Here is a 221,450-nt window from a genome sequence, read left to right on the forward strand (position 1 = left end):
AGGTAAGCCTTCCAGTAAAGGTCATCCTCGGTCAGCCAGACGAAATTCTCCAGATCCAGTTCACTGAAGAAGGCCTTGATGCCGGCCCACCCTTCGGACAGGTCCAGCGTCGGCGTATAGGGCGGGATGGCAAGGGCTGTGTCCGACAGCGAAATCTTCAGGACAATGAAGAATGGCACCATGAACAGCGCCAGCAGCCAGACATAGGGAAGTGCGATCAGCAGGGCCCGGCGCATCAGCGATCCAGCAGAACCGCGGCGGTCGCTGTCCAGGACAGCCAGACCGGGTCTTCCCATGTGAAGGATCGGCGCGAGATGCGGCGCGTATTGGCCGTTTGCGCCTTGATGATCGTGCCGTTCGGCAGTTCCACGTGATAGGTGGACAGATTGCCCAGATAGGCAATGTCATGCACCTTGCCCTGCACCGCGTTGATCGCGTCGGCGGGGCGTTCGGCCGAAATTGTCACTTTTTCGGGGCGGATCGCCAGATGACAGGTCTGACCGTTTGAAAATCCGCTTCTTGACTGTGCCGTCAGCGGTGCCTGCCCTTCGGCCCAGTCGATCTTGTACGTCTCTTCGCCATTTGCGGTCGCCCGGCCCTCGATGATGTTCACATCCCCGATGAAGTCTGCCACGTAGACCGAGTTTGGCGTCTCGTATATCCGGTCGGGGGTGGCCACCTGCTTGAGCTGCCCCTGATCCATGACGGCGACGCGGCTGGCGACGGTCATGGCTTCTTCCTGGTCGTGTGTCACGATTACGAAAGTGGTGCCCGTCTTTTCCTGAATATCCATCAGTTCGAACTGCGTGTCCTGCCGCAGTTTCTTGTCCAGCGCGCCCAACGGCTCGTCCAGCAGCAACAGTTTGGGCGCTTTTGCCAGCGAGCGTGCAAGCGCGACCCGCTGCCGCTGACCACCCGAGATCTGATGCGGCTTGCGGCGGGCAAACTGCTCCAGCCGGGTCAGACGCAACATTTCTTCGACCCGGTTTTCTAGATCACGCTTTGGCATGTTGTCCCGACGCAGGCCAAAGGCGATGTTGTCCCAGATGCTCAGGTGAGGAAACAGGGCATAGGACTGGAACATCATGTTTACCGCCCTTTTGTTGGGCGGGATCGGATCGATGTCCTGACCGCCAAGCATGATGTGCCCTTCGGTCGGGGTTTCGAACCCAGCCAGCATCCGCATCATGGTGGTCTTGCCACACCCGGACGGCCCGAGCAGAGCAAAGAACTCCTTCTCGAAGATATCCAGAGACAAATTGTCGATGGCGGTAAAGGCCCCAAAACGTTTGGTCACGTTCTGAAACTGGATCAGCGGTTTCGCCTGTGGGTCATCCCATGGCGCAAAGACGTCAGAAGTCACTGTGGCCCCCGTGTTGCCGGACTGGAAACAGGCGCAGGGCAGCCAAGGCCGCCCTGCGCCGATAAATCGGTCAGGTGCCCGATTTGATCTTGGTCCAAAGACGAGTCACAACCCGCTGGGTCTTCGACGGATAGGGTGTCGTGATGTACAGGTTCTGCATGGTCGCCTCATCCGGATAGATCGCCGGATCACCGATCACGTCTTCCTCGAGGAACTCCTGCGACGCCTTGTTGCCGTTGGCGTAGTAGACATAGTTCGAGGCGGCGGCCATGTTGTTGGCATCCAGAATGAAGTTCAGGAACTTGTGCGCGCCTTCCGGGTTCGGAGCATCCGCAGGAACCGCCATCTGGTCGAACCACATCAGCGAACCTTCGGCAAACGGGTGGTATTCGATTTCCACACCGTTTTCGGCCTCGGCCGCGCGATCCCGCGCCTGCAGGATGTCGCCGGACCATCCAACGGCCACACAGATGTCACCGTTTGCCAGCGCGTTGATGTACTCGGAGCTGTGGAATTTCTGAATATACGGACGTACACCCATCAGAACTTCCTCGGTCTTGCCGATTACATCCTTGTCGTGGCTGTCCGGGTCCTCACCGATATACTGCAGCGCCATCGGGATGATTTCGGCAGGTGCATCCAGGAAGTGCACGCCGCATGAGGCCAGCTTCTCCATGTTCTCCGGCTTGAGAACCAGATCCATACTGTTCAGGGCAACGTCCTCGCCCAGCACTTCTTTGACCTTGCCGACATTCACGCCGATACCTGTGGTGCCCCACATATAGTTGATCGAATAGGCATTGTCCGGGTCATACCCTGCGGTACGGTTCTGAATGACATCCCAAAGGTTGCCCGCGTTGGACAGCTTTGAAGTATCCAGCTTCTGGAACGCACCGGCCTGGATTTGACGTTGAAGGAATGTGCCGGATGGCACCACCACGTCATAGCCCGAGCCGCCCGCCAACATTTTGGTTTCCAGAACCTCGTTGCTGTCGAACACGTCATAGATCAGGGTCAGGCCCGTTTCTTCCTCGAACTTATTCAACAGTTCTTCGTCGATATAGTCTGACCAGTTGTAGACACGCACCTCTTCGGCAAATGCTGCCGAAGTCCCCAGTGCGACCACCGCTGTCAGTGTCAGCGTTTTGATGTTCATTTTCTTCTCCCTGCTTATTCACGCGTATTTTCACTTTTTTTGAGATTTGATCAAGTTTTGTGTTTTCTTGCAAGACCGACTAAGGTTCACCCCGAACCAAAAGCTGCTGGTTCAGGTCCAGAAAAACAGGGTGAAGCAATTGGATTTGATCAAAAATAAGCCATCCGGAACTTTAGCGGACAATGAAAAAAGCCCGGCACATGCGCAGGTCTACCACAGGCTGAAGTCGCAGATCCTGTTCGGTGAACTGGTCCCCGGTCAACCCGTGACGATCCAGGGTCTGACCGAATCTCTCGGTGTCGGCATGACCCCGGTGCGCGAGGCAATCCGCCGGCTGATCTCAGACGGCGCGCTGGTGTTTCAGGGCAACCGCCGTGTCAGTGTGCCTCTCTTGTCGAACGAGGATGTCGAGCAGGTGATATTCGCCAGAATATCAATAGAATCAGAGCTTTCCCGCCGTGCTGCGGCGCGTATTAGCCCTGCGGACATTGATCGGCTGGAAGAGATCGACCAGCGGCTGGACCGCACCATCGCGGATGGTGATGTCAGTGGTTACCTGCGTCTGAACCATGAATTTCACGAGACGCTTTATTCCCATGCGGACGCCCCGATTCTCAGCGATCTGGCCGAGCGTTTGTGGTTGCGATTCGGCCCGTCCCTGCGGGTTGTCTGTGGTCGTTTCGGTACACAGAGCCTGCCCGACCGGCACAAAGACATTATTGGCGCGCTTCGCCGTGGGGATGCGGAAAGTGCCGGAAAGGCGGCCGCGCAGGACATCGAGCAAGGCATGGCACTGATGGCTGACACGCTGACTGACGCATAATGTGAAGTGATTCGATTGACAGCGTAGAATTTGATCATATTGTGTGACGCAACCATCGTTGCAGGGGATTCTCGGATGTCCATCATAACCAATCACATGCCCACCGCCGAACTTCAGGCCCTGGATGCGGCCCATCACATACACCCGTTTTCCGCAAACGGCTCTCTCGGAAAGGAAGGGGCCCGCGTCATCACCCGCGCCAGCGGCGTTTACCTGACTGACAGCGAAGGCGAAGAGATTCTTGACGCCATGGCCGGACTGTGGTGCGTCAATATCGGCTATGGCCGTGATGAACTGGCCGACGTGGCCGCGCGTCAGATGCGTGAACTGCCCTATTACAACACCTTCTTCAAAACGACCCACGTGCCCGCCATTGCACTGGCCGCCAAGATCGCCGAACTGGCCCCGGGCGACCTGAACCACGTCTTCTTCGCCGCCGGCGGGTCCGAGGCCAACGATACCAATATCCGCCTCGTGCGGACCTATTGGGCCGAAAAAGGCCAGCCCGACAAGAACATCATCATCAGCCGCCACAACGCCTATCACGGCTCGTCTGTGGGTTCGGCTTCGCTGGGCGGTATGGCAGGCATGCATGCGCAGGGCGGCATCCCGATCCCGAACATCCACCACATCAACCAGCCCAACTGGTGGGCCGAAGGCGGCGACATGTCGCCGGAGGAGTTCGGCCTGGCCCGCGCGCGAGAGCTGGAAGAAGCCATTCAGGAACTGGGCGAAGATCGGGTCGCGGCCTTTATTGCCGAACCGGTTCAGGGTGCAGGCGGCGTTATCGTCGCGCCCGACACATACTGGCCCGAGATCCAGAGGATTTGCGACAAATACGATATCCTGCTTATCGCCGATGAGGTGATCTGCGGTTTTGGCAGAACTGGAAACTGGTTCGGATCGCAAACCGTTGGCATCAAACCGCATATCATGACCATCGCCAAGGGCCTCAGCTCGGGCTATGCGCCAATCGGCGGCTCGATTGTGAACGATGAGATTGCCGAGGTCATCGGCGGCACTGAATTCAACCACGGCTACACCTACTCTGGTCATCCGGTCGCCGCGGCCGTCGCGCTGGAAAACCTGCGTATTCTCGAAGAGGAAAAGATCGTCGAGCATGTCCGCGATGTGGCCGCGCCTTATCTGAAGGAAAAGTGGGAGGCTCTGGCCGATCACCCATTGGTGGGTGAGGCGAAGATCGTCGGCATGATGGCATCGATCGCGCTGACCCCGGACAAGGCCAGCCGTGCCAAGTTCGCTTCCGAACCCGGCACTATCGGCTATATCTGCCGCGACCGCTGCTTTGCCAACAATCTGATTATGCGCCACGTGGGTGATCGCATGATCATTTCACCGCCGCTGATCCTGACCCCGGCGGACATCGATGAGATGTTCGTGCGCATCTACAAGTCACTGGATGAGGCGCAGGCCGAGATCATCAAGCAGGGGCTGATGAAGGCGGCATCCTGACGCGATTGCGCCGCGCCGCGTGATTGGGCCCCGAAATCCTGACAGGGTTTCGGGGTCGTTTTCTTTCAGGAAAGCTGAGAATTTCGGGCAAGCCTAAACCAGAGCGACCGGTCAGGGTTATTTCAAAATTAACACGCGCCGCATATTGCCATGTCTCACCCGGACCGGCACTGTCGTCGGGATGACCCGCGATGAATTCAACACCTTCTGCGCCTCGCTCACAGCCACCAGCCATGTGGTGCAGTGGGGCAATGCGGATGTGTGGAAAGTGGGCGGCAAGGTGTTTGCGATCTGCGGCTGGAACGAAGGGCGCGATGCGTTCACCTTCAAGGCTACCGATCTGGCTTTCGAGGTGCTGGGCGACGAACCCGGCATCCGCCCCGCGCCCTATCTGGCGTCGCGCGGGATGAAATGGCTGCAGGTCTATGAGCCAAGCGGAATGAGCGATGCCTCGCTGCGCGAGCATATCGTCACCTCATACGAAATGGTCGTGGCCAAGCTGACCAAGAAGGTAAGGGCGGAGTTGGGGCTGCAGGGTCGATGACCCGTTCCGCCCGCCGACCGATCAGGACAGCTGGGCCCCAGCGCAGTCTCGAAAGATACGAACTTGCGGTGCAGCGCCGTCCAATGGAAACTCGGTCAGCTTGTCCTGCGTAAAGGCATAGGCGGTCTGATTGTATTCCAACCCATCCAGAACATTGCCAAACCCGGTATCCGTGACGGTCAGAGATTCGGCGTTTTCGGACAAAACATGGCGCGGCGTCGCGATTTCGATCGGGTTCGGGCCGTCAAAGCGCATGGCGAACCACGGCGCCTGCGTCCAACCCTCGGTCTTGCGGGTGATGGTCAGCGTATAAAGCGGTTGCGCCGGGTCATAGGTCAGAAAGATTTCGGCCGTGCTTGTGTCGTGCGACAAGGTGCAAATCGACCCGACCGTGGCCTCCCATGCGGTGGCTGGCGTGGCTAAGAGAAGAGACAAAAAAACAAAGCGCATCCTTTGGTAACTAGCCGCTGACCGCGTTGTGGCAAGTGTGACTATCCCTTCATCGCGTTCAACAGGTCCAGCAAACGTTTGCGATCATCGTCATCCGCATAGTCGCCGGTGGCCAGACGTTCCGCGATGCTCAGGCGCAAACGTTCCCGCTGGGTGCGTACCTCTTCGCCAGCGGTTTCGGCCAGCGCCTTCATGATCACCGCCACTGCCTGTTGCCGCTTGGTGGTGGGGTTGGCGATATAGTCGACGAGGCTTTGCTGACCGGAATCTAGGATGTTTTCGGCCAGAGCCCTCAACTGATCGCCATTCGGCAGCAGCGCGGCGGGGGTGCCTTCGGGTGGCAGGATTTCCGGCACGCTACGCGGGGTTTCGGCCAAAGCGTTTGCGCCGTCGACAAAGGCCTCAGTAATCATCCGGGTGATCCTGATCGCGCGCGGGTCTTTGAACAGGGCCGAGGCGATGGCCACGCCGTAATCGGTATAGACCCACGGATTGACCCGCCGCCCGCCGCGGCCCATTGGTTTTGAGATCACATTCCGTGATTGCAAATCGGCGACCTCGGCATCGGTCAGCTGAAAGCGGTAGCCCTCGAACAGGTCCTTGTTGCGCGACACGGCCTGATTGAAGGCGCTGACGGACTTTCCGTAGAACTGCGCCAGATCCTCGGCCAGCACGACGCGAGTGCCGCGCACCCGGTGAATGGCGCTTTGGACTTGATGCGTTGAGGGCAGAGTGTTTGGGCTCGTCATGGCAACCGTTTGGAATCACAATTAGTGATTTCAAACGTGAAGCAGTGGGCGCTGGGCTGCAACCTTGAAGTGTCAGCTGCCCGGATACGGTCAGGCGTATAGTTGAAAACGCCCACAAATCCCTCGTATCAATGCGAGATTTCGCGCTGTCGTGCTAGGGTGCGCCCGGCGAGGCCGCTCCGGCCCCGCCAATTGGCAATTTCGCCAGACGAGGGAGGAAAGTGATGTTTGCGCGAATTACTCAATACAAAATGAAGCCCGGCACGCGGGAGGCGGCGACGGCGAAGATGAACGCATTGAAGTCCGAGATTATGGGTATGCCCGGCATACACAGCTTTACCAACGTGATGAACGAGGACGGTTCGGGCTATGTGATCTCGGTCGTCGAGAGCGAGGCGACCTCGAACGCAAACGCACCAAAAGTGGCCGAGCTGTGGGGCCATTTCGCCGAATTCATGGAAGGCCCGCCCTCACCGGTCGGATACGATGTGATTGCGCATTGGGATAAGGGGTAAAGGTTTGGGCGGGGTGGACCCGCCCTACTTTTTTGAAAGAACGGCGCTTTGGACCGGATAGGTGCCGGGCAGGGTGTTGGGGTTCGTCATGGCAACCGTTTGGACTCACAATTCGTGATTTCAATCGTGGAGGAAGGAGCGCTGGGCTGCAAGTTTGTGGTATGAGATTTGATTCCTCCTAAGAACGAAAAGGAATGGATGACACTTGCAGTTTTTGTATCAAGTTTGGCTTCCCAATCTTATCAAGGAGTATGCTTGCAGCTCGTTTACTAAGAGGAGACGCTGCTCGTGGTCCAATGATTATTGAATGGACTAACTTCTCAAAGTCTAGCTTTAAGCTACCTGGCCCTTGATCTTCAGTCAGCGCAAGTTTCAGCTTCGGCTCTAGGCCCCTCGGACCATTAAAGAAATCAATCATACCCTTGAACCTACCTGAACTGTCCAAATTCGGCATATAGACAAGTCGCCATTCGCGCTCTTCCTCAAAGCCACGATGTTTTGCAAATACTGCAGCAAGCGCGACCCTCCGAAACACCACATGCGCTAAGCCTTCAACTTCATCAATCGAGATATGTTCTGATTTGATTGCCGTAATCAATTTGCTGATCATGTCCCTAATACGTTCTATGACCACTTCATTTGTCATGTATTGGACTTCGGACAAGATAAGTGGGGTGTTCTGTTCAAGTGCCAACGAACTTGTGTCAAAAGCTATTGCAGCACCATTTCCGAAGTCGCCATAACCTCTCCACATGGACAGTTTGCCATCGGGCAGCTCAGATAGTTCGTGTTCAGAGAAGCAGGTAATGAAAAGGTTCAACACCTCTTCCGAACCGTAGTAGTTGTATTGTGAGTTTAATGCGGAAAGAAACTCGTTGTGAACGCTTTCGCTCTTAAATGCATCTCTCAACGATGAACTGGTCTGAATTTCCCAGATTGCGGTGTTAATTAGAAACCGCACTTCTTGATGGTCATTCATGTTCAGTGGGTTGGACATCCATAAGCAAGGATTTGCTAGAATCTTCTGAACAACGTCGATTGTTGTATAATGAACCAAAATTGGTTTTAAATTCTCAATATCACGATTGCTGTGCAGATCGCTGGTCAAAATTTCCCAAAAATTTAGAAATTTCTCTCTTTCCATCATAAAATTATCTCTTCCTTCTCTTCACATTCCCGCCCCGCTGCCCCGGCCGTCCAGCCGTTGACCGTCCGCGTGATTTCACGGCGTCTTCCGAGGCTTTCTCGACCGCCCATTGGCGCGCCATGGGGTCGTCGGCGACGGCGAGATCGACCGCTTCCAGACGTTTGATCTCATCCCGGATGTTGGCGGCCTCTTCGAATTCCAGGTTCTCGGCGGCTTTGCGCATCTGGTCGCGCAGGCCGTCCAGATGGGCCTCGAGGTTCGCGCCGTGCATCGGTTTGTCAATGGTGGCGGTGACGCGGTTCATGTCGACGTCGCCTTCGTAGAGACCGGCCAGAACGTCCTCGACATTCTTCTTCACGGTCTCGGGCGTGATGCCGTGTTCCTGATTATAGGCAAGCTGCTTGGCACGGCGGCGGTTGGTCTCGCCCAAGGCGCGCTCCATGGAACCGGTGATCTTGTCGGCATACATGATCACGCGGCCATCGGCGTTCCGCGCGGCGCGGCCGATGGTCTGGATCAGCGAGGTTTCCGAGCGCAGGAACCCCTCTTTGTCCGCGTCCAGAATGGCGACCAGCCCGCATTCGGGGATGTCGAGCCCCTCGCGCAGCAGGTTGATGCCGACCAGCACGTCGAACGCCCCCAGACGCAGGTCGCGCAGGATTTCGATACGTTCCAGCGTGTCGATATCCGAGTGCATATAGCGGACCTTGATGCCCTGTTCGTGCAGGTACTCGGTCAGGTCCTCGGCCATGCGTTTGGTCAGCGTGGTGACCAGCGTGCGGTAGCCATTGGCGGCGACCTTGCGCACCTCGTCCAACAGATCGTCCACCTGCATCGAGACGGGGCGGATTTCGACCTCGGGGTCCAGCAGGCCGGTGGGGCGGATCACCTGTTCTGTGAAAACACCGCCGGTCTGTTCGATCTCCCACTTCGCCGGGGTGGCCGAGACAAAGACGGATTGCGGGCGCATGGCGTCCCATTCCTCGAACTTGAGGGGTCGGTTGTCCATACAGGACGGCAGGCGGAAGCCGTGTTCGGCCAGCGTGAACTTGCGCCGATAGTCGCCCCGGTACATGCCGCCGATCTGCGGCACGCTGACGTGGCTTTCATCGGCGAAGACGATGGCATTGTCGGGGATGAATTCAAACAGCGTCGGGGGTGGCTCGCCCGGCGCGCGGCCCGTCAAGTAACGTGAGTAGTTCTCGATCCCGTTGCAGACGCCCGTGGCCTCGAGCATCTCAAGGTCAAAGTTGGTGCGCTGTTCCAGACGTTGGGCTTCCAGCAGTTTGCCTTCGCCGACCAGTTGGTCCAGCCGGATGCGGAGTTCTTTCTTAATCCCAATAATCGCCTGCTGCATCGTCGGTTTCGGCGTCACGTAATGCGAATTCGCATAAACGCGCACCTGTTCCATCGTGGCGGCGCGCTCGCCGGTCAGGGGGTCGAATTCAGTAATCTGTTCCAGTTCCTCACCGAAGAACGAGAGTTTCCACGCGCGATCCTCAAGGTGGGCAGGCCAGATTTCCAGACTGTCGCCGCGCACCCGGAACGACCCGCGCTGAAACGCCTGATCGTTGCGCCGGTATTGCTGGGCCACCAGATCGGCCATCACCTGCCGTTGGTCGTATTCGTTGCCGACTTTCAGGTCCTGCGTCATCGCCCCATAGGTCTCAACCGAGCCGATACCGTAGATGCAGGAAACCGAGGCGACGATGATCACGTCATCGCGCTCCAGTAGCGCCCGCGTGGCTGAGTGGCGCATCCGGTCGATCTGTTCGTTGATCTGCGACTCTTTTTCAATGTACGTGTCCGACCGCGGCACATAGGCCTCAGGCTGGTAGTAATCGTAATAAGATACGAAATACTCGACCGAATTTTCCGGAAAGAACCCTTTGAACTCTCCATAAAGCTGCGCCGCCAGCGTCTTGTTCGGCGCAAGAATGATGGCAGGTCGCTGGGTTTCCTCGATGACCTTGGCCATGGTGAAGGTCTTGCCCGTCCCGGTCGCGCCCAGCAGAACCTGATCGCGTTCGCCGTCCAGAACACCCCCGGCCAGTTCCTTGATCGCCGTGGGCTGGTCACCCGCCGGCGCAAATTCGGTGTGCATGACGAACTGCTTGCCGCCCTCGAGTTTCAGGCGCGCGCGAACGTCCTCTGCGGTCAGTTGGGTCTTGTCGGAATGGGCATAGGGCATAGGCAGGCTCCGGGTCAGGCCCCTACATTTGTTCTTATTTTGTCCAACTGCAAGGGCTGATCCGGATTAGAATGCGCAGTTCTAATAATAGGCAAACTGCAGGTAAGGAATGTGGTCCGACTGCACTTTCTCAGCGAGCGCTTTCAGGTTGCGGTCCAAAACCCGCCCGATCATCGACTTCAGTAGCGTCTGCCCCAACAGCCAACCCAGAGGCCCATACTTCATTTGAAAGTCCATGCTCCAGACCACCCTTGAGCGGTTGTTCGCAAGTGGTTCGATAGCAATCGCTGCGTGCGCTTCGGTCAAAGGCATGGCAGACATGTCCGACAGTTGAACACGATAGCCCCGGTTGATTTGCCAGTCCGTGACTTCTTCTACCAATGAGGTGCCGTTTTCAAAGTGGCAGCGCCGTTTTGATCCCACGCCATTCTGGCCTCGTGTCAAGGCATCCACGGATTTTACCTGAGGAGCGAATTCGTCGATATTCATGAACCGGCTCAGTACAGACCAGATGGCCTCGGGCCGGGCATCGATTTCCAGGGTTCTTTCGTGATGGATCATCTGTCTATCCTCGTCATGGGGTTCAACAATATTTAGATGACCATGATGACAGTTTCTGGCATCAGCAGAGCCGTGCGATGCCGAAAGCCTGCGGGCGCGCCGCGACAATTGCGGACTTGTCCCCGTGCGCGCTCTGACGCATAACATCCAAAGCCAAGTGAGTACGGAGAGGCGACATGCGCGCACGGATTTACCAGCCTGCAAGGAATGCGATGACCTCGGGGATGGCCAAGACCCGCAAGTGGGTTCTGGAATACGCCCCTGCATCCGCGCGTGAGGTTGATCCGTTGATGGGCTGGACCTCATCCAGTGACACACAGACCCAGGTGCGTCTCAAGTTCGACACCAAGGAAGAAGCGTTGGACTATGCCAAGAGCAATGGGATTGATGCGGTTGTCAGCGAACCGCACAAGCGCAAACCGAACCTGCGCGCCCGTGGCTATGGCGAGAATTTCGCAACCGACCGGCGCGGTCCCTGGACCCATTGAATGATCGAAATCCGCGAGGCCGACCCAACCTCGGACGCATTGCGCCCGGTGGTCGAGGCGCATTTTGCCCATAGCGAAACGGCAGGGCCTGCAGAAAGCAACCACACCATGGACGCCGAGTCGCTGGCAGGGCCGGGCATTCGGTTCTGGGCGATGTATGAGGCCGGCAAGCCGGTCGGGTGCGGTGCGCTTAAGACCCTGCCGGACGGTACGGCCGAGGTGAAATCCGTGCATATCATCTCAGAAGTGCGCGGGCGCGGGCTGGCGCGCACCATGATGAACCACCTGGCAATTCTGGCGCAGAGCGAAGGGTTTTCCGCCCTGGTTCTGGAAACCGGTGCCGACCACCTGCCCGAATATGACGCGGCCCGAAAGTTGTATGAGGCGCTGGGATATGCGTATTGCGGGCCGATCTACGGTTATGAAGACGACCTCAACAGCGCCTTCATGCGCTTGGCCCTTGAACCCCGCCCGTAAAAACCGCAAGAAGGGCGCAGCGGTCCCTTAGCTCAACTGGATAGAGCAGCTGACTTCTAATCAGCAGGTTGAGGGTTCGAGTCCTTCAGGGATCGCCATTTTACAACAACAGGTTAACATCCTGAGCTTACAAAACGTGTGGCTTTCATTGTTGTTTGGGCGAAAATTGGCGACAGAGCTTCATAAATGGGCTGCTCGAAATTTGGCGAATGGCCATACTATGCCATCTCATAAGCTGAACGATTTCCCGCACCGTAACGAAAAAGTGGTAATCCAACGCGACGTGGGGCAGTCTGGAAACCTGCGCCCAGCCAGGAGGTTTCGAAATGCCCCGCTACAACGACATGTTCGAACTGTCGGTCAAGGACATCGACCTGATCGAAAGCTCTCTCCGGATCGCTTTGGCATCGCAGTCTCACGCATCTGCGCAAGAGGATGAAGACGAGAAATCGAAGCGGGAAGAAACGCTTCGCGACATTCAGGAACTGTTGGGGCGGCTTCACGACCAGAAGATATTCTACCGGCCCAAAAGCGGCGTTTACGTCGGGGGCTAGGCTGGGGACACGCGGCCCGGACTTGGACGGTGTTCTGTGCGCTTCGTGAATACGTCACAGACGGATTGGCCCGATCAATGTACCTTTCGAATATTTTTAGAAAGGTCATTGTTATGCGAACATACAAAATCCCGACACAAAAGCTGAGCGTTGCGCACGGAATCACGGTGAAGTTTCACGGTAAAGTCTATGTGGATTTCCCCAAAGCCAGGATTGAGGTTCCAACAAGCGTAACAGGCTGCCAGGACCACACCTACCGCATTACGCTGGACCCGGCCAAAGGTCATTGGGACGGTCAGGACAGCCACAAATGGACGCTTGCAAACTACGAGGTGGTCGTTCGGCTGAGTATCGATCCGAACAGGCCAAGATTTGTCAGCGTCGAAGTCTTTCACCCGGTCAAGGGGAAGCGCCACCGGTTGTGGCACGATGAGTTCGACATCTATGACCCTTACAAAGAGCGCAAGGTCGAGATGTTCGCGCAGGGCGCTTTTATCGATCCGATCAAGTCGAATGCCGACCATACATATGCGGTTGGATACGATGATGCCGGTAAGCGGAACTATCTGTGGCCTTGCGGGGGCGATCACGACGAAAACCAGCGGTCCATCGGTCATGGAATGGCCTTTCAACCCGAATGTGATTGCCTGTCGCAAATGCGAACCGACCCGCTGACAAAGGGTCTGGCCGGAATCCGGTACGGTCTCGACGGTGTCTGCCATCAGGCGACCAACAGGATCATGTGTACGGCCGGGCTGGAGGTGAATGACGCAAAAGGTTATAAATCAAAGGGCTGGAGATATCTGACGCACTCGCTTTACGGGCGGTTGGGTCTGTTGGCCATTGACGGTCTGGGTGTCAAAAAGTGGAAAAGCATCTGCGACGGCTGCCTGACTAAGCGCTACCCGCGGTGTTCGGAAGAAACAGAGTTTTTGGTATCTCCAAACGAACATCCGGGACTGATGCAATCGCACGTGGATTTACATCAGGAAATGATCGTCCAGTTGCGTCATGACCTGCTGGATGCCTACACGAAGCTTGCTGCCGGAAAGCTGACGCCAACGGAATACGCGGATGTGCTGAACGCATCCATCAATGGCCACAAGGCGCAGATGCAGGACGTTCTGGGTGACTCCCTGCATGCAGAGATTTTTGAGGATATCGCCACTGTCGACGTGGTCGTCGTTGACCCCAAAATCGCCGAAGCCGTTTTTGCAAACGGTGTGTCGTAGGCACGCTTCAAGTGCAGTCAGGCAGCAGATCCGGCAACGAAGAACACGGCAAAGCCGGGCCTGCCACATCGGGTCTGACAGGCTCATGCGACCGGATTCTGCACCAATTTTCAGCACTGCGCAAAAACATCTTGCAACCGGTTGCAAAGCGAAACATTCTGTCACGCGAATAAAGGATTCGGGAGAATTGAATGCTGAGGATCGGATTGCTGGGGGCCGGACGTATCGGCCGCGTGCATGCGCAGGCGATCACCGCCCACCCCAAAAGCCAGCTATGTGTTGTGTCCGACGCGGTGGCAGAGGCGGCTGAAAGCCTTGCCTCGGACACCGGGGCCGAGGCCCGCAGTTCTGACGACATTATCGCGGACCCGTCAATCGATGCGGTGCTGATCGCCACGCCAACGGACACCCATTCCGACCTGATCGAAGCGGCAACCCGTGCCGGAAAGGCGGTTCTGTGTGAAAAACCTGTTGATCTGAACCTTGAACGCGCCATCGCCTGTCAAAAGGCCACGGCGGACAGTGGCCAACCTGTCATGATCGGGTTCAACCGCCGATTCGACCCCAATTTTTCCGCGCTTAAGGCTGCGTTGGACGCAGGGGAAATCGGCAAATCCGAAATGTTGTCGATCACCTCATTCGACCCCGCTCCACCGCCGGTCAGTTATATCAAGGTGTCCGGCGGCTTGTTTCGGGACATGATGATCCACGATTTCGACATGGCGAATTATCTGATGGGTCAGCTGCCAAAAACCATCTCCGCCGTGGGGACATCGGTTGTGGACCCCGAAATCGGCAAGGCCGGAGACGTGGATACCGCTGTTGTTACAATGACTTATGATGATGGTCGGATAGCCGTCATCAAGAATTCCCGCCGGGCGGCCTACGGATATGATCAGCGCGTCGAACTGCTGGGTTCTGAGGGGTTGTTGCAGGCTCACAATATGCTGGAAAACACGGTGGTCAAATCCACCGACAAAGGCGTTGTCGGGGCGAAACCAACCTATTTCTTCCTGGAGCGTTACATGCCGGCCTATCAGGCGGAATGGGATGCGTTTGTACAGGCGGCCCTGACGGGTGCCGCGCTGCCGGTGACGCTGGAAGACGGGGTTGCCGCGCTTGCAATGGCCGAGGCCGCGACGCGGTCGGCGCAGTCCGGAAGGCCGGTTGACATGTCTGAAATTTTGAAACCGGTTGCAAAATGACCGGAATGCTTCAAACTGACATCAGCTCCGTATCAGATCGGAGTCGCAGAGATTCGGCGCTGCCGAATGATTGGGGCTGACACCCCGACACGAAAATAGACTGTTCTAATGGGAGGAAACAGAATGAATAAGTTCGTAAAGGGCGCACTGGCAGCAGGGGCTCTGGCGCTGGCGACACCTGCATTCGCGCAGGAGATTGTTGTCGTTTCGCACGGCCAGGCCAATGATGCCTTCTGGAACGTCGTCAAGAACGGTGTTGAGCAGGCCGGCAAGGACGTGGGCGTGAACGTCGAATATCGCGCGCCTGAAACTTTCGACATGGTGGCCATGTCGCAGCTGATCGACGCTGCCGTGAACCAGGAACCCGATGGTCTGATCGTTTCTATCCCGGATGCGGATGCGCTTGGCCCGTCAATCGAACGCGCAGTTGCAGCCGGTATCCCGGTGATCTCGATAAACTCGGGTTCTGACGTTTCCAAGGAACTGGGCGCCTTGCTGCATGTCGGTCAGGACGAGTTCGACGCGGGCAAGGCCGCTGGCGAAAAACTGGCGTCGATGGGCGGCAGCACGGCGATCTGCGTCAACCACGAGGTGGGCAACGTCGCGCTTGACCTGCGGTGCGCGGGCTTCACCGAAGGTTTTGGCGGCAATGTCGAAGTTCTGCCGACCTCGAATGATCCGTCGGAAATCGAATCGAAGGTGGCTGCTGCGCTCGCCGCTAACGAAGCCATCGACACCGTCATGGCGCTGGGTGCCAGCTCGGCTGGTGAGCCTGCTGTTGCAGCCGTCAAAGGGTCTGGCCGCGACGTGAACGTCGCCTCGTTCGACCTGTCGGCAAACTTCCTGCAGTCGATCGCGGATGGCGACGCGGCCTTTGCCATCGACCAGCAGCAGTACCTGCAGGGCTACCTGTCGGTGAACTTCATGGGTCTGCACGCCAAATACGGCCTGATGCCGGGCGGCAACGTGCCTTCGGGTCCGAACCTGATCACGCAGGAAAAGGCGGCGCAGGTGATCGACCTGTCCGCGCAGGGCATCCGCTAATCCCGGAAAGTTCCGGCAAACAACAGGATCGGCGCCAGCGCGCCGATCTCACCGAATTGGGAGGAAACCATGAGTGAGTCAGCGCCCGTCGTATCGGACGAAAGGGTCAAGAAAGAACCGTTCCTAACCAAACTCATGAAACGGCCTGAGTTGGGCGCGATGGCAGGTGCCGTCCTGGTTTTCGTGTTCTTTGCGATCACTGCGGATGAGTCGATGTTTACCCTTGCCGGCGTCATGAACTTCATGACCCCCGCCGCGCAGCTGGGGATTCTGGCCATCGGGGCCGCGCTGCTGATGATCGGCGGAGAGTTCGACTTGTCGATCGGGTCGATGGTCGCGTTCTCGGGGCTGTTTTTCGGCGTCTGCGTCGTGACCTGGCAATTGCCGCTGATCTTCGCCATCCCAATGACATTCCTGTTCGCGGCCTGTGTCGGTGCGATCAACGGCAATATCGTGATCCGCTCGGGCCTGCCATCGTTCATCGTGACGCTGGCGTTTCTGTTCATTCTGCGCGGCCTGTCCCTGGTTGGTTTGAAAATGGCGACAGGCGGCTCGACCCAGTTGCGCGGCGTGCGCGATGCGGTCGAAAACGACTGGCTGGCACCATTCTTTTCCGGCGAAGCGTTCGGCGGCCTGTTCGCCTGGCTGGCGGCCAACGGCATGATCGACACGTTCAAAAGCGGTGCGCCCAAGGTGCCGGGTATCCCGGTCGAAATCCTGTGGTTCATCGTCATCACGCTGGCGGGGACTTATGTGCTGCTGCGCACTCCGGTCGGAAACTGGATCTTCGCCTCGGGCGGGGACAGGGTTGCGGCTTCGAACTCAGGTGTTCCGGTCAACCGCGTCAAGGTTTCGCTGTTCATGCTGACCGCATGCTGCGCCGCATTGGTTGCGATCATCACGGTGATGGACGCTGGTTCGACCGATGCGCGCCGGGGCTTCCAGAAAGAATTCGAGGCGATCATCGCCGCAGTGATCGGCGGCTGTCTGCTGACCGGCGGATATGGTTCCGCCATCGGGGCATTCTTTGGCTCGATCATCTTTGGCATGGTTGTCATCGGCCTCACTTATACCGACTTCGATCAGGACTGGTTCCAGGTCTTCCTGGGCGCCATGCTGCTGATCGCCGTTCTGTTCAACAACGCGATCCGTAAACGCGTAACCGGGGAGCGCTGATATGACCGAAGACACCAAGTTTCACCACGGCGACGCGACCGATGCTGCCCCGATCGTGGAAATGAAAAATATCGAAAAGCACTTTGGCAATATCATCGCCCTTGCCGGCGTCAGCTTTGACGTCAAGCCCGGGGAATGCCACTGTCTGCTGGGCGACAACGGTGCGGGTAAATCCACCTTCATCAAGACCATGTCCGGCGTGCACAAACCCACCAAGGGCGAGATTTTTTTCGAAGGTCGGCCCCTGCATTTCGACACGCCGCGCGATGCGATGGAGGCGGGCATTGCGACCGTGTTCCAGGACTTGGCGATGATCCCGCTGATGAGCGTGACGCGCAATTTCTTCATGGGCCGTGAGCCTACCAAGGGCAAAGGTCTGCTCAAGCGGTTCGACGTCGATCAGGCAAACGATGTCTGCATGGAAGAGATGCGCAAGATGGGCATCAACCTGCGTGGGCCGGATCAGGCTGTGGGCACCCTGTCCGGGGGGGAGCGTCAGACCGTTGCCATCGCCCGCGCTGTCTATTTCGGTGCCAAGATCCTGATCCTGGACGAGCCGACATCGGCGCTTGGTGTGCGCCAGACCTCGAACGTGCTGGCCACCATCGACAAGGTGCGCAGCCAGGGCGTCGGCGTTGTCTTCATCAGCCACAACGTTCGCCACGCGCTGGCGGTGGGCGACCGCTTTACCGTGCTGAACCGCGGCAAGACACTGGGAACGGCAAAGCGTGGCGAGATTACGCCGGAACAGTTGCAGGACCTGATGGCAGGCGGTCAGGAGATGGCCCAGCTCGAAGGATCGCTCGGCGGGACCGTCTGAGCGAGGAACAGCAGGATGTTCCGCCGCAACAGGTGGGCCATCCAAATCCCGTGGCACCAGACGGCCGCACCCTGATCAGGCCGGTTCATGCGCCTGAAACCTTCAAAAATGCGAAACCCGACAGATTGCCCGCAGCGGCATGTGTTGAAAGGGATCAAAATGAGCAAGACAATCCGACTGACCGCCGCGCAAGCTCTGGTGCGCTATCTGGGGGCACAGATGAACGAGGGCGGAGAGCCTTTCATCGCCGGTGTCTGGGCGATTTTCGGTCACGGCAACGTGGCCGGTCTGGGCGAGGCCTTGCATGGTGTAAGGGACAGCCTGCCAACCTATCGCGGTCATAACGAGCAGACCATGGCGCATGCGGCCATTGCATATTCCAAACAAATGCGCCGCTCGCGTGCCATGGCCGTGACCTCGTCAATTGGTCCCGGCGCCACCAACATGGTGACGGCAGCGGCGCTGGCCCATGTGAACCGGCTGCCGGTTCTGCTGCTGCCCGGCGACGTGTTCGCCACGCGCGGTCCCGATCCGGTTCTGCAGCAGATCGAGGATTTCGGAGACGGTACCGTCAGCGCCAATGACTGCTTTAAACCGGTCAGCCGCTATTTCGACCGTATTTCCCGCCCCGAGCACCTGCTCACGGCGCTGCCGCGCGCCTTCCGCACCATGACCGACCCCGCCGATTGCGGGCCGGTAACGCTGGCCTTCTGTCAGGACGTGCAGGCCGAGGCCTACGACTATCCCGAAAGCTTCTTTGAACCCCGTGTCTGGTATCAACGCCGCATCCGCCCGGACGAGGGCGAACTGGCCCGCGCCGTGGCCGCGATCAGGGCAGCAAAACGCCCGGTTATCGTTGCCGGCGGCGGGGTGCACTATTCAGGCGCGACCGATGCGCTGCAAAGCTTTGTTGAAACGCACAACGTTCCGATTGCCGAGACGCAGGCGGGCAAATCTGCGCTGGCCTGGGATCATCCGCTGAATCTGGGGCCCATTGGTGTGACCGGCGGGCAACCCGCCAATGATATCTGCGCCGAAGCCGATCTGGTCTTGGGCATCGGCACGCGTTTGCAGGATTTCACTACGGGCTCGTGGGGGCTGTTCTCGAATCCCGAACGCGAAATGGTGTGCCTGAACACCGCTGCCTATGACGCCGAGAAACACGGCGCGATGCCACTGCAATCTGATGCGCGTGTGGGGTTGGAGGAGTTGGGCGTCGCTCTTCAGGGCTACCGCGCTGATCCCGTGGCTGACACGCTGAAGGCGGAATGGTTCGGTAAGGTCGACAAACTGACAGACGCGCCCGGCGACGGCAATGCCCTGCCCACGGACATGCAGGTGGTGGGCGCGGTTCAGCGCGCCGCGCATGACGATACAGTGGTCATGTGCGCGGCGGGCACCATGCCGGGTGAGTTGCACAAGCTGTGGAAAGCCCCGCGCCCCGGTGCCTATCACATGGAATACGGCTTCAGCTGCATGGGGTACGAGATCGCGGGGGCGATGGGCATCAAGATGGCCCAGCCCGATCGGGACGTGATCTGCTTTACAGGCGACGGCACCTATATGATGGCGAACTCGGAAATGGCGACGGCGGCGATGATGGGTGTCTCTTTCACCGTGGTCATTACCGACAATCGCGGCTTTGGCTGCATCAACCGTCTTCAGATGGGTACGGGTGGGGCCGAGTTTAACAACCTGCTGGATCATGCGGTGCATGAGAACCCCTCGGCCATCGATTTCGCGGCCCACGCGGCGGCGATGGGAGCGACATCGGTCAAGGTCAGCAGCATTGCCGAACTGGAAGATGCGCTTGCCAAACGTGGCGAGGTCACAGGACCTTATGTGGTGGTGATCGACACCGATCCGTACCCCTCGACCGAATATGGCGGCACATGGTGGGAAGTGGCGGTTCCCGAGGTCAGCATCCGCCCTGAAGTGAATGAAAAGCGCGCGGCCTATGAAGTCGCCATCAAGGAAAGAAACACGAAATGAGCGTGAAAATCGGGATCTCTCCGATCGCCTGGCAAAATGATGACCTGCCGGATCTGACCGCCGCCTATACAATGGAGCAAGCGCTGAAGGAGTCGCGTGAGATCGGTTACACCGGTGTCGAACGCGGCCAGCGGATGCCCGGCGACACTGACGGGCTGCGCGCCTATCTGGAAGGCAATGATATCGCGCTATGCGGTGGCTGGTGCTCGGGCGCGTCACTGGTCAACGATTTCGCGACAGAGCGTGAGGCCGTGCGCGAGCAGGTCGAGCAATTCGTGGCTCTGAACAGTCCGTGCATCGTCTATGCCGAATGCTCGAACACCGTGCAGGGTCAGATCGGCACCCCGGTCAACAACCGCCCGAAAATGTCCAGGGACGAGGTCTTGGCCTATGCCGCCAAGATCACCGAGCTGGCGAAATGGATGGCGGATCAGGGTATGCCGATGGCCTACCACCACCACATGGGCACGATCATCGAAACCGAAGATGACGTGAACTGGCTGATGGAAGGGTCGGGCCCAGAGGTAAATCTATGTTTCGACACCGGCCACCTGCTGTTTGGCGGTGGGGATGTTCTGGCCACCCTGAGCCGCTGGGGCGACCGGGTGCACCATGTCCATTTCAAGGACATCCGTCCGGCGGTCGTGCAGGACGTGCGCGAGAACAACCGCAGCTTTCTGGATGCGGTGATTGCCGGCGCGTTCACGGTTCCGGGCGATGGCTGCATCGACTTTCAGGCCGTGTCCAATGCGCTGAAAGCGATGGATTACGACGGCTGGATCGTGGTCGAGGCCGAGCAGGACCCTGCCAAAGCGCCACCCTATGAATACTCCAAGAAAGGCTACGACCACATCGTCGAGGTCTGTGGTCAGGCCGGATTGGAGATCGTCGCGTAACATCCGCCCAATTGGGCAACACCTTGGCCATGAGAAAGGAGAACGTCATGGTAGATCGGGACCTTGGTTTTGTCGGTTATTTCGACCGGGAATCCTGTGATCTGGATGAATTCAAGGTGCTGACCTCTCAGAATCTCGACGCCGACGCGGTGCCTCATGCCGCGTCGGTCGAAAAGAACGTTCCGATCTACGACATGCAGGCCCTGCGCCCGACGCTGGAACAGGCGGATCAGCGCAAGGCGCTGTTGGCAGAATGGGGCCGCGTTCTGGGCAAATCCGCGGGTGTGATTGCCCTGAAAGGTGCCTTCGCGGACACGTCTGTGATCGACCGGGCCAGCGATGTCTTCCATCGGATCATCGCGGAAGAACGCCAAAGCGGCGCGGGTGAGGGCGATCACTTTGCCGCATCGGGCGCCAATGACCGGGTCTGGAACGCGCTGCAAAAGCAGTGCCTACGTGACCCTGAAGGCTTTGCGCTTTATTTCGGAAATACGGTCATCTCCGCCGCTTGTGAGGCGTGGTTGGGGCCGAACTATCAGGTCACGGCCCAGATCAATCAGGTACGTCCCGGAGGCAAGGCCCAGCAGGCGCACCGCGATTACCATCTGGGGTTCCAGAGCGCCGACACGGCCGCGCGCTATCCGGCGCACGCCCATCTGGTTACCGCATCTTTGACCTTGCAGGGGGCGGTTGCCCATTGCGACATGCCGATCGAAAGCGGCCCGACCAAGCTGCTGCCGTTCTCGCAGCTTTATCCGCCGGGCTATCTGGCCTTTCATGACGCGGCGCATCGGGCGCATTTCGAACAAAACTGTATTCAGTTGCCTTTGGAAAAAGGGGATGCGGTGTTCTTCAACCCGGCCCTGTTTCATGCCGCAGGGGAAAACAGCAGCGCGGATATTCACCGGATGGCGAACCTGCTGCAGATTTCATCCGCCTTTGGCCGCGCGATGGAGGCGATTGACCGGCGTTCCATGTCTCAGGCTGTGTTTCCGGCGCTGATTGCACTGAGACAACGCGGTGAACTCAGCACGGCAGAGTTGGATGCAGCTATTGCCGCAACGGCCGAGGGTTATCCGTTTCCAACCAATCTGGACACCGACCCACCCATCGGTGGCAACGCGCCCGAAAGTCAGGCCGACATCCTGCGCCGGGCTGTGTCTGAGGGATGGACCGAAGCGCAACTGTCCGAGGCCTACGCAGCCCTGCAAACAAGGCAAGCTGCCTGAATTCAAGACACTGGCGGGCCGTCAAGGCCCGCCCAATAAGGAGAAAACACATGGCAGACCTTCTGAAAAAGCCGTTCGGAACCCGGGGCAAGGTGCACGATATCACGCCTGCTAGTGCCGGGTGGCGCTATGTCGGTTTCGGGCTTTACCATCTGAAAGCGGGCGACCGGGCAGCCGAGGCAACCGGCGACCGCGAGGTCATTCTGGTGATGGTTGAAGGCAAGGCACAGATCAGCGGAGCGGAGCAGGACTGGGGCGTTCTGGGTGACAGGATGAGTGTTTTTGAGAAAACCCCGCCCCATTGCCTCTATCTGCCAAACGGAACCGAGTGGGAGGCCGTGGCCGAAACCGATTGCGTCATCGCCGTATGCTCGGCCCCCGGCAGGGGCGGACATCAGGCCCGCCGCATCGGCCCGGATGGGATTACCCTGACCGAACGGGGCAAGGGTGTGAACACGCGCTACATCAACAACATCGCGATGGAGAATGAAGACTACGCAGACAGCCTGCTGGTAACCGAAGTGTTCACGCCGAACGGGCACTGGTCCAGCTATCCCAGCCATCGCCATGACGAGGATGACTATCCGCGCATCACCTATCTTGAGGAAACCTATTACCACCGCCTGAACCCCGCCAATGGATTTGGCATTCAACGGGTCTATACCGATCACGGGCAGCTGGATGAGACGATGGCCGTCTCGGATGGCGATGTTGTGACCGTCCCGCGCGGACATCACCCTTGCGGTGCGCCATATGGTTTTGAGATGTATTACCTGAATGTCATGGCCGGGCCGCTGCGAAAGTGGCGCTTTGTTCCGGCCCCCGAAGTTGAATGGATCATGGAGCGGGACGGTTGACAGATAGCTTTGCCAGTTACCCCAGCCTTGCAGGCAAAACCGTCTTCGTCACAGGCGGCGCTGGCGGCATCGGGGCCGAAACCGTGCGGGCCTTTGCCGCACAGGGTGCGAAGGTAGGGTTTCTGGACATCAACGCGGATGCCGGGCTCGCCTTGCTGGCCGATCTGGACGGCGAGCACGCCTTTGCCCAATGCGATCTGCGCGATATCGAAGCCCTGCAGACGGCAATCGGAGAACTGGCCGACGAATTGGGTGCTGCCGATGTACTGGTCAACAATGCCGCCCATGACGACCGCCACGACTGGCGCGAAGTGACGGCCGAGTATTGGGATGAACGTATGGCGATCAACCTTCGCCACATGTTCTTTGCCATTCAGTCTGTTGCCCCGGGCATGATTGCAAAAGGCGGCGGTTCAATCATCAATCTCGGCTCGAATTCCTGGTGGGAGGCCGGGGCCGGTTTCCCCGCCTACGCCACGGCAAAATCCGCCGTTCACGGCCTGACCCGAACCATGGCGCGCGAGCTTGGAGACCACCGGATTCGCGTCAACACCGTTGTGCCCGGCTGGATCATGACAGACCGGCAGAAAGACCTGTGGGTGACGCCCGAAGCGCTGGCAAAACAGGTTGACCGGCAATGTCTGCCCGACCCGATCGATCCCGTCTACGTGGCCCGCATGGTTCTGTTTCTGGCCTCTAATGATGCCGCGATGTGCAGCGCTGGCAATTTCATGGTCGAAGGTGGCTCGATCTGAGTCCGATTTCCAAGGAGAGCTGGCATGTCCCATCCGTTTCAACTTGCGGCCTGCGCCGAGATGCTCTGGCTGGATAAACCTCTGCACTGGCGGGCGGCGCGGCTGAAGGAAATGGGGTTCGGCGTGGGGCTTTGGAGCTGGCCTGATCTGGACATACCAAAGCTTGAAGCCACCGGCGCGGAATTCACCATCATGGACGGCTATGTCGAAGGACGACTGGCCGACGAAGAAGGCGCCGAGATGCTGCTGAAAACCGCACGCGAGTCGGCACAGGTCGGCAAGCGGCTGGGTGTACAACGCCTGAATTTGCATGGAACGGGTCTGGGCGAAAGCGGCATACCAATCTGGCAGCATGATGTCGTGACCGGCCAGATGTGGCTGAAAGCGCGCGATACGCTGAACCGCATTTGTGATCTGGCCGAGGAGGAAGGCGTGGTCTTCACGCTGGAAAACCTCAACCAACTGGACCATCCCGGTTGTCCGTTCGGATCGACCGAAGACGTTCTGGCCCTGGTGTCGTCCGTTAACCGCCCTCAGCTGCGCATCAATCTGGATCTCTATCACACGCAGATCGGCGAAGGCGACCTGATCCGCTGGTGCGACAAATGCCTGCCCTGGATCGGCGAGATTCAAGTGGCTGACAATCCCGGCCGGTGCGAGCCCGGAACGGGCGAGGTTAACTACGCCTCGGTCGCGCGTGCACTATATGATCTCGAGTACCGGGGACCGGTGGGCTTGGAAGCCTACGCGCTGGAGGATCCCGAAACTGCGCTGGCCGCGTTCCGGGCGGCCTTTACGGTCTGACGATTATCGCTGCGGTGGGGCGCCGAATGCGCGGATCACCGTACGGGCGGCGGCTTCGACCGGATCAAGCGTCTCTTTCAAAATGGTGACACGATCGAATCGGTCGGGGTCGCGGTTGACCGCGTCGCGCAACGCGGCGCCAAAGGTCATGCGCAGCTCGGTTCCGATGTTGAATTTGCAGATCGAGCTGTCGCGCGCCAGCCGGCTGCGCTGTTCCACCGGCACACCGGAGCCGCCATGAATCACCAATGGCACGTCTGTCATCGCGTCGATCCGCGCGATGCGGTCCTCGTCCAGACCGCCTTCCTTGTTTTCCTGCAAGTGGACATTTCCGACCGAGATCGCCATCGCATCCACACCGCTTTCGCGGGCGAATTTTGCAGCTTCTTCCGGATCGGTTCCGTTTGATCCCTCGCCCCCCGAATAGCCGACAAAACCAATCTCGCCCTCGCAGGAAATCCCGGCCGCATGGGCCATTTCGGCAATCGCCGCCGTTTCATCGATATTTTGCTGCAGTGGCTTGCGCGACCCATCGAACATCAACGAGGTAAAGCCGCTGTCCAGCGCTATTTTGCACTCCTCGAACGTGTAGCCATGGTCCAGATGCGCGACGACAGGAACCGAGGCGTTTTCGGCCAGATGCCGGAACATCTTGCCCAGAATCGGCAACGGCGTGTGCTCGCGGCAGCTGGGGCCCGCCTGCAGGATCACCGGTGCGTTTTCCGCCTCGGCCGCAGCTACATAGGCGCGCATGTCTTCCCAGCCCAGCGTGACAAGGCCCCCCACGGCATAGCCCTGTTCATAGGCGGGCCTCAGAACTTCGGAAAGCGTAACAAGGGTCATTTGAATTTCGCGATCATGTCTTTGATGCCTGGAATCGTCTCAATCTGGTAGGCATGTGTCGGCTGGAAATACTGCACCAGCGAGCGCTGGCTGAGGCCGCCGAGGATGGTGAAATAGTACATCTCATACCCCGGCAGTACGCAGCAGGGATGATAGCCGTTGTCGATGCAGATCGTGGATCCGTCGACAATATGATAGGCATCGCCGGGTTCGTTGTCCTCGCGCTGCAGCATTTGCAGGCCAGACCCCCAGTTGGGTTTGAAACGGAAATTGTAGGTCTCGTCATGCCGGGATTCGTCCGGCAAGCGATTGGTGTCGTGTTTGTGGCTGGGGAAACCCGACCATCCGCCCTGACCGACTGTGAACAACTCGCTGACCAACAGGCGACCAACCTTGTCATGCTGTTTCTGGCCGAGGATGTGCTTGATCTTGCGGTGCGTTTTGGTGTCGTCGCTGCCGTATTGCACAAGGTCATGCTGGCGCACATCGAACGGATCCAGAACCTTGTCGTATTTTGCACCCGCAACAAACACCTCGGTCTCGTCCGACACGCAGACCATCTGCGCCTTTGCGCCCACCGGCACATAGACACCTTCCGGCTCGCCGTCCCAGACATCGTCGCCCCGGTTGCCCAACCGGGGGAACTGAACCCCTTCGACATCGACATCGACAATGCCGGTGGCGGGCACGATGCAGGTCTCATAGCCGGGCACCTGATATTCGAACGCCTCGCCCTTCTTCAGCTTGACGATGTTGAAATAGTTCAGCGGAACGGTCGGATCGTCCGCGTCGACGATCGGGTTGTTCCGGTTGTCATATGGCGCGATATGCATATCAAACTCCTATGAGGTGGGGCCGGGATGCGCGGCCAAAAAAGCGTTCAGTTCCGGCGTCGTCGGCATGGCGGGGGCGCAACCGGGTTGCGACACCACAATCGAGGCACAGGCCGAGCCACGCATCACGGCATCTTCCAGCGAATACCCCGCCGCAATTGAGGCCAGCAGACCGGCCATGAAACTGTCGCCGGCGCCGACGGGCTTGATCGCATCGACAGGGTAGATTCCGGTCGTGATCTCCTGACCGTCAGCAAGGGTCACGGCACCTTTTTCGCCCATCTTGTAAATCACGACGCGGCCCGGTTTTGCGGCCAGTTCACGGGCCTTGGCAAACCCCTTGTCGATGCCACCCGCCATGAACCCGAATTCTTCGTCATTGCCCACGATCAGGTCGCTCGCCTCGCCTGCCCGGGACAGGACGTCGGCGGCAACCTCGGGCGAAGGCCAGCTATAGGGGCGATAGTCGATGTCGAAAATCACCGGCAGACCTGCGTTGCGCGCGTTCTCGAAGGCGCGGAACGTGGCGCTGCGTGAGGGTTCCGAAGCAAACACCGTTCCGGCAGAAAGGACGGCGGAGAAGGCGCCGTAGTCGACCTTGTCCACATCCTCTGCCGTGACCTGGAAATCGACCGCGCCGTTGCGATAGATCACGTTCTGGAAGTTCTCGGTCGTGCTTTCATAGATCGCCATGGACATGCGGTATTCACCGCCGACCACGCGGATGTAGGATGTATCCACGCCGTAGTGCCGCAACCGGTTCAGGCAAAACCGTGCAACGGCGTCGTCCGAAACCGACGTGACCAGCGATGCCCGGCTGCCCAGCTTGACCAGACCGGCACATATGTTGGCGGACGAGCCACCCAGATCGGCGTGGAAGGTATCGGCATCCTCGCTTTTGACACCGATCGGGGTCGCGAACAAATCCATGCCTGCGCGCCCGAAAACGGCAAACCGGTTTCCTTTGATACCATCTATCAAAGCGCTCAAGTCATGTCCTCCGGCAAAATGGGGTCGGCAAAGTTTGGACCTTGCGTTGAATCGATTCACACGATACTGATTTTGCAACCGGTTGCAAATGATATGTTCGGAGCCGTGACAGATGCCTGAAATCGGAATTGGAATTGTTGGTGGCGGCTATATGGGCAAGGCCCATTCCGTTGCCATGGCGGCGGTGGGCGCGGTGTTCAACACCTCATTGCGTCCGCGTCTCGAGATGATCTGCGCCTCAAGCCCTGAAAGCGCAGAACGGTATCGGGCTGCTTATGGATTCAATCGCGCGACCGGTGATTGGCGGGCGCTGGTCAACGATCCAGAGATCGAGGCCGTGGTCATCGCCTCGCCGCAGGATACCCACCGCCAGATTGCCGAGGCGGCTTTTGCCCTGGGCAAGCCGGTACTGTGCGAAAAACCCCTGGGCGCATCGATGGAGGATGGCGAGGCAATGGTTGCCGCAGCCGAAGCGGCCGGTGTCGCGAACATGGTCGGGTTCAACTATGTCCGAACGCCCGCGACTCAATTTGCACGGAAACTGATTGCTGACGGAGAATTGGGTGATGTCACCTGGTTCCGGGGCGAACATACCGAGGACTTTTATGCCGATCCCGACGCTCCGGCCACATGGCGCACAACGGGCATGGCCAACGGAACCATTGGCGATCTTGCGCCCCATATGGTCAATGGCGCGCTTGCCTTGATGGGACCGATTGCCGAGGTGATGGCCGAAGTTGAAACCGTCCACGAAAACCGCCCAGGCGGCAAAGTCACCAATGACGACCATGCCCAGATCATGTGCCGGTTCGCAAATGGCGCGATGGGCAATATCTATGTCAGCCGCATCTCAACCGGGCGTAAGATGGGCTACGCATATGAGATTTCGGGCACCAAGGGCGCGCTTCGGTTCGATCAGGAAGACCAAAACGCCCTTTGGTTCTATCGCCGCGAAGGTCCCGAGGCGCATCGCGGATTTACAAAAATCCTGACTGGCCCCGCACACCCCGACTATGAACCCTTTTGTCAGGGTCCGGGTCACGGCACCGGCTATCAGGACCAGATCATCATCGAGGCCAAGGATTTCCTGCAGGCCATCGACACTGGCGAGCCGATCTGGCCAACTTTCCGCGACGGGCATGAGGTCAACCGCGTGCTGGCGGCTGCACTGGCATCTTCGGAACAGCGGCAATGGACAGAGATCCGCGATTTCTGATCGCAAAAACACCAAATTTCTACAGAGAGAAAAACCATGGCAAAGCTGAAATGGGGAATGATTGGCGGTGGCGAAGGCAGCCAGATCGGACCCGCGCACCGTCTGGGCGCTTTGGCGGACGGGCAGTTTGAATTTGCGGCAGGTGCGCTGGATCACCGCCCCGATGTGGGCCGCGAATATGCGCAGCGACTGGGAATTGCTGCCGATCGCGCCTATGGAGGCTGGCAGGACATGCTGGCGGGCGAAAAGGACCGCCCCGACCGCATCGATCTGGTGACGATCGCCACCCCGAATGCGACGCATTTCGAGATCGCGAAAGCCTTTCTTGAGGCCGGGTTCAACGTGCTGTGCGAAAAGCCCATGACCATGACCGTCGAAGAAGGCGAAGAGATCGTCCGCATAGCGCAGGCCTCGGGCAAGATCTGCGCCGTGAATTACTGTTATTCCGCCTATCCGATGGTGCGCCAGGCCCGCGCCATGGTGCGGGCGGGCGAGATCGGCAATGTGCGGCTGGTGGTGACCAATTTCAGCCACGGACATCACGGCGACGCCACGGATGCCGACAACCCCCGTGTGCGCTGGCGTTATGACCCTGCGATGGCGGGCGTTTCGGGCCAGTTCGCTGATTGCGGCATTCACGCCCTGCACATGGCCAGCTTCATCTGCGACGACGAGGTCGAAAAGCTCTCGGCCGATCTGGCCTCGACCATTACGAGCCGCGTGCTTGAAGACGATGCGATGATCAATTTCCGCACGCAGAAAGGCACGGTTGGACGGCTCTGGACATCGTCCGTGGCCATCGGACGTCAGCACGGGTTCGACATTCAGGTGTTTGGCGAAACCGGTGGGTTGCGCTGGACCTCGGAACAGCCCAACCAGCTGATCTATACACCCGTGGGCGGCAGAACCCAGATCATCGAAAAAGGCGAGGGCGGTCTGCATGAAGAGACTCAGCGTCTGTCCCGCGTTGCCATCGCCCACCCCGAGGGTTTCCCACTGGCCGTGGCCAACATCTATTGCGATCTGGCCGATGCCATCCGGGGTGAGATTCGTGACGGGTTGCCTACGCCGTCGGACGGCGTCCGCTCGATCGCGGCGGTTCATGCCGCGGTCGCTTCGTCGAAAGAAGAAGGCGTCTGGAAAGACGCCCGCCCGCCGATGTTCCGCTGATTATGAGCGGGGCCGCAACGTGCCCCGCTCAATCACCCGGCAAGGGAAGATACGTGCTTCGGGATACCGGGCGGGGTCCTTCAACATCTCCTCGACCAGATCGACGGACGAGGTGATGATCTGCTTGATCGGCTGGTGAATGGTCGTCAGATTCACGCTTTCCCAGCGCGACATTTCCATATCGTTCAGACCGATGATGCCGATATCGATGCCCGGCTTCAGCCTGTGATCCGACAGGGCGGACAACGCCCCGATCGAAAGGATGTCATCGCCGCAGAAATACCCATCAGCCGGAGCCCCTTCCAGGAGTCGCAGCATCTCGGCGCGCCCGGCTTCAAACGAATAGTTGTCGGCGAAAGAATGGGACACTTCCAGGTCGGTGTATTTTTCGACCTCTTCCATAAACCCGCGATACCGGTCCATGGCCGAAGTCGCATCCTTGGGGCCACCCAGATATCCGACACGCTTGTAGCCGCGTGCCATCAACTCACGCGCGGCCATGCGACCGCATTCCACGTTGTCGATCCCCACGACGTGGACTTCGGGCGAGGTGGCAGACCGACCGAACGTGTGCACAACGGGGACGCCTGCATCGTGAAACGCCTTGGCAAAGCTTGGCGGCAGAGTGGACGAGGCGACAATCACCGCATCAACCGAATACTGCCGCAGCATCCTGACCGAATTCGCGGGCTCCGTTTCGTCCGTCAGATTGACAATCAGCGGGCGCAGCCCGCGTTCCTGCAGGGCGCGGGTGAACTGGTCGAACACCTCAAGAAATATCGGGTTGTGAAAGTTGTTGGAAATCAGCCCGATCAGCTTGGTCCGCCCTGTCGTCAGAGAGGATGCAAGCGCGTTGGGGCTGTACCCCAGTTCCTGCGCGGCTTTTTCGACCTTGCTGCGGGTCTTGGCCGAAACCGACGCGCCCTCGGTAAACGTGCGCGAGACCGCCGAGCGCGAGACGCCGGCAAGGGCTGCAACATCTTTGAGCGTGACACTCATGATTGGTGTCTGTGGATTGGGGGGAGGCTAGGAAGTAATTTCATAGTAGCACTATGCACCTTTGCACGAAACTTGCAATCGGTTGCAATGCGGCGGTTGCAGTGGCGCAGATGATGGCGTTAGTCCCTTGAAGCAGGCGGCGTGTCATGCCCAAAAAACGCATAAGTCTGGCGCGCCCTCAAGCTCATCGTATGTCAGCCGTCCAGCACCGCGTCCGCAGCCGTTTTGAGAGCAAATGAGATTATGGGCTGCGATACATTGTGCAGCCTGACCTCTCCCAGGGGAACGGCGTTCGAACAGGCGGGTTCAATGTCCTTTGACACGACGATCCTGTGGTTTGCCGACTTCCCGTATTCACCAAGCCGGGCCGCTATATTGGCGGCCTGACCGATGACGGTGAAATCCAGCCGCTCGCGAGAGCCGACATTGCCATACGTCACCCGGCCATAGGCCAACCCGATCGAGCAGTCGCAATGCGCATCTGAGCCCTCCCCGCGCAGGGTGGCCAGTTTTTCCACGATCCCGATGGCCGAACGCTGCGCATTGGTGCGGGCGGCGGCGGCATCGTCGCCTGCCGGAAACACCGCAAGAACCGCGTCACCGATGAATTTCAGAACCTCGCCACCGTTTTCGTGCACGATCCCCGAAACCGTTTCGAAGAAATCGTTGAGCAGGTTGATATAGGCTGATCGGCCCAGTTTCTCTTCAAGGCTGGTAGAATTGCGAAGGTCGCAGAACATGATGGCGGCATCGATTTCGTCGCCGTCGCCGCGTCGGATCTCGCCGCCTAGAACCCGTGCGCCCGTGCGTTTGCCGACATAGGTTTCCAGCAGTACCTGCGCGTTTTCGCGCTGCATGAACACCTCGTAAAACCGCGCGATTACGGCTGAGCATTCAAAGACCAGCCCGAGGTTTTCGGTGGTGAACCCATCCGGGTGATCGCAGGTCAGGGTCAGCACATTGGTGCGCCCGTCCGAAAAGCGCAGCGGCATGGCAACGTAATCGGTGGCGCCTTTTGCGCGCAGGTCTTCCATGATCGGAAAGCTGTTATGGGGGTTATCGTCGTTCAGCCGCTGACGTACCCCGCCCAGCCCGTTTGAGACGTGGCGCAACGGGCTGTTGATATAGGCGGGGTGATCGTGAATTTCATAGGTCGGGACGTTGGTCGAAATCTCGGCCGCGCCTTTTTCCCAGATGTAGTGTTTTCCCGCGATCAGCGGGTGCAGGGACCAGGCCAGAATGCTGAGGCGCTGAATGTGAATGCCATGGTCCAGCATCTTTTCCGCGAGGGCTTTGGTAAAGGCTTCGGGTGTTTCGTTCTCTGATGCGCCGCGCATCAGCCAATCGATCAGAGGGCCGCTGATGTTGCCATCCTGCGGTTCGCGAAGCGTGTTTTCCCCTAGATCCAGATCGGTATACGCATTGCGCATGAACCCGATGTGACCTTGTATGGCGGCGCTTTCGGGCAGGGCGTCCTCATACGCCCAGACGGAATTTCCCAGGCGCTCGCCAGCCAGAATCACATCATGATAAGTCGCGGTGCCTTTGAATGGGCAGAAGGTCTGCAATTCGGTTTCATCGCTCAGATCAACGCAGACATCCTCGCGGGGTATGTAGATCGTCGGCGCAAGGCGTGTTTCATACATGACCTTGGCGTTTGCGCTTTCCGCCAGAAGGATCTGATCGCGGTATATCGCAATCCGCCCCTTCAGCCGTTCGACCGAGATTCCATATCCTTTGGTTTCAGGTGTGGCGTGGATGTTCATCATCAACCTCCGCTGGCGCAGGTCTTTATAGGATGGGCCTTCACCGCCGGTTTTCCAAGGGCGTTAACGATGATTTGCAGAATTGTGCGCGGCAATGCCTGCGGATCAGACCATCTGAATGACGTCTTTTTCGATCGAAAGCATATAGCCCTTTTTGGCAATATTCTTGACCAGCAATTCGCTGACCATCTGATTGCCCAATGCATCACGCAGCCGCTTGATCCGGGTGGCACCGGCGGCCTCGTCGCAGTCGGCGGCATCCCTGCCCGAAATCATCGCTTCGATCTGAGCGCCGGACAGAACCTCGTCATCAAGCCGGGACTCGGCCAGAACCGACAGGGTTTCCATCGCCGCCGGGGTCAGTTTGAAATCCATGTTGTTGAGATAGACGGTGTTTTCCTCGCGGCTGATCAGCAGCGACGTCACCTGAATGCCCGTCCGTTCGATCTGCGCCATGCGCCGGTTCAGCAGCACGAGCATCACCAGAAACACCAGGGCCGAGATCAGCATCGCGCTGGCAAAGACCAAAAGGACAAAGATCACCATCCGGTAGCTGGACAGCGTGTCGGCAAATGCCGTGCCGGATTGGGCCAGAATCTCCAACAGGCGAATCTCGGTTTGCGAAGTCAGATCGGACTCGATGAACAGGCGCTCGACACGGGCGTTGAAGGCGTTTGCATCTGGCAGGGTCCAGAACAGGAAGACGGCCGCCGTAACCAGAATCAGGACAATCGCGGCAATGCCCGCGCCAACTAGCCGCGCACCGGATCGCCGGGCCTCAGAAACGGAGAAAGAATTTTCCGGCATTTGCCTTCCTTTGATCCAATCCTTCGGGTCCGAATACGGATATGACGTTCAACAAGGTCCAGCCCGAAGCGCCGAGGCGTTGGGCGACCTCGGATTTGGCCTGTCCCTTGTCGCAGGCTGCAACCTGCATGACGCCGTAATGCAGCCGCAGGGGGTTGTCCTGTTTGGCCTTGTAATCCGCATAACACTGGGCCGCCGCCGCAGTGGGTCCCAGCGATATCAGGGCCATGAAGGCCAGAGAAGTGAGGATCTGTTTCATAGGCCGCATCCTGCGCATGAGGTGGCCGGAAATTCAATATCTCAAGGGGTTTGCGACGCTGATATCGGATAACAACCGCCCGTTATTGCTTGTCCGGCATGGTCGGCCCCAGGTTCTGGTCATCAAGTTCCCGGCCGTGAGCAGGCCGCCCGCAAAAAGACAAAGGACAGGCATAATGCACAGGAAATTCATTGCGCTGATCGTTGCGACCGCCATCACGATAACCGGCATTTCCGTGTCACAGGCGCGCGCAGCCGACACCAGGGATCTGCTGGGCGGATTGGCGGCGCTGGCCCTGATTGGGGCAGGTGTTCACTACTACAACAAGGAAAGGCGCGCGGATCAGGCAACACGGCAGCACGCTCCGGTCTACCAGCCCCCCGTCGTCGATCACTACCCGGTGCGCCCGCGGCCGCAGCGGCTGGCACGATATGACCTGCCGCAGCGGTGCCTGCGCACCTTCAAGTCGTATTCGAACAAGCGCCCCCTGCTGACGCCGAAATGCCTCGGCAAGCATTACCGATATTCCGATAGCCTGCCCCGCCAGTGCGAAGTTGGTTTCTGGGATGGCAAAAAGGTCAAGCGGGCATACGAACCCGCATGCCTGCGCCAGCAAGGATACCGTGTGGTTCACCAGTAACGTGTTTCGAGCAGGAGCGGCGCCACAGAAGCGCCGTGCAGGAGAGGGTGGCGCAGGCTGCCCTCTCTTTTTTCTTGCGGTATTGGCCGAAAAGCGCTTTGCCGGAAGTATGACACAACCGAATTTCGATCTGGAACAGGCGCTTCTGGCGCGGGGGCATATCAGGGTTGCCGGCGTTGACGAAGTCGGGCGCGGCCCGCTGGCCGGACCTGTGGTTGCCGCTGCGGTCATCCTGAACCCCGATGATATCCCCGAAGGTCTGAACGATTCCAAAAAACTGACCGCAAAGCGCCGCCAAGCGCTGGACGTTGCGCTGCGCGAACGGGCCGAAATCGCGTTGGGCGAGGCTTCGGTGCCGGAAATAGATGAACTCAACATATTGCGTGCCTCGCATCTGGCCATGACGCGCGCGGTTCAGGCTTTGGACCCGGCCCCGGATTTTCTGCTGATCGACGGCAACATGATTCCGCGCGGGCTGAAACTGCCGTCCCAGGCGGTGGTCAAGGGGGATGCCCGATCGCTGTCGATTGCGGCGGCCTCGATCATCGCGAAAAACCGGCGCGATCGGGTGATGGTGGATTTGGCGCAACAGCATCCCGGCTATGGGTGGGAGGCAAACGCCGGATATCCGACAAAACAGCATCGCGACGCGCTGCAAAATCTTGGTGTCACCCCACATCATAGACGTTCGTTTAAACCGGTCCACAATATCTTGTATCAAGAGTAAATCGTAAGTTGCTGATTCAAAAAAGAAATTGACGGCGAATCGTCTTTGACTCATCCTTGTCTCAACCAAATGAGCGCAAAAGCGCCGTGGAACCGAGGCAGTGAAATGACCACAATCAAGACAAAGGGCGCGGCGGCGCTCCCTATAAACACGATTCTATCCGGCGACTGCATCGATGTGATGAACAGTCTGCCTGAGGCGTCGGTGGACCTGATCTTTGCAGACCCGCCATATAACCTGCAACTGAAAGGCCAGCTTCACCGCCCTGACAACAGCCAGGTGGATGCCGTCGACGATCATTGGGATCAGTTCTCCAGCTTTGGTGCCTACGACCAGTTCACGCGGGACTGGCTGAAGGCGGCGCATCGCCTGCTGAAGCCGAATGGCGCGATCTGGGTGATCGGCTCTTACCACAACATCTTCCGCGTGGGATCCGCCCTTCAGGATGCCGGGTACTGGATTCTGAATGACGTCGTGTGGCGTAAATCCAACCCGATGCCGAATTTCCGTGGCAAGCGGTTTACCAACGCACACGAGACGATGATTTGGGCGTCCAAGCGCGAAGGTGCGAAGTACACGTTCAACTACGAAGCTCTGAAGGCCCTGAACGAAGGCGTGCAGATGCGCAGTGACTGGGTGCTGCCGATCTGCACCGGGCACGAGCGTCTGAAGGATGAAAACGGTGACAAGGCGCATCCGACGCAAAAGCCGGAATCACTGCTGCACCGTGTTCTGATCGGCTCGACCAATCCCGGTGATGTCATTCTGGACCCGTTCTTTGGTACGGGCACGACCGGTGCTGTTGCCAAGATGCTGGGACGCGAGTTCATCGGGATCGAGCGCGAGGAAAGCTATCGCAAGGTTGCCGAGAAACGCATTGCCAAAGTGCGCAAGTTCGACCGTGAAGCGCTGGAGGTCAGCGCCAGCAAACGCGCCGAGCCGCGTGTGCCGTTCGGCCAGCTGGTCGAACGCGGTATGCTGCGCCCGGGCGAGGAGCTGTATTCGATGAACCAGCGCCACAAGGCCAAGGTTCGTGCGGACGGAACGCTGGTGGGCCAGAACGTCAAAGGCTCGATTCATCAGGTCGGTGCACATCTGGAAAATGCGCCGTCCTGCAACGGCTGGACCTACTGGTGCTTCAAGCGCGACGGCAAGACGGTGCCGATCGACGTGCTGCGCCAGCAGATTCGGGCCGAGATGCACAACTGAATTTACCAATACCGCCGGTGCCTGTGGCCTGACACAAGGCACTAAGCCTTGCCCCGCCGTTTTCGGCGGGGTCTTTTGTTTTGCGCCGCACGATGCTTGGATGGCAACAATTCCGGTTTCCAGCCGTGCAACAACGGAGCAGCAACCATGACGGACACCACGGCCAGCACATCCCGATTTGACCGTTTTTTCTTCACGAAACCGGACAGTTACGATCTGGACAACAAGTATACTCTGGCAGCGATGGAACAGCACAAGCGCGAGGGGCTGGAACTGGCAGTACGCGCGCGGTGGATCGCGATGGGATTGACGGGAGTTCTGCTGATCTTTCTGAACCCGCACCCTGAGGTTTTGTATTACCATTTCATTCTGCTGCTGATCTGCGCAAATGGCTGGCTGATCCGGCGTGCTGGACGAGTGGGGCAATCGCGAATCGAACTGCTGCTGATCTTTGTTGATCTGATGATTATGACCCTGGGGATGATCATCCCAAACCCGTTCAGCGACGATGTCCGACCATTGGCCATGCAGTACCGGTTCGATAACTTCCAGTATTTCTTCATTATTCTGGCTGCGGGTACGCTTGCCTATTCCTGGCGTACCGTTGTTGCGCTGGGCACCTGGACGGCGGCCATGTGGACAGTCGGCTGGATCATCGCCTGGTGGGTGGCAACGCCCATTCCAGGCATCAGCGAGCGGGTGGCAGAAGCCCTGAAAGGGTATCCGGATGTGGCCGAACTGCTTGATCCCAACAGCTTCATGGTGTCGCAGCGCGTACAGGAGGTGATTGTCTTTCTGATGGTCGCAGTGACCCTTGGCGTATCGATGCGGCGTCTCAACCGGCTACTGCTGAGCAATGCGGGGCTTGTGCGCGAGCGGGCCAATCTGTCGCGGTATTTCTCGCCAAATGTAGTCGACGAGTTGAGCCAGAATGACGAACCGCTCAAGCAAATCCGTAAGGAAAACATCGCTGTCCTGTTCATCGACATTGTCGGGTTCACCAAGTTTGCGGCCGGTCGTGATCCTTACGAGGTGATCGAAGTTCTGCGCGGGTTTCACGCGCGCATGGAGACCGAGGTGTTTCGGCATCACGGAACGCTGGACAAGTACCTTGGGGACGGGTTGATGGCCACGTTTGGTACCCCGGTGCCCACATCATTGGACGCTAGCAACGCGGTGGCCTGCGCCCGCGACATGGTGGGTGTGATTGATAGATGGAATCTGGAACGGCGGCGCGCGGGTGAGCCCGAGATCCATGTGGGGATCGGCGTTCACTATGGTTCGGTGGTGCTGGGAGATATCGGGGCGAACCGGCTGGAATTCGCGGTGATCGGAGACGCAGTCAATGTGGCGGCGAAACTTGAGGCGACGACCCGAACCCTGGGCGCGCGGGTTGTCCTGAGTGACGCGGTGTTCAGGCAGGCGAAGCAGGAAAACCAGCTCTCATCGCTGGATGGGTTCACAAAACGGGAAAACCAGGCCGTGCGCGGTGTTGAGACGCCCGTGGATGTCTGGGTACTTTGAGCAGCAAGCGCTCCCGCCGATTTATCCTGCATCGCAGATGCAATCCAAATCGTTGGGCCGGGCAGCACGCCGGGGCGTGCTGCGGTCAGGCTTTGGGCATCGGGTTCCGCGCCTTGTTGTAGGGGCCCCAATCCGTGATATCGGGGTAATATTGACGCCGCCATGCGCGAACCCGCGGGTTCATCACTTGCCGCCAGAATGGCGGGATCATCGCGGCAATGGTCATGACCGGATAGCCGTGTGGCAGTTGGGGGGCGGTGTCCTCGGAATGGTGTTGCAGAAGCGGGAAGCGGCGGTTCGGCTTGTAATGATGGTCCGAATGGCGTTGCAGGTTGATCAGCAGCCAGTTCGATGCCTTTTGCGATGCGTTCCACGAATGGTGCGGGTGGACGTGTTCGTATTTTCCGTCGCCCAGATGTTTCCGGGTCAGACCGTAATGTTCCACGTAGTTCACCAGTTCAAGCTGCCAGACCGCGACTCCGGCCTGCAGCAGGAACAGGCCTAGTCCGGACCAACCGCCCAATGCAATCGCCAGCAGCAGCATCCCTCCTTGCAGGGCCCAATACCGCCAGAACGGATTTGACCGGTCGGTCCAGGGCCGGTCCTTGCGGCCGAGTTTGGCCTTTTCCGCACGGAACGCCGAGACAAGACATTCGCGCAGGACACGGGGATAAAACCGGTGAAATCCTTCGTTGTAACGCGCCGTGACCGGATCGCGCGGCGTGCCCACGTAGCGGTGATGCACCAGCAGATGTTCAGAGCGGAAGTGGGAATACAGAACCATGGACAGCAGGATGTCTCCCAGCCAGCGCTCAAGCCGGCCTTTCTGATGCATCAGCTCGTGGCTGTAATTGATCCCGATTGTGCCCGAGAGCACACCCATGCCGAAGAAAAGGCCGATCTTCGCAGCCACGCTCAGGTGGTCCGTGTGCGTGGCGTACCAGATCAGGCCGAACAATGTCAGGAACTGCAGCGGGACCCAGATTTTAGTCAGCCAGATATACCAGCCAAGCATGGAATCGGGCGTATCCGGGTCGCCATTTTCAAGCTCCATCCCCGTCAAACGGTCAAGCAGGGCAAAGGTCCACCATGTCGACAACGGAACCAGCAGAACCCATGCGCCGCCCAGAACGGCCGTTACCCAGATCACGGGGATCAGAAGGATCGAAAGCCAAAAGGGCAGGGCCGAATGCCAGCGTGACAGGGTGTCTTGTGCGATCATGGTCGGGCTCCGCAAGTGTGGCCCGACACTAGCCGGGCATTGAGCTGTGATTCAACGGCTCAATGGTCGCGCCACAGATCGTAAGCCTTGCGCATGACGGTCGGCAGGTCACCGGGTCGGAATGCGTGTTTTTCAATGATGGTCAATCCCGCCGGGGCCGTGTTTTCAGGCAAGGGCGCCGCCCAGATGCGCAGCACCAGATGGAAATGGGTGAACGTGTGGCGCACTTCCGCTGGCAGGACCTGCCAGTTTCCCGCAAAAGGTGGCGATTCGATCGGCGTGTCGGACCAGTCCGAACCAGGCCAGCCCAGCATCCCCCCCAGCAATCCCTTGTCCGGTCGGCGTTCCAGCAGCATCGCACCATCCCCGCGCTGGGCAATATAGACATGCCCGTATCGTGTGGGTTTCGGCATTTTGGCCGTCTTCCGGGGCAATTCCGCCTGCGTGCCCGCTACGCGGGACTGGCAGGGCGCGCGCAGGGGGCAAATGCCACAGGTCGGAGATTTCGGGGTGCAGATCGTCGCGCCAAGATCCATGACCGCCTGAGCATAATCGCCGGACCGTTCCAGCGGCGTCAGGCCGGCCGCCTTGTCCTTCAACTGTGGTTTCGAACCAGGCAGGGGATCGTGAATGTCGTAAAGCCGGGACATGACCCGTTCGACGTTGCCGTCCAGAACCGTTTCAGGGCGGTCGAAGGCGATGGAGGAAATGGCGGCAGCGGTATAGGGACCGATACCCGGCAGTTTCAACAAGCCGTCATATGTGTCGGGGAACTGGCCCGCATGCACATCAGTCACGATGCGCGCGCATTTCAGCAGGTTGCGGGCGCGGGCGTAGTAACCCAGACCGGCCCATTCCCCCATGACCTGATCGTCAGGTGCCGCTGCCAAGGCGTCAACGGACGGCCAGCGCGCGGTGAAGCGCAGGAAATAGTCCCGCACGGCGGCAACGGTGGTCTGTTGCAACATCACCTCGGACAGCCAGACATGGTAGGGGTCGGGGCGGACCCCGGCAGCCCGGTCCGCGGGGCCGACACGCCACGGCATTTTGCGTGCGTGACGGTCGTACCAGTCCAGCAACGTCGTGCTGACGTTAATTTCAGTGATGTCACGCAAGTTTTATGCCTCTCCCTGTCGGGTTTCGCTGGCGCCCGTTGTTCTGCCCATTACAATAGCCGCGCAGGAGTTGGAAACCAGATGCGACCGAGACGTTCGACCACCCGCGGGTTCAAACGGACCGCAACATTGCTGAACAATCAGATCCGTCAGGCCGGTGAAAGCCGGGGGTTTGCCGTATCGCGTCTGCTGACCCACTGGGCCGAGATCGTGGGGCAGGACATTGCGGCCATCGCGCGGCCCGTCAAGGTTGGGTACGGCAAAAGTGGGATAGGGGCGACGCTGACCCTGCTGACCACCGGCCCGCAGGCGCCGATGCTGGAAATGCAGAAAGAACAGCTGCGCGGCAAGGTGAATGCGGTTTATGGCTATAACGCGATCAGTCGCGTGCACATCACGCAGACCGCTCCGACAGGATTTGCCGAGGGGCAGGCCAGTTTCGACCACAAGCCGAAGCCGGCGAAACCCGAAATCAAACCCGAAATCGCTGCCGAGGCAGACAAAGTGTCGCGTGACGTAAACGATGGTGATTTGCGCGCGGCCCTTGAACGCCTGGGCCGCAACGTTTTATCCAGACAAAAACGCTGAGAAAGGGCTGAGAATGAGCCGTATTGCAACCGTAATCTGCGCGGCGGTCGCCGTAGCCGCTGGCGGCTATTGGCTGTCGCTGTCAAATTCCACCCCCGCCAACCCGCTGATCAGCAGCGCCGAGGCGCAGGAAGCCGACCTGGACACCTCGACCATTAAAGAAATGGTGCAGGGGGCCGCAGATGCTCCGGTCGAGATCATCGAATATGCATCCTACACCTGTCCGCATTGCGCGAATTTTCACACCGGGCCGTACAAGCAGCTCAAAAAGGAATTCATCGACACAGGCAAGGTGAAGTTCATCTACCGCGAGGTTTATTTTGATCGCTACGGTCTGTGGGCGTCGCTGGTGTCCCGTTGCGGCGGACCGGAAAAGTTCTTTGGCATCACGGATCTGATCTATGAAGGCCAGTCCGAGTGGTCCCGCGCGGGTGGTCCCGCCGAAATCGTTGACGAGCTGCGCAAGATCGGTCGTCTGGCCGGTATCGGCAACGATGAGCTTGAGGCCTGCCTGCAGGACGGAACGCGCGCACAGACGCTGGTGGCCTGGTATCAGGAAAACGCCGAGCGCGACGGCATCACCGCGACACCGTCATTTGTCGTTAACGGCAAAAAGGTCTCGAACCAGTCTTACGAAGAGTTCAAACAACTGATCGAAGACGAGTTGGGCAACTGATGGCGGCCCCGCTGGCCGGTCTGAAGGTTGTCGAACTGGCACGAGTTCTGGCTGGCCCCTGGGCCGGTCAGACCTTTGCGGACCTTGGGGCCGAGGTCATCAAGGTCGAATCTCCGGACGGGGATGATACCCGCGCCTGGGGACCACCCTTTGTAACGCGGGATGACGATGTATCGGCGGCGTATTTTCACGCGACCAATCGGGGCAAGGCGTCTGTCACGGCGGATTTCAGAACCCCCGAGGGTCAGGAAAAGGTGCGCGCGCTGATAGCGGATGCAGACGTCCTGATCGAAAACTTCAAAGTCGGCGGCCTGAAGAAATACGGGCTGGACTATGACAGCGTTAAACAGATCAATCCGCGTCTGGTCTATTGCTCGATCACCGGGTTCGGTCAAACCGGTCCCTACGCCAACCGGGCCGGGTACGATTTCATCATTCAGGGCATGTCCGGACTGATGTCCATTACCGGTGAGGCGGACGGGCAGCCGCAAAAGGCGGGCGTTGCGACAACGGACGTGTTCACAGGGGTATATGCAGTCGCGGGCGTACTGGCCGCTTTGTATCAGCGCCAGACAACAGGCCGTGGGCAACATGTGGACATGGCGCTGCTGGATGTCGCTGTGGCTGTCACCGCCAATCAGGCGCTGAACTACCTGACAACCGGTGTTGCACCTTTGCGGATGGGCAACGCGCACCCCAACCTGGTTCCGTACCAGGTGTTCGACTGTGCCGACGGCCATATTGTCATCGCCACCGGCAATGACCGTCAGTACCAAAGCCTGTGCCAAATCCTGGGGCTGGCAGAACTGGCCACCGCGCCGGATTTTCTGCACAACAAGGACAGGCTGGCCAACCGTCGAATTCTGATCGCCCGTCTGAATGGCGCAACGGCGCAGCGCAACAAGGCTGAGCTGCTGGCAGCCTGCGAAGCCGGGGGCGTTCCCGCTGGTCCAATCAATACGATGGACGAGGTGATGGCGGACCCACAGGTCATTGCGCGTGGAATGCAGATTGAACTGGACGGTGTGCCGGGCGTGCGCACGCCATTTGTGTTTTCCGATGCCGAGCTTGCCCTGACCCGCCCTTCGCCGAAGCTGGGCGAGGATAACTGATCAGGGCGACGGAGCCGCTTTCAGCACCATGTCCCGGATCAGATCGATTTGGTCCACCTGGAGACGGACAGGCAGGGTGATAACCTTGCTACGAAACGCGGGCGGCAGGCGCACGGCGTCTTTTTCGGTTGTGACCATCTGTGCGCCCAGCAGGCGGGCTTCGTTTTCCAGACGGGTCATCAGGGCGGGTGTCAGAGGCTGGTGATCATCCAGTGCCTCGGCCCGAAGCAGGCGCGCGCCCTGCTGGCGCAGGGTCCGAAAAAACTTCTCCGGATGCCCGATGCCGGCGAATGCCAGAACCGGGGCGTTGTCCCACTCCATGCCTGTTTGCAGCGGTTCAACCGCGCCGGTGGCATGCGGCACGTTCAGACGTTTGCCCCACTGCGCGGAAAATGTGCTCTGTGCGTCGGAATCGCCAAGTGACAGAACCAGGTCCGCGCGCTGCAGACCGGCGTCGACGGGTTCGCGCAGGGGGCCGGCCGGCAGGCACAAACCGTTTCCGAACCCGCGTGCAGCATCCACTACGATGACCGAGAAATCCTTGGCAACGGACGGATTCTGAAAACCATCATCCAGAATGATCGCGGTGGCGCCTGCATCGGCCGCCGCTTGTGCACCAGCTGCCCGGTCCTTGGCCACCCAAACTTCGGCAAAGGCCGCCAGCAACAAAGGCTCGTCTCCGACCTGTGCGGCGGTATGTTTGCCCGGATCAACACGCACGGGCCCATCCAGCGAGCCGCCATGGCCGCGCGAAACCACATGCGGTTCGTGCCAGGCGTTGCGCAATTGTTCGATCATCCAGATCACGGTGGGCGTCTTGCCAGTGCCGCCCGCATTCAGGTTGCCGATACAGATGACCGGAACGCCCGGCCTGATCCCCGGTTCCGAGGCGACACGCCGAGCGGTCGCCGCCGCATAGAGCCGCCCCAGCGGCGCCAGCAACCGGGCACGCAATGCGGGACGGTTGGGCGGGGAATTCCAGAACTCAGGCGCTCGCATGCTGTGTCCTCCGGAGGTCCAGCAGGTCCTGAACCATGTCGATCAGCCGATCTGCCTGTGGGGCGCCCTCGGTCACGATCTGCCATCCGGCCAGGGCCATATCGGCCGCGCGGTCCGGTGCCAGCAATTCCTCGACCGCGTCGCCAAGTTCGGTTGCGGTTCTGACTGTGCGGGCGGCATCCACCATGTCCAGGCGGTCATAGAGCTCCTGATGGCGGTGGACGAACGGCCCATGAATAACCGCCGATCCAAGAGCCACCGCTTCAAGCGGATCATGACCGCCCATGCCTCTCTCCAGCGAACTGCCTGCGAATGTCACGGCGGAAACCCGTTGCCACAGGCCCAGATCCTCGCGCTCGGCGGACAGGATCACCTGTGTTGTGTCTTCGATCGGTTCGCCTTCGTCCCAGTTGACACAGCGCAGGTCCATGGCCGCAAGCCGCCGGTGCAGGGGGGGCGCTTCGGACGCGTCCGCCACATGCAGAACCAGCGCCAGCCTGGGCAGCATCCGCAACGCCTGCCGGTGCGCGCTGAGCACCGAGATGAATTCCTTGTCCTGCACGCATGAGGCAAGCCAGACAGGCCGACCGGCCAGCACGTGATTGGTCTCGATCAACTCGTCTTCGGGCCATGGGCGCGGGTTGGGGCTGATGTGCAGCGGCGGAGATTCCGTGACCTTGGCCGAATGTATGCCCAGCCGCCGGATCTGACGGGCGGCTTCAGGCGTGGTCGTGAGAATCGTGTGAAAACAGTCGAACGTGTATCGGGCAAGGTCGGGCAGCCATCTGGCCCCCCGCGGAATCACGACATCGACTTGAGCTTCGACCAGGATCAGCGGAATGCCGTTTTCTTCCGCTTGGGTGATCAGGTTGGGAACAAGCCCGCCGCCAACCCAAACACCAATGTCCGGTCGCCAGTGTTCCAGAAATCCGCGAACCGCGCCGGTTTGCTCGGCCGGAAGGGAAACAACCGGAAAGGTGCTATCCGCCCAAAGCGCCAGATCGGCGCCGAAAGGGGCGGTAATCAGCACCGACAGGTCAGGACGCGACCGCGTCAGCCTGTGGCAAAACTCATCCACAACGCGCAAGCGCAGGTGGCTGTTGACGTGAACCCAAAGCAATTCGCCGTCCGGGCGCGCCTGCTGCTGTTGCCCTCCGGTTTTGGGCACGCCCCAGGACAGTACCCGATAGGCCGCAAGGCTGAAGGACCTGGGCTTGCTCATACCGTCAGCCCATGCCCGTCCGGGTCAAGCTGTTCGCACAGCAACCTGTAGGTTTCGGCACCCGCCGCGATCACACCGTTCAGGCGCGGTTGGGGGTTGTTGAAGCGCAACGGCTGTCCTTGCCGGTTCGAGCAGATGCCACCGGCTTCGCGGATGATCAGATCACCGGCTGCAATATCCCATTCCCAACTGGGCCTTAAGGTCAGCATCCCGTCAAACCGCCCCTGCGCCACTGCGGCCATGCGATAGGCCAGGGATGGGCGGTAGTTGCGTTTGAAATCGGGCACCTGCCCGTGCTTCCAGTGAACGGGCTTCAGGTTAGGTTTGGCAGCCAGAATTTCGGCGTCATGCAGGCGGTTTGTCTGCGTGGTATGAATCCGCTCACCGTTCAGTGTTGCGCCCTGTTCAGCCGCTGCCGCATACAGGAGGTTTCGCATCGGCAGATAGATCACCGCCGCCGTCACCTTGCCCTGATCCGCGACCGCCAGGGAATGTGCCCAGGTTCGCGACCCTTCGGCAAAGCTGCGGGTTCCGTCGATCGGATCGATGATGAATGTCCTGCGGCGTGACAGCCGGTCGGGTGAATCTTCGGTCTCTTCGCTCAGCCAGCCATAACCGGGGCGTGCCGAAGGCAACATCTGTTCGAGCATCGCGTTGACGGCCAGATCCGCCTCGGTCACCGGGCCGGTGCCATCGGGTTTGTCCCAGCGCTGCGCATCTGCCCCCGAGTATCGGGTGGCGATCTTGCCAGCCTCCCGGGCGGCCTCGATCAGCAGGGGCAGGTCAGTTGCCGGCAAGTGTCATTCCCTCAATCAGCAGCGATGGGACAACCCGTGACAGATAGGGGCGCGCGTCATTTGCCGGGACGATCCGTTTCAGCATGTCGCGCAGATTGCCCGCAATCGTGCATTCGTTGACCGGGTGGGTAATCTGCCCGTTCTCGACCCAGAACCCGGATGCGCCACGGGAATAGTCGCCGGTGTTGGGGTTGATGGTCGACCCGATCATCGATGTCACAAGCAGCCCGTTGCCCATGTCGCGCAACAGGTCCTCGCGGCTTTGGTCGCACTGCGTCAGGCTCAGGTTCCAGTTGCTGGGCGAGGGTGGTCCGGACACGCCGCGTGCGGCGTTGCCGGTGGACAGCATTTCAAGTTTGCGGGCACTGGACAGATCGAGGGTCCAGCCGGTCAGAACACCGTTTTCGACTATCGCCCGGCGGCTGGTCGGCAGTCCTTCGGCGTCAAACGGGCGTGATCCCGAGATGCGCGGGCGGTGCGGATCTTCGATCAGCGACAGATGATCGGGCAGGACCTGCTGGCCCAAACAATCGGTCAACCATGACGCCCCGCGCGCGATTGCAGACCCGTTGGCGGCCGCCAGAAGATGGCCGATCAGCGAGGATGAGATGCGCTCGTCAAACAGGACCGGGAAACTTCCGGTTGCCGGTTTGCGGGCTCCAACCTGCTGGACGGCGCGTTCACCCGCAGTGCACCCGATCTCTTCCGGGCTGCGAAGATCGCTTTGGAAGGTGCGGCTGTCGCCGTCGTAGTCACGTTCCATCCCGGTGCCTTCGCCCGATATTGCGACACAGGATGTCGATCGGCTGCTGCGCAGATACCCCCCGGAAAATCCGTTCGTGGCCGCAAGATGCACCCTGTGTGTGCCATACGCAGCAGCGGCGTCTGACACTTGTGAGACGCCGGTCACGGCCAGTGCAGCAGCTTCGGCCGCCAGTGCGTCCTGCAGCAGGTCTTCGGCCGCGGGCTCGGGGGTTGGGTCGAACATTTCAAGCGAAGGCATGTCCCGTTCGGTGGCCAGCTGGTCGGGATCGGCCAAACCGGTGAACGGGTCTTCGGGGGCTTCACGCGCCATCGCCACGGCGCGTTCGGCCATCGCGCTCAGCGTTTCGGGGCGGCTGTCAGAGCTTGAGACAATCGCCTGACGTTTGCCAAGAAACACGCGCAGACCCAGATCGGTTCCTTCCGAGCGTTCGGCATGTTCCAGAGCACCCTCACGCACTTCGACCGACACCGAGGAGCCGTCAATCACGATCGCATCTGCGGATTCTGCCCCGGCCTTGCGCGCAGCATCAAGCAGGTGATGGCTGATCTCTTCGGGTGTTCGGGTCATGACGCCTCCGCTCTGATTATTACTGGACCTAGCCTTGGACTGCGCGCCCCGCAAGTCCTGCGGCCGGATTGAGCGTGACGAAGCACCGGATCAGTCTGAGTTTGGGGTATTGGTGGGATGTGTGTCCGGTTCGGCAGGGTGGGACGGCACTGTTGTGTTCGCTTTACCCGAGCTGCCGGGGGTCACGGTATTTGCTGAAGTGCGAGGCTGGCACCACAGGCCTTTCAGACCCGTGGTGCCAGTGGCTGGCTTATTTGATGCGCTGGCCGTTCGCCAGAATCTGACCGTCTTCGGTGAACTTGATGGTCGAGTTCAGCGTGTCCGGCGCGTCACCCGGTACGGCCATCAGCCCCATCATCATCCGGGCACCCAGCGCGTCGTTGTCCGAAATCACTCCCATGCCGATCAGCTTGTCGATCAGGGCGTTCGCCCCGACAAGCTGCAGATTCGCTTCGCCGGCGGGAACCGGCATGCCGCCAGGTTGCTGGGTGTTGGTATTGTCGAACGTGAAGTCACCGTCACCGGTCAGGCGGGCACCCACCAGTGAAACCAGAAGCTCGGTGATTTTCAGCGAGTGCAACTCGCCCGGTGCTTCGCCGGTCAGATCTTCTGCCACTTCGGGATCGAAGATATTCATCAGCACCTTGGCCGTTCCGGTGCTATTCAGCGCGATGGTCGCCGGGTCGCGGGGCAGCGCGCCTGCAGGGTCGAAGATTCCCCACAATACATCGGACATGGTGAAGTCGGTCAGGTTCAACCCAAAGGCAAAGGGCTGGATCTCTTCCGATTGCTGAACTGGCAGCTCGAATTTCAGCCCGGCATTGGTCATCGCGATTTCGATCGGGAACGGCAAATCGGCGGTGGTGACGGCCAGCCTGGTGCTGTTTTGGTTGATGTCGTAGGCAATCCGCTGTGCGTCGAGGCTGGCGCCGAACTGGCCGCCTTCGGACTGGCTGCTCATGGAAAAGGCTTCGCCCTTGCTTGTACCGGCGATATTGGTCTGGCCAGATGCATAGGTGAACCTGCCCGAAAAGGCGAAACCGGCCTCGTACAGCGCCGCCGGGTCCGACATGTTGAAGTCGGCCGGTATCACGCTGTCGCTGTCCATGACAAGCTGGTCCAGCTTTCCGTCGATTTTGCCGGTTTCACCGCTTTCGGGATCGTCAAAGGCAAGCCCGTACGTCAGGGCGGTCACTGCAAAGGATTGTTTGATGTCGCGCCCGTCGCGGATTCGCATCTGCGAACTGCCGGTCAGGCCTGTCATCGTCATGCTGGCGTCCAGAATTTCCCGGGGTACTGGCTGGCCGTCAACCTGAATGCTGTCCAGCGAAACCGCCATGGAATTGGCCGTGTAGGTATAGGTCATGTCGTCCGGGGTGCCGGAAACAACCATATCCAACCCATCCAGGGCGTAGACAACATCGGCAGAGAATTCCTCGCCTTCGGCATTGCCGGTGACGCTCATGGGAAAGGAGTCGGGAAAGCCAATGCTGACGGTCCCATCGCCGTTGTCGCCCAGCGTCATTTCCGGGACCTTGATCACGAACTGCCCTTCTTCTTCGGGCAAGGCCATTGCAAGCGTCATGTCCGAGATGGTGGTTACGGCACCGGACACCGACTGTTCGCCGTTTACGGTATAACCCATTTGCGTGAAGTAAGCCTGCCAGTCGGCCCAGACGTCGCTGGCTGTTACGTCGGCCAGCGCCCCCTGGCTGACAACGGCATAAGCCAGAACAGCGCCGCAACTGCGGCGAAGGAAATGCGACATAGGATTACCCTTCTCGATGAATTTTTGCGCATATCGTCGTGCCTGCGGCGGCGGGCGTCAAGGGGGCAGGGCTGGACCAATTCCCCTTGCGCGCGTTACAGAGTCCCCAGACATGATTTCAATGGGGGCAGAGTATTCCGATGCAAGGGAAAACTGTACTGATAACCGGCGCCAGCCGGGGTATCGGCGCCGAAGCGGGGCGCGTATTTGCCGCAGCCGGCGCCAATGTTGCATTGGTGGCGCGCAGTCGCGACCAGATCGAGGCTTTGGCCTCGGCGCTGGGTGACAACGCCATCGCGCTTAGCTGCGATGTCAGCGACTTTGCGCAGGTGGAACAGGTCGTGGCCGATTGCGTGGACCGGTTTGGCGGCCTGGATGTTCTGATCGGCAATGCCGGTGTCATTGAGCCGATCTTTCATCTGTCCAATGCCGATCCCGAGGCCTGGAGCCAGGCGATCGATATCAACCTCAAGGGTGTGTTCTACGGGATGCGCGCGGCGTTGCCCATTATGCGCGCGGCGGGCGGTGGTACGGTTCTGACAATATCCTCGGGCGCGGCTTCCAACCCGGTCGAAGCCTGGAGCCATTACTGCGCGTCCAAGGCCGGAGCCAAGATGATGACCGAGTGCCTGCATCTGGAAGAGGCCCATCACGGTATTCGCGCGATGGGGCTGTCGCCGGGAACGGTTGCGACGGACATGCAGCGGGTGATCAAGGCCAGTGGTATCAACGCCGTCAGTCAGCTGGACTGGAGCGACCATATTCCGGCCGACTGGCCTGCACGGGCCCTGTTGTGGATGTGCACGCCGGGCGCGGATGAGTTTCTTGGGACGGAAATCTCGCTCAGGCAGGAAGACATCCGCAAAAGGGTCGGGCTGACGTGATTGAACTGGATAAGGCCGACGGGTTGTGGACCGTCACCATCAACAACCCCGGCAAGGCCAATGCGCTGACCGGGGACATGCTGGCGCGTCTGGCCGAGATCGCCGAAAGTGCAACACAGGCCCGCGCATTGATCCTGACCGGTGCCGGCAAGGTGTTCAGCGCGGGCGCGGATCTGGACGAGGCCCGGGCGGGCCTGGCAACTTCGGACGTGTGGGAACGCCTTTCGGGCGCCATTGCCGCATTGCCCTGCCTGACCATCGCCGCGCTGAACGGAACTCTGGCCGGGGGCGCGAACGGTATGGCCCTGGCTTGCGATATCCGCATCGCAGTGCCGACGGCGAAGGTCTTTTATCCGGTCATGAAGCTGGGCTTTCTGCCACAGCCATCCGATGCCAAACGCATGACGGCGTTGATCGGACCTGCGCGGACAAGGCTGATCCTGATGTGTGGTCAGAAAATTTTCGCGCAAGAGGCTTATGCTTTTGGTCTGGTCGACAGGATCGTCGAGCCGGATCATCTGATGACCACTGCCCGTGATCTGGCAGCCGACAGCCTTGCGGCCAATCCCGAAATCGCCGCCGGGATCGCAAGGATGTGCCGATGAGGTTGTCCGCCCTGCGCCTGCGTGTTGACGACCCGGATGCTCTTGCGGGGTTTTACCGCGATGCGTTTGGAATGGCCGTGCGGTGGGAAGGTCCGAACCGGCGGGTCGGTTATGCAGGTCAGGATGCGGATCTGTTGCTTATGCCCGGAGGAGGTGGCTATCGGCACGACCGGGGTCAGCGATACTGGAAGATCGGGATCACTGTGCCCGACGTTGATCTGGCCGCCGCCCATCTGCGCCGAATGGGCGTCGATGTCAATGTGGCAAGGCAGTTCCTGGATATCGGATATATGGCACATCTGAGCGATCCGGACGGCTTTGTCATCGAATTGCTGCAGCATGATTTTGACGGCAACCGCCCGGACGGGGCCGCCGATCCAGAGGACCCCTTTGCGCGGGCCCGTATCGGACAGGTAACGCTGCGAACGGGTGATATTGCGTCCGAAGACCAATTCTGCCGGGGTCAGGGCATGCGGTTGTTGTCGATGCAGGATGTCGCGCTTTATGGATTTGATCTGCACTTTTACGCCTTTACGAAAGACGTGCCGCCAAGTGGTGATCTTTGGGCCGTCCAGAACCGCGAATGGCTTTGGAAACGCCCCTATACAACGTTGGAGTTTCAGCATGCCCCGGATGCGCAATTCTCGCCGGTTCCGGATTACCGGGGGCTGGAAATAGAAGGGCTGAGTGCTGCGGTCAGCGATGCCGCCGGGGATCGATGGTTGCCTGCATAGTCAGCGCCCGCGCCGCTTGCCCGGAACCCTGGAACGGAAGCCGGGCGGTCGCTTTCGCACCCAGATCAGAAACTTCTCAAGCCGGGGATGTGCGCGCAGGGCTTCGACCGTACTGTAACTGCGCGCGAGTTCGGCTTCGGTCAGCGTGGCGTGAACTTCTTTGTGGCAGATCTGGTGCAGCAAAACGGTGGGTCCTCCCTTGCCACCTTTGAGTTTTGGGATCAGATGGTGCACGCTGCCGCTCCCTTCCGGGATCGGGCGGTCGCAAAGCGGGCAGATCGGATCGGTTGTCAACATGGTATGGCAGAGTCGCGCCGTCCGAAGCACATGACAAGAGGGCAATGATGGCGCAGGCTGTGGTGATCGGAGCAGGTCCGGCGGGTCTGATGGCGGCAGAGCAACTGGCCCGTGCCGGCCATGACGTGCTGGTGCTTGAGGCCAAACCATCCGTTGCGCGCAAATTCCTGATGGCAGGCAAGTCCGGATTGAACCTGACCAAGGATGAGCCCTTTGACACACTGATCCGGTCCTATGGCAGCGCGGCTGACTGGTTGCGCCCGATGATCGCGGAGTTCGATGCGCACGCCGCGCAGGAATGGGCGCGCGATCTGGGGCAAGAAGTGTTTACCGGCTCGACTGGTCGCGTGTTTCCGAAGGCGATGAAAGCATCGCCCTTGTTGCGGTCCTGGCTAAGGCGATTGGATCCGTCCGGGGTGCAGATCAGAACGCGCTGGCGCTGGCTTGGTTGGGAAGGACAAAAACTACTGTTTGAGACACCCGGTGGTCGTCAAAGCCTGTCCAGTGACGCCACGGTGCTGGCACTGGGCGGGGCCAGTTGGGCGCGACTGGGATCGGACGGTGCCTGGGCGACGCATCTTGCGCAGAAAGGCGTGCCTCTGGCCCCGTTCGCCCCATCGAACTCGGCCCTTTCGGTTTCCTGGAGCCCGCATATGCAGCCGCATTTCGGCGCGCCGCTTAAATCAGTTGAATGGCGCGCCGGTGATCTGCGGTCTCGGGGAGAGGCGACCCTTTCGGCGACGGGGCTGGAAGGGGGCGGGTTGTATGCCTTGACCCCGGCGTTGCGCGACGGCGCGGAATTGCAGGTCGATCTCTTGCCCGATCTGGCAGAGGATGTGCTGCACCGCCGGTTCTCGGACAAAAAAACCAAGACGACGCTGTCTCAGTGGTTGAAAAAGAGTTTGCGATTGCCGCCGCAGAAAGTCGCATTGTTTCACGAAATGACGGCGGGGCAGTCACTTACGCCAAAACAGACTATCAAAATGCTCAAGGCTTTGCCCGTGCGTGGCGCGGAATTGCGCCCGATGGACGAGGCGATCTCGACCGCAGGTGGTGTTGTCCGCGCGGCTTTGGACGACGGGTTGATGCTCAGCGCCATGCCCGGCGTGTTCTGTGCGGGCGAAATGCTGGACTGGGAGGCTCCGACCGGCGGGTATCTGTTGACTGCATGTCTGGCGACCGGGCGATGGGCAGGCAGATCGGCGACGGAATGGCTGGAACGGGCAGGGTGAACTAGCGCGACCGTGCCAGCATGGCCAGACGGATCATTGCCCGTTCGACCAGTGCCAGCGCGGGTGCGGTCTGACCGGCTGATCGCAGGGAAAGGTCCGTATCGGTCAGCACCGTCAGCGCGGTTTGCAGTTTTTGCGCACCCCAACCCTGTGCCTGCCGCAAAATCCGGTCGCGGCGCTTGCCGTAAACAGGCGGGCGCAGCTTGCCGATACCCTGCGCTGCACCGCCCGGATCTGAAGCGCAGGCATAAAGCGTGCGAAAATGCCGTGTTGCCCCGATGCACAAGGTGACTGCGTTTGTGCCCTGCGCCTGCAAACGGCGGAGCAATGGCCCGATTTCGTCCGTTCGTCCTTCGGCAACCACATTCAGGACATCGTCCAACGCCGCTTCGGTCGAGCGCGGCGCGCAGGATTCGACATCTTCGATGGTCAGTTCAGAAGGGTCGCCGCGCTTGTATAATGAAATCTTTTCAACGGTCTGGGTGAAATCCCCCGGGCTGAGCGCAACCGCCAGTTCGGCCAGCGCCGACATCGTGTCGCGGGGGATGTTCTGAAGACCTGCTTCGGACAGAATCCGTTCAACCTCGGCCCGGGAAGGCGGATCGTCGTAGATACCCACGGCATAGGCCGCCGGATGGGTTTCGAACGCCTTGCGAATTTTCGAACTTGGTTTGAGCTGACCGGCGGTCACAACGATCTGCGCGTCGCCAAGCGCCCAGTCTTCCAGCGCTGACAGAATCGCAGGCGCTGCGGTCTCCGTTGCATCCTCGACAAACGCGGCCCGGGGGCCGGGAAAAAACCCAACCGCCTTGATGGCATCCAGCAGCAAGGCCGGATCGGCGCGCAATTCCGATCCCGGGATCCGGGTCAGCCGCATCTCTTCCTCGGCGGCCGGGCCCAGAAGGGCCGCCAGAACCTGCTGCCGTTTTAGCGCAACACGCATAGCATCCGCGCCATAGATCAGCAGCCCGGCCTTGTCCGCGTCGGGCCTGGTAAAATACCCCTCGGCCTCGCGCGGGCTGAGCTTCATGTGGCCGGACCTGTGGTGGCGTACAGGCGATTGACGATCTGATCCGAAAGCATCACCATCAGACGTTCCTTGGCCGCGCGTTCCCCGGCCAGGGTCGAGACGGTTGAACCGGCAGCCGAATAGGCCACGAAATTGGTCTCTGAACCTGATGCAACCACCTGCCCTGTGGCTTTCGACACAAGCGTAAAGTTGGCCCGGCCATTAATGGTCAGGCGGTTGATTTCGTTGGTCGTTGTGATGGCCGCAGCCAGAGTCGTGGTCGCGACCTGAACATTCAGGTCGTAATCCTCAACCTGTTCCGCGCTGCGCCCCAGACGCTGTTCTAGGTTCTGAACCAACAGATAGCTGTCGACGTCATTCGGGGCAGACACGACAACCTTCCCGTACAGCGCTTCGCCTGTACCGCCGGGGGCATAAACCGGCTGGAAGCCGCAAGCGGCAACAATCAGAGAAGCTGCAAGCGGCAGCATCCGCCACGATTTGAGATCAAACAACGACATTCACGATCCGGCCCGGCACTACGATCACTTTCTTCGGCGCTGCACCGTTCAGCGCCTTTTGCACAGCTTCGGTGCTGAGCGCGACTTTTTCAACCTCGTCCTTCGCCAAATCCTTGGACACGCTGATTTCCGCGCGGCGCTTGCCGTTGATCTGAATCGGCAACGTGACCGTGTCGTCGATCAGCATCGTCTCATCTGCGACGGGCCATGGGGCGACCGCCACCAGACCTTCTCCGCCCTGATGCGCCCAGATATCTTCGGCCAGATGCGGTGTCATCGGCGACATAAGCTGTGCCAGCGTTTTGATTGCCTGCTTCTGGGCCGAAGCCCCTGCCTTGGATTTGGCCAGCGTGTTTGTGAAGGCATAAAGCTTGGCGATGGCCGCGTTGAAGCCGAAGCTTTCGACACCCAGCGACACATCGCGGATGGTTTTATGCATCTCGCGCAGCAGGTCCTCATCACCTTCGCCTTTTGCGTCCGGGTCCATCGCACCGATCTTGTCGCAAAGGTTCCACACGCGATTGAGATGCTTGTAGGCCGCTTCGGCCCCGGCCGCGGTCCATTCCACATCCCGTTCAGGCGGCGAATCGGACAGCACGAACCAGCGGGCTGTGTCAGCACCGAAGGCAGAAATGATGCTGACCGGATCGACCACGTTTTTCTTGGATTTCGACATCTTGGCCGAGGGGATGATTTCAACTGCGGTGCCATCTGCCAGTTTGCCGTCGGTCACATCCTCGGGCAGGTGATAGATCGGGCGGCCGTTGGTATCACGGGTCTGGTAGATTTCGTGTGTCACCATGCCTTGGGTGAATAGCGCATCAAACGGCTCGATGGCTTTTTTTGGCAAGTGGCCTGTGATGTTCATCGCCCGTGCGAAGAATCGGGAATAGAGCAGGTGGAGAATCGCATGCTCGATACCGCCGATATACTGATCGACATTCATCCAGTATTCGGCTTCCGCCATATCCGTTGGCGTTTCTGCACGCGGGGCGGTGAAACGGGCGAAATACCACGACGAATCGACAAAGGTGTCCATCGTGTCGGTCTCGCGTTTTGCCGGGGATCCGCATTTCGGGCAGGCGCAGTCACGCCAGGTCGGGTGACGGTCCAGCGGGTTGCCAGGTTTGTCGAACGTGATATCGTCAGGCAGGCGGACCGGCAGGTTTTCTTTTTTCTCCGGTACCACGCCGCAGCTGTCACAATGAACAACGGGAATCGGGCAGCCCCAATAGCGCTGGCGGCTCAAACCCCAGTCGCGCAGGCGGTATTTGGTGACGCCTTCGCCCCAACCGGCCTTTTCGGCAAAATCGACGGTGGCGTCGATCGCCTCGTCACCCGTCGCCTCGGTCAGGCCCGCGAAGTGATTCACCCAGCGAACTTTTTCGGTCTTGGGCGGGACAAAAGCGATCTTGTCGACCGGCGTGTTGTTATCCAGTGCAAAGAAGGTGTCCACCACGGGCAGGCCATATTTGCGGCAGAAATCGAGGTCGCGCTGGTCATGCGCCGGGCAGGCAAAGATCGCGCCGGTGCCGTAATCCATCAGGATGAAGTTGGCGATCCAGACCGGCAGTTCCCAGTTCGGGTCCAGCGGGTGTTTGACGCGAATGCCAGTGTCATAACCCAGCTTCTCGGCGGTCTCAATCGCCTCTTCGGTCGTGCCGCCTTTGCGGCATTCGGCAACAAATTCAGCAACTTCGGGGCTTTCAATCTCAAGCTGCTTGGCAATCGGGTGGTCTGGTGAGATGCCGACAAAGGACGCGCCCAGCAGCGTATCGGGGCGAGTCGTGTAGACGGTGATCGGCTCGCCGCCATCTGTACGTTCAAAGCCGAATTGCAGGCCGCGCGACTTGCCAATCCAGTTTTCCTGCATCAGGCGCACCTTGGCGGGCCAGTTCTCCAGTGTGTCCAGCGCGTCGAGCAGTTCCTCGGAATAGTCCGATATCTTGAAGAACCACTGGGTCAGTTCGCGACGTTCCACCAACGCTCCGGACCGCCAACCGCGCCCGTTTTCCACCTGTTCGTTGGCCAGAACTGTCATGTCGACCGGGTCCCAGTTCACCACGGCGTTTTTGCGATACACCAGCCCGGCTTCGAGCATGTCCAGGAACAAGGCCTGCTGCTGGCCGTAATATTCGGGGTCACAGGTTGCGAACTCACGAGACCAGTCGATCGACAGACCCAAGGGCTTCATCTGCCCGCGCATGTCGGCGATGTTTCCGTAAGTCCAGTCTTTCGGGTGGCCACCAATCGCCATCGCAGCGTTTTCCGCCGGCATCCCGAACGCATCCCAGCCCATCGGGTGCAGCACGTTGTGGCCGGTCGCCAGCTTGTGCCGGGCGATCACGTCGCCCATCGTGTAGTTGCGCACATGCCCCATATGGATTCGGCCTGACGGGTAGGGGAACATCTCAAGCACGTAGTATTTCGGCTTGTCCGCCTTGTGGTCGGCGGTGAAGATCCCGGCCCTGTCCCAGGCCTCCTGCCATTTTGCTTCGATTTCGTTGGCCGAGTAGCGCGACATGGTGCGGTCCTTCGTGAATGAAAACGCCGGGCATGAACCCGGCGTGGTAATATTGCGATTTGCGGCGGGTGGCTAGAACTTGTTGTCCGCAATGCGTAGCTGGCGTGCGCGGGACAGGATCGCATCCTCGACCGCGCGGGTGGTTGCGGCACTGACCGGAGCACCGCCACTGGTTTGCAGCGAGACAGTCAACGAGCGCGCCGCCAGCGCCGGGTCACTGATATGGACCGTCGCCCGGTACGAGCGCCCGCCACCCGGCGGCTTGCCATAGCCGGTCACGATCACACCGGTAAACGGGTCAACTTCCTGTACTGGAAGGAAATTCAGCACATCCAGCGAAGCGCGCCACAAATAGCGGTTCACATTTGTGACCTGCTCGGAGTTGTTCGGTCCGAAGACATCCCAGATCGTTGTACGGCCCGGATCGCTGAGTTCGCGTTCGTCTGTCGAAGAGCCATCGACAGTCAACGAGCGTGCATCCCCCGGCAATGGCTGGCTGCGCCCGCAGGCGGCGACAGCGGCGGTCAGTATTATCAAACCCAGAATCGTTTTCAGGCGCATCGTCGACAGGTCCTGCTTCATTGGTTTTGCGTTGTTGGTTGATACTCCTAGACAAGGCGCAGTGCAGCAACAAGCCTATTCTTTTCTTATATTGGCGCAGAATGCGGGTTCCGGGGGTGGAAATCGACTGTGGCATCCTTGCACCAATCCGGGGCCAATGCAGGCGACGCAATTAAGGTAAGCTTGCGCGAAGGGGGCAAAAAGAGCGAAACGGTGTCCGTGCTGAGACATGTGCTGAGGCATATGTCGAGTAGAAAAACTTTTGAAACCGAGGGAAACAAGATGAAAAAAGTTCTCTTCGCATCGACCGCTCTGATTGCAACCGCAAGCGTTGCAGCGGCTGATGTTCGCTTCAGCGGTTACGGCCGTTTTGGTATCGGCTACCAGGAAGACCGTAGCTTCTCGACCTCCGCCGTTGTCCGCTCCGTGACAGCCGGTGGTGCTGTCACCACCACAACCCTGACTGCATCGGTTCAGGGCTCGGACACCATCCTGGTATCGCGCTTCCGTCTGAACATCGACGCAAACGTTGAAACCGACGGTGGCGTAGAGTTCTCGGGTCGTGTTCGTCTGCAGGCTGACGAAAACGCGGCAACCGGCGAAGCCAACTCGGCTGGCCTGAACGGCGCACGTTTCTCGGTCATCTACGGTGGTCTGCGTGTTGACGCCGGCAACGTATCGGGTTCGTTCGACAACTTGGCAAACTACTACGGTAACGAGCCTGGCCTGGAATCGTTCATCGGTCAGTACTCGGGCGTTGACTACAGCTTCCTGTCGTACTCCTCGACCGGTTCGGGCGCAAACGCTGTGTTCTTCCAGTACGCAGTTGGTGATTTCGCCTTCGGCGCGTCGTACGACCAGGTTGACACTGTGACCACCACAATCGGTACCGTCGCAGGTGGCCCGGCTCTGACAACCGTCACCGGTTCCGGCGACCGTTGGGACGTCAGCGCGACCTACAGCTTCGGCAACATCACTGCCGCTGTTGCTTACGGTCAGACCGACGTTTCGGGCGGTGGCAGCAAGCCTAGCCTGGCTGTTCTGACCCTGGGTGGCGAATGGGGCGACTTCTCGGGCACCCTGTTTGTTGCTGACGATAAAACCCGCGTAAGCGGCACCGACGGCACCGCATACGGTCTGTCGCTGGCCTATAACGTTGGCGCAGCAACCACCATCACCGCAGCATACGGTGACGGTTCGGCAAGCAACGACACCCGTCAGTATGGTATCGGCGCTATCTACGACCTGGGCGGCGGTGCATCGCTGCGCGGTGGTGTAGGCAGCTCGAAGCCGGGCGGCGGAAGCAGCACCATCCGTGCTGACTTCGGTGCTCAGTTCAACTTCTAAGTTGATCTGAAACCGCAAGGTTTGAGGGCAGGTCGAAAGACCTGCCCTTTTCTTTTGTGCCGACTTGGTGTTTGTCTGCGCAGGTAGGCAGATTGAGGAACCCCATGTCGCTGCAGGAAATCACCGACCGTATCGCCAAGGCGGAAATTGCCAATGGACGGCCCGCCGGCGCGGTAAAGCTGATCGCCGTTTCCAAGGTTCAGCCCGATGAACGGGTTCAGGCGGTGCTGGATCAGGGCCATCGGTGTTTCGGTGAAAACCGGGTGCAGGAAGCAGCAGGAAAATGGCCCGCCTTCAAAGAGCGGTACGATGGCATTGACCTGCATCTGATCGGCCCGCTGCAAACCAACAAAGCACGTCAGGCGATGGAACTGTGCAACGCGATCCACTCGGTTGACCGCCCCAAACTTGCCAAGACACTGGCGCGTCTGGCGCAGGAACTGGGCCATTGCCCTGACCTTTTCATTCAGGTGAATACCGGGGAAGAGGAGCAGAAGGCCGGAATCATGCCTTCAGATGCGGATGCGTTTGTTGCCGAATGCCGTGACCTCGACCTGCCAATTCAGGGATTGATGTGCATTCCTCCGATAGAGGAGGAGCCTTCGCTGCACTTCGCCCTGCTGGCAAAGATCGCAGCACGAAACGGTTTGTCCGGGTTGTCCATGGGCATGAGCGGGGATTTCGAGAAAGCCATCGCGCTGGGTGCAACGCATGTTCGCGTCGGTTCGGCAATTTTTGGCGAGCGGGTCAGGCCGCAGGGATAATCAATCGCGTGCCTTGGGCGACACGCCTGGCAATCCATTTCAGATGGTCCCGGCGAAAGGCCACGCAGCCTTCGGTGGGAAACCCCTGTCGCCGCCATTGATGAATAAAGATGGCCGAGCCGCGCCCTGGAATCGCGTCGGGCCAGTTCCAGTCAACGACGAGCACAAGATCGTACAAAGGGTCTGATCTGCGCAGTTTCTCGTGGCTGTGGGCGTAGGGCGCCCGTACCAGATGGTTATAACCCGCATCCTGCATGTCGTCAGACCAAAGATCCCCCGGACCGATCGGACGCGCCCATGGCACGGGCCGACAGATGCGGTCCGGCCGGTACAGCATGGCCACAATCCGGTGCGTTCCAACCGGTGTTGCGCCGTCGCCTTCGCGCTTGTCCGCGCTGATCCCGCCTTTCCCGATGGTGCAGGGGAAGACCCGGCCCAGAAACCGGACACCGCGCGGCGTCAGCACAAGATCAATTGGTGTCACAGCAGATGGCCTGACTTTGCCGCCTTGGTCGCCAGATATCCCCGATTATGCGCCGTTTCACCAACCTGCAGCGGTACCCGTTCGGTTACGGCGATTCCTGTTTTCTCCATCATCGCAATCTTTGCCGGGTTGTTGGTCAGCAGGCGGACTGCATTGAAACCAAGGGATTTCAGGATATCCGACCCCAGGCGAAAATCCCTCTCGTCATCTTCAAACCCGAGGCGGTGATTGGCCTCGACCGTGTCAAACCCTTGATCCTGCAGGAAATATGCGCGCATCTTGTTGGCCAGCCCGATGCCGCGACCCTCCTGATTGAGATACAGCAGGACGCCGGCACCTTCCGTGCCCATCTGGGCCAGGGCCCCGCGAAGCTGCGGGCCGCAGTCGCATTTCAGGCTGCCCAACAGATCGCCTGTAAAACAGGCCGAGTGCAATCTGGCCAGAACCGGCTTGCTCCGATCCGGGCGTCCGATCTCGATGGCGTAGTGTTCTTCTCCGCCGTCTTCGGGGCGAAAAATGTGCAACCGGCCTGCCTCGGACACTTCCATTGGCAGGCGCGCTGCAACGACTTCGTGCAAGGCGCTGCGGTCGGCCAGATGAGGTGCCGCGCGCGTATGATCAATGCAGGTCAGTCCATGCGCTGCCGCAAAGGCGCGGCCGTCTTCAATTGCGGTGACAACAGCGGAAGGCAATAGGCGGGCGGATTTCGTCAGTGCAATCGCGATCCGGTGCAGATTGGCATGTCCCTGACGCTCGGACATCAGGGGGCCTTTCATCGGTGCGTTCAGATCGTCTGACGGATCGGCGACGGCCTGCACCCATCCAATATCCGCATCCGCCGGAAGGATCACGCGCGCCAGATCGCCGTCATAGGCCCGCGCCTTGAGCGTTTCCGCCCGCCGTCCGGTGATCGTGACAACCGGGTCGCTTCCAAGACCCCTGAGATCGGCAAGCCTTTGCGCGCTGAGTGTTTCCGACGCCAGAGCCAACACGCTAAGCCCGCCGTCATCTGTCAGGACCACAGGCAGGCCCATGCGCAGATCTGCCCGCGCCCGTGCCAGCAATTCCGAGATGTCTGGAATGAGACTCATCCGTGTTATCCTATAACGTTTCGTCCATCAGGTAGCCTGATCCGCGGAAAATGTGAAACATTTCCTATACGTCAGACACGAGGTCGTGAGACAGTTGCAGCAAATCTTGTTGATTGCATATTCCACACGCAAGTGATGCAAAAGGCATAGGAGGACGGGAACATGGCTCAGCTCAAGAAAATTCTGCTTGTGGATGATGACGAGGATCTGCGCGAAGCTCTGAGTGAGCAGCTTGTGATGACCGAGGACTTTGATGTCTTCGAAGCATCCGACGGGTCGTCAGCCATGGAGCGCGCCCGTGAGGCGATCTACGATCTGGTGATTCTTGATGTTGGCCTTCCTGACACCGACGGGCGCGAACTATGCCGCCTGATGCGTAAACAAGGTGTCAAAAGCCCGATTCTGATGCTGACTGGCCATGACAGCGACGCCGACACCATCCTGGGTCTGGACGCCGGCGCAAATGATTACGTCTCGAAACCGTTCAAATTCCCGGTTCTTTTGGCTCGCATCCGTGCCCAGCTGCGCCAGCATGAGCAATCTGAAGATGCGGTGTTCGTCCTGGGCCCCTACACTTTCAAACCGGCGATGAAGATGCTGATCACCGAAGAGGATCGCAAAATTCGCCTGACCGAGAAAGAAACCAATATTCTCAAGTTCCTGTACCGGTCCACCGACGGCGTTGTTGCCCGTGACGTGCTGCTGCACGAGGTCTGGGGCTACAATGCAGGTGTCACAACCCACACGCTGGAAACTCATATCTATCGCCTGCGCCAGAAGATCGAGCCCGACCCGTCCAATGCACGCCTTTTGGTCACAGAATCGGGTGGCTATAGACTCGTTTCGTAACTGGGTGTGGATTGAGGTGGATCAAAGTGATACTCTGTAAACATATTTAAGGTGATCGTATCCCGCGCATGTCCGGGTCATGACATGTACCTCCCTGTTGGACTGCCGGGCCTCCGGGCCCGGCTTTTTTATTGCAACCGAAGGTTTACGTGTGAATTTCGGCGCTCCGGCCGTGTGGTTGCGCGCTGGCATTATGTTAAGTCAGTTGCCTTTCCAGCGGTCTTCATACTCTCCGAGCAATCTGGACATCGCCAGCATTGACGCGAAAAGCCGGGCGTAAACGTCCCGTGACAACATCGGTTTGTTGTCGTCCAGCAACTGCACGAGATCGCTCACACCTTCGGCAAAAGTGTCGCACACCTGGTGGTCCGCGATCGTGGGGTCCAGCGTCCAGATGCCGTTCTGATCGTAGTACGCTGCAGGCTGCGGTTCGTGTTCAATCATGGTGTGGCCTCATTCATCCGATGCACACCTGTGACCGCGACATACAGCGGGCAAGCCTGTTGGCAGGAAGTCACAAGGAATTGGCAAACTCGATAAAGCGATGAAGAAAACGAGCGCCTCATATCAAATTACATGCGGGTTCTTTTTCTCATGGCACCCTGACCACCGGGGCGTTAGGTTGCACCAACCGCGATACAGGAGACCTTCCACATGCCCTTCACAATTGCCACATGGAACATCAACTCGGTCCGGCTGCGCGAACCTATCGTGTTGAAATTGCTGCGGGAAGAGGCCCCCGACGTTCTGTGTCTGCAAGAGTGCAAGTCACCGGTTGAAAAAATCCCGACCGAAGGGTTTGCCGAGTTGGGCTATACCCATCTGATCGCGCGGGGTCAGAAAGGGTATAACGGCGTTGCCATCCTGTCGCGTCTTCCGCTGGAGGAGGTGGGCGACAAGGATTTCGCCGGGCTGGGTCATGCCCGCCATATCGCCGGGCGGCTGGAAAACGGCGTGGTGATTCATAACTTCTATGTCCCGGCAGGCGGCGATGTGCCGGACCGTGAGGTGAACGAGAAATTCGGTCAGAAACTGGATTACCTGACGGATATGCGGGACTGGTTCCATTCGAAGAAACCCGAAAAATCCATCCTGGTCGGTGATCTGAACATCGCCCCGCGCGAAGATGATGTCTGGTCGCACAAACAACTGCTCAAGGTGGTGTCGCACACACCCATCGAGGTTGAACAACTGGCTGAAACGCAGGATGCGGGCGGTTGGGTCGATGTCACACGCAAGGACATCCCCGAAGGCCAGCTTTTCAGTTGGTGGTCCTATCGTGCGCGGGATTGGGATGCCGCGGACAAGGGACGGCGGCTGGATCATGTCTGGGCGACGCCCGATATTTCGAACGCGGGCCATTCCAGCCGCGTTCTGCGCGAAGCGCGCGGTTGGGAGAAACCCAGCGACCATGCGCCTGTCTTTGCGACTTTCGACCTTTGAACCCGAAACTCTACTATTGGTTTCTGCCCTTTGTGGTTGCATATAGAGGCCAAGTTCGAACGAGAGAGTGTAAGCCATGGAACTTCTGAACGCCGCAGCCGGCGCTGATGTCACCGATCTGATCAAGGACGGAACCGAGGCCACGTTCATGGCCGATGTTGTTGAAGCGTCGCAGGAAACTCCGGTCATCGTCGATTTCTGGGCGCCGTGGTGCGGGCCGTGCAAGACGCTTGGACCCCAGTTGGAAGAGGCCGTGACCGCCGCCAAGGGCGCGGTGAAGATGGTCAAGATCAATGTGGACGAGGCCCAGATGATCGCCTCGCAGATGCGCGTTCAGTCGATTCCGACCGTCTATGCGTTTTTCCAGGGCCAGCCCGTTGACGGGTTTCAGGGCGCGGTGCCGGGTTCCGAGGTCAAGGCGTTTGTGGACCGCGTGATCGAAGCGGCCGGTGGCCAAAGCCCGGGCGGACAGTTGGATGATGCCGTTCAGGCCGCCGAAGAAATGCTGGCCGAAGGGGCTGCCGTCGATGCGGCGCAGACCTTTGCCGCCATTCTGGGCGAAGATCCGAACCATGCCGGAGCCTATGGTGGTTTGGTGCGTGCGCATATCGCGTCTGGCGATCTGGAACAGGCCGAAGCCATCCTGAACGGGGCACCGGTCGAAATCTCCGGCACAGCCGAGCTTGAGGCCGCGCATGCCCAGCTGGAACTGGCCAAACAGGCAGCCGATGCAGGCCCGGTGGCCGAGCTGAGCGCCGCCGTCGAAGCCGAACCCGGCGACCATCAGGCCCGGTTCGATCTGGCGCAGGCCCTGCATGCCAATGGCGACGTCGAGGACGCGGTGGCGCAATTGCTGGAACTGTTCCGCCGGGACCGCGAATGGAACGACGGAGCCGCCAAAACCCAGCTGTTCACGATTTTCGACGCGCTCAAGCCAAATGACCCTGTGGTTCTGAACGGGCGGCGCAAGCTCAGCTCGATGATATTTGCCTAATTCCGGATCAGGGCTACACTCGGATACATGATGCATCCCGCTGATCTGCCGGAAACGGTATCCGTTTTTCCATTGCCCGGGGCGCTGCTGTTGCCCCGTTCACGCCTGCCGCTGCACATTTTTGAGCCGCGTTATCTTCAGATGCTGGACGACGCGCTCAAGACTCAGGAACGGCTGATAGCCATGGTTCAGCCGAATCCGTGCCAAAGCGATGAAAGCAAGCTGCACCAGATCGGATGTGCCGGGCGGGTGACACAGTTTTCCGAAACGGAAGATGGCCGATATCTGATCACACTGACCGGGATTTCGCGGTTTCGGGTCAAATCCGAACTGGATGCATTTACGCCCTATCGACGGTGCTCGGTCTCGTGGGATGGGTTTGACCGCGATCTGGGCAAGGCGGAACAGGATGACGGGTTCAATCGCACAAGGTTTCTGAACCTGCTGGAGCGATTCTTTTCATCACGCCATCTGTCGACGGATTGGGACACGTTGAAGGACGCAGATGATGAGTTGCTGGTCAACTCTCTGTCGATGCTGCTGGATTTCGACCCCGAGGACAAACAGGCTCTGCTCGAGGCGCCCTGTCTGCGCACCCGACGTGAAACGCTTGTGACGCTGATCGAATTCGCCCTGCGCGGCGGCTCTAACGAGGAAAAACTGCAATGAGCGAACCCGACACCACTTTTGATCGCCGCATGCTCGAGGCGCTGATCTGCCCGCAATCCCATACGACGCTGCATTATGATGCCGAAAAGCAGGAGCTTGTGTCGAAAGCCGCGAATCTCGCCTTTCCGATCCGCAACGGCATCCCGGTGATGCTCGTGGATGAAGCACGAGAACTCGACTGATCGTCTCAGGGTGCCCGGCGGCGTTTTAGATCGCGCGCCCCTGCAGCAGTTTTGGCAGGTCTCCGGTCAGCCCGGCGGCCTCGCGCACAAAGCCCCGGCGCAACCCGGGCATAGAGCCGACGATGCCCATGCCGATGTCGCGACCGATCCGCAGCAGCGGGTTGTCGTTGGAAAACAGCTTATTGAACACATCCGTCGCCATGGCCAATGCTGCAGTGTCGAACCGCCGCCACTCCTGATAGCGTTCCAGCACCAGAGCCGAGCTGAAATCCTCGCCCCGCCGTCCGGCCAGCGTCAGCACCTCGGCCAGCGCGCCGACATCACGCAATCCGGCGTTTAATCCTTGCCCCGCGATCGGGTGCATGCCGTGCGCGGCATCCCCAACGAGTGCCAACCGCTCGCCGATGAAGGAATTGGCGATGGTCAGGTTCAGCGGGTAGGTGAACCGGTCGCCCTGCAAACGGATGTCGCCCAGGAAATCCCCGAACCGGGGGCGCAGGACCTGCAGATAGTCGGCTTCTGACAGGGCGTTGATGCGCCGGGCCGTGTCGGTCCGTTCACTCCAGACAATGGAGCTGCGATTGCCGGTCAACGGCAGAATAGCCAGTGGACCTGGTGGCATGAAGAACTGGTGGGCAATGCCGTGATGGGGCAGGTCATGTTCGATGGCGCAGACCAGCGCCGTCTGCCCATAATCCCAGCCGGTGCGCCTGATGCCCGCCCGCGCGGCAGTGCCGCTTCGGCGCCCGTCGCATCCGACAAGCAGGCCGCCGGTCAGAACAGAGCCATCGTCAAGTGTCAGTGACACGCCCGTTGCATCGCATTCCTGCGCTACGACTGTCTTCCCGCTCAGCTGCGTGATGCCATTTTCCTCGGCCATCGCCTCAAGAAAGGCGCGACGCAGATGGCGGTCTTCGACCATGTAGCCCATCGGGCCTTCTTCGATCTCGGCATGGTCGAAATGCATGAAGAAGGGCGACGGGCCGGCCCCGGCATGCCCGTCGGTGACCTTGATCTCGAGCATCGGTTGCGCGTGCCCGGCAACCCTGCTCCAGACGCTGGTCGCCGCCAGTAATCTTTGCGAAGCAAGCGCAAGTGCGTAGGCCCGGCCGTCAAATGCGGCGTCCTTGCGCACGGTCTCGGCCAGCGCGTCGATTACCGTTACAGAATGCCCGGTCTGCGCCAGTGCCAGTGCCAGTGCGGGGCCGTTCAGGCCGCCGCCAACGATCAGGATATCCGAAGCCTTAGTCATGCCCCGCAATATGCGCGCCCTTTCGGGATTGTCCATGTGCGGTCGTGTCGCTACCGTCCCCTCATCGTAGATAAATGGAGGTGAGGGATGCAGGAGTGGCTGACCATGACCGCGTGCGATCTGGGGCGCGGCATCAGAATGGGGCAGATCGACCCTGTGGATCTGACCGAAACCTATCTGGCGGCCATCGACGCGCATCCGCATCGTGATCGTATTTATGCCCGCGTTACCCATGACCGCGCCCGGGCCGAAGCCAAGGCCGCAAAGGAACGAGCTGGCTTGGGGCTGCGCCGATCCTTGCTGGACGGTGTGCCAATCAGCTGGAAAGACCTGTTTGACACGGCAGGCATCGCAACCGAGGCAGGCACGGCCCTGCTGAAAGGTCGCGTTCCGGATGCCGATGCCGTGGTCGTGCGCAACGCCACCGCCATGGGAACGGTGTGTCTGGGCAAGACACATATGAGCGAGCTGGCCTTTTCCGGCCTTGGACTGAATCCCATCACCGGTACGCCGCCCTGTATTGATGATGAAGAGGCGGTGCCCGGCGGCTCATCCTCGGGCGCGGCGGCTTCGGTAGCGTGGGGCCTGGCGGCTTGCGGGATCGGATCGGATACCGGCGGGTCGGTACGCATCCCGTCGGCCTGGAACAATCTGGTGGGCCTGAAAACAACAGCCGGACGCGTCAGTCTTGAGGGCACTGTGCCATTGTGCCTGCGGTTTGACACGGTTGGGCCGCTGGCCCGTTCGGTCGAGGATGCTGCGCACGTGCTGGCGTTGTTGGAAGGTGGCACTCCCGCCGACTTGCGGGGGGCCAGCCTGAAAGGGCGGCGGTTTGCCGATCTGCAGAATGTTGCCAGGGATGATTTGCGGGACGGCCCGCGCAAGGCGCTTGAGGAAGCCCTGAACCGACTGCGGGAGGCCGGCGCGCAAATCGTACCGCTGGATGTTCCTGAACTGAACGACGCCATGGGTCTGACCAGTGTAGTCTATACGACAGAAGCGTATGGGCTGTGGCGTGACGTGATCGAAGCGAACCCCGATGCCATGTATCCGGAAATTCTGGAACGATTCCGCATCGGCAAGGCGCATTCCGGCCCGGACTACGTAGCGGCCTGGTCCAGGCTCAAGGCCTGCCGCAGCGCATGGGACGCCGCAACCGCCGGGTTTGACGCGGTTCTGGCCCCGACGGCACCCATTCTGCCGCCGAATCTGGACCGTCTGATGACCGACCATGACTACTACGTCACCGAAAATCTGCTGGCCCTGCGCAACACGCGCATCGGCAATCTGATGGGTTTGGCTTCTCTGACTTTGCCCACCGGAACACCCGGTTGCGGATTGATGATGCTAGGCTATCCCGGTTCGGAAGAAGCGCTGTTACGGCTGGGATCTGCGGCCGAATCCGCGTTGGCCTGAATGCCACAATCCCCTGATTCGGCACCTCTTTGTCTGGACGAGGCGGGGTGCGCCCTGTAATCTGCCAAAAAATCGGGACAAAAGCGATCCCGGCATTGAGGCAGTTGATATGAATTTCCCCGAGCGGTTTTCGGACCTACCGGCATATGCATTCCCGCGTCTGCGCGCCCTGTTGGATCACCATCAGCCGGGCGGTGAGGTCATTCATATGACTATCGGCACGCCCATGCATAATTTCCCGGCGTGGGTGACGGATATCATCGCCGAAAACGCTGCTGATTTTCAGGGATATCCGCCGAACGAAGGTTCGCCCGCGCTGCGGGGCGCGATCACCGATTGGATCGAACGTCGTTATGGTGTTTCGCTTGATCCCGAAACCAACGTGATGGCCCTGAATGGCACACGCGAGGGTCTGTATAACGCAGCTATGGCGCTGTGCCCGGAGCTGAAAAACGGCCAGCAGCCGATCGTTCTATGCCCGAACCCGTTTTATCAGGTTTACATGGTCGCCTCGATCTCGGTCGGGGCGCAGCCGGTTTTTGTTTCTGCCACGGCCGCCACAGGGCACTTGCCGGACTATGCCGGTCTGCCCGAGGACGTGCTGAACCGAACTGCGGTGGCCTATATCTGCTCACCCGCCAACCCGCAGGGCGCGGTTGCGTCGCGGGACTATTGGGCTGAACTGATCCGTCTGGCCGAGAGATACGATTTCCGCATCTTCGCCGACGAATGTTATTCCGAGATTTACCGCGACGAAGCTCCGACAGGTATTCTGACCGTGGCGCAGGAACTGGGAGCGGACCCTGAGCGGATCGTCCTGTTCAATTCGCTGTCCAAGCGATCCAATCTGGCCGGACTGCGTTCGGGTCTGATTGCTGGTGGACCCGAGACGATCAAAAGGGTCAAACAGCTGCGGGCCTATTCTGGCGCGCCTCTGCCAGCGCCTTTGCAGGCCGCTGCCGCCAAGGTCTGGGCGGATGAGGCACATGTAAGGGAAAACCGCGCGCTTTATCAGGATAAATACGCCATTGCGGATGAGGTGTTCGCTGGCGTGCAGGGCTATATGCCGCCTGAGGCCGGGTTCTTCCTGTGGCTACCGGTCGAAAACGGCGAGGAAACAGCGTTGAAGCTGTGGCAGGAGACAGGGGTGCGTGTCCTGCCAGGCGCATATCTTTCTCAAGGCGATCCGGGACAGAACCCGGGCGAGCAATTTATCCGGGTCGCCATGGTGGCCCCAAAAACAGAGTTGCAGCGCGGGCTGATCACGCTTCGCGACTGCATCTATTCGTGAGGTACGAGGGCAAAATGGCATCATTGAACGCGCGCAACCGCGATCCTTTACTGGACAGCACAACGCAGGCCGCGATTGAGCGGCGCAGCAAGGAATTGATCGGGATCGCCCTGATCCTGCTTGGTTTTGCGGCAGCGGCAATGATCTGGTCCTACACGCCGGATGATCCGAACTGGATGGTATCGACAGACGCGCCGGTGCAGAACTGGATGGGCCGTATCGGGGCCTCGATCGCTGCGCCTCTGTTCATGATCGTGGGCTGGGGAAGCTGGAGCATCGCTTTGGTGTTGATCGGCTGGGGCATCCGCTTTGCCGGTCACTTCGGCGAAGATCGCGCCGTTGCGCGCCTGATCTTTGCGCCGATCTGGATCGCGGTTGTATCGGTTTATGCAGCGACTCTGGTGCCGGGCGACGCATGGCGCGCCACCCACAGCTATGGTCTGGGCGGCTTGTTTGGCGATACCGTGATGGGTGCGTTGCTGACATTGTTGCCGATTTCCTCGCATTTCATGGTCAAGCTGATGTCGCTGGCGATGGCGGTGGGGATGCTGGCGCTGGGCGTTTTTGTGCTTGGGTTTACCAAAGACGACGTCCGGCGCGGGTTCCGGGCTTTCCTACTTGGTCTTGTTCTGTCCTACGACATGCTGATGAAGGGACTTGGCCGCAGCGCATCTGCCACGGCCCAGGCCGCGCGTGACCGCCGCGCGCGGTGGGAAGATCGCAAGGCCGCCCGGATCGAGGCTGATGACCTCGTGTTCCAGGACGATATGGATTTTGCCGATCCTGTATTCGAAGAGCCTGAATTCGGGCCCGGGCCGCAGAAAACCGGGCTGCTGGCGCGGATGCCCGCGTTGATCCGGCGACCGGAACCGATGCCGGAACCCGAGCTTGTCGACCCTGAACCGGTTGCAGGTTTCGACGAAATGCCGGGAGAGGATCGTATCCGTTCGAAAATTTCGGCAGCCGTCCGCAGCCGCCGGGTCGCCACCGGTGAGATGACGCCCGAACCCGATCCGAACCTTCCGCTGACCAAGGGCCGCGGCAGAGGGCCCGACCCACTGATCCTGAACACAGCGCGGGCCGGAGAATTGCCGCCCGAGCCACCCATTACTGCGGCCGGGTTGCCACCCGAACCGCCGTTGACTTCAGGGGCGGCGCCCGAATGGCAGGCGCCTGAGCCGAACGCGTACGTGCCTGAACCCGATCACATGCAGGGCTTTCAGCCGGAACCCGATTTTGACGACGACGACGTGTTCGAGGACGCACCCGAACCCGCGCCAGAGCCGCGCCCTGCAATGAAAATCCCGGTGGCCGAACCGCGCAAACCGGTCGTGGCACAGCCTGTGCGCCGCAGCCCGCCACCGTCGCGCCGTGCCCAGGCCGAAGCGCAGCCGACCTTGTCGTTCGAGGAACGGCATTCGGATTTCGAATTGCCGCCGCTGGGCCTGCTGTCCAATCCGGCCAGCATTCAGCGCCATCATCTGAGCGATGAGGCGCTGGAGGAAAACGCGCGGATGTTGGAAAACGTTCTGGACGATTATGGCGTCAAGGGTGAGATCGTCAGCGTCCGCCCTGGCCCTGTAGTGACCATGTACGAACTTGAACCGGCTCCGGGCCTGAAAGCCAGCCGTGTGATCGGTCTGGCGGACGATATCGCGCGGTCCATGTCCGCCTTGTCGGCGCGGGTTTCGACATTGCCGGGGCGTTCCGTGATCGGTATCGAACTGCCCAACGAAAATCGCGAGATGGTGGTTCTGCGCGAAATCCTCGCCAGCCGGGACTTTGGCGATGGCAACCACGCGCTGCCTTTGGCACTGGGCAAGGATATCGGCGGGGAATCCGTTGTCGCGAACCTGGCCAAGATGCCTCACCTGCTGATCGCGGGTACCACGGGCTCCGGTAAGTCGGTGGCGATCAACACCATGATCCTGTCACTGCTGTATAAGCTGACGCCGGATGAATGCCGCCTGATCATGATCGACCCAAAGATGCTGGAGCTGTCCGTTTATGACGGCATCCCGCATCTGCTGTCACCCGTTGTGACCGACCCAAAAAAGGCGGTTGTGGCTCTGAAATGGGTCGTGGGCGAGATGGAGGACCGCTATCGCAAGATGTCCAAAATGGGCGTGCGCAATATCGCGGGCTACAACGGCCGTGTGAAGGACGCGCTGGCCAAGGGCGAACTGTTCAGCCGTACGGTTCAGACGGGATTTGATGATGAAACCGGCGAACCCACGTTCGAGACCGAAGAATTCGCACCCGAGGCGATGCCCTACATCGTCGTCATCGTCGATGAGATGGCCGACCTGATGATGGTCGCGGGTAAGGAAATCGAAGCCTGCATTCAGCGTCTGGCACAGATGGCGCGGGCTTCGGGTATTCACCTGATCATGGCAACGCAGCGCCCGTCGGTCGACGTGATCACCGGTACGATCAAGGCGAATTTCCCGACACGGATTTCGTTCCAAGTGACCTCGAAAGTTGATAGCCGGACTATTCTGGGGGAGATGGGCGCCGAGCAGCTGCTTGGGCAGGGCGACATGCTCTACATGGCTGGTGGGGCCAAGATTACCCGCTGCCACGGTCCGTTCGTTTCGGACGAAGAGGTCGAGGAAATCGTCAACCACCTGAAACAGTTCGGTCCACCGGACTACATGAGTGGGGTAGTCGATGGCCCGGCCGAGGAAACCGCTGACAATATCGATGCTGTTCTGGGCCTGAATACCGGTGGAAACACCAACGGTGAGGATGCCCTGTACGACCAGGCAGTCGGGATTGTAATTAAGGATCGCAAATGCTCGACCTCGTACATTCAGCGGAAACTTGCCATTGGCTACAACAAGGCCGCGCGGCTTGTTGAGCAGATGGAAGACGAAGGCGTTGTTTCGTCGGCAAATCACGTCGGTAAGCGCGAAATCCTCGTCCCCGAGCAGTAGGATATTTAATAACAAGGGCAAAGCGCTTATCTGGTGTTTCATGAAACAGATAGCCTTTGCCCTTGCTTTGACACTGGCCGCGCCTGCGGCCTGGGCGGCAGACAAACTGCCATTGTCGCAGATTTCAAAATACCTGAACGATATGAAAACCGTTCAGACGTCGTTCACTCAGGTCAATGATGACGGATCGCTAAGTACCGGAAAGCTTTGGATTCAACGCCCCGGCAAGATGCGGTTCGAATATGACCCCCCCAATGATGCCGTCGTTCTGGCGCGCTCTGGATCGGTGATGATCTTTGATCCGAAATCAAACCAGCCGCCCGAGCAATACCCGCTGAACCGGACACCGTTGTCACTGGTGCTGAAGCGAAATGTAAATCTGGGTGAGGCGAATATGGTGGTGGGGCACGAGTTTGACGGGACCGCCACAATCGTTACGGCGCAGGACCCCAAAAACCCCGACGCAGGCCGGATCGAGCTGATGTTTACAGGCGATCCCATTGAGCTGCGTAAATGGGTGATTCACGACAATGCCGGGGGGCAGACCACGGTCCTGCTGGGCGCATTGGAAACAGACGGACGCTTGAACCAGAGCCTGTTCTCACGCCCGAATTAGGACAGGCCGGGTAACTGCCGGCCTGCGCAATGGTGTCAGACTCGGCAGGACGCCAGCTGGGCCTGATAAAGACGCGCACGCGCATCGACATCATCCGCCACGTTCAGCAACCAGGATTTACCGTTGTAGGTGCCACGCGCAAAGCCGGCGTGACCTTCGTGATAGGCCAGGTACTGGTTGCGGGTGTCGCTGGGGTGGATGCCGTTGCGTTCGTAGCTTTTGTTCATGTACCAGCCGATGAAGTCCGACGCGTCGCGAATGCGATCCCGCTTGGCGCGCCGTTTTCCGGTTTCGCGCTGATATTGCTCCCACGTGCCATCAAGGGCCTGGCTGAAGCCGTAGGCGCTGCTCTGACGGCCTAGCGGGATCACTCCCAGTGCGTATTTGTGCGGGGTTCGTGCATCGTGGCGATAGCGGCTTTCCTGATAGATCGTCGCCATCTGAACGTGAATGGGCACCCCCCATTTCCGTTCGGTGGATTTGAACGCCTTGATATAGTCAGGTCTTTCGCGCGCAATACTGCACGCGTCATTCAATCTGCTGGGCGGTTGCTTGGAACCGCCCCCACAGGATGCCAAAAGCAGCACCCCAAGGAGTACAACTAGAATTCTGCTCATGTGCCTCGTGCCTTTTTTGTTCATTCTAGCGCAGATTGTAGTTTGAGGAAATCACTTTCGTTACAGAACAATAGCCAGAATGACAGGTAATGCCCCCACGGAAAGAAGGGTCGAGACCATGACCATTCCGGCAACCGCGTCTGAATCGGCCTTGAACCGCTCGGCCAGAAGGTACGATGTGACTGCCACCGGGGTGCACATCTGCAAGACCAGCACACCGAATGCCACGGCCCCAAGATCGAACGTCACTGCAACGGTCCAGCCCAAAACAAAGCAAACGCCAAGCTTCAGAACAGACAGCCAGATTGCCTGCCCCAGCTTGTCCGTGGTCAGACGTGCAATCGCGACGCCGAGCGTGATCAGCATCATGGGCACCGCCATTTGCCCCAGCAACTCGAGCGTATTGGTCAGAAATCGGGGCGTTTCCCAGCCTTGCCACAAAAACAGCGCGCCAAGCAGCGTTGCCCAGACCATCGGCTCGCGTATGACTTTGCCAAACGCGCCTTTTCCGGCGACCAGATAGATTCCGTAAGTGAATGAAAACAGGGCCGTGACCGCCAGAAAGATCACCGCATAGCCCAGTCCGGCCTGCCCGAATGCAAAAATACACAGAGGCAGGCCAAGATTTCCGGTATTCCCGAAAATGAGCGGCGACAGATACGTGCGCTGCTCCAGTTTAAAAAGATGAACGGTCACTTTGAAGACCACGGCAAGTGCCAGATTCCCGGCAATGGTGGCCAGCGTGAACCGTGACAGATCCCCGCCCGGAATTTCGGTCTGCATCAGGGCGACGAAGATCAGACTTGGCACGGCCAGTGTCATCGCAAACCGTGTCACGAACTGCAAACGGTACTCGAATCCCAGCCTGACCCAGGTAAACCCAATCCCTGAAAGCAGAAATACCGGAGCGACAATTTCGAACACTGTCAGTATTAGGTTCACAGACTGTTTCCCTGAATTTCAGATCAATGATTGGCATTTTGGCCCGGAAAGAGGTAGTAAGACCTCCGGGGGCTGAAATAATGCTGAAGACAAATGCCAAATACGGCTTGGGCCAGGTGGTCCGCCATAAGAAACATCCCTTTCGAGGGGTGATTTTTGACGTGGATCCGGAGTTCTCGAATACGGAAGAATGGTATCAGGCGATTCCTGAAGACAGCCGGCCGATAAAGGATCAGCCGTTTTATCACCTGTTGGCTGAAAACGACCAATCCTTCTATGTTGCTTATGTTTCAGAACAAAATCTGGTTGCCGACCAGTCCGGAGAGCCGGTTGAGCACCCCGATATTCCCAACATGTTCGGCCCGTTCGAGGATGGCGCGTACCTGCTGCACTTTCATCTGAACTGATGACCGCATAGCTGCCGCCTTCCGGTCGCCGAAACTTAATACCCAAGCGCACATCCGTCTTTTCTGGGGTCACTTGCCCCCTCAAGAACACCGCTTTCACAGATTCGGATCGCCTGTGCACCGCCGAGGGGTGTGTCAGGAATTGAAACAGTGTGGCCAATGTCAGACAATTGTTGCGCTACTGCTTGCGGATATCCGCGTTCCAGTTTCAGTACCCCACCATCGGCAAAGGCGCGCGGCGCATCGATGCTGCCCTGAAGACTCAAATCAAAATCGACAAGATTGGACAGGAATCTGGCGTGTCCGGTCGGCTGGTAGGCCCCGCCCATGACGCCGAATGGCATCACTACCCGGCCGTCCTGTTTCAGCATTCCGGGAATGATCGTGTGCATCGGGCGTTTTCCACCGCCCAGCTCATTGGGATGCCCGGCTTGCAGCGTAAAGCCCGCCCCGCGGTTCTGCAGCAGAATACCATATTTTTCAGACGCAATCCCTGATCCGAAGCTGTGGAAGATCGAGTAGATGAGCGATACGGACATCCGGTCCCGGTCGACCACCGTGATATAGACGGTATCCTTGTGAACGGACTCGGTCAGCGGTGCGGCGGCAGCCATTGCGCTTTTTGGATCGATAAGCGCTGCCAGCCTGTCTGCAATGTCCTGATCTGTAAACCGTTCGGCCCTGGCCATATTATCGGGATCAGCAATGAACCGGTTGCGGGCATCGTAGGCCAATTTGGTGGCCTCGGCCTCGATATGAACCCTTTGCGCACCAAAAGGGTCCATCCCGGCCAGATCAAAGTTCTTCAGAATATTGAGCAACAGGATCGCAGTCGCCCCTTGCCCATTTGGCGGGTGTTCGACAAGGTCCGTGCCTTTGTAGTGCCCGCTCATTGGGTTGGTTTGCGTCCATCTGGTGGCTTGAAAGTCATCCGATGTGTGGACCCCACCCAATGTGTTCAGGGCGGAAATCATGTCTTGCGCGATGTTACCGGTGTAGAATGCTTCGCGCCCGTGACGAGCAATTTGGCGCAGAACCTCCGCCTGACCCGGAGCGCGAAAGACCTGACCTGTTTCCGGGGCCTTGCCATCGATCAGATAGTGGTCGCGGGCCGCACCCTGCAATACAGCCGCGCCGGATTTCCAGTCAAAGGCCACCCGTGCGGCCACCGGAACACCGGTCTCGGCGTAGTCGATGGACGGTTGCAAAATCGCCTTAAGCCCCAGCCGCCCTTCCGTTTCCGCCAGGTGGCAAAACGCATCAACAGCACCCGGAACTGTCACTGCATCCGGGGTGTTCAGGGGCACGGTCTTCAGGTCCTTTGCGCGCAACGCTTCTGCATTTGCTGCTTGGGGCGCGCGGCCTGAACCGTTCAGCGCGCGAATTTCGTTCTCGCCTGCGCGATTGAACAGGACAAAACAATCGCCACCTAGACCGGTCATTTGTGGTTCGCAAATACCCAGCAGAACCGCACCGGCGATGGCGGCGTCCATCGCGTTTCCGCCCTGCGCCAGTATGTCCAGCGCCACCTTAGCCGCCAAAGGATGTGACGTCGCACACATGCCTTCGGTCGCCAGTACTTCGGAACGTCCGGGTTTGTGCAAATCGCGCATGACGGGGCTCTCCTCATTGAACGCGCAGACCGTATCGCGCGGCAGAGGAATGTCCAGTCAACTTGAGGGGAGGTTCCTCGGCGCCGGTCACTGGGTGGGGGCTGTGATGCTAGGCGCCGAGGGAAGCTATCTGAGCTACAAGACCCTTTTGCCAATTATTTGCGGCGCGACAATGTTTCGATCTGGGCCTTATTGTGGCCATTTCGGGTCAATTCGCCTCATCCGGGAAATCGAAGTGCAAAGACAACCTATTGCACCCTTCGCGCCGCTCATAGTGGATGGCGCTGGTCAATTGGTGAATCAGGAACCATCCGAATCCCCCTTCAGGCAGACTCTGTCTGGTTGTGTTGACGTCCGCCGGAATTCCATCGGGCACTCGACACCCCGGCAAAGGGTTGCCGGTATCCGTAATGACAATGACAAGCCAATCCCTGTGCAGGCGGCACCTGACAAGAACACGGGCTGGGGCGATGCCTGCGTAGGCATGTTCGACCACGTTGTTTATCGCCTCGGCCAGCGCGATTTTGACGTCGCTTGCCTTTGGCGCGGGCAATCCGCGCTCGGCGAGGCCGGCGCTGAGACGGGCGATACCCATGCTCGCCTCAGCTTCGGTTGCGGCAAAGCTCAGTTCCAGAAAGTCATGATCATGAACAGAGGCCACGCGAATGGTTTCCTGTGCAACTTTAATCCGCAGCCGGCGTCAGGGCGTCTTCCAGCGTCGCAAACAACCGGAAAACTGTATCCATGCGGGTCAGCCGAAATACTTTCTCGACAAACGGGTGCAGACCCGCCAGATCCAGGCTGCGGTCATCGCCAAGCTGTTTCATGGATGCCACGATGGCACCCAGTCCGCTGGAATCGATGAATTCGACATCCGACAGGTCCAGCACCACCCGGCCCGCGCCGCCGTCGGTCTGATTACGCATATCTTCCTTGAACTGTATCGCAATGGCGGCGTCGATCCGGTCGGCCTGAACCGTGATCACCTGCGTCTCACCGGTTGTCGTACTGATCAGACCCATGTCCGGTTGCCCTCCAGAATGAAAAAACCTCGTAGAAATACGCTAGACGGCAATTCTTACCATTCGGTATTCAGAACCTGGAAAACCAGAAGGAGAATCCGGATGAAGCAGGTCGTGATCGCGGGTGCAGCCCGCACCCCAATGGGCGGGTTTCAGGGCATGTTCGATGGGGTTGCGGCGGCCGATCTGGGTGGCACGGCCATTCGAGCGGCCATGCAGGGAGCCGGAGTACAGACCGTGGACGAGGTTCTGATGGGCTGCGTTCTGCCCGCCGGTCAGGGACAGGCTCCGGCGCGGCAGGCTGGTTTCGCCGCCGGTTTGGGCGAAGACGTGCCCGCAACGACCCTGAACAAGATGTGCGGGTCCGGGATGAAGGCGGCGATGATAGCGTTTGACCAGATTGCGCTGGGTCATGCCGACACCATGGTCGCGGGCGGTATGGAAAGCATGACAAACGCCCCCTACTTGCTGCCCAAAATGCGCGGCGGGGCGCGCATCGGTCACGGTCAGGTGGTGGACCATATGTTTCTGGACGGGCTTGAGGACGCGTATGACAAGGGCCGCCTGATGGGCACCTTCGCCGAAGACTGCGCCGAGGCCTATCAATTCACGCGTGAGGCACAGGACGAATACGCGCTGCAGTCTCTGTCCAACGCGCTGGCCGCTCAGGAAAACGGGGCGTTTGACGGCGAAATTGCGCCGCACGTCGTGCGGGCCCGCAAAGGTGAAGTCACACAAGATATTGACGAACAGCCAAAATCGGCGCGGCCGGAAAAGATTCCGACCCTGAAACCCGCGTTTCGCAAGGACGGGACCGTAACAGCCGCCAACTCCTCATCGATCTCCGACGGCGCCGCAGCGCTGGTTCTTGCCTCCGCCGAAGTGGCCGAGGCGCAGAGCCTGAACGTTCGTGCGCGCATCCTCGGGCATGCCAGCCACGCGCAGGCTCCGGGCCTCTTTACGACCGCTCCGGTTCCGGCGGCGCAAAAGCTGCTGTCCCGCATCGGATGGAGCAAGGATGACGTTGATCTGTGGGAAGTGAACGAAGCCTTCGCCGTCGTTCCCATGGCGTTCATGCGCGAAATGGGTTTGCCGCGTGAAAAAGTGAATGTGAATGGCGGCGCCTGCGCCCTGGGCCATCCGATCGGCGCATCAGGTGCCCGAATCATGGTGACGCTGCTCAATGCTCTGGAAAAACGAAACCTCAAGCGCGGTGTGGCAGCCATCTGCATCGGTGGTGGCGAAGGCACCGCGATTGCAATCGAACGGGTTTGACCCTTCATCTTTTTCCAAATACTCCGGGGGTGAATTGAGCCAACGGCTCAAGAGGGGGCAGCGCCCCCTTACCCACTACAGACGGGATTTCCACCATGACTGCAGACTACACCATGCTGGCCAGAACCATTGCCGCTCTGACCGAAGGCGAAAGTGACGAGGTTGCACTGATGGCCACCGTCGCCTGCGAGGTGCATCATTCCGACGACCGGTTCAACTGGACCGGGTTTTATCGGGTGACCGAACCGGGGTTGCTGAAAATCGGCCCTTACCAGGGGGGGCATGGCTGTCTGGTCATTCCCTTCGACCGGGGTGTTTGTGGTGCGGCTGCGCGCACAGGGCAGGTGCAGCTTGTTCCGGATGTCGACGCGTTCCCGGGGCATATCGCCTGCGCGTCCTCAACCCGATCCGAACTGGTTCTGCCTGTTCACAATGCCGCAGGTGAGGTAATCGCGGTTTTCGACATCGACAGCGATCAGCCCGATGCGTTTTCAGAGGATGATGCCGAATACCTGACGGAGATATTGTCCAAGACTTTCGCGCGAGCCTGATGGAAACGCAGGGGGCGAAAGGCCCACTCTCGGACTTCGACATTTTGCTTCACGCAAAGACCCGCTAAACTCCGAAGCCCTCGAAACCTGGCGGGTCCGGCATGATTCCACACCAATTCTCTACTCAACGGCTTTCGGTCAGCCACTGGAAAGACCATCTTGCCCAACCGCACTTGCGGCGCAAGCTAGCTGACGATCTTGCCGCGCTTCTGACCCCTGCGGTCTTGAAAAACCTGCCGCCTTCCATGCAGCTGCAGGATCAGGGCATGTCGAACTGGATTGATACCCGTCGCGCCGAAAGTGACATTCTGCTGGTGCGTCAAGGCACCGACAATGAGCTGATCGGACTGATGGTGCTGGCCGTCGATACGGAGAGTGATGCGCCTCCGAGTGTCCATATCGGTTATCTGATTGCAGAATCTGCCTGGGGAAACGGCTACGCCTCCGAACTGTTAAAGGGGCTTCAGACCGCAGTGTCGTCAGGCCCGGCCATGCGACTCGTTGCCGGTGTCGGTCGCGACAATCCAGCCTCTGCCCGCGTGCTTCAGAAAGCTGGCTTTGAACTTTGGACGGACCGCTGTTCCGCCACCACCGAGATGTATGTCTGGGACGTCGGCTGATTGACGGTGCCGTCAGGTCTTGTCACTGTATAAGGGTCGGCAGGCCGTTGGTCATGACAAGATACAGGGCCAAGACCTGCAACGTGGCAACTCCGAACAGCCAGGCCGAGAATCCGCGTTTTCGGGACTTGTGCCGAAACAGCCATCGTCCAAGCAAAGCGCCGGGGCTGCCGCCGAGGGCTGCAAGCCACAACAACCTGCGTTCTGGAATTCTGCGCTTGCGCCGCTGCGCCCGGACCTTGTCCCAGCCGAAACACAGCAGGGTCAGACCGTTAACCGCCCAAAGATAGATCACTGCAATCCACATGAGTGGGACATAGCCAATCGGACATGTCGACCCAAGTGAAAAAACGCTTGGAATTTTCACGGAATCGCGTCATCGTGAAAAACGAGGAGAAAATTTCACGAGAATCGGAGTGGCCCCCGTGAACAGCCAGGCCCCGCAAAGCGCGACACTCGGAGCGGACATCCGCGCCCTGCGCAAGGCGCGCGGGCTGACGCTGACGGATATCGCGACACGGCTGGACCGGTCCGTCGGCTGGCTCAGCCAGGTTGAGCGCGACAAGTCCGAACCATCGATCTCGGATCTGCGCCAGATTGCCGAGTGTCTTGGCGTTCCGATGTCGATGCTGTTTGCGCATTCCGCGGCGCCTGCCGCCGAACAGGGCTATGTCGTCCGGGCCGGATCACGGCGACCGATGGGCTCTGGCGAAGAAGGGCTGATCGAAGAACTGCTGTCTCCTGATCTGACCGACGATTTCGAGATGGTGCATTCTACCTTTCAACCCCAGTCTCGCATGCAAACCCCTGCAAATCGCCCGACGCAAGAGGTCGGTTACATGGTCTCCGGGCGGCTTGATCTCAAAATCGGCGATCGTGAATACACGGTCGGTCCGGGTGACAGTTTTCGGATCAAGCACGAGCTCTATCAATGGTCCAACCCCTATGACGAGCCCGCGGTTGCGGTCTGGGTCATCGCCCCGCCGGTATACTGATGAGCTTTGAGGCCTGGACCATATTCGCGCTGTTCTGGGTGGTATTCGTTACCACACCGGGGCCGAACGCGGTGAACTGCATCTCGAACGGGATGAACCTGCCATTTGCCAAGGCGATGTTGGGTGTTCTGGCCATTGTGACTCAGGCCAGCGCGTTTCTGATCCTGTCGGCGCTGGGCGTGACCGCATTGATCGCGGCGTCGCCAACCGGGTTTTTCATCGCCAAACTGATCGGGGCAGGGTTCCTGATCTGGATGGGCGTGCGCGGTTGGATGAACGCGGCAAAGCCGGCACCTGCCACGGAACGTCCAGCGCGGCATGTCTATCTGCACGCGCTGGCCATTGCCACGATCAATCCCAAAAGCGTCGCAGGATACCTGGCCGCGTTTTCGCAATTCGTGCAGCCCGATGTGCCGATCTGGCAGCAAATGTCGGTCATCATGCCAACAGCGCTGGTCATTACGACGCTCAGCTATACCGGCTTCACACTTCTGGGCGCGCTCATGGGCAAGGCGGCGCTGGGCGCGGTGTTCAACATCTGGGTGCGCCGGATCATGGCTGCATGTTTCATCATTTACGGTGTGCTGCTGGGAACCAGCACCACGCCGACAGCAAGGGGGTAATAGAATGCAGACAGGTTCTTGTTTGTGCGGCTCGGTTGCCTTCGCGGTCGACGGTGAGCTTTCACCGCCATCGGCCTGCCATTGCGGTCAATGCCGCAGGCAGTCGGGTCATATCTGGGCGTCCGCCTCGACGCATCAGGACAATCTCAGTTTTTCCGCCAGTGACACGCTCAGCTGGTTTCGTGCCTCGGATATCGCCCGACGCGGCTTCTGCAGCGCCTGCGGCTCGTTCCTTTTCTGGCAACACAATGACGAAGACACGATTTCGATTTCCATGGGGGCGCTTGACGAACCCACGGGCCTTTCGCTCTCAAAACATATCTTTGTCGCCGACAAGGGCGATTACTACGACATCACGGACGATCTGCCCCAACGGGCACAGTAACAGGGATCAAAACGAATGAGTGATTTTCCGACAAAAGCCCGCGTGGTCATTATCGGTGGTGGTGTGGTGGGGGCCTCCTCGCTGTACCATCTGGCCAAGAAAGGCTGGACCGATTGTGTGCTGCTGGAAAAGAACGAGCTGACCGCAGGTTCGACCTGGCACGCGGCGGGTAACGTTCCGACCTTTTCGACCTCATGGGCGATCATGAACATGCAGCGCTACTCGACCGAGCTGTATGCGCGGCTGGGCGAAGAAGTCGACTATCCGATGAACTACCATCAGTCCGGCTCGATCCGTCTGGCGCACAGCAAGGAGCGGATGCAGGAATTTGAGCGGGCGATGTCGATGGGCCGTTACCAGGGCATCCCGATGGAGATGTGGACCCCGGAAGAGGCCAAGGAACGCTATCCTTTCCTTGAAACGCATGATCTTGAGGGCGTGCTGTATGATCCGACCGATGGCGACATCGACCCCGCGCAACTGACGCAGGCGCTGGCCAAGGGGGCCCGCGACATGGGCCAGAAGATCATCCGTTTCTGCCCGGCAACCGGCGTGACCCAGCATGACGACGGCACCTGGACCGTGCACACGGACAAGGGTGATATCGCCTGTGATTATGTGGTCAACGCCGCCGGTTACTACGCGCAGCGTGTGGGAGAGTGGTTCAAACCTTATGGCGGCCGAACCGTTCCCGCGATGGTCATGAGCCACCAGTATCTGCTGACCGACGAAATCCCCGAAGTCCAAGCGTGGTCCAAGGAAAACGGGGGCAAGAAGCTGCCGCTGCTGCGCGACGTGGATATCTCTTACTACCTGCGTCAGGAGAAGAACGGCTTCAACCTTGGCCCGTATGAGCCCAATTGTAAGGGCCACTGGATGACAGAAGATGACCCGATGCCCGAGGACTTCAGCTTCCAGCTGTGGAATGATGATCTGGACCGGATCGAGGACATCGTGACCGACGCGATGGAGCGGGTGCCGCTGATGGCAACCTCGGGCGTGGGCCGCGTGATCAATGGCCCGATCCCTTATGCACCGGACGGTCTGCCGCTGATCGGCCCGATGCCCGGAGTGAAGAACGCGTTCGAGGCGCACACATTTACCTTCGGTATCGCGCAGGGCGGGGGGGCAGGCAAGGTGCTGGCCGAATGGATCGTCGATGGCGCGACCGAGTGGGATATGTGGGCGGTCGATCCACGCCGTTACACCGATTACACCGATCAGGACTACTGCAACCAGAAGGGTCTGGAAGTTTATGGCAACGAGTACGCCATGCACTTCCCCCAGCACGAATGGCCCGCCGCGCGCGACAAGAAACTGTCGCCGGTTCATGCCAAGGTGAAAGAGCTGGGCGGTGTCATGGGGGCCTATAACGGCTGGGAACGGGCCAACTGGTTTGCGCAGCCCGGCGACGACGCGTCGCTTGAAGCCACCCATACATGGGGCCGCTCGGGCCCGTGGGAGCGGCGCGTCAAGGAGGAATGCGAGGCCGTGCGCGACCATTGCGGTGTACTGGATCTGCCGGGGTTCTCGCGCTTCATGGTCAAGGGCGAAGGTGCCGCCGAGGCGCTGCGTGGTCTGATCACGGGTGGCCTCCCCAAGACGGGTCGCATGAACCTTGTCTATATCTCTGATGATCGTGGTCGTATCCTGACCGAGATGTCCTGCATCCGGATGGGCGAGGACGAGTTCGTCATGATCACGGCCGCAACTGCCCAGTGGCATGACCGCGACATTCTGCTGAACGCTATGCCCGAAGGCGTTTCGGTCGAGGATGTGACCACCACCCGCGATACGCTGATCGTCACGGGGCCGAAATCGCGAGAGATCCTGTCGGGAATGACCGATGCGGACCTGTCGACCGGATGGCTGACCCACCAGTCGGCAACGGTCGCCGGGCAACCCGCTTACCTGATCCGCGTTTCCTTCGCAGGCGAGTTGGGTTGGGAGGTTCATGCCCTGAACGAGCACATGCCAGCGATCTATGGCGCCATCATTGACGCGGGTGCCAAGCCCTTCGGGATGTATGCGCTCAATTCTCTACGTGTCGAAAAGGGTTATCGTGCGTGGAAAGGCGACCTGTCGACCGACTACTCGCTTCTGGAGGGCGGGTTGGAACGGTTCGTGAAACTGGACAAACCACAGGACTTCCCTGGCAAGGCTGCGATTCAGAATGAAAAGCAGCAGGGCGTGAAAAAGCAGTTCGTCACCATGCTGGTCGAGGCCGGAGATTGCGACGCACCGTACATGTCATGCCTCTGGCATGATGGTCAGATCGTGGGTGAAACCACATCCGGTGCATGGGGGTATCGCATCAATGCGTCGGTCGCACTGGGCATGGTGCGTCCTGATCTGGCTGCTCCGGGCACCGAGCTGGAGGTCGAAATCTACGGCCAGAAATGCCGAGCGGTCGTGCAGCAGGATCAGCCGCTCTGGGATCCGGAAAACGCACGGTTGCGCGCCTGATCCATCAGGGAAAACTGCGGGTCGGCCAAAAGTCAGGCGGACCCGCAATTTGATGCAACACCGCTGTCGGGCATAATGCATCCGCAAAACCTGTAACGGGGAGAGATGGCAATGACCCAACCGGAGACAATGTCCGGTGTTTACCTGACACGCCATGGCGGGCCGGAGGCACTGGAATGGCGTCAGGATATTCCCCTGCCTACCCCCGGACCCGGGCAGGTTCTGGTCCGGGTGGCTGCGGCAGGCGTCAACAATACCGATATCAACACGCGTGTTGGCTGGTATTCACCGGATGTCACGGGTGCAACGGACGCGGTCGATCAGGATGTCGATGCCGGCGGTTGGGGCGGCGCTCTGCAGTTTCCCAGAATACAGGGCGGTGATTTGTGCGGCATCGTTGAGCGGACAGGGTCCGGCACCGGTTTCCAGCCAAGTCAACGTGTCACCTGTCCGATCAACTTGCCGCGCCCGCGCCCCGGTCAACCCAGCGGTTTCATTGCATTGGGTTCTGAGATTGACGGCGCCTTCGCGCAATACTGCCTGGTCGAGGCAAGCGACCTCTATGACGTGTCCGCGTCACCCCTGTCGGACACCGAGATTGCGGCAATCCCCTGCGCTTTCGGCACGGCCGAAAACCTGCTGACCCGCACAGGTGTAACGGCCGGACAAAAGGTTCTGGTAACCGGGGCATCCGGTGGGGTCGGGCTGGCTGCCGTCCAACTTGCAACATTGCGCGGGGCTTCCGTCTGGGGTGTCACCAGCGCTGCCAAAGCAGACGTGGTCAAGGGACAGGGTGCGATAGATACCTTTGATCGCGACGCCGCCTTGCCGCCAGACATGTTCGATGTGGTGGTCGACGTCGTCGGCGGACCGGCATTCCCGGGGTTGATTCTGGCGCTGAAGCCGGGCGGGCAATACGCCGTTTCCGGCGCCATAGCAGGCCCGATTGTACAAGCGGATCTGCGCGATATCTACCTGAGGGACATCACCATTCATGGCTGTACGCACCAGGCATTCGACGTTTTCGGACGGCTTGTCGAACTTATCAATGCAGGGCGGATCAGGCCGCTTGTTTCGAAGACGTATCCTCTGAAAGACATTGCCCGGGCGCAGGAAGATTTCCAATCCAAAGCGTTTCCGGGGAAACTGGTCCTGATTCCGTAACGAGGTAAGACATGGCAGACATCACCCTTCTGGACGGCTCCATCGGGCAGGAACTGGTCAAACGCAGTGGCGACCGGGCAACGCCGCTTTGGTCAACGCGGGTGATGATGGATCACCCGGAACTGGTGGGCGACGTTCACGCAGATTATTTTCGCCGCGGCGCTACGATCGCGACCACCAATACCTATGCTGTTCACCGTTCGCGCCTGGAACGTGTGGGGTTGGAAGACCAGATCGGAGCGCTGACGGACACCGCCCTTTCTCAGGCAGAACGCGCACGCGCGGGAACCAAAGGGCGCATTGCAGGGTCGCTGGGTCCGCTGCTGGCCACCTACAGGCCCGACCTGCGGCCCGATCCTGAGGACGCCGCTTCGAAATACGCCGAACTTGTCGAACTGATGGCTGACAGGGTCGACCTGTTCCTGATTGAAACCGTTTCGTCGGTACAGGAAGCAGAAGGTGCGTTGCGCGGCACGGTCAACGGCGGGCGTCCCGTCTGGCTGGCCCTGACCGTCGATGACACAGACGGCACACGTTTGCGGTCGGGTGAACACCTGTCGGAAGTCTCACCTCTGGTCGACCGCTTTGCTCCAGAGGCCGTGCTCGTCAATTGCTCGCCCCCCGAGGCCATGCCTGCGGCTTTGCAGATCATCGCAACCATGGGACGGCCGTTTGGCGCCTATGCGAACGGATTCACCGAAATTTCCGAGGGATTTCTGAAGGACGCCCCGACCGTCGACGCGCTTGAACAGCGCAGCGATCTGGGGCCTCAGGTCTACGCCGAACACGCCATGCGCTGGGTGGAACAGGGGGCCACGATCGTAGGCGGTTGTTGCGAGGTCGGTCCGGACCATATCGAGGCACTGGCCGAACAGTTACGCGCAGCCGGGCACAGGATTGTCTGAGGGCACGAGAATGCAAAAGCGGACAGGACCCGAACCGCAAGGATCCGGCAAACAGCATCAGTTCGATATCATGGTTGCGCCGGGATACGTTTTGCTGGAGCTCGCGTCATTGGTCGATGTCCTGCGGATTGCCAACCGCGTTTGCCCGAATCCTCCGTTTCGGTACACCTATCGATCGTTGAAAGGCGGCCCTGTTGAAAGCAGCAGCGGCGCAACCGTTTCAACCGAACCGGTTTCTGCACAACCTGATGCCGACTATCTGTTCGTGATCGGCAATTCCGACCCGGACCTGCCGGACCTGTCACTTGGGCGGGTGGTTTCGGACTATACCTACCGCGGCGCACAGGTGTTTTTGCTGGCCGAGGCCGCCAGCCGCTATATTGACGAGCAAGGCACGGATGACATGGCCACCCACTGGGAGAACGCATCTTTCCTGCGCGAAAGGGGCGCCCGGTTCGAAGCCAAGATGTCCATCGCAACCCAGCAGGGTTCGGTCGTCACCTGCGCCGGAATGGAGGCGACCACCGATGTCGCGCTGGCCGTTATCGGGCGCCATGTTTCGGGCCCTGCCAGGATGACGGTTGCTGACATCATGCTGCACGAAAACATCCGGGACTTTTCCTCGCAGCAGCCGTTTTCCGGGGTTCGGACCACGGCGACCGGGGATGCAAAACTGGACCAGTGCATCAAGCTGATGCAGGCCAATATCGAAGACCCTTTGCCGATCCAGGACATCGTCAAACTGCTGGGGCTGTCGAATCGGTCGCTCGAACGCAAGTTCCGGTCGATCTTCGGAACCACACCAAACGGATTTTACCGCGAAATGCGGCTGGCGCGCGCGAACAATCTGCTTCTGAACACCACCATGAGCGTGCGCGAGATCGGCCTGGCATGCGGATTTCCCAACGGATTCTCGTCGATTTACAAGAGCTTTTATGGAATCACGCCGTTTGTTCTGCGGCGGGAAAAGCGGGCATCTTCGCAAAGGTGATTTTTGCAGAGGACCTGACGATTTTGATGCATTTGTTGTCGCACATCCGTGGCATTTTATCCCAAACCTGACACAGCGGAGACATCAGGATGGTTGATCTTCCCACCAAGGCCCGAGTGGTCATCATCGGCGGCGGCGTTATCGGATGCTCGGTCGCGTATCATCTGACCAAGAAGGGTTGGACAGATGTCGTGCTGCTGGAACGCAAGCAACTGACCAGCGGCACCACCTGGCACGCCGCGGGTCTGATCGCGCAGCTGCGCGCGACCGCCAACATGACCAAACTGGCGAAGTACAGTCAGGAACTCTATGGCTCGCTTGAGGAGGAAACCGGCGTCGCGACCGGGTTCAAGCGCTGCGGATCGATCACCGTGGCCCTGACCGAAGAGCGCAAGGAAGAAATTTATCGCCAGGCCGCCATGGCGCGGGCATTCGGGGTCGAGGTCGAAGAAATCACGAACGAGCGCGTGGCGGAGCTTTATCCGCATCTGAACCTCGAAGACGTCAAGGGTGCGGTTTACCTGCCGCTGGACGGACAGGGCGATCCTGCCAATATCGCGCTGGCGCTTGCCAAGGGCGCACGGCAGCGCGGCGGCATTGTCAAAGAACGCGTGAAAGTCACCGAGATCGTCAAACAGGGCCGCAAGGTGACAGGTGTGGACTGGGTTGCCGATGACGGCAGCGCCTCGGGCCACATCGAATGCGACATGGTGGTGAACTGTGCAGGCATGTGGGGGCACGAGGTTGGCCGGATGGGGGGCGTCAACGTCCCGCTGCACGCCTGCGAGCATTTCTACATCGTTACCGAGAACATCGATGGTCTGACGCAGCTGCCCGTGCTGCGGGTGCCGGATGAATGCGCCTATTACAAGGAAGACGCGGGCAAAATCCTGCTGGGCGCGTTCGAGCCGAACGCCAAGCCATGGGCCATGGACGGTATCCCGGATACCTTCGAATTCGACCAGTTGCCCGAGGATTTCGACCATTTCGAACCGATCCTCGAAGATGCCTGCAACCGGATGCCCATGCTGGCCGAGGCCGGAATCCATACCTTCTTCAACGGCCCTGAGAGCTTTACCCCCGACGATGCTTACCACCTTGGCCTTGCGCCCGAGATGGACAATTTCTGGGTCGCGGCAGGGTTCAACTCGATCGGCATTCAGTCCGCCGGTGGCGCGGGGATGGCACTGGCCGAATGGATGGATACGGGTGAGAAACCGTTTGACCTTGGCGATGTGGATATCAGCCGGATGCAGCCGTTCCAGGGCAACAAACAGTACCTGTTCGAACGCTCGAAAGAGACGCTGGGCCTGCTCTATGCCGATCACTACCCCTATCGTCAGAAGGCGACTGCGCGCGGTGTGCGGCGGACACCGTTCCACCACCACCTGAAGGAACAGGGCGCGGTATTTGGTGAACTGGCCGGATGGGAACGTGCCAACTGGTACGCCAGTGAAGGGCAGGAGCGTGAGTATCAGTACAGTTGGAAGCGCCAGAACTGGTTCGAGAATTCGGCCGCCGAGCACCGCGCCGTGCGCGAGAATGTCGGCATGTACGACATGTCTTCGTTCGGCAAGATCCGGGTGGAAGGTCCGGATGCCGAGGCGTTCATGAACTATATCGGCGGCGGCGACTGCTCGGTGCCCAATGGCAAAATCGTCTATACCCAGTTCCTGAACCGCAGCGGCGGGATTGAAGCGGACGTGACGGTCACCCGCCTGACTGAAACGTCCTTTCTTGTCGTCACCCCGGCGGCGACCCGTCTGGCGGATCAGACCTGGATGCAACGCCATGCCGGCAATTTCAACGTGGTCATAACTGACGTCACCGCGGGCGAAGGGGTGCTGGCCGTGATGGGCCCGAACGCCCGCGCGCTGCTTGAAAAGGTCTCGCCCAACGACTTCACCAACGCAACCAATCCATTTGGTACCGCACAGCAGATCGAGATCGGCATGGGGCTCGCCCGCGCGCATCGCGTGACCTATGTGGGTGAACTTGGTTGGGAAATCTATGTCTCGTCTGACATGGCGGGTCATGTGTTCGAAACACTGCACGAGGCTGGTCAGGACATGGGGCTGAAGTTGTGTGGGATGCACATGATGGACAGCTGCCGGATCGAAAAGGGCTTCCGCCATTTCGGCCACGATATCACTTGCGAAGACCATGTTGTCGACGCCGGGCTCGGGTTCGCTGTCAAGGTCGACAAGGGCAGTGATTTCATCGGCCGCGAGGCGGTAATCGCGCGCAAGGAAAGCGGGCCAAAGAGTCGCCTGGTGCAGTTCAAGCTGACCGATGCAGAGCCGCTGCTGTTCCACAATGAACCGATCATTCGCGATGGTGAGTATGTCGGCTATCTCAGCTCAGGCAACTATGGCCACACGCTGGGCGGCGCCGTTGGTATGGGATACGTGCCATGTGAGGGCGAGAAGGCGGCTGATGTATTGGCATCGAGCTATGAGATCGACGTGTGCGGTGTGAAGGTTAGGGCAGAGGCATCGCTGAAGCCGATGTATGACCCTAAATCCGAGCGCGTCAAAGTCTGAACCGGTGCGTTGGGGGCGCTGCCCCCGTCGCAGCAAGCTGCGCCTCCCCCGGGATATTTGCAGCCAGATGAATGAAGGATCCCTTGTTCATCTGGCCAAAAATATCCCGGAGCGCGAGGCAGAGCCTCGCAAGCGGTGAAAAGCCAGCTGAAAGCCCAAGGCGCTATCCTATCAAGGTTCGTGATACGAGCCTTCACAGAATTCACAGTTCCCAACCCGGCCTGAACTGCCGTAAAGACGAACGGTATCAGCCGGAGACCTGACATGGCGGACATCGCTGCTCCAACTCAGAACGTCGATACGCCGCGCGGTCTGGCGCTGGCTGTAACCGCCTATGTACTTTGGGGGTTTCTGCCGCTGTACATGAAGGCGATGGCGCATATCGGTCCGGTCGAGGTTGTGGCTCATCGGGTGATCTGGTCCGTGCCGGTCGCCGGTCTGTTGCTGATCGCGCTGGGGCGTACAGGCGATCTGAAGGCAGCCCTGCGAAACCCAAAAATGCTGGGCATGGCCTGCCTGACGGCCGCTTTGATTTCAGTGAACTGGGCGATCTATGTCTGGGCTATTGCCACCGGGCGGGCGCTGGACGCGGCCTTGGGGTACTATATCAACCCCTTGTTCAGCATTGCGCTGGGCGCAGTTTTGCTGCGCGAACCTTTGAACCGAACGCAGATAGTAGCGGTTGGGCTGGCAGCGCTGGGCGTCATCATACTTGTGCTAGAAGCCGGAGCACTGCCCTGGGCCGCCCTGGGTATGATGTTTACTTGGGGCTTTTACGCGTTCTTCAAACGCTCCCTTCCCATCGGACCAAACCAGGGGTTCCTTCTCGAGGTTCTGGTTCTTCTGATCCCGGCGCTGGCCTATGTGACCTGGCTGGGTGTGCAAGGCAGCGGACATTTTGGGTTGGCCGGGGCGGATACGATGCTGCTGGCGGGTGCCGGTTTGGTGACGGCGGTGCCTTTGCTGGTTTACGCCAACGGTGCCAAGCTGGTGCGGTTGTCCACCATGGGCATTCTGCAATACATCGCCCCAACCATGATCTTCATCACCGCGATTACCTTGTTCGGAGAACAAATCGATCGTGGTCGCATGGCCGCCTTTCCGCTGATCTGGGCGGCTTTGGTTGTCTATTCGGTTCCGATGATCCGGCAGATTCGGGCTCAGTCCTGACGCAGCGCGCGGGCAACTTCATCCGCCCAGATCGCGTAGGTTTTCGGACTGGGGTGATACCCGTCTGGCGCGGCAAGCGCCGGGTCATCCGGCAAATCCAGCACGAGGTGCCGGCACTGAGGGCGCTCTGCGACCACCTTCTGCAGCGCCTGATCCAGCCGTCGCGCCTGCCGGTCCAGGACCCAGGCCAAAGGTTGGGGTAGCGCCGGGAAACGGCCCATTTGCGGGACTGCAGTAACAATCACGCGCCGCGCGCCCATGGCGCCTGTCAACAGGGACATCAGGCGGGCTTGTCGTTCGGCAAACCGGCGTTGCGTCACGGCGCGGGTGACGTCATTCACACCCAGCGCCGTCACCACGGCATCGAACTGAGTTTTCAGCGTCCCAAGACGGTCTATCGTATCCTGCGTTGTATGGCCGGTCGTAGCCTCCAGCCGCCATTCAACACAATAGTGCCGCGCCAGCCGCTGGACGAGTTGCCCGGACAAGGCCTGTTTCTGCGTGCCTGCGCCTACGCCGGCAGCCGAACTGTCACCCGTGATCAGCAACCGCAGCCGGGGGCCGCGGCCTTCGCGGCCTTCGCGCGGCCCTGATGGCTCGGGCAGCATCTGGGCATTGCGCCGGACAGACAGACCTTGCATCGCCAGAACCGGCAGCAGCGGAAGGCGCAGAAGCTGATCAGGGGCGACAGGAGCACGCATGGTCAGCTCAGCGCCTTGCGAAATTCCAGAAAGCGGGCGTCGCTCATCACCCGCGCCATCATCGCCTCGCGCAGGGCGCCAACGGTTTTGTGCGGGCGCATGACCACTTCGAATTTCTGGATCAGGCCATCGTCATTCAGCGTGATCAAATCCACACCCACGGCATCCAGTTCACCGACCTTGCATTGGAACTCCAAAGCCCAGTCGCAACCTTCGCCCATAACGCGGCGATAGCGAAACTCGGAAAACACCTGGCTGACATGCCCAAGCACCGCCGCAACCGGTGCACGCCCGGTCCATGTGCTGTAATAAGTCGGCGGCAGGAACTGCACATTCTCGGCCAGCAGATCCGGTATCCGGGCCTCGTCACCTTTTGCAACCGCGTCCTGCATGCGCTCGATTGTCGGATGCATCTCTGTTCCTCCTCAACTGGGTCCGAGAGTTGCCGAACGATGGGTCGCAGGCAAGGACGACGTTGCGGGAGGTCGCGCGCTGCGATAGGCAAGCCCGCATGAGCGAGACCTACACCCCCCCGAACACGCCACTGGATGTGCTGCATGAAGACGCGCAGCTGATCGTGGTGAACAAACCGCCGGGCCTGCTTTCGGTACCCGGCCGGGGGGAGCATCTGTCGGATTGCCTTCTGACCCGGGTGCAGGCGGTTTTTCCTCAGGCCCTGCTTGTTCACCGGTTGGACCGGGACACGTCAGGTGTGATGGTGTTTGCACAAACACCGCATGCGCAACGCCATCTGGGTCAGCAGTTCGAACAGCGCCAGACGCGCAAAACCTATGTTGCGCGAGTGTGGGGCCAGGTTGAGCCCAAATCCGGAACGGTTGATCTGCCTCTGATCGTCGACTGGCCAAACCGGCCGCGCCAGATGGTGTGTCACGAGACGGGCAAACCTGCGGTGACGGACTGGCGGGTCGTCCGACATGAGGACCGCAGCACGCGCATTCGGTTGTTTCCCAAAACGGGCCGGTCGCATCAGCTGCGGGTTCACATGCAGGCATTGGGGCACCCGATCCTGGGTGATCCGTTCTATGCGACGGGTGCGGCGCGGGATTTCCAGCGCCTGATGCTGCATTCCGAAGAGCTGCGCCTGAAGAACCCCGAAGGCGGAGTTGCGATGAAATTCAGGGCCAAGCCCGATTTCTGAAGCTAAAGCACCCAGCCCCATATCATCTTGAGGTTGCCCAGAGAAAATCGTCTGACACGCTTTCGCTGTTGCATGGACCGACAGTGGCGTTCGGCCATGATCTGGCGTTCAATCTCAAATCCGCGCAAGGTGTGATCCTGAGACCATCTTCCGAGTTTCAGCGTCATCATGACGTGGTTGTCGCGGCTTGGCATGATTGCTCTCCATTTGTTCGTGATATGCCAAGCATTGCAGCCCTCTCCTGACACCACCCTGTCAGTGGGGTGTGCTACTGTGTCAGCAGACCGTCAGGAGGATGCGATGGGCCGATCTACCCGTCTGTTTGAAATTATCCAGATCCTGCGCATGTCCGATGCGCCGGTGACAGCGGATGCGCTGGCAGAGCAACTGGAAGTATCTGTTCGCACCGTGTACCGCGATATCGCGGCTCTGCAGGCGCAGCGGACGCCGATCGAAGGAGAGGCGGGCGTGGGCTACGTGATGCGCCGGGGGTATGATCTGCCGCCGCTGAACTTTGATGCGGAAGAGATTGAGGCGCTGTGGGTTGGACTGTCAATGCTGGCCCGCACGGGTGACAGCACGCTGCAACAGGCCGCAGATCGCGTTTGCCGGAAAATCGAAGCGCTGCAGGTGCCCGCAGACTGGTTGCAGGTGGCGCCGTGGGGGGCGCCTCGGGACGATCCTGACAAAGGGTGTGTTCCGGTTGCCAGCTACCGCGAGGCAATCCGGGCGGAACAGAAACTCAGGCTGGTTTACGTCAATTCCGAAGACGAGCGTACGGAACGCGTCGTGCGCCCGGTTGCGCTGATCTATCACATCGAATGCACTATGCTGGCGGCATGGTGCGAGTTGCGAAACGGGTTTCGACACTTTCGCACGGACCGGATCTGGGCGTGTGACGTTCTGGACGCGCATTTCTGCGGTCAGGGCCAGCCGCTGCGCGCCATCTGGCAGGAGAACAACAATTGGGATGTGTCATCAGCCCCTGCTTGACCGGCAGGTAATTGCCGATTTCACCGGAATGTTGCTTGAGGCTTCAACGGCCTGCCGTGATATACTGGCCCAAACAAATCAAACCCGATGAACGGGTTCATGAGCAGAGGGTAAATCCATGACGATTTCCAAGTTTGTTTTTTCTGCCGGGCTGTGTTCGGCCCTTGTTCTTGGCGCATGTACCGACCCAGGTACGCTTTCAGTGCAAAGCGACCCCAATCAGATTGCAAAGCAGGGTGCTTTGCTGGGCGGTTTGATCGGTGCAGGCGTCGGCGCTATTGCCAATGACTCGGATCCGCTTTTGGGTGCGCTGGCCGGTGGTGCAATTGGTGCCGCAGGTGGCGGCGTCATCGGCAATCAGCTTGATCGCCAGGCGGCGGAGCTGCGTCAGCAACTGGCCAATGACGGGATCACCATCGTCAATACAGGCGACCGTCTGATCGTAACCGTCCCCAATGACATCACCTTTGACACCGACAGCTCGACCGTGCGTCCGGGGCTGCGGTCCGATCTGGTGAAGGTGGGGCAGAATCTGGTCAACTACCCGAATTCGAACGTTCAGATCATCGGACACACCGACAGCGACGGCGACGCCACCTATAATCAGGGCCTGTCCGAGCGGCGGGCCAATGCCGTGGCCGATATCCTGCAGGCCAATGGCGTCAGCTATTCCCGCATCACTACAATCGGTCAGGGTGAAAACAATCCGGTCGCTTCGAACCTGACGCCGGATGGCAAGGCGCAGAACCGTCGGGTCGAGATTGTCGTCGTGCCCAGCGGCAACGCCTGATCTGATCCAACAATCGTGGACAGGGCACATTCTCTTGCCCTGTCCATGCGCACTGACTGTGCGTCAACAGGGCTATGGTCCCGGTCCATCCCCGTATAAGTTCCCGAAAACAACAAAGCGGAGTTCCCGATAATGTCCGAACCGACCCTTCTGGGCCTGTCCGGTTCGTTGCGCCAGAACGCGACAAACCGAAAGTTGCTGCGCGAGGCCGCGCGGTTGTTCGAGCCCGGCACTTTCATCGAGGCCGACCTCAACCTGCCTCTGTATGACGGTGATCTGGAGGCGGGTGAGGGCATTCCCGCGTCGGTTCAGGTGCTGGCTGACCAGATTGCGCAGGCCCATGCGGTGATCATTTCGACCCCGGAATACAACAAGGGGCCGTCCGGTGTGCTGAAAAACGCGCTGGACTGGGTCAGCCGAACCAGTGGCAAACCATGGGCGGACAAGCCCGTTGCGGTGATGTCCGCCGCCGCTGGTCGGGCCGGCGGCGAACGCGCGCAGATGATGTTGCGCGCCTATATGGTGCCGTTTCAGACGCGCATCTTGCAAGGTCCTGAAATCCATCTTGCCGACAGCTCGAACGCATTTGACGATCAGGGGCGGCTGAGTAGCGAGCGCTATGAGAACCCGCTGCGGACGCTGATGCAGAAGCTGAAAGCCGAGGCCGGTTTCTGAGGCCAAGGCGCGGTACTTGTTCCGCAATGCCCTGGCGCGTAACGTGCGGGCATGTCAGATGAAACTCGGGCCGAAACACAGCAGGACATGATGGATCCCGCGCGCGCCGCTGCCTTGCAGGTGGCGCTGGGACAACCAGTTTCCGTTGCGGCGGGCGCACCGCTTCCGCCGTTTTTTCACCAGTTGTATTTCTGGTCACCGCTTCCGCCCGATCAGCTTGGCCGGGATGGGCACCCCAGGGTGGGCGGCGGCCTGATCCCGGATCTGGGCCTGCCACGTCGCATGTGGGCCGGAGGCCGGTTGCGGTTCCGCGCGCCCCTGGTCGCGGGCAAGCCAGCCCGGCGCCGGTCCTTTCTGGAAAGCGCCACGTCAAAAACTGGCCGGACCGGGCCGCTGGGTTTTGTCACCTTGCGGCACGAGATCTGGCAGGGGGAAGATCTGTGTCTGACGGAATGGCAGGATCTTGTTTACCGTGAAGACCCTTCGGCTGATGCAATCAAGCCGAAGCCGCCAACGGCCAGAACCGACCAAACGGATCGCCGAGAGCTTAGGTTTTCCTCAACTTTGTTGTTTCGGTATTCGGCACTGACATTTAATGGCCACCGGATCCACTATGATCTGGACTATGCGCGCGACGTCGAAGGCTATGACGGGCTTGTCGTTCATGGACCGTTGCTGGCGCAGCATCTGATGTTGTTTGCAACCGATCTGATGGGGCCGCTGTCCGAGTTTTCGTTCCGCGCGTCCTCCCCACTCATGCACTTCGAAACGGCGGCCCTGTGCCGGAACGGTCGCGAGCTGTGGGTCGCGGGGCCGGACGGCCGGAAATGTATGCAGGCGGTTGCCACTCCGGTGTCAGAGTGAGGCTTCGGGTCTGAATCCCTCCGGTATCTGATCGCGTTTTTCCAGTATCAGATCGGCCATGACATCGGCCACTTTGGGGGCCATACCGAAACCGATCTTGAAGCCGCCATTGGCAATGTACTGACCCCGGTGCATAGGATGTTCGCCCAGCATTGGTGCGCGGCTTTTGCTGCGGGGGCGGACCCCGGCCCAGCGTTCAATCACTTCGGTGCCGTGCAGAACGGGAACGGCGCGCGTGGCGCGGTCGATCACGTCTTCCAGGGCGCTGTCGGTGCTGGAAGGGTCTTCATAGTCCCGCTCGGATGTCGATCCGATGGCCAGAGTGCCGTCCGCATGGGGCACGATGTGAATTGCATCAACAAAAAGCTGAGGCACCGTCCCTGCATCGAACCTAAGCAGGGCAGCCTGGCCCTTGACCCCATTGCCAACAGTTTTGCCATAGTGGCGGTTCAGTTCCAGTAGGCCCGCCAATCCGGTGGCGTGTACGACCCGACCCCGGTCGGGCGCGTCTGTGGCAATTTCGACCCCCATCACGGACAGGGCCGCAACCAGCGCGGCACAGGCCCGTCTGGGATGCATGCGCGCACTCAATGTGTCGTGGATGACGTATCCGGTCGGGCTGGGCGGGCACCAGGCGCCAGCCTTGGCGGTTTCAACAACGCGCCATTCTGCCTGTCCCTGCCACAGTTCGATGGCCGTTTTAGCGCGCTGATGCGCAAGATCCAGATTGCGCTGGTCAGCGATGGGCTGCAGGCGACCCAGACGCGCATAACCGGGTGACACGCCACCTGTCGCCTCGACCTGGTTCCAGAACGCTTGGGCCATGATCAGGCTGTCGAACTGAAATGCCTTTTTGGCATTCCAGTTTTCCGGCACATGAGGCGCCAGTGCACCGACCAGACCACCGCTGGAGCCCGAGCCGGGACCAAAAGGATCGACTACCTGCACCTTTGCGCCGCGCCGCGCGCAGGTCCAGGCAATGGACAGGCCGAAAATACCCGCGCCACGCACTGTCACATCGACCATTGCCAATCCCCTTTTCCTTGTTCAGTGTCGCGCCGCCTAGCTACAGGATTCCCCGATGGCAGACCAGCGCGCCGAACTGACCTGGACGGACGAGCAGATCCCGATTTCGGACCGGTTCGACGATCCATATTACTCGCTCCAGAACGGGCTGGAAGAGACACGGCATGTGTTTCTGACGGGCAACGATCTGCCCGGTCGCTTCGCGCCGGGTTTCCGAATCGCCGAGCTTGGATTCGGAACCGGCCTGAACATGCTGACGGTCTGGTCCGCGTGGGAGGCATCGGGCCAAACGACGCCTCTGAGCTTTACCAGTTTCGAAGCCTTTCCGATGGATCCTGCAGACATGGCACGCGCACTGGCATGTTTCCCGGAGCTTCAACCCTGGAGCAGCCGGTTTCTGGCGCATTGGCAAGGTGGCGAATGCGATCTTGGCACACTGCACCTGAAAGTGATCGAAGGCGACGCGCGTGAAACCCTGCCCGCTTGGTCGGACATTGCGGACGCCTGGTTTCTGGACGGGTTTTCCCCGGCCAAGAACCCGGAGTTGTGGCAGTCGGACCTGATAAAGCAGGTCGCCGGTCACACTGTGGCTGGCGGAACAGTCGCGACATATACTGCGGCCGGTTTCGTGCGGCGTGCGTTGACCGAGGCCGGGTTTTCAGTCACGCGTTCGCCCGGATACGGGCGCAAACGGCACATGACACGGGCGATCAAAGAATGAGTCAGCAGAACAACGTGCGGGCCGGGATCGCCCTGATGGTCGCGGCCACAATCGTCTTTGCGTTGCAGGACGGGATTTCGCGTCATCTGGCCGGAACCTACAACACCTACATGGTCGTGATGATCCGGTATTGGTTCTTCGCGGCATTTGTCATCACCATCGCGGCCCGTGCACCCGGCGGGCTGAAGGCGGCAACACAAACCAGCCAGCTTGGGCTTCAGGTCATCCGGGGCGTGTTGCTGGCGGCCGAGATCTGTGTGGCCGTTTTCGGATTCACGGTTCTGGGGCTGATCGACAGCATGGCCGTTTTCATCTGTTATCCCCTGCTAGTGGCCGCGCTCAGCGGGCCGGTTCTGGGTGAAAAGGTGGGCTGGCGGCGCTGGTCTGCGATCGGGGTAGGATGCATCGGAGTCCTGATCATTCTCGAACCGGGTGTTGGCGTCTTCAACCCCTGGGCGGTCATTCCTTTGATTTCGGCCCTGATGTTTGCGGTCTATGGATTGCTGACCCGATACGTTGCCCGTCGCGACAGCACGGCCACCAGCTTTTTCTGGACGGGTGTCGTCGGGGCGGTGGCCATGACGCTGGTTGGCATGTGGTTCTGGGAACCGATGGCCCAGGCGGACTGGTTGTGGATGGCACTATTGTGCGTCAGCGGCGTGACAGGGCATTGGTTGCTGATCAAATGCTATGAAATGGCGGAAGCCAGCGCAGTTCAGCCCTTTGCCTATTTCCATCTGGTCTGGAGCGCATTGTTGGGCATTTCGATATTTGGCGAAACGCTGCGCCCAGCTGTTGTCGTGGGCGCGGCGCTTGTCGTGGCGGCAGGTCTGTTCACCCTATGGCGCGAAAGACGCCAGGGTTGAGCCGGTAAGTTCCTGCGAAAACGGAATGGGCAGGGCCGGCTTGCCCAGACGCGCGCGATAGACGGGCATGCTTTCCGCGACGCGCATGACATAGTTGCGCGTTTCGCTGAACGGGATGGTTTCGATCCAGTCGATGACGTCGACCTCTCCGGCGCGGGGATCGCCAAAGCGTTCCATCCACGAAATCGGACGCTTGGGTCCCGCGTTGTACCCGGCCGCCATCATGACCACGTTGCCGTTGAACTCGGCGGCCAGCCCGGACAGGTAGTTCGCCCCCAACTTGGCGTTGTATTGCCAGTCCGATGTGAGGCGTCCGGTCTGATGGCCGCTGAGGATACCCATCTCCTGCGCGACCAGCTTGGCGGTGGCTGGCATGACCTGCATCAAACCACGTGCGCCGGCTCCGCTGACCACGACCGGGTCAAACTCGCTTTCCCTGCGGGCAATGGCCAGGGTCATTTCCTTCGCCATGGGCAGGCCCATGTCGGCCACCGGATGGACAGGGTAGTAGGCCGCAGGCAGAACCGATCCTGTTCTGGCGGCGCGCTTGGCAATCATGACTGCCAGATGTGGCTCCTTCAGTTCCAGCACCAGATCACCCAGTTGCCCGGCCTCAACCGGATCGAGACCTTCCACCAGATGGGTCAGAAACTGTTCTGTCAGATTGTCTTCGCCGGCTCTCAGCAGCAGAAGCCCCGCTTCCAATACACTGGAATTCGCAAACCCGGCCTGTTTCCAATGCGGCGCGCGGCGCGGGTTGGCAAGCTCGCTGTCAAACGGGCGCCCGATGCGCTCGGCCGCCAGCAGGCCATAGAAGGAAGTCTGGTAATCCGCGCCGATTGCGTAGGCGTCATAGGCCTTGTCCGCATCGCCCTGCGCCGCATAAGCCCGGCCCAGCCAATAGCCGCCGCGCCCTTTGGAAATTGGCGACTGAACCGCGGACGAGAAATTCTGGAAATGGCGCACGGCCGTGTCCGGGTCGTTCAGTTTGCGCAGGGCGAGGAACCCGGCCAGCCATTCCAGATCCGCGTAACCATAGCCCATTTCGGGCGTCATGTGATGGTTGGCCGCCACGTCATAGGCGCGTGCGGTATTTCCGTTGCGCATCTCCAGCCGCGCCAGCCTGCGCCGCCCTTCGGCCCATTTGTCCGGCTCGCCCAATGCCTGTGGGCTGGTCGAGCGTTCCAGCATCAAATCGATGGCGCTGTCGTCAAGTTCCTTGCGGTCCCGCCATACGAATCGGTCATAGGCCAGCCCGGCCGACGACGCCAGCGAGTCCGGCACTGCGGAAATCTTTGCATCCACACCGGGCTGGCGTTTTTGCAGCGCGATTCTGGCTTCGGCCAATTTGCGTTCATCCGCGCTGACCAGCGGCAACATCTGATCAGCGCTGACCAGATGCCCGTCCCAGAGCATACGGTCCAGCCGGGCCGCGTGATGCGGTTTTAGCAATTTGCCGAAGTTTTCCAGATAATCCTTCTGCAAACCCGACCCCATGGGCATCGTGCGCCAGGCCATCACGATATCCGCCTCGGCATCGCCCCTGCGACCCTTGGCCATCAGGGCAACCGCGAAATTCAAGGCACCCTCGGCGGTTTGCGGCGGTGAGCCGTCGTAGAACTTCAATACCCGGTCCGGGTCGGCCCCGGTGAACGAAGGTTCGCTTTTGCGGCGCAGCCACCCCAGTCCGGGCCAGTCCGACCGGCGGTCGAGAAAAACCAGTACGTCGCCCGAACTGCCAAAGCCGCTGCGCAACCAGTGCCAGACGATGATGTCACGGGACACCGACCCACGCGTTCCTGCGACGCGCAGGGCCTCGTTCCAGTCGCCTTTGCGCATCTCATTCAGCGCGGCGCGCAGGTCCGCGGCGGCATCCGCGCGCGCCTGAGCCGTCGAACAAAGAATCACGGTGATCAATACCGCCAGAAAACGTGTCATCCCTTGCATTTCCCAACCAACCAAGGATACAGCCATTCAGGATAAACCTTGCGCCGCCGGGATCAACTCACAAACCGAAGATTGTGATAAAGGGTGGCGCGTTCACAGCAAACTGTACGCTAAGGAGCGTTCCATGTTCAAAGGCTCGATGCCAGCACTCGTCACCCCGTTCCGAAACGGTGAGTTGGACCTGGACACGCTCAAACATCTGGTGGAATGGCAGATCCAGGAAGGTTCGACTGGGCTGGTGCCGGTGGGAACCACGGGCGAAAGCCCAACGCTCAGCCATGAAGAGCACGAAGTGGTGGTGGAAGAGGTCGTCAAGGCCGCTGCCGGCCGCGTACCGGTCATCGCGGGTGCCGGATCCAACAACACGGTCGAGGCGATCCGGTTCGTGCAGTTCGCCGAGAAGGTCGGCGCGGCTGCGGCTCTGGTTGTCACGCCGTATTACAACAAGCCGACCCAAAAGGGTCTGATTGCCCATTTCAGGGCGTTGCATGATTGCGCGGATATTCCGATTGTCATTTACAACATCCCGGGCCGCTCGGTGATCGACATGACACCGGCGACAATGGGCGAACTGGCACAGCTGCCGCGCATTGTCGGGGTGAAGGATGCAACCGGCGATCTGGCGCGGGTCAGCCAGCAGCGGGCAAGCTGCGGTACCGACTTCTGCCAACTGTCCGGGGAAGATGCGACTGCCCTTGGCTTCAACGCGCATGGCGGGGTCGGATGCATTTCGGTGACGGCAAACGTGGCCCCGCGCCTTTGCGCCGAATTTCAGCAGGCGACCCTTGCTGGTGATTACGTCAAGGCGCTGGCCTATCAGGACCGTCTGATGCCCCTGCACGAAGCGATCTTCATTGAACCCGGCCTTGTCGGCGCCAAATACGCGCTCGGCAAACTGAACCGTTGCAGTGAAGACGTGCGCTCGCCCCTGACCGGGCTGGACAGCAGCACAAAATCCGCCATCGACGCGGCAATGGCCCACGCCGGACTTCTCTGAACGCGTTCGACGCGAAAAAAGGGCGGCATTCACCGGGTGAAGCCGCCCTGTTTCTTTTCGGTAATCGGACTTCTTTTGTTCGAAAATCCCCCGGCGGTTGACTGCGCCTATGGTTCAGGAGGGGGCTGGCCCCCTCGCTTCAGCGCTTGCCGTAATACAGTCCGACCACATGCTCTGCCTGAGCGAAGAACAGCCAGCGTGATACGGCAACGCCAGCCAGGTGCGACAGCACGGCCAACAGCACAAAGAAATGGCTGAACGGCAATACCAGCAACACAACGGGGACAAGGAAGGCCAGCGTGAACGAAATGATCCGCAGCTTTTCGGCGTGTTTGCGTCCGACCACATGCACGAATTCGCGCAACAGGTAGTTTGTCCCGGTATGCGGCGGTTCAAATGCCCGGACGGTCCCCCTCGACCCAAGCCCGGTTGCGGTGCCCAGATCCGTTCCCGAAGCCGCAAGGGCTTTGTCGCCCCGCACCCAGTACAGAATCTGAACCAAACCGGCAATCATCAGCAGGGGACGGGCCAGTCCCGTCTGTCCGGCCAGCAAGGCACCGCCGGCCAGGCTGAAGGTAAGAAACATGAGCGGGGTCAGTTTCATGTTCCAGCGTGGAATGGTCTTCAGCTGGGTATAGATCATCGAGGTGGTAAACACGGTCGCCAGTGAAAACAGCGCCCCCAATGCGCCCAGAACGCTCCAGCTCTGGCCCAGAAAGACCGCGCCAAAGGCATAGAGGCCCATAAGAACCAATGCGATGACCGCGCACCAGCCCTCACGCGAAAGCCAGCTTGATCGCCATTGGGTGAACGCCTTCACCGCGCGTTCGGGGTGGCCCAGATGGAAGGTCGACGCCATCAGGCCGCCAACGGCCAGACCATAAGCGATAGCGTAGAAAACAAAAGCCACCCAGCCGGTGACGTCCGGGCTGCCAAGACCAAGAAAGAACAGCAGGCCAAAACCAAGGCCGGACAGCGTGGTGAAGATGATAACGGAAGGTGCCGGATGCATCAGAGCTTCTCCAGAGTTTTGTCGAGCCAGCCCAGAAAGCCCTTAGGTTCTTCGGCGACGGGTGCCAGAAGCGGTGCCAGGATGTCGATCTGTTCTTCGACGGTGTCCTTCGGGCGCGGCGGCAGGTATTTGTTGACGGGCTTGGTGCCCATTTCCGGCATCAGATCCATGCCATCCCGTTCGGCGACCAGTTTTGATACATCGCTGTTCGGGTCGCCCAGATCGCCGAAATGCCGGGCCCCGGCGGGGCAGGTACGCACACATGACGGGATGCGATCCACCTCGGGCAGGTTGTCGTTGTAAATCCGGTCGACGCAGAGAGTGCATTTTTTCATCACGCCTTCTGCCTGATCCAGTTCGCGGGCACCGTAAGGGCAGGACCATGCACACAGGCCGCAGCCGATGCAGTCGCTTTCATTGACCAGTACGATTCCGTCCTCGACCCGCTTGTAGCTGGCTCCGGTCGGGCAGACGGTGACACAAGGCGCGTCTTCGCAGTGCAGGCAGGATTTGGGGAAGTGGATCAGCTGGGCGTGCCCTTCGGCAGGCTGCACCTCGTAGGAATGCACGCGGTTCAGGAAAGTCCCCGACGGGTTGCCGCCATAGGCATCCTGATCCGACAAAGGCGCGCCATAGTTTTCGGTGTTCCAGCCTTTGCAGGAAATCACGCAGGCGTGGCAGCCGACACAGGTGTCCAGGTCGATCACCAGACCCATCTTGCGCTCGGTTGACTGAGGGAGTTGGGTCATGTCATTGGATCTCCACTGCCGGGAAGGGGGCCGGCCCCTTCTTGAGCCTGCGGCTCAATTCACTCCCGGAATATTTCTGGCCAGATGAAGTTTGGATCCCGGTCATTTGCCCACCTTCCATGCCAGATTGGTCGGACCGGTTCCGACAGGTGATTTGATCGGTGGGAAGGCCGGCTGGCTTTCCGTCATTTCCTGCGGCGCGGCTGCTTTTTCGATTTTGACTTTCAGATCGAACCATGCGGCCTGCCCGGTGATTGGATCGGAGTTTGCCCAACGCAGCCCGTCACCTTTCGGCGGCAAAAGCTCGTGGATCAGATGGTTCAGCAGGAAGCCCTTGGTGGCTTCGGGGGCGTCCTCCTGCAGGGCCCACGCGCCTTTGCGTTTGCCAATGGCGTTCCAGGTCCAGACAGTGTTGTCGTTCAGGGCTGCCATTTCCATCACCGGCACGGTGATCTCACCGTGCGGAGACGTGACTTTGGCCCAGTCGCCGTCCGACAGGTTGTGTTCCCGCATCAGTTTGGTCGGAACATAGAGCGGGTTGCGTCCGTGCAACTGGCGCAGCCACGCATTCTGGGTACCCCAGCTGTGATACATTGCCATGGGCCGCTGGGTCAGAGCGTTGACGGTGAACCCCTCGTTCCCGGTCTGATCGGTTTCGTACCAGATCGGCAAAGGATCCATCGTGTCCTTGATGCGCTGGCGTAGATGATCGGGCGGTTGGCGCTCGCCATGCCCTTCAGCTGCCAGTTGGAATTTTCGCATCGGCTCGGAGTAGAGCTGGAACAGGTATGGTTGTGGACTGTCATAGAGGCCCAGATTGACGGCCCAGTCCTGATAGGCGCTGTTCCAGGGTTTGTAATACAGCGCCTCATCCGGGACATGTTCGACGTAGAACCCGCCATTTTCAATGTAGCGGTTCAACTGATCCGGGTTCACCTCGCCGCGCCCGGCCTGATCGCCGTTCTCGCCGCGGAAGCCGGCCAGCGGGCCAATGCCCGGCTTGCGCTGGTGATTGACCATATAGTCGGCGTAATCGGTGTACTTGGCGGCGCCGTCTTCGTTCGTAAAGCCGGGCAGGCCCAGCTTGTTGGCAAGCTGGATCAGAACCGTCTGGAACCCGCGCACATCCCTGTCAGGCTCGATCACCGGCCAGCGGATGGCGTCTGCGGCGCCGTCCGCCTCGCAGATCGGGCGGTCAAGCAGCGAAATGCAATCGTGCCGCTCCAGATAGGTGGTGTCGGGCAGGATAAGGTCGGCATAGGCGACCATTTCCGAGGAATAGGCGTCGGAATAGATGATATGCGGGATCACATAGTCGCCGTTCTCATCCTTGTCCGTCAGCATGTCCATGACACCCTTGGTGTTCATGGTCGAGTTCCAGGACATGTTGGCCATGTACATGAACAGCGTGTCGATCTTATAGGGATCGCCGGCATGTGCGTTTGAGATCACCATATGCATCAGTCCATGGCTGGACATCGGGTTTTCCCAGGTGAATGCCTTGTCGATCCGTGCTGCGCTGCCATCGGCCTTCAGCGCCAGATCATCCGGACCGCGTACAAAGCCCAGATGTGGGCCGTCCAGCGGTGAGTTCGGTGTGACCTTGCAGTGTGGCGTCGGGTGCGCCTCGACCGGTTTGGGGTAGGGCGGTTTGAACCGGAAACCGCCGGGCACTTCGACCGTGCCCAGAATGATCTGCAGCACATGCAGCGCCCGGCAGGTCTGGAATCCGTTGGCATGGGCCGAGACGCCGCGCATCGAGTGCATGGCGACGGGGCGGCCGATCATCTTGTCATGTTTCTCGCCCCGGAAGTCGGTCCATTCCTGATCGATCTCGAAGGCCTCGTCAAAGGCGACGCGGGCGAGTTCCGCTGCAATGGCGCGGATGCGCTTGGCGGGGATGCCGCACTTTTCGGCGATGGCTTCGGGGGCGTATTCCTCGCTGAGGTATTTCTCGGCCATCAGGTGGAAGACCGGGCGGTGGGTGACGCCGTCTTTTTTGTAGGTGGCCGACAGGTCTGGGCGCACGCCGGGTTTGTCAAAGGCGGTCAGTTCGCCGGTTGCACGATCAATGACCAGCGGTTTGCCGTCTGAATCGCGCAGGAACAGGCCCTGTTCCGGCCCGTCCGAGGCGTTTACCAGCACAGGCGCGTTGGTGTAGCGGCTGAGATAGTCCAGATCAATCTTGCCGGCCTTCATGAGCACATGGATCATCGACAGGATGAACAATCCGTCTGTGCCGGGTGTGATGCCAACCCAGTCGTCAGCAACAGCGTTATAGCCCGACCGGATCGGGTTCACGCCGATCACCCGCGCGCCGCGCGCCTTGATTTTGCCGATGCCCATCTTGATCGGGTTGCTGTCATGGTCTTCGGCCACGCCGAACAGCATGAACAGCTTGGTGTGATCCCAGTCGGGCTGTCCGAATTCCCAGAATGCGCCGCCCATCGTGTAGATGCCGCCAGCCGCCATGTTGACCGAGCAGAACCCGCCATGGGCTGCATAGTTACAGGTGCCGAAATTCTGCGCCCAGAAGCTGGTGAAGGATTGAGACTGGTCGCGGCCTGTGAAAAAGGCCAGCTTCTCGGGGTTGTCTTCGCGCAGGGGCTTCAGCCAGCCGACGGCGATGTCCAGCGCTTCGTCCCAGCTGATTTCTTCGAATTCGCCCGAGCCGCGCGGCCCAACCCGTTTCAACGGTGCGCGCAGCCGTGACGGCGCGTTGACTTGCATGATCCCGGCACTGCCCTTGGCGCACAGAACGCCCTTGTTCACCGGGTGATCGCGGTTGCCTTCGATATAGGCGACCTTGCCGTCTTTCATGTGCACATTGATGCCGCAACGGCAGGCGCACATATAGCAGGTGGTCCGCCTGATCTCGTCCGAGACCTTGGGAGAAGTGTCTAGGATCGGCTGCTGATGCGTCATTGGCGGGTCCTGTCGGTTGTGTCGGGATGAACTTGTCACTTTCATTCCGAATTGAGAACACCGTTCTGTGAACGGCGCAAATATAAGTTCTATGTTCTGTCGGCCTGCAGAGCGGTCACGGCGATCATCTGGGTCACATCCTCGGCGCTGCAGCCGCGTGACAGGTCATTGGCCGGTTGGGCCAGCCCCTGCAAAACCGGGCCGATGGCAGAATACCCGCCAAGGCGCTGAGTGATCTTGTAGCTGATATTGCCCGCGTCGAGATTGGGGAAGATCATGACGTTGGCCTGACCGGCCACAGACGATCCGGGGGATTTGCGATCTCCGACTGATGGTACGAAGGCCGCATCGAACTGTAATTCGCCGTCGACCTCAAGATCTGGTGCCGTCTGCCGCAGGGTTTCGGTGGCTTCGATGACCTTGTCCACAGCGGCGTGTTTCGCACTGCCCTTGGTTGAAAAGCTGAGCATGGCGATTTTGGGATCAACACACAGCAATGCCCGTGCGGAGTTGGATGATGCGAGTGCGATCCTACTCAGCTCTGAAGCGCTGGGGTCGATCACAAGGCCGCAATCGGAATACAGCATCGCCCGTGCGCCCGGCATTGCGTTTTCTGGCGGGTACATCAGGAAGAATGAGGACACCATTCCCGCGTCCGGCGCCATGCCGATCACCTGAATGGCCGTCCGCACGATATCACCGGTGGTATGGACGGCGCCGCCGACCGTTCCGGTGGCGCGCCCGCTGCGAACCAGCATGGCGGCATAAACCAGAGGAGATTCGGCGGCTTTTCGGGCTTTGGCCTGATCCACGCCCTTGTGCTGGCGCAGTTCGAAATAGGTTTGGGCAAACTCTTCGGTCAGATCCGAAGTTGCAGGGTCGTGTATAGTCACACCATCTGATTCGGACGCGCCCAGGTCTTTCAGAGTGGCCTCGATGTCGGCGTGTACGCCGACCAGAATGACATCGGCCAGTTCAGCCGCATGGGCGGCAAGCGCCCCCGCAACAATGCGGGGATCACTGCCTTCGCATAAGGAAATTACAGGTCGGGTTGCCGGGGCGCGCTGACGCAACAGCTCGATGGGTGTCAGGGTCATGCGCTCCGGCTCCGTCCTGCAATTACACGATCTGTTCGCGCATGTCGTCTGCGGACACACCGGCAACGGCGACGGGTTTCTTCATCGCGTCACGGCGGAACGGTTCGCCCAGTTCCTGGTTGATCAAGGCTTCGATCAGGGTGGTGATGCCGTTCTTCTGATCTTCGATCGCCTGGTTCAGTGCTGCGGTCAGCTCGTCCTGGGTGCGGGCAACGACGCCTTTCAGACCACAGGCCTGCGCGATTCCGGCGTAGGAGACCTTGGTGTCCAGTTCGGTGCCGACGAAGTTGTCGTCGAACCACAGGGTCGAGTTCCGCTTTTCCGCACCCCACTGGTAGTTGCGGAAGACGATCTGGGTCACGGCGGGCCATTCGTCACGACCGATGGCGGTCAGTTCGGTCACGGCAATGCCGAAGGCACCGTCGCCCGAGAAGCCAACGACCGGAGTGTCCGGGCAGCCGATTTTGGCGCCAATCACCGATGGCAGGCCATAGCCGCAGGGGCCGAACAGGCCGGGGGCCAGGTATTTGCGGCCTGCCTCAAACGACGGGTAGGCGTTGCCGATGGCGCAGTTGTTGCCGATGTCGGACGAGATGATCGCCTCTTTCGGCAGTGCGGCCTGAATGGCGCGCCACGCCATGCGCGGGCTCATCCAGTCGGGCTTGGCAGCACGGGCGCGTTCGTTCCAGGTGGTGCCCGGATCGTCCTGCTCGTGATCCATCGAGGTCAGTTCCTGCGCCCAGCGCGACTTGGTTTCCGCGATTTTCGCCTTGCGCGCATCGCGTCCTTCGTCGCCTGCTGTGTCCGAAAGCTGCGCCAGAATATTGGTTGCAACGGTGGCCGCATCGCCCACGATGCCAACCGAGACCTTCTTGGTCAGGCCAATACGGTCGGGGTTGATGTCAACCTGGATGATCTTGGCGTTTGTGGGCCAGTACTCCATGCCATAGCCGGGCAGGGTCGAGAACGGGTTCAGACGGGTGCCAAGGCAAAGAACAACGTCGGCTTCCTTGATCAGCTCCATACCCGCTTTCGAACCGTTGTAGCCCAGCGGGCCGGCAAACAGCGGATGGGAGCCGGGGAAAGCGTCGTTGTGCTGGTAGCCAACGCAAACCGGCGCGTCCAGACGCTCGGCCAACGCCTTGGATGCCTCGATTCCGCCCTTGGACAGAACAGTACCGGCGCCGTTCAGAATGACCGGGTTCTTGGCCTCCGACAGCAGGGCGGCCGCTTCGGTGACGGCGGATGCGCCGCCCGAGGGAAGTTCGAATTCGACGACGGCGGGCAGGTCGATATCAACAACCTGGGTGAAGAAGTCGCGCGGTACGTTGATCTGTGCCGGTGCCGAGGCGCGCTTGGCCTTGGTGATCACGCGGCTCAGGACTTCGGCCATCCGCGAGGGATCGCGCACTTCTTCCTGATAGCAGACGCAGTCCGCGAACATGCGCATCTGTTCCATTTCCTGGAAACCACCCTGACCCATGGTCTTGTTCGCGGCCTGCGGAGTGACCAGCAGCAGCGGGGTGTGGTTCCAGTAGGCGGTTTTGACGGCGGTGACAAAGTTGGTGATGCCGGGGCCGTTCTGCGCGATCATCATCGACATCTTGCCGGTGGCGCGGGTGTAGCCGTCGGCCATCATGCCGCCCGAGCCTTCGTGTGCGCAATCCCAGAAAGTGATGCCAGCTTTTCCAAAAATGTCGGAGATCGGCATCATAGCCGACCCGATGATCCCGAACGCGTGTTCGATTCCGTGCATTTGCAGGACCTTAACAAAGGCCTCTTCCGTGGTCATTTTCATGTGTGCGCTCTCCAAGCAAAGGTGGAACGGGCCAGGCACCTTGCCTTGCCTTTGCATATGGTTTTGGCGCAAGGGTGGCAGCTGCGTTAGGGCCAGAACGCGCGGCGGAATATGTCCAGAGTCGGGTCGGATCACTCGCCAATAAAAGGTACCGCCGGTCCCCTGTCGCGCCGTTGGCGTCCTTGGGAGGGTGAGGCACAGGGCGATTCTGTTTGAAAGCCGGGCGTCCTAATACGCGCGGATTGCGTCGGCAATCAGCTTGATGCCCGGGGCTATGCGATCCGAAGTGATTGACGAATATCCGAGGCGGTAAAAGTTCCGCGGGCGGTCCGGTCCGGAAAAGAATGGCTCGCCCGGTTCGATATGCACGCTCTGGCTTTGCAGGTTGCGCGAAAGCTGTGTCGCATCCACATGGTCGGGTGCCGACATCCATATCGATGATCCGCCCAACATACCGCGACCGGCGACCGTCAGGCCGTATTGTTCTACGGCTTTCTCAAGGGCGTCCCGCCTTTGGGAAAGTGCGTTCGACATGCGCCGGATCTGCGCGTCATAGTGCCCGAGCGACAAGAAATAGGCGGCCGTGCGCTGGATGTGGCCGGGTGGGTGGCGCAGAACCAGCGATCTCAGGGCGCGGGCTTCGCGAATGAAGGGCTCGGACCCGACCATGTAGCCAAGGCGCAAACCGGGAAACAAAGATTTCGAGAAGCTGCCGACGTAGATTACGCGCCCGTCCCGGTCCATGGATTTCAAAGCGGGTGAGGGCGCGCCAAGAAAGGACATCTCGAATTCGTAATCGTCTTCGACGATCATCGCGTTCAGTTGGCGCGCCCTGTTCAGCAGTTCGCCCCTTCGAGACACCGGCATGGTCGCGGTGGTCGGGCTTTGGTGACTTGGCGTGGTGAAGATGACGTCCGTATCGTCGGGGATGATGTCCGGCGAAAGGCCGTCCCGGTCGACCTTCAGCGGTGTGAGCTGACACTCGGAGTGGCTCAACAGTTCGCGGAGGGCGTAATAGCAGGGGTCCTCAATCGCCGCCTTGCGTGTTTTGTTCAGCAGTATACGCGAGGCCAGCCAAAGCGCGTTCTGGGCGCCCAGCGTGATCAGAATCTCTTCTGGGCGCGCCGCGATTCCCCGGCGCGGCAAGGTATGACGGGCAATAAACTCGATCAGCAGGGGATCATCCTGATCCACATAGTCGCCGGTCAGCGAGGCAAAATCCTTGTGACCCAGCGCCCGCACGGCGCACAGACGCCAGTTTGCGTGATCGAACAGGGTTCGGTCTGCCTGGCCGTAGATGAAAGGATACCGGTAATCGCGCCAGTCGCTGGGCTTTGGAAGGACATCGCCTTCGGAGAACCGGCGCGCCAGCGCGGTATTCCAGTCAACATTTTCAGCCCCACGCTGAACCGGAGTGTATTTTGGCGGCACCGGCGCGTTGTTTGAGACGTAATACCCGGACCGCCCTTTGGCAGTCAGGTAGTCATTTGCCAGAAGCTCGGTGTAGGCCAGAGTCACCGTGATCCGGCTGACGCCCAGATGCGCGGCCAGTTTGCGGGACGAGGGCAGTTTTTCGCCAACGTGGAACCGCCCTGACAAGATGCCTTCGGCAATCATCTGCTGGATTTGCGCCTGCAGCGTGCCCTGTCCGTTCAGCTCAAGAAAGAATGTGTCGACCGATATCCCCATAGGGCCTTATAGAGTGGACTTAATCGCGGGGCAATCTGGACTTAACATCTTGTGGCACGATTTGGCAAAAATCTGTTGACACGATGAAACCATAAACCTAAATAACTAGAAAATTAGTTTAATAGAGGTGATGAAAATGTGGGAAACCGCTGCTGCAGGGTTTTCAGCCATGGGGTCCGAGGCCCGGCTGAAAGTTCTTAAGACCCTGGTCCGCGCCGGGCAGGCGGGCCTGACCGTGGGCGAAATCCAAAGTCGCACGGGCATTGCGCCATCGACGTTGGCCCATCATCTGCGGTTCCTTGCCGCTGGTGGTGTCGTGGAACAGGAAAAGATCGGGCGCACCACGATTAACCGCGCCTGTTTCGATGAGCTTCGGGATCTTGCCCAGTTCATTCTGAGTGAGTGCTGCATGGACGAAGTGGGAAAGGCCGCGAACGATGGCTGAACTGACACAAAATCCGAAGGTACCGGCCAGATCCGTCGCCGATCTGATTAAAACGCCCTGGGCAGTGATCGTGGCTCTTCTTGCAGCCGTCGCTGTTCTGGATTCCGGAAACTGGACCGAGGTGGTAACGTTTGCCGGCAAGGCGCTGGCCCATACCGGTCAATACATCCTGTTTGCCGTGTTGCTGCTGTCCTATCTCAAGGCAACAGGGGCCGAGGTCATGGTGGCACGGGCCTTTGAGGGGCGCGAGACACGAATGATCTTTCTGGCCGCCTTGTTTGGTGGCCTGGCTCCGTTCTGCTCGTGCGAGGTCATCCCGTTTATCGCCGGACTTTTGGCCCTTGGCGCGCCTTTGTCGGCCGTTATGGCCTTCTGGCTCAGCTCACCCCTGATCGATCCGCCAACGTTGTTGATCACGGCCGGGGCACTGGGGTGGCCGTTTGCCGTAGGCAAAGCCGTTGCGGCAGTGGCGCTTGGGCTGTTCGGCGGGTTCGTGGTGCGCGCCCTGATGCGCAACGGCGCCTTCTCGCAGCCTCTGCGTGAATACAAACCCGCCGGTTGTTGCGGCTGCGGCCCGAAGAAGGACGACAAACCGGTCTGGCGTTTCTGGCAGGACCCTGATCGCCGCGTGCGCTTCCGGTCCGAGTTTGTGCACAATGGTGTGTTCCTGCTCAAATGGCTGGCGCTGGCCTATGTGCTCGAGGCGCTTCTGGTCAGCTATGTACCGGCTGACATGATCGCCCGGGTTGTCGGTGGTGACGGTGTCCTGCCGATCGTGATCGCGGCGTTGGTTGGCATGCCTGCCTATCTGAATTCCTACGTCGCGCCGCCGCTACTGGCCGGCCTGACCGAACAGGGGATGAGCGCGGGTGCCGCCATGTCCTTCATGATCGCAGGCGCAGTCAGCTCGATCCCGGCAATGGCCGCGGTTTGGTCGCTGGTCAAACCCCGTGTCTTTGCTACCTATCTGGGTCTGGGGATCAGCGGTGCAATCATCGCCGGAATACTGTTCCAGATGATCTGAAAATGAAAAACCGCCCGGCGTTCAGGCCGGGCGGTTTCAATTAGGTCGAGGCGGCTCAACCAGCCTCGCAATATCGCGGCAGTTTGAACCGGTACCGCGCCTCGCCGCTTTCCACGTAAACCCGCTTTTCGACGCAAGCGCTGGTGCCAACGGATTGTGCAATCGGAGCTTCGGTCGACGTTATCGATGCAGCTGAACCATCCGGCAGGCGCACCGACGCCACGACGCCGTTCTTCAGATCGCCATTGATCGGCGAAGCGGTCAGAACATCGGCGACAAAATAAGAGTCGTGTTCGTGCACGCCGTCGTCATTCAGGATCAGCAAACCTGCCGTTACCGCGATGAGGGCCAGCACACCGGCGATGGCCAGACCCTTCGTCTGGACAAAAGCATAGATGGATACAGCGCGATGCGGGCCAAAAATGGCTGACAGTACGTTCAGCATGGTTTTTCCAAAAGCAAAACCCCGACCAGTCGGGCCGGGGTCACACGTCAATTATGGGCGCAGGTCGTCTTCGTCCTCTTCCTCGCCGCCACCCTTGGGCAGGTTGAAGAAGCTGTCGGCGTCCACGATCGGTTCGTTCTCTTCCTTGTCATCGCCGTCATCGGACAGCGAGAAGGTCTCGAGACCCTCGATGGCAGTCGGGATCTTGGGCGCGGCGTCCATTTCCAGCGACTGCTCGGTCGACACCAGCCTGCGGCGTTCGTCGTCGCTCATGACGCCGCCTTCGGCGGCTTTCTTGGCGGCGGCCTTCTGAACGATCGCGTCCAGCTCGGACTGTTTGCACAGGCCCAGCGCAACCGGGTCGATCGGCTGCATGTTGGCGATGTTCCAGTGGGTACGCTCGCGGATCGACTGGATGGTCGGCTTGGTGGTGCCGACCAGCTTGGCGATCTGACCATCGCTGAGTTCTGGGTGGAATTTGACCAGCCACAGGATCGAGTTCGGACGGTCCTGACGCTTGGACAGCGGGGTGTAACGCGGGCCGCGGCGCTTTTCCTCGCCCGAGGCGGCGGGATTGAACTTGAGCTTCAGCTTGTGCAGTGGGTTGTTCTGCGCCGAGTCGATTTCTTCCTGGGTAAGCTGGTTGTTGGCGATGGGGTCGAACCCTTTGACGCCAGCAGCAACATCGCCATCCGCGATGCCCTGCACTTCAAGCTCGTGCATGCCTACGAAATCCGCGATCTGCTTGAAGCTGATCGTGGTGTTGTCCACCAGCCATACGGCTGTTGCCTTGGCCATAAGCGGTTTTGCCATCAGCCCATCTCCTATAAATACATCTTTCCCGTCGCCGGAATTCGGCGGCCCCTTGGTGTTGGGGCAGGTTTCCGTTGTCGGGGAACTTGGCCCGTATATAGTCGCCGGAAGGCAAGAAGGGAAGAGGCGAATGCGCCAATGGATTATGGGGCTGGTTTTGTGGGTGTTCGGTTCAATGGCGGCGCTGGCCGACGGCGAAAAGGCGGGTGAGTTCGACTATTACGTACTGGCGCTCAGCTGGTCGCCCAACTGGTGCGCCCGCGAAGGCGATGCGCGCGGATCGGACCAATGCGATGCGCGGCATGATCACGGCTGGATTTTGCATGGTCTCTGGCCGCAATACCATCAGGGTTGGCCAGCCTACTGCCGCACGCCAGAGTCACCGCCAACGCGCCGCATGACCCGGGAAATGGAAGACATTCAGGGCAGTTCCGGTCTGGCGTGGCATCAGTGGAAAAAGCACGGCACCTGTACGGGCCTCAGCGCGACTGACTATTTCGCATTGTCCCGCCAAGCCTATGAGCGCGTTGAACGCCCACCGGTGTTTCGTAAACTGGATGCGTCGGTGAAACTGCCCGCCTCGGTCGTTGAGGACGCGTTTGTGAAAGCAAACCCCGGTCTTGAACGCGATATGATCACCGTGACCTGCAAACAGGGTTACATCGAAGAGGTCCGCCTGTGTCTGTCGCGCGACCTGAAACCGGTGCCCTGCGGACGGGATGTGATCCGCGAGTGCACCGCCAAGGACGCCTTGTTCGATCCGATTCGTTAGAGCTTCTTGTTCTGGCAGTCCCGCGCATACTCCAGCGCCTTGGCCGTGCCTTTGAGGTCGATTGCCATCACACGCTCACCTGCCGGGTTGTAGACAGTCATGGTTCTGTTCTGCGCAATCGCGTTTACAAAGTTGCGGTCGGTGAAAAACACCGTCCCCCCTGGCACGCGATCCTGCCTGAACCCGATGGCGGTGGCGTCAAAGCTCTTGCCGTCCAGATCGAACCGGATCGGATAGTTTTTCCCCGGTTCGATATCGCCCCATGCCTTGTTGTAGACGGTGAAGTATCCGCGATCGCCCAACGCATCATAGCCCAGCCGCACGACCGACAGATCCTGATAGATCGTCTGGATAAGGCACCCGTTGCCAAGTGCGGGGTCCATCATGATGTTCCAGCCCTCGACAAAGCCTTTGTCGACAAGTTGTTGCGACAGAGCGGAGGTTGCGGTGAAAGCTGCAAAGGTGAAGGCGAGAAGGCGGGTCATCGGGGAACGCTCCAGCTAAAATGGTAGTGTTTGGATATCCTTAGCGCAGTTTTGCGCATAACCAAAGGCTGTGATCAGAAAGCGTGCAGCAGGCACGTGTCGGATAATACTGCAGCCGCCTCTACCGAAGTATCGTTTCCGTTCCGTTGGAAAGATGGAAGACACACCCTTGTGTGCGAGGCAGCTTAAGCAGATCTTCCTGATCCAGGCCCAGCCAGATCCCCCTTAGCACCGAAGAAGTTACACCGTGGGTCACAATGATTGAGGGTTCTTCTTGCTCATCCAGAAAGGATCGGACTCTTGTCGATATCTCCTCAAAGCTCTCACCGCCAGGGCTGCGAAAAAACCACAAATAGCTTTCGTAAGCGTAGTCGATCTGCGACCTGATGACGTTCTTGGTTACACCTTCCCATTGGCCAAATGCGATTTCCTGAAGGCGGTGGTCAGTTTCCAGTTGAAGATGGGGTGCAATCGCGAGCCGAGCCGTGTGCTGCGCGCGCTCTTGCGGGCTGACGACGACCCGAGACGGTGTGTTCGGAATGCCGCAGAGAATTTGGTTCTGAGTGCGCGCCTGCGCCTTGCCCGTTTCGGTCAGCGGAGAGTCCTTGCGGCCTTGAAATTTCCCAAGAGTATTCCACTCGGTTTGGCCGTGTCGCAGTACGAATAGATCGGGATATCTGCTCATAAGTTACGCACAACTCTGGAAAATCAAAGCATGATTCAAAAATGTTCTCGGGGCAGGTTCTGTGACCTTACAGTTCTTTCCGCGCCCTCAGCGCCGCCGTGATCGTCCCGTCGTCCAAATAATCCAGCTCACCCCCAATTGGCACACCCTGCGCAAGTGAGGTCAGGCGGACCTGTCCCTCCAACTGGTCGGCAATGTAGTGGGCGGTGGTCTGTCCGTCGACTGTGGCGTTCAGGGCAAGGATGATCTCGGTGATGCCCTCGGCCGTCACGCGGTCTTTGAGGCGGGGTATGCGCAACTCGTCCGGGCCGACACCGTCCAAGGCCGAAAGTGTACCGCCCAGAACGTGATAGCGGCCTTTGAAGACACCGGCACGTTCCATCGCCCAAAGATCAGCGACATCCTCGACGACACAAAGCTCTCCGGTGGCGCGGGCCTCGCTGTCGCAGATGTCGCAGATGTCAGCGGTACAGACATTGCCGCAATTCAGGCATTCGCGGGCGGTGGCGGCGACCTGCTGCATTGCGTCCGAGAGCGGTGTCAGCAGCAGGGCGCGTTTGCGGATCAGGTGCAGCACCGCGCGGCGGGCCGAGCGCGGGCCAAGCCCCGGCAGCTTGGCCATCAGGTCGATCAGGTTGTCGATGTCGCTGTTCGAACTCACGGCCTGTCCTGTTTGGCACCGAAGGGAGCCTCCGGCGGGAGTATTTTGGAAAAGATGAAGATCAGAACGGCAGTTTGATGTCTGCCGGCAGCCCCATGCTTTCAGTCAGCTTGGCCATTTCCGCCTGAGAGCGCTCGGCGGCCTTGGTCTGCGCGTCCTTGATGGCGGCCAGGATCAGGTCCTCGACCACTTCCTTGTCGTCTCCGTTGAAGATCGACGGGTCGATGTCCAGACCTTTGAGTTCGCCCTTGGCGGTGGCGGTGGCCTTGACCAGACCGGCGCCGGATTCGCCGACAACCATGAGGTTGTTCAGTTCTTCCTGCATTTCGGTCATTTTGGTCTGCAGGTCCTGCGCGGATTTCATCATCTTGGCCATATCGCCCAGACCGCCTAAACCTTTGAGCATCGGGTTTCTCCTGTAAATCGATTTGACGCCTAAATACGAAGGGTGACTGCGTGACACAAGGGGCATGGGCATCCTCCTGTATTCCAGGCAGATGTTCAGTCCTCTTCGAACGGGTCCCATTCGTCTTCGACCTCGGGCAGAGCCTCGGTTTCGACCTTGGCGGCGCGCTGTTCCGGGGTTTCGATCCGTTTGATGCGCGCCTTGGGAAACTGCATGAGTACCGCCTGAACCAGCGGGTGCTGCTCGGCCTGTGACCTTAGCGCGAGGTCGGCCGCATCGCGGATCTCGGCGATCGTGGCGGCTTCGCCATCTGCCACGATGGATACGGCCCACCGATTGCCTGTCCAGCGCTGCAGCGCCGTACCCAGCCGTTGGGCAAGGTCTGTCGGGGCATGATCGGTCGGTGTAAATTCGATCCGGCCCGGTGAGTAGGACATCAGCCGCACACCGTTTTCGACCTCGACCAGCAGCTTTACGTCCCGGTTTGTCCGGATCAGTTCGACCACATGTTCGAAGGTCGGATAGCGCGCCAGAGCAGTTTGGACGTCCTGTGCCAGGGCCGCAGTCGGCGCGCCGGCGGGACCGTGTGGAGCGGAAACGTAGGAAGACCTTGCCGATGCCTGAGGTTGTACCGGGGCGTGCGAGGGTACGGCCATGCCTCCACCGGGGCCTCCGTTCGGCGTGGGTGGAGGTGCGTCCTGCAAACGTTTGATCAGTTCTTCCGGGCTTGGCAGGTCGGCCACATGGGTCAACCGAATGACGGCCATTTCCGCTGCCATCATGGCGTTTGGTGCGGCTGAGACCTCTTCGAGCGCTTTCAGCAGCATTTGCCACATGCGGGTCAGGACACGCATCGGCAGGGCTTCGGCCATTTGCTGTCCGCGTGCGCGTTCGTCGGGCGAAACGGTCGGGTCCTCGGCGGCGTCTGGCGTGATTTTGACCACGGACACCCAATGGGTGATTTCGGCCAGATCGCGCAGCACGGCAAGCGGGTCGGCGCCCTCGGCGTACTGAGCGCTTAGCTCTGTCAGCGCCCCCGCCGCGTCGCCCCGCAGGATCATGTCCATCAGGTCCAGGACGCGGCCCCGGTCCGCCAGACCCAACATCGCCCGGACCTGATCGGCACTGGTTTCACCGGCCCCGTGCGAGATCGCCTGATCCAGCAGCGAAGTTGCATCACGCGCCGAACCTTCGGCCGCTCGGGTGATCAGCGCCAGCGCGTCTTCTGCGATCTGGGCGCCCTCGGCGGCGGCGATCTTGTTTAGAAGACCGATCATGTCCTCGGGTTCGATCCTGCGCAGGTCGAAGCGTTGGCAGCGCGACAGGACCGTAACCGGAACCTTGCGGATTTCGGTAGTCGCGAAGATGAATTTCACATGCTCGGGCGGTTCCTCAAGCGTCTTGAGCAGCGCGTTGAACGCGCTGGTCGAGAGCATGTGAACCTCGTCGATGATATAGATCTTGTAGCGTGCGCTGGCGGCACGATAGCGGACGCTGTCTATGATCTCGCGGATGTCGTTCACGCCGGTGCGGCTGGCGGCGTCCATCTCCATCACGTCGACATGGCGGCCTTCCATGATCGCCACGCAATGTTCGCATTGGCCGCAGGGTTCGGTCGTCGGTTTGCCGTCGCCATCGGGGCCGATGCAGTTCATGCCCTTGGCGATGATCCGCGCCGTCGTCGTTTTGCCGGTGCCGCGGATGCCGGTCATGATGAAGGCCTGCGCGATCCGGTCTGCCTCGAACGCGTTTTTCAGGGTGCGCACCATGGCATCCTGACCAACCAGGTCGGCAAAGGTTTCCGGGCGGTATTTGCGGGCAAGAACCTGATAAGCGGGGCTTGGCGTGTCGGTCATTTCTGCTCTGTCGGATTCGTATCAGAAGTGCAGCGTAGAGTGCGCCGCCGCCTGCGTCCACAGCCGGTTCGCGAAATTCATTTGGGAATGCTTCGGGATGCGCGTAAAAATGAAGGCGAAAGCATTTTTGACCGGATTCTTGTGCGTAACGATTAAGGAGGGCGCGTTGCATGTCTCAGATGATTATTCATGCGCTGCAGGTCGGAGGAGGTACTCTGGCCCTGACATCAATGCCGGGGCGTGGGGGTAAATATGTCCAGGACCTGAATGCGATTTCCGACTGGAAGCCCGGTCTTGTCATTTCAATGACGACCGAAGTCGAGATGCTGCAGGACGGCGCGCGTGACTTCGGAACCGACATTCAGGCGCGCGCCTGCCGCTGGGTCCATCTGCCGGTCGAAGATTTCGGTGCACCCCCCGACGCCGTGACCGCGCGCTGGCCCGATGTAAGCGCGGCCGTCCGCCATGCCCTGTCAGGGGGCGGGCGCATTCTGGTGCATTGCCGGGGCGGCTGTGGCCGGTCCGGAATGGTGGTGTTGCGCCTGATGGTCGAATGCGGCGAGCAACCGGGTGCAGCCCTGAAACGGTTGAGGGCGGTGCGGCCCTGTGCGGTTGAAACAGATGCACAACTGGCATGGGCCACGCAATTGATTCCGGCCAGCGCGGACCCGTAGCTTAGGCCGACAAATGTCCGGCCTGGGCCGCCACTTGGCGACCTGCCAGGGCCGAAGCTTCAAGCATGGCGCAGGGCGGGTCCGACAGAATTGCGGACGGCAGCGCACGGAACTCTGCGCAGAACATCATGTCTGCATAATCCTCCAACCTGTCGCCCGGAGTTTCCTCATTCGTTCCGCAAAACACCCGGATTTTGTCTGGCCGCGCGTGGAATCGGGCCATGCACCCTTCGGGGCAATGGGCAAGCTCGCTGCTGCCTTCAATGGCGAATTGCGGGGTTGCGGCCGGGCCGGCGCTTGCCACGGCGCGCGTCAGAGCCCGCGCCATTTGCGCCAGTGCCGGACAGGGTTTGCCGGTGCGCTGGCACACAGTGGCAGAAAATTCGTGTGTCCTTGTCTTCCAGTTCATAATGCGCCCTCCGCGCGCGGCGCGGGGCAAGGATCAGGTGTGACGGGGCTATGCCATCAGGACCTGCCCGGACACCCCGCCCGAGTTTCGGTTTCAGTATCGATGGCAGGTCTCCTGACTTGCGGGTCATCGCTTTGCCGACCTTCCCAGCCTTTCGGCCAGTGGTGTTTCGGCATTGCTCACCGCTTACAGTTGCGGGGGCAGTCTCGGCCTTGGTTCCTTCCGGCAATGCCAGACAGAACCGCACCGTGTTCCCTTTTCATCCCGGCCCCTTAAAGGGCGCGGAAACCATCTCCTCATCGCTAGCGGTTGCCGGGTCCCCGAGTCAAGCGCATTGCGCGGGCCGAGGCATTTGGTCCGATGCGTGGTCGGGAAAGCGGACGTTTGGTCATGTTTGCACCGGGTTGACTTGAGCGGGCGACTGGCCTGACAGATAGGTGAACTGAACTGTTCAGTTGAGAGCGGAGCATGATATGTTGGACATACAGGAACAGGTCTTGACCGAAGACATACGATTTCCCTCCGGGACGGCTATGCTGTCGGGTCGCCTGTACCTGCCTGTTGCAGCGCCTGATATCGTAGTTGTTCTGAACAGCGCGACCGGCGTTCCCCAGGACTATTATCAGCATTTTGCCCGGTGGCTGGCGGAAGAGCAGGGCATTGCCTGTCTGACCTATGATTACCGCGATTTCGGAAAATCGTTATCGGGGCGTCTGAAGGATTCGCGTGTCACCATGTCCGATTGGGCGCTGATCGATATTCCCGCGGCCCGGGCCGAGATGCGACGGCGATTCCCAAGTGCGCGGCAGTGGACCATTGGTCATTCGCTGGGGGGTATGCTTGAGCCATTGCAATCGGATGTGGATCAGATCGACCGGATGATTTGTGTGTGTTCAGGCCTGGTTACGTTGTCGGATCATCCCTGGCCCTACAGGGGGCTGGCCGGAATCTTCTGGTACGGGCATGCGCCTTTTGCAGTTCATATGCTGGGGTATCTGCCCGGCAAGGCCATTGGGTTTGGTTCGGACCTGCCGTCAAAGGTCTACTGGCAATGGCGAAAATGGTGCACCTCGCCGAACAGCTATCTGCCTGAAATTGGCCAAAGCCTGCCCGCAGCGACCTGGCCGCGGGCCGGTGGTCCGGTCGACCTTTTTGCGATTTCGGACGACCAGATGGTGCCTGATAATGCGGTATGGAGGCTGGCCGAGCTATACGGCCCGGACGCCAACCGTCATGTGCTTGAACCAAAGGATTTCGGGCTGAAATCCATTGGCCACATTGGTGTTTTTGCGCGCAAAAACAAAGCGGTCTGGCCGAGGTTGATCGAGTCTACGGAGCAGCAATTCCGTTCCGACCGGAAAGATGTGACGATTGCGGGATGAAGTGAGAGGTTGGACATCGACCCAAGCGGGGCTCGTTGTGGCTGCTTCCTTCCGGACCTGACCAGGTTGGCGAGGCGCTCGCCCGCGCCAACCTCTCAATCGTCGATATAGGGAAGTTGCGCCAGGAAGACAACCCGTCAGAGTGACAGTCTGATCCGCAGAAAGCCTTCCGGGTCATGCCCCAGCACATGCGGATCGTATGCGTCCAGTTCGGAAAGATGCGCCCGTGCTCCCGGCCCGGTTTTCAGAATCGAAGCGTGGCCGGGAAGCCGGACAAGGCTGAAGGGGAAGGGCGCAGATTCAAGCGGGTCGCCCGGTAATCCCCCCGAAAGATAGTCGCGCAGGACGTCCCTGATGGGTAAGGTCGGCATATTGATCTGCCGGGCCTGATGCGCAACAGGGAAGTGTCCGCCGCCGCTGGCCCGGTAACTGTTCAGGGCCACAACGAATTTCTGGGTGGGTTCAATAGGGATTCCATCACAGCAAATCTCGCGAACACGGTTTGCGGCGGGATCGACCAGCATTCCGTAAGAATCAAAACGCGCCGGCTGGGAAAGATCGATCCGATAGGTCAGGCCGAACAGCACATCGAAGTTATGCCCGGCCCGTGTTTCATCGGTCAGAGTGCGGACAGCTCCTTCATCCACCTGATTGAAAATGCCCGCCGACATTTCAAGCCAGTCACGGACCATATCGCCGGTGACAAGCACGGCGCGCAGTTCATTCGGGAAAGAATGAAGATCCGAAACATTGCGTAACCGAACCTTTCCGGGCGGTACATCCGTGTAGGAACGCGGTCCCGCGCGGCCTCCGAACTTGCAGGGCGAAACAGCGGACAACAGTGGAAGCCCCCGTAGGTCTTCGTCCAGATGGAGGTTCAATGCCGCTGCCTGGGCGCTGGCGACCAGCGCGAGGCCCCGATCTGGTGCGCAAAAGCTGAAATAGCTGTGCAGGCTTTGACCGGTGTGGCCCACGGGTCTTGAGGCCAGCGCACGGGTTTCTTCGTGGCCGTAACTGAACAGATGCCGCATTCCGGGGTCTTCGGATACCGCTCCGTTCCCGTGCCGGGAGAGAACAGGCGGCAGCTTAACCTGCTGCCCGACAACCTTCCATCGCCCGGCAGATGTTTTCTGCACATGCAGGTCAATGATGCCAAGATGCGTCCCTGCGACGCCAGGCATGACAACCGGTTTGCTATGTACATGCCCCCGGGTTGCGTCCGTATGATCCAGCCCTTCGTGATCCTTGCCGGGAAGTGTGAGATGCGTATGGCCTGCAACAATGGCGTCGATCCCGTCGATCGCGGCCAGCGGTATGACGGCGTTCTCCAATCCGCGCGCGGGTTCCGAAGGTCCAAGGCCCGAATGCGCCAGCGCGACAATCACATCGCTGCCGTCCGTGCGCAGGGCCTCGACCGTCTTTTGCGCGGCCTCCAGAATATCTTCGAACACCACCACATCCTGAACCCGGTGCGCATTCCATTGCGCCGTTTGCGGCGGCAGGATCGACAAAAGACCCAGACGAAACGGGGTTTCGACGCCGTCAACCAGAAGAGAGCGTTCTAGTATTGCGCGGTCATTCCATTTGGCCCCGGCGGTCAATTGCCGGGCATTGCTGCAAATCACCGGGCACGGTGCGCCGTCCAGAATACGATTCAGCGTCTGCAGGCCAAAGTCGAAATCATGGTTGCCCAGTCCGATTGCGTCATAGCCAAGTTCCCGGAAGGCCTGCATCAACACGTGGTTGTCATCAGTCTGCTCTGCCGCCCAATCGCCAAACGGCGTTCCCTGAAGGGCATCTCCGTTGTCGAACAGGAATACCAGTGCTCCGTCTTTCTGCGCTTCTTCTCTGGCAGCGCGGATCAGACTGGCCGTTCGGGTGAAGCCCCGCGCCGGATCCGGTTCATCGGCGTGATAGTCGAACCCTGTCAGATTCATGTGCAGATCGGTCGTGGCCAAAATCCGAATGCGACCGGCTGAAATATGTTGGCTCTGAGATGAAACAGTGGTCGGGTGCAATTTTCTACTTTGGGCAATTCAATCTAAGCCATGTTCACTAAAAGAATGAGTAAGTGCAAATAACTTGGCGCCGGTGGGACCATTCAGCGGCATTGCCACGTCCCAGTGTTCATGAATTGGCATTGCAACAACTCGGCAGTCGTGGCAGCCCTGTGCGCAACACACTGAGGATATTAAATGAAAAACGCGGAGACAGTGACATTTGGCGGCTCGGGCCTGGATCGCGCAGCGCATCTCCGGGGAGATTCGGACAGGCTGGAACAGATGAAAACTGATCCACGCGCCGAATGCCTGCTGGTCTGGCGTGGCAAGATATTGGTGCAGGGCGAAGATCTGGACCGGCTTGGATTGGTTGCGACGGCACATAGCCTGGTGCGCGAAGGTCCCGGAGGGGTTGTGGAAGCCCCGGTATTTCTGGGCCTTCGTGAAGACGATGCACCGATTTTTGCGGCGGATATATCGGACTGGTCGGCGGATGGGCAGGATTTGTCGGATATCGGTGCTTTTGTAGACCGGTCCGAGCAGCAGCATCCGGACCTGCCGGACGGGTACGTGTTTGCCGAATTGCGCCGGATCATGACGCGGCTGAGCGCCCGCGATGCCGAGCTTGCAGCAGCGGCCAAGGCCGTGATCGGCTGGCATGAAACGCACCGGTTCTGTGCGCGTTGCGGGGCTGCCAGTGAAATTGCACAGGCGGGGTGGCAGCGCAGCTGCCCCACTTGTGGCGGGCAGCATTTTCCGCGCACCGACCCTGTGGTGATCATGCTGATTACCCATGGAAACTCGGTCCTGATGGGCCGGTCTCCGGGTTGGCCCGAAGGCATGTACTCGCTGCTTGCGGGATTTGTCGAACCGGGTGAAACGCTGGAAGCCGCCGTGCGGCGCGAAGTAATGGAAGAGGCAGGCGTGCCGGTTGGTGCCGTTCACTATCTGGCCAGCCAGCCGTGGCCGTTTCCGGCCTCGTTGATGTTCGGCTGTGCGGGTGAGGCCCTGTCCCGTGAACTCAGAATTGATCCGGTCGAGATCGAAGACGCGATGTGGGTCAGCAAATCGGAAATGATGCGCGCTTTTTCCGGAGAGCATCCGGTCTTGTTGCCGGCCCGAAAAGGCGCCATTGCGCATTTCTTGTTGCAAAACTGGCTTGCAGACACTCTGGACTGACGAGACACTGAACGAAGGCAAAGGCACCGAGGGCGGACATGCAGTTTTCAGCGCGCGAAGATATCGAGGCCCCGATTGATGCGGTTTTCGACATGGTCGCGGATTTTGAGCGGTTCGAGCGGATGGCCATGCGCCGGGGTGTCGAAGTACGGCGACTGAACGAACAGGCCCCGATAACCACTGGTGCCACTTGGCTGACGGATTTCAATTTGCGGGGAAAACCGCGTCGGGTCGAAATACAGATGACCGATTGCGATACCCCGTCCCGCATGTGCTTTGAGATGTCCAGCAAAGGTATGAAAGGGGTGACATCGGTTGACTTTCTTGCCCTGTCCCAACGCAAAACCCGGCTGAGTGTCGAAATGTCGCTTGCTGCGAAGTCACTACCGGCCCGCCTGTTGCTTCAGTCCCTGAAGCTGGGACAATCGCGGTTCCGCCGGCAGTTTCAGATTCGCCTGAGCGAATTTGCCCGTGAATTGGAAGAGCGGCATGCACACGGTGTATGACGGAAAACTTGCAGGCATAGATTGAGCAGCTATTCCATTCGCCCCGCCGTTGCGGACGATGCCGAGGGGTTGGCCGTCGTTCTGAAGGCCCTTGTTCTTGCCGGACAACGCAGCAAACCATCGGATGCGGCCTTTGCCTGTCGCATTATCTTTGCCACCCTCAGCAGATCCGGTGTTCGGTCGCCATCGACCCCCGGGGAACAGTATTGGGGTTCCAGTCTTTGAAGCTTGCAACTGCAGGCAATCCGTACAAGGTCGCGGAGGGGCTGGGCATTATTGGCACGCATATCAACCCGTCATCGGCCCGGCAGGGAATCGGACGGGCCTTGTTCAGATCCACTTTGCGGGCTGCGCAGGAAGTCGGCTTGCCTGCGATAGATGCCACCATTGGGGAAACCAATGTCGGGGGGTTGTCCTACTATGGTGCAATGGGCTTCACCGAATACCGCAGGTTGCCCGGCGCGATTTCGAAGTCGTTCACTCTGTCAGACTGCCAGTCATTGAGCTGACTTTTTCTGATCGTATTAGCTGGTGAGGATCGCAAAACAAAATGGGCCGCTGTCAGGCTATGACAGCGGCCCTTACCGATCAGAGTTCGGGAATCGGTTTCGCCCCCTCGAAAACCACTTAAAACACCAGCAACCAGAAAATCTTTCGATACTTTCGAAACTGACCCGCCTTGCTGATCGGTATGTCACTGTAATGCCGATAAACTTCGAGGCTCACAGTGAAGCAGTTCACATTGCTAAAACTTTTTTCATTTTTTCCAGTCGAAGAAGCCCGGTCCGGCCTGTTGCAGCAGTCTCGCTGCCATCTGGCGACCCATTTCCGCACCGTCTGCAACATCTCCGGTCACATCCTCGGCGATTGATTCTGACCCGTCTGGGCGCAGGACTTCTCCGCGCAGCCGAAGTTGCCCATTCAGAATTTCGGCTAGGCCGGCGATCGGTGTCTCGCAGGAACCGTCAAGCGCCGCCAGCAGTGTGCGTTCCGCCGACATGCGCTGTCCGGTCTCGGCATGGTGGATGGCTTCGAGCATTTCAGCCGAACGGGTGTCGGACGCCCGGCGTTCGATGCTGATGGTGCCCTGCGCGATGGCGGGCAGCATGTCCTCGGGCGCAATGGCCGTGGCGGGGACGTCGTCCATCTGCAGTCGGCGCAGTCCGGCCATGGCCAGAAAGGTGCAGTCCGCCACCCCGTCGCCCAGCTTTTTCAGCCGGGTTTGAACGTTGCCCCGGAACTCGACAACCTTCAGGTCAGGCCGCCGGTTCAGCAATTGCGCCTTGCGGCGCAGCGACGACGTGCCGACCACGGCGCCATCGGGCAGGTCATGGATGGAACTCAGGTCCGGCGAGATGAAAGCGTCGCGAACATCCTCACGCGGCAGGAACGTGTCCAGTACCAGTCCCGCGGGCTGTTCGACCGGCATGTCCTTGGTCGAATGCACGGCGATGTCGATATCGCTACGCAGCATCGCCTCTTCGATTTCCTTGGTGAACAGGCCCTTGTTGCCGATCTCCTTCAGCGGGCGGTCCGCGTCGATCATGGCGCGATTGTCGCCGGTGGTCTTGATGACCACGATCTCGAACGCCTCTTCGGGCAGATCAAACGCATCGCGCAGTCTTTGACGGGTTTCGTAGGCCTGCGCCAGCGCCAGTGGCGAGCCACGGGTTCCAATCTTCAGCGGCGATGCGGGGGTCGGCAGAGTCAATGTCATGCGCACAGCTTTAGTCGCGTCACATTGCCCTGACAATGGGGGCAGAGCTTGACAAATTGCCGCCGAAGGCAGACCCGTTGCGGCAAACCGGACGATTGGGGACAAATATGGCCGAGACAAAGAAACTGCTGCAGGCGCTGGCGGGCGAGGTGCAGGACGTGCCGCCGATCTGGATGATGCGGCAGGCGGGGCGGTATCTGCCGGAGTATCGCGCGACACGGGCGCAGGCAGGGGATTTCCTGTCCTTGTGCTACAACCCCGAACTGGCCGCCGAGGTCACTTTGCAGCCGATCCGCCGCTACGGGTTCGACGCAGCCATTCTGTTTGCCGATATCCTGCTGGTGCCACAGGCGCTGGGTGCCGACCTGTGGTTCGTCACGGGTGAAGGGCCGCGCCTGTCGACCATCACTAGGCAGTCCGACTTTGACGATCTGAAGCCGGTTGAGGATATCCACGAAACCCTGTCTCCAGTCTACGAAACGGTGCGGATCCTGGCGCGGGAACTGCCCTCCGAGACGACGCTGATCGGATTTGCTGGCGCGCCCTGGACCGTGGCAACGTACATGATTGCCGGGCGCGGCACGCCGGATCAGGGCCCAGCCCATGCGCTGCGTGAAGGTGACAATGCCTTGTTCGAAGCATTGATGGACCGGATCACTCTGGCCACGATCGAATACCTCTCCGCCCAGATCGACGCCGGGGCCGAGGTGGTCAAGATTTTCGATAGCTGGGCTGGGTCGCTGAAGGGTGAAGCGTTCCGCAAATACGCCCTTGAGCCCTGTCGGGTTATCACGAAGGCCATCAAGGAACGTCACCCGGGCATCCCTATCATTGGTTTTCCGCGTGAGGCAGGGGACGGCTATGTCGGATTCGCCAAGGCCACCGGTGTGGATTGTGTCGCGTTGGATAATTCCGTGTCGCCCGAGTGGGCTGCAGAAAATGTGCAGGCCGATGGATGCGTTCAGGGAAATCTGGCGTCGTCGCATATGGTGACAGGTGGGCAGGCGCTGGTCGATGAGACGCGGCGGATTGTCGAGGCCTTCTCGAATGGGCCGCACATTTTCAATCTTGGGCATGGGATCACGCCGGACGCAAACCCGGACAACGTGCAACTGATGATCGATACGGTGCGCGGTCGGTAACGACGGGCAAGGGGGCCAGCCCCCTTCTTGGCCGTTGGCCAATTCATCCCCCGGGATATTTCCGGCCAGATGAAGGGGCGGATCAGCGCAGGTTGTCGAGTTCGGCCAGGATTTCCCCAGTGTGCTCACCGCGAGCAGGGCTGACGCCGGGTTGCCAATTGACGTCTGAAAACCGCGGCGCGCCGGCAGCCTGCAAGGTTCCGTCAACCTCCCGCCAGGTTTGGCGGGCGAGGTTCATCTCGTGGTTCTGCGCCTCTTGCGGGCTGAGGACCGGGGCGACGCAGGCGTCGGTGCCATTGAACAGGTCTGCCCATTGATCGCGGGGCTTGTCGGCAAATATGGCGCTCAGCCGCCGCGTCTGGTCGGGCCAGAGCTGCGGTTTGAATTGTTCCTTGAAAGCCGGATCCCCGGACAGATTGAGAACGCTCAGGAAAATAGCGTAGAATTTCGGTTCGAGGCATTGAACCGAGACAAAGCCACCATCGGCGCAGCGATAAGTGCGGCTCCAGTGCGGACCGTCCAGCAGGCTTTGACCGCGGGTGTCTGACAGGTTGCCGGTCTGGCGCAGACTCATCAGCAGGTTCATCATATGGGCGGATCCGTCGTAGATCGCCGCATCGACAACGGTGCCCCGTCCGGTTCGTTGCGCATTGATCAGTCCGGCCAGAACACCGGCGACCAGATACATCGCCCCTCCGCCAATATCGCCGACCAGCGTTGCCGGTGTTTGCGGCGGGTGATCCGGAGCAGAGGCGTACCAGAGTGCGCCCGACAGGGCGATATAGTTCAGATCGTGGCCAGCGTCGCCCGACAGCGGGCTGTCCTGTCCCCATCCGGTCATGCGGCCGTAAACCAGCCTGGGGTTCCGGGCCTGGCAGATCTGCGGACCGAGGCCCAGTTTTTCCATGACACCTGGGCGAAATCCTTCGATCAGCGCATCGGCCGAGGCGATCAGGCGTTTGGCCGTTTCAAGGTCATCGTGATTTTTGAGGTCCAGATCGATAGAGCGTTTTCCACGATCCAGCAGCGAACGTTCCGGCATTCCGGGTGTCACAGCCCCGCCCTTGCGGTGAATGGTAATGACGTCCGCCCCAAGATCCGCCAGCAGCATGGCCGCGAATGGGCCAGGTCCCAGCGCTTCGATTTCGATGACGCGTATTCCGTGCAGCATGACTGTCCTCCGTTGTCGCGCAAAATTTCGGGATGGCCGCAAAAATGCAAGGTCGGAGTTGCCGGGCGGGTGCGTTTCGAATCCGGCGTGCTTGCCTGCCACCACTGTTCAGCGCTAGGTCTGTGAGAACCGTCAGAGAAACGACAAAGGGTCCGCGACCATGCAGATGAGTGATACCCGTGAAATCAAGGCATCGCCTGCCGAGTTGTATGCCGCGTTGCTTGACCCGGAGGTTTTGAAAGCCTGTGTCAGCGGCGCGCAAGAGGTTTCGGGCAATCCGCAGGACGGCTACGAGGCCACGGTTGTGCAGAAGGTTGGCCCGGTAAAGGCGACGTTCAAAGGCGTCGTCACAATGTCGGACATGGTCGAGGCCGAGCGGCTGACAATTGCCGGTGAGGGAAAGGGCGGCGCGGCGGGGTTCGCCAAAGGCCGCGCCACGGTGACATTTCAGCCAAACGCCGAGGGCGGCACAGTTCTGAGCTATGACGTCGATGCCAGTGTCGGTGGCAAACTTGCGCAACTGGGCAGCCGTCTGATCGACGGGTTTGCCAAGAAAATGGCAGATCAATTCTTCGTAAACCTGCAAGCGCATTTCGAAGGCCCGGCAGAAGAAACAGCGGATGACGGGGATGGTGAAAGCGGCAAAGGATGGCTGGGGCGCTTGACGGGCCGGGACTGATCCGTTTGTAAATGGTCTGTTCGGTAACGGCGCGGCGCGGATGGGTCGCTGTCACCACAGGGAATATGCATGACCACCATTCTGTCCATCAGGGATCTGCGAAAATCGTATGCGGATGGCTTTGAGGCGCTGAAAGGCGTGTCTCTGGATATCGAGCAGGGCGAAATACTGGCGCTGCTGGGGCCGAACGGCGCCGGAAAGACGACCCTGATTTCAACGATTTGCGGGATCACCACGCCCAGTTCCGGGTCCGTCACGGTGGGTGGTCACGATATTCAGACAGAGTTTCGCGCCGCCCGCCGGATGATCGGTCTGGTGCCGCAGGAGATTGCGCTGGAACCGTTTGAGAAGGTCTGGAACACGGTGCGGTTTTCGCGAGGTCTGTTCGGGCTGGGCCGTGACAACGCTCGGCTTGAGGAGATTCTGCGCAAGCTCTCGCTGTGGGAAAAGCGCAGAAATGCCATCCGGGAACTGTCGGGCGGCATGAAGCGGCGGGTGCTGATTGCCAAGGCGCTGGCTCATGAGCCGCGCGTGCTGTTTCTGGATGAACCCACCGCCGGTGTTGATGTCGAATTGCGCAAGGACATGTGGGAGATCGTGGCCGAGTTGAAGCGGGCCGGTGTCACCATCATCCTGACCACCCACTACATCGAAGAGGCCGAGGCCATCGCGGACCGTGTAGGCGTCATCGACAAGGGTGAGTTGTTGCTGGTGCAGGACAAGGACACCCTGATGGCGCAGATGGGGAAAAAGCAGATCGAGGTCATGCTGACCGAGCCGATCCCGACCATCCCGGACAGTCTGGCCGCGCACAATCTGGTTCTGAACGGAAGCGGGGACACCTTGGTCTACACCTACGACACGCATGCCGACAGGACGGGTATCACCACGTTGGTGAACGATGTGGCACAGGCCGGTCTGGTGTTGCGTGACGTTCAGACCCGGCAGTCGAGCCTTGAGGAAATTTTCGTCAATCTGGTGTCGGGAGAACCCGCATGAACTGGTCTGCCATCGCCGCCATCTATCGGTTCGAGATGCAGCGCTTTTTCCGCACTCTGGCGCAAAGCTTTCTGTCGCCGGTGTTGTCGACTTCGTTGTATTTCGTGGTCTTCGGCACGGCCATCGGCAGCCGCATTCAGGAGGTTGAAGGCGTGTCGTATGGCGCCTTCATCGTACCGGGGCTGATTATGCTGTCGGTGGTGATGCTTTCGATCTCGAACGCATCTTTCGGCATCTATTTCCCGAAATTCCTGGGCACGATCTACGAACTCCTGTCGGCCCCGGTCAATTTCATCGAAATCGTGATCGGTTACGTTGGCGCGGCAGCGACAAAAGCGTTGTTTGTGGGCGTGGTGATTTTGATTACCGCTACCTTCTTTGTGGATCTCAGGATTGAACACCCGTTGGCGATGATGGCCTTTCTGGTGCTGACTTGCCTCAGTTTTTCATTGCTGGGCTTCATCATTGGTATCTGGGCCAGCAATTTCGAGCAGATGTCGCTGGTTCCGCAACTTGTGGTCACGCCATTGATCTTTTTGGGCGGCACGTTCTATTCGATCTCGATGCTGCCGCCGGTGTGGCAGACAATCACCCTGTTCAATCCGGTCGTCTATCTGATTTCGGGGTTCCGGTGGTCCTTCTACGGGCTTGCGGATGTGCCCATCGTGTTTAGCCTGCTGGCCATTCTGGCCTTTACCGGGATCTGTCTGGGCATCATCGGCTGGATCTTCAAAACCGGCTGGCGCATTCGCAGCTAGGGCGTTGCATTTTTGCCCATCGGATGTGTTTATTTGGTTCACGTCGCGTTTATGGCCGCGTCCGTCTCTTGTTTACCGTCAGGCAGCACTCTACATCGGCATCCATGAAACTCAGCCTTCCGTTTGTCAAAAAGCAGCCGCTTGTGGCCGTTGTGCGTTTGTCCGGCGCGATCGGGATGGCCGGTCGCGGGTCGCTGAACGACACCACGCTGGCCCCGATTCTGGAAAAGGCATTTCGCAAGGGCAAGCCTGCTGCCGTCGCGCTTGAGATCAACTCGCCCGGCGGTTCCCCGGTGCAAAGTTCCTTGATCGGCGCACGTATCCGGCGGCTGGCGGAGGAGCTTAAAATCCCTGTTTTCGCCTTTGTCGAGGATGTCGCGGCCTCGGGCGGCTACTGGCTGGCGGCGTCTGCGGATGAGATCTTTGCCGATGACAGTTCCGTGCTGGGTTCGATTGGCGTGATTTCTTCGGGCTTTGGTGCGCATGTGTTCCTGAAACGCCAGGGGCTCGAACGGCGCGTACATACGGCGGGTCAGTCGAAATCCATGCTGGATCCTTTCGCGCCGGAAAAGAAAGAGGATGTGGCACGACTGCAGGGGTTGCTGGGTGATATCCATGAAAACTTTATCACCCATGTCGTCACACGGCGCGGTGACAAGCTGGATGACGCGGCGGACCTGTTCAGTGGCGAGATCTGGCTGGCCAAACGCGCGCAGGAGCTGGGGTTGATCGATGGTATTGCCCATCTCAAACCTAAGATCCAGGAGCGGTTTGGCGATAAGGTGAAATTCCGCCGCTACGGCGTCCGCAAACCGATCTGGTCCCGCTTTGGGGCCGCCGTGGCGCAGGATGCCATTGCCGGGCTGGAGGAGCGGGCGGCTTACGCGCGCTTCGGTTTGTAACGTGATCATCAAGGCCGTCACTCTTTTTCTGATCGCCATGGGTGTATTGGCGATGTTCGGAAAGCTGCGCTTTCCGGGGCAGAAGCGGCTGAAGTCCTCAAGATGTCCCCGCTGCGGGCGGTTCAGGATCGGTAAAGGCCCCTGCGCCTGCGAAAAAGGAGGGCGGTCATGACGGCATGGCTGCTATCCGGCCTCGGATTGCTGATCCTTTTGCTGGCCGGTGACGCGCTGGTTCGGGGGGCGGTGAACCTGAGTCTGCGTCTGGGCGTGCCCGCCTTGATTGTCAGTCTGACGATTGTTGCCTTTGGCACATCGGCGCCGGAACTTCTGATTTCCATCAGCGCCATATTGGAAAACGCGCCCGGTATCGCACTGGGGAACGTGGTTGGGTCGAACACGGCGAATATCCTGTTGGTGCTGGGCCTTCCCGCGCTGCTTGCCACGCTTCACACCAGTGAATGCGACAGCCGCAAGAACTATGTTTTCATGTTGCTGGCCTCGGTTCTGTTCATTGGGCTGGCCTTCTGCGGCACGTTCACCGTGATCAGTGGCCTCATATTGCTAGGTGCGTTGGCCCTGATGCTGTGGCACGCGTTCCGGGAAGCCCGTGCCCATCGCAAGGCCTGTGGCGAAGCCTGCGCCGACGATGAGGAGCTGGAAGGATTGGAAGAAGCCGATCCCGAAATGCCCTATTGGAAAGTGTCGATCTTTTTGGTTCTGGGTCTGGTCGGCCTGCCGATGGGTGCGCATTTGCTGGTCGAAAACGCAACAGTAATTGCGCGGCATTACGGTGTCAGTGAAACCGTGATCGGACTGACGCTGGTGGCCGTCGGAACATCTTTGCCCGAGCTGGCGACAACGGTCATGGCGGCGCTGCGTCGGCAGGCAGATGTGGCGCTGGGGAACGTCATCGGTTCGAACATGTTCAATCTGCTGGCGATTGTGGGGATTGCGACTCTGGTCGGACCGATTCCGGTTGATCCCGAGTTCCTGCATTTTGATCTGTGGGTCATGCTGGGCGCATCGCTTCTGCTGATCCCTTTTGTTTTCCTCAAGCAAGACATCACACGGACCTGGGGTTTTGTCCTGTCCATCCTTTACGTGATTTATGTCATCATCCTGCTGGCGTGATCTGACGAAGAAAGGTGATCCATGACCCGAGCTCTAGTTACCGGTTCAGGCATTCGTCTTGGCCGGGCCATGGCGCTTTATCTTGCGCGGCGGGGATATGACGTCGCGGTTCACTACGCCAGTTCGCGGACCCCGGCAGAGGAGACCGTGGCCGAGGTTCAGGCGATGGGGCGCAAATCCGTTGCACTACAGGCCGACCTGCTGGACGAAGCCCAGGTCCAGGCGTTGCTGCCTCGCGCGGTCGAGGCGCTGGGCGGGTCGATCACCTGTTTGGTCAACAATGCTTCGGTCTTTGAGTACGACAATATCCGGACGGCCACTCGGCAAAGCTGGGACCGCCATCTCGACAGCAATCTGCGCGCGCCGTTTGTGCTGACGCAGGCAATGGCCGCGCAGGGGCTGGAGCCTGAAAAGGACGACGCGGGCGAGCCTGTTGCCATCGGTTTGATCGTCAACATGGTCGACATGCGGGTGCGCAAGCTGACGCCGGAATTCATGTCCTACACCATTGCCAAGATGGGACTTTGGGCGCTGACACGCACCGCGGCGCAGGCGCTGACGCCCGCGATCCGAGTCAATGCGATCGGGCCGGGTCCGACCATGCAGGGCCACCGGCAAAGCGAAGGGCACTTCAAAGCGCAACGCGCCAATACCGTTCTGGAGCGCGGCGCGAATCCCTCCGATATCACCGCTGCACTGGGGTATTTTCTGGATGCCCATGCCGTAACCGGGCAGTTGCTTTGCGTCGACGGCGGCCAGCACCTTGGCTGGCGGACGCCTGACGTGCTGGGACTGGAATAGGCAATTTTGCTGTAAGTTTTGCACCGCTCTCATTTGTGTTACCGGCACGTTACAAAAATGTCTTTTTTTTCATACACTTGTCACGCGTGAGAAAAAATCTCTATAAATAACAGGTGGTTATATGATCGCCTAATTATTAGGCAAACAGGGAAATAGGCAATGAAACAAGGGAAAAACGAGGCGATACAAAAGTTATCTGCACAGTTATCCACAGAAACCGTGGACTTGTTTACTCTTGATCTGAGGCCGACAAGATTGCAGCCATGGTCAGAGAATCATATCTCAGGCCAATGACCACCCAGGACGACCCTTCATCAGACACGCAGCCCACCGGCTATGCCTGCATTCAGCGTTACGTGAAAACGTTGGACAGCTCACCCGGTGTTTATCGCATGCTGGATGGCGACAGCCGCGTTCTTTATGTGGGAAAGGCGCGGAACCTCAGGGCGCGGGTGTCGAACTATGCGCGTCCGGGGCATTCGGGGCGGATCGAGCGGATGATTGCTGCGACGTCGTCGATGATGTTCCTGACCACCCGAACCGAGACCGAAGCGCTGCTGCTGGAACAGAACCTGATCAAGCAGCTCAAGCCGAAGTACAACGTGCTGCTGCGCGACGACAAAAGCTTTCCGAATATCCTCGTGGCCAAAGATCATTCTTTTCCGCAGATCAAGAAACATCGCGGGGCGAAAAAGGAAAAGGGGGCCTACTTCGGCCCATTTGCCAGCGCGGGTGCGGTGAACCGGACCCTGAACCAGTTGCAAAAGGCGTTCCTGCTGCGCAACTGCTCGGATTCCATGTTCGACAGCCGCACACGACCTTGTCTGCTCTATCAGATCAAGCGCTGTTCCGGGCCGTGCGTCGGCCTGATATCCGAGGCTGACTATGGCGCAAGCGTCAAGGACGCAGAACGGTTCCTGTCCGGGCGGTCCACTCGGGTGCAGGAGGAATTGGCCGAACAGATGATGGTCGCCTCCGAGGCGATGGAGTTCGAACGCGCCGCCGGTCTGCGTGATCGCATCCGGGCGCTGACGCAGGTGCAGACCTCGCAGGGCATCAATCCGCGCGGGGTGGCCGAGGCAGATGTCATCGGTCTTTACATGGACAGCGGGCAGGCCTGCGTTCAGGTGTTTTTCATCCGCGCCAACCAGAATTGGGGCAACAAGGATTTCTATCCGCGTGTGGGGCCAGACGTCTCGGCGGCCGAGGTCATGGAAGCTTTTCTGGGTCAGTTTTACGACAACAAGGAACCGCCCCGGCAATTGATCCTGTCAGACGGGATTGAAAACGCCGATCTGATGCAGGAGGCATTGTCTGAGAAGGCTGGCCGAAAGGTTGAGATTCTTCTGCCCCAGCGCGGTGAAAAGCAGGAGCTCGTGGCTGGCGCCTTGCGCAATGCACGTGAATCTCTGGCCCGGCGCATGTCGGAAAGCGCTACGCAGGCCAAGCTGTTGCGCGGGGTGGCCGAGGCGTTTGATCTGGACAGTCAGCCGAACCGGATCGAGGTTTACGACAACAGCCACATTCAGGGCACCAACGCGGTGGGCGGCATGATTGTTGCGGGCCCGGAAGGGTTCATGAAAAACGCCTATCGTAAGTTCAACATCCGGGGCGATGATCTGACCCCCGGTGATGATTTCGGCATGATGAAAGAGGTTCTGACCCGTCGGTTCACCCGCCTGCAAAAGGAGGACCCAGACCGGGACAAGGGGCTTTGGCCCGATTTGCTGTTGATCGATGGCGGCGCCGGGCAGGTGAGTGCCGTGCATGAAATCATGGTCGAACATGGTGTCGAAGACATCCCGATGGTCGGTGTCGCCAAAGGCGTTGATCGCGATCACGGCAAAGAAGAATTTCATCGGATCGGTCAGCGCCCCTTTGCGTTGAAACGCAACGATCCGGTGCTGTATTTCATTCAGCGACTAAGGGACGAGGCACATCGGTTTGCCATCGGTACACATCGCGCGAAACGGGCCAAGGCGGTGGGCGCGACACCTCTGGATGAAATTCCGGGGGTGGGTGCTGCGCGCAAAAGGGCGTTGCTGGCGCATTTCGGCAGTGCCAAGGCCGTCAGCCGAGCCAATCTGGCAGACTTGAAGGCGGTCGAGGGGATCTCAGCCGGGCTGGCCCAGAAAGTTTACGATTACTTCCACGACAAGGGCTAGACCTTCCGCCCACGCCACAGGATGTACAGCCCCGAGGCAACGATCAGCGCGCTGCCGGTCCACATGGTCCGGTCCAATTGCTCGCCAAATATGACGACCCCCAGTCCGATACCGAACAACAACCGGGAATAGCGGAAGGGCGTGACCGCCGAGACCTCGCCCGTGCGCATCGCCTTCATCAGCGACGCATAGGCGATTGTGCCCATCAGTGTGGCACCAACCAGGCGCAGGCTCGTGTGCAGGGTCACAGCGGCCATCGGCACATTTTCCCAGAACCGATAGGCCAAACCGGCCACGACGATGCAAAGAAAGCCATAGAACCCCAGCACTTCGGTTCCCAGCGACGCGGGTGCGGCACGGCTGGCCAGATCGCGTCCGGCAAAGCCCAGCATTCCCAACACGGCGAGGATGGAGAGGGCCGAGAAACTGTCCCCGGTCGGCTGGATGATGATCACGACGCCGATCAGCCCGATCAGGATTGCGCTCCACCGCCGCCAGCCGACGGTTTCACCAAAGAACAGGGCCGCTCCGGCGACCACGACAAGGGGCGTGGCCTGCAGAATTACCGTGGCCGAAGACAGGGGTGTCAGCGCAATGGCCAGCACGTAGAACAAACGCCCAAGGATTTCGAAGACCACGCGCACTTTCATCGGGCGCGATAGCACGTCAGGCTGAAACAGCCGCGTGCCACGCAGCAAGGCGGCAATTCCAAACACAAGCGCACCGCCCGCGCCGAACAGAATCAGAACCTGCCAGATCGGCAACGCGGCCGAGGCGCTTTTCAGCAGCGCGTCCTCGAGCGCAAACAGCGCCATTGCCGAGATCATCCATAAACTGCCGATCAGGTTTGACCGGGGGTCCGTTTGAATATGCGGTGTCATGCTGCTGTCGTTCCCCAACCGGTCCGCGCGCCAATCTGACGGCAAAGCGCGTGCGCGCCAAGCTGTATCTGGTTGAGATGTCCGGCTTGCGACCCTTTGACCACCAGTGCCGCAACCGCCTGTGATCGGGTCAGTTTTTTGCATGGCCGTCTTTTCTGTCCCGAAGCGGCGATGTAGTGTCGATCCATGAAGTGGAACCTGCCCAATATCCTGACCGTCCTGCGCCTGTTGGCGGCACCCGGTCTGGCCGTGATGTTTCTGTATTTCACCCGCCCCTGGGCGGACTGGTTCGCTTTGATCCTGTTTCTGACGGCCGCCATCACCGACTGGTTCGACGGATATCTGGCGCGTGCGTGGAAACAGGAGACGAAAATCGGGGCCATGCTGGACCCGATTGCCGACAAGGCGATGGTTGTGATCGCCCTGATGATTCTGGTCGGCTATTCCGCCGAGCACTGGACGCCCTGGCTGGTGCTGCCCGCGACCGTCATCCTGTTTCGCGAGGTTTTCGTCTCGGGCTTGCGTGAATATCTGGGTGACGTGGCCGGGACGCTGAAAGTCACGAAGCTGGCCAAATGGAAAACCACTGCGCAGATGGTGGCGATTGCCATCCTGTTTTCGCAAGGGATATTCGAGCACCATTTTGTGATGGGGTCCTTTGGCATGGATGCCGAAACTCTCGATCGGGTCCTGATGGGCGAGATCGAGGACCTGAACGGCCTGCGCTGGCATCTTGAGGGGATGTTCTGGTCCGGGCGGATCGGGCTTTGGTTGTTGTGGATCGCGGCCACTCTGACATTGATCACGGGCTACGACTACCTACGTAAAGCCATGCCGCATCTGAAGGAGAGCTGAGCGATGGATGTGCTGTATTTCGCATGGGTGCGCGAACGCATCGGTCTGCCGAAAGAAAGGGTAGAGACCGAGGCCGCAACCGTATCCGACCTTGTGGCCGAGCTGAGCGCGCGAGAAGACCGCTATGCCGCCGCCTTTGCGGATCTGTCCGCATTACGGGTAGCGCTGGATCAGGAGCTTTCGGACTTTGACGCCTCGCTGGCCGGTGTGCGTGAAGTTGCGTTCTTTCCGCCCATGACCGGCGGCTGACGCGATGCGTATTGCCGTTCAGGAAGAAGCGTTTGACCTTGGCGCCGAAGCCAACGCTTTTGCGTCCGGGGATGCAGCCAACGGCGCCATCGTGACCTTTACCGGTATCGTGCGCGATCTGGCCACGGGTGACCTGGATGTGATGGAGATCGAGCATTACCCGGGCATGACCGAGCGCGCGCTGACCAGGATCGCCGAAGAGGCTCAGGAACGCTGGTCTTTGGGGGATGTTCTGGTAATCCACCGCCACGGGCGGCTGGCCCCGGGGGACCGGATCATGATGGTCGCCACGGCTGCGCGGCATCGCAAGGATGCATTCGAGGCGGCAGAATACTTGATGGACTATCTGAAATCCCGCGCGCCCTTCTGGAAGAAAGAGATCACCTCGGGCGGGGCGGAGTGGGTGGCCGCGAAAGATGAAGACGAAGACGCGTTGACCCGCTGGTAATACGCGAACCGGCACCCGTCGGGCGGATGCCGGCGCGTGTCAGGGCAGATCAGCCGGATTGTTCCGCGTTGCAGGTCCGTGCTGCCTCAATGGCTTTCTTTGTGCCATCCAGGTTGACGGTGAATGCGAATTCCTTTTCCGGGAACACGATCATTTCGTTTTTGTTGATGACGTCGTCAACGAACTGAGCGTTGTTCGCCAGGATGTACCCGCCGGTATATCCATCGGCCAAGTGCTTGGTTTTCTTGTGCGCTTCGGCCTCATAAACGTTGCCGTCCAGTGACAGGAAGATCTTTTCCTTCTTACCTTTCAGGCCGATGTCATTCTTCGTGAAAACCCCCAGATAGCCCATCTCATGGTCTTTGGTCAGGCCCATTTGAACGACGTTCTGGTTTTCGTCCATGCGCTCGATCAGGCAGGACCCGCGCGTATCATCTACAAATATGGTCCATCCGGATTCTTCCCCCCAATTTGAAAACGTATCGTTTTCCGAGGGGATGACATCGCCGGAAGCCAGGGCTGAGGTTGCGGAAAATGCGCAAAGCACTGTGGCGGTTTTCAAAGTGTCTTGGAAATTCATAGTACACTCCAATTTTCTGGATAGTGGACAGTGATGTGTGTAGGAAAAAAACACACCAATTCGTAGTATTGAATTTGTCGCCAATATTGAAGGCGAAAGAAACAGACCGGCCAAAACACGCCGATCTTGTTTACTGTTGTCCTGAGGCAAGCTCAGGTTGTGCAGTCGACGCCAAGGTTCAGTCGGCGTTGTTTATCCGCCCGCGCAGTTCTTCCGCTTCTTGCCGCGCCGCGCGCAGGCCGTCCATCGCGGCGGCTAGTTCGGCTTCGGTCTGGGTCAGCTGGTTGGACAGTTCGGCCTCGCGTTGTTGCAGGTAGGTAATCGCCTGATCGCGGGTTTCTTCGGCTTCATGCAACTCCTGGCTCATACGGTCCAGATCAGCGACGTCGCTTTGGCGGACGCGGGACAGACGATGGGCCAGCCAGTTGGCGAACCAGCCCATGCAGAATGCCGCAAACAGGATGACGGCAGTGGCGATGATGAATTCGGTTCTGTTCACTTTACTGATCCCCTGCATCCGCATCAGATGCGCTGTTTTCCGGTACTTCAGGCTCGGATGGCGTTGCCTCCAGCGCATCTAACCCGGTTTCCCTGTCCGCAACCGGTTCGGGCCGGATAAGGCGAAACTCGATGCGGCGGTTTTCTTCCCGGCCTTCTTCGCTGTCGTTGTCCGCGATGGGTTGCGTTTCACCATAGCCGACGGCCGAGTAGCTTGCCGTCGGGATCCGGCGCGCGCGCAGCTCACTCAGAACGGACTGGGCGCGGGACTGGCTCAGCTGCTGGTTCATCTCTTCGCGGCCCTGGCTGTCCGTGTGGCCCTGAATTTCAAGCCGGATGGGGCCACATTCCCGCAGGATCTCTGCGATCTGGTTCAGCGTATCCCGCGATTCGGTGGCAACGGTGGCCGAACCGGGTTCAAACGCGATCTTGCCTGTCGCCTGAATCTCGGCAATCCGGGATTCGCAAAGTTCCGGATCGGGCAGGGCATCTTCGGGTTCGGGCGGTTCCTGATAGGTGATCGACAGGGTGAAATCCTGCGCTTCGCCCAGTTTGTCAGACAGATGCCCGGCTATGCGGGCCTTTGCATCTTCCTCATGGCTGACACCGGACAGTTCCACCACCTCGGGCGTGACCGTCAGAACACCGTTGTGCAGTTCCGACAACGCCTCAAGCCCGGCCAGCACCCGCAGCGGCCAGTCGGCGGGCAGATCGGGAACAATGCGGGTTGCCACGTGCACCTGTTCCGAGCCGAAGGCCGCGCGGGCAAAACTGTCGACCATGTCCCGCAGGGTTTCATCCCCGACACGCCCGCGCAGTTGCACTAGGCCTTCCGGGCTGCGGGTTGCGGAGAACTCGGGCGGGCCGGCCTGGTCTTGGGTGTCGGGTTCGGGCAAAACGGCGTGCAGGGCAAAGACTTCCGGCAATGCGTTTTCCAATTCACCCACGACCCGGTCGAATGTGGCGGGGTCCGCGCCTTGCGCCGCAATCAGCGTGATGTCGGCATCGGACATGGTCACGGAACCCTGCCCGATATCGGCCAGCGCCCCGATGCTGAGCTCGGCTGCGCGGGCCCAGCGAGGTGAGGGAACGCCCAGCCCGATGGTGCAACTGTAAGGACCGGACAATCCTGCTGCTTGCGCGGCGGCCACGATTGTCTGACGGGCCTCGTCATCCTGCGCCGAACAGGCGTCGAAACGCCCCCCTTCTTCGGTGATCAGGTAGCGCAACGTAAAAGGTGTGATCACCGGGCGCGGTGCTGAAATCGACAGGCCGATCCGAAGGCTTGGCGGTGCAGCGCGCGTCAGGTCGCGCTCCAGCATCTCTTTTTCCTTCTGGCTGTCGGTGATGGCCGTGATCCGCACCAGCCCGGGGCTGGCCGAGATCTTGGCCCGGGGCAGCTTCGCCAGCGCGCTCAGCGCGTAAGTAAATGCGTCGTCCCAGCCCTTCGGCTTGGGATAGTCAGCCGTTTCCAGCAGATCTGACACGGGGGTGTTTGGAACCAGTTTTTCCAACTGTCTGATCATGGCGTCACGATCCACGCTGGCCGGGATCAGACCGATGACCGAGATGCCACTGTCGTTGCGCAGGATTTCGGTCGAAAACCGCGGTGCCGCCAACGTTGTGGTGGGCGCAACTTCCATCTCATCGATGACACGCGATGTATCGACTTCGGTTCCGGCAGCGGTCAGCGCGTTGAAACGCGTTGCCTCGTCCGAAGCGGTGCCGGTCAGAACCACGCGCAGCCCGTCCGAATGCACTTCGGCCCAGTCGTGCCCCTTGAGATCCAGCGCCCGGCGCACGGCAAATTCCGAAGCTTCTTCGACCTTTGTCACGGCATAACTGGCCGCCAGCAGCGACAAACCGCCCGACACGAGAAAGATCAGGACAACAGCGATGGAAAAAGGCAAACGCATGTGCGGTTTCGGGACTCCTCGGGCGATTGGTCGGGACTCTTACAGAGGCGTGGCCTGGGGTGCAATCAGAGCAGAAGCGCGACGCAGAGGAAGATCAGCGGAATCAAGCCGGTGTCGCGGTTGGCCCGGAACAGTTGCAACAGTTTGGCGTTGTCTTCGATATCCAGCCCGCGCAATTGCCAGGCCATGTGCCAGCCCATCGCCCATGGCCCGGTCAGGGCAACGACCAGTGCCATGATGGACGCCTGCTGGGCCGCACCATCGATGATGGCAAGTCCCATAAGCGCGACGGTTGCGACCAGAAAATACTTGAGCCATTTCACCGTATCCGTCCCGAACAGCCGCGCGGTGGATTTGATGCCGATCAGTTCGTCATCCTCGGCATCCTGATGGGCATAGATGGTATCGTAAAACAGCGTCCAGGCGATGCCCGACAGGTACAGGGTAACTGCGGGCCAGCCTACTGTGCCGCTATGGGCGGCCCAGGCCAGCAGCGCCCCCCAATTGAAGGCCAGGCCCAGAAAGACCTGAGGCCACCAAGTGAACCGCTTTGCGTAAGGGTAGATGGTCACGGGCAACAGGGACAGAACGCCCATGGCGATGGCCGCCTGATTGAAAGTCAGAAGAATCCCCAGCGCCAGCAGGCATTGCAGGCCCATCCAGACAACCGCCTGCCGAACGCTAACCTGTCCGGACGGGATCGGCCGGGACCGTGTGCGCTCCACCTGCCCGTCAAATTCGCGGTCGGTGATATCGTTCCAGGTACAGCCTGCACCACGCATAAGAAAGGCTCCGATGGCGCAGCCGATCGCGATCCACAGATCCTCCCAGCGTGGGTTTCCGTCGCTGAGAATTGCCAGCGCAAGGCCCCACCAGCAGGGAATCAGCAGCAGCCACGTGCCGATGGGCCGGTCCGCGCGGCTGAGGCGCAGGTAGGGCCGCGCAAACGCGGGCGCATGGGTGTCGACCCAGTTGCCGCTGACGGCATCGGCGACTTGACCATCTGGTGTTGGGACATTGCCTTGCATATGTAAGGTCTCATGAGTGCAAAAATCAGACTGTATGTAGAGCACCCTCTGGGTCGGGGGCAATCCGTTGAATTGACGCGCGAGCAGGCACATTACCTGTTCGGCGTCATGCGTCTGGCTGTCGGGGCACACGTTGCCTTGTTCAACGGCCGGGACGGAGAGTGGCTGGCCGAGGTGGCCGAGGCAGGCAAACGCGGCGGCACGCTGGCCTGTGTCGAACAGACCAGACCGTTGCAGATGCCGCCCGACCTTTGGTTTCTGTTCGCGCCGATTAAAAAGGCACGCACCGACTTCATCGTTGAAAAGGCGGCGGAAATGGGTGCCGCTCGGATCATGCCGGTGCAGACCGAATTCACCAATTCCGAACGCATCCGGCAGGACCGTTTGCAGGCCCATGCGGTTGAGGCCGCCGAACAGTGCGGCGGAACCTTCGTACCCGAAGTTTGTGAGCTGCAGCGCCTGGACCGTGTGCTGGATGCTTGGCCCGATGGGCGGCAACTGATGTTCTGCAACGAGGCGGAAGTAGGCTCTGCGCTGAGGCTGGCCGAACAGGAAAAGGGCGGGCCGTGGGCCATTCTGATCGGTCCCGAAGGCGGGTTTTCCGAGCGTGAGCGCAACCGCCTGACCGCATTGCCTTATGCGCATGTGGTCAGTCTGGGCCCGCGCATTCTGCGCGCGGATACCGCGACTGTGGCGGCCCTGACCATGTGGCAGCAGGCGCTGGGGGATTGGTCGTGACCTGGTGTTTGGCGCAAGCCGCCGACCTGCCCGCGATCGAGGAATTCCTGCGCCGTCACCTGCAATCTTCAATGTTTCCGCTGGCCAACTTGCGGGACTTCGGACTGAACGGATCGGAACCCCGGTCCCTAAAGGTCTGGATGCTGGGCGAGCCGCCGCGCGCCGTTCTGGCCATCACGAACGAAGGAATGCTGTTGCCGCAGTGCCGGGATTGCACCGATGCCGAGCTTGAAGCGGTACTAAAGATGTTGAAAAGCCGCCCGGTCATCGGTGTGATCGGTGAGGCCGCCCAAGCCCGGCGCATTTTGCAACTGGCTGGCTGGCAAAACAGACCCGCTATCCTCAGCCGGGATGAGCCTGCCTTTTCGCTGGAACTGGAACAGCTGATTATTCCAGACCTGCCGGGAGCGCGCCTTGTCCCCTTGTCGGCAATTGACCGGGCGCTGGCCGTTCACTGGCGGCACAGCTACCATCTGGAATCCTTGGGAAAGGACTCGGATCAGGCGCAACATCAGGCCGAGCGCGACATCGAAGGGTATCTGAGCCTGGACAGCCACCGGGCGTTATTGTTGAACAACCAACCTGTCTGCATGACCGGTTTCAACGCCGTTTTGCCAGACGTGGTTCAGATCGGCGGGGTTTATACGCCGCCTGAACTGCGCCGCCGCGGCCATGCCCGAACCGCCGTCGCGCTGCATCTGGCCGAGACGCGCGCAAAGGGTGTGTCACGTGCCGTACTTTTTGCCGCTTCAGATTTTGCGGCGCGGGCCTATATCGCAGTGGGATTTGTTCGGGCAGGTCAGTTCTCGGTGAACCTGTTCAAGACGGAAAAGGAGGCCGCCGCATGAGTTTCATCCGCCCGGAAGCGAAACTGGCCCTGTGGCGCTGGCGCGAAGTGCTGGTGGCCGTCGCCGTTTTTCTGGTGGGCCTCAGTTGGATTAACGGGCCCGGCGGGCTGCTGGGCTGGATGGGCTGGATTCTGGTCGCCGTGGCGGCGGCGCTGGCGGTGATCGGGGTGCAGCGGGTGCGATTCCGCATGGGCGCGGGTGGTCCCGGTGTCGTGACAATAGATGAGGGGCAGATCACCTATCTCGGGCCTCTGGATGGCGGCATTGTCGCAGCGCGCGAAATCGAGAGGCTGGCGCTGGACCCGACCTCGGACCCGGCGCATTGGGTGCTGGACCAGCCGGGACAGCCCGCACTTCACATTCCTGTGAACGCCGAAGGCGCCGAGGCGCTATTTGATGTGTTCTCGGCCCTGCCGGGGCTGAAAACCGAACAGATGTTGTCGGAACTCAACGGCGGATCGCCGCATCCGGTGGTAATCTGGGAACGCACGCCCTCGCGCCCGTCGCATGTGCGCCTGCATTGACACTGGCCGCGTTTGCGACCACGACTGACCCAGCAACAGACACTTTAGGAGCGGAGCGCGGTTCATGTCCATTCCCCAGTCCGGCGGCGGGCCGATCGAACGCCACGAGCAACTGGCCGAATATCTGGAATCGGGCTGCAAGCCCAAGGCCGATTGGCGTCTCGGTACCGAGCATGAGAAGTTCGGGTATTGCAAGGACACGCTGAAACCGCTGCCGTTTGAAGGCACCCGGTCCATCGTTGCGGTGCTTGAAGGCTTGCGCGACCGTCACGGCTGGAGCGAGGTACGTGAAGCCGGGCATCTGATCGGTCTGGAAAAGGACGGCGCGAATGTCAGCCTTGAACCGGGCGGCGCGCTGGAATTGTCGGGTGCCCCACTGGAGACCATCCACGAAACCTGTGACGAGGTGAACACTCACCTGCGCGAGGTGAAGGATATCGCCGACGAGATTGGTGTCGGTTTCATTGGTTTGGGGGCGGCTCCGATCTGGACCCATGACCAGATGCCGCTGATGCCCAAGGGCCGTTATCGGCTGATGAACGACTATATGGAAGAAGTTGGCACCATGGGCCGCGCCATGATGCGGCGCACATGCACGGTACAGGTCAATATCGACTTCGGCTCCGAGGCCGATATGGTTCAGAAACTGCGCGTGGCACTGGCGTTGCAGCCGGTGGCAACGGCGCTGTTTGCAAACTCTCCGTTCTTCGAAGGCAAGGTCAACGGACAGAAAAGCTGGCGCAGCCACATCTGGCGGCATCTGGACGATGCCCGCACCGGGATGTTGCCCTTCGTATTCGAGGACGGATTCGGGTTCGAGCGTTACGTTCAGTATGCGCTCGATGTGCCGATGTATTTCGTCTACCGCAATGGCGAATACATCAACGCGCTGGGCATGTCCTTCCGTGATTTCCTGCAGGGCAAACTTCCGGCGCTGCCGGGGGAAACCCCGACCCTGTCCGACTGGGCCGACCACCTGACCACCGCCTTCCCCGAAGCGCGGATTAAGAAGTTCATGGAAATGCGCGGTGCCGATGGCGGCCCGTGGCGCCGCCTGTGCGCGCTGCCTGCCTTCTGGGTCGGGCTGACCTACGATCAGGGCGCGCTGGATGCGGCGTGGGATCTGGTCAAAGGCTGGGACGCGGAAACCCGCGAGGCGCTGCGGGTTGAGGCCGCCAAAGACGGGCTGCAGGCGCGGGTTGGCAACATCAGCATGCATGATCTGGCACGCGAAGTGGTGGCCATTTCCGAGGCCGGCCTGAAATCCCGTGCGCGCCCCGGCGCCGGAGGTCTGGTCCCCGATGAGACCCATTTCCTGAATGCGCTGAAGGACAGTATCGAGACCGGTAAGATTCCGGCAGACGAGTTGCTGGATCACTTCTATGGAGACTGGAACGGCGATCTGACCCGTATTTACCCTGAATACAGCTACTGAGACCATCGGGCGCGTTAAGGCATGATTTGCCAAAACAGGCCTAATGTCTTGTACTTCTTGCGGGCCGTCAGATACTAGCACGCATTCCGTCGCGCGAGTGATCCATGGCCCGTATCAGTGAACTTCATTATTCCAACGCCTACGCCGCCAGTTCGGGCGTAAACGAATTTCTTGAAGTCGCACTGCGCCCAGATGAGATTCCGGCAGATTTCACGGTCTCGTTCTACCAGGCAAACGGGCAGGTCGGGATCGAAATTCCGCTGGATCATCCCTCAGTTCAGATGTCGGTCGATGCCGACAACAACGAGCTTGTTTTTGTCATATCGGCGGATGACTTCCCGATCCTTCTGACGGATCCCAACGGTGGCGGGCCGACCAACTACGAAGCTTATGCACTGACCAATACGAACACTGGTCAGGTCATCGATTTTTACGATATCGGTGGCGGCACAACGAACATCGTCGCGCAAAACGGGCTTGCGGCGGGGCAGACTTCGGTCAACCTGCCGGTTCTGGTCGGACCGAACCAGACCACGACAACGTTGCAATTCAATCAGCCCGATCCGGATACCCTGACCTACGGGTCAGTGGCCCCCGGCGACAGTGGTGCGGCCTGTTTCACGGCGGGCACAATGGTGGAGACGCCCGACGGACGTTGCGCTGTCGAAAATCTGCGGCTGGGTGATCTGGTGCACACAATCGACGACGGGCCACTGCCGGTTCGCTGGGTTGGCGGGCGCACGGTCTCAGGTCGTGGCCGCTTTGCGCCGATCCGGATCCATGCGGGTACACTTGGCGCCGAGGTCGAAATTCTGGTGTCTCCCCAGCATCGTATCCTGATCACCGGTTGGCAGGCCGAATTGCTGTTTGGCGAAGACGAGGTTCTGGTTCCCGCGATATCTCTGGTCAACGGCACGACCGTGACACAAGACCCTTGCGACATTGTCAGGTACATCCATCTGCTGTTTAACCGCCATCAGCTTGTCACCACCTCTGGCCTGATCTCCGAGAGCTTTTTTCCAGGGCAGGAGGGGCTTGCGGGTTTGGGATCGGACACTCGGGACGAGTTGCTGACGTTGTTTCCGCAGTTGCGCAATCACCCCGAGGCATATGGTCTTGCTGCGCGCCCGGTGCGGCAGGACAGAACCACCGCGCTGTTACGTTCCGCCTGAATGTGCGCGCCCTCTTGCTTTCGCGGGCTGCTGTGATAGCAGGTCCGCAACAGCATTCAGGGGCCAAAGTCAGGAAGCGTCATGGACGATCTTAAGGCAAAATATCTGGGTCAGATCGCAGACGCGGGCGACGAGAACGCACTCGAAGCGATCCGCGTGGCCGCCGTGGGCAAAAAGGGCGAAGTCGCGCTGAAGATGCGCGAGCTGGGCAAAATGACACCCGAGGAACGCCAGGTTGCAGGCCCGGCGCTGAACGCCCTGAAGGATGAGATCAACTCGGCGCTATCCGCCAAAAAAGCCGCTCTGGCCGACGCCACGCTGGATGAGCGTCTGCGCACCGAATGGCTGGACGTCACGCTGCCGACCCGCGCCCGCCGTCAGGGCTCGATTCATCCGGTCAGCCAGGCGACCGAGGAACTGACCGCGATTTTTGCCGAACTGGGTTTCTCGGTGGCCGAAGGGCCGCGGATCGAGACCGACTGGCATAACTTTGACGCGCTGAACATCCCCGGCCACCACCCCGCGCGGGCCGAGATGGATACGTTCTACATGCACCGCGCCGCAGGCGACAACCGCCCGCCGCATGTGCTGCGTACTCATACCTCGCCGGTGCAAATCCGTTCGATGGAGTTGCAGGGCGCGCCGATCCGCGTGATCTGCCCGGGCGGTGTGTACCGCGCCGACTATGACCAGACCCACACGCCGATGTTCCATCAGGTCGAGGGGCTCGCCATCGACAAGGACATCTCGATGGCGAACCTGAAATGGGTTCTGGAAGAGTTCGTGAAAGCCTTCTTCGAGGTCGACGACGTCGAACTGCGCTTCCGCGCCTCGCACTTCCCCTTCACCGAGCCATCGGCCGAGGTCGATATCCGCTGTTCCTGGGATAACGGCCAGCTGAAAATCGGCGAGGGCGACGACTGGATGGAGATTCTGGGCTCGGGCATGGTTCACCCCAAGGTGATCGCCGCCGGTGGGATTGATCCTGAGGTCTATCAGGGCTTTGCCTTTGGCATCGGCATCGACCGTCTGGCGATGCTGAAATACGGTATCCCGGATCTGCGGGCGTTCTTTGACAGCGACCTGCGCTGGCTGCGCCATTACGGTTTCGCAGCGCTGGATATGCCGAACTTGCATGGTGGTTTGTCTCGCTAGGGAACATTTTGGACGACTGGCTGGCCGCATATCGCAATTGGTGGAAGCGTCAGGTTTCTAAACATCCGATGCTTTGGCTTGTGAGCCTATTTCTCGCTATGTTTGCGCCGCCCGCTCTTGCACTGTGGGTTTGGAAAAGTGTCTCGGCTGCGGTCTTGATCATCTTTTTCGGGTCGGCGCTTCTGTTTTTGCCTGGCGTTCTAATCGCTGGTTTTGAGTTCTTGCGGGTCGGGGCATTCCAGATGAGAGGCAGGCTGCAAAACGAGAAGACCCGAGATTTGATAAAGAAACAGAAATCGGGGTTCTGGAGCTGGTGGTGACTAGTTCGCTTTTCTGATTAGCGCGGAGCAAAGGCCGATACTGCCGCGCAGTCAGTCGTTCATTGCGGCGCCATTGCTTCAAACCTTCTGGACGACCCCGCCCGCACGGGCTGGCGATTTGTCTCCATTAGCACCCCGTGTGAACGGCACGCGGATTTTGCCAGCATAAATTTCTCATCACTCACCGAGGACCGCCATCCCACGGTCTGGCATTGGCGTGGCTCGTCGGCAGATTGCAGCGTCGTCGTTACCGGTTTGCCACAATCAACATCGAACAAATGTCCTGGAAATATCCATCATATACAGCGTGATAGCGGGAAAATAGGCTCGGGGATATTTCAACGGCCAGACAAGGTTTCTCATGAAGGTATTACGCGACCGACCCCCGAAGCAGTTATTTCTGACCCTTCTTGCCGGAGTTGCCGCGATATTGGCGCTGTGGGGTGGTTTGATCAGTGTCGGGCTGCTGGACCCGATCTCGAACGGTACCCCTCAGGCCAGACCCGAACAGCGGCAGGCCGTTCTGGGCCGCTGGTGCGCCACCGATGAAAACGTGATCGATAGAAATTCTACGCTCACATTTGCCGGACAGGGGCTGGATCTTACACTGACCGCAGACCTCAGGGTGTTTACCGAAGTTGTGGATGCGCCGGTGAAGTTGTTCAGCGAAAGCGACAGCATCCTGTTCACCATCGATCAGCGGCCGGGATCTGTCTATGTGGCCGATCTTACCGGGGATGCGCTGGCTTTGGAGATTTACCGCAAGCAGCCGGCCAGCGATTTTGGAACCGGTGAATTCCTGCACCGGCAGTTTTATCGGCGATGTGCCTAACGCGCGCTCAATAACAGCTATTTGACGTGACACGGCAATCGCGGCAGCTAGGCTCGGTCCATGATGTACCGATTGATTTGCCTGCTTCTGCTCTCTGTCACTCCGGCCCTTGCGATGGGGCCTTGGAAAACCGACTGCCACGGTGATGCCGCCTGCCCGTTGGGCGACCGCTCGTATCATGTGCTTGAACCGGATGGATGGGATGGCGAAACGCCTCTGCCGGTGCTGCTGCATTTCCACGGCTGGGCGCGGCAGGGGGCCGTGGTGGTCAACCATCAGCGCATCGCAGGGGCCACGAAGCTGCGGGGCGTGTTGTTGGTCGCGCCGAACGGCCTGGGCAAAAGCTGGGATTTCTGGACGCCGGACACTGGCGACGTGGGTTTTGCCGACCGGGTGCTAAAGGATGTGGCCAAACACTATCCCATTGATCCTGAACGCATCTATGTCTCGGGCTATTCCTATGGCGGCGCGATGGCGTGGCGCTTTGTCTGCCAGTCCGGCAATGACGTGACCGCTTTGTTGGCCGTGGCGGGCAGTATCCCGCAGACCGAGGATTGCCCAGAATCCCCGCGCCAGGCGCGCCATGTTCACGGGACCGATGACACAGTAATGAGCTTCCCCTTTGGTCCGGGCGGCGATACGACCTATCCGGTGGCGCTGTGGCGGGAAAAACTCGGCTGTGCAACCGCAACCCCGCGCGGCGACTGGAGTGTCGAGCCTTTCCTGACGCTCAGCCGGGTGGAATGGACCGATTGCGCGCGGGGAAAGGTGGTGCTGGACACCCATCCCGGCGGACATTTCATCCCTCATGGCTGGATCGGCTGGCAACTGGATGAGCTTTTGGGCCGCACCCCAGCCTATCCGTGACGCGCGGCGCTTGCACCCCGGCGCAATCTTTGCCATTGCCTTTGCCGACTGGATGTTTGCCAAAAAAGGCCCCGTGCAATGAAATTCACTCTGTCCTGGCTGAAAGACCACCTCGACACTGACGCTTCGGTTGATGAGATCGCCGAGGCGCTGACCGATCTCGGGCTAGAGGTCGAAGAGATCGTGAACCCGGCGGACCGGCTGGCGGGCTTTACGCTGGGCTATGTGAAACACGCCGAGAAACACCCCGACGCGGACAAGCTGCGCGTCTGCAAGGTGGACACCGATGAAGGCGAATTGCAGATCATCTGCGGTGCCCCGAATGCGCGTGAGGGTATCACGGTCGTTGTTTGCAAACCCGGCATGTATATCCCCGGTCTGGACCTGACGATCAGCGTGGGCAAGATCCGTGGCGTCGAAAGCTTCGGCATGATGGCGTCTGAACGCGAGCTTGAGTTGTCGGACGAACATGACGGCATCATCGAACTGCCTTCAGGCGAAGTCGGCGACAGGTTTGTTGACTGGCTGGCTGAGAATGACCCCTCGAAAGTCGATCCGATGATCGAGATTGCAATCACTCCGAACCGTCCGGACGCGCTGGGCGTCGAAGGGATTGCCCGCGATCTGGCCGCGCGTGGCATTGGCACCCTGAAACAGCGTGACTACGTGCCGGTTCCGGGAGACTACGAAAGCCCGATCAAGGTGACGATTGACGAGGACACGCTGGATGGCTGCCCGCATTTCACCGGTCGTTTGATCCGGGGTGTCAAGAACGGTCCCAGCCCTCAATGGTTGCAGGATCAGCTGAAGGCAATCGGTCTGCGCCCGATTTCGGCCTTGGTGGACATCACCAACTACATGACTTTTGACCACAACCGCCCGCTGCACGTTTTCGACGCGGACAAGGTGCAGGGCAACCTGCGCGTTCACCGCGCCAAAGGCGGCGAAAAGCTGGTGGCACTAGACGAGAAGGAATACACTATCCAGCCCGGTATGATGGTGATTTCGGATGACAAGGGCCCGGAATCGATTGCGGGCATCATGGGCGGGCAGGAAACCGGCTGCACCGAAGAGACCGTTAACGTTTTCCTCGAAAGCGCCTTTTGGGATCACGTTCAGATTGCTTTGACGGGCCGGGCGCTCAGGATCAATTCCGATGCCCGTTACCGTTTTGAACGTGGCGTCGATCCGGAATACACCCGTGAAGGGCTTGAGCATGCGACGCAGATGATCCTTGATATCTGTGGCGGTGAAGTTTCGAACGTGGTCGAGGCAGGCAAGGCGCCGAACCACGCGCGCGCCTACAAGCTGGACGCGGCGCGGGTTCGGTCCCTGGTCGGCATGGACATCCCCGAAAGCGAGCAGCGCCAGACCCTGACCCGACTGGGCTTTCGTCTGGAAGGCGAGATGGCTCATGTTCCCAGCTGGCGCCCTGATGTCATGGGTGAGGCCGATCTGGTGGAAGAAGTCGCGCGGATTGCGTCCCTGACCAAGCTGCAGGGAAAGCCATTGCCGCGGGTCACAGACGGCATTCCGAAGCCGGTGATGACCCCGGCGCAGCGGCGGCAGTCGATGGCGCGACGCACCTGTGCGGCGCTTGGGTACAACGAATGCGTCAGCTACACGTTCATCGATCAGGCCTCGGCCGCGCTGTTTGGCGGGGGCGATGATGCGACGAAGCTGGAAAATCCGATCTCGTCCGAGATGAGCCATATGCGCCCGGACCTCTTGCCGGGGCTGCTGCAGGCTGCGGCCCGCAATCAGGCGCGTGGGTACGCGGACGTGGCTTTGTTCGAGGTCGGTCCGGTTTTTCATGATGGCGAACCGGGCGATCAGAAGACCCAAATTACCGGCCTGCTGGTCGGTCGAAATGGCCCCAAGGATGTGCATGGCGCGTCGCGCCCGGTCGACGTGTTCGACGCCAAGGCGGATGCCGAAGCCGTTCTGGCCGCGATCGGCGCACCTGCCAAGGTTCAGGTTCTGCGTGACGGTGACACCTGGTGGCATCCGGGTCGTCACGGTCGGATTTGTCTGGGCCCGAAGAAGGTGCTGGGTGTATTTGGCGAACTGCACCCGCGCGTCCTGCAGGCGATGGATATCAAGGGACCGGCAATGGCCTTCACGATCTGGCCGGACGAGGTGCCTTTGCCCCGAAAATCCGGCGCCACCCGCGCGGCGCTGGAACTGCGTGACCTGCAGGCGGTCGAGCGCGATTTTGCCTTTGTTGTCGATGCCGGGGTCGAGGCCCTGACACTGGTCAATGCTGCGGCAGGTGCCGACAAGGCGCTGATTGAGGACGTGCGTGTGTTCGACGAATTTATCGGTGGAAGTGTAGGTGAAGGCAAAAAGTCCCTGGCCATTACCGTGCGACTTCAGCCGACGGACAAAACGCTGAAGGAAAAAGACATCGAAGCCGTCAGCGCCAGGATCGTTGAAAAGGTCGCCAAGGCCACGGGCGGTACGCTGCGGGGCTGATGGAGTCCGCCTCCGGCGGGAGTATTTTCAAAAAGATGAAGGGGCGGTTGCGCCCCTTTGTTGTCTGGAGAGGAGAAAGCCATGCTGAACGTTTATCTGTCCGGGGAAATCCATACGGACTGGCGTGAACAGATCATCGAAGGTGCCAAGGGGCTGAGCATCGCGTTCAACAGCCCGGTGACGGATCATGCGGCCAGTGACGATTGCGGCGTTGTTATTCTGGGCGCCGAGACAGACAAATACTGGCATGACCACAAGGGCGCGATGGTCAACGCAATCAGAACGCGCAAGGGGATCGCCGATGCGGATGTGGTCGTGGTTCGGTTTGGCGACAAATACAAGCAATGGAACGCTGCCTTTGATGCCGGTTACGCGGCGGCTTTGGGTAAATCTCTGATCGTGATGCACGGGCCAGATCATCAGCACGCGCTGAAAGAGGTGGACGCTGCCGCGCTGGCCGTGACCGAGACACCGGAACAGGTTGTCGGTGTCCTGCGCTATGTGTTGACCGGCGCGCTGCCGAAGTGATCTGCGGACCGAACGCAGGTCATTTTCCTCGGATTTACCGTCTGAATGCAGGCGCCCTTGCGAACGGCCCCGGTCCGTGCTGATTGCTGCTGACTGGCGTCTTCGGCGTGACGGGTCGGATTCCAAGCACTGGCGTCACTGGGGAAAAACATGCCGCCTTTCCCATGAAAATGATTGCGCGTTTGTGAGAATGGCGCAGTCATCCTATACGAAACCACAACACTTGGGGTTTGCCCCTGCCGGGAAAACTGGTGAATCGTGCGAAGGAACGCGCGAAAAAGGCGGAAAGAACAGACCGAAAAATCGCGGGCAGGCCAGAGCGAGCCGGATAAACGTAAGGAGACTTGCGGCATGCTGAAAAAGTGACTGCTGTTGCATCAATTGTTTGGGATCTGCGCAGATGCACAGATTTCTGTTTTAAGGATAGCGAAAACTGCGGCTTAGGGAGTGATCGGGAATGGAAATGGACCAGATTGTAGAAATGACAAACGGCTATCTGCCGGTTGCGCTGAATGCAGGCAAGGCGCTGATTGTCCTGATTTTGGGTTGGATCGCAGCGGGTGCAATCAGCGGTATGGTCCGTCGCAGGATCAACAGAACACCTCAGATCGATCCAACTTTGGGCAACTTCGCCGCCAGCATCATCAAATGGGTCATTCTCGCGATGGTTGTCGTCGCTGTACTGGGGATCTTTGGGATACAGGCGACCAGTATCGTGGCCATTCTGGGTGCCGCATCGCTGGCCATCGGCCTGGCCCTGCAGGGAACGCTGAGCGATCTGGCCGCTGGTGTCATGCTGGTCGTGTTCCGCCCCTACAAGCTGGGCCAGTATGTCGATATCGGCGGGACGGCGGGGACCGTAAAAGACCTCAATCTGTTCACGACGGAACTGGTGACGCCGGACAACGTGCAGATCATCGTTCCGAATGGCCAGTCATGGGGATCGATCATAACCAACTACTCTGCGCATGATACGCGCCGCGTCGACCTGGTGTTTGGCATTGACTATGGCGACAGCGCAGATGAGGCGATGGAAATTATTCTGGATGTGGCCAAGGCGGATGAACGTATTCACAGCGATCCGGAGCCTTGGGTGCGTGTGACCAATCTGGGTGACAGCTCAGTCGATCTGACGGCGCGCCTGTGGTGTGCGGCGGCGGATTACTGGGACGTCAGGTTCGAACTCACCAAGACGATCAAGGAAGCCTTTGACGCCAAAGGCGTATCGATCCCCTATCCGCATTCAGTGGAGATCCAGAAACAGGGCTGATGGCTCCCGCCCGTCGGGCGGGCATTGGAAATGCCCTTCTCCTGTTGGGTCCGGCGCCGCGCGAAAACGCGCGGCGCTTTTTTTTGCGGCCACGCTGGTGCTTGAGACGACAGCGCCGCGCCCGAAGGCGCGGCGCTATGCCTACCGCTGTAAAGCACCCGCATCAGCGGGCGCTTTCAACGGCGGGAGGGCTTAGGATTTAACAATAACGCTGGGAGATACGACATCGATGCCCAATGCTTTGCCGACCGCGAAATAGGTCAGCTGCCCGGCGTGAACGTTCAGACCGTTCAGCAGGTGCGGGTCATCCTGACATGCCTGTTTCCAACCCTTGTCCGCAAGTGCCAGCATGAACGGCATGGTCGCGTTGCCCAATGCAATGGTCGAGGTGCGCGCAACCGCGCCCGGCATGTTGGCCACGCAATAGTGCATGATGCCATCGACCTCGTAGATCGGTTCCGCATGGGTGGTGGCTTTCGAGGTTTCAAAGCAGCCGCCCTGGTCGATGGCCACGTCCACCAGCACCGCACCCGGCTTCATTGTGGACAATTGCGCGCGCGAGACCAGCTTGGGGGCTTCTGCACCGGGGATCAGAACGGCGCCGATCACCATGTCTGCAGTCTGGATCAGTTCGGCCGTTGCGCCAGCGGTCGAGTACTGGTTCTTGAACGTGCCGCCATAGACGTCGTCCAGATACCGCAGACGTGGCAGCGAACGGTCCAGAACGGTGACGTCCGCGCCCATGCCGGCTGCGATCTTGGCAGCGTGGGTACCAACAACACCACCGCCGATCACGACGACCTTTGCCGGGCCAACACCGGGAACACCGCCCATCAGAACTCCACGGCCACCATTGGCCTTTTGCAGCGTCCACGAGCCGACCTGAGGGGCCAGACGGCCAGCAACTTCGGACATCGGGGCCAGCAACGGCAGGCCGCCATTGGCGTCGGTCACGGTTTCGTAGGCAATGGCGGTGCAGCCGGAGTCCAGCAGGTCGCGGGTCTGATCCGGATCGGGGGCCAGGTGAAGGTAGGTGAACAGCAGCTGGCCTTCGCGCAGCATCTTGCGCTCGACCGCCTGCGGTTCCTTGACTTTCACGATCATGTCCGCCGTCGCGAACACCTCGGCCGCGGTGTCGACGATGCTGGCACCGGCAGCGGTATAGGCGTCATTGTCAAAGCCGGATCCCAGGCCGGCTCCGGTTTCGATGATGACCTCATGGCCGCGCGCGACAGCTTCCTGTGCGGCGTTGGGCGTCATGCCGACACGGAATTCCTGAGGTTTGATTTCCTTTGGGCAACCGATTTTCATTTTGGGCTCTCCATCCATAAACTGCCTAAATTATGGGCACTCACCGCCGCAATTTCTGTGAAACTTTGCCCGGAAACTGAGTTTGTTTCGGTGGATTCTTCGATATACTGTCAGAATCTTGCAAAGGATTTGCGTGAATGAGCATAGATTCGACTGATCGAAAGATTCTGGCCGCCCTGCAGCGCAATGGCAGAATGTCCAATGCCGAGCTTTCAGAGCAGGTGAATCTGTCGCCCTCTGCCTGCCACAGACGTGTACAACGGCTGGAGGTCGAAGGCTATATCCGCAACTACGTGGCGCTGCTGGATGCGCGCAAGATGAACGTTCCGACAACCGTGTTTGTCGAGATCACGTTACAGGGTCAAGCCGAAGAGGTTCTGGATGCGTTCGAGAAGGCAGTATCGCGGATACCGGATGTTCTGGAATGCCATCTTATGGCGGGTACTGCGGATTACATCCTGAAGGTCGTCGCGGAAAACACCGAGGACTTTGCCCGTATCCACCGGCAATACCTGTCACGTTTGCCCGGCGTGGCGCAGATGCAGAGTTCCTTTGCGCTGCGGACCGTGTTCAAGACCACCGCATTGCCCGTGTGATCTTCAGGCTGGGCCGGGATAGGTGAACAGGGCCAGATGCAGGGCGTTGAAGGCGAAATGCATCACAACGGGAACCCAAATTCGTCCCGTCGCGAAATAACCCAGACCACAGCCCAGCCCAAGCAGCGATGCAAACAGGACCAGAGGGACGCCACCGCCCGCGTGGGCCACGCCAAACAGAAGGCTTGCGACCGCAATTCCTGCGGCAGACCCGAACCGGGTCGCAAGGACCGTTTGCAGGTAGCCACGAAAGAAGGCCTCTTCCGCGAGGCAGGTCAGGAACAGGTTAGAAAGGGCAAAGGTCAGCCACCATTCAGGCAGGCCGACTTCCGGATGCACGGCCCCAGTCAGTAGTCCTGTTGCAAAGAGCAGCGGCAAAGTTACGACACCAAGTGCAAGAGGCACCCAGCGTACCGGAGATTTTCGGCTCAACATCGTAGGACAAGCAAGCACGACCGCGAAGAACACCAGTGGTTTGTCTAGATTCAGGTGCAATGAGAACAGCGCGCTGTCTGGACCCGCGCGGACCTGATCGAGGACCAGAAAATTATGAAACCCGGGCAGCAGATGAGCACCAAGTGCGATGCACCAGACAATCAACGCCAGATGCCCGACCAGAACCCACCGGCCCTGTAGTCGATGAAGAAACCAGGCCCCGATCAAGCCTGACACGGCAAGTCCGGTTGCCAGCGGCGACAGAAGCCCGGTCATCAGCGCGGCGACCCCGAATAGAAAAAGCAACGCAAGACCCAGCCGCAGGTGCCCGGCCAAGGTGCTTACCTGAGCGGTTATCAGGACCGTCCATGGCCAGATCATGGGCAACAGAGAAACAAAATGGTCCACAAAAGCCTCATGCGTTCAATGTCGGCATTGTTGCCGCCTGATTGCGGGAAATGGCAATATCGCTCTGGCCTGTTGGTTTCAACCTGTTGGCATTGCGTCAATTCTAACGCTTGTATCCCCGGCACCATGGGTCCACATTCAGGACAAAGACCGCACAACGGCCCTGTTTTCGTGGTCTGCACCTGTCAGGTCAGCGCCACTTGCCCGGGGATTTGGCGATGTCACCGCATTTTCGGTGACATCCGGCAGTTACACTTGCCCGGTACGGTCCAGACCCGACGAATGATAAGGAGCAGACCTTGACCTACGAAAACAACAGTACCCCCAAAGATTGGCTTGAGGCGGAACTGGAAGACACGCTGGACGAAGATTTCGAAATCGAGTTTAGCGAACCAATGCTTTCGATGGAGGTCCGCAAGATCTACAAGGATCAGCATCCCGACATGCTGGACCGCAAGGTTTATTTTCAGAACCTGCTGCGCCTGCAGGCCGAGCTGATCAAGGTGCAGGATTGGGTGGTTCACACCGGCGCCAAGGTCTGCATTCTGTTCGAAGGCCGTGACAGCGCCGGCAAAGGGGGGGTGATCAAACGCATCACTCAACGCCTGAACCCGCGCGTCGCCCGAGTTGTGGCCTTGCCCGCGCCCAGCCGCCGGGAGCAGAGCCAATGGTATTTTCAGCGATACGTTCCGCATCTGCCTGCGGCGGGCGAAATCGTGTTCTTCGACCGCTCGTGGTACAACCGGGCCGGTGTCGAACGCGTCATGGGCTTCGCCAATGAAAACCAGGTCGAGCAGTTCTTTCAGGACGTTCCCGAATTTGAACGGATGCTGGTGCGGTCGGGGATCATTCTTCTAAAATATTGGTTCTCGATCACCGATGAAGAACAGCAACTGCGATTCCTCATGCGAATTCACGACCCGATGAAACAGTGGAAACTGTCACCCATGGATCTGGAATCCCGCATCCGCTGGGAGGCGTACACCAAGGCCAAGGAGGACATGTTCTTCCGCACCAATATCCCCGAGGCACCTTGGTACATTGTGGAAGGCAATGACAAAAAGCGCGAACGTCTGAACTGTATCGAGCACCTGCTGACCAAAATCCCCTACGAGGACGTGCCGCAGGACAAGGTCAATCTGCCCGACCGCCGATATAATCCCGAATACGAACGGCGCATCCTGCCGGATGAGCTTTACGTTCCCAAGATCTATTGATGACGTTGTGCGAGGCTGGTTGTCCAGCCTCGCACCGGAACGCCGGATCAGGCTGCGTCCATCATGCAGTCCACGTTGAAGATATTGAACATCATGAAGTCACAGCCGTCTTCGGCGACCGTGCCGGAATCAGCAGGGTCTTCCATGTGTTCGCTGTCTTCACCCGTCACAAGATCGAAGTCATCCATGTCACCGGTTTCGTCGCCTGCGGTTTCGGTGCCATCCCAATCGAACTGATCGAACTGGGCCTGCAGGTTTTCCAGGAATGAAGCGATCTCATCCAGAAAGGCCTGTACGTCAAAACAATCGGACTCCGGTTCGCCTGAATCGGTCACTTCGAAATCGGGCGTTTCGGTTTCCGGATTTTCCGTCTCGGTATCATCCGCGTCAGTTGTTTCGGTCTCCGGCTCTTCGGTCTCGGTATCATCCGCGTCAGTTGTTTCGGTCTCCGGCTCTTCGGTCTCGGTATCATCCGCGTCAGTTGTTTCGGTCTCCGGTTCCTCAGTCTCGGTTTCATCCGTGTCCGTTGTTTCGGTCCCCGGATCTTCCGTTTCGGTATCTTCGGTGTCGGTTGTTTCGGTCTCCGGATTTTCCGTTTCCGTCACGTCTGTGTCGGTCGTTTCGCCATCCGGCTCCTCGGGTTCAGTTACATCCGTGCCCGTCGTCTCGGTATCCGTTTCCTCCGGGTCGGGTGTTTCCTCGACCGGTGTGACCGGCGTGGCGGGTGCCGAGGGTTCTCCGGTGTCCGGCAGAACAGCGGCATCGGTTGCGGCAAAGTTCTGGGTGACCATGACCGCGTCAAAACCCTGCATGTCCCCGGTTTCAATGCCAATACCGATATACTCGAATTCAGGGTTCAGGATATTGGCGCGGTGGCCCGGGCTGTTCATCAGACCCTGATGTAGCTGGGCAACATCGTCGCTGATGCCTGGGGCGCCCCGTTCGGATTGCCAGGCGATGTTTTCGCCGGTGCGCCAGCTGCCTTCCAGGTCGAACCCGGCATTTTCCATCCGCTGAGTCGCGCTCGATCCGCCCGATCCGGTGTGGCTGAAGGTATCCGTGTTCAGCATCCAGCTGCTGTGGTTTTCCGACGAGTCGTTCAACTGGGTTTCAAGTTTCAGCTGGTTCAGCCCGCGGGATGTGCGCTCCTGATTGATCAGCGCCAGCATTTCGCGTTCGAACGTGTTTGCAGTCGACATTGTTGCCTCCGTTTATGGTTGAGTCCTTGCGGACGACGCCACTTAGAGGTGCAAGGCGCGACAGCGATAGAGACTGTCGAAAGATCGGCGGTTTACGGCGACGCAGCGCTTTCCGGGCAGGATTCGCTGCGCTGCAAAATGCCGGGCAAAATGCTGCTGATGGGAAAATGGCAGCTTGTCGCGCGGTCTGTCCCACGGGTCGGCGGAATGTAACCGGCAAACGGGCGATGCCCCCTGAAAACGACAAACCCCCGGGCAGGGCCTCGGGGGTCGTCAAATAGTGTCATCCAAAGCTGGACGAGCAAGGTGCTTAGAGCAAACCTTCGCGCTGTGCTTTCTTACGTGCCAGTTTACGGGCACGGCGGATCGCTTCAGCTTTCTCGCGCGCTTTTTTCTCGGACGGTTTCTCGAAATGTTGCTTCAGCTTCATTTCACGGAACACGCCTTCGCGCTGCAGCTTTTTCTTCAGGGCCCGAAGCGCCTGATCGACGTTATTGTCGCGAACACTAACCTGCATGTGGTTGTCACCACCTTTCTAGATAGAGTTGCAAGGAAATTGCAGGAGTTGGCCGTATAGCAAAGCCGTTATATCTTGTCTAGTACTGGCTCTGAGAACCGGAGAACCGCTATGACCACCACTTATGAAGATGCAAAGCAACAGCTTTTGGACGCGATGCTGACCCACGTTCCGTTTGACGGCTGGTCCGAGGTGGGCTTTCGCGCGGCTATTGCGGACTGTGACATGGATGAAGGTCTGGCACGTGCGATCTGTCCGCGTGGCGCGGTCGATCTGGCGCTGGCTTTCCATGCACGCGGCGATGCAGTCATGGTCGAACGTCTGAAATCCGAAGATCTGGGTGATCTGAAATTCCGCGATCGGGTCGCTGCCGCTGTGCGCTTTCGGTTGCAGGCCGTCGAGGATAAGGAATTGGTCCGCAAGGGTATGACCCTTTTTGCGCTGCCCCTTCATGCGGCAGACGGGGCCAAGGCACTGTGGCAGACCTGCGACCTGATCTGGGATACGCTTGGCGACACTTCCGATGATGTGAACTGGTACACCAAGCGCGCCACCCTGTCGGGAGTGTATTCTTCGACCCTGCTGTTCTGGCTGGGTGATGAGTCCCCCGCGCATCAGAAGACATGGGAGTTTCTGGACCGGCGCATCGACAATGTCATGCAGTTCGAGAAGCTCAAGGCACAGGTGAACGACAATCCACTGTTCAAGCCGTTCCTTGCGGTTCCGAACTGGCTGGCCGGGCAGGTGAAGCCGCCGATGAAAATGCGGACCGATCTGCCCGGGATGCTGAATCCGCGCAAGTAAGCGTCTGGGCCTTCCAGAAATTGCCTGCTAGGCATTGGGCAAAGGAGATTTGCCCATGACCCAGACGATGCGCGCCGTTGAAATATCCGAACCTGGCGGCCCGGATGTTCTGCGATTGACCGAACGCCCGATTCCGAAACCGGCCAATGGTCAGGTAATCCTGAAGGTCGCCTATGCCGGGGTGAACCGCCCCGACGCGCTGCAGCGCGCAGGTGCATATGATCCCCCTCCGGGCGCCAGTGATCTGCCGGGCCTGGAAGCTTCCGGCGAAGTGGTTTCCATCGGATCAGGGGTTGAAGGGCTGTCACTCGGCGATCAGGTCTGCGCGCTTCTGCCAGGCGGTGGTTACGCCGAATATGTCGCCACGCCCGCCGCCCATTGTCTGCCTGTGCCAAATGGTATGGGCATGAAAGAAGCCGCATGCCTGCCCGAAACCTTCTTCACCGTCTGGTCCAACGTCTTCACGCGCGGCGGGCTGAAAGCCGGTGAGCGGTTTTTGGTCCATGGCGGATCCAGCGGAATTGGCACAACGGCGATCCAGTTGGCCAATGCCTTTGGCGCACGGGTCTTTGCAACAGCCGGATCTGCCGAGAAATGCGAAGCCTGTGTCCGGCTAGGAGCAGAAAAGGCGATCAACTACCGGGACGAAGATTTCGTGGCGGCGATGCGGGTCGAAGGCGGGGCGAATCTGATCCTCGATATGGTGGGGGGCGATTACATCCCGCGCAACGTCAAGGCGTTGGCCGAGGATGGACGTCTGGTGCAGATCGCGTTCCTGCAGGGTCCGAAGGTCGAGTTGAACTTTGCCATGATGATGGTGAAACGCCTGACCCTGACCGGAAGCACCCTGCGCCCGCAAAGCGATCTGGCCAAGGCAAAGATCGCGCAGGACTTGCGCGAGGCGGTCTGGCCGCTTCTGGATGCCGGAAAGATCTCACCTGTGATGGACAGCGAGTTTGCCTTGGCCGAAGCGGCGGCAGCGCATGCGCGCATGGAAAGCTCGGGCCATATCGGCAAGATCGTTCTGAACGTCGCAGGCTAAGGGAACAGCGCGCGGGGGTGCCCCGCGCGCGACCGCGTCAGGCGATGGCCCGACGATACAGATGCCAGGTCGAATGGCCCAGAACGGGCATCACCACGATCAGGCCAAGCAGCATCGGGATGGCCCCCAAAATAAGCAGGGCCGCGACGATGAAGCCCCAGGTCAACACCACACCCGGGTTTTGGCGCGTCACGCGGAAGGATGTTACCACAGCCACCGGCAGCCCGACCTGCTTGTCCAGGAGAAGCGGAAAGCTGACAACACTGATCGCCAGGGCGACAAGCGCAAACAGGAAACCGACGGCGGTTCCGACAACGATCATGGTCCAGCCTGCGCCGGTTGTGAACACCTGCGTTGCAAACACACTCAGAGAGGCGGGCGGTTCCGGCCCCAGCGTCTGTGCATAGATAGCTTGTGCGGCCATCAGCCAGATCAGCAGCAACATGACTAGGTAGAAGCCAAGCGCCAATATGGCACCGAAGGACGGCGACCGGAAAACACCGAACGCGTCCAGCCATTGAACCACTTCGCCCTGTTCGCGCTTGCGGCTGATTTCGTACAGACCCACGGCTGCGACCGGGCCGATCAGGGCAAAGCCCGCGATCAGGGGCGCCAGCAGTGGCACCATGTTCATGTTCAGCCCGAAGCCGACCATCAGAAGCCCGGCAATCGGGTAGATCAGCACCACGAAGATCGCGTCGGCGCGCGTTTCCAGAAAGTCCTGATATCCGGCTTTCAGGCAGGAACGCAGGTCCTGAAGTGTCAGCGTTTGAACCACCGGCAGGTGCTTGGTGTCGGCGCTTCCGATCCGCGATACGCTTTCCGATATATGATCGCCGGACGCACTGATGTTTCTGGCGGCCCAGCTGATTGGATTACCGATTGTTTTTGCCATACTCATCCCCTCCCCTAACGAGGTTGCGTCTCGGATCATGTCCGGCGCAGGGGGTCGTGGCCGGATCAGCCGACAACGTGTGAAATCACTATAGCACAGTATCTTCTTTTGCGCCGCCATAATTCTGAGACAGGTCAATTGCTCTGTGCCTCAGTCATGTTAGCTTTGTTGCAGGCGCAAGGAGGTGAGCATGCAGCAAACAGCACGTACCGTGGTCATTCATGAAACCGGCGGCCCCGAGGTTCTGCGAATCGAAGACAGGCCCGTGGGCGATCCCGGTCCGGGAGAGATTCGCATTCGGCATCACGCCTGTGGGTTGAATTTCATCGATGTCTATCAGCGGACCGGCCTTTATCCGCTGCAACTTCCACACGCCCTTGGCATGGAGGCCGCCGGGGTGGTTGAAGCCGTCGGCGAGGGCGTGACCCACCTACAACCCGGTCAGCGTGCCGCCTATGCAGCGGCTCCCCCGGGTGCCTATTGCGAGGCGCGCGTGATGCCGGCGGCGCAGGTCTGCCCGCTGCCCGATAGCATTCCGTTCGATGCCGCCGCTGCCATGATGCTGAAAGGGATGACGGTCGAATATCTGTTTCACCGGACGACGCCCCTGAAACGCGGCGACACGGTGTTGTTTCACGCCGCTGCCGGCGGGGTGGGACTGATCGCGTGCCAGTGGGCCAAGTCCGAGGGCATCACCCTGATCGGCACGGCGGGCACGGATGAAAAATGCCAGTTGGCCAGGTTCAACGGGGCCGCCGAATGCATCAATTACCGGACCGAAAATTTTGCCGAACGCGTGGCTGAGATCACCCACGGCAAGGGGGTGGACGCGGTCATGGATTCAATCGGCGCGGATACGTTCGAAGGTTCTCTGGATTGCCTGAAACCATTGGGCATGATGATCTCGTTCGGCAATGCGTCCGGACCGGTGCCACCGGTGGATATCGGCATACTCGGCCGTAAAGGCTCGCTGAAGATCACCCGCCCGACCTTGTTCACCCACATCGCGGATCATTCGGTATGCCAGGCCATGGCCCGGCGTCTGTTCGGCAAGGTCGAAGGCCGGGAAGTCAGGCTGCACATCGATCAGCGCTTTGCCCTGTCACAGGTCGCCGATGCGCATCGGGCGCTGGAGGCGCGCCAGACGACCGGCAGCACGGTTCTTGAACCCTGAACGCAAACGGCGGCGGAAATCTCCGCCGCCATTTGTTCTGAATGGATCAGAAAATTACTGCTGCTGCAGTTCAGCAGGGGTTTTATGAGCGATGGTTTCCCAGTTCGCGTCCGCTTTTTCGTTGAAGCCCGGGATGTCACCTTCCCAGCGTTCCTGGATGTCCGCCGACAGGTTCAGGTACAGCTTGTTGTCAACGATTTTCCAGTAGTTCGGATCACCGTCGAACTTGAAGCCCATGGCCGTGCCGAAGGCGCAGTAGCCGCCATATGCCGGCAGGTAAGCCTCTGGGTTCTCTTCGAATGCGGCTTTGTTTTCTTCCGAGGAGAAGCGGTACAGCGCTTCGTTGTGCAGCGCGGTGATGCGGTAGTCGCCTTTGGTCGCTTCACCTGCGGTGAAATAGGCCACCGGGTCGTAGCCCTGCAAGGCCAGGCCGGTCGAACTTGCGTTCAGTTCAACACCCGCCGCCATGGCCGAGCTTGCAATTGCAACAGACAGCGCGACGCCGCCGATAAGGGATTTGATCTTGTTCATTGCTTCACCTTTCGTGAACCGGGTCACCAGATGGCGTTGGAATTGCACCTTGGTTTCCCTCGTGATTTTGTCCTGTGCGGTCGGTAATTGGCCGTCACAACACCCCAGTTGGGAAGCGGGCTGTTCACGTTCAAAGCAATCAATTGTGATTGTGCGGTTATGAATAGGTGATGTGCGGGAACGAAGGTTTCAGCCGACCGGTTGCGGATCGGGCACCAGCGCCATCGTGAACGCAATCACCTTGGCTGCAGACATCTCGCAGGGCCGGAGCAGCGCACCGCTGTTCTTTGTTTGATACAGGTTCAGGCTGATGTAATTTGTGCCGTCCAGCTGATGCGCCACCAGCTTGTGCGACTTACCTTTCGCCACGGTCTGGCGGCACACGACATAACGCCCGTTGCGGCTTGTCCCGGTGAAAGTGCCCATGGGCAGGGCAAAGAACGCGTTCAGAAATTCGTCTGGCGGGGTCACGATTTGCCGATTTTCGGCTCGGTCCCGGCCTTGATACGCGCGACGTTGGCACTGTGCCGCCAGTAGACCAGCAGGGTCAGGATGATCCCCAGAATGAACGTCGCGCCATCCGTCAGAACAACGACCCAAACCGTCAGCAGGGCCGCCGCTGCAAGCGCGCCAACCGAGGAGATCCTCCAGATCGCTGCCGCCACAAGCCAGCTCAGACAGCAGGCAACTCCGACCCGCCAGTCCAGCGCCAGCCACAGGCCCAGAAAGGTCGCAACACCCTTGCCGCCCTTGAAGCCCAGCCAGACCGGAAAGCAATGACCCAGAAAAGCGGTCAGGGCGGCAATCTGGGCTGCGTCTTCTCCGGCCAGTGAACGTGCCAGCAGAACAGCCACCGCCCCTTTGGCCGCATCGAAAATCAGGGTTAGCGCGGCGGCGGCCTTGTTGCCGGTGCGCAGAACATTGGTGGCGCCGATATTGCCGGACCCGATACTGCGCAAGTTGCCCAGCCCCATGACCCTGGCGATGATCATGCCGAAGGGAACGGACCCCATAAGGTAACCAATCACGGCCCACAGGATCAGTTGGGTCATGGTGCTGTCGATCAGGGGCATCAGGTTCTCCGGTAAACTTCTTTGCCAGCGACAAAAGTCGCTGTGACCTTACCCTGCATCCGCTGGCCGTCAAACGGTGTGTTCTGCGACTTGGACTTCAGGGCGAACCGGTCCAGCACAAAGGGGACATCGGGATCGAACAGCACCAGATCGGCCGGTGCGCCTTCGGACAGGCGACCGCACTCCAGGCCCAACCGTTTCGCCGGGTTCAGGGCCATGGCGCGAAACAGCGTCGGCAGGTCCAGCTGCTCGGCATGATAAAGGCGCAGCGCGGCGGGCAGCAGTGTTTCCAGCGCCACCGCGCCCGAGGCGGCTTCTTCAAACGGCAGACGCTTGCTTTCTTCGTCCTGCGGCGTGTGCATCGAGCTGATCGTGTCGATCAACCCGGTGCGCAGCGCCTCGATCACCGCCAGCCGGTCGTCTTCGGACCGCAGCGGGGGTTTGACCTTGAAGAAGGTACGGTAGTCGGCCACGTCCAGTTCGTTCAGCGTCAGATGATGGATCGAAGTGCCCGCAGTGACGTCCAGCCCATTGCGCTTGGCGCGTTCCAGCGCGGGTAGGGCGCGGGCGGTGGTGATCTGGTCGGCGTGGTATTTTGCACCGGTCATTTCCAGCAGGGCGATGTCGCGGTCCAGCCCCATCCGCTCGGCCATTGGCGATACGGCGGGCAGGCCGCGCAGGGCAGCGAACTTGCCGCTGGTCGCGGCGGCCCCGGCGCTCAAGCCTGGTTCCTGCGGATGCGCGATGACCAATGCGCCGCAGGATTTCGCGTAGGTCAACGCGCGAGAGAACACTTTGGTATTGGCGATAACGTGATCGCAATCGGTGAACGCAACGGCTCCTGCGTCTTGCAGGAAACCGATCTCGGTCATTTCGCGGCCCTCGCGGCCCTTGGTCAGGGCGGCCATCGGCAGCACGTTAACCGGTGTATCGGCCTGTGCCCGGCGGGTGACGAATTCCAACGTTTCCGGCGTGTCGATGGCGGGGCTGGTGTCGGGCCGAGTGACCATGGTGGTCACACCTCCCGCAGCAGCGGCAAGGCCCGCCGACTTGTAGCTTTCCTTGTGCCGTTCACCCGGTTCGCAGACCTTGACGCCGATATCAACGATACCCGGTGCCAGACAGTGGCTGCCGCAGTCGATGATTTGGGAGTCGCAAACCGGTGCCTGCCCCTCTCCGCGCGCCACAATCCGGCCCTCGGCGACCTGCAGCCACCCGGTTGCATCCGTTCCGGCCTCGGGGTCGATCAGGCGGGCGTTTGAGAAGAGAACGGTGCTCATGAAATGGCCCTTTCGATTGCGGCTTTGGTGGCGGCAGGGTCTGCCTGGTATTTGATCAGATGTTTGTCACCGCTTTTGGTGACGATCTGGACGAAGCTGCCTAGGATGTTGACCGCATCGATCTGGTTCAGTGGCACATTGCGGGGGCCGGGGCCGGTCAGGATGGTATCCGTCATCTGCCATGTGGCAACCAGTTCTTCGGAGGCCAGATACCAGGCGCGGATGCCGATGGCGGCAAGCCCCGCGGGTGCGCCGGTCCAGACGTAGGGGTTGCCGATCAGCCAGAGAACCAGCATCGCACACGCCATGGCCCCGGCAGCGAGCCAAGCGTTGGTGCGGAAATAGGCGCCTTTGTCCGGTGCGAAATTTACAGGATCAGCCACAGGACACCTCCGATTACCAGCAAGATCACCAGAGCAAGTATGGCCGACCCCATACGGCGTGGCTTGTCATCAACAGGGGCGGCCTGAGGCGCCGAGAACGGTTTCGCGCTTTCGGTCTCGATCGGTCCGCCGGTCCAGTTGGTGGCCTCTTCGGTATAAAGACCGGTCAGGTGCAGCCTCGGGTCCGGCGTCAGTGTTACCGGGCGGTCGTCAAAGGCGGCACTGCGCACGACCATCACCCAGCCTTCGATGGCGTCCAACGCGGCGCGGTCCAGTTGGTCGGCAGAGACGCCGCAGCCTTCGCTCAGATAACCATACAGCCCAAGGTCTTCGAGGTCCGAGACCGGAAAAACGTCGATCTGGTCCGGGTTCAGTCCGTCAACCCCCAGAACCTGATCGGCAGCGCCCGGTTCGCGCAGGAACTTCGCCTCTTCGGAACGCATGTCCAGCGTGAACAGGCGGATCACGCCGCGTTCGTGGGGGGCGACAGTCAGATCGCTCATGCGGCCTCGCTCAGGTTGCGGGCCAGCAGTTCCATCGCGGCCATCCGCACTGCGACGCCCATCTCGACCTGTTCCTGAATGACGGACCGGTTGATGTCATCGGCCAGTGTGCCGTCGATCTCGACGCCACGGTTCATCGGGCCGGGGTGCATGACGATCGCGTCGGGTTTTGCCAGCGCCAGCTTGGCGGCGTCCAGACCATAGCGATGGTAGTATTCCCTTTCCGAAGGGATAAACCCGCCATCCATCCGCTCTTTCTGAAGGCGCAGCATCATGACCACGTCGACATCTTTCAGGCCCTCGTTCATGTCGTCGTAGATTTCGGCTCCGAACTCGGCGAATTGCGCAGGCACCAGCGTCGGCGGGCCGATCAGGCGGATGCGGTTCTCCATCTTGCCCAGCAGGATCAGATTCGAGCGGGCCACACGGGAATGGGCCACGTCTCCGCAAATGGCGATGTTCAGACGGTGTAGCCGGCCCTTGGCGCGCCGAATGGTCAGCGCGTCCAGCAGCGCCTGCGTCGGGTGCTCGTGCCGCCCGTCGCCCGCGTTCAGCACGGCGCAGTTCACCTTCTGCGCCAGCAGATCGACCGCGCCGGAATGCGGGTGCCGCACCACCAGCAGATCGGGATGCATCGCGTTCAGTGTCATAGCTGTATCAATCAGCGTCTCGCCCTTTTTGATCGAACTGGCCTGCATCGCCATGTTCATCACATCCGCGCCCAGCCGCTTGCCCGCAATCTCGAAGCTTGCCTGCGTGCGGGTCGAGTTCTCGAAGAACATGTTGATCTGGGTCAGCCCCGCCAGCACATCTGAGTGTTTCGACGACTGGCGATTCATATCGACGTATTTCTCGGCCAGATCCAGAATGGCGGTGATATCGGATTGCGACAGATGCTCGATGCCAAGAAGGTGACGATGGGCGAAACGCATGGGCGGGCTCCTGTCTGACAATCGGGCCGCTTATAAGAAGCCACGCAGCGCAAGGCAACCTAAGGATCAGTGCTCTCGGGCAGTTTCTCGCACCCGCCTTTCGGCAGGCACTGCTCGCCGGGTTTGCACCATTTGCCATAACCGCAATCAATGGCCCGGACCGGCACACAGCCTTGATTTCTGGAGCATTTGAAACCGGGACGGCACTGCGATCCGGTTTTTTCGCACAAAAACCAGCCCGGACGGGAGCAACCGCCAGCCGGCAGACAGGACGATCCCGCAGAGCAGACATTTCCGTCGTCGCAGGCGCTTGGCAGCCCGGGGTTGAACTCAGGCGTGATCCGTTCGCATTCTCCGCGCCCGTTGCAGAAACTGTTGCTTGGACAATCCAGGCGCGACGTGCATTTGTTTGCCCCTGCAGGCGCACAGCGGGTGCCGCCTGCCACGCAGCGTTCAAATGGCCCGCAAGACCGGCCCCCGCCGCAATAGGTTCCGCCTGCGCGGATGCAGTGGCCGTCAAAGCTGCACCGCTGTCCTCCGCTGCAGCAGGTGCTGCCGCATTGGAACTGCCCTGCGCGGCACTGCCCGTGCTTGTCGTGAAAGGTCGCCATGGCCGGTCCGCTGCCAAAGACGTTGAACAGCAGCAGGAGCAGGAGATATCTCAGAGCAATCAGCATGTGCATGGCCATCGTCGGTGCGACCGGGTGCCATGGCAAGGTCTATTCGCTTTCCCTCGGGCCAAAGCTGGTTAGATTATGAGGCATGGAATCGGCAATGGACCATCATACCGCGCGCGCGCTGCTGGAATGGCAGGTTGAACTGGGCGTCACCGACGCTATCGGTGACGCGCCGGTTGACCGCTATGCCTTGCCGGATACCGCGCCGAAGGCCCGGACACAGGTTGTTGAACATTCGTCGCAAGAAAAGCCGCGACAGGCGGACCCAACTGCGGTTGCCGAAAAGGCCGCGCGCGGGGCAGGGTCGCTGCCGGAATTGCGCGCAACGATGGATGCGTTCGATCTGTGCGACCTGAAGCGGGGCGCACGGCAGCTGGTGTTTGCGGATGGCACCCCCAGCGCGCGGGTGATGATCATAGGCGAGGCCCCGGGCCGGGATGAGGATCGCGAAGGCAAGCCGTTCGTGGGTCGCGCCGGGCAATTGCTGGACCGGATGCTGGCTGCCATTGATCTGAACCGGGCCGAGAATGTCTATATCACGAACGTCTTGCCATGGCGCCCGCCGCAGAACCGTGATCCGAAGCCCGAGGAAATCGGCATGATGAACCCGTTTCTGCAGCGTCATATCGCATTGGCAAACCCTGAGGTTCTTGTGGTGATGGGCAATATCAGCTGTCAGGCCGTGCTGGGAAAACGCGGCATCACGCGGCTGCGCGGGAATTGGGAACAGGCGCTGGATCTGCCGGTCATACCAATGTTTCACCCTGCCTATCTGCTGCGGCAGCCGCAGATGAAGCGGCAGGCCTGGGCCGATCTGCTGGAACTCAGGGCGTGGCTGGAGGCGAAGCGATGAAAATACTGGCGTTCTCGGACCTGCATATGGCGCGCAACCGCGCCGCCGATCTGGTTGCGGCCAGTGCAGAGGCCGATCTGGTGATCGGGGCCGGGGATTACTGCAACATGCGTCAGGGTCTGGACGAAGCGATGGCCATGCTGTCCGGTATCGCGGCACCGATGGTTCTGGTGCCGGGCAATGCGGAAAGCGCGGAAGAGCTGGCAGATGCCGTCCCCGACGGGGTGCATGTGCTGCACGGGTCCGGTATGACCGTCGACGGGCTGCGGCTGTTCGGTCTGGGCTACGGCGTGCCGGTTACGCCTTTTGGCGACTGGTCCTGTGACATGACCGAAGGCGATGCGACCGAAATGCTGGCACGATGCGTCGGGACTGACATCCTGATCGCGCATTCACCGCCGAAAGGATACGGCGATAAGACGTCTCAGGGGCTTTCTGTCGGGTCAACGGCCATCCGGAATGCAATTGAACGGATTCAGCCCGCGTTGGTGCTTGGTGGCCATATCCATGACAGCTGGGGGTATCGCGGTTCGATCGGCCGGTCGCAGGTCGCCAATCTCGGTCCGCAAGTTAACTGGTTCGAGGTCCGCGCATGATCGAGACCGTGACGCTGCTGGCCTTTGTGCCTGCGGCCATCGCACTGAATCTGACGCCGGGTGCGGATATGATGTTCTGTTTCGGGCTGGGGCTGCGATCCGGCACAAAACCCGCGATTGCCGCCAGCGCCGGAATTTCGATGGGTTCGATGATCCATGTTTCGCTGGCCGGACTGGGATTGGGCGCGCTTGTTGCCGCTGTTCCGTGGGTGTTCGACGCGATCCGCTGGCTGGGTGTCGCCTATCTGCTGTATCTGGCATGGGGTGCGATACGGCACGGCGCGATTTCGGCCGAAGGTCCGGCAAAACCGACACGCTATGCCTTTCGCGACGGGTTTCTGGTCAACCTGACCAACCCGAAGGTCATTCTGTTTGTCCTCGCCTTTATTCCGCAATTCGTAAACCCCGCCTCGGGGTCCGTTCTGCTGCAATTCCTGATCTTCGGGGCGATCATTTCCATCGGCGGGTTCTTTATCAACGGGCTGGTGGGCGTGTTTGCCGGGGGCGCGGGTCAAATGCTGATCAACAGCCCGCGCGCGTCCAGTATTCTGGGCTGGGTCAGTGGCGGCATCTTCACCGCTCTGGCGATCCGGCTTGCCATCATGGAAAGGGCCTGACGCCAAATGTCACGCATTGATGAAACCATGGAGTTCATCCCGGTCCGTATCGCCGTTCTGACCGTGTCAGATACGCGCTCGATCGAGGAAGACCGTTCCGGCCAGACCCTGGCCGACCGGATTGAACGGGCCGGCCACACCCTTGCCGACCGCAAAATCCTGCCGGATGAGCGCAGCCAGATCGCAGATCAGCTGCGGGCCTGGATCGCCGAGCCCGATATTGACGTCGTCCTGTCGACCGGAGGAACTGGCCTGACGGGGCGTGATGTCACGGTCGAGGCGCATCGCGACGTCTATGAAAAGGAAATCGAGGCGTTCGGAACCGTCTTCACCATCATCTCGATGGAAAAGATCGGCACTTCGGCTGTTCAGTCGCGCGCAACAGGCGGCGTGGCGGGCGGGACTTATCTGTTTGCCCTCCCCGGTAGTCCCGGCGCGTGCAAGGACGCCTGGGACGGGATTTTGGAAAAACAGTTCGATTACCGGCATCGCCCCTGCAATTTTGTGGAAATAATGCCCCGATTGGACGAACATCTGCGACGGAAGTAGACTGGTCATACGTTCAAGTCCTTATAACCGCCTTGTGGCTTGGCTTATTTTCCGGTCCAGCTACATTTCGCGTATGGCAGCCTGTTGCAACTTGGGTGAATGATTGATGCGATTTCTGAGGCAAAGCCTTGTCGGTGTCTTTCTGGCGTCCCTGACGCTGGCTCTGTTGTTTGTGGCTGCACAGATGATCGCAAATGCGCTGCAGGATGTGCTGACCAGGGACGAAAACCGCCCGCCAGCGCAGGAAAGGGTATTTGCGGTCAGCGTCAAACCCGCGCTGGTGGAAACGGTAATCCCCTATCTGGATGCGTTTGGCGAAGTGCAAAGCCGCCGCAGGCTTGAGTTGCGCGCAGCTCTGGGTGGGCGGGTTGTGTCCCTGGCCGAGGAATTTGAAGATGGCGGCGTTGTGTCCGCTGGCGAGGTACTGGTTGAACTGGACCCCGCCGATGCGCAATCGGCGCTGGACCGTGCCAAATCCGATCTGCTGGATGCCCAGTTCGAAGAGCGCGATGCCGAACGGTCGCTGCTGCTGGCGCAGGACGAGTTGAACTCGGCCGAAGCTCAGGCCGAGTTGCGCGGACGCGCCCTGCAGCGCCAGAAGGATCTGCAAAGCCGTGGCGTCGGTGCCGCCGCCAGCGTGGAAGAGGCTGAACTGGCCGCAGCGTCGGCTCAGCAATCGGTTCTGGCCCGGCGGATCGCACTGGCGCAGGCCGAATCCCGTGTCGATCAGGCCACCACGTTGCTGGCCCGCGCGCGGATCGCCTTGGAAGCGGCCGAGCGGGATCTGGACGACATGACGATTCGCGCCCGGTTTGGCGGCACGCTGACCGATGTCACACTGGTCGAGGGCCGATTGGTGACGGCCAATGAAAAACTGGCCGAACTGGTCGATCCGGACGCGCTGGAAGTGGCGTTTCGGGTGTCGACCGCACAGTATGTGCGCCTGCTGGACGCGCGGGGCGAGCTGATCAAAGCCCCCGTTTCCGTGTCGCTGGAAGTGACCGGCACCGACCTGGTCGCCCTTGGCCGGATCAGCCGCGACAGCGGATCGGCGGGGGAAGGGCAGACCGGTCGGTTGATTTATGCCCGCCTGAATGATGCGTTTGGTTTCAAACCCGGTGACTTCGTAACGGTCTCGGTCGAGGAACAACCCGTCGAGAATGTTGTTCGCCTGCCGTCGACGGCCCTTGATGCGTTTGGCACCGTATTGGTGCTGGGTGATGGCGACCGGCTTGAGGCGCTGCCTGTGCAATTGATCCGCCGACAGGGCGATGAGGTTCTGCTGCGCGGGCAGGGGCTGGAAGGACGCGAGGTGGTGATCGGGCGCACCCCGTTGCTGGGCGCGGGCGTACGTGTGCGCCCCTTGCGGGCTGAAGCCCGGGCGCAGCCGGACACGGATATGGTCGAGTTGTCGGATGAACAACGCGCGCAGCTTGTAGCACAGGTCGAAGCTAGTGCAGGTATGTCGCAGGACGCCAAGGCCCGCGTGCTTGGCCAGTTGAGCGAGGCGAAAGTGCCTGCATCGCTGGTGCGCCGTCTTGAAAGCCCGACAGGGGGATAAGCGTCATGATGCGCGAAATCCCCGGTGCAGCAGGCGGTATCCTGAGCTACTTCATCCGGCACCGGACCGTGGCCAATCTTTTGCTGCTGGTGATGTTGGTTCTGGGCGCCGCTGCGATTCCGAACATGCGGGCGCAGTTCTTTCCCGATGTGGTGCTGGAACGGGTGGACGTCACCGTCAATTGGGATCAGGCCGGCCCCGAGGATATGGACAGTGCCATCGTCAGGGTTCTGGAACCGGCCCTGCTGGCTGTCGAGGGCGTGACCAGCACCGAATCCAGCTCGCATCCCGGACATTCGCGCATCCGGATGGAGTTCGAACCGGACTGGGACATGGCCCGCGCCGTCGAGGAGGTGCGCACCGCCGTTGACGCTGTAACCGATCTGCCGGACGACGCTGACGAGCCTATAATCCGGCGCGGCGCCTGGCGGGATCGCGTCACGGACGTTGTACTGACCGGACCGGTCGGGACCGAACAGCTTGCGAACTTCACCGATGAGCTGATCAGCCGCCTGTTCGCAGCCGGTGTGACCCGCACATCGATCCGCGGCATTGCCGCGCCGCGTGTGGTGGTCGAGGTGCCGACCGCGCAGCTGATTGCCAATGACATCACCCTGTCTGAGATCGCCTCGGCCATTGCAGCCGAGGTCAATGCAAGCCCTGCGGGGCTGGTAACTGGGGCAAATGCACGCATCAAAGCCGGCACAGAAAAACGTACGCCCGAAGAAATCGAAGGCATTGCGCTGCGCACGTTCGAGGACGGCGCGAAGCTGGTGGTCGGCGATGTGGCGCGGATTTTCGTCGAAGGCGTCACCCGGCATCGCAGCTATTTCGTCGATGACGACCCGGCCATGTCGATCCGTGTCGATCGCTCGAATCTTGGGGATGCGATCGACATCCAGCATCGGGTCGAGGATGTCGTCGCCGAGATGCAAGCCAGTCTGCCCGATGGTGTCACGATCGAACTGATCCGGACCCGGGCGCAGGCCATCACCGACAGGCTGAACATTCTTGTCGACAATGGTCTGCTCGGCCTGGGTCTTGTGGTCTGCCTGCTGTTTCTCTTTCTCAATGCGCGTATTGCGTTCTGGGTTGCAGCCGGTATTCCCGTCGCCATGTCCGCCGCGATCGCGTTCATGTATATCGGCGGGCTGTCCATCAACATGGTTTCACTGTTCGGCCTGATCATCACACTGGGTATTGTGGTCGATGACGCCATCGTGGTCGGTGAACATGCCGATTTCCGTGCACGTCGATTGGGCGAGGCACCGATGGTTGCAGCAGAACGGGCCGCCCGGCGCATGGCGATGCCGGTTTTTGCTGCAACAGTCACGACGGTTATCGCCTTTTTTGGCCTGACCCTGGTTGGCGGGCGCTTCGGGGTGTTGATCCGCGATGTCCCGTTTACCGTGATTGCCGTCCTGATCGCCTCATTGATCGAGTGTTTCCTGATCCTGCCGAACCATATGGCACACGCCATAAAACACTCGGCCAAGGAACACTGGTATGACCTGCCCAACCGGGTGGTGAACAAAGGGTTTCGCTGGGTGCGCGACCACCTGTTCCGACCGCTGATCGCCTGGGTGGTCTGGGCCCGCTATGTGGTTGTCGCGGTGATGGTGGTGATTCTGGCCAGTCAGGTCGCGCTGTTTATCCGTGGAGATGTGAACTGGCGCTTTTTCAATGCGCCCGAGCGTGGTTCGGTCACAGGCAGCTTCATAATGCGCGAAGGGGCGACGCGGGATGACACGCTGGAAATGATGCGCATGTTGCAGCAGGCCGCCGAAGAGATGGGGCAGATCTATGCGGAACGCCATGGGCGCAATCCCATCGAATATGCGCTGGCCCAGATCGGCGACACGCCGGGCTATGGGCTTGCGGCGGCAGACGGCAAGGACGGGTCGCTGCTGGGGGGTATTTCCATCGAACTGATCGATGCCGATCAGCGCCCCTATTCCAGTTTCGAGTTTGTCGGAGAATTGCAGGAATATGTTCCGCGCCATCCCAAGGTTGAGCTTGTCACGTTTCGCGGCTGGCGGTCCGGCCCAGGCGGCGATGCGATCGATGTGCAGTTTTATGGGGCTGAGATCGACACGCTCAAATCGGCGTCCGAGGATTTGCAGACCGAACTGTCGAAATACCCCGAGGTTTCCGCGCTGCAGGACGATCTGGCCTATGACAAGGAAGACTTCATCCTGGAACTCACAGCACAGGGTCAGGCCCTAGGATTCCGGATTGAAACGCTGGGACGGGTTCTGCGCAGCCGCCTGAACGGGATCGAGGCCGCAACCTTCCCGGATGGTCCGCGCAGCGCCGAAATACGGGTCGAACTGCCCGAAAGCGAACTGACGGCCGATTTTCTGGAACGCACACTGATGCGGTCACCCGAAGGCATATATGTGCCGCTGGCCGATATCGTTTCGGTCCAGCGAAAGTCGGGCTTTTCCACGATCCGGCGCGAGAATGGCTTGCGGGTGGTCTCGGTAAATGGCGACATCTCCGAAGATGACCCCGATCGCGCCGCTGAAATTGAACGCGCCCTCAGTCAGGAAATCCTGCCCAAAATCGCCTCCGAGCAGCAGGTCGAATGGCGCATGTCGGGGCTGAGTGAGCAGGAGGACGATTTTCTGTCGCAGGCGCGCACCGGCCTGATCCTGTGCCTGACTGGCATCTATCTGGTTCTGGCCTGGGTCTTTGCAAGCTGGACACGGCCGTTGCTGGTCATGGCGATCATTCCGTTCGGCCTTGTGGGCGCCATCTGGGGCCACTACATCTGGGGTGTGCCGCTAAGCATGTTCACGGTCGTGGGCCTGCTGGGGATGACAGGAATAATCATCAACGACTCCATCGTGCTTGTGACGACCATCGACGCCTATCAACAGGACAGGGGGTTGATTCCGTCCATTGTCGAAGGCACAGCCGACAGGTTGCGGCCGGTGATGCTGACCACTTTGACCACGGTTCTGGGTCTCACACCGCTGCTGTACGAAGGCTCGCAGCAAGCGCAGTTCCTCAAGCCCACAGTGATCACGCTGGTCTACGGTCTTGGGTTCGGAATGCTTCTGGTTCTGTTGCTGGTACCCGCGCTGCTGGCCATCCTGAATGACGTGATACGTCCGATGACCTCAATGCGTCGCGCCCTGCGCGCGCCGGATAGGGTGGTGCAAGGGATGATTGTCATAACCGGTCTGGCATTGCTGGCCTGGTTTGCGGTGACGATGGTGTGGCCCTCTGTCGCGGGTACGCCGCTGACCGCTCTGGCCGACTTTTACCCCGGCGAAGATGGTTCTGCGGTTCTGCGAATGGGACTGGGTGTGTTCACTGCCGGCGCGGCGCTGATCCTGGTGCTGAGCGTCGCGCTATCCGGTCTGATTTACGCGCGGCTCAGAGGCCGGATCGGGGCTTGACCCCGTCCAATGCGGTCTCCAGCAGGTCGGCGACACGTGCGCTCATATTCAATTCGCCGCGCGTGATCTGATCGATGGGAAACCAGCGCGCGTCCATCGCGTCATCGCCGGCAACCGGATCGCCGGCCTGATATCGGCAAGCTACGCCGACCAGCAGGTAATGCGACAGAACCTGCCCGTTGGGATCACGACGCAGCAGATCCAGATTGTCCAGATACTGCAGAGGTTCAGCCATCACCGATGTTTCCTCGTGCAATTCACGCTGCGCGGCCTGCATCACGGTCTCGCCCCATTCGACATGACCGCCGGGAAATCCCCAAAGCCCGGCATCTGGTTGCTTGGAGCGCTGAACCAGCAACACCTGATCCTGATGGACAACAACGGCCAGAGCGCCGATTTTTGGGTATTGCATCACCGGATCAGCCCGCGCTGCATCCCTGAATGTCAACCGCGTGGCTGCTGCCCAGCACTGTGATCCTGACGGCTGACCGGTCCAGTGCAAAGGGACTGCCCGATGCATTGACCACCTCGGTCCGGGCGATCAGCGTGTCGCCCTGCCGCCGGGTTTCGGGATGCGCGGCCCACAAGGCCGGATTGCCCGGCTCGATCACGGCGACCTCGGTCCCTCCGGCTGATGGCATGGTGATGCGCGCCTCGATTTGCATGCCATCTTTTGTGGGCGACAGGTGGCACTTGGCGCTGGCCACACGGGCCTCGTTGGCGGAATAGGGGCGTTGTGCCAATGCGGCGGCAATGGCCGGGTTGCGTCCTGCGTTCTTGTCCAGAGTATGATCGAAACCCAGCCGCTCGGGGATGCAGACATCCTTGCACACGCCCAGATCCATCTCACCGCGCAGACGCACTGGTTTGGCAGGGTTCTTTGGCGTGATCTCGACCGGAAGAACCAGCTGATCCTGATACCCGATCGAGCGCAATCCGTTCTGGTCAAAAACATCCGGCGCAGGCCAGGTGATCGAAATGTCGCCAACGTTGCGCGACCCTTTCCAGTCGAACTGTGGCGGGATGCCCGCATCGCCCGGCGCGCGCCAGTAAGTTTTCCACCCGTCTTTCAGGGTCAGGCGCAACGCACCCAGATAGGTGCCGTTGGCAGTGCGCCCGCCATCCAGAATATCCAGTTGCACAGGTTTGCCCACGCTCTGCGACAGGGCAGGCGAGGTAAGGGCAAAACAGGCGGTCAGCGCAACTGCGGCGGGTCTGAGAAGTGATCGCATACTACATAAATGCGCGCTCTGGCGCGCGAATCCAAGTCACGTTCCGGTCACTGGGGTGAAATACCGCTAAATGTCGGACGATCCCTTGCCAATTGTGGTCCCACGGGTTCATTGTTGAGACAGGACTCAGTCAGAAACGGCGGCTTATGGATCTTACCGGAAAACTGTTGATTGCGATGCCGGGAATGGGCGATCCGCGCTTTGACCACTCGGTTGTCTATATCTGCAGCCATGGTGAAGACGGCGCGATGGGGCTGATTGTCAACAAACCGTCGGACCTGCGCATCAAGACATTGCTGGGGCAGCTCAATATTGCCTGCAACATTCCCGTCATAGGTGAGCGTCTGGTCCATTTCGGCGGTCCGGTCGAGATGTCGCGCGGCTTCGTCCTGCACAGTGCCGATTACGAGGCTAACCTCCATTCGATGCAGATTTCGACCGATTTCAGCATGACGGCCACGCTGGACGTGCTGGAAGATCTGGCCTCGGGGCGGGGGCCTTTGAACTCGATGCTGACGCTGGGATACTCCGGATGGGGCCCGGGCCAGCTTGAGGACGAGATTGCCATGAATGGCTGGCTGACGACCGATGCAACCTCGAAACTGGTGTTCGACGTCGCTGATGACGACAAGTGGGAGGCCGCGCTGGCAACCCTGGGTGTTGATCCCCTGACCTTGTCGGCCAGCGCAGGACGCGCCTGATCAGCTGTCGCGCGGGGCAGCCGCGCGGCGCAGCCGGTCGTTGATTGCCGCCCCAAGGCCATGGTCGGGGATCGGCGAGACCGCAATCGGGCGACCTGTTGTGTTCAGTGCATGAAGGGCGGAAAACAGGTTGGCTGCGGCTTCCGTCAGAACACCATCAGCCGACAAGTTCAAATCGCAGTCGACCGGCCCAAAGCCCAGCAGGACCTCATCCCCTTGTCGGGACAGCGCATTCAGCCGAACCGGCGCGTCCGGCGCATAATGAGACTGTAATTGTCCCGGCGCCGTCAACAGGTCCCCGGGCTGGTGATGATGCAGTCGCGTGTTCAGAACATCCTCGATCTGTTCCAGCGCCACGCCGCCCGGACGCAGCAGCGCCGGTTCTCCGGCCAGGCCGACGATGGACGATTCCAGCCCGACACCGCAGGGGCCGTCATCCAGAATGGCTGCGATACGCCCACCCAGACCGGCGCGCACATGCTCGGCGGTGGTCGGGCTGATCTGTCCTGACGGGTTGGCGGATGGTGCGGCCACCGGACCATCGAATTCGGCCAGCAATGCCCGTGCGCTGGGATGCGCAGGCACCCGGACGGCCAGCGTGTCCAGCCCGGCTGTGACCAGCGATGAAATGCCATGTCCGTCGCGCAGCGGCAGGACCAGCGTCAAAGGCCCGGGCCAGAACGCGGCGGCCAGTTGCTCGGCCTGATCGGACCAGCGGACGAACCGCTGCGCCGCCTGAACGGATGCGATATGCGCGATCAGCGGATTGAAGCTGGGCCGCCCCTTTGCTTCATAAATCCCGGCGACCGCTTCGCCATTACGGGCATCACCGCCCAGGCCATAGACCGTCTCGGTCGCAAACGCGACCAGAAGACCCTGCCGCAGCAGGTCCGCAGCGCGTGAGATGCCGGCCGGATCTGCGCTCAGGTCGAGTGTGCCGTGGGGGATCATGACTGGTGACGCCGCGTTTTGATTGCTTGTAACATGGGGAAGAGTAGGTAATGCCTTCGAGCCCAGATGCATAGTGCCGTGCGCGGATGATTCCAAGCCCGCCTGCGCAAACCGAACTGACAGCCCCGAGGGAAGCCATGACGTATCGCGCCCCAGTCCCAGATTATGAATTCCTGTTCCGCAATGTGATCGGCTTCGACCAGATCGCAGCCACCGAGATGTTTTCAGAGGCCAGTACGGATGTGGTCAGCGCCATTCTGACCGAAGCAGGCAGGATGTGCGAAGAGGTGATGGCCCCGCTGCAACGCCCCGGTGATCTGGAACCGGCGCGGCTGGAAAACGGGGTTCTGCGCTCGTCTCCAGGGTATGCCGATGGCTGGAAGGCGATATCCGAAGGGGGCTGGATCGGGATAAGTGGCGATCCTGAATATGGCGGCATGGGCCTGCCGATGACCTTGACCAGCGCCGTGAACGAGATGATGAGCGCGGCCTGCCTTTCGCTGCAACTGGCCCCGCTGATGAGCCAGGGCCAGATCGAGGCGCTGGAGCATCATGCCAGCGCCGAGCTGAAAGAGCTTTACCTGCCCAAACTGATGTCGGGCGAATGGTCCGGCACGATGAACCTGACCGAGGCGCAGGCCGGGTCGGACGTGGGTGCCCTGGCCTCAAAGGCGGAACCGAGCGGGGATGGCACCTACGCGGTGACGGGTCAGAAGATCTTCATCTCGTGGGGCGACAACGATTTCGCGGAAAACGTCTGCCACCTGGTGCTGGCGCGCCTGCCGGACGGCGTTCCCGGGACGAAGGGAATTTCCCTGTTTCTGGTGCCCAAGTTCATCCCGGATGAGAACGGCAATCCGGGCGTGGCGAACGATCTGAAGGTTGTGTCGCTTGAGCACAAGATGGGCCTGCACGGCTCACCGACCTGCGTCATGCAATATGACGGGGCCAGAGGTTGGCTGGTTGGCAAGGAACATGGCGGCATGGCCGCGATGTTTACGATGATGAACAATGCCCGTCTGGGTGTTGGCGGGCAGGGCGTCGGCGTTGCGGAAGGCGCCTATCAGCATGCGCTGGCCTACGCGCTTGAGCGCAAGCAGGGCAAGACGCCCTCGGGTACGATTATCGACCATGCCGACGTGCGCCGCATGCTGATGGAAATGCGCGCGGATGTGTTCGCGGCACGGGCCATCCTGCTGGCCAATGCAGTGGCCATCGACATGGCCAACGCGACCGGCGATGCGGACTGGTCGGCCCGCGCGGCGCTGCTGACGCCGATTGGCAAGGCTTTTGGCACGCAGACCGGCATGCGTGTCGCTGAAACCGGCGTGCAGGTTCACGGCGGCATGGGCTTTATCGAGGAAACCGGAGCGGCCCAGTATTACCGCGACGTTCGCGTGACCGCGATTTACGAAGGCACCAATGGCATTCAGGCGATGGATCTGGTCGCCCGCAAAATGATGGACGGCGGTGAGGCTGCGGCACGGCTGCTGGATGAAATCGAAGATCACGCAGAACAGGCGCGGGCCACCATGCCGGAACTGGCCGGTCCGGTCTGGGAAGCCACCGAAAGCCTGCGTGAGGTCACCGAATGGCTGGTTTCCCAGTCGGAAATGAACAACCGCTTTGCCGGGGCCGTCCCATATTTGCAAGCTTTTGCGCGGGTTCTGGGCGCGCATTACCATCTGGCGGCGGCGCTGGCGGAACCCGATGGGCCGCGGTTCAAGCTGGCACGGTTCTACATCAACGCTTTGTTGCCCGAATATGCGGGCCTGCTGGCACAGGCGCAAAACGGGGCGGACGATATCTTTGCGCTCAACCCGGACGAGCTGCTGGCATGAAGGATGGTGAGCAACGATTGACGACACACTACCCCTGGCCGGACCCTCCGGCCCCCGGTGAGGCGATCGAGATTGCCGAAGGCGTCCTTTGGTTGCGCCTGCCGCTGCCCATGGCGCTGGATCACGTCAATGTCTATGCGCTGGATGATGGCGACGGCTGGACGGTGATCGACACCGGCATTTCGTCCAGAAAGTCGCGTGGCATCTGGCAAACGCTGATGGACGGGCCACTGGCGGGCAAGCCGGTGACCCGTGTTGTCGTTACGCATCATCACCCCGACCATGTTGGCAATGCAGGGTGGTTCCAGACCGAACACGGCGCTGAACTGGTGGCCAGCCGCACCGCATGGCTGTTTTCGCGGATGCTGACGCTGGACGTGCAGGAAACCTGGCCGCAGGAAACGCTGGACTACTACCGCAACGCGGGCATGGCGCATGAAATTCTGGCAAAGCGTATGTCGGACCGGCCCTTCAACTTTGCCGACACCGTCTATCCGATGCCGTTGGGCTATAGCCGGATCAAACAGGGCGACGTGATCCGCATGGGCGGGCGTGACTGGGACGTTCACATGGGCAATGGCCACGCGCCCGAACACGCCACGTTCTGGAGCCGCGATGACAATCTTGTCCTGTCCGGCGATCAGATCATCAGCTCGATCAGCCCCAATCTGGGTGTCTATGTCACCGAACCCATGGCGGATCCGGTGGCCGAGTGGCTTGAAGCCTGCGAGCGGCTGTCGGCGCTGGCGCGTCCCGATCATCTGGTGCTGGCCGGGCACAAGCTGCCCTTCACCGGATTGCCGGTTCGCATGCGGCAACTGGTCGACAATCATCACGGCGCGCTCCGGCGGCTGCTGGATCATCTGGACCGGCCCAAATCTGCCGCCGAGTGCTTTGCCCCCCTGTTCAAGCGTCCGATTGGCGAAGGTGAATACGGTCTCGCGCTGGTCGAGGCGGTTGCACATCTGAACCATCTCTACCACATTGATGCTGTAACCCGGTCGCGCCGCGCGGACGGGGCGTGGGAGTTTCAGCGCAAAGGGTAAGCCATGCAGGATCAGATCGAAACCTCGGCCGAGGCCGCAGAATCCGCCGCATTGCCACGCTGTTACGAGGTCCACGCCAACTCCAGTGCGCAATCGGGCAACAAGGATCTTCCCGGCCGCCTGAAAAAACCGGTCGAAACCAAAAGCCCGGCGCAGTGGGCCTATGAACGCCTGATCCTGTATATCCAGAATTTTGAAAAGACGCTGGACGGCGATCAGGAGGTTGCCATGGGCTTCACCGGCGGCGATGCCGGGGTGATGCGGATCGAGGGGATGGGTTATTTCGACCCTGACGTGATCACCTTTTTCGGCTCGGACGCCACCGGTGCGCGCACCCAACTGGTACAGCATGTCAGCCAGTTGAACGTGATGCTGCGCGCGCTGCCCAAATCGGTCGAGGACAAGCCTGCCAACCGCATCGGTTTTCGGCTGGCTGCGGATCTGGAAGAAAGCTGACAGTCCCGCTTGCAATTCACGCAATCGCAGCCTTGAATGAGCGTATCATTCAGGAGAGCGCCGCGTGACACATTTCTCAACCGTTACAGAGGCCTGGCGGGGGGCTTGGGCGCGCCGTCGGGTGTTCGTACCGATCTATGTTGCGGTGCGACTTTTGCTGGTGGCGCTGATTGCGCCGGGCGTGGCGATAGCCGTGCAACTGGCGGTGTCGCTGTCCAATCAAAGCGCCCTGACCGATCAGGCCATTGCCGGGTTCATCCTGTCCCCGGTGGGCTTTATCGCGGCGATCCTTGCGCTCAGCCTGTTTCTGCTGGCCGAAGTGTTTGTCTTCTCCGTCATGGCGGGTTCTCTGCGCATGGGCGAGGCCGATCCCTGGCGCGCCGGCAGTTCCGCCATCCGGCTGATCCTGTCCCGACTGCCCGCTTTGTTCGGCTTTGCAGTCCGGTTTGTCCTGCGCGTGTTGCTGCTGGTTCTGCCCTTTGCAGCCATTGCCGCCGTTGTCGCGTGGTGGACACTGACGGAATACGACATCAACTATTACCTGACCTTCCAGCCACCCTCGTTCTGGGTGGCGGTTTTGCTGATCGGGTTAATCGTTCTGGCATTGGCCTGGATTTTGATCCGCAGGCTGTCGGCCTGGGCCCTGTCGCTGCATCTGGTTCTGTTTGAAAGCTGCAATCCCGCAGACGCGTTTGAGGCCAGCACCGGGCGGATGGAGGGCAAACGCGGACGCCTAAAGATCGAACTGGCGCAGTGGCTGGGTATTCGCATCGCGATCGCAGCCGGAATTGCGGCTGTGGCCGGGTTTCTGTTCGATCTCGTGCCCCTGCAACCGGGTGGACGTCTGCAACTGGCGCTGACCTACACACTGGTGATCGCCGCGCTCTGGTCGCTGGCCGGTCTTGTTTTGGCGGCCATCGCGCTGGGCGCTTTGGCGGTGCTGCTGGACGGGTTTTTCGAGGCGAAAACGTCAGACATCCCCCACCCCGAACCGGGCAACTTGAGGTTGCCGCTATTTGGTGTTCTGGGGGCTGCCGTCCTTGCAGTGCTGGTCGGTGGCTGGTTCGGGCAGCGGCTGCTTGAACAGGTGCAGGCCCCTGACCACGCGGATGTCATCGGCCACCGCGGGGCCGCGGCCTTGCGTCCCGAAAACACCATGGCGGCCGTTCTGAAGGCCATCGAGGATGGCGCGGACTGGGTTGAGATCGACGTGCAGGAAACGGCCGATGGTGAGGTCATCGTCGCCCATGACAGCGACTTCATGAAACTGGCGGGCGTCAACCTCAAGGTCTGGGATGCCACAATGGACGACGTCGCGGACATCGACATCGGTAGTTGGTTCGGACCCGAATACGCCTCGGAACGCACGCCGACTCTGCATGAGGTGCTGGAAGCCGCAAAAGGCCGGTCGAAGGTGATCATCGAACTGAAATATTACGGCCATGACGTCGATCTGGAAAACCGGGTTGCCACAATTGTCGAAGAAATGGGGATGCAGGACGATATCGCCACAATGTCCCTGAAATATCCGGCGGTGCAGAAGATGAAGGCCCTGCGCCCGGACTGGCGCGCCGGTGTTCTGGCCGCGACCGCAGTTGGCAATCTGTCGGGGTTGGATGGCGATTTTCTGGCGGTGAACGCGGCGATGGCGACACCCGGGCTAATCCGGTCTGTCCATGCTGCCGGCAAGGATTTGTATGTGTGGACGGTGAACGATCCGTTGCAGATGTCGGCTTTGGCGTCGATGGGCGTCGATGGTCTGATCACCGACCGGCCTGCCATGGCCCGCGAGGTTCTGCGCGTCCGAGCCGAGATGGGTCCGGCGGAACGTTTGCTGCTGTGGTTGGCCACAGAGTTCGGGATGACCGTGGACACAGAGGCGATGCGCGATGCGAGCCCTTAAAGCGGCGCTTGTCCTGATCGCCCTTGGCACAGCCATCGCCGCGCAAGATCTGATGCGCGGCATCGAGATGCCCGGCCATCAGGCCCTGATGGCACAATCGGCCGGGGCCGAAGCGGCGCCATTTGAAACCGATGGCTGCTCGGGCGGGCTGTCGGCCAGCTGGCGATTGGTGGCTGACATGATCCCAAGCTTCGCCGCACGCTATGAAAACAACCCTCCATGGGAATATTGCTGCGTTACCCATGACAGCGCCTATCACAACGCCGGCGGCGCAACGCGGGCCGAAGACAGCTATGACGCCCGTTTGTCGGCGGACGATGCACTGCACGCCTGCGTCGCACAACATGGCGAAGCGCATGCCGAAGAATACGCGGATCGTTACGGGGTGACACCCGAACAGGTCCGAACCGCCCATTCGGTCACCGCGGATGCCATGTATATGGCGGTGCGATTTGGTGGCGGCCCCTGTTCCGGCCTGCCATGGCGATGGGGCTTTGGTTTTCCGAGCTGTTCAGTATTCGGGTCACAGTCACCTGCGCGCGAATGACGTGGTGACAGCGCTTTCGTTTTCCTTTATCCAAAGCCCAAACACGCGAATTCAGGAGTCTTCCGACATGGCCGAACACAAGCACGGCGAGATGGACATCACAGTTCAAACCAAAACCTTCGAAGGGTTCGTCAAAGCCACAGTCTGGTGCTGTGTGGCCATTGCTTTCCTGGGATTGTTCCTGGCGGTTTTCGCGTCTTGATCTGAACGGGGCGAACCGTGCTCAGAATAATTGTTGCCTGCCTGCTGGCAGTGACCGTGGCTGGCTGTACCGGATCGAATCGTCCGCAGGCAGACCTGGCCGAGGTCGCTGCACGGTCCTACCGTGACCCCGGCCCGTCGACTCTGACGCTTTACACGATGATCAACACCCGGACCGGATCGGGCGCGCATACGTCGCTGATGATCAGCGCCAGCGAGCGGGTGATCTTTGACCCTGCGGGATCGTTCCGCGCGGATGTGGTTCCGAACAAGGATGATGTCCTTTACGGCATCACGCCCGCCGTAGAACGCGCCTATCGCAGCTCGCACGCGCGCGAGACGCATTATGCGCGCATCCAGACCATCGAAGTCACACCGCAACAGGCCGAGATCGCCTATCAGCTGGCCAAGCAGTCCGGCCCGGTGGCCAGCGCGTATTGCGCCCATTCGACGGCCAGTATCCTGAGGCAAGTGCCGGGGTTCGAACAGATCGACGTCACATTCTACCCGGTCAAACTGTCGGAACAGTTCGCCCAGATTCCGGGCGTGGTGACAGAAGAATACCGTGAATACGACGACGCGGACCTGCAAAAGGGTCTGGCTGCGAACAACGCGCGCCTCAATCAACTGGACGCGACCTCAACCCAGTAGGTAGAGCAATCCGTACAGCGCGGCGGCACCCGAAAAGATTGCCGCCAGAACGTTCTTGGTGACCAGACCGACCGACAGCGCCACCACGGCGGCAGCCATGCGGGGCAGGTCCGGCTGACCTTCGGTTGCGGCGGGCCAGACAACTAGTGGTGCGATCAGCGCCGGAATGATCGCCACCGCCGTGTACCGCAGATGACGCAGCAGCCACGGCGGCATGGGGCGGTCTCCGACAAGACCGATAAAGGTAAAACGCAGGGCAAAGCTGCCGACGGCCAGCCCGACGATGATGATCCACATGGTTGTCGGGTCAATCTGGGTCATGTCTCTTTCCGCTCCAGCCTGCGTTCCAGCATCAGTTCGGCCTGCGCGCCCGCCATCATGCCCGCCGCGCCAGCGATCAGCAGGCCCAGATTGAATGGCACCGAAACGGCCAGCAGGGCGACAATGATCGCCACGAGCGCCGCAATCACATGCGCAAGCGTCCGCATCATTGGCCCGATCATGGCCAGAAACGTGATCGGCAGGGCGAAATCCAGCGCCCAGCTTTCCGGGATTTGCGCGCCCAACACCGCCCCGAGATAGGTGGCGAATATCCAAAGCGGGGTGATCGGTGTGACCGAGCCAAAGAAATAGGCCATCCTTTGTGACACGGTCATCTTCGGCTCTTTTTCAAACTGGACGATCCCGCAGGCATAGGATTGATCGACCGTCAGGTAGGCCGCAATGGCCCTTTGCCACAACGGGGCGGCCCCCAGATAAGGTGTCAGCGAGGCGGAATACATCGCCACCCGCAGGTTCACCGCAAGCGCCGAGATCAACACAATCGCCGTAGGCGTGTTGTCCTGCAACAACTGCAGGGCGGTGAACTGCGCGGCACCTGCAAACACCGTTGCGGAAAACGCGATGGTCTGAACGATATCCAGCCCGGCCTCGGTCGCGAAAACCCCAAACAGCGTGCCAAAGGGGATGGCCACGAAGATAAACGGCGTGCCGTCCCGAAAACCCTTCCAGAAGTAAGACTTGGATGTGGTGTCTGCCATGGCTAGATCCTATGGTGTCGCCAGCACAACTAGCGGTCTTGGGAAAGGGTTGCAATTGGCCACGCACACGGACCTGTCGGACTACATCATCGCGCCCGATCCCGGCGCGGCGCGCCTGACCCGCGCAGTGGAAGGCGTGGACCAGAACGGCGAGGTCAGCCAGATCTCGGTGGTCGAGGAACGCCCGCTGACGATTTTCCTCAATGCGCAGGAGATCGTGACGGCGATGACCATCGGCGACTACCCCGAATATCTGGCGCTGGGTTTTCTGCGCAATCAGGGGATGCTGCTGGCGGATGATGAGATCACCGGCGTCGATTATGACGACGATCTGGAAACCGTGGTTGTTCGCACAGCGCGCCAGACCTCGTACGAGGACAAGCTGAAGAAAAAGACCCGCACAAGCGGTTGCGCGGTCGGTACCGTCTTTGGCGACATGATGGACGGGCTTGAGGATGTCTGCCTGCCGCAGGTTTCTGTCCGCACCTCATGGCTTTATGAACTTGCGGCCCGGATCAACCGTACCCCGTCGCTGTATCTTCAGGCCGGGGCGATTCACGGCACCGTCCTGTGCCGGGAAAACCGCCCGCTGGTCTATATGGAAGATGTGGGTCGCCACAACGCCGTCGACAAGATCGCTGGCTGGATGCTTTCGACCAGGGAGGAGGCTGGTGACAAGATCCTCTACACCACGGGCCGCCTGACGTCCGAGATGGTGATCAAGACCGCGATGATGGGCATTCCGGTTCTGGCTTCGCGATCGGGATTCACGGCATGGGGCGTTGAAATTGCACGTGAGGTCGGGTTGACCCTGATCGGTCGGATGCGCGGCCAGCGGTTCGTATGCCTGTCCGGCGAGGATCGTCTTGTTCGGGATATCGACCCCTCGTCCGTGGCGGTTGAGGACAAAAAACATCGCAGGAAAAGCGCAGGATGACCAAACCAAAGGGCGTGATCCTTGCAGGCGGTCTGGCCACCCGGATGGGCGGAGGCGACAAGGGCCTGCTGCAACTGGGCGGGCAAAGCCTGCTAACCCGGGTAATTGACAGGCTGGCGCCGCAGGTAGACGGTCTGGCACTGAACGCCAACGGCGATCCGGCCCGGTTCAGTGCCCTGAACCTGCCTGTGCTGCCGGACACAATCGAAGGTTTCGCAGGACCGTTGGCCGGTGTTCTGGCCGGTCTCGACTGGGCCGCGGAGCAGGGCGCCGACGGCATCGTCACCGCCGCTGCCGACACGCCGTTCTTTCCCCGCGATCTGGTGGCGCGGCTGATGCAGGCGGCTGAAGGACAAGTGCATCCGCTTGTACTGGCGACGACCCCGCGCACGGGTGACGAAGCTCTGAAATCCGGCGGTGGAAAGCGGGTCAACCGGCACCCGACATTCGGGTTGTGGCCAGTCGCATTGCGCGACGATCTGCGGGCCGCGTTGCAGGACGGGCTGCGCAAGGTCGTCTTGTGGACCGATAAACATGACGGTCGCGAGGCGCTGTTTCCGGCAGACCCTTTCGATCCGTTCTTCAACGTGAACACACCCGAAGATCTCGAAAGGGCGCAGACCCTGCTGGAGCAGGCATGAGGGTCTACGGCGTCACCGGCTGGAAAAACGCGGGCAAGACCGGGTTGATGGAGCGACTGGTGGCCGAGATCACCGGACGGGGGTTCACGGTTTCAACCGTCAAACACGCGCATCATGCCTTTGACGTCGATCAGCCGGGCACCGACAGCCACCGTCACCGTGTTGCCGGCGCCTCCGAGGTTCTGCTGGCGTCCGGGCAGCGTGTCGCCCTGATGCAGGAACTGCGCGGCGCGCCCGAGCCGTCTCTGGACTCGCTGCTGGCCCGGCTATCACCGGTCGATCTGGTCCTGATCGAAGGGTACAAACGTGAAGGCCACCCCAAGGTCGAGGCATTTCGGGCCGAACCCGGCAACCCGCTGATCGCCATAAAGGATGAAACGATCCGGGCGGTGGCCAGCGACACGCCACTGGATCTGGATCGCCCGGTCTTTGACCTGAACGACACAGCGCGCATTGCTGCGTTCATCCTGCAAGAGGTTGGTTTGTGACCGCATTCGACACCTTTGCGATGGTCGATTGGTCTGGTGGAAATGACACCGGGCCAACGCCCCGCAAGGATGCGATCTGGGGGTGCGTGGTACGCGATGGGGCCCCTGGCGAAGCTGAATACTTGCGCAACCGGCAAGTAGCGGAAGACTGGCTGACAGGGCTGATCGAAACCGAACTTAACGCAGGCCGTCGTCTGTGTCTGGGGTTCGACTTCCCGTTTGGCTATCCCCGGGGGTTTGCCCGCGCGCTGACCAGCTCGGACGATCCGCTGGTCTTGTGGGACTGGTTCGAGCACCGGATCGAAGACGCGCCAAAGGCCAATAACCGTTTCGACCTTGCCGGCCGGATCAACCAGGGATTCGGCGGCAAGGGGCCATTCTGGTTCAACGGTCTGGCTCGGGAAATCCCGGGCCTGCCAAAGACCAAAACGGACTATCACAATCCCTTCCCGGATCGTCGACAGGTGGAAGCTCTGGCCAAGGGCAGCTTCACCTGCTGGCAGATGGGCGGATCCGGCGCGGTTGGCGGGCAGGTGATGACCGGGCTGCCGGTTTTGTCCCGCCTGCGCCGGCGATTTGCAGGGCAGGTGGCCGTCTGGCCGTTCGAAGTGCTGGACAAACCGGTCGCCTTTGTCGAAATCTGGCCTTCATTGACGCTGGGCAGGGAACCCGATGACCGGATCAGGGATGCCTGGCAGGTCGAACAGGTCACGATGTCTCTGGCGCAGATGCCAGAGGCGGAACTGACCCGGCAGCTGACCGTCAGCGCCGCCGAAGAAGGATGGATTTTGGGCGTGCCACAGGACAAACCGAATATCACACCACCGCCATTGCAAAACGACTGCTTTGCCCTGCCCGCAGGCGTGGACTGGACCCCGGTGGATGAGGCATTGGCCTTGCTGCAGGACCGGCTTGCGGTGGTGAAGGGGGCTGAGACCGTGCCACTGGGTCAGGCGACAGGTCGTATTCTGGCGGCGGATCAGATCGCGAAACGCTCCAATCCGCCGCAACCCAATACGGCGGTTGATGGCTATGGGTTTGCAGGGCCTTTTGCAGAAGGCGCACAGGTTCTGCCCCTGATCCAAGGGCGCGCGGCGGCGGGCATACCGTTTGAAGGCACCGTTCCCCCCGGTCAGGCCCTGCGGGTTCTGACCGGGGCGGCTCTGCCTGCGGGTGTGGATACCGTCATTCTGGAAGAGGATGTGACCGTTCAGGACGGCCACATTGCCTTTCACGGCCCTTTGAAGAAGGGCGCGAATACCCGAAAGGCAGGCGAGGATGTGGCCGCCGGAGATCTGGCTTTGGCTGCAGGCCGCCGCCTGACACCCCCGGATCTGGCGCTGCTGTCGGCAGTGGGAATTGCCGAGGTTCCGGTGCGCAAGACCCTGCGCGTGGCGGTTCTGTCCACCGGTGACGAACTGATCGAAGCCGGAGAGCCCGCCGGACCCGGGCAGATATTCGATGCCAACCGCCCGATGTTGCTGTCTCTGGCAGCCCGGATTGGATTCGCTGCGGTTGATCTGGGCCGTGTGGCCGATGATCGTGACGCGCTGGCGACGCGGCTGGACGAGGCGTCCGAGCGGGCCGATGTGATTCTGACCAGTGGTGGCGCATCCGCGGGCGACGAAGATCATGTCTCCGCTCTGCTGCGGCAGGCCGGGGCGATGCATGAATGGCGTATTGCGCTGAAACCGGGCCGTCCGCTGGCGCTGGGGATGTGGAAGGGCACTCCGGTCTTCGGCTTGCCGGGCAATCCGGTGGCGGCACTGGTCTGCACGCTGATCTTTGCGCGCCCCGCCCTGGGGCTGATGGCCGGCGAAGGCTGGCAGGAACCGCAAGCGTTTGACCTGCCCGCCGACTTTGAAAAACGCAAGAAACCTGGTCGCCGCGAATATCTGCGTGCACGGGTCCGGGACGGTCGTGCTGAAGTATTCGCGTCAGAAGGTTCGGGCCGGATCAGCGGCCTCAGCTGGGCCGAGGGACTGGTCGAGATCGAAGACGGCGCGCGCCATATCCGGCCCGGCGACCCTGTCCGGTTCATTCCCTATGGCAGTTTCGGGCTGTAGCGGCGCCTGTCAGTCGAAGGTACCCGCAACCCGTCCCAGCAGCATGAACGCGCGGGCGGTTCGGGTTTCACCTAGCGCGGTCAGTTCAGCATCGCTGGCGATGGGCTCGAATTCCACGATCATGTTGTCGAACCGCCGCAGAAAATGGTGCGCGGCGTCGCGGAAAATCGGGTCCTGCTTCATTCGCGCCGCCGTCAAGGCCAGCGAGGACCGGTCCCGAATGCCGCCCAGAGCGGCCACTGCACGGCCGCGTGCGCCCTGCGCGAACTGGCGCCAGATTTCAGGTCGGGCCATGTCGGGACGCAGGTCGTCCATATAGATCCCCTCCTGGCTGAGAAGGGTCAGCACATCCTGCGAGGCCTGCACCAGTTGTGCGGTCTTTCTGTCCTTCAGCGCCAGCCTCAGGGCGTCGAACCCTTCGGCATCGTCCTGTGTTTCGGGAAAGTTCAGGGCACGGATAAAGATACCGGTCGGCAGAGGGCGCGCGATGTCTTCCGCTGGCGTGCCCAGCGCAAGCGAGGTTTGGTCCCCCGGTGATGGTGCGGCCCTTCGCACAGGTTCGCGGCGCTTGGAAGAAAACGTAGCCAATGCGCTTTCCGTCTTCTTCGCTGTCTGCGCGATTTCATCCAGCTTCTTGCTGACGGCGGGCTCATACGTACTGGCGGCGCGCTGCTGCTGCGTGACATAGGCGTTTCGGATCGCGTCGATTGCCGTCTGCAGTCGGGCACTTTCCTCGCGCATGACGCGGCTGGCGCGCATGGCCATGGCCGCCACCCAGATCATGGCCACGGGCATGAACACTGCAAGCAGCGTGACGATGAAACTGCTGGTTTCGACCCGGCCGGGCAGCACCAGAAAAACCACCGAAACAACCAGCCAGATCAGGCTGAGAACAACAGCCGCGATCTCGATGCCGCTCACCGACGGCGCTCCGGGGCGATCATAGATGCCCAGAGATGTCGGTTGCTTGGTTTCGCGGTCAGGATTGGACCCCGACATGATCAACGCTCCGATCAGGCGTACTCGATACTCAGAATTTCATAAGACCGCACACCGCCGGGGGTGCGGACTTCGACACTGTCCCCCTCTTCCTTGCCAATCAGGGCGCGGGCAAGGGGGGATTTGATGTTCAGCAGGCCTTTTTCGATGTTGGCCTCATATTCACCCACGATTTTCCAGGTCTTTTCTTCGTCGGTGTCTTCATCGACCAGCCTGACCTTGGCGCCGAACTTGATCGCGCCCGACAGTTTGGCCGGATCAATTACGTCAGCCAGCGACAGGATACCTTCCAGCTCTTTGATGCGCCCTTCGATAAAACCCTGTTTTTCACGGGCCGAATGATACTCGGCGTTTTCCTTCAGGTCGCCCAGTTCCCGCGCCGTCGCGATGGCCTCGATGATCGCCGGGCGTTCGACGGACTTCAGGTTCTTCAATTCCGCCTCAAGCGCGGCATTGCCCGCGGGCGTCATGGGAATTTTTTCCATTTTGTCTTCGTCCACGCATAAATTGAGTCGCCCCGCCGCTCAAAGCGTCGGGGCGAATGATGGGTCGTCAGATACCTGACCCAAATGCAGCGTGAAATGCAAGGGGGCTCAGCGGTTCCGGTGCTTTATTCGCGAACTCGCGCCGTCGGGATGGGGCAAGGCATGCCTGCGGCGATGCCCCAGAAGGTCGCCCCTGCGCCAGTGATGCGCTTCGGTTCCCAGCCACAGCAACTCAATCATACTGCACCACCTCGAATTCGATGCCGTTGTCATCCTCGAAATAGAACCGCCTGCCGGGTTCGTAATCCGCATGGTTGTGCGGCTTGAATCCCGCTTTGCGCACCTTGCTTTCAGTGGCATCGATATCCTCGACCAGCACGCCGACATGGTTCAGCCCGCCGACATAGTCGTAACTGTTCTCACCCGAGCGCATGGGTTTGCCCGGCGCATAGAGCGCGAGATAGGTGTGTGCGCTGCCCACGTGGACCGTATAGCCGCCAGCGATTGCCGGACCTTCCCACCGGGTTTTCCAGCCAAAGACCTTCTCCATCCAGTCTGCCGAAGCCTTTGGGTCGCGGACAGTGAAATTGGTGTGTTCAAGCGTCGCCATCATGGGATCTCCTTTGCGAATTCAGGCTTGTCACGACTCACCGTAATTTCTAAACCTAACTTTAGGTCAAGAAATTTTTTGAGGTTCCGATGGCTGCATCCGAAGGGCTGGCAATTGGCGCACTGGCCCGGCGCACCGGACTGGCTGTTTCAGCCATCCGGTATTACGAGGCGCAGGGCCTGATTGCACCCTGGCGCAATGCAGGCGGGCAGCGTCGCTATCAACGTGCCGATATCCGGCGGCTGAGTTTTGTCATGATCGCCCAGCAATTCGGCCTGACCCTGCCGGAGATCCGAGAGGTGTTGTCGGGCCTGCCCGGAAACCGCACCCCCACACCGCAGGACTGGAAGCAGATCAGCACCACCCTGCGCGCCCGGCTGGATCTGCGAATCGATACCCTGACACGATTGCGCGACAATCTGGATGGCTGCATCGGGTGCGGCTGCCTCAGCCTGCCGAAATGCGCCCTTTACAACCCCGATGACCGGGCAAAGTCCAATGGTAGCGGTCCCAGGTATCTCATGGGTGATACACCAGACGGCTGAACTGCCGTATTGCTGCTGTTTTACGCCGTGTTTCGATTGACCAAGGTCTTGCCGACCGGGTAATCAGCCGTGAAACAAAATTGCGCACACCACGCAGTGAAAGCGCCAATTCGGAAAGTTAGCTAAGGAGCCCGCGATGGCCGAGATTGAACGCGAAGCGATGGAATACGATGTGGTGATCGTGGGCGCAGGCCCCGCGGGCCTGTCGGCGGCCATTCGTCTGAAACAGCTGGATGCCGACCTGAACGTCGTTGTTCTGGAAAAGGGCTCGGAAGTGGGCGCACATATCCTGTCGGGTGCGGTACTGGATCCGTGCGGTCTGGATGCGCTGATCCCCGACTGGAAGGAAAAGGGCGCGCCGCTGAACGTGCCTGTGCACGAAGACAACTTCTACATGCTGGGTGAGGCGGGCAAGATCCGCATCCCGAACTTCCCGATGCCGCCGCTGATGAACAACCACGGCAACTACATCGTGTCGATGGGCAATGTCTGCCGCTGGATGGCGGAACAGGCCGAGGAACTGGGCGTGGAAATCTTCCCGGGCATGGCGTGTTCTGAACTGGTTTACGGCGACAATGGCGAAGTCAAAGGCGTTGTTGCTGGCGTTTTTGGCCTGGAAGCAGATGGTTCCTACGGCCCGAACACCGAACCGGGCATGGAGCTGCACGGCAAATACGTCTTCCTGTCGGAAGGTGTGCGCGGCTCGCTGTCGAAAGAAGTCATCGCCAAATACGACCTGTCGGCCGGCAAAGAGCCGCAGAAATACGGCGTCGGCATGAAAGAGATCTGGGAGATCGACCCGGCCAAGCACAAGGAAGGCTCGGTCACGCACACCATGGGCTGGCCGCTGGGCAGCAATGCGGGCGGCGGGTCGTTCATCTATCATCTTGAAAACAATCAGGTCTATGTCGGTTTCGTGGTGCACCTGAACTACAAGAACCCGCACCTGTATCCTTACATGGAATTCCAGCGCTTCAAGCATCACCCGATGGTCGCCGAACTGCTGAAAGGCGGCAAGCGCGTGGCCTACGGCGCCCGCGCGATCACCGAAGGCGGCCTTCAGTCGATGCCGAAACTGGTCGCACCCGGCGTGGCGCTGTTGGGCTGTTCTGCGGGCATGGTCAACGTGCCGCGCATCAAGGGCAACCACAACGCGATGCTGTCGGGCAAGGCCGCAGCCGAGGCTGCTTATGACGCCATCAAGGCCGACCGCTCGGGCGACGAACTGACCGCCTACGAGGCCGACGTGCGCGAAGGCGCAATCGGCAGCGACCTCAATAAGGTGCGCAACGTCAAGCCGCTGTGGTCGAAATACGGCCTGACTGCTTCGCTGGTGCTGGGCGGCATGGACATGTGGACCAACACGCTGGGCTTCTCGTTGCTGGGTACTCTGGGTCATGGCAAGAACGACGCGGAATCGACCGAAGATGCCAGCAAGCACAAGCCGATCGACTATCCCAAACCTGACGGAACGCTGTCGTTCGATCGTTTGACCAACGTTTCCTTCGCGGCCACCAATCACGAGGAAAGCCAGCCCTGCCACCTGCGCCTGGCCGACCCCGAGATTCCAGTCAAGGTCAACCTGCCCAGGTTCGACGAACCGGCGCAGCGCTACTGCCCGGCGGGCGTCTACGAGATGGTCGAGGATGAAAACGGTCCGCGATTCGTGATCAACTTCCAGAACTGCGTCCACTGCAAGACCTGCGACATCAAGGATCCCAGCCAAAATATCACCTGGACCACACCGCAGGGCGGCGACGGGCCGAACTATCCAAACATGTAAGCGAAAACCCGGGCAATGGCGGCGTCGTGAAGGCTCTGCCATTGCCTCTCAGGGGCCAAAGCCCTAGCTTATCGTTCAGATAACGATAGCGAGGCAGAATTCTGGTGATTTCCCTGGTTCTACGCGTGGCATTGGCTGCAATGCTTTCTTCCCCTATTGCCGTTCCGGTCTTGGCCGATACCGGCGCCGGGGCGTATCTTGCGGGTCGTCAGGCGATCTATGAAAGCGACTATACGGCGGCCGAGAAATATTATTCGCAGGCCCTGCGCTTTGATCCGGAAAACCTGCACCTGCTGGAAAGCGTGGTCGTGGCCCGTCTCGCGCTGGGCGAGATTCAGCGAGCCCTGCCCGTCGCGCAGAAAATCGTGGACAACGACTTGCCAAGCCAGGCCGCGCGCATGGTGCTGTCGGCGGCTTTTGTGGCAGACGAAAAATATGACGCGTTTCTGGCCCTTGATCCTGAAACGCAAGGTGTCGGGCCGCTGGTTGACGGGCTAATGATTGCCTGGACCAACATGGCGCAGGGCGCCATGACCAAAGCGATGGAGCAGTTTGACAAGGTTTCCACGCAGGACGGTCTGAGGGAGTTTTCGCTGTATCACAAGGCAATGGCCCTTGCGTCCGTGGGCGATTTCGAAGGGGCTGAGGCAATTTTTGCCGAAAACAACGGAACCATTGCCCGCTTCAGCCGCCGCGCTGCACTTGCCCGGGCCGAGGTCCTGTCGCAACTGGATCGCAATGCCGATGCGCTGGCATTTCTGGACGAAGTGTTTTCCATCGGCAGCGACCCGACCATCGAAGGCTACGAGACCCGCCTGACCTACGGCGAAACCCTGCCTTTCACACATATCGGTTCCGCGCGGGACGGCATGGCCGAGGTTTTCTTTTCGGTCGGCGCGGCACTGAATGGCGAAGCGGCACAGAACTATGTCCTGCTTTACACACGTGTGGCGACCTTTTTGCGCCCCGACCACGTCGACGCGATTTTGCTGGGGGCAGAGCTGCTGGACGATCTGGAACAGTTTGATCTTGCCGTGGCGGCCTATCGGACAGTGCCTTCCGACAGCGCCGATTTTCACGTTGCCGAACTGGGCCGGGCCGAAGTTTTAGGGCGTGCAGGAAAGAAAGACGCTGCAGCGGAAGTTTTGCAGAACCTTGCGGCACAACGCCCTAACCTGCCGTCCGTTCATGTGGCACTGGCCGATTTGTTGCGTCGGGACGAAAACTATGCCGCCGCCGTGCCGTCCTACGACCGGGCGATTGAGCTGACCGAAACCGGGGCGGGCGGCAGTTGGTTTCTGCATTATGCTCGCGGAATTTCGCATGAGCGTCTCAAGAACTGGGATCAGGCCGAGGCGGATTTTCGCCGCGCGCTTGAACTGAACCCGGATCAGCCGCAAGTGCTGAATTACCTCGGCTACTCGTTGGTCGAACGTCGCGAAAAGCTGGACGAGGCGCTTGAAATGATCGAACGCGCCGTCGCCACGCGCCCGGACAGCGGTTATATCGTGGACAGCCTCGGCTGGGTTCTGTTCCGGCTCGGCCGCTATGAAGAAGCCGTTGAGCATATGGAACGCGCCATCGAACTGATGCCGGTCGACCCGGTGGTCAATGATCATCTGGGCGACGTGTACTGGGCCGTTGGACGCGACCGCGAGGCCGAGTTCCAGTGGAAACGCGCCCTGTCTTTCATCGACCCCGACGACACCGATGGTGAGGCCGATCCCGACCGTATCCGGCGAAAGCTCGAGATCGGGCTGGACGCGGTTCTGGCGGAAGAAGGCGCCGAGCCGCTTCAGGTTGCCAATGAAGGCTGAGGCATTTGCCCCCGCCAAGATCAACCTGACCCTGCATGTGACCGGCCAGCGTGAAGATGGCTATCACCTGCTGGATTCTCTGGTCGTGTTCGCAGATATCGGTGACCACCTGACGTTCGAGCCCGGCCCGGACCTTTCCATAGACGTCACCGGTGAACATGCCCGGGGTGTCCCATCCGATCAGCGTAATCTGGTTTGGCAGGCGGCGGATGCAGTTGGCTGGACAGGCCGAATTACCCTGAACAAGTCGTTGCCCCATGGGGGCGGTATCGGCGGCGGGTCTTCGGATGCGGCCGCGACATTGCGTGTGCTCGCGGGATCGGGCAACGGAAAGCTGCCGAACCCGGTGTCACTGGGTGCTGATATCCCGGTCTGTTTGATGGCGAAAGCCGCGCGAATGCGGGGCATAGGCGAACAGATCAAGCCAGTTTCCCTGCCGCCGCTTTATGCGGTTCTGGTCAACCCTTGCGTCGGGGTTCCGACCGGTTCCGTGTTCAAGGCGATGGAAACGCGCCACAACCCGGCTATGCCCGAGGATATCCCTGAATTTGAAACGGCGGAAGACTGCGCCGCGTGGCTGAAAGGCCAGCGCAACGATCTGCAGGCACCGGCCATGGGCATTGCGCCTCAGATCGGGCGGGTTCTGGATGAGCTCGACGCCTCTCGCGGTGTTCTTTTGTCGCGGATGTCCGGCTCGGGCTCGACCTGTTTCGGGCTTTACCCGTCCATGAAGGCCGCGCATTTCGCGGCCTATGAAATCGGCGCGGCCCATTCCGACTGGTGGTGCCGCGCAACGCAGCTTAATTGAGGCGCGCGACCACGTAGTCGGCCAGATCGCGCAGCAGCGACCGGATCTCGTGATCGGGCAGCACCTCCAGCGCGGTTTTGGCCTTGGCGGCCCAGCCGATGGCATCCGAACGGGTGGCCTCCAGCGTGCCGTATTTGTTCATCAGGCTTAGCGCGTGATCCAGATCGCCATCCTGCTGGCGGCCCTTGCCAATCGTGCGTTCCCAGAAGGCGTGTTCGTCTGCCGTGGCCTGCGCCACGGCCTTGATCACCGGCAGGGTCAGCTTGCGCTCGCGGAAATCATCGCCGACATTCTTGCCGGTTGCCTTGCTGTCGCCCTGATAGTCCAACAGGTCATCGGCGATCTGAAAGGCAATGCCAAGCGCGTCGCCATAGTCGAACAGCGCTTTCACCTGCTCTTCCGATGCACCGGCAATCACGCCGCCTACCTCGGTTGCAGCCGAAAACAGCGCGGCCGTCTTTCCGCGCACCACCTGCAGATAAATGCCCTCGTGGGTGCTCAGGTCGGTGGCTGCCGTCATCTGCAACACTTCACCCTCGGCAATCGTGGCCGAAGCGTTGGCCAGAATGTCCAGAACGCGCAACGACCCGGTTTCCACCATCAGCTGGAAACTGCGGGAAAACAGGTAATCGCCGACCAGAACACTGGATTTGTTGTCCCAAAGCAGGTTTGCCGTGGGCCGCCCGCGCCGCTGGGCGCTTTCGTCCACAACGTCGTCATGCAGAAGCGTGGCGGTATGAATGAATTCGACCGTCGCGGCCAGACGCACATGGTGGTCGCCTGAATAGCCAAACAGACGGGCTGCGGCCAAAGTCAGCATGGGGCGCAGACGCTTGCCGCCCGCCTCAACCAGATGAGCGGTCACTTCGGGGATACGGGGGGCGTGTTCCGACGCCATGCGCGTGCGGATCAGATGGTTTACCGCATCCATTTCACCGGCCAGAATGTCGGCCAGCCGTTCATGTGGTTTCGAGATTGTGCTGACGTTCATCACACTCCTGATACAAGGCTCGACTTCCGCCGCTCCTTGCCCTTACATCCATCCCCATGGAAGAACTATTGCGCAGCACCGATCCGACAATCCTGGCCTTTGCATCCGCTCTCCTTGAAGGCGAGGATATAGACTGCTTTCAGATGGACGTAAATATGAGCATCCTCGAAGGCGGCATAGGAATTTTCCCCCGCCGCCTGATGGTGCGCGCCGACGACCTGATCCGCGCCGAACGGGTAATGCGTGACAACGACATCCCCTTGGGCAGATGAGCGGGTTCTCCGACAGCGAGTTGAGCTGCAACGAGTTCCTCGGCGGACGCGTGCGGCTGTGGCAGCCTTTGTCCGGCTATCGCGCAGGTGTTGACCCGGTTCTGCTGGCGGCCTCGGTTCCGGCCACGGCAGGCCAAACCGTGCTGGAGCTTGGCTGCGGGGCAGGCGCCGCCATCTTGTGCCTTGCCGCCCGCGTGCCGGGCCTGCATCTGACAGGTGTTGAGCTGCAACCTGCATATGCCGATCTGGCGCGGCGCAACGCCGCAGAGGACGATGTGCCGCTGGAAGTGATACAGGCAAACCTGACCGATCTGCCCAATGATCTGAGGCAAAGACAGTTCGATCACATTATCGCCAACCCGCCCTATTACCGCCCCGGCGCACACAGCCCGGCGCAGGATCAAGGGCGGCAGGTGGCACTGGGCGAGCAGACACCGCTGTCGGACTGGATCGGCGTGGCCGCCAGGCGACTGGCCCCGCGCGGCTATCTGCACATGATCCAAAAGGCCGAACGCCTGCCGGACATGTTGTCGGCCTGTGCCGGCAGACTGGGTTCAGTCGAAGTCCTGCCGCTGACGCCGCGCGCGACCCGAGATGCGGAACTGGTCATTCTGCGCGCACGGAAAGAGGGGCGCGCCGCCTTCCAGCTCCATTCCCCGCTGATCCTGCACACAGGCGCACGGCACGAGAGGGACGGTGAGAGCTATACGCCCCAGGTAACTTCGGTGCTGCGGAACGGGGCCGGGCTACCCGGATTCTCGGATTGATAGGCGGTGACCGGCCGAATTTGTCGGATTTGTGACAGATTCTGTGCGTCTGCGGCGTGACAGGCTGGAAACGATGTGGTCAACTTCCCATGTAAAACTCAGACATCCAACTAAGGAGGATCGCCATGAGCGTGAGCGCACATCTGACGGAACTGAAGAAAAAACACGAAAGTCTCGGTCTCGAAGTGGAAAAAGCCCAACGCTCGCCAGGAATTGATGATCTCCATATTGCGCAGCTCAAAAAGCAGAAGCTCAAGCTGAAGGAAGAGATCGAACGCCTGTCCAATTAAAGCGTCCAGCACCTGACCTGAATCACTCTGTATCGCCAATGTCCCGAAAGCACCAAAGGCGCGGCAGGTTATTGGCGATGCAAGTTCAGGGCAGGGCGAACTAGGACTTCAGACTGGCCCGCGCCGCAATTGTGGCCCCGCCGGTGATCAACAGCGCCGCGACCGCCAGACCCCAGGAAGGGGCGGCGATCCCGGCGAGAACCAGCGCAAGCGTAGACAGCAATGGTGCCGCATAGGACGCGGTGCCCAGTATCTGAATGTCGCCCCGCTTGACCCCGATATCCCAAACATAAAACGCCAGCCCGACCGGTCCCAGACCCAGGGCAAGGATCGATGCCCAGCCGAATGCGGTCGCGGGCCAGACCGTTTCTTCCACGGCAAGATGCAGCGCGCCCGAGGCAATTGCCGCGGCGATGCAGAAAACGGCAACCGAACTGGTGGGGGTATCGCCCAGACGGCGGGACAGAACAGAATAGCCCGACCAGGTCAACGCGCACATCAGTGCCAGCGCATATCCGGGCAGGTGTTGCACCTGAAATCCGGTGCTGCCGCCACCGGCAATGATCAGCGCCGCGCCCGCGAAACCGAAGCAGGCACCAATCAGATGCCCGATGCGCAACCGCTCGCCGGGCAACAGCCCCGACAGCAGAACGATCAGCAAAGGCCAGAGATATGCGATCAAACCCGCCTCGGCTGCGGGGGCCATCCTCAGTGCCGAGAAATACAGGGCGTGATAGCCGAACAGACCCAGCGTTCCGAACAGATAAGTTGTCCAGGGTACGCGCCCAAGTTGTTGCAATCCGCCGGTGGCCCAGGTCCAGATCAGGCCCAGGGTGCCGCCGATTGAAAAGCAGACGGCGTTCAGCAGCAACGGTGGTGTCGGTGTCGAGCCGACCGTGAACAGGGCCAGCAGGGACCACAGCAGCACAGCGATAAAACCAATGGCCGTTGCGCGCATTCTGCTCATGGGGCAGCCTCTTCGGGAATCTGAAATTGACAGGGCCGGCCCATTTGGACCGGCCCGTTCAAAATTGCAATCGCTCTTGATCAGACGAAGAACTGCGCACCGTTGGCCGAGATGGTCGAGCCGTTGATGAACTGGGAATCGTCCGATGCCAGGAACGCCACGCAGCGCGCGATTTCCTCGGGCTCACCCAACCGGCCGGCCGGGATCTGACCGATGATCGATTCGCGGACTTTTTCCGGAACCGCCATGACCATCTCCGTAGCGATATAGCCGGGGCAGATCGCGTTTGCGGTGATGCCCGCACGTGCACCTTCCTGCGCCAGCGATTTCACAATGCCCAGATCGCCCGCTTTGGTTGCGGCATAGTTCACCTGCGCGAACTGGCCCTTCTGTCCATTGATCGAGCTGATGACGATCACGCGGCCAAACTTACGCTCGCGCATGCCGGGCCAGACCGGGTGTACGGTGTTGAACACGCCGGTCAGGTTGGTGTCGATCACCTGATGCCACTGCTCGGGCGTCATCTTGTGGAAAGGGGCGTCTTTGGTGATACCGGCATTTGCCACAACGATGTCGATGGGGCCAACTTCGGCCTCGACCTTTTCGATACCCGCCTTGGACTCGTCATAGTCGGCGACGTTCCACTTATAGGTGGCGATACCGGTTTCCTCGGTGAATTTCGCGGCGGCTTCGTCATTCCCCGCATAGGTGGCTGCAACGTTGTACCCTTCGGCTTTGAGCGCCTTGGAAATTGCTGCGCCGATGCCGCGGGAGCCGCCGGTTACGAGTGCTGTACGTGCCATTTAGGAGTCCTCCAAATTTAGTCGGCTTGGTAATTCTGTTACTCTGAGAGAGATTGGTGCGCAATATCGTTTCGTTCAGGTCTTTGCTTTTCTGCTCAGCGAAATTGTCGCAGCTACGGTGTAAGGCTTGATTGTAACAAAAAAGGGCGTCCGTGGGACGCCCTTTTCTATTTGGTTCTCAACGCACTTAGTCGCGCTCCACGCACAGGGCGACACCCATGCCGCCGCCGATGCACAGGGTCGCCAGACCCTTCTTCGCGTCGCGGCGCTTCATTTCGAACAGCAGCGTGTTCAGAACGCGGCAGCCCGAGGCACCGATCGGGTGGCCGATGGCAATCGCGCCGCCGTTCACGTTCACGATCGACGGGTCCCAGCCCATGTCCTTGTTCACGGCGCAGGCCTGCGCGGCAAAGGCTTCGTTTGCCTCGACCAGATCCAGATCGTCTACCGACCAGCCGGCTTTCTCCAGCGCCTTGCGCGACGCGTAGATCGGGCCCACGCCCATGATCGACGGGTCCAGACCGGCAGTGGCGTAGGATGCGATACGGGCCAGCGGCTCGATCCCGCGCTTTTCGGCGTTTTCAGCAGACATCAGCAGGGTTGCGGCCGCTCCGTCGTTCAGGCCCGAGGCGTTTGCCGCGGTGACAGAACCGTCCTTGGTGAAGGCAGGGCGCAGCTTGGCCATGGCTTCCATGGTCGCGCCGTGACGGATGTATTCGTCGCTGTCCATCACGATGTCGCCCTTGCGGGTCTTGATGGTGAGCGGCGTGATCTCGTCGGCGAACTTGCCGGCCTTTTGCGCGGCCTCGGCCTTGTTCTGCGAGGCAACGGCAAATTCGTCCTGCATGTCGCGGCTGATCTGCCATTTCTCGGCAACGTTCTCGGCGGTCTGTCCCATGTGATAACCGTTGAAGGCATCCCACAGACCGTCGCGGATCATCGTGTCGATGTATTTCATGTCGCCCATCTTGTGACCGGCGCGCAAGGCGGCGGCATGGGGCGAAAGGGTCATGTTTTCCTGGCCGCCGGCGGCGACGATTTCGGCATCGCCCAGCTGGATGTGCTGTGCGCCCAGAGCAACGGCACGTAGGCCCGATCCGCAGACCTGGTTGATGCCCCAGGCCGCGCTTTCCTGCGGCAGGCCGGCATTGATGTGCGCCTGGCGCGCTGGGTTCTGGCCCTGAGCGGCGGTCAGAACCTGGCCCATGATGGTTTCGCTAACCTCGCTTTTGTCGATTCCCGCGCGTTCGACAACGGCCTCAAGCACAGCGGCCCCAAGATCGTGGGCGGGGGTGTTGGCAAACGAGCCGCCAAAGCTGCCGACACCGGTACGTGCGGCGGATGCGATTACTACGTTGGTCATTCGATTAATCCTTTACCGTCATGGTCCTGTGGGAAATGTGACGGCGCAGATCGTAGAGGATCCCCCTGCAATCAAGAGCGCCCCGTGATCCCCGCTCCAGCACCATTTGGATATCGCAATGCTGCACGCGCAGCAACGGGCAGCTTGTCTCAGGGCGGCAGGTCGTAGGCTGAAATGTGTTGCGGCAGGTGTTAAGTCCCTGTCTCCTGTGTCTTTTCCGCTTTCCACGGCGGTTTGACCGAAGGCGCGCCGAACAGAAAGCCCTGCAGGCAATCGACACCGCTGGCCACCAGAAACTCGGCATCCTGCTTGGTTTCGACCGATTCGGCGGTCACGAGGATTTCGAATTCGCGGGCAACCGCGATCAGGGCTCTGACCAGCGCCTGATTGTCGGGGTTCGTGCTGACACCACGCACGAATTGTCCGTCGATCTTGGCCGCGTCGAACAGAAACTCGCGAAAGTGGCGAAAGCTGAAGTTGCTGGCGCCAAAATCGTCCAGCGCAAAGGCGATGCCGCGGGCCTGCAGACGATCCATGAAATCGACCACCAGTTCCGGTACCTGCATCGCCGAACTTTCCGAGATTTCAAGGATCAGCCGTTCACCCAGAGCGGGGTCATTTTTCATGAACCGCTCAAGAATACGCGACCAGCGGGCGTAACCGATCGAGCGGGCCGACATGTTGACCGACAGACGGATCCCCGGATTGCGCGTCAGGGTGCGCAAACCCATTTCAAGCGCGACACAGTCCAGCTCGCGCCCGATTGGCGTGTTTTCAACCTCGGGCATGAACTCGCGCGCGGGAATGACCCGCCCGGTTTCGTCCAGCACCCGGATGAACCCTTCGTAGAACGCCACACGGTGGGGGGGATTGGCCTGCATGATCGGCTGAAAAGCAAGCTTGCATTGCTTGTGTTTCACCGCCTCTGTCGCCATTTGCACCGTCGACAAATCGCGCGAAGCCACCGCCGCGTTCAGCGGATTGTCCGAGCCTTCCGGCAGATCAGCCAGTTTCCTGTTCCGCATGGGCACGCCCAATCCTTGCGTAAGATCAATAGGGGTCCGCGCCCATATCAGAGCAAAGAAGTGAATCTGACGTTAATGGAGACAGAAGCGTAACAGCCGCTATGTGTCGGGGTTCACTTGGCCGATCGGCTGGTCTGGCGCAATGTGGTTGCTGCGCCGATCAGGGCCCCAAGAAGGCCCAGCGTCATCATTGCAAAGCCCAAACCCAGGAATACCGAAGGTCCTCCGCCAATGGCTGTCAGCATGGCAAGGACAAGGCCGGTCAGGCCAAAAACAGTATAAAGGGTCGTTGTACGAGACATAATGGCCTCCGGGCACGCTAAATCAAAACATCGATCTAATATGAAGCCGGGGCCAAATATTTCAAGTATTCAGCGTAAGATAGTCGTTGCGCTCAGGATTGTTCCGCCTGTTTTGCGGGCAAAAATTCCTCGAGATGTTCAAATCCGGGCGTTCCGCGATCTTCGGGATGTCGGGCCAGATGGCTGGCTTTGATCTGCTCAGAATTCTTCCGGCTTCCGTCATGGCTGTAGCCCGGCGGCGCAAAGCAATAGGCCAGGCGTTGCCGCCATGTCAGCCCGGGCTGCGTCGCGTCGCGCCAGATGCCGACCCATTCGTGAAAGGCCACGCGCAGCGGGTTGAACGTGCCGATATTATGCACCAGCCCATAGTCGACACGGTCGTCATCCTGTTCCGGTACAAAAGTACCGAACATCTTGTCCCAGATGATGAAGACACCGGCATAGTTGCAATCCAGGTAACGCGCATTGCGGCCATGATGCGCGCGGTGATGGCTGGGCGTGTTCATCACCGCCTCGAACCAACGCGGCATTTTGCTGATGGCTTCGGTGTGAATCCAGAACTGATAGATAAGATTCAGCCCGCCGACGAAAAGCACCATCGCGGGGTGAAACCCCAGCAGGATCAGCGGCGCGCGCACCACCATCATGAAGGTGAATGTATAGGTCCAGGTCTGCCGCAGGGCAGTGGTCAGGTTGTAATGCTGCGAACTGTGATGGTTCACATGGCTGGCCCAGACCCAGCGGATGCGATGGCCAAACCGGTGCACCCAGTAATAGCGCAGGTCATCCAGCACGAAGCACAGGATAATCACCGGGATCGAGGCGCCAAGGTCCAGCGGCGTGATCCGCCACAGCCACATGAAAAAGGCGTATGCGATGAAGCCCAGCAGAAAGCCCGAAGCGATGTTGCCCGCGCCCATGATCAGCGAGGTCACTGCGTCGCGCGTCTCGTACCGTCCGCCGCGGCCCTTGATGGCGATCCACAGAAACTCGGCCAGAATGGCGGCGATGAAGAACGGGACGGCCCATTGCACGGCGTCGGGAAAGCTCACTTGGTCGGTCATGAAGGGTCCATCATCAGACGCCAGTGCTGGCGTTCGCTGTCATCAAGGTTAAGGATCACGCGTGGGGTGCTGAAATCATGAAACTGAACCTCGATGCCTTTGGGATGGTCCATCCAGTCGAAATCAAGCAAATGCCGCGCCACGGAATCCGCACCGAACGACCACAACAGCCCCTTGCCCGCGTCCGTGCGGATCAGCGCCGCATGGCCGTCATGGGCAATCATGACATCAATGATATAGTCCTCCGGCGCATGTCGCAGCCATTCCGACCGCGCCGTGTCCGGTGTCAGCAGGCGCAAACGGGATTTGCCCGTCGCATGCAGCAACAGGGTAATTCCGGCGATACCGCCGACCACCAGAACCAGCAGGATTTCAAGCGGCATTCCGTCCTCCCGCCGACAAGTTGCAAGGCGGATAACCGACTGTCAAAGGTGGCGTCGCGTCAGCCTTTTTCCAGATTTTCAAGGATTTCATGCTGCACCACGCGCCGGACGAACGGGACCAGACCTTCGGGACCAGACGTGCGGTCTTTCAGGTGAATGCAGATATCCGGACGGCGGGAGGCGATAATGCCCACCATTTCACCCCGTACCTTGTCATCCAGCCCCGCACCCATGATGGCGCATGCGATCCGGGGCTCGGCGTCCAGTTGCCGCCGCACCTCATCAGGATCATGTGCACCCAGCCATTGAATCGGCAGGTGATCCAGTTGCTGCGCGACATCCCCGATCACATTCGGCAAGCGTCCAATCAGCAAAACCACAGGTCTCATCGTCACCTCCATTCCCAAAACGCAAACTGCCCCGCCCAACAGGAGGGGCGGGGACAGTATATCACGAGATTGAAATGGACGGGCCTACATTACCGGATCGTACCGATGGTCTTTTTCAGCTTTCACCCTCTGTGCCGACCAGCGCCGCGATGATCGCCTTGGCGCTGTCCGAATTCCATTCCGCATCCCCGATCAGGCGCGCGATTTCCTGTCCCTCGGGGTTCAGGATGACGGTGATCGGCAAGGCGAGGACGCCGAATTCACGCGCGGCGGCCTGGCTGGGGTCCTGATGGCGCGGAAGGTTGACGATTCCGTTCTCTTCGAAGAACTTCTTGATCCCGGCAGGGGTGTTTCGACCAGTGGCCAGGGTGAGAACCTGAAATTTGTCGCCGCCGAATTCTTCCTGCAACTCTGCAATCTGGGGCATTTCCTTGCGACAGGGCGCGCACCACGTGGCCCAGAAATTCACCAGCACATATTTGCCGGCGTAGTCCTCAAGCGAGCCGACCCCACCGTCGTCCTCCAGCTGGAACTCGATGGTCTTTGCCGGTTTGGGTTCCTTATGCAGGATCAGCCGTTTCAGGCTGCCGTCCCGCAGCGGCGCCAGAGTTTCGGCATCACTGGCCAAAGCCGCATTTGCACCCAGCGCAAGGGCCATATAAAGGGGGATCAGACGTAACAGGCGCATATCAACTCCGGGTTTTCCAACATGACCGATCAATCCTCGAACCAGATGTGGGGCGGCCGCTTTGCCGCCGGTCCAGACGCGATCATGGAGGCGATAAACGCCTCGATCGGGTTCGATCAGCGGATGGCAGCCCAGGACATTGCAGGCTCGCGCGCCCATGCCGCCATGCTGGCTGCCACAGGCGTTATTACTGATAGTGATGCGCAGGCCATTCGGGAAGGCCTGCTCACCGTTTTGTCAGAAATTGAACGGGGTGAGTTTGAGTTCTCGACCGCGCTGGAAGACATCCACATGAATGTCGAAGCGCGCCTGAAGGAAGTAATCGGAGAGCCCGCAGGCCGTTTGCACACGGGCCGCAGCCGCAACGATCAGGTGGCAACCGATTTCAAACTCTGGGTCCGCGATCAGCTGGACGCGGCGGAAACCGGGTTGCTGGCCCTGATCCGCGCGCTTTTGGCGCAGGCCGAGGCCGGGGCGGACTGGGTCATGCCCGGATTTACCCATCTGCAAACCGCGCAGCCGGTGACGTGGGGCCACCACATGATGGCCTATGTCGAGATGTTTGGCCGTGATCTGTCCCGCGTGCGCGACGCCCGCGCCCGGATGAACGAATCGCCGCTGGGTGCCGCCGCGCTTGCAGGCACTTCTTTCCCGATCGACCGGCACATGACGGCCGAGGCGCTCGGCTTTGACCGCCCCGCCGCGAACTCGCTGGATGCGGTCAGCGACCGCGACTTCGCGCTGGAATTCCTTTCGACCGCCTCGATCTGTGCCGTGCATCTGTCGCGCTTCGCCGAGGAACTGGTGATCTGGTCCTCGGCCCAGTTCCGGTTTGTGACGCTGTCCGACCGGTTCTCGACCGGATCGTCGATCATGCCGCAAAAGAAGAACCCGGATGCGGCGGAACTGATCCGCGCCAAGGTGGGGCGCATTTTCGGGGCCAACACTGCTCTGATGATGGTGATGAAGGGCCTGCCGCTGGCCTATTCCAAGGACATGCAGGAAGACAAGGAACAGGTCTTTGACGCCGCTGACAACTGGATGCTGGCGTTGGCGGCGATGGAAGGCATGGTCAAGGACATGACTGCCAACCGCGAGAGCCTTGCTGCGGCGGCCGGCTCCGGTTTTTCAACTGCGACCGATCTGGCCGACTGGCTGGTCCGCGTTCTGGGCCTACCGTTCCGTGATGCACATCATGTGACTGGCTCGCTGGTGGCGATGGCCGAAAGCAAAGGGTGCGATCTGCCCGACCTGACGCTGGAGGATATGCAGTCTGTCCATGCCGATATCACGAATGATGTCTATTCTGTCCTAACCGTCGAAAATTCGGTAAACTCACGTCAGTCCTATGGCGGCACGGCACCGGATCAGGTCCGCGCCCAGGTTGAGCGATGGAAGGGACTGGTGTGAAACAAGTCATGCGCATCTTCATGCTGATCGCGGTCGGAGTTGCTCTGGCCGGGTGCGGCGCGGACGGCGAGCCGACCACCCCAACCATGAGCGCCAGTGTCGGTGTCGGATCAAATGGCGTTCACGTCGGCGCAGGCGTTGGATTCTGGCGCGGACCCGTCGGTGTATTCTTTGGTGTCTGACCGGCCGGACGAAAGAACGAAAAGCTCTTGATGAAAACCTTTCTTCTGATCCTTTCGCTGGCCGCCCTTGCAGCTTGCGACCCAAACTACAAACCGCGCTCTGAACCGGCGGCGGAACCCAGAGGTTCGGGCATTTCCATCTCGGGATATGGCCGCGTGGGAATTTCGACGACAAAATAAGGGTTCCGCCGGAATCATTTGCTCCGAATGCCCTTTTTGGTCTAAGCGCGCAGTCATGGATCACTTTCTCTACCGCGACGGCGCGCTCTACGCCGAGGATGTCCCGATTTCCGAGATTGCAGCCGCGGTCGGAACGCCGTTCTACGTCTATTCCACCGCGACATTGCTGCGGCACTTTCAGTTGTTCGATGACGCGCTTGAGGGCACCGATCACCTTGTCTGCTACGCGATGAAGGCGGCCAGCAATCAGGCGATTCTGAAAACGCTGGCGCAAGCCGGTGCGGGAATGGACGTGGTCTCGGGCGGGGAATACCTGCGCGCCAAGGCAGCCGGTGTGCCGGGCGACAGAATCGTGTTTTCGGGCGTTGGCAAGACGGCGGATGAAATTCGCACCGCACTGACCGGTGGCATCCGCCAGTTCAACGTGGAATCCGAGCCCGAGATGGAGGTGATCAATGCCGTCGCGCTGGAGCTGGACGTTGTGGCGCCGATCACAGTGCGGGTGAACCCCGACGTCGACGCCAAAACCCACGCCAAGATCGCGACCGGCAAGTCCGAGAACAAGTTCGGCATCCCGATTGCGCGCGCTTCCGAAGTTTACGCCCATGCTGCCAGTCTACCCGGGCTGGAGGTGATCGGCATCGACGTTCATATCGGCTCGCAACTGACCGAGCTTGAGCCGTTCGAGCTGGCATATACCAAGGTGGCGGAGCTGACCGAAAAGCTGCGGTCTGAAGGGCACGATATTCGTCGCCTCGATCTGGGCGGTGGCCTCGGCATTCCGTACACCCGCTCGAATGACGCGCCACCACTGCCGGTGGAATACGGTGCACTGATCAAGAAAACGCTGGGCCATCTGGGTTGCGAGATCGAGATCGAGCCGGGCCGATTGATTGCCGGAAATGCCGGGCTGATGGTCAGCAAGGTGATCTATGTGAAATCCGGCGAGGGTCGCGATTTCCTGATCCTTGACGGCGCCATGAACGACCTGATCCGCCCCGCAATGTACGAGGCGTATCATGACATTGTCGCCGTTCATGAACCCGCGCCGGGGGTCGAACAGCAACCCTATGACATCGTGGGCCCGGTCTGCGAAACCGGTGATACCTTTGCCAAGCAGCGCGATATGCCGCCGCTGAACGCCGGTGATCTGGTCGCGTTCCGCAGCGCCGGGGCCTATGGTGCGGTGATGTCCAGCGAATACAACACCCGTCCCCTGATCCCCGAGGTTCTGGTGCATGGGGATCAATTTGCGGTTATTCGTGAACGCCCAAGCTTTGACGAAATCATAAACCGCGATACCATACCCCCATGGCTCTGACGCGATGATCGCACGGGCCTGATCAGGAGGCCCGCCTTGAGCGACAGATCAAACCTGCCTATTCCCCGGCTCTCCCTGTGGCTGACGCACGCAGGGATGCTGGCCGAGCGGGTTTTGCGCGCGTTTTGGCCGTTTTTTTCGATTTTGATGGCCATTTTGGCCGCTCTGATGTTGGGTCTGCAGGACCTTGTCAGTGTCGAATTTGTCTGGGCGGCGGGTAGTGTCGCGCTGATCGGACTGCTTTCTGCGCTCGTGTTGGGGGGCAAGCGATTCCATCTGCCGACACGCGCCGAGGCGCTGGTGAGGCTGGATGAAACACTGCCGGGACGTCCGATTCAGGCCTTGGTGGACGATCAGGCCATTGGCTCCATGGACGCGGCCTCGGTTGCCTTGTGGCAGGCGCACCAGAAACGCATGGCACAAAAGGTGGCGCAGGCCGAACCCGTAAAGCCTGACCTTCGGCTGGCAGACCGCGACCCCTTTGCCTTGCGCTATGCAGCGCTTCTGGCGCTGGTGATCGCAACCCTGTTCGGGTCGTTCTGGCGTATCGGATCCGTGGCCGAGATGACGCCCGGTACCGCGACAGCGGGGCAGGGGCCAAGCTGGGAAGGCTGGATCGAACCGCCCAGATACACCGGTCTGCCGACGCTCTATCTGGCCGATCAGCCGGGCCCCGATCTGACGCTTCCACAGGGCAGCCGCATCACGTTGCGCTTTTATGGTGAAGTCGGGGCACATAGCCTGACCGAGACCACGTCTCTTTTGGGGGCCGAGGCCGAGACCAATCCCGAACAGGATTTCGTGGCCGAACATTCAGGGCAATTGAAGATCGAAGGCCCCGCTGGGCGCGAATGGGCGCTGAACCTGCTTGCCGACGCCGCGCCGCAGATTGCGGTGACCGATGTGGCCGAGGCTGAAGCGGGTGGTCAGATGAAACTGCCCTTTGCGGCAAGCGATGATTATGGCGTGATCTCGGGCACAGCATTGATCGAACTTGATCTGGCCTCGGTTGATCGCCGCTTTGGCCTGACTGCAGACCCTGAACCGCGCGAGGCCGTGACCGTTGAACTGCCGATGCCGATCACCGGCGACCGGGCCGATTTCACGGAAGACCTGATCGAGGATTTCTCGGAACATCCCTGGGCGCACCTGCCGGTCACGATAACCCTGATGGCACGGGATGCCGCCGATCAGGAAACCTGGTCCGATCCCTATAAGACCGCCTTACCTGCGCGCCGTTTCTTCGACCCGCTGGCTGCCGCGGTGATTGAACAACGGCGTGACCTGTTGTGGGCCCGTTCCAATGCGCCGCGCATTGCGCAAGTTCTGCGCGCCGTGTCCCACCGCCCCGAGGATTTGTTTCGGTCCGACACCGCCTATCTGAGGCTTCGGGTCGTGCTGCGCCGGTTGGAGACGTTCACCGATTATGGCCTGAAGCCGGATCAGCAAGCCGAAATAGCCCAAGCCCTGTGGGATCTGGCCGTGCTGATCGAAGATGGCACTCTGGCCGATGCGCTGGAACGCATGCGCCGCGCGCAGGAGCGCCTGACGGAGGCGATGAAGAATGGTGCCAGTGACGAGGAAATCGCCGAGCTGATGCAGGAGTTGCGCGAAGCCACGCAGGATTACATGCGACAGCTTCAGCGGCTGGCACAAGAAAACGGTGAAGGCGGCGAGAACCAGACAGGCCCAAATGGCGAGTCTCTGCAGATGACCCAGGACGATCTGCAGCGGATGATGGACCGCATTCAGGAACTGATGGAACAGGGCCGCATGGCCGAGGCGCAACAGGCGCTGGAAGAGTTCCAGCAGATGATGGAAAACATGCGCGTGACCCAAGGTCAGGGGCAGGGCGGACAGTCCGAGGGTCAACAGGCCATGGAAGGGCTTGCGGAAACCCTGCGCGAACAGCAGGGCCTCAGCGATCAGGCGTTCCGGGATTTGCAGGAACAGTTCAACCCCGGTGCGCAGGCCGGCGAAAGCCGCGGCAACGAAGGCCGTTCCGGTGGCCTGGGCCGGGGCCAGAGCCATGAAGGCCAGGGCGGTCAGGGTGACGGCTCGGACAATCAGGCCGGCGGCGGACAACAGGGCCAGGGATCGCTTGCAGACCGCCAGCAGGCCCTGCGCGAGGAACTCAGACGTCAGGAACAGGGCCTGCCGGGTGCCGGAACCGCCGAAGGTGAAGCGGCGCGCGAGGCGCTGGGCCGCGCCGGTCGCGCCATGGACGAAGCGGAAGACGCCCTGCGCGGCGACGATCTGGCCGAAGCCATTGACCGACAGTCCGAAGCGATGGAGGCCCTGCGCGAGGGCATGCGCTCGCTGGGCGAGGCGCTGGCGCAGAACCAACAGAACCAACCGGGACAGGGCTCGCAGGAAGGGGACATGGAGGCCAACAACCGCGATCCACTGGGCCGCAGCCCGGGTGCTGCCGGGTCGATCTCGACCGACGACAACCTTTTGCAGGGGGAAGACGTCTATCGCCGCGCGCGTGAACTGCTGGACGAAATCCGCCGCCGCACCGGTGAATCCGATCGGCCCAAGATCGAGCTGGAATACCTCAAACGCTTGCTGGAACGTTTCTGACGCTTGGTTTTGCGCGGTTCAGTTCTGAACCGCCCCGGATTGCGCTTGAAGCCAGACGCGCGCCTGATCCACCAGCGAGACATAGGGTTTCAGAACAGGGTCGGCCTGCGGAACAGCTTCACTGATCTGCTGCGCGTTGCCGTAGATCAGAAACAGAAGAACGCCGATGATCAGGATCAGTGAGAATCCCCGCAGAAAGCCGCCCGATTTGCGCTGCGCGGGCTGATCGTCGGTATCGGACGCGTTCACTTCATCGCTGCGCAGGCTGGAATTGATCGCCTCGACATCCGGCAAAGCGTCTTTCTGCCCCGCATCGGCGGCGGTTTCCACGGGAACGGATTGCGTCGCAGGCGCCGGTTTGGCGACCGGTTCCAGCGCAAGATCAGGCTGGCTTTCAAGGCCGCCCCCTTCCTTGGCCCGCAATTCCGCCTCGCGGGCTGCCTCCTCCTTCAGGATGCTGGCGACAGAGGGGTCGACACCGCTTTTGACCTCGGCAGGCTGCGCCTCTGTGGGCTCGTTCATGTCGTCGGCTGGCGGCGATGCGGGCTCGGGTGCCTCATCGGTTGCAGCATCCGGTGCTGCCGGTTCGGGCGCAGAGGCTGGTTCAGCCGGGTTCTTCGCCTGAAACCACGTCTCTTCACAATTGGAACACTGAACGTCGCGGCCTTCTTCCGGAATGACCTCATCCGGAACTTCATACTGGGCACTGCAATTGGGACACGTAAGACGCATGCTGCCTCCTGGCCGATTGATCGACCTGATAGTAGTTTTTTAAGGAACCATATTCCGTTAAGACCTAACAGCAAAGGGCGATTTCGGTTTCACGGGTCAAGTGTCACCAAATCGACCCGGTGCAGGCATTGAAACCGCAACCGCGCTCGGGCAAGAAGAGCGGCAGAAAAAAACCTGGGGGCGCACCTTGTGATCGAGCTGGAGAATGTCAGCTACACCTATGGCGACGGCGAACTGCTGAGCGACGTGTCGATTCAGCTGCCGCCGGGGTCCTTCCACTTTCTGACCGGTCCTTCGGGTGCGGGCAAGACCACGTTCCTCAAACTGTGCTACGGCGCTCTGTTGCCGACATCCGGTCGTCTCAGCGCGTTTGACAGCGATATTGCCCGGCTGGACCGCGACCAGATGGCCCTGTTGCGCCGCCGGATCGGCGTGGTCCATCAGGATTGCCAGTTTCTCGACCACATGACACTGGCGGAAAACGTGGCCCTGCCGCTGATGGTTTCGGGGCGGGCCGAAACGGCCGAACAGGACAACCTGACAGAACTGCTGAGCTGGGTCGGGCTTGGATCAAGGCTCGAGGCGCATCCGCCGGAACTGTCGGGCGGCGAACGCCAGCGCGCGGCGCTGGCCCGCGCGGTGATCCTGTCGCCGGATGTGGTGCTGGCGGATGAACCCACCGGCAACGTGGACTGGGAGATGTCACAGCGCCTGCTGCGCTTGCTGGTCGAACTGAACCGGATGGGCAAAACGGTGCTGATCGCTACCCATGACCTCAGCCTGATCCGCGCCGCCAAAAGCCAGGTGCAGGCGCGCGTCCTGCGGATCTCGCAGCGCAAGCTGCAGCTCGCGGGGGCCGATCTATGAGCAATGGCACCATCCGCAACCTGCTGTCGCGCGACAAACGCGCCGACCGGGTGGTTCCGCCCACAGGGTATACCGCGCATCTGACCCTGTTCGTCTCGAGCGCGATGGGATTTCTGGCGGTATTTGCGCTGGCCCTGTCGCTGGCTTCGGGCCGCGTGGCGGATCGCTGGGCGTCGGAACTGGCCGGTGCCGCCACCTTGCGCATCAACGCCCCTGCCGGACAGCTTGCGGCCCAGACCGAAGCCGCCCTGACCGTCCTTGGCCAGACCCCTGGAGTCGCCTCGGCCCGCGCCTTGACGGATCAGGAACAGGCCGCTCTGCTATCGCCATGGTTCGGACCCGATCTGCCACTGGACACTCTGCCCGTGCCGCAACTGATCGAGATTATCGAAGGCGAGCCGGGGCTGGATGCCGCCGGGCTGCGCCTCCGACTGAGCGCCGAGGTACCTGGAGCGGTTCTGGATGACCACACGCGCTGGCGCGCGCCGCTGGTTGACGCGGCCATGTCGGTGCGGCGACTGGGCTGGATTTCCATTCTGCTGATCGGTGGTGCAACCGCCGCAATGATCACGCTGGCTGCCAACGCCTCGCTGGCTGCCAACGCCCGGATCATCGAGGTCCTACGCCAGGTCGGTGCCCGCGACCGTTTCATCGCCGGAGCCTTCGTTCGCCGCTTTACCTATCGGGCGCTTCTGGGGGCCGGGATTGGAACCTTGTTTGGAATGATCGGCGTGTCACTGCTGCCCAAAACCTCGGATGCGGGCGGGTTTCTGACCGGGCTCGGCTTTCAGGGGGCAGGATGGTTGCTGCCGGCCGTCATCCCGCTTCTGGGTGCTATGGTTGCATTCTTCGCGACCTGGAGCGCCGCCCGCAGAAAACTAAAGGAGCTTTCCTGATGCGAACAGGTTTTCAATGGATTCGCTCTTTGATCTTCATGATCACAATCTATGCCTGGATGCTGATCCTTGGCGTTGTCTTCGCGCCCTATGCCCTGTTCACCAAACGCGGCGCATTGCAGGCCTGCAAGACCTACGCCCGCAGCACGATCTGGATGGCCCGCTGGATGGTCGGCATCCGCTGCGAGGTGCGCGGATCACCCCCCCATGACGAAGTCGTCATCGGCGCCAAGCACCAGTCCTTCCTCGACATCATCATGATCTTCAGTGCCATCCCCCACGGCAAGTTCATCATGAAACGAGAGCTTCTGTGGACCCCGATCATTGGCATGTATGCCCGCCGCTTGGGGTGCATTCCGGTCAACCGCGGCAAAAGGGGCGCGGCCGTAGCGAAGATGGTCAAGGATGTCGCAAAGGAATTCACCGAACCCGGACAGCTGGTGATCTATCCGCAAGGCACCCGTGTCGCGCCGGGCGTTCAGAAACCATACAAGGTCGGAACCGCGGTGCTATATGAAGGTCTCGGGTTCCCATGTGTTCCGGTAGCCACCAATGCGGGCGTTTTCTGGCCCCGCTCCGGGATCATGCGCAAGCCCGGCCTTGCAATTGTCGATTTCCTGGATCCGATCGAACCGGGCGTGGCCCGGGACGAATTTCTGGACCGGCTGGAACAGGAAATCGAGACGCGGTCGAACAGTCTGATGCGGGAAGTGGGGTTTGATCCGGATGGAGTTCATTGACGACATAGCCGCGCTTGAGGCGCTTTACGGCAAACCCGGCGCGCCGTCCTTGCGCAAGGTGGTGCGCCATCTGACACCGCTTTACCGGAAGTGGATCATGGCTTCACGCCTTTGTATTCTCAGCACGGTGGGCCCCGAAGGTGTCGATGGCAGCCCGCGTGGCGATGATGGTCCCGTGGTGCTGGAGCTTGACGCCAAAACTCTGGCGCTTCCGGATTGGCGTGGAAACAACAGGCTGGATTCCTTGCGCAATATCGTCCGCGACCCGCGCGTTTCGCTGATGTTCATGGTGCCGGGGTCGAACAACGTCGTTCGGCTGAACGGCACCGCGCGCCTGACCGCAGACACCGGAATGCGTGACCGGTTCGAGAAACACGGAAAGACCCCGGCAACCGTCATCGTCATCGAGATTGACGAAATCTACACCCAATGCGCCCGTGCCCTAATGAGGGCCGGAACTTGGGCAGGCAGGGACGAGAGCACCGATCTGCCAACGATCGGTGAAATGCTGGCCGAAGCGTCAGATGGCGAGGAAGGTGGCGCGGACTACGATCGTGAATGGGGCGCCCGCGCGGCAAAAACCATGTGGTAACGGGGGCTCTGCCCCCGCCGCGCGTGCCGCGCGACTCCCCCGGGATACTTTCAGCCAGATGAAGAGCGGATCCGAACTTCATCTGGCTCCAAATATCCTGGAGCGCGAGGCGGAGCCTCGCATCCTTTGGTTCGGGCTGGTGGATCCCTACGAGTGTATCGGACCGTCGCCACAGGCCAGTGCTGCTTCGCGCACTGCTTCGGAATAGGTGGGGTGGGCATGGCAGGTCAGGGCCAGATCTTCGGCCGAGGCACCAAACTCCATCGCCACGCAGACCTCGTGGATCAAATCGCCGGCAGCCGGGCCGATGATATGCGCGCCCAGAATTCGGTCCGTGTCCTTGTCGGCGAGGATTTTGACAAATCCATCGGCGGCAAAATTCGCCTTGGCGCGGCCATTTCCCATGAACATGAATTTGCCGACCTTGTAGGCGCGGCCCTGTTCCTTGAGGGTCGCTTCGGTCTCGCCCACATTGGCCACCTCGGGCCAGGTGTAGATCACGCCGGGAATGACACCATAGTTGACGTGCCCATGCTTGCCGGCAACCTGCTCGGCGGCGGCCATGCCTTCATCCTCGGCCTTGTGCGCCAGCATCGGGCCTTCGGTCACGTCACCGATGGCATAGATCCCCGGCACATTGGTCTGCCAGTCGGCCCCAACCTTGATCTGGCCGCGTGGCGTCATCTCAACACCGAGAGCGTCCAGTCCCAATCCGTCCGAGTACGGCTTGCGCCCGGTGGCGACCAGCACGGTATCGGCTTCGATCACGTGTTCGCTGTCGTCCTTGAGCAGCTTGTAGGTCACCTTGGCTTTGGTCTTGGTGGCTTCGGTCTTCTGGACTGCCGCCCCCATGACGAATTTCAGGCCCTGTTTCTTGAGGATGCGCTGGAAGGTCTTCTGCACTTCGGGGTCCATGCCCGGCGTGATTTCCTTGAGGAATTCGATCACCGTCACCTCGGCCCCCAGGCGGCTGTAGACCGAACCCAGTTCCAGCCCTATCACGCCGGCGCCGATGACGACCATCTTCTTCGGAATTTTGCCCAGCGACAGTGCCCCTGTCGATGTCACGACGACCTTTTCATCGACCTCGACACCCGGCAGAGCAGACGGTTCGGAGCCGGAGGCGATGATGATGTTCTTGGCCTCATGCACCTCATCACCCACCTTGACCCGACCGGCAGCGGGGATCGAACCCCATCCCTTCAGCCAGTCGATCTTGTTCTTCTTGAACAGGAACTCGATGCCCTTGGTGTTGCCCTCGATCACCTCGTCCTTGTAGGCCTGCATCTGTTTCCAGTCGACAGAGGGGCTTTTGCCCTTCAGGCCCATCTTGGCAAAGTTATGCTCGGCCTCGTGCAGCTGATGGCTGGCATGCAGCAGCGCCTTCGACGGAATGCAGCCCACATTCAGGCAGGTACCGCCCAGCGTATCGCGGCCTTCGACCACGGCGGTTTTCAGCCCCAGCTGGGCGCAACGGATGGCGCAGACATAGCCGCCGGGTCCGGCGCCGATAACGATGACATCATAATTTGCCATAATATTCTCCTAAATCGACCGGATCACCCGGTGGCCGCTCGACCCGGCATCGGCGGGTCGGGGCATGTTCGTCCTTAGACGGGTTCCAACAGCTTGATCGTGATATGGGCAATGCCGCCGCGCTCGTGATGCATGGCCAGCTCCTCGGATCCGAAAAAATCCCTCGCCTTGTTCAGATCCACCACCTCGAACATAGCAATTGCGTGATCCTTCTGATCGGGGTCGCGCCAGACATGCAGGTCGCGGATGCCCGCGGCCTTGCGCATTGGCTGATCCTCGCGGAACACTTTCAGCCAGGCATCGAAATCGGCCACGTCGGCCTGCCAGAGTACATGTGTCGCCATGATTACAGATCCATCAGGAGGCGGCGCGGATCTTCCAGCGCCTCTTTTACACGTACAAGGAAGGTCACGGCGCCTTTGCCGTCGACGATCCGGTGATCGTAGGACAGCGCCAGATACATCATCGGGCGGATCTTGATCTCACCATTGATGACCATCGGACGATCCTGGATCTTGTGCATGCCCAGAATACCCGACTGCGGGGGGTTCAGGATCGGCGACGACATCAGCGAGCCATACACACCACCGTTCGAGATGGTGAAGGTGCCGCCCTGCATTTCGGCCATCGAAAGCTTACCGTCACGGGCGCGCTTGCCCTTTTCGGCGATGGCTTTTTCGATCGCGGCAAAGGACATGCTGTCAGCATCACGGATGACCGGAACAACCAGACCTTGAGGCGTGCCGGCGGCAACCCCCATGTGCACGAAGTTCTTGTAGACGATATCGGTGCCGTCGATCTCGGCGTTGACTTCCGGAACCTCTTTCAGCGCGTGGCAGCAGGCCTTGGTGAAGAAGGACATGAAGCCAAGCCGCACTCCGTGCTTCTTCTCGAACTGCTCCTTGTACTGATTGCGCAGGGCCATCACCTCGGTCATGTCCACCTCGTTATAGGTGGTCAGGATCGCGGCGGTGTTCTGTGCATCCTTCAGGCGCTTGGCGATGGTCTGGCGCAGACGGGTCATGCGTACGCGTTCCTCGCGGGCCTCGTCCTCGGCGGCAACCGGTGCGCGCGGGGCCTGGGCAGCGGGGGCGGGCACAGCCGCCGCAGGCGCTGGGGGTGTAGCCGCTGCAACAGCTTTTGCCACGTCTTCCTTCATGATGCGGCCATCGCGGCCCGTGCCCGTGACCTGATCGGAGGACAGACCGGCCTCGGCCATCGCCTTCTCGGCGGACGGCGCGTTTGCAACGTCCTTGCTAGCGCTGGCCGCCGCCGGAGCAGCCGCAGCGGCAGCAACAGCTGGTGCGGGCGCCGCGCCAGCGGCCGCACCCGAGATCACCGCCAGTTTCGCGGTAGCATCAACGGTCGACCCTTCGGGCGCCACGATTTCGGCCAGAACGCCGGCTGCCGGGGCTGGGACCTCGACAGACACCTTGTCGGTCTCCAGCTCACACAGCATCTCGTCCTGCGCAACGCTGTCGCCAACCTGCTTGAACCAGGTGGATACGGTTGCTTCTGTAACGGACTCGCCCAAAGTCGGGACCATCACGTCGATGCTGCCTCCGGATGCTGCCGGTGCTGCCGCCGGAGCCGGGGCGGCCGCAGCCGGCGCAGGGGCGGCGCCTTCACCGGCGGTAATGGTGGCCAGCAGGGCGTTCACGCCAACCGTTTCACCTTCTGCCGCTACAATCTCGCCCATCACGCCTGCGGCGGGCGAAGGAACTTCAACCGTCACCTTGTCGGTTTCCAGTTCACACAGCATCTCGTCCAATGCCACGGCGTCGCCGGGTTTTTTGAACCATGTTGCGACCGTGGCTTCTGTGACGGATTCGCCAAGCGTGGGAACACGAACTTCAATCGTCATCGCTTACTTTCCTTCAATGCTCAGCGCTTCGTTCACGAGCGCCTCTTGTTGGGCTTTGTGTTGGCTGGCCAGACCCGTCGCGGGCGAGGCCGAGGTTGCGCGACCGGCATAGACCGGGCGGGTGTGTTTTGCGCCGATACGGGTCAGCACCCATTCGATATTGGGCTCGATAAAGGACCAGGCGCCCTGGTTCTTGGGTTCTTCTTGACACCAGACCATTTCGGCACCCTTGAAGCGCTCAAGCTCGTTGATCAGCGAATGCGCCGGGAACGGGTAATACTGCTCGATCCGCATCAGGTAGACGTCATCGATGCCGCGCGCGTCGCGTTCCTCCAGCAGGTCGAAATAGACCTTGCCGGAACACATGACGACGCGTTTGATCTTGTCATCGGCAACCAGCTTGGTGTCCGAATTACCCTTCTGCGCGTCGTCCCACAGCACCCGGTGGAAGCTTGAGCCGGTGGTGAAATCCTCGGCCGTGCTGACCGCCAACTTGTGGCGCAGCAGCGACTTGGGTGTTACCAGGATCAGCGGCTTGCGGAAGGTGCGGTGCAGCTGACGGCGCAGGATGTGGAAGTAGTTCGCAGGCGTCGTACAGTTGGCCACGATCCAGTTGTCTTGACCGCACATCTGCAAGAACCGCTCCAGACGGGCCGAGCTGTGTTCAGGTCCCTGACCTTCGAACCCATGCGGCAGCAGCGTGACCAGACCGGACATTCGCAGCCATTTGCTTTCGCCCGAGCTGATGAACTGGTCGAACATGATCTGCGCACCGTTGGCAAAGTCACCAAACT

Annotated in this window: 234 protein-coding genes, 1 tRNA gene, 1 other RNA gene and 1 riboswitch (2 of these 237 only partly in view); of the genes, 135 read left to right on the forward strand and 101 right to left on the reverse strand. The window is 60.2% G+C overall.

The features are described from left to right. From ACR0J2_RS14125 to ACR0J2_RS14135, 3 genes are all read right to left on the reverse strand, one after another. Positions 1–236, reverse strand: the 5' portion of a protein-coding gene (locus ACR0J2_RS14125; protein ID WP_170614187.1) for an ABC transporter permease subunit. 655 nt of this gene lie to the left of the window's left edge; only the first 236 of its 891 coding nucleotides appear in the window; its start codon is at positions 234–236; the stop codon falls past the left edge of the window. Beyond that, positions 236–1,363: an ABC transporter ATP-binding protein gene (locus ACR0J2_RS14130; protein WP_170614188.1), complete on the reverse strand. Its 1,128-nt coding sequence runs from the start codon at positions 1,361–1,363 to the stop codon at positions 236–238. Before ACR0J2_RS14130 ends, ACR0J2_RS14125 begins: the two co-directional genes overlap by 1 nt. 70 nt (positions 1,364–1,433) lie before the next feature. Beyond that, positions 1,434–2,519, reverse strand: coding sequence for a polyamine ABC transporter substrate-binding protein (locus ACR0J2_RS14135; protein WP_170679340.1), 1,086 nt, complete (start codon positions 2,517–2,519; stop codon positions 1,434–1,436). Positions 2,520–2,658: 139 nt separating this feature from the next. On the opposite strand from ACR0J2_RS14135, the gene ACR0J2_RS14140 reads away from it, so the two are divergent. The 3 genes from ACR0J2_RS14140 to ACR0J2_RS14150 all read left to right on the forward strand — a co-directional run bounded on the left by ACR0J2_RS14140 (position 2,659) and on the right by ACR0J2_RS14150 (position 5,359). Continuing rightward, positions 2,659–3,342 carry a GntR family transcriptional regulator gene (locus tag ACR0J2_RS14140; protein WP_480812960.1) on the forward strand — a complete coding sequence of 228 codons (684 nt, stop codon included), beginning with the start codon at positions 2,659–2,661 and terminating at the stop codon, positions 3,340–3,342. 75 nt (positions 3,343–3,417) lie between these two features. After that, positions 3,418–4,815, forward strand: coding sequence for an aspartate aminotransferase family protein (locus tag ACR0J2_RS14145; RefSeq protein WP_480440817.1), 1,398 nt, complete (start codon positions 3,418–3,420; stop codon positions 4,813–4,815). A gap of 181 nt (positions 4,816–4,996) precedes the next feature. Next, the gene (locus ACR0J2_RS14150; protein WP_480812961.1) at positions 4,997–5,359 is read left to right on the forward strand and encodes an MmcQ/YjbR family DNA-binding protein; all 363 of its coding nucleotides are present in this window, start codon (positions 4,997–4,999) and stop codon (positions 5,357–5,359) included. 21 nt (positions 5,360–5,380) lie between these two features. Here ACR0J2_RS14150 and ACR0J2_RS14155 read toward each other — a convergent pair whose 3' ends face one another. Together ACR0J2_RS14155 and ACR0J2_RS14160 are read right to left on the reverse strand one after the other, a co-directional pair. Then, positions 5,381–5,809, reverse strand: coding sequence for a hypothetical protein (locus tag ACR0J2_RS14155; protein ID WP_170816965.1), 429 nt, complete (start codon positions 5,807–5,809; stop codon positions 5,381–5,383). 41 nt (positions 5,810–5,850) lie between these two features. Further along, positions 5,851–6,558: an ORF6N domain-containing protein gene (locus ACR0J2_RS14160; protein ID WP_480812962.1), complete on the reverse strand. Its 708-nt coding sequence runs from the start codon at positions 6,556–6,558 to the stop codon at positions 5,851–5,853. 224 nt (positions 6,559–6,782) lie between these two features. On the opposite strand from ACR0J2_RS14160, the gene ACR0J2_RS14165 reads away from it, so the two are divergent. Then, complete coding sequence (locus ACR0J2_RS14165; protein ID WP_321249700.1) at positions 6,783–7,073, forward strand: hypothetical protein; 291 nt, start codon at positions 6,783–6,785, stop codon at positions 7,071–7,073. A 178-nt stretch (positions 7,074–7,251) separates the two neighbouring features. On the opposite strand, the gene ACR0J2_RS14170 is transcribed toward ACR0J2_RS14165, so the two are convergent. The 3 genes from ACR0J2_RS14170 to ACR0J2_RS14180 all read right to left on the reverse strand — a co-directional run bounded on the left by ACR0J2_RS14170 (position 7,252) and on the right by ACR0J2_RS14180 (position 10,972). Then, entirely contained in the window at positions 7,252–8,220 is a 969-nt protein-coding gene (locus tag ACR0J2_RS14170; protein WP_480812963.1) for a DUF2971 domain-containing protein, read from the reverse strand. 4 nt (positions 8,221–8,224) lie between these two features. After that, on the reverse strand, positions 8,225–10,411 hold the full coding sequence (gene uvrB / locus ACR0J2_RS14175) for an excinuclease ABC subunit UvrB (protein WP_480812964.1): 2,187 nt from the start codon (positions 10,409–10,411) through the stop codon (positions 8,225–8,227). An 81-nt stretch (positions 10,412–10,492) separates the two neighbouring features. Continuing rightward, entirely contained in the window at positions 10,493–10,972 is a 480-nt protein-coding gene (locus ACR0J2_RS14180; protein ID WP_480812965.1) for an SRPBCC family protein, read from the reverse strand. 176 nt (positions 10,973–11,148) lie between these two features. Between ACR0J2_RS14180 and ACR0J2_RS14185 the strand changes: the two genes are divergently transcribed. The 15 genes from ACR0J2_RS14185 (at position 11,149) to ACR0J2_RS14255 (ending at position 24,501) form a co-directional block, all read left to right on the forward strand. Continuing rightward, positions 11,149–11,460: an ETC complex I subunit gene (locus tag ACR0J2_RS14185; RefSeq protein ID WP_170614197.1), complete on the forward strand. Its 312-nt coding sequence runs from the start codon at positions 11,149–11,151 to the stop codon at positions 11,458–11,460. Further along, positions 11,461–11,937: a GNAT family N-acetyltransferase gene (locus ACR0J2_RS14190; RefSeq protein WP_170679355.1), complete on the forward strand. Its 477-nt coding sequence runs from the start codon at positions 11,461–11,463 to the stop codon at positions 11,935–11,937. Positions 11,938–11,958: 21 nt separating this feature from the next. After that, a tRNA-Arg gene (locus tag ACR0J2_RS14195) sits at positions 11,959–12,035 on the forward strand. 228 nt (positions 12,036–12,263) lie between these two features. Continuing rightward, complete coding sequence (locus ACR0J2_RS14200) at positions 12,264–12,491, forward strand: hypothetical protein (protein WP_170614199.1); 228 nt, start codon at positions 12,264–12,266, stop codon at positions 12,489–12,491. Positions 12,492–12,604: 113 nt separating this feature from the next. Continuing rightward, positions 12,605–13,723, forward strand: coding sequence for a hypothetical protein (locus tag ACR0J2_RS14205; RefSeq protein WP_480812966.1), 1,119 nt, complete (start codon positions 12,605–12,607; stop codon positions 13,721–13,723). A gap of 191 nt (positions 13,724–13,914) precedes the next feature. Beyond that, positions 13,915–14,928 carry an inositol 2-dehydrogenase gene (gene iolG / locus ACR0J2_RS14210; RefSeq protein ID WP_480812967.1) on the forward strand — a complete coding sequence of 338 codons (1,014 nt, stop codon included), beginning with the start codon at positions 13,915–13,917 and terminating at the stop codon, positions 14,926–14,928. Positions 14,929–15,051: 123 nt separating this feature from the next. Then, entirely contained in the window at positions 15,052–15,972 is a 921-nt protein-coding gene (locus tag ACR0J2_RS14215; RefSeq protein ID WP_170614202.1) for a sugar ABC transporter substrate-binding protein, read from the forward strand. Positions 15,973–16,041: 69 nt separating this feature from the next. Next, entirely contained in the window at positions 16,042–17,148 is a 1,107-nt protein-coding gene (locus tag ACR0J2_RS14220; RefSeq protein ID WP_480812968.1) for an ABC transporter permease, read from the forward strand. A 1-nt stretch (position 17,149) separates the two neighbouring features. Then, positions 17,150–17,968 carry an ATP-binding cassette domain-containing protein gene (locus ACR0J2_RS14225; protein WP_170679361.1) on the forward strand — a complete coding sequence of 273 codons (819 nt, stop codon included), beginning with the start codon at positions 17,150–17,152 and terminating at the stop codon, positions 17,966–17,968. Positions 17,969–18,127: 159 nt separating this feature from the next. Continuing rightward, on the forward strand, positions 18,128–19,960 hold the full coding sequence (gene iolD, locus ACR0J2_RS14230; protein WP_480812969.1) for a 3D-(3,5/4)-trihydroxycyclohexane-1,2-dione acylhydrolase (decyclizing): 1,833 nt from the start codon (positions 18,128–18,130) through the stop codon (positions 19,958–19,960). After that, positions 19,957–20,856 carry a myo-inosose-2 dehydratase gene (gene iolE / locus ACR0J2_RS14235; protein ID WP_170679365.1) on the forward strand — a complete coding sequence of 300 codons (900 nt, stop codon included), beginning with the start codon at positions 19,957–19,959 and terminating at the stop codon, positions 20,854–20,856. The genes iolD and iolE overlap by 4 nt, the downstream gene beginning before the upstream one ends. Before the next feature lie 47 nt (positions 20,857–20,903). Beyond that, positions 20,904–22,085, forward strand: coding sequence for a phytanoyl-CoA dioxygenase family protein (locus ACR0J2_RS14240; protein WP_480812970.1), 1,182 nt, complete (start codon positions 20,904–20,906; stop codon positions 22,083–22,085). Positions 22,086–22,135: 50 nt separating this feature from the next. Further along, a complete protein-coding gene (iolB, locus tag ACR0J2_RS14245) occupies positions 22,136–22,942 on the forward strand; it encodes a 5-deoxy-glucuronate isomerase (protein ID WP_170807278.1) in 807 nt (268 codons plus the stop codon). Next, complete coding sequence (locus ACR0J2_RS14250) at positions 22,918–23,697, forward strand: SDR family NAD(P)-dependent oxidoreductase (protein ID WP_480812971.1); 780 nt, start codon at positions 22,918–22,920, stop codon at positions 23,695–23,697. Before iolB ends, ACR0J2_RS14250 begins: the two co-directional genes overlap by 25 nt. A 24-nt stretch (positions 23,698–23,721) precedes the next feature. Then, positions 23,722–24,501: a TIM barrel protein gene (locus ACR0J2_RS14255; protein ID WP_480812972.1), complete on the forward strand. Its 780-nt coding sequence runs from the start codon at positions 23,722–23,724 to the stop codon at positions 24,499–24,501. Positions 24,502–24,504: 3 nt separating this feature from the next. On the opposite strand, the gene ACR0J2_RS14260 is transcribed toward ACR0J2_RS14255, so the two are convergent. The 3 genes from ACR0J2_RS14260 to iolC are packed head-to-tail and all read right to left on the reverse strand — an operon-like array spanning position 24,505 to position 27,167. Beyond that, positions 24,505–25,344 (reverse strand): class II fructose-bisphosphate aldolase, encoded by an 840-nt coding sequence (locus tag ACR0J2_RS14260; protein WP_480812973.1) that lies wholly within the window; start codon positions 25,342–25,344, stop codon positions 24,505–24,507. Continuing rightward, positions 25,341–26,177, reverse strand: a complete 837-nt coding sequence (locus ACR0J2_RS14265; protein WP_480812974.1) for a 5-deoxy-glucuronate isomerase — start codon at positions 26,175–26,177, stop codon at positions 25,341–25,343. Before ACR0J2_RS14265 ends, ACR0J2_RS14260 begins: the two co-directional genes overlap by 4 nt. Positions 26,178–26,186: 9 nt before the next feature. After that, entirely contained in the window at positions 26,187–27,167 is a 981-nt protein-coding gene (gene iolC / locus ACR0J2_RS14270) for a 5-dehydro-2-deoxygluconokinase (protein ID WP_480812975.1), read from the reverse strand. A gap of 112 nt (positions 27,168–27,279) precedes the next feature. On the opposite strand from iolC, the gene ACR0J2_RS14275 reads away from it, so the two are divergent. Together ACR0J2_RS14275 and ACR0J2_RS14280 are read left to right on the forward strand one after the other, a co-directional pair. Next, positions 27,280–28,383 (forward strand): Gfo/Idh/MocA family protein, encoded by a 1,104-nt coding sequence (locus ACR0J2_RS14275; RefSeq protein WP_480812976.1) that lies wholly within the window; start codon positions 27,280–27,282, stop codon positions 28,381–28,383. 36 nt (positions 28,384–28,419) lie between these two features. Then, positions 28,420–29,553, forward strand: coding sequence for a Gfo/Idh/MocA family protein (locus tag ACR0J2_RS14280; RefSeq protein WP_480812977.1), 1,134 nt, complete (start codon positions 28,420–28,422; stop codon positions 29,551–29,553). Here ACR0J2_RS14280 and ACR0J2_RS14285 read toward each other — a convergent pair whose 3' ends face one another. The 4 genes from ACR0J2_RS14285 to ACR0J2_RS14300 all read right to left on the reverse strand — a co-directional run bounded on the left by ACR0J2_RS14285 (position 29,554) and on the right by ACR0J2_RS14300 (position 33,384). Further along, positions 29,554–30,552 carry a LacI family DNA-binding transcriptional regulator gene (locus ACR0J2_RS14285; RefSeq protein ID WP_480522737.1) on the reverse strand — a complete coding sequence of 333 codons (999 nt, stop codon included), beginning with the start codon at positions 30,550–30,552 and terminating at the stop codon, positions 29,554–29,556. 194 nt (positions 30,553–30,746) lie between these two features. Continuing rightward, positions 30,747–32,318 carry a DUF427 domain-containing protein gene (locus ACR0J2_RS14290; protein WP_480522910.1) on the reverse strand — a complete coding sequence of 524 codons (1,572 nt, stop codon included), beginning with the start codon at positions 32,316–32,318 and terminating at the stop codon, positions 30,747–30,749. Positions 32,319–32,423: 105 nt separating this feature from the next. Next, positions 32,424–33,125 carry a winged helix-turn-helix domain-containing protein gene (locus ACR0J2_RS14295; protein ID WP_480812978.1) on the reverse strand — a complete coding sequence of 234 codons (702 nt, stop codon included), beginning with the start codon at positions 33,123–33,125 and terminating at the stop codon, positions 32,424–32,426. After that, a complete protein-coding gene (locus ACR0J2_RS14300; protein ID WP_480812979.1) occupies positions 33,097–33,384 on the reverse strand; it encodes a hypothetical protein in 288 nt (95 codons plus the stop codon). The genes ACR0J2_RS14295 and ACR0J2_RS14300 overlap by 29 nt, the downstream gene beginning before the upstream one ends. A gap of 175 nt (positions 33,385–33,559) precedes the next feature. Here ACR0J2_RS14300 and ACR0J2_RS14305 point away from each other — a divergent pair, with 175 nt between their 5' ends. The 4 genes from ACR0J2_RS14305 to ACR0J2_RS14320 all read left to right on the forward strand — a co-directional run bounded on the left by ACR0J2_RS14305 (position 33,560) and on the right by ACR0J2_RS14320 (position 37,484). Then, positions 33,560–34,024 carry a hypothetical protein gene (locus ACR0J2_RS14305; RefSeq protein ID WP_321249627.1) on the forward strand — a complete coding sequence of 155 codons (465 nt, stop codon included), beginning with the start codon at positions 33,560–33,562 and terminating at the stop codon, positions 34,022–34,024. Between the two features lie 109 nt (positions 34,025–34,133). Continuing rightward, positions 34,134–34,751, forward strand: coding sequence for a ribonuclease HII (locus tag ACR0J2_RS14310; protein WP_170807290.1), 618 nt, complete (start codon positions 34,134–34,136; stop codon positions 34,749–34,751). A 105-nt stretch (positions 34,752–34,856) separates the two neighbouring features. Then, a complete protein-coding gene (locus tag ACR0J2_RS14315; RefSeq protein ID WP_170614222.1) occupies positions 34,857–35,960 on the forward strand; it encodes a site-specific DNA-methyltransferase in 1,104 nt (367 codons plus the stop codon). A 147-nt stretch (positions 35,961–36,107) separates the two neighbouring features. Beyond that, on the forward strand, positions 36,108–37,484 hold the full coding sequence (locus ACR0J2_RS14320) for an adenylate/guanylate cyclase domain-containing protein (RefSeq protein WP_170807291.1): 1,377 nt from the start codon (positions 36,108–36,110) through the stop codon (positions 37,482–37,484). Positions 37,485–37,569: 85 nt separating this feature from the next. Here the strand turns inward: ACR0J2_RS14320 and ACR0J2_RS14325 are convergent, their stop codons facing one another. After that, entirely contained in the window at positions 37,570–38,706 is a 1,137-nt protein-coding gene (locus ACR0J2_RS14325; protein ID WP_480812980.1) for an alkane 1-monooxygenase, read from the reverse strand. Between the two features lie 59 nt (positions 38,707–38,765). After that, a complete protein-coding gene (mutY, locus tag ACR0J2_RS14330; RefSeq protein WP_480812981.1) occupies positions 38,766–39,821 on the reverse strand; it encodes an A/G-specific adenine glycosylase in 1,056 nt (351 codons plus the stop codon). A gap of 81 nt (positions 39,822–39,902) precedes the next feature. On the opposite strand from mutY, the gene ACR0J2_RS14335 reads away from it, so the two are divergent. From ACR0J2_RS14335 to ACR0J2_RS14345, 3 genes are read left to right on the forward strand one after another with little or no spacing between them, the layout of a single operon-like run. Beyond that, positions 39,903–40,409: a DUF721 domain-containing protein gene (locus tag ACR0J2_RS14335; protein WP_480812982.1), complete on the forward strand. Its 507-nt coding sequence runs from the start codon at positions 39,903–39,905 to the stop codon at positions 40,407–40,409. Positions 40,410–40,422: 13 nt separating this feature from the next. Continuing rightward, entirely contained in the window at positions 40,423–41,085 is a 663-nt protein-coding gene (locus tag ACR0J2_RS14340) for a DsbA family protein (protein ID WP_170614227.1), read from the forward strand. Beyond that, positions 41,085–42,197, forward strand: a complete 1,113-nt coding sequence (locus ACR0J2_RS14345; protein ID WP_480812983.1) for a CaiB/BaiF CoA transferase family protein — start codon at positions 41,085–41,087, stop codon at positions 42,195–42,197. The genes ACR0J2_RS14340 and ACR0J2_RS14345 overlap by 1 nt, the downstream gene beginning before the upstream one ends. Here the strand turns inward: ACR0J2_RS14345 and lpxK are convergent, their stop codons facing one another. The 5 genes from lpxK to ACR0J2_RS14370 form a co-directional block, all read right to left on the reverse strand. After that, a complete protein-coding gene (lpxK, locus tag ACR0J2_RS14350) occupies positions 42,198–43,196 on the reverse strand; it encodes a tetraacyldisaccharide 4'-kinase (protein WP_480812984.1) in 999 nt (332 codons plus the stop codon). After that, a complete protein-coding gene (locus tag ACR0J2_RS14355; protein ID WP_480812985.1) occupies positions 43,183–44,418 on the reverse strand; it encodes a 3-deoxy-D-manno-octulosonic acid transferase in 1,236 nt (411 codons plus the stop codon). The genes lpxK and ACR0J2_RS14355 overlap by 14 nt, the downstream gene beginning before the upstream one ends. Beyond that, positions 44,415–45,215: a 3'(2'),5'-bisphosphate nucleotidase CysQ gene (locus tag ACR0J2_RS14360; protein WP_480812986.1), complete on the reverse strand. Its 801-nt coding sequence runs from the start codon at positions 45,213–45,215 to the stop codon at positions 44,415–44,417. The genes ACR0J2_RS14355 and ACR0J2_RS14360 overlap by 4 nt, the downstream gene beginning before the upstream one ends. Beyond that, positions 45,202–46,548, reverse strand: coding sequence for a TldD/PmbA family protein (locus tag ACR0J2_RS14365; protein WP_480812987.1), 1,347 nt, complete (start codon positions 46,546–46,548; stop codon positions 45,202–45,204). The genes ACR0J2_RS14360 and ACR0J2_RS14365 overlap by 14 nt, the downstream gene beginning before the upstream one ends. 250 nt (positions 46,549–46,798) lie before the next feature. Further along, the gene (locus ACR0J2_RS14370; RefSeq protein ID WP_480812988.1) at positions 46,799–48,316 is read right to left on the reverse strand and encodes a DUF2125 domain-containing protein; all 1,518 of its coding nucleotides are present in this window, start codon (positions 48,314–48,316) and stop codon (positions 46,799–46,801) included. Positions 48,317–48,450: 134 nt separating this feature from the next. Here ACR0J2_RS14370 and ACR0J2_RS14375 point away from each other — a divergent pair, with 134 nt between their 5' ends. From ACR0J2_RS14375 to ACR0J2_RS14385, 3 genes are read left to right on the forward strand one after another with little or no spacing between them, the layout of a single operon-like run. After that, positions 48,451–49,200: an SDR family oxidoreductase gene (locus ACR0J2_RS14375; protein ID WP_480813128.1), complete on the forward strand. Its 750-nt coding sequence runs from the start codon at positions 48,451–48,453 to the stop codon at positions 49,198–49,200. Continuing rightward, positions 49,197–49,805, forward strand: coding sequence for an enoyl-CoA hydratase/isomerase family protein (locus ACR0J2_RS14380; protein WP_480812989.1), 609 nt, complete (start codon positions 49,197–49,199; stop codon positions 49,803–49,805). Before ACR0J2_RS14375 ends, ACR0J2_RS14380 begins: the two co-directional genes overlap by 4 nt. Beyond that, positions 49,802–50,539 (forward strand): VOC family protein, encoded by a 738-nt coding sequence (locus tag ACR0J2_RS14385; RefSeq protein ID WP_480812990.1) that lies wholly within the window; start codon positions 49,802–49,804, stop codon positions 50,537–50,539. The genes ACR0J2_RS14380 and ACR0J2_RS14385 overlap by 4 nt, the downstream gene beginning before the upstream one ends. Here ACR0J2_RS14385 and ACR0J2_RS14390 read toward each other — a convergent pair whose 3' ends face one another. Further along, complete coding sequence (locus ACR0J2_RS14390; protein WP_170679419.1) at positions 50,540–50,836, reverse strand: HNH endonuclease; 297 nt, start codon at positions 50,834–50,836, stop codon at positions 50,540–50,542. It lies immediately after the preceding gene. Between the two features lie 47 nt (positions 50,837–50,883). Between ACR0J2_RS14390 and ACR0J2_RS14395 the strand changes: the two genes are divergently transcribed. Next, positions 50,884–52,068 carry a TIGR03862 family flavoprotein gene (locus ACR0J2_RS14395; protein WP_480813129.1) on the forward strand — a complete coding sequence of 395 codons (1,185 nt, stop codon included), beginning with the start codon at positions 50,884–50,886 and terminating at the stop codon, positions 52,066–52,068. 1 nt (position 52,069) lies between these two features. Here the strand turns inward: ACR0J2_RS14395 and holA are convergent, their stop codons facing one another. The 4 genes from holA to ACR0J2_RS14415 all read right to left on the reverse strand — a co-directional run bounded on the left by holA (position 52,070) and on the right by ACR0J2_RS14415 (position 56,683). Further along, the gene (gene holA, locus ACR0J2_RS14400) at positions 52,070–53,098 is read right to left on the reverse strand and encodes a DNA polymerase III subunit delta (RefSeq protein ID WP_480812991.1); all 1,029 of its coding nucleotides are present in this window, start codon (positions 53,096–53,098) and stop codon (positions 52,070–52,072) included. After that, on the reverse strand, positions 53,095–53,598 hold the full coding sequence (lptE, locus tag ACR0J2_RS14405) for an LPS assembly lipoprotein LptE (protein WP_480812992.1): 504 nt from the start codon (positions 53,596–53,598) through the stop codon (positions 53,095–53,097). Before lptE ends, holA begins: the two co-directional genes overlap by 4 nt. Next, positions 53,585–56,122 carry a leucine--tRNA ligase gene (gene leuS, locus ACR0J2_RS14410; RefSeq protein ID WP_480812993.1) on the reverse strand — a complete coding sequence of 846 codons (2,538 nt, stop codon included), beginning with the start codon at positions 56,120–56,122 and terminating at the stop codon, positions 53,585–53,587. Before leuS ends, lptE begins: the two co-directional genes overlap by 14 nt. Positions 56,123–56,194: 72 nt before the next feature. Beyond that, complete coding sequence (locus ACR0J2_RS14415) at positions 56,195–56,683, reverse strand: DUF3576 domain-containing protein (RefSeq protein ID WP_170614449.1); 489 nt, start codon at positions 56,681–56,683, stop codon at positions 56,195–56,197. Between the two features lie 282 nt (positions 56,684–56,965). Here ACR0J2_RS14415 and ACR0J2_RS14420 point away from each other — a divergent pair, with 282 nt between their 5' ends. After that, entirely contained in the window at positions 56,966–58,030 is a 1,065-nt protein-coding gene (locus tag ACR0J2_RS14420) for a porin (protein WP_170614241.1), read from the forward strand. Between the two features lie 104 nt (positions 58,031–58,134). Beyond that, positions 58,135–58,794 (forward strand): YggS family pyridoxal phosphate-dependent enzyme, encoded by a 660-nt coding sequence (locus ACR0J2_RS14425; RefSeq protein WP_321249586.1) that lies wholly within the window; start codon positions 58,135–58,137, stop codon positions 58,792–58,794. Here the strand turns inward: ACR0J2_RS14425 and ACR0J2_RS14430 are convergent. Beyond that, on the reverse strand, positions 58,778–59,278 hold the full coding sequence (locus ACR0J2_RS14430) for a L,D-transpeptidase family protein (RefSeq protein ID WP_170619279.1): 501 nt from the start codon (positions 59,276–59,278) through the stop codon (positions 58,778–58,780). The two genes, ACR0J2_RS14425 and ACR0J2_RS14430, sit on opposite strands and share 17 nt — an antisense overlap. Beyond that, positions 59,275–60,369, reverse strand: a complete 1,095-nt coding sequence (ribA, locus tag ACR0J2_RS14435) for a GTP cyclohydrolase II (RefSeq protein WP_170816959.1) — start codon at positions 60,367–60,369, stop codon at positions 59,275–59,277. The genes ACR0J2_RS14430 and ribA overlap by 4 nt, the downstream gene beginning before the upstream one ends. A gap of 162 nt (positions 60,370–60,531) precedes the next feature. Here ribA and ACR0J2_RS14440 point away from each other — a divergent pair, with 162 nt between their 5' ends. Further along, complete coding sequence (locus tag ACR0J2_RS14440; protein ID WP_050605036.1) at positions 60,532–61,218, forward strand: response regulator transcription factor; 687 nt, start codon at positions 60,532–60,534, stop codon at positions 61,216–61,218. 201 nt (positions 61,219–61,419) lie between these two features. On the opposite strand, the gene ACR0J2_RS14445 is transcribed toward ACR0J2_RS14440, so the two are convergent. After that, on the reverse strand, positions 61,420–61,662 hold the full coding sequence (locus ACR0J2_RS14445; protein WP_480812994.1) for a hypothetical protein: 243 nt from the start codon (positions 61,660–61,662) through the stop codon (positions 61,420–61,422). Between the two features lie 210 nt (positions 61,663–61,872). Here ACR0J2_RS14445 and ACR0J2_RS14450 point away from each other — a divergent pair, with 210 nt between their 5' ends. From ACR0J2_RS14450 to ACR0J2_RS14465, 4 genes are all read left to right on the forward strand, one after another. Further along, positions 61,873–62,661: an exodeoxyribonuclease III gene (locus ACR0J2_RS14450; protein ID WP_480812995.1), complete on the forward strand. Its 789-nt coding sequence runs from the start codon at positions 61,873–61,875 to the stop codon at positions 62,659–62,661. A gap of 76 nt (positions 62,662–62,737) precedes the next feature. After that, the gene (trxA, locus tag ACR0J2_RS14455; protein ID WP_480812996.1) at positions 62,738–63,655 is read left to right on the forward strand and encodes a thioredoxin; all 918 of its coding nucleotides are present in this window, start codon (positions 62,738–62,740) and stop codon (positions 63,653–63,655) included. A 27-nt stretch (positions 63,656–63,682) separates the two neighbouring features. Next, a complete protein-coding gene (locus tag ACR0J2_RS14460) occupies positions 63,683–64,324 on the forward strand; it encodes an LON peptidase substrate-binding domain-containing protein (protein WP_170619278.1) in 642 nt (213 codons plus the stop codon). Continuing rightward, the gene (locus tag ACR0J2_RS14465; RefSeq protein WP_480812997.1) at positions 64,321–64,506 is read left to right on the forward strand and encodes a Trm112 family protein; all 186 of its coding nucleotides are present in this window, start codon (positions 64,321–64,323) and stop codon (positions 64,504–64,506) included. The genes ACR0J2_RS14460 and ACR0J2_RS14465 overlap by 4 nt, the downstream gene beginning before the upstream one ends. Positions 64,507–64,531: 25 nt before the next feature. Here the strand turns inward: ACR0J2_RS14465 and ACR0J2_RS14470 are convergent, their stop codons facing one another. Further along, positions 64,532–65,758: an FAD-dependent monooxygenase gene (locus tag ACR0J2_RS14470; protein ID WP_480812998.1), complete on the reverse strand. Its 1,227-nt coding sequence runs from the start codon at positions 65,756–65,758 to the stop codon at positions 64,532–64,534. A gap of 87 nt (positions 65,759–65,845) precedes the next feature. Here ACR0J2_RS14470 and ACR0J2_RS14475 point away from each other — a divergent pair, with 87 nt between their 5' ends. The 4 genes from ACR0J2_RS14475 (at position 65,846) to ACR0J2_RS14490 (ending at position 72,017) form a co-directional block, all read left to right on the forward strand. Further along, positions 65,846–67,174: an amidase gene (locus ACR0J2_RS14475; RefSeq protein WP_480812999.1), complete on the forward strand. Its 1,329-nt coding sequence runs from the start codon at positions 65,846–65,848 to the stop codon at positions 67,172–67,174. A 109-nt stretch (positions 67,175–67,283) separates the two neighbouring features. After that, a complete protein-coding gene (locus tag ACR0J2_RS14480) occupies positions 67,284–68,465 on the forward strand; it encodes an aminotransferase class I/II-fold pyridoxal phosphate-dependent enzyme (RefSeq protein WP_480813000.1) in 1,182 nt (393 codons plus the stop codon). Between the two features lie 14 nt (positions 68,466–68,479). Then, positions 68,480–71,401: a DNA translocase FtsK gene (locus ACR0J2_RS14485; protein ID WP_480813001.1), complete on the forward strand. Its 2,922-nt coding sequence runs from the start codon at positions 68,480–68,482 to the stop codon at positions 71,399–71,401. Between the two features lie 40 nt (positions 71,402–71,441). Further along, on the forward strand, positions 71,442–72,017 hold the full coding sequence (locus ACR0J2_RS14490) for a LolA family protein (protein ID WP_170614254.1): 576 nt from the start codon (positions 71,442–71,444) through the stop codon (positions 72,015–72,017). A gap of 35 nt (positions 72,018–72,052) precedes the next feature. On the opposite strand, the gene ACR0J2_RS14495 is transcribed toward ACR0J2_RS14490, so the two are convergent. After that, positions 72,053–72,634 carry a transglycosylase SLT domain-containing protein gene (locus tag ACR0J2_RS14495; protein ID WP_170614255.1) on the reverse strand — a complete coding sequence of 194 codons (582 nt, stop codon included), beginning with the start codon at positions 72,632–72,634 and terminating at the stop codon, positions 72,053–72,055. A gap of 60 nt (positions 72,635–72,694) precedes the next feature. Further along, complete coding sequence (locus tag ACR0J2_RS14500) at positions 72,695–73,576, reverse strand: AEC family transporter (protein WP_480813002.1); 882 nt, start codon at positions 73,574–73,576, stop codon at positions 72,695–72,697. A gap of 80 nt (positions 73,577–73,656) precedes the next feature. Here ACR0J2_RS14500 and hspQ point away from each other — a divergent pair, with 80 nt between their 5' ends. Continuing rightward, complete coding sequence (hspQ, locus tag ACR0J2_RS14505; protein WP_170807314.1) at positions 73,657–73,983, forward strand: heat shock protein HspQ; 327 nt, start codon at positions 73,657–73,659, stop codon at positions 73,981–73,983. A gap of 35 nt (positions 73,984–74,018) precedes the next feature. On the opposite strand, the gene ACR0J2_RS14510 is transcribed toward hspQ, so the two are convergent. From ACR0J2_RS14510 to ACR0J2_RS14520, 3 genes are all read right to left on the reverse strand, one after another. Further along, positions 74,019–75,596 carry a gamma-glutamyltransferase family protein gene (locus ACR0J2_RS14510; RefSeq protein ID WP_480813003.1) on the reverse strand — a complete coding sequence of 526 codons (1,578 nt, stop codon included), beginning with the start codon at positions 75,594–75,596 and terminating at the stop codon, positions 74,019–74,021. 208 nt (positions 75,597–75,804) lie between these two features. Further along, the gene (locus ACR0J2_RS14515; RefSeq protein ID WP_480813004.1) at positions 75,805–76,257 is read right to left on the reverse strand and encodes an ATP-binding protein; all 453 of its coding nucleotides are present in this window, start codon (positions 76,255–76,257) and stop codon (positions 75,805–75,807) included. 22 nt (positions 76,258–76,279) lie between these two features. Continuing rightward, positions 76,280–76,618, reverse strand: a complete 339-nt coding sequence (locus tag ACR0J2_RS14520) for an STAS domain-containing protein (RefSeq protein WP_480522771.1) — start codon at positions 76,616–76,618, stop codon at positions 76,280–76,282. 102 nt (positions 76,619–76,720) lie between these two features. Between ACR0J2_RS14520 and ACR0J2_RS14525 the strand changes: the two genes are divergently transcribed. From ACR0J2_RS14525 to ACR0J2_RS14535, 3 genes are all read left to right on the forward strand, one after another. Continuing rightward, positions 76,721–77,893 (forward strand): thiolase family protein, encoded by a 1,173-nt coding sequence (locus ACR0J2_RS14525; RefSeq protein WP_480813005.1) that lies wholly within the window; start codon positions 76,721–76,723, stop codon positions 77,891–77,893. A 95-nt stretch (positions 77,894–77,988) separates the two neighbouring features. Then, positions 77,989–78,444, forward strand: a complete 456-nt coding sequence (locus tag ACR0J2_RS14530) for a GAF domain-containing protein (protein WP_170679457.1) — start codon at positions 77,989–77,991, stop codon at positions 78,442–78,444. 173 nt (positions 78,445–78,617) lie between these two features. Further along, complete coding sequence (locus tag ACR0J2_RS14535; protein WP_480813006.1) at positions 78,618–79,064, forward strand: GNAT family N-acetyltransferase; 447 nt, start codon at positions 78,618–78,620, stop codon at positions 79,062–79,064. Positions 79,065–79,086: 22 nt separating this feature from the next. Here ACR0J2_RS14535 and ACR0J2_RS14540 read toward each other — a convergent pair whose 3' ends face one another. Continuing rightward, positions 79,087–79,371: a DUF1294 domain-containing protein gene (locus ACR0J2_RS14540; RefSeq protein ID WP_170679770.1), complete on the reverse strand. Its 285-nt coding sequence runs from the start codon at positions 79,369–79,371 to the stop codon at positions 79,087–79,089. A 118-nt stretch (positions 79,372–79,489) separates the two neighbouring features. Between ACR0J2_RS14540 and ACR0J2_RS14545 the strand changes: the two genes are divergently transcribed. The 9 genes from ACR0J2_RS14545 to rarD all read left to right on the forward strand — a co-directional run bounded on the left by ACR0J2_RS14545 (position 79,490) and on the right by rarD (position 90,306). Then, positions 79,490–80,059 carry a helix-turn-helix domain-containing protein gene (locus tag ACR0J2_RS14545; RefSeq protein ID WP_480813007.1) on the forward strand — a complete coding sequence of 190 codons (570 nt, stop codon included), beginning with the start codon at positions 79,490–79,492 and terminating at the stop codon, positions 80,057–80,059. Further along, on the forward strand, positions 80,059–80,682 hold the full coding sequence (locus ACR0J2_RS14550) for a LysE family translocator (RefSeq protein ID WP_480813008.1): 624 nt from the start codon (positions 80,059–80,061) through the stop codon (positions 80,680–80,682). Before ACR0J2_RS14545 ends, ACR0J2_RS14550 begins: the two co-directional genes overlap by 1 nt. A gap of 4 nt (positions 80,683–80,686) precedes the next feature. Next, positions 80,687–81,067 carry a GFA family protein gene (locus ACR0J2_RS14555; protein WP_480813009.1) on the forward strand — a complete coding sequence of 127 codons (381 nt, stop codon included), beginning with the start codon at positions 80,687–80,689 and terminating at the stop codon, positions 81,065–81,067. A gap of 15 nt (positions 81,068–81,082) precedes the next feature. Then, the gene (locus ACR0J2_RS14560) at positions 81,083–83,533 is read left to right on the forward strand and encodes a GcvT family protein (protein WP_480813010.1); all 2,451 of its coding nucleotides are present in this window, start codon (positions 81,083–81,085) and stop codon (positions 83,531–83,533) included. A 111-nt stretch (positions 83,534–83,644) separates the two neighbouring features. Next, a complete protein-coding gene (locus ACR0J2_RS14565; protein WP_480813011.1) occupies positions 83,645–84,697 on the forward strand; it encodes a zinc-binding dehydrogenase in 1,053 nt (350 codons plus the stop codon). An 11-nt stretch (positions 84,698–84,708) separates the two neighbouring features. Then, positions 84,709–85,602, forward strand: a complete 894-nt coding sequence (locus ACR0J2_RS14570; protein WP_480813012.1) for a homocysteine S-methyltransferase family protein — start codon at positions 84,709–84,711, stop codon at positions 85,600–85,602. A gap of 10 nt (positions 85,603–85,612) precedes the next feature. Beyond that, complete coding sequence (locus ACR0J2_RS14575; RefSeq protein WP_480813013.1) at positions 85,613–86,593, forward strand: GlxA family transcriptional regulator; 981 nt, start codon at positions 85,613–85,615, stop codon at positions 86,591–86,593. An 89-nt stretch (positions 86,594–86,682) separates the two neighbouring features. Continuing rightward, positions 86,683–89,136, forward strand: a complete 2,454-nt coding sequence (locus ACR0J2_RS14580; protein ID WP_480813014.1) for a GcvT family protein — start codon at positions 86,683–86,685, stop codon at positions 89,134–89,136. A gap of 264 nt (positions 89,137–89,400) precedes the next feature. After that, positions 89,401–90,306: an EamA family transporter RarD gene (gene rarD, locus ACR0J2_RS14585; protein ID WP_480813015.1), complete on the forward strand. Its 906-nt coding sequence runs from the start codon at positions 89,401–89,403 to the stop codon at positions 90,304–90,306. Here rarD and ACR0J2_RS14590 read toward each other — a convergent pair. After that, entirely contained in the window at positions 90,297–91,007 is a 711-nt protein-coding gene (locus ACR0J2_RS14590; RefSeq protein WP_480813016.1) for an SGNH/GDSL hydrolase family protein, read from the reverse strand. The two genes, rarD and ACR0J2_RS14590, sit on opposite strands and share 10 nt — an antisense overlap. A gap of 2 nt (positions 91,008–91,009) precedes the next feature. Continuing rightward, a complete protein-coding gene (locus tag ACR0J2_RS14595) occupies positions 91,010–91,420 on the reverse strand; it encodes a nuclear transport factor 2 family protein (protein ID WP_480813017.1) in 411 nt (136 codons plus the stop codon). A 98-nt stretch (positions 91,421–91,518) separates the two neighbouring features. On the opposite strand from ACR0J2_RS14595, the gene ACR0J2_RS14600 reads away from it, so the two are divergent. After that, complete coding sequence (locus ACR0J2_RS14600) at positions 91,519–92,166, forward strand: RluA family pseudouridine synthase (protein ID WP_480813018.1); 648 nt, start codon at positions 91,519–91,521, stop codon at positions 92,164–92,166. Positions 92,167–92,168: 2 nt separating this feature from the next. Here ACR0J2_RS14600 and ACR0J2_RS14605 read toward each other — a convergent pair whose 3' ends face one another. Continuing rightward, the gene (locus ACR0J2_RS14605) at positions 92,169–92,360 is read right to left on the reverse strand and encodes a hypothetical protein (RefSeq protein ID WP_480813019.1); all 192 of its coding nucleotides are present in this window, start codon (positions 92,358–92,360) and stop codon (positions 92,169–92,171) included. Positions 92,361–92,466: 106 nt separating this feature from the next. Between ACR0J2_RS14605 and ACR0J2_RS14610 the strand changes: the two genes are divergently transcribed. The 4 genes from ACR0J2_RS14610 (at position 92,467) to ACR0J2_RS14625 (ending at position 95,488) form a co-directional block, all read left to right on the forward strand. Continuing rightward, positions 92,467–93,159 carry a helix-turn-helix transcriptional regulator gene (locus ACR0J2_RS14610; protein ID WP_480813020.1) on the forward strand — a complete coding sequence of 231 codons (693 nt, stop codon included), beginning with the start codon at positions 92,467–92,469 and terminating at the stop codon, positions 93,157–93,159. A gap of 118 nt (positions 93,160–93,277) precedes the next feature. Next, a complete protein-coding gene (locus tag ACR0J2_RS14615) occupies positions 93,278–93,949 on the forward strand; it encodes a YiaD family glycine zipper/OmpA-like lipoprotein (protein WP_480813021.1) in 672 nt (223 codons plus the stop codon). Positions 93,950–94,081: 132 nt separating this feature from the next. Beyond that, positions 94,082–94,624, forward strand: a complete 543-nt coding sequence (locus ACR0J2_RS14620) for an NAD(P)H-dependent oxidoreductase (RefSeq protein ID WP_170614278.1) — start codon at positions 94,082–94,084, stop codon at positions 94,622–94,624. 51 nt (positions 94,625–94,675) lie between these two features. After that, a complete protein-coding gene (locus ACR0J2_RS14625) occupies positions 94,676–95,488 on the forward strand; it encodes an HTD2 family dehydratase (protein ID WP_170679491.1) in 813 nt (270 codons plus the stop codon). Here the strand turns inward: ACR0J2_RS14625 and ACR0J2_RS14630 are convergent. Continuing rightward, positions 95,480–96,514 carry an NAD(P)/FAD-dependent oxidoreductase gene (locus ACR0J2_RS14630; RefSeq protein ID WP_170679493.1) on the reverse strand — a complete coding sequence of 345 codons (1,035 nt, stop codon included), beginning with the start codon at positions 96,512–96,514 and terminating at the stop codon, positions 95,480–95,482. The genes ACR0J2_RS14625 and ACR0J2_RS14630 overlap by 9 nt on opposite strands. Positions 96,515–96,569: 55 nt before the next feature. Between ACR0J2_RS14630 and mnmC2 the strand changes: the two genes are divergently transcribed. Both mnmC2 and ACR0J2_RS14640 read left to right on the forward strand, forming a co-directional pair. Continuing rightward, positions 96,570–97,235, forward strand: coding sequence for a tRNA (5-methylaminomethyl-2-thiouridine)(34)-methyltransferase MnmC2 (mnmC2, locus tag ACR0J2_RS14635; protein WP_480813022.1), 666 nt, complete (start codon positions 96,570–96,572; stop codon positions 97,233–97,235). Next, entirely contained in the window at positions 97,232–98,101 is an 870-nt protein-coding gene (locus tag ACR0J2_RS14640) for a DMT family transporter (protein ID WP_170614282.1), read from the forward strand. The genes mnmC2 and ACR0J2_RS14640 overlap by 4 nt, the downstream gene beginning before the upstream one ends. On the opposite strand, the gene ACR0J2_RS14645 is transcribed toward ACR0J2_RS14640, so the two are convergent. Next, complete coding sequence (locus ACR0J2_RS14645; RefSeq protein WP_480813023.1) at positions 98,075–100,039, reverse strand: lytic transglycosylase domain-containing protein; 1,965 nt, start codon at positions 100,037–100,039, stop codon at positions 98,075–98,077. The genes ACR0J2_RS14640 and ACR0J2_RS14645 overlap by 27 nt on opposite strands. 133 nt (positions 100,040–100,172) lie before the next feature. On the opposite strand from ACR0J2_RS14645, the gene dapA reads away from it, so the two are divergent. Further along, positions 100,173–101,045, forward strand: a complete 873-nt coding sequence (dapA, locus tag ACR0J2_RS14650; protein ID WP_480813024.1) for a 4-hydroxy-tetrahydrodipicolinate synthase — start codon at positions 100,173–100,175, stop codon at positions 101,043–101,045. Positions 101,046–101,184: 139 nt separating this feature from the next. Here the strand turns inward: dapA and ACR0J2_RS14655 are convergent, their stop codons facing one another. The 6 genes from ACR0J2_RS14655 to pdxR form a co-directional block, all read right to left on the reverse strand. Then, positions 101,185–102,057, reverse strand: a complete 873-nt coding sequence (locus tag ACR0J2_RS14655; RefSeq protein ID WP_480813025.1) for a dimethyl sulfoxide reductase anchor subunit family protein — start codon at positions 102,055–102,057, stop codon at positions 101,185–101,187. Beyond that, positions 102,057–102,806, reverse strand: a complete 750-nt coding sequence (locus ACR0J2_RS14660) for a 4Fe-4S dicluster domain-containing protein (protein WP_170614286.1) — start codon at positions 102,804–102,806, stop codon at positions 102,057–102,059. The genes ACR0J2_RS14655 and ACR0J2_RS14660 overlap by 1 nt, the downstream gene beginning before the upstream one ends. Positions 102,807–102,908: 102 nt before the next feature. Then, complete coding sequence (locus ACR0J2_RS14665; protein WP_480813026.1) at positions 102,909–105,731, reverse strand: molybdopterin oxidoreductase family protein; 2,823 nt, start codon at positions 105,729–105,731, stop codon at positions 102,909–102,911. Positions 105,732–105,820: 89 nt separating this feature from the next. Then, positions 105,821–106,828: a phosphate acetyltransferase gene (gene pta / locus ACR0J2_RS14670; protein WP_480813027.1), complete on the reverse strand. Its 1,008-nt coding sequence runs from the start codon at positions 106,826–106,828 to the stop codon at positions 105,821–105,823. Positions 106,829–106,850: 22 nt separating this feature from the next. Further along, positions 106,851–108,626: a sulfoacetaldehyde acetyltransferase gene (xsc, locus tag ACR0J2_RS14675; protein ID WP_170614289.1), complete on the reverse strand. Its 1,776-nt coding sequence runs from the start codon at positions 108,624–108,626 to the stop codon at positions 106,851–106,853. A gap of 228 nt (positions 108,627–108,854) precedes the next feature. Continuing rightward, positions 108,855–110,315, reverse strand: coding sequence for a MocR-like pyridoxine biosynthesis transcription factor PdxR (gene pdxR, locus ACR0J2_RS14680; protein ID WP_480813028.1), 1,461 nt, complete (start codon positions 110,313–110,315; stop codon positions 108,855–108,857). Between the two features lie 136 nt (positions 110,316–110,451). On the opposite strand from pdxR, the gene ACR0J2_RS14685 reads away from it, so the two are divergent. Both ACR0J2_RS14685 and ACR0J2_RS14690 read left to right on the forward strand, forming a co-directional pair. Next, positions 110,452–110,760 (forward strand): ArsR/SmtB family transcription factor, encoded by a 309-nt coding sequence (locus ACR0J2_RS14685; RefSeq protein WP_170807456.1) that lies wholly within the window; start codon positions 110,452–110,454, stop codon positions 110,758–110,760. Beyond that, the gene (locus tag ACR0J2_RS14690) at positions 110,753–111,784 is read left to right on the forward strand and encodes a permease (RefSeq protein ID WP_480813029.1); all 1,032 of its coding nucleotides are present in this window, start codon (positions 110,753–110,755) and stop codon (positions 111,782–111,784) included. Before ACR0J2_RS14685 ends, ACR0J2_RS14690 begins: the two co-directional genes overlap by 8 nt. Positions 111,785–111,839: 55 nt before the next feature. On the opposite strand, the gene ACR0J2_RS14695 is transcribed toward ACR0J2_RS14690, so the two are convergent. Together ACR0J2_RS14695 and ACR0J2_RS14700 are read right to left on the reverse strand one after the other, a co-directional pair. Further along, entirely contained in the window at positions 111,840–112,229 is a 390-nt protein-coding gene (locus ACR0J2_RS14695) for a hypothetical protein (RefSeq protein WP_480813030.1), read from the reverse strand. Positions 112,230–112,280: 51 nt separating this feature from the next. Next, positions 112,281–113,042 (reverse strand): DUF1013 domain-containing protein, encoded by a 762-nt coding sequence (locus ACR0J2_RS14700; RefSeq protein WP_170614294.1) that lies wholly within the window; start codon positions 113,040–113,042, stop codon positions 112,281–112,283. A gap of 130 nt (positions 113,043–113,172) precedes the next feature. Between ACR0J2_RS14700 and ACR0J2_RS14705 the strand changes: the two genes are divergently transcribed. Beyond that, complete coding sequence (locus tag ACR0J2_RS14705) at positions 113,173–113,814, forward strand: ribonuclease T2 family protein (protein ID WP_480813031.1); 642 nt, start codon at positions 113,173–113,175, stop codon at positions 113,812–113,814. Here the strand turns inward: ACR0J2_RS14705 and ACR0J2_RS14710 are convergent. The 5 genes from ACR0J2_RS14710 to ACR0J2_RS14730 form a co-directional block, all read right to left on the reverse strand. Beyond that, the gene (locus tag ACR0J2_RS14710; RefSeq protein ID WP_170614296.1) at positions 113,811–114,299 is read right to left on the reverse strand and encodes a hypothetical protein; all 489 of its coding nucleotides are present in this window, start codon (positions 114,297–114,299) and stop codon (positions 113,811–113,813) included. The two genes, ACR0J2_RS14705 and ACR0J2_RS14710, sit on opposite strands and share 4 nt — an antisense overlap. Positions 114,300–114,420: 121 nt before the next feature. Further along, positions 114,421–114,984 carry a histidine phosphatase family protein gene (locus tag ACR0J2_RS14715; protein WP_170614297.1) on the reverse strand — a complete coding sequence of 188 codons (564 nt, stop codon included), beginning with the start codon at positions 114,982–114,984 and terminating at the stop codon, positions 114,421–114,423. A 67-nt stretch (positions 114,985–115,051) separates the two neighbouring features. Then, complete coding sequence (gene recR, locus ACR0J2_RS14720; RefSeq protein WP_170614298.1) at positions 115,052–115,645, reverse strand: recombination mediator RecR; 594 nt, start codon at positions 115,643–115,645, stop codon at positions 115,052–115,054. Positions 115,646–115,706: 61 nt separating this feature from the next. Further along, the gene (locus ACR0J2_RS14725) at positions 115,707–116,051 is read right to left on the reverse strand and encodes a YbaB/EbfC family nucleoid-associated protein (protein WP_170328851.1); all 345 of its coding nucleotides are present in this window, start codon (positions 116,049–116,051) and stop codon (positions 115,707–115,709) included. A 95-nt stretch (positions 116,052–116,146) separates the two neighbouring features. Next, positions 116,147–117,907 (reverse strand): DNA polymerase III subunit gamma/tau, encoded by a 1,761-nt coding sequence (locus ACR0J2_RS14730; RefSeq protein ID WP_170614299.1) that lies wholly within the window; start codon positions 117,905–117,907, stop codon positions 116,147–116,149. 170 nt (positions 117,908–118,077) lie between these two features. Here ACR0J2_RS14730 and ACR0J2_RS14735 point away from each other — a divergent pair, with 170 nt between their 5' ends. After that, positions 118,078–118,581, forward strand: coding sequence for a phosphatase domain-containing protein (locus ACR0J2_RS14735; RefSeq protein ID WP_170619272.1), 504 nt, complete (start codon positions 118,078–118,080; stop codon positions 118,579–118,581). A gap of 1 nt (position 118,582) precedes the next feature. On the opposite strand, the gene ACR0J2_RS14740 is transcribed toward ACR0J2_RS14735, so the two are convergent. After that, entirely contained in the window at positions 118,583–118,990 is a 408-nt protein-coding gene (locus ACR0J2_RS14740; RefSeq protein WP_480813032.1) for a hypothetical protein, read from the reverse strand. A gap of 87 nt (positions 118,991–119,077) precedes the next feature. Then, positions 119,078–119,298: riboswitch (cobalamin riboswitch) on the reverse strand. A 165-nt stretch (positions 119,299–119,463) separates the two neighbouring features. Between ACR0J2_RS14740 and ACR0J2_RS14745 the strand changes: the two genes are divergently transcribed. After that, entirely contained in the window at positions 119,464–120,372 is a 909-nt protein-coding gene (locus ACR0J2_RS14745; protein WP_480813033.1) for an alpha/beta hydrolase family protein, read from the forward strand. Here ACR0J2_RS14745 and ffs read toward each other — a convergent pair. After that, positions 120,372–120,470: signal recognition particle sRNA small type (gene ffs, locus ACR0J2_RS14750), an RNA gene on the reverse strand. The two genes, ACR0J2_RS14745 and ffs, sit on opposite strands and share 1 nt — an antisense overlap. A gap of 39 nt (positions 120,471–120,509) precedes the next feature. Continuing rightward, entirely contained in the window at positions 120,510–122,390 is a 1,881-nt protein-coding gene (locus ACR0J2_RS14755; RefSeq protein ID WP_480813034.1) for a bifunctional 2',3'-cyclic-nucleotide 2'-phosphodiesterase/3'-nucleotidase, read from the reverse strand. A 177-nt stretch (positions 122,391–122,567) separates the two neighbouring features. On the opposite strand from ACR0J2_RS14755, the gene nudC reads away from it, so the two are divergent. From nudC to ACR0J2_RS14775, 4 genes are read left to right on the forward strand one after another with little or no spacing between them, the layout of a single operon-like run. Continuing rightward, a complete protein-coding gene (gene nudC, locus ACR0J2_RS14760; protein WP_480813035.1) occupies positions 122,568–123,551 on the forward strand; it encodes an NAD(+) diphosphatase in 984 nt (327 codons plus the stop codon). 38 nt (positions 123,552–123,589) lie between these two features. Beyond that, positions 123,590–124,057 carry an SRPBCC family protein gene (locus ACR0J2_RS14765; protein WP_170679533.1) on the forward strand — a complete coding sequence of 156 codons (468 nt, stop codon included), beginning with the start codon at positions 123,590–123,592 and terminating at the stop codon, positions 124,055–124,057. Between the two features lie 21 nt (positions 124,058–124,078). Further along, on the forward strand, positions 124,079–124,282 hold the full coding sequence (locus ACR0J2_RS14770) for a hypothetical protein (RefSeq protein WP_480813036.1): 204 nt from the start codon (positions 124,079–124,081) through the stop codon (positions 124,280–124,282). Continuing rightward, the gene (locus ACR0J2_RS14775) at positions 124,279–124,566 is read left to right on the forward strand and encodes an N-acetyltransferase family protein (protein WP_480813037.1); all 288 of its coding nucleotides are present in this window, start codon (positions 124,279–124,281) and stop codon (positions 124,564–124,566) included. Before ACR0J2_RS14770 ends, ACR0J2_RS14775 begins: the two co-directional genes overlap by 4 nt. A 248-nt stretch (positions 124,567–124,814) precedes the next feature. Here ACR0J2_RS14775 and hemC read toward each other — a convergent pair whose 3' ends face one another. Then, entirely contained in the window at positions 124,815–125,774 is a 960-nt protein-coding gene (hemC, locus tag ACR0J2_RS14780) for a hydroxymethylbilane synthase (RefSeq protein WP_170614306.1), read from the reverse strand. Positions 125,775–125,881: 107 nt separating this feature from the next. On the opposite strand from hemC, the gene hemE reads away from it, so the two are divergent. Next, positions 125,882–126,916: a uroporphyrinogen decarboxylase gene (hemE, locus tag ACR0J2_RS14785; RefSeq protein ID WP_480813038.1), complete on the forward strand. Its 1,035-nt coding sequence runs from the start codon at positions 125,882–125,884 to the stop codon at positions 126,914–126,916. An 82-nt stretch (positions 126,917–126,998) separates the two neighbouring features. On the opposite strand, the gene ACR0J2_RS14790 is transcribed toward hemE, so the two are convergent. Then, a complete protein-coding gene (locus tag ACR0J2_RS14790) occupies positions 126,999–128,087 on the reverse strand; it encodes a CaiB/BaiF CoA transferase family protein (RefSeq protein WP_480813039.1) in 1,089 nt (362 codons plus the stop codon). 160 nt (positions 128,088–128,247) lie between these two features. Between ACR0J2_RS14790 and ACR0J2_RS14795 the strand changes: the two genes are divergently transcribed. From ACR0J2_RS14795 to uvrC, 7 genes are all read left to right on the forward strand, one after another. Then, positions 128,248–128,766: an SRPBCC family protein gene (locus ACR0J2_RS14795; protein ID WP_170807350.1), complete on the forward strand. Its 519-nt coding sequence runs from the start codon at positions 128,248–128,250 to the stop codon at positions 128,764–128,766. 69 nt (positions 128,767–128,835) lie between these two features. Continuing rightward, the gene (locus ACR0J2_RS14800) at positions 128,836–129,765 is read left to right on the forward strand and encodes an ABC transporter ATP-binding protein (RefSeq protein ID WP_480813040.1); all 930 of its coding nucleotides are present in this window, start codon (positions 128,836–128,838) and stop codon (positions 129,763–129,765) included. After that, a complete protein-coding gene (locus tag ACR0J2_RS14805) occupies positions 129,762–130,523 on the forward strand; it encodes an ABC transporter permease (RefSeq protein ID WP_170614311.1) in 762 nt (253 codons plus the stop codon). The genes ACR0J2_RS14800 and ACR0J2_RS14805 overlap by 4 nt, the downstream gene beginning before the upstream one ends. Positions 130,524–130,627: 104 nt before the next feature. After that, positions 130,628–131,425 (forward strand): S49 family peptidase, encoded by a 798-nt coding sequence (locus tag ACR0J2_RS14810; protein ID WP_170619270.1) that lies wholly within the window; start codon positions 130,628–130,630, stop codon positions 131,423–131,425. Positions 131,426–131,593: 168 nt separating this feature from the next. Beyond that, positions 131,594–132,556: a calcium/sodium antiporter gene (locus ACR0J2_RS14815; RefSeq protein ID WP_480813041.1), complete on the forward strand. Its 963-nt coding sequence runs from the start codon at positions 131,594–131,596 to the stop codon at positions 132,554–132,556. A gap of 21 nt (positions 132,557–132,577) precedes the next feature. After that, complete coding sequence (locus ACR0J2_RS14820) at positions 132,578–133,357, forward strand: SDR family oxidoreductase (protein WP_480813042.1); 780 nt, start codon at positions 132,578–132,580, stop codon at positions 133,355–133,357. Positions 133,358–133,647: 290 nt separating this feature from the next. Continuing rightward, positions 133,648–135,522, forward strand: a complete 1,875-nt coding sequence (uvrC, locus tag ACR0J2_RS14825; protein ID WP_480813043.1) for an excinuclease ABC subunit UvrC — start codon at positions 133,648–133,650, stop codon at positions 135,520–135,522. Here uvrC and ACR0J2_RS14830 read toward each other — a convergent pair. Both ACR0J2_RS14830 and ACR0J2_RS14835 read right to left on the reverse strand, forming a co-directional pair. Then, complete coding sequence (locus tag ACR0J2_RS14830; RefSeq protein ID WP_480813044.1) at positions 135,519–136,403, reverse strand: DMT family transporter; 885 nt, start codon at positions 136,401–136,403, stop codon at positions 135,519–135,521. The genes uvrC and ACR0J2_RS14830 overlap by 4 nt on opposite strands. After that, on the reverse strand, positions 136,400–136,591 hold the full coding sequence (locus ACR0J2_RS14835) for a hypothetical protein (RefSeq protein ID WP_170679554.1): 192 nt from the start codon (positions 136,589–136,591) through the stop codon (positions 136,400–136,402). The genes ACR0J2_RS14830 and ACR0J2_RS14835 overlap by 4 nt, the downstream gene beginning before the upstream one ends. On the opposite strand from ACR0J2_RS14835, the gene pgsA reads away from it, so the two are divergent. Genes pgsA through ACR0J2_RS14850 form a run of 3 tightly spaced genes read left to right on the forward strand, consistent with a single transcriptional unit; the run spans position 136,590 to position 137,955 of the window. Further along, the gene (pgsA, locus tag ACR0J2_RS14840) at positions 136,590–137,258 is read left to right on the forward strand and encodes a CDP-diacylglycerol--glycerol-3-phosphate 3-phosphatidyltransferase (RefSeq protein ID WP_170614317.1); all 669 of its coding nucleotides are present in this window, start codon (positions 136,590–136,592) and stop codon (positions 137,256–137,258) included. The genes ACR0J2_RS14835 and pgsA overlap by 2 nt on opposite strands. 3 nt (positions 137,259–137,261) lie before the next feature. Further along, the gene (gene moaD / locus ACR0J2_RS14845; RefSeq protein WP_058281820.1) at positions 137,262–137,507 is read left to right on the forward strand and encodes a molybdopterin converting factor subunit 1; all 246 of its coding nucleotides are present in this window, start codon (positions 137,262–137,264) and stop codon (positions 137,505–137,507) included. Between the two features lie 4 nt (positions 137,508–137,511). Next, complete coding sequence (locus ACR0J2_RS14850) at positions 137,512–137,955, forward strand: molybdopterin synthase catalytic subunit (RefSeq protein ID WP_170807356.1); 444 nt, start codon at positions 137,512–137,514, stop codon at positions 137,953–137,955. Between the two features lie 49 nt (positions 137,956–138,004). On the opposite strand, the gene ACR0J2_RS14855 is transcribed toward ACR0J2_RS14850, so the two are convergent. The 4 genes from ACR0J2_RS14855 to ubiA form a co-directional block, all read right to left on the reverse strand. Beyond that, a complete protein-coding gene (locus tag ACR0J2_RS14855) occupies positions 138,005–138,535 on the reverse strand; it encodes a hypothetical protein (protein WP_170807357.1) in 531 nt (176 codons plus the stop codon). A 178-nt stretch (positions 138,536–138,713) separates the two neighbouring features. Then, positions 138,714–139,034: a hypothetical protein gene (locus tag ACR0J2_RS14860; protein ID WP_170614320.1), complete on the reverse strand. Its 321-nt coding sequence runs from the start codon at positions 139,032–139,034 to the stop codon at positions 138,714–138,716. A 1-nt stretch (position 139,035) separates the two neighbouring features. Further along, positions 139,036–140,949: an OmpA family protein gene (locus ACR0J2_RS14865; protein ID WP_480813045.1), complete on the reverse strand. Its 1,914-nt coding sequence runs from the start codon at positions 140,947–140,949 to the stop codon at positions 139,036–139,038. Between the two features lie 65 nt (positions 140,950–141,014). Then, positions 141,015–141,977 carry a 4-hydroxybenzoate octaprenyltransferase gene (gene ubiA / locus ACR0J2_RS14870; RefSeq protein ID WP_480813046.1) on the reverse strand — a complete coding sequence of 321 codons (963 nt, stop codon included), beginning with the start codon at positions 141,975–141,977 and terminating at the stop codon, positions 141,015–141,017. 12 nt (positions 141,978–141,989) lie between these two features. Between ubiA and ACR0J2_RS14875 the strand changes: the two genes are divergently transcribed. The 12 genes from ACR0J2_RS14875 to ACR0J2_RS14930 all read left to right on the forward strand — a co-directional run bounded on the left by ACR0J2_RS14875 (position 141,990) and on the right by ACR0J2_RS14930 (position 154,141). Then, entirely contained in the window at positions 141,990–142,715 is a 726-nt protein-coding gene (locus ACR0J2_RS14875; RefSeq protein ID WP_480813047.1) for a 16S rRNA (uracil(1498)-N(3))-methyltransferase, read from the forward strand. Next, positions 142,712–143,563 (forward strand): GNAT family N-acetyltransferase, encoded by an 852-nt coding sequence (locus ACR0J2_RS14880; protein ID WP_480813048.1) that lies wholly within the window; start codon positions 142,712–142,714, stop codon positions 143,561–143,563. The genes ACR0J2_RS14875 and ACR0J2_RS14880 overlap by 4 nt, the downstream gene beginning before the upstream one ends. Next, entirely contained in the window at positions 143,560–144,087 is a 528-nt protein-coding gene (locus ACR0J2_RS14885) for a hypothetical protein (RefSeq protein ID WP_480813049.1), read from the forward strand. Before ACR0J2_RS14880 ends, ACR0J2_RS14885 begins: the two co-directional genes overlap by 4 nt. A 64-nt stretch (positions 144,088–144,151) precedes the next feature. Further along, a complete protein-coding gene (locus ACR0J2_RS14890) occupies positions 144,152–145,522 on the forward strand; it encodes a glutamate--cysteine ligase (protein ID WP_480813050.1) in 1,371 nt (456 codons plus the stop codon). A 104-nt stretch (positions 145,523–145,626) separates the two neighbouring features. Continuing rightward, positions 145,627–146,694 carry a Hint domain-containing protein gene (locus tag ACR0J2_RS14895; RefSeq protein WP_480813051.1) on the forward strand — a complete coding sequence of 356 codons (1,068 nt, stop codon included), beginning with the start codon at positions 145,627–145,629 and terminating at the stop codon, positions 146,692–146,694. Between the two features lie 81 nt (positions 146,695–146,775). Continuing rightward, complete coding sequence (gene pheS, locus ACR0J2_RS14900; RefSeq protein WP_480813052.1) at positions 146,776–147,849, forward strand: phenylalanine--tRNA ligase subunit alpha; 1,074 nt, start codon at positions 146,776–146,778, stop codon at positions 147,847–147,849. An 8-nt stretch (positions 147,850–147,857) separates the two neighbouring features. After that, on the forward strand, positions 147,858–148,169 hold the full coding sequence (locus ACR0J2_RS14905) for a hypothetical protein (protein ID WP_480813053.1): 312 nt from the start codon (positions 147,858–147,860) through the stop codon (positions 148,167–148,169). Positions 148,170–148,530: 361 nt separating this feature from the next. Continuing rightward, on the forward strand, positions 148,531–149,001 hold the full coding sequence (locus ACR0J2_RS14910; RefSeq protein WP_480813054.1) for a hypothetical protein: 471 nt from the start codon (positions 148,531–148,533) through the stop codon (positions 148,999–149,001). Positions 149,002–149,061: 60 nt separating this feature from the next. After that, the gene (locus tag ACR0J2_RS14915) at positions 149,062–149,868 is read left to right on the forward strand and encodes a CE1 family esterase (RefSeq protein ID WP_480813055.1); all 807 of its coding nucleotides are present in this window, start codon (positions 149,062–149,064) and stop codon (positions 149,866–149,868) included. Positions 149,869–149,946: 78 nt separating this feature from the next. After that, positions 149,947–152,343: a phenylalanine--tRNA ligase subunit beta gene (gene pheT / locus ACR0J2_RS14920; protein WP_480813056.1), complete on the forward strand. Its 2,397-nt coding sequence runs from the start codon at positions 149,947–149,949 to the stop codon at positions 152,341–152,343. An 81-nt stretch (positions 152,344–152,424) separates the two neighbouring features. Continuing rightward, on the forward strand, positions 152,425–152,871 hold the full coding sequence (locus ACR0J2_RS14925; protein WP_170807368.1) for a YtoQ family protein: 447 nt from the start codon (positions 152,425–152,427) through the stop codon (positions 152,869–152,871). Positions 152,872–153,334: 463 nt separating this feature from the next. Next, positions 153,335–154,141, forward strand: coding sequence for a mechanosensitive ion channel family protein (locus tag ACR0J2_RS14930; RefSeq protein ID WP_480813057.1), 807 nt, complete (start codon positions 153,335–153,337; stop codon positions 154,139–154,141). Between the two features lie 192 nt (positions 154,142–154,333). Here the strand turns inward: ACR0J2_RS14930 and ald are convergent, their stop codons facing one another. After that, positions 154,334–155,452: an alanine dehydrogenase gene (gene ald, locus ACR0J2_RS14935; RefSeq protein WP_480813058.1), complete on the reverse strand. Its 1,119-nt coding sequence runs from the start codon at positions 155,450–155,452 to the stop codon at positions 154,334–154,336. Positions 155,453–155,589: 137 nt separating this feature from the next. Between ald and ACR0J2_RS14940 the strand changes: the two genes are divergently transcribed. Continuing rightward, positions 155,590–156,048, forward strand: a complete 459-nt coding sequence (locus tag ACR0J2_RS14940) for an Lrp/AsnC family transcriptional regulator (RefSeq protein ID WP_170614335.1) — start codon at positions 155,590–155,592, stop codon at positions 156,046–156,048. Positions 156,049–156,051: 3 nt separating this feature from the next. On the opposite strand, the gene ACR0J2_RS14945 is transcribed toward ACR0J2_RS14940, so the two are convergent. Continuing rightward, positions 156,052–156,891, reverse strand: coding sequence for a CPBP family intramembrane glutamic endopeptidase (locus ACR0J2_RS14945; RefSeq protein WP_480813059.1), 840 nt, complete (start codon positions 156,889–156,891; stop codon positions 156,052–156,054). Positions 156,892–157,190: 299 nt separating this feature from the next. On the opposite strand from ACR0J2_RS14945, the gene ppk2 reads away from it, so the two are divergent. Continuing rightward, the gene (gene ppk2 / locus ACR0J2_RS14950; protein WP_170614336.1) at positions 157,191–158,108 is read left to right on the forward strand and encodes a polyphosphate kinase 2; all 918 of its coding nucleotides are present in this window, start codon (positions 157,191–157,193) and stop codon (positions 158,106–158,108) included. 47 nt (positions 158,109–158,155) lie between these two features. Here ppk2 and ACR0J2_RS14955 read toward each other — a convergent pair whose 3' ends face one another. Next, positions 158,156–159,307: a CAP domain-containing protein gene (locus ACR0J2_RS14955; RefSeq protein ID WP_480813060.1), complete on the reverse strand. Its 1,152-nt coding sequence runs from the start codon at positions 159,305–159,307 to the stop codon at positions 158,156–158,158. Between the two features lie 310 nt (positions 159,308–159,617). Further along, on the reverse strand, positions 159,618–159,824 hold the full coding sequence (gene rpsU, locus ACR0J2_RS14960) for a 30S ribosomal protein S21 (protein ID WP_005614280.1): 207 nt from the start codon (positions 159,822–159,824) through the stop codon (positions 159,618–159,620). A 111-nt stretch (positions 159,825–159,935) separates the two neighbouring features. On the opposite strand from rpsU, the gene ACR0J2_RS14965 reads away from it, so the two are divergent. Together ACR0J2_RS14965 and ACR0J2_RS14970 are read left to right on the forward strand one after the other, a co-directional pair. Continuing rightward, a complete protein-coding gene (locus ACR0J2_RS14965) occupies positions 159,936–160,628 on the forward strand; it encodes a COQ9 family protein (protein WP_170815817.1) in 693 nt (230 codons plus the stop codon). 55 nt (positions 160,629–160,683) lie between these two features. After that, positions 160,684–161,670, forward strand: coding sequence for an NAD(P)H-quinone oxidoreductase (locus tag ACR0J2_RS14970; protein WP_170619267.1), 987 nt, complete (start codon positions 160,684–160,686; stop codon positions 161,668–161,670). 37 nt (positions 161,671–161,707) lie between these two features. On the opposite strand, the gene ACR0J2_RS14975 is transcribed toward ACR0J2_RS14970, so the two are convergent. Continuing rightward, positions 161,708–162,565 carry a DUF2189 domain-containing protein gene (locus tag ACR0J2_RS14975; protein ID WP_170614340.1) on the reverse strand — a complete coding sequence of 286 codons (858 nt, stop codon included), beginning with the start codon at positions 162,563–162,565 and terminating at the stop codon, positions 161,708–161,710. A 190-nt stretch (positions 162,566–162,755) separates the two neighbouring features. Between ACR0J2_RS14975 and ACR0J2_RS14980 the strand changes: the two genes are divergently transcribed. Continuing rightward, positions 162,756–163,739, forward strand: a complete 984-nt coding sequence (locus ACR0J2_RS14980; protein ID WP_480813061.1) for a quinone oxidoreductase family protein — start codon at positions 162,756–162,758, stop codon at positions 163,737–163,739. 54 nt (positions 163,740–163,793) lie between these two features. Here ACR0J2_RS14980 and ACR0J2_RS14985 read toward each other — a convergent pair whose 3' ends face one another. From ACR0J2_RS14985 to ACR0J2_RS15015, 7 genes are all read right to left on the reverse strand, one after another. Continuing rightward, the gene (locus tag ACR0J2_RS14985; protein WP_170679775.1) at positions 163,794–164,270 is read right to left on the reverse strand and encodes a YHS domain-containing (seleno)protein; all 477 of its coding nucleotides are present in this window, start codon (positions 164,268–164,270) and stop codon (positions 163,794–163,796) included. A gap of 189 nt (positions 164,271–164,459) precedes the next feature. Further along, complete coding sequence (locus tag ACR0J2_RS14990; protein WP_480813062.1) at positions 164,460–164,696, reverse strand: hypothetical protein; 237 nt, start codon at positions 164,694–164,696, stop codon at positions 164,460–164,462. Between the two features lie 41 nt (positions 164,697–164,737). Further along, entirely contained in the window at positions 164,738–165,343 is a 606-nt protein-coding gene (gene plsY / locus ACR0J2_RS14995; protein ID WP_480491262.1) for a glycerol-3-phosphate 1-O-acyltransferase PlsY, read from the reverse strand. After that, complete coding sequence (gene pyrC, locus ACR0J2_RS15000) at positions 165,343–166,623, reverse strand: dihydroorotase (RefSeq protein WP_480491264.1); 1,281 nt, start codon at positions 166,621–166,623, stop codon at positions 165,343–165,345. The genes plsY and pyrC overlap by 1 nt, the downstream gene beginning before the upstream one ends. Next, positions 166,620–167,006, reverse strand: coding sequence for a hypothetical protein (locus tag ACR0J2_RS15005; protein ID WP_480813063.1), 387 nt, complete (start codon positions 167,004–167,006; stop codon positions 166,620–166,622). The genes pyrC and ACR0J2_RS15005 overlap by 4 nt, the downstream gene beginning before the upstream one ends. Beyond that, on the reverse strand, positions 166,991–167,509 hold the full coding sequence (locus ACR0J2_RS15010) for a hypothetical protein (protein WP_480813064.1): 519 nt from the start codon (positions 167,507–167,509) through the stop codon (positions 166,991–166,993). Before ACR0J2_RS15010 ends, ACR0J2_RS15005 begins: the two co-directional genes overlap by 16 nt. Then, positions 167,506–168,441, reverse strand: coding sequence for an aspartate carbamoyltransferase catalytic subunit (locus ACR0J2_RS15015; RefSeq protein ID WP_480813065.1), 936 nt, complete (start codon positions 168,439–168,441; stop codon positions 167,506–167,508). The genes ACR0J2_RS15010 and ACR0J2_RS15015 overlap by 4 nt, the downstream gene beginning before the upstream one ends. A 762-nt stretch (positions 168,442–169,203) precedes the next feature. Here ACR0J2_RS15015 and ACR0J2_RS15020 point away from each other — a divergent pair. From ACR0J2_RS15020 to ACR0J2_RS15045, 6 genes are all read left to right on the forward strand, one after another. Continuing rightward, positions 169,204–169,971 carry a uracil-DNA glycosylase gene (locus ACR0J2_RS15020; RefSeq protein WP_480813066.1) on the forward strand — a complete coding sequence of 256 codons (768 nt, stop codon included), beginning with the start codon at positions 169,204–169,206 and terminating at the stop codon, positions 169,969–169,971. After that, positions 169,968–170,567: a metallophosphoesterase family protein gene (locus ACR0J2_RS15025; protein ID WP_170679613.1), complete on the forward strand. Its 600-nt coding sequence runs from the start codon at positions 169,968–169,970 to the stop codon at positions 170,565–170,567. Before ACR0J2_RS15020 ends, ACR0J2_RS15025 begins: the two co-directional genes overlap by 4 nt. Beyond that, complete coding sequence (locus ACR0J2_RS15030) at positions 170,564–171,184, forward strand: LysE family translocator (protein ID WP_480813067.1); 621 nt, start codon at positions 170,564–170,566, stop codon at positions 171,182–171,184. Before ACR0J2_RS15025 ends, ACR0J2_RS15030 begins: the two co-directional genes overlap by 4 nt. A 6-nt stretch (positions 171,185–171,190) precedes the next feature. Beyond that, positions 171,191–171,733 (forward strand): molybdenum cofactor biosynthesis protein B, encoded by a 543-nt coding sequence (gene moaB, locus ACR0J2_RS15035; protein WP_480813068.1) that lies wholly within the window; start codon positions 171,191–171,193, stop codon positions 171,731–171,733. Between the two features lie 106 nt (positions 171,734–171,839). Further along, complete coding sequence (locus tag ACR0J2_RS15040) at positions 171,840–173,294, forward strand: efflux RND transporter periplasmic adaptor subunit (protein WP_321249361.1); 1,455 nt, start codon at positions 171,840–171,842, stop codon at positions 173,292–173,294. A 5-nt stretch (positions 173,295–173,299) separates the two neighbouring features. Then, positions 173,300–176,701 carry an efflux RND transporter permease subunit gene (locus tag ACR0J2_RS15045; protein WP_480813069.1) on the forward strand — a complete coding sequence of 1,134 codons (3,402 nt, stop codon included), beginning with the start codon at positions 173,300–173,302 and terminating at the stop codon, positions 176,699–176,701. Here the strand turns inward: ACR0J2_RS15045 and ACR0J2_RS15050 are convergent. Both ACR0J2_RS15050 and ACR0J2_RS15055 read right to left on the reverse strand, forming a co-directional pair. Further along, positions 176,679–177,113 carry an NUDIX hydrolase gene (locus ACR0J2_RS15050; RefSeq protein WP_480813070.1) on the reverse strand — a complete coding sequence of 145 codons (435 nt, stop codon included), beginning with the start codon at positions 177,111–177,113 and terminating at the stop codon, positions 176,679–176,681. The genes ACR0J2_RS15045 and ACR0J2_RS15050 overlap by 23 nt on opposite strands. Positions 177,114–177,120: 7 nt before the next feature. Next, on the reverse strand, positions 177,121–177,933 hold the full coding sequence (locus ACR0J2_RS15055) for a protein-disulfide reductase DsbD domain-containing protein (protein ID WP_480813071.1): 813 nt from the start codon (positions 177,931–177,933) through the stop codon (positions 177,121–177,123). A gap of 146 nt (positions 177,934–178,079) precedes the next feature. On the opposite strand from ACR0J2_RS15055, the gene ACR0J2_RS15060 reads away from it, so the two are divergent. Continuing rightward, a complete protein-coding gene (locus ACR0J2_RS15060; protein ID WP_480813072.1) occupies positions 178,080–178,634 on the forward strand; it encodes a YqgE/AlgH family protein in 555 nt (184 codons plus the stop codon). On the opposite strand, the gene ACR0J2_RS15065 is transcribed toward ACR0J2_RS15060, so the two are convergent. Continuing rightward, on the reverse strand, positions 178,635–179,585 hold the full coding sequence (locus tag ACR0J2_RS15065) for an L-threonylcarbamoyladenylate synthase (RefSeq protein WP_480813073.1): 951 nt from the start codon (positions 179,583–179,585) through the stop codon (positions 178,635–178,637). It lies immediately after the preceding gene. Between the two features lie 137 nt (positions 179,586–179,722). On the opposite strand from ACR0J2_RS15065, the gene ACR0J2_RS15070 reads away from it, so the two are divergent. The 7 genes from ACR0J2_RS15070 (at position 179,723) to ACR0J2_RS15100 (ending at position 186,230) form a co-directional block, all read left to right on the forward strand. Next, entirely contained in the window at positions 179,723–181,426 is a 1,704-nt protein-coding gene (locus tag ACR0J2_RS15070; RefSeq protein WP_480813074.1) for an acyl-CoA dehydrogenase family protein, read from the forward strand. Then, entirely contained in the window at positions 181,423–182,472 is a 1,050-nt protein-coding gene (locus tag ACR0J2_RS15075; RefSeq protein ID WP_480813075.1) for an MBL fold metallo-hydrolase, read from the forward strand. The genes ACR0J2_RS15070 and ACR0J2_RS15075 overlap by 4 nt, the downstream gene beginning before the upstream one ends. Before the next feature lie 3 nt (positions 182,473–182,475). Beyond that, entirely contained in the window at positions 182,476–182,928 is a 453-nt protein-coding gene (locus ACR0J2_RS15080; protein WP_170614358.1) for a DUF6173 family protein, read from the forward strand. A gap of 64 nt (positions 182,929–182,992) precedes the next feature. Then, positions 182,993–184,831, forward strand: coding sequence for a glycerophosphodiester phosphodiesterase (locus ACR0J2_RS15085; RefSeq protein ID WP_480813076.1), 1,839 nt, complete (start codon positions 182,993–182,995; stop codon positions 184,829–184,831). Next, positions 184,818–185,378 carry a hypothetical protein gene (locus ACR0J2_RS15090; protein WP_480813077.1) on the forward strand — a complete coding sequence of 187 codons (561 nt, stop codon included), beginning with the start codon at positions 184,818–184,820 and terminating at the stop codon, positions 185,376–185,378. Before ACR0J2_RS15085 ends, ACR0J2_RS15090 begins: the two co-directional genes overlap by 14 nt. A gap of 67 nt (positions 185,379–185,445) precedes the next feature. Further along, entirely contained in the window at positions 185,446–185,580 is a 135-nt protein-coding gene (locus ACR0J2_RS15095; protein WP_170614361.1) for an aa3-type cytochrome c oxidase subunit IV, read from the forward strand. A gap of 17 nt (positions 185,581–185,597) precedes the next feature. Then, on the forward strand, positions 185,598–186,230 hold the full coding sequence (locus ACR0J2_RS15100; RefSeq protein ID WP_170614362.1) for a hypothetical protein: 633 nt from the start codon (positions 185,598–185,600) through the stop codon (positions 186,228–186,230). Here ACR0J2_RS15100 and ACR0J2_RS15105 read toward each other — a convergent pair. Both ACR0J2_RS15105 and ACR0J2_RS15110 read right to left on the reverse strand, forming a co-directional pair. Continuing rightward, positions 186,219–186,551 carry an AzlD domain-containing protein gene (locus tag ACR0J2_RS15105; protein WP_170807387.1) on the reverse strand — a complete coding sequence of 111 codons (333 nt, stop codon included), beginning with the start codon at positions 186,549–186,551 and terminating at the stop codon, positions 186,219–186,221. The genes ACR0J2_RS15100 and ACR0J2_RS15105 overlap by 12 nt on opposite strands. Continuing rightward, on the reverse strand, positions 186,548–187,270 hold the full coding sequence (locus tag ACR0J2_RS15110; RefSeq protein WP_170807388.1) for an AzlC family ABC transporter permease: 723 nt from the start codon (positions 187,268–187,270) through the stop codon (positions 186,548–186,550). Before ACR0J2_RS15110 ends, ACR0J2_RS15105 begins: the two co-directional genes overlap by 4 nt. On the opposite strand from ACR0J2_RS15110, the gene ACR0J2_RS15115 reads away from it, so the two are divergent. The 4 genes from ACR0J2_RS15115 to ACR0J2_RS15130 are packed head-to-tail and all read left to right on the forward strand — an operon-like array spanning position 187,269 to position 191,402. After that, positions 187,269–188,207, forward strand: a complete 939-nt coding sequence (locus ACR0J2_RS15115) for a formate dehydrogenase accessory sulfurtransferase FdhD (RefSeq protein ID WP_480813078.1) — start codon at positions 187,269–187,271, stop codon at positions 188,205–188,207. The genes ACR0J2_RS15110 and ACR0J2_RS15115 overlap by 2 nt on opposite strands. Beyond that, on the forward strand, positions 188,204–188,848 hold the full coding sequence (gene mobA, locus ACR0J2_RS15120; RefSeq protein WP_480813079.1) for a molybdenum cofactor guanylyltransferase MobA: 645 nt from the start codon (positions 188,204–188,206) through the stop codon (positions 188,846–188,848). Before ACR0J2_RS15115 ends, mobA begins: the two co-directional genes overlap by 4 nt. Then, entirely contained in the window at positions 188,845–189,336 is a 492-nt protein-coding gene (gene mobB / locus ACR0J2_RS15125) for a molybdopterin-guanine dinucleotide biosynthesis protein B (protein ID WP_480813080.1), read from the forward strand. The genes mobA and mobB overlap by 4 nt, the downstream gene beginning before the upstream one ends. Then, positions 189,333–191,402: a molybdenum cofactor synthesis domain-containing protein gene (locus ACR0J2_RS15130; protein WP_480813081.1), complete on the forward strand. Its 2,070-nt coding sequence runs from the start codon at positions 189,333–189,335 to the stop codon at positions 191,400–191,402. The genes mobB and ACR0J2_RS15130 overlap by 4 nt, the downstream gene beginning before the upstream one ends. A gap of 9 nt (positions 191,403–191,411) precedes the next feature. Here the strand turns inward: ACR0J2_RS15130 and ACR0J2_RS15135 are convergent, their stop codons facing one another. From ACR0J2_RS15135 to ACR0J2_RS15145, 3 genes are all read right to left on the reverse strand, one after another. Further along, on the reverse strand, positions 191,412–192,401 hold the full coding sequence (locus ACR0J2_RS15135; RefSeq protein ID WP_170807393.1) for a hypothetical protein: 990 nt from the start codon (positions 192,399–192,401) through the stop codon (positions 191,412–191,414). A 14-nt stretch (positions 192,402–192,415) separates the two neighbouring features. Further along, complete coding sequence (gene greA / locus ACR0J2_RS15140; protein WP_170614368.1) at positions 192,416–192,886, reverse strand: transcription elongation factor GreA; 471 nt, start codon at positions 192,884–192,886, stop codon at positions 192,416–192,418. A gap of 232 nt (positions 192,887–193,118) precedes the next feature. Next, positions 193,119–193,499, reverse strand: coding sequence for a VOC family protein (locus ACR0J2_RS15145; protein ID WP_170614369.1), 381 nt, complete (start codon positions 193,497–193,499; stop codon positions 193,119–193,121). 86 nt (positions 193,500–193,585) lie between these two features. Here ACR0J2_RS15145 and soxR point away from each other — a divergent pair, with 86 nt between their 5' ends. From soxR to ACR0J2_RS15165, 4 genes are all read left to right on the forward strand, one after another. Further along, on the forward strand, positions 193,586–194,041 hold the full coding sequence (soxR, locus tag ACR0J2_RS15150) for a redox-sensitive transcriptional activator SoxR (RefSeq protein ID WP_170614370.1): 456 nt from the start codon (positions 193,586–193,588) through the stop codon (positions 194,039–194,041). 136 nt (positions 194,042–194,177) lie between these two features. Beyond that, positions 194,178–195,824: an electron transfer flavoprotein-ubiquinone oxidoreductase gene (locus tag ACR0J2_RS15155; RefSeq protein WP_480813082.1), complete on the forward strand. Its 1,647-nt coding sequence runs from the start codon at positions 194,178–194,180 to the stop codon at positions 195,822–195,824. Between the two features lie 140 nt (positions 195,825–195,964). Beyond that, the gene (locus ACR0J2_RS15160) at positions 195,965–197,641 is read left to right on the forward strand and encodes a tetratricopeptide repeat protein (RefSeq protein WP_480813083.1); all 1,677 of its coding nucleotides are present in this window, start codon (positions 195,965–195,967) and stop codon (positions 197,639–197,641) included. Beyond that, positions 197,631–198,449 carry a 4-(cytidine 5'-diphospho)-2-C-methyl-D-erythritol kinase gene (locus ACR0J2_RS15165; RefSeq protein WP_480813084.1) on the forward strand — a complete coding sequence of 273 codons (819 nt, stop codon included), beginning with the start codon at positions 197,631–197,633 and terminating at the stop codon, positions 198,447–198,449. Before ACR0J2_RS15160 ends, ACR0J2_RS15165 begins: the two co-directional genes overlap by 11 nt. Here ACR0J2_RS15165 and ACR0J2_RS15170 read toward each other — a convergent pair. Continuing rightward, the gene (locus ACR0J2_RS15170) at positions 198,442–199,440 is read right to left on the reverse strand and encodes a polyprenyl synthetase family protein (protein WP_170614374.1); all 999 of its coding nucleotides are present in this window, start codon (positions 199,438–199,440) and stop codon (positions 198,442–198,444) included. The genes ACR0J2_RS15165 and ACR0J2_RS15170 overlap by 8 nt on opposite strands. A gap of 56 nt (positions 199,441–199,496) precedes the next feature. Here ACR0J2_RS15170 and ACR0J2_RS15175 point away from each other — a divergent pair, with 56 nt between their 5' ends. From ACR0J2_RS15175 to ACR0J2_RS15185, 3 genes are all read left to right on the forward strand, one after another. Beyond that, positions 199,497–199,712, forward strand: coding sequence for a putative signal transducing protein (locus ACR0J2_RS15175; RefSeq protein ID WP_170614375.1), 216 nt, complete (start codon positions 199,497–199,499; stop codon positions 199,710–199,712). Next, positions 199,709–200,479 carry a tRNA1(Val) (adenine(37)-N6)-methyltransferase gene (locus ACR0J2_RS15180; protein ID WP_480813085.1) on the forward strand — a complete coding sequence of 257 codons (771 nt, stop codon included), beginning with the start codon at positions 199,709–199,711 and terminating at the stop codon, positions 200,477–200,479. The genes ACR0J2_RS15175 and ACR0J2_RS15180 overlap by 4 nt, the downstream gene beginning before the upstream one ends. A 125-nt stretch (positions 200,480–200,604) precedes the next feature. Next, positions 200,605–200,769: a YdcH family protein gene (locus ACR0J2_RS15185; protein WP_170614377.1), complete on the forward strand. Its 165-nt coding sequence runs from the start codon at positions 200,605–200,607 to the stop codon at positions 200,767–200,769. 100 nt (positions 200,770–200,869) lie between these two features. Here the strand turns inward: ACR0J2_RS15185 and yddG are convergent, their stop codons facing one another. From yddG to ACR0J2_RS15230, 9 genes are all read right to left on the reverse strand, one after another. Beyond that, positions 200,870–201,736, reverse strand: a complete 867-nt coding sequence (gene yddG, locus ACR0J2_RS15190) for an aromatic amino acid exporter YddG (protein ID WP_480813086.1) — start codon at positions 201,734–201,736, stop codon at positions 200,870–200,872. An 80-nt stretch (positions 201,737–201,816) separates the two neighbouring features. Continuing rightward, positions 201,817–202,539 (reverse strand): acetoacetyl-CoA reductase, encoded by a 723-nt coding sequence (phbB, locus tag ACR0J2_RS15195; RefSeq protein WP_170614379.1) that lies wholly within the window; start codon positions 202,537–202,539, stop codon positions 201,817–201,819. 187 nt (positions 202,540–202,726) lie between these two features. Further along, positions 202,727–203,902, reverse strand: coding sequence for an acetyl-CoA C-acetyltransferase (locus ACR0J2_RS15200; protein ID WP_170807400.1), 1,176 nt, complete (start codon positions 203,900–203,902; stop codon positions 202,727–202,729). Between the two features lie 191 nt (positions 203,903–204,093). Continuing rightward, complete coding sequence (locus ACR0J2_RS15205) at positions 204,094–204,927, reverse strand: EAL domain-containing protein (protein ID WP_480813087.1); 834 nt, start codon at positions 204,925–204,927, stop codon at positions 204,094–204,096. Positions 204,928–205,040: 113 nt separating this feature from the next. Then, positions 205,041–205,229, reverse strand: a complete 189-nt coding sequence (locus tag ACR0J2_RS15210; RefSeq protein WP_170614382.1) for a hypothetical protein — start codon at positions 205,227–205,229, stop codon at positions 205,041–205,043. Positions 205,230–205,321: 92 nt separating this feature from the next. Next, positions 205,322–206,293, reverse strand: coding sequence for a sterol desaturase family protein (locus ACR0J2_RS15215; protein ID WP_170679672.1), 972 nt, complete (start codon positions 206,291–206,293; stop codon positions 205,322–205,324). Beyond that, positions 206,290–206,676: a hypothetical protein gene (locus ACR0J2_RS15220; protein ID WP_480813088.1), complete on the reverse strand. Its 387-nt coding sequence runs from the start codon at positions 206,674–206,676 to the stop codon at positions 206,290–206,292. Before ACR0J2_RS15220 ends, ACR0J2_RS15215 begins: the two co-directional genes overlap by 4 nt. A gap of 59 nt (positions 206,677–206,735) precedes the next feature. Next, complete coding sequence (locus tag ACR0J2_RS15225; RefSeq protein WP_480813089.1) at positions 206,736–207,065, reverse strand: hypothetical protein; 330 nt, start codon at positions 207,063–207,065, stop codon at positions 206,736–206,738. 115 nt (positions 207,066–207,180) lie between these two features. Continuing rightward, a complete protein-coding gene (locus tag ACR0J2_RS15230; protein WP_480813090.1) occupies positions 207,181–207,753 on the reverse strand; it encodes a TlpA disulfide reductase family protein in 573 nt (190 codons plus the stop codon). A 21-nt stretch (positions 207,754–207,774) separates the two neighbouring features. Here ACR0J2_RS15230 and argH point away from each other — a divergent pair, with 21 nt between their 5' ends. The 5 genes from argH to ACR0J2_RS15255 are packed head-to-tail and all read left to right on the forward strand — an operon-like array spanning position 207,775 to position 213,429. Continuing rightward, positions 207,775–209,163, forward strand: coding sequence for an argininosuccinate lyase (gene argH, locus ACR0J2_RS15235; RefSeq protein WP_480813091.1), 1,389 nt, complete (start codon positions 207,775–207,777; stop codon positions 209,161–209,163). Beyond that, a complete protein-coding gene (locus tag ACR0J2_RS15240) occupies positions 209,160–209,345 on the forward strand; it encodes an argininosuccinate lyase (RefSeq protein WP_321249300.1) in 186 nt (61 codons plus the stop codon). Before argH ends, ACR0J2_RS15240 begins: the two co-directional genes overlap by 4 nt. Positions 209,346–209,375: 30 nt before the next feature. Continuing rightward, positions 209,376–209,525 (forward strand): hypothetical protein, encoded by a 150-nt coding sequence (locus ACR0J2_RS15245; RefSeq protein ID WP_170614389.1) that lies wholly within the window; start codon positions 209,376–209,378, stop codon positions 209,523–209,525. A gap of 55 nt (positions 209,526–209,580) precedes the next feature. Beyond that, positions 209,581–210,846, forward strand: a complete 1,266-nt coding sequence (gene lysA / locus ACR0J2_RS15250; protein WP_480813092.1) for a diaminopimelate decarboxylase — start codon at positions 209,581–209,583, stop codon at positions 210,844–210,846. A 36-nt stretch (positions 210,847–210,882) separates the two neighbouring features. Further along, the gene (locus ACR0J2_RS15255; protein WP_480813093.1) at positions 210,883–213,429 is read left to right on the forward strand and encodes a TIGR02302 family protein; all 2,547 of its coding nucleotides are present in this window, start codon (positions 210,883–210,885) and stop codon (positions 213,427–213,429) included. Between the two features lie 18 nt (positions 213,430–213,447). Here ACR0J2_RS15255 and ACR0J2_RS15260 read toward each other — a convergent pair whose 3' ends face one another. Beyond that, the gene (locus tag ACR0J2_RS15260) at positions 213,448–214,161 is read right to left on the reverse strand and encodes a zinc-ribbon domain-containing protein (protein WP_480813094.1); all 714 of its coding nucleotides are present in this window, start codon (positions 214,159–214,161) and stop codon (positions 213,448–213,450) included. A gap of 189 nt (positions 214,162–214,350) precedes the next feature. On the opposite strand from ACR0J2_RS15260, the gene ACR0J2_RS15265 reads away from it, so the two are divergent. Genes ACR0J2_RS15265 through ACR0J2_RS15280 form a run of 4 tightly spaced genes read left to right on the forward strand, consistent with a single transcriptional unit; the run spans position 214,351 to position 217,256 of the window. Then, positions 214,351–215,028 carry an ATP-binding cassette domain-containing protein gene (locus ACR0J2_RS15265; protein ID WP_170679786.1) on the forward strand — a complete coding sequence of 226 codons (678 nt, stop codon included), beginning with the start codon at positions 214,351–214,353 and terminating at the stop codon, positions 215,026–215,028. After that, positions 215,025–215,924, forward strand: a complete 900-nt coding sequence (locus ACR0J2_RS15270; RefSeq protein WP_480813095.1) for a cell division protein FtsX — start codon at positions 215,025–215,027, stop codon at positions 215,922–215,924. Before ACR0J2_RS15265 ends, ACR0J2_RS15270 begins: the two co-directional genes overlap by 4 nt. Beyond that, positions 215,924–216,664, forward strand: a complete 741-nt coding sequence (locus ACR0J2_RS15275; RefSeq protein ID WP_480813096.1) for a lysophospholipid acyltransferase family protein — start codon at positions 215,924–215,926, stop codon at positions 216,662–216,664. The genes ACR0J2_RS15270 and ACR0J2_RS15275 overlap by 1 nt, the downstream gene beginning before the upstream one ends. Further along, on the forward strand, positions 216,651–217,256 hold the full coding sequence (locus ACR0J2_RS15280) for a pyridoxamine 5'-phosphate oxidase family protein (protein ID WP_480813097.1): 606 nt from the start codon (positions 216,651–216,653) through the stop codon (positions 217,254–217,256). The genes ACR0J2_RS15275 and ACR0J2_RS15280 overlap by 14 nt, the downstream gene beginning before the upstream one ends. Positions 217,257–217,403: 147 nt before the next feature. On the opposite strand, the gene lpdA is transcribed toward ACR0J2_RS15280, so the two are convergent. From lpdA to ACR0J2_RS15300, 4 genes are all read right to left on the reverse strand, one after another. After that, positions 217,404–218,792, reverse strand: a complete 1,389-nt coding sequence (gene lpdA, locus ACR0J2_RS15285; RefSeq protein ID WP_170807412.1) for a dihydrolipoyl dehydrogenase — start codon at positions 218,790–218,792, stop codon at positions 217,404–217,406. 74 nt (positions 218,793–218,866) lie between these two features. Then, positions 218,867–219,136 carry a hypothetical protein gene (locus ACR0J2_RS15290; RefSeq protein ID WP_170614396.1) on the reverse strand — a complete coding sequence of 90 codons (270 nt, stop codon included), beginning with the start codon at positions 219,134–219,136 and terminating at the stop codon, positions 218,867–218,869. Positions 219,137–219,138: 2 nt separating this feature from the next. Next, a complete protein-coding gene (odhB, locus tag ACR0J2_RS15295; protein WP_480813098.1) occupies positions 219,139–220,656 on the reverse strand; it encodes a 2-oxoglutarate dehydrogenase complex dihydrolipoyllysine-residue succinyltransferase in 1,518 nt (505 codons plus the stop codon). A gap of 3 nt (positions 220,657–220,659) precedes the next feature. After that, a protein-coding gene (locus tag ACR0J2_RS15300) for a 2-oxoglutarate dehydrogenase E1 component (protein ID WP_480813099.1) crosses the window boundary here: on the reverse strand, positions 220,660–221,450 show its 3' end. Its footprint extends 2,167 nt past the window's final position; only the last 791 of its 2,958 coding nucleotides appear in the window; the start codon falls outside the window, past its right edge; the stop codon is at positions 220,660–220,662.

It is taken from the genome of Ruegeria sp. CG4 (assembly GCF_056537185.1).

Excerpts from the sequence above, each read along its gene's own strand:
- ACR0J2_RS14135 (WP_170679340.1), bottom strand. The coding sequence starts at position 2,519 with ATGAACATCAAAACGCTGACACTGACAGCGGTGGTCGCACTGGGGACT.
- ACR0J2_RS14145 (WP_480440817.1), top strand. The coding sequence starts at position 3,418 with ATGTCCATCATAACCAATCACATGCCCACCGCCGAACTTCAGGCCCTG.
- ACR0J2_RS14150 (WP_480812961.1), top strand. The coding sequence starts at position 4,997 with ATGACCCGCGATGAATTCAACACCTTCTGCGCCTCGCTCACAGCCACC.
- ACR0J2_RS14155 (WP_170816965.1), bottom strand. The coding sequence starts at position 5,809 with ATGCGCTTTGTTTTTTTGTCTCTTCTCTTAGCCACGCCAGCCACCGCA.
- ACR0J2_RS14160 (WP_480812962.1), bottom strand. The coding sequence starts at position 6,558 with ATGACGAGCCCAAACACTCTGCCCTCAACGCATCAAGTCCAAAGCGCC.
- ACR0J2_RS14165 (WP_321249700.1), top strand. The coding sequence starts at position 6,783 with ATGTTTGCGCGAATTACTCAATACAAAATGAAGCCCGGCACGCGGGAG.
- ACR0J2_RS14170 (WP_480812963.1), bottom strand. The coding sequence starts at position 8,220 with ATGATGGAAAGAGAGAAATTTCTAAATTTTTGGGAAATTTTGACCAGC.
- uvrB (WP_480812964.1), bottom strand. The coding sequence starts at position 10,411 with ATGCCCTATGCCCATTCCGACAAGACCCAACTGACCGCAGAGGACGTT.
- ACR0J2_RS14180 (WP_480812965.1), bottom strand. The coding sequence starts at position 10,972 with ATGATCCATCACGAAAGAACCCTGGAAATCGATGCCCGGCCCGAGGCC.
- ACR0J2_RS14185 (WP_170614197.1), top strand. The coding sequence starts at position 11,149 with ATGCGCGCACGGATTTACCAGCCTGCAAGGAATGCGATGACCTCGGGG.
- ACR0J2_RS14190 (WP_170679355.1), top strand. The coding sequence starts at position 11,461 with ATGATCGAAATCCGCGAGGCCGACCCAACCTCGGACGCATTGCGCCCG.
- ACR0J2_RS14200 (WP_170614199.1), top strand. The coding sequence starts at position 12,264 with ATGCCCCGCTACAACGACATGTTCGAACTGTCGGTCAAGGACATCGAC.
- ACR0J2_RS14205 (WP_480812966.1), top strand. The coding sequence starts at position 12,605 with ATGCGAACATACAAAATCCCGACACAAAAGCTGAGCGTTGCGCACGGA.
- iolG (WP_480812967.1), top strand. The coding sequence starts at position 13,915 with ATGCTGAGGATCGGATTGCTGGGGGCCGGACGTATCGGCCGCGTGCAT.
- ACR0J2_RS14215 (WP_170614202.1), top strand. The coding sequence starts at position 15,052 with ATGAATAAGTTCGTAAAGGGCGCACTGGCAGCAGGGGCTCTGGCGCTG.
- ACR0J2_RS14220 (WP_480812968.1), top strand. The coding sequence starts at position 16,042 with ATGAGTGAGTCAGCGCCCGTCGTATCGGACGAAAGGGTCAAGAAAGAA.
- ACR0J2_RS14225 (WP_170679361.1), top strand. The coding sequence starts at position 17,150 with ATGACCGAAGACACCAAGTTTCACCACGGCGACGCGACCGATGCTGCC.
- iolD (WP_480812969.1), top strand. The coding sequence starts at position 18,128 with ATGAGCAAGACAATCCGACTGACCGCCGCGCAAGCTCTGGTGCGCTAT.
- iolE (WP_170679365.1), top strand. The coding sequence starts at position 19,957 with ATGAGCGTGAAAATCGGGATCTCTCCGATCGCCTGGCAAAATGATGAC.
- ACR0J2_RS14240 (WP_480812970.1), top strand. The coding sequence starts at position 20,904 with ATGGTAGATCGGGACCTTGGTTTTGTCGGTTATTTCGACCGGGAATCC.
- iolB (WP_170807278.1), top strand. The coding sequence starts at position 22,136 with ATGGCAGACCTTCTGAAAAAGCCGTTCGGAACCCGGGGCAAGGTGCAC.
- ACR0J2_RS14250 (WP_480812971.1), top strand. The coding sequence starts at position 22,918 with ATGGATCATGGAGCGGGACGGTTGACAGATAGCTTTGCCAGTTACCCC.
- ACR0J2_RS14255 (WP_480812972.1), top strand. The coding sequence starts at position 23,722 with ATGTCCCATCCGTTTCAACTTGCGGCCTGCGCCGAGATGCTCTGGCTG.
- ACR0J2_RS14260 (WP_480812973.1), bottom strand. The coding sequence starts at position 25,344 with ATGACCCTTGTTACGCTTTCCGAAGTTCTGAGGCCCGCCTATGAACAG.
- ACR0J2_RS14265 (WP_480812974.1), bottom strand. The coding sequence starts at position 26,177 with ATGCATATCGCGCCATATGACAACCGGAACAACCCGATCGTCGACGCG.
- ACR0J2_RS14275 (WP_480812976.1), top strand. The coding sequence starts at position 27,280 with ATGCCTGAAATCGGAATTGGAATTGTTGGTGGCGGCTATATGGGCAAG.
- ACR0J2_RS14280 (WP_480812977.1), top strand. The coding sequence starts at position 28,420 with ATGGCAAAGCTGAAATGGGGAATGATTGGCGGTGGCGAAGGCAGCCAG.
- ACR0J2_RS14285 (WP_480522737.1), bottom strand. The coding sequence starts at position 30,552 with ATGAGTGTCACGCTCAAAGATGTTGCAGCCCTTGCCGGCGTCTCGCGC.
- ACR0J2_RS14290 (WP_480522910.1), bottom strand. The coding sequence starts at position 32,318 with ATGAACATCCACGCCACACCTGAAACCAAAGGATATGGAATCTCGGTC.
- ACR0J2_RS14295 (WP_480812978.1), bottom strand. The coding sequence starts at position 33,125 with ATGCCGGAAAATTCTTTCTCCGTTTCTGAGGCCCGGCGATCCGGTGCG.
- ACR0J2_RS14300 (WP_480812979.1), bottom strand. The coding sequence starts at position 33,384 with ATGAAACAGATCCTCACTTCTCTGGCCTTCATGGCCCTGATATCGCTG.
- ACR0J2_RS14305 (WP_321249627.1), top strand. The coding sequence starts at position 33,560 with ATGCACAGGAAATTCATTGCGCTGATCGTTGCGACCGCCATCACGATA.
- ACR0J2_RS14310 (WP_170807290.1), top strand. The coding sequence starts at position 34,134 with ATGACACAACCGAATTTCGATCTGGAACAGGCGCTTCTGGCGCGGGGG.
- ACR0J2_RS14315 (WP_170614222.1), top strand. The coding sequence starts at position 34,857 with ATGACCACAATCAAGACAAAGGGCGCGGCGGCGCTCCCTATAAACACG.
- ACR0J2_RS14320 (WP_170807291.1), top strand. The coding sequence starts at position 36,108 with ATGACGGACACCACGGCCAGCACATCCCGATTTGACCGTTTTTTCTTC.
- ACR0J2_RS14325 (WP_480812980.1), bottom strand. The coding sequence starts at position 38,706 with ATGATCGCACAAGACACCCTGTCACGCTGGCATTCGGCCCTGCCCTTT.
- ACR0J2_RS14335 (WP_480812982.1), top strand. The coding sequence starts at position 39,903 with ATGCGACCGAGACGTTCGACCACCCGCGGGTTCAAACGGACCGCAACA.
- ACR0J2_RS14340 (WP_170614227.1), top strand. The coding sequence starts at position 40,423 with ATGAGCCGTATTGCAACCGTAATCTGCGCGGCGGTCGCCGTAGCCGCT.
- ACR0J2_RS14345 (WP_480812983.1), top strand. The coding sequence starts at position 41,085 with ATGGCGGCCCCGCTGGCCGGTCTGAAGGTTGTCGAACTGGCACGAGTT.
- lpxK (WP_480812984.1), bottom strand. The coding sequence starts at position 43,196 with ATGCGAGCGCCTGAGTTCTGGAATTCCCCGCCCAACCGTCCCGCATTG.
- ACR0J2_RS14355 (WP_480812985.1), bottom strand. The coding sequence starts at position 44,418 with ATGAGCAAGCCCAGGTCCTTCAGCCTTGCGGCCTATCGGGTACTGTCC.
- ACR0J2_RS14365 (WP_480812987.1), bottom strand. The coding sequence starts at position 46,548 with ATGACCCGAACACCCGAAGAGATCAGCCATCACCTGCTTGATGCTGCG.
- ACR0J2_RS14370 (WP_480812988.1), bottom strand. The coding sequence starts at position 48,316 with ATGTCGCATTTCCTTCGCCGCAGTTGCGGCGCTGTTCTGGCTTATGCC.
- ACR0J2_RS14385 (WP_480812990.1), top strand. The coding sequence starts at position 49,802 with ATGAGGTTGTCCGCCCTGCGCCTGCGTGTTGACGACCCGGATGCTCTT.
- ACR0J2_RS14390 (WP_170679419.1), bottom strand. The coding sequence starts at position 50,836 with ATGTTGACAACCGATCCGATCTGCCCGCTTTGCGACCGCCCGATCCCG.
- ACR0J2_RS14395 (WP_480813129.1), top strand. The coding sequence starts at position 50,884 with ATGGCGCAGGCTGTGGTGATCGGAGCAGGTCCGGCGGGTCTGATGGCG.
- holA (WP_480812991.1), bottom strand. The coding sequence starts at position 53,098 with ATGAAGCTCAGCCCGCGCGAGGCCGAGGGGTATTTTACCAGGCCCGAC.
- lptE (WP_480812992.1), bottom strand. The coding sequence starts at position 53,598 with ATGTCGTTGTTTGATCTCAAATCGTGGCGGATGCTGCCGCTTGCAGCT.
- leuS (WP_480812993.1), bottom strand. The coding sequence starts at position 56,122 with ATGTCGCGCTACTCGGCCAACGAAATCGAAGCAAAATGGCAGGAGGCC.
- ACR0J2_RS14415 (WP_170614449.1), bottom strand. The coding sequence starts at position 56,683 with ATGCGCCTGAAAACGATTCTGGGTTTGATAATACTGACCGCCGCTGTC.
- ACR0J2_RS14420 (WP_170614241.1), top strand. The coding sequence starts at position 56,966 with ATGAAAAAAGTTCTCTTCGCATCGACCGCTCTGATTGCAACCGCAAGC.
- ACR0J2_RS14425 (WP_321249586.1), top strand. The coding sequence starts at position 58,135 with ATGTCGCTGCAGGAAATCACCGACCGTATCGCCAAGGCGGAAATTGCC.
- ribA (WP_170816959.1), bottom strand. The coding sequence starts at position 60,369 with ATGAGTCTCATTCCAGACATCTCGGAATTGCTGGCACGGGCGCGGGCA.
- ACR0J2_RS14440 (WP_050605036.1), top strand. The coding sequence starts at position 60,532 with ATGGCTCAGCTCAAGAAAATTCTGCTTGTGGATGATGACGAGGATCTG.
- ACR0J2_RS14445 (WP_480812994.1), bottom strand. The coding sequence starts at position 61,662 with ATGATTGAACACGAACCGCAGCCTGCAGCGTACTACGATCAGAACGGC.
- ACR0J2_RS14450 (WP_480812995.1), top strand. The coding sequence starts at position 61,873 with ATGCCCTTCACAATTGCCACATGGAACATCAACTCGGTCCGGCTGCGC.
- trxA (WP_480812996.1), top strand. The coding sequence starts at position 62,738 with ATGGAACTTCTGAACGCCGCAGCCGGCGCTGATGTCACCGATCTGATC.
- ACR0J2_RS14460 (WP_170619278.1), top strand. The coding sequence starts at position 63,683 with ATGATGCATCCCGCTGATCTGCCGGAAACGGTATCCGTTTTTCCATTG.
- ACR0J2_RS14465 (WP_480812997.1), top strand. The coding sequence starts at position 64,321 with ATGAGCGAACCCGACACCACTTTTGATCGCCGCATGCTCGAGGCGCTG.
- ACR0J2_RS14470 (WP_480812998.1), bottom strand. The coding sequence starts at position 65,758 with ATGACTAAGGCTTCGGATATCCTGATCGTTGGCGGCGGCCTGAACGGC.
- ACR0J2_RS14475 (WP_480812999.1), top strand. The coding sequence starts at position 65,846 with ATGCAGGAGTGGCTGACCATGACCGCGTGCGATCTGGGGCGCGGCATC.
- ACR0J2_RS14480 (WP_480813000.1), top strand. The coding sequence starts at position 67,284 with ATGAATTTCCCCGAGCGGTTTTCGGACCTACCGGCATATGCATTCCCG.
- ACR0J2_RS14485 (WP_480813001.1), top strand. The coding sequence starts at position 68,480 with ATGGCATCATTGAACGCGCGCAACCGCGATCCTTTACTGGACAGCACA.
- ACR0J2_RS14490 (WP_170614254.1), top strand. The coding sequence starts at position 71,442 with ATGAAACAGATAGCCTTTGCCCTTGCTTTGACACTGGCCGCGCCTGCG.
- ACR0J2_RS14495 (WP_170614255.1), bottom strand. The coding sequence starts at position 72,634 with ATGAGCAGAATTCTAGTTGTACTCCTTGGGGTGCTGCTTTTGGCATCC.
- hspQ (WP_170807314.1), top strand. The coding sequence starts at position 73,657 with ATGCTGAAGACAAATGCCAAATACGGCTTGGGCCAGGTGGTCCGCCAT.
- ACR0J2_RS14510 (WP_480813003.1), bottom strand. The coding sequence starts at position 75,596 with ATGCGCGATTTGCACAAACCCGGACGTTCCGAAGTACTGGCGACCGAA.
- ACR0J2_RS14520 (WP_480522771.1), bottom strand. The coding sequence starts at position 76,618 with ATGGGTCTGATCAGTACGACAACCGGTGAGACGCAGGTGATCACGGTT.
- ACR0J2_RS14525 (WP_480813005.1), top strand. The coding sequence starts at position 76,721 with ATGAAGCAGGTCGTGATCGCGGGTGCAGCCCGCACCCCAATGGGCGGG.
- ACR0J2_RS14530 (WP_170679457.1), top strand. The coding sequence starts at position 77,989 with ATGACTGCAGACTACACCATGCTGGCCAGAACCATTGCCGCTCTGACC.
- ACR0J2_RS14540 (WP_170679770.1), bottom strand. The coding sequence starts at position 79,371 with ATGTGGATTGCAGTGATCTATCTTTGGGCGGTTAACGGTCTGACCCTG.
- ACR0J2_RS14550 (WP_480813008.1), top strand. The coding sequence starts at position 80,059 with ATGAGCTTTGAGGCCTGGACCATATTCGCGCTGTTCTGGGTGGTATTC.
- ACR0J2_RS14555 (WP_480813009.1), top strand. The coding sequence starts at position 80,687 with ATGCAGACAGGTTCTTGTTTGTGCGGCTCGGTTGCCTTCGCGGTCGAC.
- ACR0J2_RS14560 (WP_480813010.1), top strand. The coding sequence starts at position 81,083 with ATGAGTGATTTTCCGACAAAAGCCCGCGTGGTCATTATCGGTGGTGGT.
- ACR0J2_RS14565 (WP_480813011.1), top strand. The coding sequence starts at position 83,645 with ATGACCCAACCGGAGACAATGTCCGGTGTTTACCTGACACGCCATGGC.
- ACR0J2_RS14570 (WP_480813012.1), top strand. The coding sequence starts at position 84,709 with ATGGCAGACATCACCCTTCTGGACGGCTCCATCGGGCAGGAACTGGTC.
- ACR0J2_RS14575 (WP_480813013.1), top strand. The coding sequence starts at position 85,613 with ATGCAAAAGCGGACAGGACCCGAACCGCAAGGATCCGGCAAACAGCAT.
- ACR0J2_RS14580 (WP_480813014.1), top strand. The coding sequence starts at position 86,683 with ATGGTTGATCTTCCCACCAAGGCCCGAGTGGTCATCATCGGCGGCGGC.
- rarD (WP_480813015.1), top strand. The coding sequence starts at position 89,401 with ATGGCGGACATCGCTGCTCCAACTCAGAACGTCGATACGCCGCGCGGT.
- ACR0J2_RS14590 (WP_480813016.1), bottom strand. The coding sequence starts at position 91,007 with ATGCGTGCTCCTGTCGCCCCTGATCAGCTTCTGCGCCTTCCGCTGCTG.
- ACR0J2_RS14595 (WP_480813017.1), bottom strand. The coding sequence starts at position 91,420 with ATGCATCCGACAATCGAGCGCATGCAGGACGCGGTTGCAAAAGGTGAC.
- ACR0J2_RS14600 (WP_480813018.1), top strand. The coding sequence starts at position 91,519 with ATGAGCGAGACCTACACCCCCCCGAACACGCCACTGGATGTGCTGCAT.
- ACR0J2_RS14605 (WP_480813019.1), bottom strand. The coding sequence starts at position 92,360 with ATGCCAAGCCGCGACAACCACGTCATGATGACGCTGAAACTCGGAAGA.
- ACR0J2_RS14610 (WP_480813020.1), top strand. The coding sequence starts at position 92,467 with ATGGGCCGATCTACCCGTCTGTTTGAAATTATCCAGATCCTGCGCATG.
- ACR0J2_RS14615 (WP_480813021.1), top strand. The coding sequence starts at position 93,278 with ATGACGATTTCCAAGTTTGTTTTTTCTGCCGGGCTGTGTTCGGCCCTT.
- ACR0J2_RS14620 (WP_170614278.1), top strand. The coding sequence starts at position 94,082 with ATGTCCGAACCGACCCTTCTGGGCCTGTCCGGTTCGTTGCGCCAGAAC.
- ACR0J2_RS14625 (WP_170679491.1), top strand. The coding sequence starts at position 94,676 with ATGTCAGATGAAACTCGGGCCGAAACACAGCAGGACATGATGGATCCC.
- ACR0J2_RS14630 (WP_170679493.1), bottom strand. The coding sequence starts at position 96,514 with ATGGTCGATGTGACAGTGCGTGGCGCGGGTATTTTCGGCCTGTCCATT.
- mnmC2 (WP_480813022.1), top strand. The coding sequence starts at position 96,570 with ATGGCAGACCAGCGCGCCGAACTGACCTGGACGGACGAGCAGATCCCG.
- ACR0J2_RS14640 (WP_170614282.1), top strand. The coding sequence starts at position 97,232 with ATGAGTCAGCAGAACAACGTGCGGGCCGGGATCGCCCTGATGGTCGCG.
- ACR0J2_RS14645 (WP_480813023.1), bottom strand. The coding sequence starts at position 100,039 with ATGACACGTTTTCTGGCGGTATTGATCACCGTGATTCTTTGTTCGACG.
- dapA (WP_480813024.1), top strand. The coding sequence starts at position 100,173 with ATGTTCAAAGGCTCGATGCCAGCACTCGTCACCCCGTTCCGAAACGGT.
- ACR0J2_RS14655 (WP_480813025.1), bottom strand. The coding sequence starts at position 102,057 with ATGCATCCGGCACCTTCCGTTATCATCTTCACCACGCTGTCCGGCCTT.
- ACR0J2_RS14660 (WP_170614286.1), bottom strand. The coding sequence starts at position 102,806 with ATGACCCAACTCCCTCAGTCAACCGAGCGCAAGATGGGTCTGGTGATC.
- ACR0J2_RS14665 (WP_480813026.1), bottom strand. The coding sequence starts at position 105,731 with ATGACGCATCAGCAGCCGATCCTAGACACTTCTCCCAAGGTCTCGGAC.
- pta (WP_480813027.1), bottom strand. The coding sequence starts at position 106,828 with ATGACCCTGACACCCATCGAGCTGTTGCGTCAGCGCGCCCCGGCAACC.
- xsc (WP_170614289.1), bottom strand. The coding sequence starts at position 108,626 with ATGAAAATGACCACGGAAGAGGCCTTTGTTAAGGTCCTGCAAATGCAC.
- pdxR (WP_480813028.1), bottom strand. The coding sequence starts at position 110,315 with ATGGGGATATCGGTCGACACATTCTTTCTTGAGCTGAACGGACAGGGC.
- ACR0J2_RS14685 (WP_170807456.1), top strand. The coding sequence starts at position 110,452 with ATGTGGGAAACCGCTGCTGCAGGGTTTTCAGCCATGGGGTCCGAGGCC.
- ACR0J2_RS14690 (WP_480813029.1), top strand. The coding sequence starts at position 110,753 with ATGGCTGAACTGACACAAAATCCGAAGGTACCGGCCAGATCCGTCGCC.
- ACR0J2_RS14695 (WP_480813030.1), bottom strand. The coding sequence starts at position 112,229 with ATGCTGAACGTACTGTCAGCCATTTTTGGCCCGCATCGCGCTGTATCC.
- ACR0J2_RS14700 (WP_170614294.1), bottom strand. The coding sequence starts at position 113,042 with ATGGCAAAACCGCTTATGGCCAAGGCAACAGCCGTATGGCTGGTGGAC.
- ACR0J2_RS14705 (WP_480813031.1), top strand. The coding sequence starts at position 113,173 with ATGCGCCAATGGATTATGGGGCTGGTTTTGTGGGTGTTCGGTTCAATG.
- ACR0J2_RS14710 (WP_170614296.1), bottom strand. The coding sequence starts at position 114,299 with ATGACCCGCCTTCTCGCCTTCACCTTTGCAGCTTTCACCGCAACCTCC.
- ACR0J2_RS14715 (WP_170614297.1), bottom strand. The coding sequence starts at position 114,984 with ATGAGCAGATATCCCGATCTATTCGTACTGCGACACGGCCAAACCGAG.
- ACR0J2_RS14725 (WP_170328851.1), bottom strand. The coding sequence starts at position 116,051 with ATGCTCAAAGGTTTAGGCGGTCTGGGCGATATGGCCAAGATGATGAAA.
- ACR0J2_RS14730 (WP_170614299.1), bottom strand. The coding sequence starts at position 117,907 with ATGACCGACACGCCAAGCCCCGCTTATCAGGTTCTTGCCCGCAAATAC.
- ACR0J2_RS14735 (WP_170619272.1), top strand. The coding sequence starts at position 118,078 with ATGTCTCAGATGATTATTCATGCGCTGCAGGTCGGAGGAGGTACTCTG.
- ACR0J2_RS14740 (WP_480813032.1), bottom strand. The coding sequence starts at position 118,990 with ATGAACTGGAAGACAAGGACACACGAATTTTCTGCCACTGTGTGCCAG.
- ACR0J2_RS14745 (WP_480813033.1), top strand. The coding sequence starts at position 119,464 with ATGTTGGACATACAGGAACAGGTCTTGACCGAAGACATACGATTTCCC.
- nudC (WP_480813035.1), top strand. The coding sequence starts at position 122,568 with ATGAAAAACGCGGAGACAGTGACATTTGGCGGCTCGGGCCTGGATCGC.
- ACR0J2_RS14765 (WP_170679533.1), top strand. The coding sequence starts at position 123,590 with ATGCAGTTTTCAGCGCGCGAAGATATCGAGGCCCCGATTGATGCGGTT.
- hemC (WP_170614306.1), bottom strand. The coding sequence starts at position 125,774 with ATGACATTGACTCTGCCGACCCCCGCATCGCCGCTGAAGATTGGAACC.
- hemE (WP_480813038.1), top strand. The coding sequence starts at position 125,882 with ATGGCCGAGACAAAGAAACTGCTGCAGGCGCTGGCGGGCGAGGTGCAG.
- ACR0J2_RS14790 (WP_480813039.1), bottom strand. The coding sequence starts at position 128,087 with ATGCTGCACGGAATACGCGTCATCGAAATCGAAGCGCTGGGACCTGGC.
- ACR0J2_RS14795 (WP_170807350.1), top strand. The coding sequence starts at position 128,248 with ATGCAGATGAGTGATACCCGTGAAATCAAGGCATCGCCTGCCGAGTTG.
- ACR0J2_RS14800 (WP_480813040.1), top strand. The coding sequence starts at position 128,836 with ATGACCACCATTCTGTCCATCAGGGATCTGCGAAAATCGTATGCGGAT.
- ACR0J2_RS14805 (WP_170614311.1), top strand. The coding sequence starts at position 129,762 with ATGAACTGGTCTGCCATCGCCGCCATCTATCGGTTCGAGATGCAGCGC.
- ACR0J2_RS14810 (WP_170619270.1), top strand. The coding sequence starts at position 130,628 with ATGAAACTCAGCCTTCCGTTTGTCAAAAAGCAGCCGCTTGTGGCCGTT.
- ACR0J2_RS14815 (WP_480813041.1), top strand. The coding sequence starts at position 131,594 with ATGACGGCATGGCTGCTATCCGGCCTCGGATTGCTGATCCTTTTGCTG.
- ACR0J2_RS14820 (WP_480813042.1), top strand. The coding sequence starts at position 132,578 with ATGACCCGAGCTCTAGTTACCGGTTCAGGCATTCGTCTTGGCCGGGCC.
- uvrC (WP_480813043.1), top strand. The coding sequence starts at position 133,648 with ATGACCACCCAGGACGACCCTTCATCAGACACGCAGCCCACCGGCTAT.
- ACR0J2_RS14830 (WP_480813044.1), bottom strand. The coding sequence starts at position 136,403 with ATGACACCGCATATTCAAACGGACCCCCGGTCAAACCTGATCGGCAGT.
- pgsA (WP_170614317.1), top strand. The coding sequence starts at position 136,590 with ATGAAGTGGAACCTGCCCAATATCCTGACCGTCCTGCGCCTGTTGGCG.
- ACR0J2_RS14835 (WP_170679554.1), bottom strand. The coding sequence starts at position 136,591 with ATGGATCGACACTACATCGCCGCTTCGGGACAGAAAAGACGGCCATGC.
- moaD (WP_058281820.1), top strand. The coding sequence starts at position 137,262 with ATGGATGTGCTGTATTTCGCATGGGTGCGCGAACGCATCGGTCTGCCG.
- ACR0J2_RS14850 (WP_170807356.1), top strand. The coding sequence starts at position 137,512 with ATGCGTATTGCCGTTCAGGAAGAAGCGTTTGACCTTGGCGCCGAAGCC.
- ACR0J2_RS14855 (WP_170807357.1), bottom strand. The coding sequence starts at position 138,535 with ATGAATTTCCAAGACACTTTGAAAACCGCCACAGTGCTTTGCGCATTT.
- ACR0J2_RS14865 (WP_480813045.1), bottom strand. The coding sequence starts at position 140,949 with ATGCGTTTGCCTTTTTCCATCGCTGTTGTCCTGATCTTTCTCGTGTCG.
- ubiA (WP_480813046.1), bottom strand. The coding sequence starts at position 141,977 with ATGCAAGGCAATGTCCCAACACCAGATGGTCAAGTCGCCGATGCCGTC.
- ACR0J2_RS14875 (WP_480813047.1), top strand. The coding sequence starts at position 141,990 with ATGAGTGCAAAAATCAGACTGTATGTAGAGCACCCTCTGGGTCGGGGG.
- ACR0J2_RS14885 (WP_480813049.1), top strand. The coding sequence starts at position 143,560 with ATGAGTTTCATCCGCCCGGAAGCGAAACTGGCCCTGTGGCGCTGGCGC.
- ACR0J2_RS14890 (WP_480813050.1), top strand. The coding sequence starts at position 144,152 with ATGTCCATTCCCCAGTCCGGCGGCGGGCCGATCGAACGCCACGAGCAA.
- ACR0J2_RS14895 (WP_480813051.1), top strand. The coding sequence starts at position 145,627 with ATGGCCCGTATCAGTGAACTTCATTATTCCAACGCCTACGCCGCCAGT.
- pheS (WP_480813052.1), top strand. The coding sequence starts at position 146,776 with ATGGACGATCTTAAGGCAAAATATCTGGGTCAGATCGCAGACGCGGGC.
- ACR0J2_RS14910 (WP_480813054.1), top strand. The coding sequence starts at position 148,531 with ATGAAGGTATTACGCGACCGACCCCCGAAGCAGTTATTTCTGACCCTT.
- ACR0J2_RS14915 (WP_480813055.1), top strand. The coding sequence starts at position 149,062 with ATGATGTACCGATTGATTTGCCTGCTTCTGCTCTCTGTCACTCCGGCC.
- pheT (WP_480813056.1), top strand. The coding sequence starts at position 149,947 with ATGAAATTCACTCTGTCCTGGCTGAAAGACCACCTCGACACTGACGCT.
- ACR0J2_RS14925 (WP_170807368.1), top strand. The coding sequence starts at position 152,425 with ATGCTGAACGTTTATCTGTCCGGGGAAATCCATACGGACTGGCGTGAA.
- ACR0J2_RS14930 (WP_480813057.1), top strand. The coding sequence starts at position 153,335 with ATGGACCAGATTGTAGAAATGACAAACGGCTATCTGCCGGTTGCGCTG.
- ald (WP_480813058.1), bottom strand. The coding sequence starts at position 155,452 with ATGAAAATCGGTTGCCCAAAGGAAATCAAACCTCAGGAATTCCGTGTC.
- ACR0J2_RS14940 (WP_170614335.1), top strand. The coding sequence starts at position 155,590 with ATGAGCATAGATTCGACTGATCGAAAGATTCTGGCCGCCCTGCAGCGC.
- ACR0J2_RS14955 (WP_480813060.1), bottom strand. The coding sequence starts at position 159,307 with ATGTCGACTGCAAACACGTTCGAACGCGAAATGCTGGCGCTGATCAAT.
- rpsU (WP_005614280.1), bottom strand. The coding sequence starts at position 159,824 with ATGCAGGTTAGTGTTCGCGACAATAACGTCGATCAGGCGCTTCGGGCC.
- ACR0J2_RS14965 (WP_170815817.1), top strand. The coding sequence starts at position 159,936 with ATGACCACCACTTATGAAGATGCAAAGCAACAGCTTTTGGACGCGATG.
- ACR0J2_RS14970 (WP_170619267.1), top strand. The coding sequence starts at position 160,684 with ATGACCCAGACGATGCGCGCCGTTGAAATATCCGAACCTGGCGGCCCG.
- ACR0J2_RS14975 (WP_170614340.1), bottom strand. The coding sequence starts at position 162,565 with ATGGCAAAAACAATCGGTAATCCAATCAGCTGGGCCGCCAGAAACATC.
- ACR0J2_RS14980 (WP_480813061.1), top strand. The coding sequence starts at position 162,756 with ATGCAGCAAACAGCACGTACCGTGGTCATTCATGAAACCGGCGGCCCC.
- ACR0J2_RS14985 (WP_170679775.1), bottom strand. The coding sequence starts at position 164,270 with ATGAACAAGATCAAATCCCTTATCGGCGGCGTCGCGCTGTCTGTTGCA.
- ACR0J2_RS14990 (WP_480813062.1), bottom strand. The coding sequence starts at position 164,696 with ATGGGCACTTTCACCGGGACAAGCCGCAACGGGCGTTATGTCGTGTGC.
- plsY (WP_480491262.1), bottom strand. The coding sequence starts at position 165,343 with ATGCCCCTGATCGACAGCACCATGACCCAACTGATCCTGTGGGCCGTG.
- pyrC (WP_480491264.1), bottom strand. The coding sequence starts at position 166,623 with ATGAGCACCGTTCTCTTCTCAAACGCCCGCCTGATCGACCCCGAGGCC.
- ACR0J2_RS15010 (WP_480813064.1), bottom strand. The coding sequence starts at position 167,509 with ATGAGCGATCTGACTGTCGCCCCCCACGAACGCGGCGTGATCCGCCTG.
- ACR0J2_RS15015 (WP_480813065.1), bottom strand. The coding sequence starts at position 168,441 with ATGCGTTTCGCCCATCGTCACCTTCTTGGCATCGAGCATCTGTCGCAA.
- ACR0J2_RS15020 (WP_480813066.1), top strand. The coding sequence starts at position 169,204 with ATGGAATCGGCAATGGACCATCATACCGCGCGCGCGCTGCTGGAATGG.
- ACR0J2_RS15025 (WP_170679613.1), top strand. The coding sequence starts at position 169,968 with ATGAAAATACTGGCGTTCTCGGACCTGCATATGGCGCGCAACCGCGCC.
- ACR0J2_RS15030 (WP_480813067.1), top strand. The coding sequence starts at position 170,564 with ATGATCGAGACCGTGACGCTGCTGGCCTTTGTGCCTGCGGCCATCGCA.
- moaB (WP_480813068.1), top strand. The coding sequence starts at position 171,191 with ATGTCACGCATTGATGAAACCATGGAGTTCATCCCGGTCCGTATCGCC.
- ACR0J2_RS15040 (WP_321249361.1), top strand. The coding sequence starts at position 171,840 with ATGCGATTTCTGAGGCAAAGCCTTGTCGGTGTCTTTCTGGCGTCCCTG.
- ACR0J2_RS15045 (WP_480813069.1), top strand. The coding sequence starts at position 173,300 with ATGATGCGCGAAATCCCCGGTGCAGCAGGCGGTATCCTGAGCTACTTC.
- ACR0J2_RS15050 (WP_480813070.1), bottom strand. The coding sequence starts at position 177,113 with ATGCAATACCCAAAAATCGGCGCTCTGGCCGTTGTTGTCCATCAGGAT.
- ACR0J2_RS15055 (WP_480813071.1), bottom strand. The coding sequence starts at position 177,933 with ATGCGATCACTTCTCAGACCCGCCGCAGTTGCGCTGACCGCCTGTTTT.
- ACR0J2_RS15060 (WP_480813072.1), top strand. The coding sequence starts at position 178,080 with ATGGATCTTACCGGAAAACTGTTGATTGCGATGCCGGGAATGGGCGAT.
- ACR0J2_RS15065 (WP_480813073.1), bottom strand. The coding sequence starts at position 179,585 with ATGATCCCCCACGGCACACTCGACCTGAGCGCAGATCCGGCCGGCATC.
- ACR0J2_RS15070 (WP_480813074.1), top strand. The coding sequence starts at position 179,723 with ATGACGTATCGCGCCCCAGTCCCAGATTATGAATTCCTGTTCCGCAAT.
- ACR0J2_RS15075 (WP_480813075.1), top strand. The coding sequence starts at position 181,423 with ATGAAGGATGGTGAGCAACGATTGACGACACACTACCCCTGGCCGGAC.
- ACR0J2_RS15080 (WP_170614358.1), top strand. The coding sequence starts at position 182,476 with ATGCAGGATCAGATCGAAACCTCGGCCGAGGCCGCAGAATCCGCCGCA.
- ACR0J2_RS15090 (WP_480813077.1), top strand. The coding sequence starts at position 184,818 with ATGCGAGCCCTTAAAGCGGCGCTTGTCCTGATCGCCCTTGGCACAGCC.
- ACR0J2_RS15095 (WP_170614361.1), top strand. The coding sequence starts at position 185,446 with ATGGCCGAACACAAGCACGGCGAGATGGACATCACAGTTCAAACCAAA.
- ACR0J2_RS15105 (WP_170807387.1), bottom strand. The coding sequence starts at position 186,551 with ATGACCCAGATTGACCCGACAACCATGTGGATCATCATCGTCGGGCTG.
- ACR0J2_RS15115 (WP_480813078.1), top strand. The coding sequence starts at position 187,269 with ATGGCTAGATCCTATGGTGTCGCCAGCACAACTAGCGGTCTTGGGAAA.
- ACR0J2_RS15110 (WP_170807388.1), bottom strand. The coding sequence starts at position 187,270 with ATGGCAGACACCACATCCAAGTCTTACTTCTGGAAGGGTTTTCGGGAC.
- mobA (WP_480813079.1), top strand. The coding sequence starts at position 188,204 with ATGACCAAACCAAAGGGCGTGATCCTTGCAGGCGGTCTGGCCACCCGG.
- mobB (WP_480813080.1), top strand. The coding sequence starts at position 188,845 with ATGAGGGTCTACGGCGTCACCGGCTGGAAAAACGCGGGCAAGACCGGG.
- ACR0J2_RS15135 (WP_170807393.1), bottom strand. The coding sequence starts at position 192,401 with ATGTCGGGGTCCAATCCTGACCGCGAAACCAAGCAACCGACATCTCTG.
- greA (WP_170614368.1), bottom strand. The coding sequence starts at position 192,886 with ATGGAAAAAATTCCCATGACGCCCGCGGGCAATGCCGCGCTTGAGGCG.
- ACR0J2_RS15145 (WP_170614369.1), bottom strand. The coding sequence starts at position 193,499 with ATGATGGCGACGCTTGAACACACCAATTTCACTGTCCGCGACCCAAAG.
- soxR (WP_170614370.1), top strand. The coding sequence starts at position 193,586 with ATGGCTGCATCCGAAGGGCTGGCAATTGGCGCACTGGCCCGGCGCACC.
- ACR0J2_RS15155 (WP_480813082.1), top strand. The coding sequence starts at position 194,178 with ATGGCCGAGATTGAACGCGAAGCGATGGAATACGATGTGGTGATCGTG.
- ACR0J2_RS15160 (WP_480813083.1), top strand. The coding sequence starts at position 195,965 with ATGCTTTCTTCCCCTATTGCCGTTCCGGTCTTGGCCGATACCGGCGCC.
- ACR0J2_RS15165 (WP_480813084.1), top strand. The coding sequence starts at position 197,631 with ATGAAGGCTGAGGCATTTGCCCCCGCCAAGATCAACCTGACCCTGCAT.
- ACR0J2_RS15170 (WP_170614374.1), bottom strand. The coding sequence starts at position 199,440 with ATGAACGTCAGCACAATCTCGAAACCACATGAACGGCTGGCCGACATT.
- ACR0J2_RS15175 (WP_170614375.1), top strand. The coding sequence starts at position 199,497 with ATGGAAGAACTATTGCGCAGCACCGATCCGACAATCCTGGCCTTTGCA.
- ACR0J2_RS15180 (WP_480813085.1), top strand. The coding sequence starts at position 199,709 with ATGAGCGGGTTCTCCGACAGCGAGTTGAGCTGCAACGAGTTCCTCGGC.
- ACR0J2_RS15185 (WP_170614377.1), top strand. The coding sequence starts at position 200,605 with ATGAGCGTGAGCGCACATCTGACGGAACTGAAGAAAAAACACGAAAGT.
- yddG (WP_480813086.1), bottom strand. The coding sequence starts at position 201,736 with ATGAGCAGAATGCGCGCAACGGCCATTGGTTTTATCGCTGTGCTGCTG.
- phbB (WP_170614379.1), bottom strand. The coding sequence starts at position 202,539 with ATGGCACGTACAGCACTCGTAACCGGCGGCTCCCGCGGCATCGGCGCA.
- ACR0J2_RS15200 (WP_170807400.1), bottom strand. The coding sequence starts at position 203,902 with ATGACCAACGTAGTAATCGCATCCGCCGCACGTACCGGTGTCGGCAGC.
- ACR0J2_RS15205 (WP_480813087.1), bottom strand. The coding sequence starts at position 204,927 with ATGCGGAACAGGAAACTGGCTGATCTGCCGGAAGGCTCGGACAATCCG.
- ACR0J2_RS15210 (WP_170614382.1), bottom strand. The coding sequence starts at position 205,229 with ATGTCTCGTACAACGACCCTTTATACTGTTTTTGGCCTGACCGGCCTT.
- ACR0J2_RS15215 (WP_170679672.1), bottom strand. The coding sequence starts at position 206,293 with ATGACCGACCAAGTGAGCTTTCCCGACGCCGTGCAATGGGCCGTCCCG.
- ACR0J2_RS15220 (WP_480813088.1), bottom strand. The coding sequence starts at position 206,676 with ATGCCGCTTGAAATCCTGCTGGTTCTGGTGGTCGGCGGTATCGCCGGA.
- ACR0J2_RS15225 (WP_480813089.1), bottom strand. The coding sequence starts at position 207,065 with ATGAGACCTGTGGTTTTGCTGATTGGACGCTTGCCGAATGTGATCGGG.
- ACR0J2_RS15230 (WP_480813090.1), bottom strand. The coding sequence starts at position 207,753 with ATGCGCCTGTTACGTCTGATCCCCCTTTATATGGCCCTTGCGCTGGGT.
- argH (WP_480813091.1), top strand. The coding sequence starts at position 207,775 with ATGACCGATCAATCCTCGAACCAGATGTGGGGCGGCCGCTTTGCCGCC.
- ACR0J2_RS15245 (WP_170614389.1), top strand. The coding sequence starts at position 209,376 with ATGAAAACCTTTCTTCTGATCCTTTCGCTGGCCGCCCTTGCAGCTTGC.
- lysA (WP_480813092.1), top strand. The coding sequence starts at position 209,581 with ATGGATCACTTTCTCTACCGCGACGGCGCGCTCTACGCCGAGGATGTC.
- ACR0J2_RS15260 (WP_480813094.1), bottom strand. The coding sequence starts at position 214,161 with ATGCGTCTTACGTGTCCCAATTGCAGTGCCCAGTATGAAGTTCCGGAT.
- ACR0J2_RS15270 (WP_480813095.1), top strand. The coding sequence starts at position 215,025 with ATGAGCAATGGCACCATCCGCAACCTGCTGTCGCGCGACAAACGCGCC.
- ACR0J2_RS15275 (WP_480813096.1), top strand. The coding sequence starts at position 215,924 with ATGCGAACAGGTTTTCAATGGATTCGCTCTTTGATCTTCATGATCACA.
- ACR0J2_RS15280 (WP_480813097.1), top strand. The coding sequence starts at position 216,651 with ATGGAGTTCATTGACGACATAGCCGCGCTTGAGGCGCTTTACGGCAAA.
- lpdA (WP_170807412.1), bottom strand. The coding sequence starts at position 218,792 with ATGGCAAATTATGATGTCATCGTTATCGGCGCCGGACCCGGCGGCTAT.
- ACR0J2_RS15290 (WP_170614396.1), bottom strand. The coding sequence starts at position 219,136 with ATGGCGACACATGTACTCTGGCAGGCCGACGTGGCCGATTTCGATGCC.
- odhB (WP_480813098.1), bottom strand. The coding sequence starts at position 220,656 with ATGACGATTGAAGTTCGTGTTCCCACGCTTGGCGAATCCGTCACAGAA.